This window comes from Bacillus cereus group sp. BfR-BA-01523, from assembly GCF_022662615.1.
Taxonomy (GTDB): Bacteria; Bacillota; Bacilli; order Bacillales; family Bacillaceae_G; genus Bacillus_A; species Bacillus_A mycoides.
In genome coordinates this window covers 172,058-402,743 of sequence record NZ_JAKUDX010000004.1, presented here as the reverse complement: position 1 = coordinate 402,743, position 230,686 = coordinate 172,058, and the positions used below count along the sequence as shown (strand labels likewise).

Below are 230,686 nucleotides of genomic sequence, written 5' to 3'. Positions count from 1 at the left end.
CCCCGGCTCCTGATAACATAACGCTAGTTACGCCAAATAATACGAGTAATAATAAAGTATTTACGACATTTCCAAATACATCCCCAAATAAATATTTATTAAATTCTTGCGCTGAAAATGCCCCGATTTGTGATGAAAGTAACATCATTTTTGTACCGAGCCAAATAAAAAAAAATCCACTTATACATATGCCAATGGTTCCGTACAATCCGTTAACTGTAAAAAATTCGACAATTTCTCGCCCAGTAGCAAATCCAGCTCCAACGACCGTTCCGATATAAGTAGCAGCGACTTTCTTTGCTACTTGCCATTGTTGATTGTCCATGTTATCCCTCTTTCTTCTATGATGAGCTTGACTTACTATTATGCATATGTGTGAGCTTGGACAATTAGACATATGAAGTAGTTGAAAGGATACATGAATTATATGATATTAGGGAAATATTAAGGTTGTTAAAACTTTGTTACATATAAGCTGTTCATTCAAAAGAATAGGGAATGTATGGTAAAATGAAGTTAGGTCATTAAAAGATAGTAACATGATAAGAGGAGTGGATTGTATGAGTACGAAAACGAATGTTGTTGAAGTATTAAACAAGCAGGTAGCAAACTGGAATGTATTATATGTCAAACTGCATAATTATCATTGGTATGTGACAGGACCGCACTTCTTTACATTACATGAGAAATTTGAAGAGTTTTATAATGAAGCAGGAACATACATTGATGAGTTAGCAGAGCGTATTTTAGCGTTAGAAGGAAAACCGTTAGCGACAATGAAAGAGTATTTAGCAACTTCAACGGTAATCGAAGGGACAAGCAAAGAGTCTGCAGAAGAAATGGTGCAAATTTTAGTAAACGATTTTTCTGCACTTATTCAAGAATTAAAAGAAGGTATGGAAGTAGCTGATGAAGCTGATGATGAAACATCGGCTGATATGCTATTAGCAATTCATACGACATTAGAACAACATGTATGGATGTTAAGTGCATTCTTAAAATAAACATAAATGGATTAAAGAAAAACTCTATTGAAAAATTCTTTCAATAGAGTTTTTTATAATTTTTCAGTTTTCTTTTATGCTATAATATAGTAAAAAGGAGGCGATACAATGTTTCGCTTTTTCAGAACTGGAAAAGAAGATAGGGAAATTACGAAAGATGAATTAGAACAAGCGATGGCGAAGTTTCTAGAAACGAATGCTAATATCGTTTATACAGTTTTAGTAAATGATGATTACACAGTAAATTATGATTTGTTAAAGCCATATTTACCTGCATTTCCAACAAATTTTTTTCTGATAACGAAGGAAACGCTTGAAGTATTTGAACATACAGAAGAAAATTTAAACCTAGTTAAAGAAATTGATATCGTACAAAAGGCCGTAGATCAATATGTAACAGAAAAAGAAATGTTCCCAATTGTTGAAGATAGCGAAGATCGCCTCATATGCGGAGTGAAGCTAGGACCATATTTAAATCGTATATTAAAAAGAAACTTATATATTTCAGAAAAGCATTATTTAGTTTCAAGTAAACCAGATAAGAAAAAAAAGAATAGTGGGCAGACGTTATGAGAACAACAATAATATTATTGTTGTCTTTTTTTTATTAAAATATTGATTTTTCAGTTTATTTAACTTTATACTACAACTAGTGGATAGGAAGGAGTGGTGTATTATGCGTATACATACATTAACTATTAAATATCATTCTGAGAATCAGGTATTGTTAAGTTGAATTGTAGAATTTAACCATTTATACCGTGACCCTAGAATGATAGGAAGATTGGAGAAGCAATTATTATAAAAGGTTACGGGGGAATTCCTATATGGAAAATAATATGACTTATATTAAGTTATTAAATGAAACGTTACATTGTTATGCAAATAAAGGAAGTTTTGAAGCGTATTCTTATATAATGAATAATGCTAAAGATGTAATAGGTAATGAAGCACAAATATATAATTTTAAATATGCATTAGCAAGTGCAGCAGGACTTGAAGAAGAAGCGTTGCATTTAATGAAGAAAGCAATTATAGAAAATGGATTTTGGTACGGAAGTGAGTATTTAATTTCCGATGATGATTTAAAACCACTACATAAATTTGAAGAGTTTCATAGAATGGTTCAATTATGTAAAGAAAGAGAAGAATTAGCAAAGAAATCGGAACAAGCAGACGTGAAATATAAATACAGCAAACAAACTGAAAATCTACTAATAACACTGCATGGGGATCAAGAAAATATACAAATAATAGAACCATATTGGAACTCTGTAATGGAACAAGGTTTTATGCTAGCATTGCCTCAATCTTCCCAAATTCAATTTTCAGATGGATATGTTTGGGATAATATCGAAAGAGGAAGAGAAGAGTTAAAAGGACATTACAATAAGATTAAAGTGAATAAACCATTTGAGAATATTATTATTGGTGGCTTTTCTGCTGGGGCAAGAGTAGCGTTACATTCCATGTTACAAGGTGAAATAGAAGTGAACGGTTTTATTTTTGTGGCACCGTGGCTCCCGGAAATGGAAGAATGGGAAGAAATGATTGGAATATTGCATGATAAAAGCATAAAAGGATATATAATATGTGGGGATCAAGATGAAGATTGTTTTGAAGGTACACAGCAATTTGTAAAGTTATTAAAGGATAAAAATATAGAACATAAGTATAAAGTTGTGCCTAACTTAAATCATGATTACCCTCATAATTTTGATGAGTTATTAAAAGAAGCTATTGAATATATAGGAAGCAAAAACAATTGATTGGTAGTAAGAAAAGGAGATGCATCATATGTGATGCATCTCTTTTTCGTTATTATAAATTAAAAGCATCTGCCAATAGGCGATAAGAGTTTAATTTATGTTCAAATTGATGAGTAATCGTGACAATCATAAATTCGTCAGTATTATACGCTTTGCTTAAGTTTAATATTTTTTCTTTCACAGAAGACGGATCACCGACAATCATACGTTGACGATTTTCTTTTATGCGGAATAGATCATAAGCACTATACGAATAATTTTGAGCAGTTTCAATAGAAGGAGTACCAGTAGTCCGTTTTCCTTGTTCTAATAGTAAAATCGATAAATCAAGGCTTGATGCAATCTTCTCCGCTTCTTCATTTGTTTCTCCGCAAATAACAAAAATAGATACGATTGATTTTGGTTTATCACCTAAATAGGAAGGTTGGAATTGTTCTTGGTAAGCCTTCATTACTTCAGGGCCACCGTATCCGTTAATGAACTGTGCAAATGCAAAAGAAGCGCCTTGCTTTGCGGCAATCATTGCACTTTCTCCGCTAGAACCGAGCATCCACATTTCAGGAGATGTTGGGATAACTGGAGTAGCCTTTAAGTTTGCATAATGATGGTTTTCTGGTACTTGATCATGTAAGTACATAGCAACATCTGCAATTTGTTCTGGATATTGATCAAGTGAGACCATTTTACCTTCTTGAAGTGCGCGAGTTGCTATCGGCATACCACCAGGCGCTCTCCCGACACCAAGGTCGATGCGGCCCTTATAAAGTGCTTCTAAAACGCGGAAATTCTCGGCAACTTTATATGGACTATAATGTGGCAGCATAACACCACCAGAACCAACTCTAATACGGTCAGTTTTCGCGGCAATATGTGAAATGAGTATTTCTGGACTTGAACCAGCTAAGCTAACTGAATTATGGTGCTCGGATACCCAAAAACGTGTGAATCCGAGTTTCTCAACTTCTTGTGCAAGCGTAACTGTATGTGAAATAGCTTGGGCTGCTGTGCTACCATCTGAAATAGGTGATTGGTCTAATACACTTAATTTGATCATAGAATATACCTCTCAATCTTAATGTACATCCTATTATATATTTACTTACGAAAAATGCGTAATGAAATGCTCAAAAGGAAAAGTGAATAATTTTTTATCCGCTTTTAATGAGAAAATCCTCGTTCATAATGATTCATTTCGACTAAGTTTAATATATATTCGTAGTTATCAATTTCTAAATGTATTTGCTTGCGTTCTTCTTCAGTTAGTTTAACGCTAGTGAGTTTTTTACATAGCTGCTGTTTCTTTAATTCTAAATGTTTTTTTGTAGCCTGATAATCGTAAGTACGTTTCATGTGTATCCACCCTTTCCATACAGTTACTATCTGTATGTTTATAATATGAAGCATGTGGAAGGGGGAGAGCTGCACCTTATGTATTTTTAGTGAATTTTCAAATTGTGGTGGTGTTATGTTTAAGTGAATTTATGAATAAAATGCACTAAACCACTAATTTGTATTTCATGAAGTAAGGGGTGGGATTGTGCAGAAAGATATAATGTTTAACAATGAGATGGATGAAACGTTAAAAGTTATAAATAAGGGATTGAAGAAGACGACACGTCCGAAACAAATCATTGTAGTAGGGGCTGGTATGGCTGGATTAGTTTCGGCATCTTTATTAAAAGCAGCAGGGCATGAAGTGAAGGTTTTTGAAGCGAACAACCGTGTAGGTGGCCGCATAGAGACAGTTAGGATGGAAGATACCGGATTATATTTAGATGTTGGAGCGATGAGAATTCCGTATTCGCATACATTAACGATGGCATATATAAGAAAGTTTGGGCTACAGGTGAGCCCTTTTATTAATAGGAATGAGACAGATATTATCTACGTAAATGGTCGGAAAACGACATTAAAACAATACGAAAAAGATCCAAGTATTTTAAGATATCCAGTGGAAATGAATGAAGTTGGGAAAACGTCTGAGGAACTATTAATGTTAGCGGTACAGCCCATTATAAATTTTATAAAAAAGAACCCAGAGAAAAATTGGGATATTGTAGTAAAGGATTTTGGGAAATATTCTACAGGTCAATTTTTAAAATATCATCCTTATCAATATAATACGTATTTTTCGCCAGTAACGATTGAGATGATAGGTGTTCTATTAGATTTAGAAGGTTTTTTAGAAAGGTCATTCGTTGAGACGTTACGTTTTTTATATATTATGCAAGAGGAGAGCGGATTTTGCGAAATAATAGGTGGGAATGATAGATTACCAAAGTCTTTTTTACCACAATTAGAAGAAAATATTATATATAATCAAAAATTAATGAAGCTTCATCAACAAGCCAATAGTGTAACAGCCTATTACCGGAACGAGGAAACTTTTGAATATAGTAGTATTACAGGGGATTTAGTTATTGTTACAATTCCTTTTTCAACAATGCGATTTGTAGAAGTAGATCCATTTGATTCGATATCTCATGCGAAGTGGAAAACAATTCGCGAATTGCATTATATGCCAGCTACAAAAATAGGAATTCAATTTAAAAGTCGTTTTTGGGAGGAACAAGGGCAATTAGGTGGGAGAATTATAACAGATCTTCCTATACGTTATGCGTATTATCCAAGCCATGGAATCGGAGAGAAAGGGCCTGCTATGATGTTAGGAAGCTATACATGGTCTTATGATGCGTTGTTATGGGATGGGTTATCAAAGGGGGATCGTATCTATTACACACTACAAAATTTAGCAACAATATTAGGCGGTCAAGTATATGATGAGTTCATGTCTGGAATATCAAAGAGTTGGACATTAGATCCATATGCGCTTGGAGGGTTTGCACTATTTCAAGCTGGCCAAGAATCAGAATTACAGCCAGTCATTGTAAAACCTGAGGGGAGAATATATTTTGCTGGTGATCATACAACGCTGTATCACGGATGGATTCAAGGTGCGATTGAATCTGGAGTTCGTGTAGCGATGGAAGTGAATGATCAAAAAGTTTAAAATTCAGAAATTTCTTTACTATATAACTTGAGATGGATATTATTATATATAAAAGAATTATAGGGAGTGTTTACAGTGAATCCGTTATTATTCGATTTTCCTTCTGAATTTTATACTGACAGGCTTTTTATTCGAATGCCAAAACCAGGTGATGGTAAAGTTGTATATGACGCAATTCAAGCTTCAATACAAGAATTAAAACCTTGGATGGTCTTTGCACAAAAAGAGCAAACAGAGGAAGAAATAGAAGAGAGTATTAGAAAATCGCATATTCAATTTTTGCAGCGTGAGGATTTGAGATTACTAGTTTTTTCGAACGAAACAGGTGAATTTATTGCATCTGCCGGATTACATCGTATTAATTGGGATATACCTCAATTTGAAATCGGGTATTGGATTGATTCAAGGTTTAGTGGAAAGGGCTATATGGTAGAGGCTGCAAAAGGAATAACGGATTATGCTTTCACTGAACTGAAAGCAAACCGGGTAGAAATTCGTTGTGATTCTCTAAATAAGAAGAGTAGAGCGATACCAGAGAAATTAGGCTTTAAATTAGAGGGTACTTTAGAAAGCGCGAGTGTTGCGGTGGATGGAAATGGATTAAGGGATATGTGTGTATTTGCAATGACGAGAAATACATATGAAAAAGAAGAGCTGTAAGAAAATAGCTCTTCTTTTTTATATTATGGTACAGGATGACCGTTAGAGCTTTCGAAAATTGTAAACCATTGTTGGCGGTCTAAATTAACTTTTGTTGCCATTGCAGCCGTTTTTACTCGATCTAATTTGCCAGAGCCAACAATTGGCATCATTTTAGCTGGATGAGCAAGTAACCATGCATACATAACAGTATCGATGCTATCAACGCCTAGCTCAGTAGCAATTTTTTGTAAAGTTTCACGTACACGTACGGCGCGTTCTGATTGGCCAGTAAAGATTTCTCCACCAGCAAGAGGTGACCAAATCATTGGATTGATTCGTTTTTCTTGGCATAAATCAATCGTACCTTTTTCAAAATGCTCCATTTGCATCGCAGATACTTCAATTTGATTTGTAATGAGCGGGAAATCTAAATACGAACTTAACATATTAAATTGTGAAGGTAAAAAGTTAGATACACCGAAGTGGCGAACTTTGCCTTCTTGCTTTAAGCGTGAGAACGCTTCTGCCACTTCAGTTGGATTCATAAATGGATCTGGGCGATGGATGAGCAATACATCAATATAATCTGTATGTAAGTTTTGTAATGAATCTTCCGCGCTTTTTATTATATGTTCAGCACTCGTATTATAGTGAGCAACATATCGTTCTGGAAATTTCGGTGATGGGGGAGCGATTCCACATTTAGTGATGATTTGCATATTTTCGCGTAAGGAAGGCTTTAATTGTAACGCTTCTCCAAACAATCCTTCACACGTATACCCACCATAAATATCAGCGTGATCGAAAGTAGTAATCCCCAAATCCATACAGTCTTCAATAAAAGAAAGTAACTCTTGCTTTGGCATATTCCATTCTGCTAAACGCCAAAAACCTTGAATAATACGAGAAAATTCTAGCGTTTCGGCCATTTGAACTCGTTCCACTATAAGTACCCCCTATATGAATGAATAATATTTTTGAAAAGGCTTTCTTACTACGTATTATTATATAGTTACAGGGTCGTACATACAATAAATATGTTTTGCTACAAAAACGTTTTTCTCTATATGCTATAATGTAGAAACATATAGCTATAAGGAGATGTAAGGAATGATTCCAGTAACAATACTAACTGGTTTTCTTGGATCAGGGAAAACGACATTATTAAATCGAATTTTATCAGAGGATCACGGCAAGAAATTAGCAGTGATTGTAAATGAAATAGGACAAATTGGTATCGATAATCAATTAATTATGAACGTTGAAGAAGAAATTATGGAAATGACAAACGGTTGTTTATGCTGTACTGTGCGTGAAGATTTACTTGTTGCTTTAAAACAATTACTGGATGTGAAAGCAGAAGGGAAAATGGACTTTGATGGATTAGTAATTGAAACAACAGGTCTTGCAAATCCAGGTCCGGTTATTCAAACTTTCTTTTTAGATCCAGTTATTCAATCTGCATACCAAATTAACGGTGTTGTAACAGTTGTAGATAGCTATCATATACATAAACATTTTGAAAAGGGACTAGAAGCAAAAGAACAAATTGCCTTTGCTGATGTTGTGTTAGTTAATAAATTAGATTTAATTGAAGAAAATGAGAAAGAAAATCTCTTGCATGAACTTCAAGGAATTAACCCGACTGCAAAGTTAATCGAGGCGACTAACTGTGAGGTAGATATTCCATCGTTATTACAAATTCAAACGTTTAAAACGAAAGATACGCTGCAAATTTACCCTCATACAGAACATAACCATCTAGAAGGTGTAAAATCGTTTGTACTACGTGAAGAACGTCCGTTAGATTTACAAAAATTGAATGAGTGGATGTCAGCTGTCGTTCAGGAACTAGGGGAGCATTTATATCGCTACAAAGGAATTTTATCTATTGATGGAGTAGATAAACGTATTGTTTTCCAAGGTGTGCATACGTTATTTGCTGCTTCGTACGATAGAGAGTGGCAAGAGGGCGAAGAGCGAGTAAGCGAAGTAGTTTTCATCGGAAGAGATATTAATAAAGAATGGTTCCAAGAACATTTTGAAGAATGTGTGAAATAAGTCTGCGTAAATCGCAGGCTTATTTTTTATGAGCATTTTAATGAGGTAATACTAGATTACAAAAATGAAGTATATAAGGGAAAGAAACTAAAAATAGAAAACATAACATTGATAAATGCATAATAAAAAGCCTGTTTTCACAGGCTTGTATTTTCATCTATAAGTAATTCCATTACAACACCTACAACTGGACCTTCGTCATCAATATCCCCATTTAAACGGAAGCCAAATGACTCATATAGTCCCATTGCGTGTTTGTTGTCAGGATGTAAACTTAAATAAATTATTTTACATTCGAATTTTTGTTGCAAGAATTGAATTAGTAAGCGAAGGAAACGTTTTGCGTATCCTTTTCCTTGAAATTGTTGGTCAATCATAAAACGATCTAACCATACACTTTCATGTTTTTGGGAATACCAACCGTACATTGCGTATCCAACGAGTGTTTCTTTGTCATATAAGCCTACTGACGTTCCGTTTTCTTCATATAATGATTCCGCTAAAGAAAACGCATTGCTTTCAATAAACTGCTGCTGGTCTTTTGCTACGTCTAAAGCAGCAACTGAACGCCAATTATTTGCTGTTACTTCACAAATGTGAAGATTCATAGTTCCAACTCACCTTCTAAATTAGTATAGCTTACAAGCTAATATGGATAATTCTACTTGTTATTTCGATCAAGTCAAGGATAAATACATAAAAAGGCAGCTGAATGACATATTCAGCTGCCTAGAAAATATAGTTGATTAGTTTGTTGCTTCTTTTAAAGTATTTACGTTTTCTTCCATTAATGTGAAGTAATCTTTATTGTTCTTTGCATCATCCTCAGAAATAGTAGCAAGGTGATTTAAGCGTAAAATTTTTGTACCTGTTTCTTTTTGAATAACTGATGCTACTTTTGGAGTAGAGAATGTTTCAAATAAAATATATTGTAGACCGTGCTCTTTTACTGTTTTTGTAATGTCAGTAAGCTGCTTTTGAGATGGTTCATCAGATGCTGAAATTCCAGCGATTGGAATTTGTTTCAAACCGTATCGTTGTTCCCAGTAGCCGTAAGCTGCGTGTGAAACTAATATTTCTTTCGTTTTTGCATTTGCAACAACTGCTTTAAATTGATCATCTAAATCAGTAAATTTTGTTTGTAGTGCTGCAAAGTTTTTTTCGAACTCTTTTTTATGTTCAGGCTGTAATTCTACAAGTGCATTTTTAATTTTTTCTGCTTGTTTCATCGCAAGAGTAGGGTCTATCCAAACGTGTGGGTCTTTATCGTGATGATGTTCATCTTCTTTATGACCGTCTCCATGATCGTGCTGCTCTTCTTCAGATGAAGCACGAAGTTCGATATCTTTAGATGCATTTACAATTTTTACGTTTTCTTTTTTTAATGATTTTTCCATTTTTTCGGCAAATGGTTCTAATTCTGCGCCGTTATAAACAAATAAATCGGCTTTCGCCACTTGTACAGTCTGCTTTTGACTTGGTTCAAATGTATGAGAATCCGCACCAGGTGGGTAAATTGTTTCTACATTTACATAATCACCACCGATTTTTTTTGCAAAGTCAGCGAGTGGGAAAATGGTTGTATAAACAGAAAGTTTCCCATCTTTTTTCGCTGTACTATCTTTGTTGTTAGAACATCCAGCAAAGATGAGTGTGAAAATAAGTATAAATGAAAATAGAGCTAATTTTTTAGGCATATAATTCTCCTCTTTTCTTTTTTACAATTATATTTTCTCCAAATATAAGAAGAAAATATCGTTTTAATACAAAACGGAATAATTACGTTTTAGTTTGCGAACCTAGTATAATACATCTTTATGAAAGTTGCAATAAATAATAATCATTACGATTTGATTTTGTAATAAATCTGTCAAAAAGAAAGGTATTAATTTTTATGATTAGTGCATATGTGACAATGTTACTTTCATATATTGGGAGGGAGCAGAAAAAAGGGGATGAGCGCTTGGGTTACTTCATGGAAGCTATCTTATTAATACTTGCGGTTGTTTTGCCATTATCTTTTGTTTTAATTTTTTTAAGAAGACTAATAAGTAATTTAGGGGATGCTACAACAATTACAAAATTGCCAGCGGAAGAAAAAGAAGAGAAAAAAGAGTAAGTAAAGCACTATGCATACGCATAGTGCTTTACTTATGGTAAAATGGGAGAACGGAAACTCCTGTTAGCGACGATTAGCTATAGGAGAGAATAGTAAATAAAGAGGTATACACATATATGAATAAGCGAACAGCGTTAGTACTTGGCGCAAGTGGGTTAGTTGGACAAGAAATAACGCGACTATTACTTGACTCAGATTACTACGATTCGGTTACTATTTTTGTAAGGGAACCATTACAATTACAGCACGAGAAATTGCAACAGAAACAGGTGGATTTTTCAGTATTAGAGGAATACAAAGAATTTTTTGCAGTAGATGATGTTTTTAGTTGCTTAGGAACAACGATAAAAAAAGCGAAGTCGAAGTCGAATTTTAAAAAAGTAGATTATGAATATACATTACGAGCTGCCTGCTTAGCTGAAAAACAAGGCGTGCAAAATTTTCTTGTTATTTCATCAATGGGAGCAAAACCTAAATCATTTTTCTTTTACTCGCAAGTGAAGGGGAAAATGGAAGAGGAGCTGAAAAAGCTAGTTATTGGTGGCATACATATTTTCAGGCCGTCATTATTAGTTGGAAATCGACAAGAATATCGTTTTGGGGAAAGAATGGCTGAGAAATTATCTCGTATTCTTCCGTTTATATTTAAAGGGGCTTTTAAAAAGTATAAACCAATTTCAGCTAAAGATGTGGCGAAAGGAATGTATATAACAGCGCTACGTGAAGAATCTGGTATTCATATTTATAGTTCAAACGATATTATAGAAATAAAATAAATAAAACCGAGAAGAATAATTTTTACTGAAAGACAAAGGAAATAGAGTTTTAGGCTTGGATTAACAGTAAATACATGTTGTTTAACACTTATACTAAAATGAAAGAGGAGTGGGGAATCCACTCCTTTTATCATGACAATTTTATTCCACTTTTATCCCTCATACGTCTCAAATAACCTTTTCAAATACGCCTGATTTCCTTTCGCGATATACTGCTCAGTTTCTATTAAACGCGTTGCTAATTCGGACTTCGTTAGACGCATATACTGTCGGTAAACATTCTTTAAATTCTTGTCAGACTTTAATTGTTCAAACTCATGAAAAGCATGTTTTTCATTTTGTCGATAGGGAAGGTGCTTTTCGATCTCTTTTTGTTTTTTCTTATAACTCTTACTCTTTTCTTTATAATACGCATAGATTTTTTCATGATTTCTTATAGTATTAAAATGAATCCCTTGGCCTTGTTCATCGAGTTCTTTTGTCTTTTTAGATACATTGTGCAAGGTAACTTCTTTGCCCTCCGCAAGAAGGACGTCTATTGCTTTTTTACCTAGTTCGAAGGAGGTAATCCTTCGTTTTTCGTAATCACACTCTAAACCATTTTTATGGTTTTTTTATTTTCATTACTTCCAAATTAAAACCTTTTTCCTCGTAAAATCCCTTCGTTTTTTCTGCCCATTCTAGATAGTTTAGTAATTCATGCTTTTGTTCTGGTTCGGGTATTTTAGTGCTACGGGTAAAGAAGGCTTGGATTCCACAGTAGTTATTGTTAGTTTAATTGCAGGGGTTTTAGGAATTGCAGCTTTTGTCATTCGTCAAAACTTCTTAGAAAAACCAATTTTAAACTTTAAGATCTTCCTAAACCCTAAATATACATTATCTATTTTCGTGCTAATTACAACTATCTTTGCAATGTATTCGGTGATGATTTCTGTACCGTTATTTTTGCAGAACATTCAAGGCATGACAGCATTAAAATCAGGATTAATTATGCTTCCAGGTGCGATGATTATGGGATTATTAGCACCAATTAACGGTAAGTTATTTGATCGTTTTGGAATTCGTCCACTTATCCTAATCGGTTTTCCTTTAATGATTGTGGCATCTGTAATTTTAGGGAATCTAGGACTAGAAACCGCTTCGTGGGTTATTTGTTTAACGTATGCTATTCGTTTAATTGGCGTGGGGATGGTTCAAATGTCTCTTCAAACAAATGCACTCAATGCATTAAAGCCAGAAGAAGTATCACATGGTACTGCGATGAACAGTACATTAGGGCAAACAGTTGTAGCAATAACTTCAAGTCTTATTGTCACGTTGATATCGAATCGTACACAGTTTCATGGTACAGAAATGTTAAAAGAACATAAATCTGAGATGATCGGAATGTCAGCTGATGCGATTCAAAAGCTGAAAAAAACAATTTCAATAGATGCCTTTATTGCTGGGAACAATGACACTTTCTTATAATCAATTGTGGTTGCGGTAATTGGTTTAGGATTGGGATTATGTTTAAAAAGCAAAAAAAGATGGGGGTTTCTAAATAAAATTTGAACTTTAAGATTAGGTTAGATTAGAAATGGATAATTGGTCCTTTGATCTAAAATGTTTTTTTTGGAGAAAATTAATGATATTTTATTATTAGTAAAGTTCTTTCTCTAATATGGTTGTAAAACGTAGATAAAGTATGTTTAATCAATATTTAGAGTTTTTTATTACCTATAATTACATAAGTCTTATCGTTTTTGCACCAGAACCGATACCCCTACATTTATCTGCCTCTTTGGTAAGGCATCGAATAATCCTTACTTATACCATCGCGATTTCTGGTAACTTATATGTAGAGGTATCGCTCAATATAACAAAAATGTAATGTTAATGAAATGTAATTCCATCGATACTATAAATGAAATTATATAAAATGAATAACATAAATGAATGGGAGTTAAAGAATTTTTATAATGAAAAAGGAGAGGTATTAATGCGAAATATATTAAGTGTAGAAAAGATTGAAAAATATTATGGTAATAAAGATCATGTAACAAAGGCTATAGATAATATTAGTTTTAAGGTAGATGAGGGAGAATTTGTTGGGATAATGGGGCCTTCAGGAAGTGGCAAAACTACATTACTTAACTGTATATCAACGATTGATAATGTTACTACGGGGAAAATAATGATAAATAATAGTGACATTACTCGGTTAAAATCAAAGTCACTAGATAAGTTTAGACAAAATGAATTAGGGTTTATATTTCAGGACTTTAATTTATTAGATACCCTTACTGCTTATGAAAATATTGCCCTAGCGTTAACAATAAAAGGTGAGAAAAGTTCAAAAATTGATGGGAAAATACAAGCAGTTGCAAAATATTTAGACATTGAACAAGTATTAAGCAAATACCCTTATCAAATGTCAGGCGGACAAAAACAAAGGGTTGGTTCGGCAAGAGCTATCGTAACAGATCCATCTTTAGTACTTGCAGATGAACCAACAGGATCGTTAGATTCTAAATCAGCTAGATTATTACTTGAAAGATTTGAAAGTCTAAATAAGGATTTAAAAGCTACCATACTTATGGTTACTCATGATGCATTTACAGCAAGCTATGCTCGTAGAATTCTTTTTATTAAAGATGGAAAAATATTTATCGAGTTGGTAAGAGGGAATGATTCCAGAAAAGAATTCTTTACTAAAATTATCGAAGTTATAACCCTTCTTGGAGGTGACGATAATAATGTATTCTAAGATTGCTATTGGGAATGTAAAGAAAAGTCTTAAAGATTATGCAATATATTTCTTAACACTAACACTGGCTGTTTGTATATTTTATAGCTTTAACTCAATAGAATCACAAAAGGCACTTATGGAAATTAACGCTTCAGATAGAAAGTATGTGCCTACAGTAATGAACGCTATCTCAAATGTGTCAGTATTTGTATCCGTAATATTAGGTGGTTTAATATTGTATGCAAATAATTTCTTAATCAAAAAACGTAAAAAAGAATTAGGAATATACATGACTTTAGGTATGGGAAGAAGAAACATATCCAGAATATTAGTAACAGAGACATTTCTAGTTGGTATTATATCTTTAGTGAGTGGACTTATAATAGGTATTGGAGTATCGCAGGGATTATCTACATTTGCATTGAAGTTATTTGAATTGCCCATCAATAAATATAAATTTGCAATTTCAACAGGTGCTATAGGTAAAAGCGTAGTATACTTTGGAGTCATGTTTTTGCTTGTTATGTTATTTAATGTATATGTTGTTTCTAAATACAAAATAATTGATTTGTTAACAGCAGGTAGAAAAAACGAAGATATAAAATTTAGAAATCCACTTATCTATGTAATCACATTTATTATGTGTGTAGCATCACTTGGATATGCATATGTGACTGTACTAAAAATCGGATTGAATTATATGAATCCTATGCTCATGGTATCAATCATTCTTGGCATATTAGGTACATTTCTGTTTTTCTTTAGTTTATCTGGATTTATATTATATGTTGTAAAGAAGAATAAAAAAGTCTATTTTAAAGGGTTAAATATATTTATCATCAAACAAATAAATAGTAAGGTTAATACAAATTTTATATCCATGTCTGTAATCTGTTTAATGTTATGCCTTACAATGGTGGCTTTATCTACAGGACTCAGCTTTAAAAGAAGTATAGACGTAGCAATGAAAGAAGTAACACCATTTGATGCCAGTATTACGTTGGAGAATAAGGATGAAAGTTACACTATAGAAGACGTATTAAATAAAGTTAACTTTAAACTAAGTAATAACGAAAAATATGTATCTTATAATGTATATCAAACAGGGATGGAAGTGGGGGACTTTGTACCAGAAGTACCTAAAGGTGCTAAGAATGTCGGTGTGGATTTCATTAAAGTATCTGATTATAATAAAACTTTAAATCTCAAAGGTGATAAGAAAATTACTTTAAATCACAATGAAGTTTTACTTTTATCAAATAATAACCGGTTGGTTAATTCGATAAATGAAAGATTAAAAAATAGCAATAAGGTGAACATTAAAGAAAAAGAATATCTGGTAAAAAACGCTAAAGTTATACAAGAGAATCTTTACACTTCTGATGTGCAAACTAATTACTTCACAATCATTATAAATGATGAGTTTTTATCAGGATACAAAATTATTGCATCCGTACTTAATGTAAATTATTTAGATGGAAATAGAGAAGAATATAATAAAAAATATGATAACGTTGTACGGGGCTTTTATGACGAAAATGGCCCGAAATTAAATGTTGTATATATATCAGGCAAATCAAAGGATGAAATTCGTGCAGAAAGTAAGGGATTGAAAACTATCGTACTGTTTATTGGGATATATATAGGTATTGTATTTTTAATAACGAGTATGGCTGTATTAGCTCTTCAACAATTATCAGAAGCCAGTGATAGCATAGATCGATATAAATCTTTGAAGAGAATTGGTTCAAACGGAACAATGATCGACAAAACGATTTTTATTCAAACTTTCGTATACTTTAGTCTTCCAGTTATTCTTGCCCTAATTCATTCTGTATTTGGAATTTATGTAATCAATAATTTTATTAACGCAATTCAACAAACAGACATTACTTTACCAGCATTGATGACTGGCTTAGTATTTCTTGTAGTTTATGTAGGATATTTCTACACGACATATGTCGGGTATAAAAATATTGTAAAAAGTAATACTTGATTTTATAATGCTCATTAAGGCTATTACACCTTGTTTCTCAAGATGTAATAGCCTTATATTCTATATAGGAAGGGAAAAGTCATGAAAAAAATCATTCTGATTGAAGATGATGAAATCATCAGAGAAGAATTACAAAATTTTTTTATAAAGTATGGATATGAAGTAAAGGCTCCCACAGAGTTTAATCATAGTATCGAATATATAGAAAGTGAGAATGCAGACCTTATATTACTAGACATAAATCTTCCTGTGTTCGATGGCTATTATATATGCAGAGAAATACGTAAAACTTCAGATGTTCCAATCATCATGGTTACAAGTAGAGATAGTGAGGTAGATGAACTCATAAGTATGAATTTAGGAGCGGATGATTTTATAACAAAGCCTTATAATACAGAAATACTATTAGCAAGAGTAACAAACATTTTAAGAAGAACATCTGGAGATTTCAAGACGAATAATATCTTAATTTATAGGGATTTTAATTTAAATCTTTCAAATGCAACAGTTACTCATCAAGACAAGTCTGTAGAGTTAACTAAAAATGAAGTTAAGATACTCTCATGCTTAATAAATAATCGCGGTAATATTGTAAAAAGAGATTCACTCATGGAAGCCTTATGGAAAGCTGATTATTTTGTGGATGATGGCACCTTAACTGTTAATATAAATAGATTAAGAAAAAAGCTTGAAGAGATAGGTATAGAAAATCCAATTGCAACAAGAAGAAACTTAGGGTATATAATGCCATGAATATAGGTGAATTTATTAAAGATAAAATAGTAGTAATACTATCTAATGTACTGGTATTTATTATACTGGCGGGTATATTGCTGAATGTGAATGTTCAGTTCATTATAATATTCTTTGTCTTTTGTATTTGGTTTTTTCCATTGATTTCATATATGGCTATGGAATTTATAAGATGTAAAAATTATTATAATGAGATTAATGGCATATTAGAAAACTTGGAGAAAAAATACTTACTTCCAGAGGTAGTAAAGGAATCAAATTTTATACACGGGGAAAAGCTTAACGCGATATTGAAAGAAGTAAGTAGAGATATGCATGAAAATGTAAAATATTATAGAGATATGCAATCGGATTATAGGGAATATATAGAAACCTGGGTACATGAAATTAAGACGCCGATAGCTTCTACAAAGCTAATAATTGAAAATAATCAAAATGAAGATACTAATAAAATAGACTCCCAATTGGATCGAATCGAAGGGTTTGTAGAACAGGTGCTGTATTATTCTCGAAGCAATAATGTCGGTAAGGACTATATTATAAAACCAATTAACCTTGATGATGTAGTAAGAACTGTAATTAAAAGAAATTATAGAGATTTTATTCATAAGAGAATAAAGTTAGATATAAAGGATATTAATGAAATCGTATATAGTGATAGAAAATGGATTGAATTTATTATTAATCAAATAGTAGGAAATTCCATAAAGTACTCAAATAACAAGGAACAAATGATACGTATATACACAATAAAGAAAGCTAATTCAGTAATACTAACCATAGAGGACAATGGAGTAGGGATAATACCTAAAGATATAAATAGAGTTTTTGAGAAAGGATTTACTGGAGAGAATGGCAGGAGATTTAGCAAAAGTACAGGAATGGGCTTGTATCTATGCGAAAAACTGTGTTCAAAACTAGGATTGAAAATTGGCATTGAATCTGAAATGAATAAAGGAACTAGAGTTACATTAATATTTCCTTTATCAGGTATGGTAACTTTTGAGACTTATTTATAAAAGAGATGCTGCCATCTTTCCACGGATTTCGTATGAAACTTATAAACAAATGTAAAACGGTATGAAAAGAGTAGAAATTCTCATCATACCGTTTGTATTATTTAGCCATTTAACATATTGGTATATTTAATTGTGAATTGGATGGATGTTAATCTGGATTAGTCATTACTATTTTTGATGTCCACTAATACTTAACGTAAGATTTGGTTCGGTTGCTACACAGATCTCGTAAGCGAGAAATTGTAAACTATATAAAACAGTAAAATAAATATCCGATCCCTTAGCGTACAAGGAATCGGATATTTTGTGTCTAAATTGTGTCCAAATGTATATTATAATTAAAGCAAGTATGAATAATTTCAAGTGTTGTTTTATTATGTATTAATTTCAATTTTTTAAGGTCTAATTTAATCAAACTTTATTTCTAAGCTACAACGGTTGCGTTACTTGAAGGGAAATAACCTAAGTTGTTTCTATTTCTCTATTTTATTATTCCACTATAAAGCGCTTTTCTTTAATAAGGTGGCATCTTTTTACATGGATAACACTTTTAAGAGATTGAATTTATTTAGGTGAAAAAATTGTGAAGTATTGTACTTAAAGTAAAGAGGGCAGTTTTAAAAGAAAGGATATAACATATTTGTTGACTTAATGAATGTAGTAATAAAAGTGGTAATAAAGAGTTTGAATGTAGTGATAAATGGGTGATAAAAAACATAAAAAATAGGTGTATCAAGCAAAGTGTTGATACACCTTAAAACTACATTGTTAAACAACATGTGTTGTCGTGTAGTATATCTTATATATCTTTAATTATTTTAGATTCAGTATTACATATTCTTCTCGGTTTTATTTATTAGTTTTAATGTTTCCAGGTGCTCGTCGGTACTGATATGGTTCTTGTAATTCAAAGCCAAGTTCATTGGCAGCTATTCTTGGGAAGTATGGATTACGAAGTAACTCGCGTCCGATAAAAATTAAATCTGCTTCGTTATTATTTAAAATTTGCTCTGCTTGTGATCCGGTTGTAATTAATCCTACCGCACCAGTCGCGATGTCAACATGCTCCTTAATATGTTTAGCATATTGTACTTGGTAACCAGGATACACATCAATATGTGCGGGTACAACAGCACCAGAACTACAATCGATTAAATCTACCCCTTGTTCTTTCATCCATCCTGTATACTGCACATAATCTTGAACCGTTAACCCGTCAGGATGATAATCATTTGCTGAAATACGAACAAATAACGGTCCGTTCCAAACTTCATTTACAGCATCGATGATTTCGCGTAAGAAACGATAGCGATTTTCAGGTGAGCCCCCGTATTCATCAATCCGCTTATTGGAAAGCGGAGAAAGAAATTCATTAATAAGATAACCGTGAGCACCATGTAATTCAATAACGTCAAATCCCGCTTGTTTTGAACGTAACGCAGCTTTTTGAAAAGCTAATACGGTGTCTTTAATTTGTTGCTTACTCGTTTCCACGGGTATTTTCATTCCATCGTTAAACGGAATTGCTGAAGGAGCTAAAGCGTCCGTTTCTAATTCAGCCTTTCTTCCGGCATGAGCGAGTTGAATGGCAGCTTTTGCGCCGTTATCATGTATAAATGCTGTCGTCTTATGTAAGCCTTCAATTAGATTATCATCCCAAATGCCTAAGTCTTTGTTAGAAATACGTCCTTCAGGTAACACAGCTGTTGCTTCAATCATAACTAAGCCTACTTGGCCAGCAGCCCTGGTTCCATAATGAATGAGATGAAAATTGGTTACTCGGCCATCCTCATTCTCTGATGAATACATACACATAGGCGACATAACGATACGGTTTTTTAGCGTAACGTCCTTAATTGTATAAGGTGAAAAAAGTTGAAGCTCCATCAAATATCCCCCTTGATTGAATTTTCTTACATTGTATCATCCTCTTTTTTGTTTCCCTAATAAAACGCTTATACGAAAAATTTCGTCTATTCGTGTTACAATGGCTAATATGAATTGAATTGGAGGATGACATATGTATCAGGCTTATTATGAAAGTGAATTAGGTTTGCTGGAAATTACAGCGAATACGAAAGGGATTACGTCTGTTATATTTGTTGAAGAAAGAAAAGAAGAACATAAAAATGAACTTGTTGAACAATGTATAAATGAATTAGATGAATACTTTGAAGGAAAAAGAAAAGAGTTTACAGTTCCATTGTCTGCTGAAGGAACACCATTCCAAAAGAATGTATGGGAAGCACTTTACACCGTACCATATGGCGTAAGTGCTTCATATTTAGATATTGCAGATAAGGTTGGGAATACGAAAGCTGTACGAGCGATAGGAGGGGCAAATAGCCGGAATCCAATTTCAATTATCGTTCCATGTCATCGTGTAATAGGAAAGAGTGGAAAACTTGTTGGGTATGCAGGTGGTTTATGGAGGAAAGAGTGGTTATTGAAGCATGAAGGCATATTAAAATGAAGTATGGATGGAAAGAGGGATTGTTTTGAAATGTATAAATTGTGGGCGACCTTGTATTAATGATCAGTTGAATTGTGCAAATTGTCAACGGAACTTGCATAATAAACAAGGTGAAGAAAGCTCGCTAATAGACAAAGAATTAGAAGTATATGTAGGGAGACAATATCCATATTACAAAAGAAAATGGGAGCTTGAGAATAAGCGAATTGCTAGGTGGAGCTGGAATGGTTTGGCTGCTATTTTCAATGTAGGTTGGCTTGGATATCGTAAGTATTATTTACCTGCTGCTTTATTTATACTGTTATTAGTAGCATGTGATGCATTTTCTTATTATATGGGGTTCAACGTAGCGTTGCCAATCATTAATATGGTGCCTCTTACGTTTTTATTACTCATTTTCATTCTATTTGGGATGGGGATTTTTGCAAATGGATTATATTATCAATTTGCAGAAAGGCGTATATATCGAATAAAAGCACGGGGAATTAAAGATGAATCGGTTGAAAATTATCTGATCCGTGATAGTGGTGGAACGAGTAAAATGGGAGCAACAATCGTTACTATTTTAGCAGTTGCTAGTATTTTTTTCAGTCATTTCTTTTTTCCGACTGATCGAGATATTATACAAAAAGTTCGTACAAGCTCGCTTTATGAATATCCAGTCTTTTCAATTGGTGAATCGTTCGAAAATTATTTTCAAAATTCAGGATGGATATACTATCGGGGAACGGAAGGATTAGAATTAGTAGAATTTCAGGGGGAGAGTCCTGAGATGCCAAGGGAAAAAGTGACAATTCAATTTATTGTTGATTATAAATTGGGAGAAGTGGAACCATATTCACTTACGATTAACGGTGAATCTAAAAATGAAGAAGAGTTTTTGAAGATAATGGAGGAAATATTTAAAGTTCAAAATCCATTTGATATAGAGGATGGCTTACAAGTAAATGCTATTCAACAAAGCGGAGGGAAAGCAATTTCTGACCGCTTTTTTTCTTTTTATGAAAATAAATATTTAAAATAATCAGAATTTTTTGTATAATAAAATATATTATACAAGTTTTAACTTATACATATAGATTGGGGGAAGGAAGAATGAAGAGAAAGGTAACAACGATTGCTGCAGTTGCATTATCGGCTAGTGTATTGGTTGCAGGTTGCGGAAATGGGGAGAAGGCATCTACAACGAAGAAAGAAGCAGGTAAGGGAGTAGCGGATAAGCAAGTATTAAACTTACTAGAAACAGCTGAAATTCCTTCAATGGATACATCTAAATCAACAGATTCTGTATCTTTCCGTGTATTTGTAAATGCAATGGAAGGATTATATCGTCTAGATAAAGATAATAAACCAACTCCAGGTATGGCCAAAGACGTGAAGATTAGTGAAGATAAAAAGACATATACATTTGAATTACGTGATGCAAAATGGTCAAATGGTGATCCAGTTCGAGCACAAGATTTTGTATATGCATGGCAACGTACATTAGATAAAGCAATAGCAGCAGAATATGCATTTATTTTATTTGATGTGAAAAATGCACAGAAAGTAAATAAAGGAGAAGTACCGTCGGATCAATTAGGTGTTAAAGCGAAGGATGATAAAACGTTGGTAGTAGAATTAGAGCAACCAGCACCTTATTTCCTTGAGCTTACTTCGTTCCCTACATTCTTCCCATTAAATGAAAAGTATGTAAAAGGACAAGGGGATAAATACGGATTAGAAGCAGATAAATTATTGTACAATGGACCATTTACAATGAGTGAATGGAAACATGAACAAAGTTACCAGTTAAAGAAAAACCCAAATTATTGGGATAAAGATGCTGTAAAATTACAAGAAATTAATGTGGGTATAGTAAAAGAGACAAGTACTGGGGTAAATTTATATGATAGTGATCAAGCAGATCGTGTCATTTTAAGTTCTGAGTTTGTAGACAAATATAAAAAGAATAAACCAGATGAATTTAAAACGAAGCTAGACCCACGTATGTATTTCCTACGTTTTAATCAAAAAAATGCAACGTTTAAAAATCAAAAAGTTCGTGAGGCGATTGATTTAGCGTACGATAAAAAAGGAATTGCGGATGTAATTTTGAATGATGGATCATTGCCGGCGTATTTCTTAGTACCTGAAAAGTTTACGACAGGACCAGATGGAAAAGACTTCCGTACTGTAAATAAAAATTTCCGTGACAGTAAAGATAATGCTGCGAAAGCAAAAAAACTGTGGGAAGAAGCGAAGAAAGAACTTGGTCAAGATACAATTACAGTAGAATTACTAAATGATGATAACGGTAGTCGTAAAAAAGTGGGCGACTTTATTAAAGAAGAATTAGAGAAAAACTTACCTGGTATTAAAGTGAATCTGAAGCAACAACCATATAAGCAGAAGTTAGATTTAGAAAAGAAATTTGAATATGAATTCTCATTATCTGCATGGAGTCCAGATTATCCAGACCCAATGACATATATTGATATGTTCGTTACTGGAAGCTCATTTAATGAAATGGATTATTCAAATCCGAAGTACGATGATTTAGTAGCAAAATCAAAAGGAGAACTACTAAAAGATGACGCAGCACGCTGGAAAGCACTTGCAGAAGCTGAAAAAATCTTAATTGGTCAAGATGCTGCAATCTCTCCTACGTATCAGCAAAGTACGGCTTATTTAGAGAAGACATATGTAAAAGGTATCGCTAACCATACGTTTGGTGGAGACTTCAGTTATAAATGGGCATATATTACAAAGAAATAGTATAATAAAAGATGAGTGAATTTTCGCTCATCTTTTATTTGTATAGGAGGAATTAGAGTTGTTAAAGGGAATCAATCATCTTTGTTTTTCAGTGTCCAATTTAGAAAACTCTATTACATTTTACGAGAAAGTATTGGAAGGAGAATTATTAGTCAAGGGGAGAAAACTTGCATATTTTAATATATGTGGAGTATGGATAGCGCTTAATGAAGAAACACATATTCCGAGAAAGGAGATTCATCAATCTTATACGCACCTCGCATTTTCTGTTGAACAAAAAGATTTTGAACGCCTGTTACATCGGTTAGAAGAAAATAATGTTCATATTTTACAAGGAAGAGAGCGTGATGTGAGAGATTGTGAGTCTATATATTTTGTTGATCCTGATGGTCATAAATTTGAGTTTCATTCAGGGACGTTACAAGGCCGTCTAAATTATTATAGAGATGAGAAACCTCATATGACATTTTACTAAGGGGGGAAGAAGTTGCATGCGCTTGTAATTGGTGGAACAGGAATGCTAAAGAAAGTTTCTATGTGGCTTTGTGATCAAGGGTTTCATGTTTCTATTATTGGACGAGATAGTACGAAATTGGAAAATGTTAAGCAAGTGAGTTCTGTACCGGGAAATATTACGTGCCTTCCTTTAGATTATCAAAATGACGATGATGTAAAGCAATCTATTACAAATACAATTGAACAAAATGGTCCAATAACATTAGTTGTTGCCTGGATACACTCTAGTGCAAAGCATGCATTACGACTCATTTGTAATGAAGTTGAATTGTCATCGGAAAAGTATAGTTTATTTCATATATTAGGTAGTAGTGCATCGCGTACGAAGTCACAAAAAATAGGTGGGACATTATGTAGTTATTATAGAATTATATTAGGGTTTATTTTAGAAGATACATATGCAAGATGGCTTACTCATGAAGAGATTGCTGACGGAATTATAAAAGGAATTGAAAGTAAATGCACAGAATGGATTGTAGGGAGAGTAGAGCCGTGGGAATCGCGGCCAAAATGGTAAGGGGGCTGAAATGAAGACAACGGTATATGTAACAAGGCACGGTGAGACAGAATGGAATGTAGCAGGGCGGATGCAAGGACGGAAAAATTCAGCATTAACAGAGAATGGTATGATACAAGCGAAACAATTAGGGGAGCGTATGAAGGATTTACCACTCCATGCCATATATAGTAGTCCAAGCGAAAGAACGCTTCATACTGCTGAATTGATTAAAGGGGAACGCGATCTGCCAATTATAGAAGATGAACGTTTCTATGAAATAAACATGGGGATATGGGAAGGGCAAACAATTGCTGACTTGGAAATGCAATATCCAGAAGAAGTACATTTATTTTGGAATGAACCACATCTTTTTCAGTCAACATCAGGGGAAAACTTTGCGGCCGTTCATAAAAGAGTAATTGAAGGGATACACTTTCTTTTAGAAAAGCATAAAGGAGAAAATATTTTAATAGTTACTCATGCTGCAGCAGCGAAATTACTCGTAGGGCATTTTGCAGGTTTTGAAATTGAACATGTATGGGAAGAGCCATTTATGCATAGCGCGAGCCTTAGTGTGATTGAATTTGATGAAAACCGTGGTAAAGTAAAACAATTTGCAGATATAAGTCATTTTCAGTAAACGTAAAAAAGGTCGCAAAGCGACCTTTTTTGGTGGACATAAAAAACTAGCAATTACGTTTTTTATACCAGAAGTGATCGAATTTCTTGTTTTTGCAAGATGGGAACTTATGTCCGTCTCTGCAATCATTCCATTTGTGCCCGTCATCGTGACAGTCTTTACCATGATCACAATCATCATCGCAAGAGCTACCGTGTCCGTGAGGGAAGAATTCGCATTTTTTACAGAAACTTCGTTTTGTCCAGAAAAATTTCTTTTCAAAGCGTATGCATTTTGTAACGAACGTACAATGCTTTCTGCGAGTACGTTTTGTAACTAAAACGCATTCTTTTCTACGCGTCACTTTTGTAACGAAAGTCCATTTTTGAACACGTACACGAGTGCATTTCGTAACAAACGTCCATTTTTTAACATGAGTACATTTTGTAACGAAAGTACAATGTTTTACGCGAGTACATCTTGTTCTTGGACATTTACGCCCAGTTGTACATTTACGCCCAGTTGTACATTTACGCCCAGTTGTACATTTACACCCTGTTGTACATTTATGATGAGAGAATTTATCATCATCGCACTCAAAAGTACTTGGATCTTGGTGTAAGAAATCCTCCATACCAGCACTTTTGATTTCTTCAACAGCTTTTCTAATATCACGTTTCATAGAAATCCTCCTTATCGAGTGTTAAATTGAAAAGGTATTCTTTTTCCTTAACATGATATGAGATTCGACTTCTTTCTGAACAGGACAAGAGTGTAATTTTATATAAATAGATGATAGCGGATGTATGGACAAGACAAGGCGCATACATTGAATGAAGAGAACTGAGAAGGGATGAGAAAACATGCTGCCTTCATATGATTTTTTTGTTCATCCAATGTACTTAGTGGAATTGAAAAAGGACATTTGGTCAGATAGTCCAGTGCCAGCAAAATTAACTTATGGAAAAAAGAAGTATGACATTGATATCGTATACCGAGGGGCTCATATTCGCGAATTTGAGAAAAAGTCTTATCATGTTATGTTTTATAAACCGAAAAAATTTCAAGGCGCGAAAGAGTTTCATTTGAATTCTGAGTTTATGGATCCGTCTCTCATACGAAATAAATTATCTTTAGATTTTTTTCATGATATTGGTGTACTTTCGCCAAAATCACAACATGTATTTATAAAAATTAATGGTCAAATTCAAGGTGTGTATTTACAGTTAGAATCAGTTGATGAAAACTTTTTGAAAAATAGAGGGTTACCGAGTGGTTCTATTTATTATGCGATAGATGATGATGCGAATTTTTCGTTAATGAGTGAGCGAGATAAAGATGTTAAGACAGAGCTCTTTGCGGGTTATGAATTTAAATATTCGAATAAAAATAGTGAAGAACAACTGAGTGAATTTGTATTTCAAGCGAATACTTTGTCGAGGGAAGATTATGAAAAAGAAATCGGGAAGTTTCTACATGTAGATAAATATTTACGATGGTTAGCTGGAGTTATTTTTACGCAAAACTTTGATGGTTTCGTTCATAACTATGCACTATATCATAACGATGAGACAAATTTATTTGAAGTGATACCGTGGGATTATGATGCGACTTGGGGGCGAGATGTACAAGGGAGACCACTTAATCATGAATATATTCGTATTCAAGGTTATAATACGTTAAGTGCAAGATTGTTAGATATACCTGTATTTAGAAAACAATACCGAAGTATTTTGGAAGAAATATTAGAAGAACAATTTACCGTTTCGTTTATGATGTCGAAAGTAGAAGGTTTGTGTGAATCGATTCGTCCATATTTACTACAAGATCCATATATGAAAGAAAAATTAGAAACATTTGATCAAGAAGCTGATATGATTGATGAATATATAAATAAAAGAAGGAAGTATATACAAGACCACTTACATGAATTGGATTAATTTTGAAAGAGATTGGAACATTATCAATCTCTTTTTTTGTATAATAAAGATGTATCAATTGAATTGACGTAATATTTACTTAATAAAGAATGGAGATGTGGAAACATGACGGTCAAGTGGATTGATTGGGTAAAACAAATACAATCTATAGCTCAAGCGGGTTTAACGTATTCTAAGGATGTGTATGATATAGAGCGTTTCCAACAATTACGGGATATTTCCATCTCGATGATGTCACATTACACAAAGACAGATTGGGAAGTAGTAGAGAATTTATTTGCAAGTGAGACAGGCTATCAAACACCTAAAGTTGATATACGGGCAGTTATTTTTCAAAATGAAAAACTATTATTTGTGAAAGAAAAAAGTGATAGGAAATGGGCATTGCCAGGTGGATGGGCTGATGTTGGTTATACGCCAACAGAAGTAGCAGCAAAAGAAGTTTTAGAGGAGACGGGCTATGAAGTAGATGATTTTAAGCTACTCGCTATATTTGATAAAGAAAAACATCAACCATCGCCTTCAGCAACACATGTATATAAAATTTTTATTGGCTGTAAGATTATTGGTGGCGAAAAGAAAACTAGTATTGAAACAGAAGATGTGGAGTTTTTTGGTGAGAATGAATTGCCTAATTTATCGATTGCTAGAAATACAGAAGAGCAAATTAAAGAAATGTTTGCCTACATGAAAGAACCTCAAAAAGAAACATTAATAGATTAATAATGCTTATGCCGATGCTATTGTTGAAATGAAGATATTGGCAGAATGCGACCTTTATGTAATAATGGGATGGTATGTGAAGAAAAAAGGAGATAGAAAATAAAATGTTAGCAAGCATAATAGATCAGTTATTGCAATTCTTTGCAAGTCTAGGTTACTTTGGAGTAGCACTAGCTTTAATGATTGAAATTATCCCGAGTGAAATTGTACTTTCGTATGCTGGCTTTTTAGTCGCAGATGGTAAAATTAGCTTTGTCGGTGCAGTTATTGCTGGAACAATCGGTGGTACTTTAGCGCAAATCTTTTTATATTGGCTTGGATATTACGGAGGGCGTCCGGTTGTAGAGAAATATGGGAAATATCTACTTATTAATAAACACCATTTAGACATAGCAGAAGGTTGGTTTAAGCGTTACGGAGCAGGAGTAATCTTTTCTGCACGCTTTATCCCAGTAGTACGTCATGCAATCTCTATTCCAGCAGGATTAGCTAAAATGCCGTTAAAACTATTTACACTATATACAGTAGTTGCGATTATTCCATGGTCAATACTATTTATATACTTAGGTGAAAAGCTTGGTGGAAATTGGCGACACATTAAAGAGTATGCATCTGATTACACACATTACATAATTATAGGGGCTGTTCTCTTTGTTGCTCTATACTTCGGTTTAAAGTATTTAAAAAAGAAAAAAGCAGCGCGTTAAAGTCAATGATTTTTCATTGGCTTTTTTTATTGTTTCAGTTCTAAAAAAAAGGAGTTGTCCATAATGTGTAATAATAAAGCGTAGCGGGGGAATGTGATGAAAGGATCACCGTTTTTACGTGGAACGATATTTTTAACGATGGCAACGATGATATCTAAAATGTTAGGGTTTATATATGTTATACCATTTACAGCAATGGTGGGTACGAGTGGGTACGTATTATATACGTATGCATACCGTCCTTATACAATTATGCTTAGTATTGCAACGATGGGATTACCACTTGCCGTTTCAAAAATGGTTTCAAAATATGATCAACTCAATGATTATCACACTGTTAAGAGAGTGCTAAAGAGTGGTATCGTTTTTATGGTCATTATGGGCGTTATTTCTTGTTTAGCATTATATATGTTAGCACCACATTTAGCTAAACTTGTGATTGATGGAAATGATCAGTCGGGGAATAGTGTGGTAGCTGTCACGCACAATATTCAAATTGTAAGTTTTGCGTTAATACTCGTTCCTGTAATGAGCTTGTTACGTGGTTTCTTTCAAGGTTTTCAATCTATGGGACCTTCTGCGCTCAGTGTAGTTGTAGAGCAATTTTTTCGGGTCTTAACTATTTTGATAGGAAGCTTTGTAGTTTTATATGTTATAAAAGCTTCTGTTTCGTTGGCAGTTGGTATTTCAACGTTTGGAGCATTTATGGGAGCACTAGGTGGATTAAGTGTTTTAAGTGCGTATTATATAAGAAGGAGAAAACATTTAAAGAAAAAAGAGATTGCCAGTATACCACAAACGACGAAAACTTTTTTTTCGTTGTATAGAGAACTGTTTACATATTCTATTCCTTTCGTTGTAGTTGGATTAGCGATTCCGTTATATCAGACGATTGATACATTTACAATTAATAAACTACTTATACAAATAGGGTATATGCAAGGAGAAGCGGAGAAGATTAATGCGATAATTGGTCTTGTCCAGATGGTTGTACTTATCCCGGTTTCCGTTGCGACTGCTTTTAGTATGTCTCTCGTACCTGAGATGACAAAAGCCTATACAGCAGGGAATGTGAAGTTACTGTACAAACATTTTACGAGGACGAATGTATTAGTAGTAGGTATTACGGTACCAGCGGCGATTGGAATGATGTTGTTAGCAAAACCAGTATATACTCTTTTATTTGGTGCCGGAAATGATCCGGAGATGGGGAGAGTTATTTTGCAGTATTATGCTCCTGCCTGTATACTATTTTCGCTTTTTACAGTAACAGCTGCGATGTTACAAGGAATTAATCAACAACAGAAAACAGTGCTAGGATTAGTAATTGGTATTATTGTGAAGATAGTTTTAAATATCGTATTGCTTCCGTATTTCGATTATGTAAGTTTTATTATTTCAACATACGCTGGTTATACGATTTCAGTTGGCTTTAACTTGTGGATGCTTTCTAAATATGTTATAAAGGCAACATAAGCTTTTTAAGGCAGAGAGCACTCTGTCTTTTTCTTTGTTTAGAATATTTTTCTTATAAAAACGTTTTCAAAATAATTTTTCTATTGAAATTTAAACGTATGTTTCATATGCTGAGAATGGCGGTTCAAAAACTGTTATGTAAGAGAGGTAGATTCCTACATGTAAAAAGAATCGGGGTGATAGTATGTTAAATATTTATTTAACAGACCGAAACGGAAAACTACAAGAGGTTGAGGAAATGCAAAAGGGTTGCTGGATTAATGTACTTCATCCAACGGAAGAAGAAATTCAATATCTAGTACAAACGTTAAATGTAGACTTAGATTTCATTAAAGACCCTTTAGATGATGAAGAACGCTCTCGTATTGAAAAGGAAGACAATAATACTTTAATTATCGTGGATATTCCAACAGTTAGACATGATGAAGAAGGAAATTCGATTTATGACACGATTCCAATAGGTATGATTGTAATGCCAGATTGCTTTGTGACAATTTGTTTAGAAGAAAATCCAATTTTTGAACGCTTTATTAATCAACGTATTAAAGAATTTTATACGTTTAAAAAGACGCGCTTTGCACTTCAGCTCTTATATACGATTTCTACTTATTATTTAAGATACTTAAAGCAAATTAACAGAAAAACAATCGATTTAGAGCACCAATTAAATAAGTCGATGAAAAATAAAGAAATTTTTACATTGCTAGGCCTTGAAAAAAGTTTAGTTTACTTTACAACATCATTAAAGGCGAATAAAATTGTAATTCAAAAATTAATGCGTAACAGTACATTTTTAAAAATGTATGAAGACGATCAAGATTTACTAGAAGATGTATTAATTGAAAATAAGCAGGCTATTGAAATGGCGGAAATATATAGTCACATTTTAAGTGGAATGATGAATACTTTTAGCTCTGTTATATCAAATAATTTAAATAGTGTTATGAAACTGTTAACGTCTATTACAATCATTTTATCGTTACCAACGATGGTTTCTAGTTTCTTTGGAATGAACGTAAAGGTTCCGTTTGAAGGGGAAGCACATGGTTTTGTAATTGTACTCATAATATGTGTAACACTATCTTTCACATTAGCGTTTGTTTTTTGGAAGAAACGTTACTTTTAACGAGAAGAAAGCTGCTCTAGCATAGTTGTGTAACTGCGCTAGAGCAGCTTTTTTGCTATGAAATCCTAAATTTTGAATAGAATATAACTTATAAAATGTAATGTATATGAAAGGGGTGAATTCCGTATAAGTCTTGTCCAATTCATAAAATGAGGTTAAAATTACATATTGTTAATGAAAAGTTGGAGGAAATACATCATGGAATTGTTTCAATTACCGAAAGCATTCCTGCAAATGAATACAATTTTTATCTCCATATTGATCGAAGCACTTCCTTTTGTGCTCATTGGTGTATTTATTTCAGGATTCATTCAAATGTTTGTAACAGAAGATATGGTAGCAAAATGGATGCCGAAAAATCGATTTCTGTCTGTTTTAATGGCTACTTTTTTAGGGATGATGTTTCCGGGCTGTGAATGTGGAATCGTTCCGATTGTAAGGCGATTAATCGGAAAAGGGGTTCCGCCCTATGCCGGGATTGCATTTATGTTAACTGGACCAATCATTAATCCAGTCGTATTATTTGCAACATACGTTGCCTTTGGAAGTAGTATGCACATGGTATGGTATCGTTCTATTGTAGCGATTATCGTAGCAATTATCGTTGGAATTATATTATCATTTATGTTTAAAGAACATCAATTACGAGATGATCACTTCCCAGAAGTGAATCATAAGCGTCCATTACGTAAAAAAATGTGGGATGTATGTACGCATGCTGTTGAGGAATTTTTCTCGATGGGAAAATATTTAGTATTAGGTGCGTTAATTGCAGCGGCAGTTCAAACGTTCGTACAAACTTCAACACTTCTTGCTATAGGACAAGGGCCGTTCTCTTCACCAGCTGTTATGATGGGGCTTGCTTACATATTATCACTTTGTTCAGAAGCGGATGCGTTTATTGCTTCGTCATTCCAAAGTACATTTTCAACAGCGTCACTTGTCGCGTTCCTCGTATATGGACCGATGGTGGATATTAAAAATATGTTTATGATGCTTGCAACGTTTAAAACGAAATTTGTAATTGTTGTGACGGTTACAGTTACACTTGTTGTTTATGCAAGCTCACTACTCATTTATGCGATGGGGTGGTAGGTTATGTTTCGAGCATATATATTATTAGGCTTTACAATTTTAATTGGACAGCTTCATATTTCCGGTAATATTACGAAGTATATAAATATGAAGTACGCCTATTTATCAAAAACTGCAGCTATTATTTTAGGTTTCTTAACGATTGTACAAATTATTATCGTTTTCCAAAAAGAACATCAAAAAGAAAAAGAGAAGCATGATTGTAGTTGTGATCATAGTCATTGTGGGCATGATCATTCGAAAGATGAGAATACATGGTGGAAAAAAGTGTTTTCTTACACGTTATTCTGTTTTCCAATCATTACAGGATTGTTTTTCCCAATTGCAACATTAGATTCCGATATTGTTAAGGCGAAGGGATTCCATTTTCCAGTAGCGCAAGCAGAAAGTAAAGATCCATTTATGACAAGGCAATTTCTAAGACCTGACACGAGCATTTATTACGGGAAAGAAGGATACCGTGGTGTAATGGAAAAAGGGAAGAAAGAGTTTGTAACGAAAGACAATATCACTTTAAAAGATGAAGATTTCTTAAAGGGTATGGAGACAATTTATAATTATCCTGGTGAATTTACTGGTAAAACCCTGTCTTATAAAGGATTTGTTTTCCGAGATGATTCTTCTAAAAAGGAACAATATTTCTTATTCCGTTTCGGCATTATACATTGTGTTGCCGATTCGGGTGTATATGGTATGTTAGTTAAAAAACCAGAAGGTGTAGAGTGGAAAAATGATGATTGGATTCAGATAGAGGGAGAAATTTCAACTGAATTTTATCAGCCGTTTCATGCGAATATTCCAGTGTTAGAAGTAACGAAATGGAATAAAGTTGAACAGCCGAAAGAACAATATGTATTTAGAGGAGCCGATTGATAAAATCGGTTCTTTTTTATGGACTAAAAGTTCTAAAAATTGTTAATATTAAACGTGTAGTTCATGAGGTGTAGTGTATATTGGGATATTAGGGATAAATAATTAAAGGGGTGATAACAATGACTGAAGTAAAGGGTAAAACAGCTAATGAATCAAGGGTGTTTAAAACGAGTCGAGTATTTCCAACGGATTTAAATGATCATAACACGCTATTTGGTGGAAAGATATTGGCGGAGATGGATATGGTTGCTTCAATTTCAGCAACGAGACACTCGAGAATGGAATGTGTCACAGCGTCTATGGATTGGGTAGATTTCTTACATCCAGTACGTTCTTCAGATTGTGTTAGTTATGAATCTTTCGTAATTTGGACGGGAAGAACTTCTATGGAGATATTTGTGAAAGTAGTAGCAGAAGATTTAATTTCAGGTAAAAAACGTGTAGCAGCAACTTCATTCGTTACTTTTGTTGCGCTTAGTAAGGAGAATAATCCAGTTCCTGTACCGCGTGTTATCCCTGAGACAGAAGAGGAGAAAGAATTGCATCGAATTGCTGTGTCACGTGCAGAACAGCGCCATATTCGTAAGGCAGAGAGTAAGAAGGTAGCTACACTGCTAACTTTTTGATGTGAAATACTTTCCTAGTGGTACTATTTTGTAATAGGTTAGGAGATTTTTGAAATGAAAAGCGGACACCTAAAAATAGGTGTCCGCTTTTATAGTTTTTTCATCCCCATATCGTACTACAATAACTGCTTAGCAGAAGCAAGCAGCACCGACGATAATTAAGAGGATAAATAATACGACTAGTAGCGCAAATCCATTACCATGTGCGAAGCCCATTGTTATTTCCTCCTTTTATTTTAAGATACAACATACAATATGCAGATGAGCTCCTGTTTGATATGGACGTATATCATGCAATGACATATTTTTTGTATGATAATGTTTTAAAAAAGGAAAGATATAGGAATAACAGTAGTTAGAGAAAGGAACGTATCCATGAAGCACTTTTTAATTGTAATAATTTGTTTTATAGGTGTATTCATATGGATGAACGTTGATGTGGAAATGGGGAAGAAAATGGCTAGTGGATATGAATTAGAAAAAATCCGATCAGGGGATTTTCAAGTATATACGAACGGTGATGAGTTATATAGAAGCTTATTTGAGGATATAAATCGTGCAGAAAAGAATGTATATATTCATTTTTATATTGTAGGTAAAGATGAGGTAAGTAAAGAATTCTTACAGTTATTAGAGAAAAAAGCATCTAGCGGAGTAGATGTGAAATTGTCAGTAGACCGCATTGGCGGATATAAGCTTAAGAAAAAGATAATTAATCAATTAAAAGAAAAAGGCGTGAAGTTTACATTTAGTAAAAAACCTAAATTAAAAAACTTATTTTATTCTTTGCATCAACGTAATCATAGACGCATTGTTACTATAGATGGGAAAGTTTCGTACATTGGTGGCTTCAATATCGGAAAGGAATATCTTGGACAGGATCCTAAATTTGGTCCGTGGCGTGATTATCATGTACGCATCGAAGGGAATGGAGCTACTGATATGGAACGGAAGTTTGCGGAAGATTGGCAAGAAGATACGGGAGAAAAGTTTCCTATACACCAAGAGTTACCTGTACAAGGAAATGTAAAATATCAATACGTATTTTCGAATGGAAAAGGTTTATGGAAGGAGTATGGAGCGTTTTTAAAGAAGGCAAAACATTCTTTAATTATCGCTACACCATATTTTGTACCGAGTAAAGAAATGGTGAAGGGGCTGAAAGATGCATTAAATCGTGGTGTCCATGTAAAAATCCTCGTCCCATTTAAAAGTGATGCAGTATTGCTAAAACAGGCTGCCTATCCTTATTTGAAAGACATGTTAGATGCTGGAGCGGAGATTTATCAATATCGAAATGGATTTTTTCATGGGAAGGTAACAATCATCGATGAGGAAATGGTTGATATTGGTACAGCAAATTTTGATAATAGAAGTTTTTACTTAAATAGCGAATCTAACTGTTTCATATATGATAAGACAGTCGTTGCTGACGTCTGGAGTCGATTAAAAGAAGACTTTCATAAATCAAAACGATTTTCTGAAGAAGATTTTGAGAAAATTAGTAGATGGGATTGGTTTCTAGCAAGAATATCAAATGTTATCGCATCATATTTATAGTATAGAGATGAAATAGGAAGGGAGGCGCTTTAATGGATTGTATGAAAGAATTGATGACATATAGTTACACACTTATATATAAAGTTGGAGAATACACGAGCAAGGTTCGAGATGAAGAATTAAAAGATATTTTGCAGCATCATTTGCCGTATATGTTACAAGCATATAATGAACAAGTGAATTTTCAAGAAGGAGAAAATATACAACATATAACTTGTAAACAAATGTGGCCGGAATTTACTGAAATGGATAGGGAAACAGATAATGAGTATACAGGGGATACTGGGATTGCTATTTGTTATATTACACATTTGAAACGATTAGCATTAAAGTTTGCTCAAGTGGCAGTAGAAGTTGCGAATCCGGAGTTTCGTTCTTTTCTGGAAAATTGTTTTGTGAAAATGAATCGTTATGCTTATAGTGTTTGGCAATATGTTGTGAAGAAGGAATATAAGATTAAACATGTATATGAAAGTGAAAAATTCGCGTGAAAAGCTAAGGTGGAATGAAAGGCGCCTTAGTTTTTTTATGTCTAATTAGAATGGGAGGATTAAAGATTGGCTATGTTATCCGAAAATTTACAAAAGTTTACTGTATCTTTACTATTTTTAAATCTTCCCTTTAAAAAAAAAGAGTAATATGGGATTGTACATATTCTATCAAAGGGAGGAAACGCAAATGAACAAATGGGTTAAGTCATTAACTGCTATGGCACTTGCAAGTTCTTTATTAATGGTAGGTTGTAGTAAAGATGGGGATAAAAAGAAAGAGGATGACACAACTTCGCAGCAAGATGAAAAGAAAGATAAAGAAACAAGCGGAACAGACAAGTCTTCTGATTCGAAAGAAAAGAAATAAATAATAGAGCTTCCTCACATAAACGAGGAAGCTTTTTTGTTGTATATTTGTATGTATTAGGGAAAAATAGAGAGAAAGAACTGAAGAGGGGATAATATATGAAAGTATGCATATTAGGAGCGACAGGTAGAGTAGGATCACAAATTATGAAATTGGCATTACAAGATTCATATGAAGTAACGGTATTAGTTCGTGATTTGAGTAAAGTGGAAATAGAGCATGAAAGGTTGCAAGTTATTAAGGGAAATGTATTAAGCGGAGATGATATAAAGGAAGCGATTAAAGGATGTGATATTGTAATTAGTGCTCTTGGAACTGATCGGAATGGGACGTTAGAGAAGAGTGTACCGATTATTATAAAGCAAATGGAAGAAGAGGGCATAAAGAAAATTGTTACAATAGGAACTGCTGGTATTTTACAAGCACGAACAAACCCAAGTATATATCGTTTCCAATCAAAAGAATCGAAAAGAAAAATGACAACAGCTGCGGAAGATCATTTAGCTGCTTATGAAGCGCTGAATAATAGTAAACTATGTTGGACTGTTGTTTGTCCGACGCATTTAATAGATGGTGATGTAACAGGTGTATATCGAACTGAAAAAGATATGTTGCCAACAGATGGATCGAAAATCACAGTTGGTGATACAGCTCAGTTTACATGGAGTTTACGTAATAAAAGCTTATACGAGAAAAGCCGAGTAGGTATTTCATATTAAAAAACCATCCCAAAATAGGGATGGCTAAAAAATGATATAGCATACAAAGATGATAATCATAATGATTTGGAGAATGGCCTTGGCTACTGTACTACTTAAAAAACCGACAACAGTTGCAATTCCGACTAAAAGGGCGTCTTTTGGCGCCTTTTTATGCATTAGTTCCGTAATAAATACAGATAAGAACGGTATGATAATAAGCCCGAATGGTGGGAAGAAGAACGATCCGACAATGATAGAAACCATACCAACACGTTCGCCCGATTTTGTACTTCCATATTTTTTTAGGAAGTATCCATTTGCAATAAAGTCAGCAACGAAAATGAAGAGTGTAAAAATGACTTGAATAATCCAAAAAGATGTCGTTAACTCTCCGCCGTTTATTCCAAAATGATAAATGAAATAGCCAGCCCATACGGCAAGGATGCCAGGGATAATGGGGTATATAAAGGCAAGAAATGAAACAATGAAACAAGCAATGATACAAATTGTTAGTAAAACAGTCACTTTATAGCTCCTTTGTAGTATCTAATTTATGTACAGCAATCTTTTTAATTTGATGCCCATCAAGTTCTAATGCTTTAAATTGAAAACCATCATATTCAACTGAATAGCCAGCCTCAATATTTAAATCAATTGATTGAGAGAGAAGCCAACCACCAATTGTATCTAAATCACTTTCATCGATATGTAGGCCAAACATATCATTTACTTCAGAAATGAGTACTTTCCCATCTAAAACAGTAAGCCTAGGAGTACGCTTTTCAATCATTGGTGATTCGTCTGCGTCAAATTCATCTTGAATTTCTCCGATAATTTCTTCAAGAATATCCTCCATCGTTAAAAGGCCAGCAGTTCCGCCGTATTCATCCATAACAATCGCCATTTGTACGCGGTTCTTTTGGAGGTGTATTAACGTTTTACGAATGGGAACTGTTTCAAATACAGTTAAAACAGGATGTATGTAGGCATCAAGTGGTTTGTAAATGCCTTTTGTTTGATTATGAAAAATCTCTTTCGTATTTATCATTCCGATAATATCATCTTTATCCTTTTCAATAATAGGATAACGTGTATACTTTTCAGTTGCAACGATTTTCATATTTTCTTCTAACGTATTTTCAGTAGATAAACAAACCATTTCAGTTCTAGGTACCATAATTTCTTTAGCAACACGATCATCAAATTCAAAAATATTATTTACATATTTATATTCGGTTTGATTAATTTCGCCGCTTTTATAGCTTTCACCTAAAATGAGTCGTAGTTCTTCTTCGGAATGGGCAAGTTCATTTTCTTTCGCAGGCTCTAAACCGAGTAATTTTGTGAAAAATATAGCTGCACTATTGAGAAGCCAAATGAACGGATACATAATTTTATCAAATAAAATAAGTGGTTTTGCAAATTTTAATGTGATTGCTTCAGCTTTTTGGATTGCGAAAGACTTAGGAACTAACTCGCCTAATACAACATGGAAAAAAGTAATCACACTAAAAGCAATAATAAAGGATAACGTGTTAGCCATTGTTCCAGTAATATTGATTTTTTCAAATAGTGGTCGCAGTAAATGTTCCACAGTTGGTTCACCAAGCCAACCAAGTCCTAAAGAGGTGATAGTAATGCCAAGCTGACAAGCGGATAAATAAACGTCTAAGTTAGATAAAACGCTTCTTGCAGCTAATGCTTGTTTATTACCTTCATTAGCAAGCTGGTCAATTCGACTTTTTCGTACTTTTACGACAGCGAATTCTGAAGCAACGAAAAAACCAGAAATAAGGATAAGTATAAAGATGAGAAAAATATTTAATATGTCCAAGTGTGTTCTTTATTCCTAATTTGGAATAAAGATGTCACCTCCTGTAATTATGTTATACTTTTATAATAAATCCAAATGAAAAGATTAGTCAAAGAAAATGGGTAAATAATGGTAGGTTTCTATAGTAGTTTTTTAATTTGCTGTTATTTTGTCCTCTATATAATAGGAATAACCGTCTACTTTTAATTTAAGTAGACGGTTATTCTATGTTATGGTTTCGAAATACTTCTAGTTAAAGTATACGTGTTTTGTTTAGAGTGGTTTGTTGTCCATAAAGCTTGGAGAAACGATAAGATGCTATATGGAATATAAAGTAGTAATAAACCAATTGTGACAACTATAGGTGCATTTCTACCAAATTGGACGATAAATTGTAATAGTCCGTTTGTATGAAAAATACATTCCATAAAAACGAATGAAAGAATAATGGAACTCAAAATAGATTTATGATTGGAAGTAAGCGCAATAAATAACGTATCAACAAGGAAAGATGAATTTTTTATTTCGTATTCATTAGTAGTATTTAAGAACGGTAGCCATTTTTTAATTGCTTGCATAACGATTATCATAGAAGTGCTACATACGATGATAAAAGAAGAGAAGAAAGGAAACTTTATGAATTTAGATATGTAGAGAAGTGATAATAGGACTGAACATTGTAATATCACAGTGCCAAAAGAATACGGTATCCAGCGAAATAAAGAACTACACTTTTTTAATGAGTTTGGTGCTTTTAAAAATAGATGGCCAATTCCTAGACTTATAAAGAAACCGATTACAAGAGTGAATGTGAAACGAACGATTGATAAAAAATATATTTCCCATATGTAGGGGAACAGTGGTGACGAATGGTTAGAGATATGTAGTATATTTTGTGTATGTACAAGCTGATTTGCTGAGAAAAGGATAGGCTCATGCATCCAATCAATTGTGGGAATTGAAATGGAAGAAGGCTGTGCTAAATTATGAAAAATGCTTACAAATCCAGTTAAGTAGGAGTAATTATGTGTAATGAATAATGCTGGAAGGGGACTTATGACAAAAATAATCAAAACACCGGCTATAAATTTACATATATGTGAGCGCAATAAGGACATACAATCACCTGCTCTTAGAATATTCAGAAAATTCTTATTCTTATTTTAGCTTTTTTCAGGGGAAGTTACAATATATTTTTCTTTACCTATTGGTATATGGATAGTTTTAAATTATTTTTAGAAATTTATTTTATGTGTGGAATATAAAGCAGGAGAGGGTATATAACAGCATCCATACAAAAAACGTGAACAGTTTAGCATTTTCACGTTTTTTGTATGGGATGAATGAAAAGAAATGTAGGTAAATGTCGAAAGGATTAAATTGATTTTTCAAATTGGAAAGTGATACCATAAAGTTAAACAGTGTTTAAATCATTGTTTAATCGATAAATTCTAGAGGGGGAGATAAGTTGGGGGGAAATGAAAACATATCAACGAAAGAAAAGATTTTAAATACAACCTTGGAGTTAATTAAAAACGAAGGTTTTGAAAGGGTAACGATAAGGAAAATTGCATCATTGTCAGATGTAAATATTGCGCTTGTAAATTACCATTTTGGTTCAAAAGAAAAGTTGATTAGTGAGGCGATTAAAGTTTTGTTAATTAGCTTCCAAGGCACTTTTTCTATTTTAGATGATATTACAGTACCAGCGAAAGAAAGATTAAAAATATTTTTATTTGATTATGTACTAGTAATTCGGCAATATCCTGAGTTAGTCAGGAAGATTATTGCAATGGGAACTACGGTATTTACATCTCAATACGAATATGGAGATTTTTTGAAGAGGCTAGGTTTTAGTAAAGTGAAGAATATTTTGAGCGAAATAACAAATGAAGCGGATCAGGAAATTTTAATGATGATGACAGTGCAAATATTTGGATCCATTTTTCTTCCAGCATTAATGATGCCAATTCTTGAATCAGGAGCAGATATCAGAGTACTGCCTATAGAAAAACAGATTGATTTCCTATTTGAACGCTATTTTTATAAAAATTGAGATAGTGGGTGATAGAGATGGTTAGTTTCTTTAGAAAGCATTGGTATGATATAGGGTTAGTTGTGGCTATTGTTGTCGTTGTTTGTTTAGTCGCGAATTTGGGAGAAATAAGTGAAATAAAAGTACTGTTAGCGTTAAGTTTTGTAGCCATTTTAGTGCATCAATTTGAAGAGTATCGTTGGCCAGGTTATTTCGCTGGTCTGTTTAATGTAGTTATATTTAAAAGTGATATACCAGATCGCTATCCATTAAATACGCAATCTGCTATGGTAATAAATATTTTGATTGCGTATGTTTTTTATTTACTTCCGGTTTTCTTTCAAAATATAATATGGCTTGGGATGGCACCTATTTTAATGGGTTTTTTTCAATTCATATGGCATGGTATTTTTGCGAATATAAAAGCTAAAACAATATACAATCCGGGATTAGGTGCGGTTGTATTACTACATGTTCCGATTGGTTATGCATATATGAGATATGTTCTTTTACACAATCTGGCTACAAATTTGGATTGGATATTAGGGCTGATCTATTTTCTAGTAGCTACCTATTTTTTAATTATAAAAGGAAATATGTTAATGAAAAGTAAGGAGACAAATCATTATTTTTCTAAAAAGCAATTAGGTCCGTACAATGATGCAGTAAAGTGATCCAGAATTCAGAAGGGATTTTTGATGCTGAAGAGAGTACAAGTGAATGATTCATGAATAAATTATGACGAAAAAATGAATAATTTTCAGAAAAATAAAATAATATATTTATTTTTTTCTGAAAATATAATATAGTTATGGCACAGAAAGTATTTTAGCATAAGGAGGCTTTTTTATGAGGATTAAAGGGAATTATGTGCCAAAGAGGGAAGTTTTGTTTTGCTCAAGTTCAATTACGATAAGGGAAACGCTGGAACATTTAAATAAAACGGGGTATCGTTGTGTACCAGTTTTAGATGAAAAAAAAGAGAAGTTTTTAGGGAATGTATATAAAGTAGATATTTTAGAATATAAAGGTTCACTTGAAGATAATGTATTACAATTATTGAACGATAAAAATGGGTACGTGAGAGAAGACTCTTCCTTCTTTAAAGTATTTTTTACAATTAAAAAACTACCGTATTTATCAGTAGTTGATGAAAAAGGGGTCTTCCTTGGTATTTTAACTCATAAAAAAGTTTTTGAACTATTAGAAGATGCATGGGGAGTCCATTCTAGTAAATATTCTGTCATGATTGGAACACAAGATTATAATGGGGCCATTCAAAAATTATCGACAGTGCTAAAGAAATACACTGGTATTCAAAGCTTAATGACTTTTGATAATGATGCTTTATTAGTACGTAGAATAATGTTTACATTGGGAGAAGAGTTTGAAGATAGTGAATTAGAAACATTGCTAAAGGATTTAGAAGATCATGGATTTAGAGTTGTGTATGTTGAAGAGATGAAAAATCCACGTGAAGTTGAAACGATAGACTAACAAGTAAAGCCATCTTATTTTTGATGGCTTTTACTTTCTTTCACATAAAGATATCTAAATATAATAAAATATATGAATCGTAAATTTTAAAAAATATTTGTGTAATAGAATAAATAAAGGAAGTATATGTAGATAATTTTGATTTTCAAAAAAATCAAATTGAAAATATGTTTTTATTTTTCAACTAAATATGTTACTATATGTGTGATAAAAACAAAGAGGTCTGACAACTAAACTCCACGTTATACCACTCTGATGAGTTAAATTTTCAAAAAAATCAAAAATTAATAATTAGAGTAAGAATAAGGGGAATGGAGAAATTATGGAGAAAGACACTGCTTTGTAAGGGGCATATTTTATCATCTTGAGCAGAGAGGAGGATGCATAGCATATTGTGAAAAGAGATATAAACAATGAAAAAGTGCTATGCAAATGAAAAGCATGAAGGGACGTTTAAGGCCAGGTGATACGGTAGCGATTGGTTTAATGTTATTTGCACTATTTTTAGGAGCAGGAAATTTAATTTTCCCGCCAGTTTTAGGTCAACAAGCAGGAGAAAATGTTTGGATTGCTACAATTGGATTCCTTGTAACGGGAGTCGGATTACCCCTATTAGCTGTAACAGCTGTCGCGTTTGTAGAGGGGGACTTGAAAGCGCTATCTTCTAGAGTTCACCCTATATTTGCGTTTATTTTCCCATTGATTAGTTATTTAGCGATTGGACCATTTTTCGCGATTCCGCGTACTGGAGCTGTTTCATTTGAAATGGGTATGAAGCCATTTCTATCAGAGACAATGGTTTCTGAGTGGTACATGCTATTTCTTTTCACTATAGTTTTCTTCGGAATAACGTGGTATTTATCATTAAATCCATCTAAATTAGTGGATTGGTTCGGGAAATTTCTTACACCATTGTTAGTATTGATTGTTGCTGTTATTGTCGGAAAAGCAATTATTGATCCAATTGGAGAACCAGCTGCACCTTTAGCTGCTTATAAAGAGAATGCTTTCTTTGGTGGATTTATTCAAGGATATTTAACGATGGATGCGATTAGTGCACTTGTGTTTGGGATTGTTGTTGTACAAGTTATTCGCTCAAAAGGGATAAAAGAGAGCGGACAAATCGCAAAAATAACAGTTGTATCAGGGATTATTGCTGTATTAGGCTTAACGTTAATATATTTATCACTTGCATATCTCGGATCTACAAGTACATCACTTGGTGTGTCGGAGAACGGTGGTCTTATTTTAACGAATGTTGTAAATGAGTTATATGGAACAAGTGGCAAAATTTTATTAGGACTTGTAATTATACTCGCTTGTTTAACAACTTCTGTTGGATTAACATCTGCGTGTGCTGGCTTCTTTACAAACTTATTCCCAAAACTTTCGCATAAAACGATTGTAACTATGGTATGTGTATTTAGTTTAATTGTATCTAACCTAGGGTTAACACAATTAATCACAGTAACATTACCAGTGTTAATGATCATTTATCCAGTTGCAATTGTATTAATCGTTCTTTCATATTTCCATAAATGGATAGGGAAGCGTAATACAATATATATTGGAGCTATTTTAGGTGCGTTGTTAATTAGTTTCTTTAACGGTTTAGAAAGTGCGAACATTAAAATTGATGCGATTTCTAATGTGCTACAAATGTTACCATTATATAAAGAAGGAATAGGATGGCTAATCCCATCATGTATTGGCGGGATTCTCGGTTTCTTCTTCTATAAATCAAATGAATTAAGTGAATTACAAAAGAAAGGTGCTTAGGCGCCTTTCTTTTTTTAAAGGGGATTTTTGTATTTTGTCTAAGTAATAATTGGGAGGAATGATAAAATGGCTAATTTTGAAGATTTTTTAACTTTTGATGTAAGAATTGGAACAGTAACACAGGCAGAGGAATTTAAAGAAGCGAGAGTGCCAGCGATTAAACTAGAAATTGATTTTGGGGAGCTTGGGGTCAAGCAGTCAAGTGCTCAAATTACGAAGAGATATAATCCAGAAGACTTAATCGGTCAGCAAATTGTTGCTGTTGTAAATTTTCCGCCAAAGCGTGTGGCAGGATTTAAATCGGAAGTGCTTGTATTGGGTGGTGTTCCTGAAGCTGGTGATGTTGTGTTGCTTCAGCCTAATATGGAATTGCCAAATGGAACGAAAATTAGTTAGTGTGAAGGTAGGGGTAAACATGGATATCGGACGAGAATATTTACAATGTGCCATTTCGAATTTCAAGGCAACACAAAAACAAGGAGAACGTGTACTTTCTCAATTATCTTATGAACAGATAATGTGGTCTGCTCAGGAAGAGACAAATAGTATCGCGATTATTATTAAACATTTACATGGTAATATGCGTTCAAGATGGACGGAATTTTTAACGTCTGATGGCGAAAAAATAGATCGTAACCGAGATGGTGGATTTGAAGGTGGCTACAATTCAAAACAAGAAGCGCTTGCTGCGTGGCAAGAAGGGTGGGAGTATGTCTTTAAAACGATGGATACTTTAACAGCAGAGCAGATTTTGCAGAAAGTATACATTCGCGGAGAAGAACACACTGTTATGCAAGCGATCGAAAGGCAAATTTCTCATTATGCTTTACATATTGGACAAATCATTTACATTGGTAAAATGTTAAAAGAAAATGAATGGGAGTGTTTAAGCATTCCTAGAGGTCAATCTACTAGTTATTTACAGAAAAAACGTTCAACGTAATAATAGGAAAGAAACCGATATAAAATAGGAAGCAAAAAAATAAGCCAATTGATAGAGGGCTCCGTGAACATTAGAATGCTGCCAGCAATAAGCCCATATGTAATAAGAAAGAAACCAAAGAGTGTATTTATAGGAATAAAACGTGAGACAAATAATTGCTGATTTTTGAAACAAGTGTTGTGAAACAAATAAAAGCGGAAATACCGTGTAGAGGTAATAAGATCTTTCCTTCTCGTTATTCTTTTTTTACATTTATGACAGATGAATGGTGGCTGCATTTCATTACGCTCCATTTTTTATATTTGTAATAATGTAAGACAAAAGTAAGTATAAAGTGTATGTTCCTATATACGCTCCTGCAATAAGGAAAAATGGATTCAGTAAAATTCCATGAATGCTTGTCATGAAAACTAAATTTTGTATTAAAACATCATATATATTAATAGAAATAATTGTCCCGAGTACATACAGTGCTAAGTATGCGGAAATATGTAGCACAATACGAATTTTAGGATGTAAAGCAAACAAATAAAAAATAAATGATAAGACGATTGGTAATGTTCCTATTAGTAGCTTCAATTCATTTCACCTCATTAACAATATAGCCGGAATTTAAGCGGTCTATTCTCTAGAGCTTGTACATAACTTGAAATAGAGAGGGTGATAGTATGAATCGAGGCTTTTTTTACGTGAAGTTCACAAGTGTACGTAAGTTAGTTTTATTTATTATTACTACAGTACTGGCGACTTTTTTTCTTATTAGTATGATGGTAACCTCTATGAAAGAGACAAAGTCAACGTATTTATATAATTGGTTAAATGAGTTATCGATGAATGGCTACATGTACGTTATTGGGAAAGAGAATCATTATTTTACACAGGAGTACCGGAATTTGAATCAAGACTTTTCTATTTCTTCATTCCTCTTTTCGATGGCTACGAATATTCGTTTTGATGATGTACGTAGTTTTGTCGGGAAAGAGCTTCCTGGCTTTGGTAAGTACGATACAGAAATCGTTATCGCAGGTGAGGGAACAAATTATTCTAACTTACCGATAGAGTCGAGTGTTCCTCTTGAAGAAGTAGTGAAAGAACGGACTGGAGAAGGTGGACAAGCGCCAAAGCCTGATACGAATAAAGAGAAAAAACAACCAGCTCAAACGACTGGAAAAAGACAAGTTGCATTTATATATCATTCACATAGCTGGGAATCTTATTTGCCGTTACTTAACTTAACAAATGACCCTAATCCAAATAAAGCAACGAGTTCTGTAACGAATATTTCAATAGTTGGAGATCGCTTTCGTGAACAACTGGCAAGTGAAGGGATAGGTGCTACTAACGATAAGACTAATGTCGGTCAAAAGTTAATAAGTAAAGGATTGAATGATACTAGTTCTTATAAAATGTCACGGGAAATTGTACAAGAAGCGATGGCTGGTAATAAAGAATTACAATACTTCTTCGATTTACACCGTGATAGTGCACGGAAAAATGTAACAACAAAAACAATTGGAGATAAATCATATGCTAAGCTTGCTTTTGTAATTGGGAAAGGTAACAAAAACTATGAAAAAAACTTACAATTAGCAACTGCGTTACATGAGACGATTAGTAAGAAATATCCGGGAATGAGCCGTGGTGTAATTCAAAAAGGATTCCAAACAGGAAATGGAGTCTACAATCAAGACCTATCAGGACAAGCGATATTAATTGAAGTTGGCGGGGTAGATAATACAGAGGAAGAATTAAATCGATCAATTGATGCACTTGCTAAGGCATTTGGTGAATATTTTTGGCAAGCAGAAAAAGTGAATGGATAAAGTGAAATTTGAATTAGTGGTAGGCATTGCCGATGGTTATCAGCCTACATCAATTGGGGGAAAACGTAAGTGTACAGCTTACGTTTTTTGTTTGTCATGAAATGAGGATGAAAAGATGTCACATTATAGACATAATTTGTAATTGCTATAGTAATATCGAAATTTGTCTATTTATAATAGGAGAATTAGAAAGGGATTTTCGCAAAAATAGAGAAAATCTTTTTACAAGGAAAATTTTTAACTAACAGAATGGTAGGGGATCAAGCTGATACGAGAGATTAGAGTAGAAGATGCAACATCGTTTTTGCAATTAAATAAGCAATTGGACGAAGAGACGAAATTTATGTTATACGAACTAGGAGAAAGAAAAACTACAGTAGAGCAACAAGAAAAGATGGTCCACCGTTTTATTGAAAATGAATATGCGACAATATTTGTAGCAGTTGAAGAAGAGAGAATAGTAGGGTTTATTTTAGTTAATGGAAATAATATTCAAAGAAAGAGACATGTGGCAGGCATTGTAATTGGTATTTTGCAAGAGTATAGTGGCCGAGGTATTGGAACGAGTTTGTTTAAAGAAGTAGAGAAGTGGGCAAGATTACATGATGTATGGCGTTTAGAATTAACGGTAATGGCCCACAATACAAGAGCTCAGGCACTATATAGCAAAATTGGATTTGAACAAGAAGGTGTCAAAAAATCTGCTCTTATCATCGATGGAAAAGGTATCGATGAGTATGAAATGGCCAAATTATTAAAATAAGAGGTCGTTATATGAAAAAAAGATGGGCACTACTTGGTATCGTAGCAATGATACTGATCATTGGAGTAGCAGGAATAAATTATAAGATGTACAAGGAGCAAGAGGCGAAGGAAGTAAATGTAAATAATATATTTCCGAAAGCTAAAGAAACGATTGCTAATATGGATGGGGATATCGCAGTCATTAGTAATCCAAATTCGATGCTTGTACTTGTGAATAAAAATAGGCGTTTACCAGATGGGTATAGGCCGCCAGATTTAGTTGTTCCGAAAGTACGTTACTCTAGTGAAGGTGATCAAGAGAAGAAAAAGATGAGGAAAGAGGCAGCGGCGGCACTTGAGGAAATGTTTCAGCAAGCCAATAATGAGCGGATTTTCCTTTTTGCAGTCTCTGGATTTAGATCTTTTGATCGACAAAAAGCATTAAATACAATGTATAAAAGACAAGATGGAGAAGCAAAGACAGCGATGTCTAGTGCAGTCCCTGGTACGAGTGAACATCAAACAGGACTAGCTATGGATATTACATCTCAATCTGCTAAATTTCAGCTAGAAACTGTTTTTGGGGAGACGAAAGAAGGAAAGTGGCTTTCTGAAAATGCCCATAAGTTTGGTTTTGTTATTAGATATACGAAAGAGAAAGAAGGGATTACCGGTTATCGTTATGAACCGTGGCATGTACGGTATGTTGGGAATCCGCAAGCTACATATTTATATGAAAACCAACTGACGATTGAAGAAGTAACGCAGTAATGAATTGAGGGGAGAGGGCTAAGATGACGAGGTTATATAAGAAAAAGGTACATGCATATATTACGAGAGAAAAAGAAGGGGCTATGCAACTACTCGTTTTTAAACATCGTGATATACGAGAGACTGGTATCCAAGTTCCAGGTGGGAAGGTAGATGAAGGTGAAACGTTAGAGGCAGCAATTTTACGTGAAGTACAAGAAGAGTCAGGACTACGCCATTTTTGTATCGAGCGCTTCCTTTCTGATTACATTATTTATATGAAAGAAAAAAAGGAATATCAAAAACGTCATTTTTTCCACATTTCATTATTAACAGATGTGAAAGATACGTGGGAACATATAGTAAGTGCTGGTGAGGAAGACAAAGGTTTAGTATTTTGTTATGAATGGATTGATATTAACAAATGCCCTGAATTAGCAGGTAAACAAGGCGAGTTTTTACATTTGTTAGAAGAGGTATATGTAAAATAATAAAAAGAGTCTGAGGCGATATTGTATTCGTTTCAGACTCTTTTTATTTCTCTGGAAATTAAAGGTTTTTAAACTGGTGAGTTGAATTTCTTTAAAGGGATTGTAGCTGTCTATGCGAGGAGCGGAGAAAATGAAAAAGTAATAGATACACGTCATATATATAAGGGCTTATAAAAGGAGAATGAAAATGGAAATTCAGTTTAATACATTATTGCAAAAAGAATTAACAATTCATGATATTCAAAAGGAAATGGAAGCTGGGAAGTTAACTTCAAAAGAACTAGTCATGTATTATCTTCATAGAATCGCAAAGTATGACCAAGATGGACCGAAAATCAATTCTATTTTAGAAATCAATCCAGATGCTATCTTTATTGCAGAAGCGTTAGATTATGAAAGAAAGACAAAAGGTGTAAGAGGTCCATTACATGGTATACCTGTTTTACTTAAGGATAATATTGAAACGAATGACTCGATGCATACAAGTGCTGGTGCGATTGCCCTAGAACAAAATATAAGTAGTGAAGATGCATTTCTTGTTAAAAAGATCCGAGAAGCAGGTGCGATTATACTAGGGAAAGCAAATATGACAGAGTTAGCAAACGGAATGTCTTTTGAAATGTGGGCTGGATATAGCGCTAGAGGCGGTCAAACGATTAATCCTTACGGTACAGGAAAGGATGATATGTTTGTTGGTGGATCGAGTACAGGATCTGCCGTTGCAGTTGCTGCTAACTTTACTGTATTATCCGTTGGAACAGAGACAGATGCTTCTATTTTGAGCCCAGCTGTTCAAAACTCTGTAGTAGGTATTAAACCGACAGTTGGTTTAATTAGCCGTAGAGGAATTATTCCGTTCACATATTCTCAAGATACAGCCGGTCCGTTTGCTAGAACGGTAACAGATGCTGCTATTTTACTAGGGAGTCTAACTGGGGTGGATGAAAAAGATGTAGCTACTCATAAAAGTGAAGGCATGGCATATCAAGATTATACATCTTATCTTGATGCTAATGGTTTAAAGGGAGCGAAGATTGGTGTTTATAGCAATGCTCCAAAAGATTATTACGAAAATGGTGAGTACGATGAAAAATTGTTTGAGGAAACGATCCAAGTATTACGTAGTGAGGGAGCGACAGTAGTAGAAGATATTGATATTCCGTCTTTTCATAGGGAATGGAGTTGGGGAGTTCCACTTTATGAGCTGAAGCACAGCTTGGATAACTATCTTTCTAAATTACCTTCTACTATTCCAGTACATTCTATTTCGGAGTTAATGGAGTTTAATAAAAACATAGCAGAAAGAGCTTTGAAATATGGACAAACTAAGTTAGAAAGAAGAAAAGATTTTCCTAATACGTTAAGAAATCCAGAATATTTAAACGCAAGATTAGAAGATATATATTTTTCGCAAAAACAAGGTATTGATTTTGCGTTGGAAAAATATAATCTGGATGCGATACTGTTCCCTTCTTATATAGGATCTACTATATGTGCGAAAGCAGGTTATCCGTCTATAGCAATGCCTGCGGGATATATGGATAATGGGAGGCCTTTTGGAATTACTCTTGCAAGTGCTGCTTTTAGTGAAGGGGCATTAATTAAACTAGCATATGCTTTTGAACAAGCGACAAAACATAGGAAGATTCCCAACTTGTCATGAATAGAATAAACAAAGAGGACAGGAATTCCTGTCCTTTTTGTTTTAATGATTAAAGTGAAATATCTTTCTGCTCCGTCTTCTGATATTTTAATAAGTTAAAGGATAAACAAGCAGAACATAAAATAAGAAAAGCGGCGATAATATAAATAGTACGAACGCCGAACATATCAGTAATAATTCCAACGCTAAGCATAGAAAGACCAGAAGCTGTCGAGAGAAGTGCACCATGAGCTGTATACATCTTCGATAATAAAGAAGGAGTGACGCTTGATTGTAAAACCGTCGTTTGAGAAATATCTCTAATTTGATAACATGGCCCCATTAGAACACAAAGAAATAGAGCAATAAATCCGCTACTTGTCATACCATATAAAAATGTAAGAATACTAAACATAAGAGAGCCTATCGCCATGGAGCGTATTAAATTTTTTTGAATATATGTACTCATTTTCCACGCTAATATCCCGCCAATTAATGTGCCGACGTAATAACTTGTGTTAATATATCCCCACCAATCTTCGCCTTTATGAAGAACAGTCGTTACATATGCCATCGTAATAGCACCGATCCATATCGTCCCTGCGAAAGTTTCAATTAAGTCCATAATTGTAACGATGCGCAGAGACGGGTGTTGAAATAACATTTTCCATCCTTCTAATAATGCAGTAGTTTTCGAAGAAGTGGGTTCTGCTACTCGTTCAGCTTGTATAGATTGTAATGAAAGGTGTAATGTAATACATCCGAAAATCATCAATATGTTATTAATCATGAGTGTCGAAGTAACGCCAATGAGAAGAACAATTATGCTTGTAAATGAGTATGCAGCGGCTTGTATAATTTGTGTTGAAAAGGAAAAGACACTATTTACTTTTACTAATTTTTCTTGTGGTGTTAAGCGCGGGATAACGGCGTATAGTAGAGGAGCGCTCCAGCCACTACATAATGAAATGAAAATAACAAAAGTTAAAAGAGCAGAAATGTTTGTTGATAGTATAGGAAATAATATCATTAACAATATTAAAAGAGCTGTTTTAATCCATTGTAGAGTATATAGCAATGAATAAGATGGAAACCGATTCATTATAAGTGGTGCAGAGGTGTTCGCGATAAGATTTGTGATAACTTGTAATAATGGAAAAAGAGCAGTAATTGTAGCTGATCTAGTTGTGATATAGATGTGAGTTGTAATAATCATTATGTATACAATGTCAGCGAGAGTAATGCATATTTTGGAGCCCAAATAGTAAGTTAGTGAACGTTTAGGCAATAAGAATACCACCTTTCAAATCAATACTGCTTTTAATTTTAATTATTATAATCTGTAATTTATATTTTTGAAAGAATTAAATTTTTTGTCATTTTTTGAAAGGGATTTTTGTGTATAATGAAGAATATATTAATATAGCATTTTATTAATGCTTGTTGTAACAGCGAATACATATAATAGCTTGTAGCAAACGCCCCCTCTATGAGAAAGGGCGGATAAACCATTCTTTTCTTCATATACATATAGAAAATGAGAAAGAAAGTGAGGGTTGCATATGGCTGGATGGGTGATTTGGTTTATAATAGCGGGTATTTTATTTATTGCAGAAATGTTGTCGATTACGTTTTACATGCTTTGGCTTGGAATTGGAGCTGTTGTCGGAGGTCTTATTGCTTTGTTTGCTCCTGATGCACTATTTTTACAAGTTGTTGTTGGGGCGATTGTAAGTTTAACATTGACTTTCTTTACGAAAAGAATTTCTAAAAACTTTCGAGAAGCAAAAGGTTTTACTGATACAGTAGATAAACTTGTTGGTAAAAAGGGAATTGTTATGCAAACGATTACAAGCGAAGTGAACGGTATTGTGAAAGTGGATGGAGATACTTGGACAGCTATTTCGGATACTCCTATTGATGCTGGAGAAAAAGTCGTTGTTATACAGAGGCATAGTACTATTTTACAAGTGAAAAAGGAGAGTGAATAAATATGGCAGTAGCATTAACGTTAACGATTATTTTTGCATTGATTGTCGTTGTATTTATTGCATTGACAATTAAAATTATTTCTCAGCAAAAAGTTGGGGTCGTTGAAAGGTTTGGTAAATTTCAACGGATTATGCACCCAGGATTAAATATTCTAATCCCAATTGTAGACCGCGTTCGTGTATATCACGATTTACGTATTCAACAAACGAATGTACCACCACAAAAGGTAATAACGAAAGATAATGTACAAGTAGAAATTGATACAATTATTTTCTATCAAATTGTTGAACCAGAGCTTGCGACATATGGTATTTCAAACTATGAATATGGTGTTCGTAATATTACATCTGCAACAATGCGTCAAATTATTGGTAAAATGGAGCTTGATGAAACATTATCAGGTCGTGAAAAAATTTCAACAGAAATTCGTTTAGCACTTGATGAAGCGACAGAAAAATGGGGCGTTCGTATTGAGCGTGTCGAAATAGTCGATATTAATCCACCAAAAGATGTGCAAGTATCAATGGAAAAACAAATGAAAGCAGAACGTAATAAACGTGCGATCATTTTAGAAGCTGAAGCAGCGAAACAAGATAAAGTCCTTCGTGCTGAAGGGGAAAAACAAAGTAAAATTTTAATGGCTGAAGGGGATAAAGAAGCGCGTATTCGTGAAGCGGAAGGTATACGAGAAGCGAAAGAATTAGAAGCGCAAGGGGAAGCGAGAGCGATTGAGGAAATTGCAAAAGCAGAACAAAACCGAATTGAATTACTTCGCGCAGCAGATTTAGATGAGCGCGTACTTGCTTATAAATCATTTGAATCATTGATTGAGGTTGCAAAAGGACCAGCGAATAAAGTGTTTATTCCATCTAATGCAATTGAAACACTTGGTACTCTTGGGGCAATTGGGGAAATCTTCAAAGAAAAACAAGCGAAGAAATTACCTTCGTCAGATACAGAAAAAGAACAATAAGAGTGAGAAAGAGAAATGGGATACCATTTCTCTTTTTTTTTTGCGTATATTACGAAAGGCTTGTACATATCCATGTATAAAGAAGGTGATACATTGAAAAAGTATGCAACCCGTATACATGGGAAGAAACTAATCTCGTTACTCTTTCTATATGCACTAGTCATAATTATTATTGCGTCGATTTTGACGTCGCTTTTACATACAATGAAATCGAATTACGCGAATCAATGGTTTGGAAAAGTATCGATGCAAGGTTTTGTTCAAATGATAGAAAGTGAGAATCGCTATTACGGATTTGATTATTTTAAGCAGAATAAAAGGGAGTCATTTGGAAATTTAATGTTCTCGATTGCGACGGACTTGAAAATTAAAGATTTAAGAACGTTTGTCGGTAAAGAAGTGCCTGGTATGTCAAAGTATTACTCTAACATTATCGTAGCTGGGGAAGGGACAAACTTTACGAATATCCCAAATGAATCTAGTGTACCGATTGAAGAAGTAACGAAAGAGCGAGAAGTAGCAAAAGATAAAGTTACAGAAGCTGAAAAGAATAATCCGGTTCAGAAAAAGAACGGAGCGAAAAAAGGTGAAAGTGCAGTATATATTTATCATACACATAGCTGGGAATCTTTCTTTCCGTTATTACCAGGGGCTACCGATCCATCAAGTCCAGATGTAAATGTGTCCTTACTAGGGAAACGTATGAAAGAACAACTTGAAGGACAAGGAATTCCGGTAGTTCATGATAAAACGAATATGGGGGATTTATTAGCGAGTAAAAAATGGAAATGGCCGCAATCATATAAAGCGTCTCATGAATATGTAAAAGAAACATTAGCACAAAATAATAAAATTGCGTTTCCGATTGATATACACCGTGATGATCAGCGGAAGAAGGTAACAACAAAAGTAATTAACGGGAAATCGTATGCAAGATTATATTTTATAATTGGGATGGAAAACGAAGGGCGTGCTGAAAATGAAAAAATTGCAAGAGCAATCAATAGTTATTTAGATGAAAACTATTACGGACTAAGCAGAGGAATCTTTCCAAAGTATAAAAAAGATGGAAATGGCGTTTATAATCAAGATTTATCTAAAAATGCGATGTTAATTGAAGTTGGTGGTGTGGATAATACGCTAGACGAACTATATAATACTATTGATGTGTTGACGGAAGCGTTTAGTAAATATTATTGGAACAATGCGGAGAAAGTGAATGGGTGAGGAACGGGAAACTGTTCCTTTTTTTTATATAAAGGTAAGAATGTGATATAATGGAATCTTGTGAATATTAAATGAGGAAGTAGGGGAAATATGCAAATAATATTAATACGCCACGGTGAATCAGAAGCTGATATTTTAAATGTACATGAAGGGCGAGCTGACTTTGAATTAACAGAAAAGGGAAGACAGCAAGTGCAAAGACTTGTACAGAAAGTGAAAGCAGATTTCCCGCCAGATTTCATTTGGGCAAGCACATTAAAACGTGCTCGAGAAACGGCTGAAACATTAGCGGAAGCGATTCAGTGCCCAATTCAATTAGAAGAGGAATTAATGGAGTTCAATAATGGAGTGCAAGCAGGTTTATCATTTGAAGAAGCGAAAAAATATCCAGAGCCAAAGTTTCTTCATGACCGGTTTGAAAACGGGGAATCATTTATTGAATTTAGAATGAGAATAGAAGGAATCTTTTCTAAAATCGTGATAGAAAATACATATGACCGAATTGCAATTGTTGCACATGGTGGTGTAATCAATAGTCTATTACGTGCATTTTTCAAAATGCCAATCTCAATGGACTATTACTTTAAAATAGGAGATACGGGAATAAGCTTAATTGAAATTGATGGTGAACAAAAAACGGTACATTTCATTAATGATACGAATCATTTGGACGGGATGTAAAGACCTATGTACAAAGTAGTGTTTTTTGATGTTGATGGTACTCTTTTAAGTGAGATTGACAGAAGTATGCACGAAAGTACAAAAGAAGCGATACAAAGATTAATAGATAAAGGAATACAAGTAGTTGTTACAACAGGGAGACCGTATAGTTTATGCTCACAATTTAAAGAGCTGGGCATAAATACGTTTATTTCTGCAAATGGTGCACATATAAAATGTGCTGATGAAGTTATACATAAATCGGTACTTTCAAGTGGAATTGTTCATGATATTTCAAATTTCGCTGAATTACATGGTCACAGTGTTTCTTATTTTACAGAAGAATTTGTAATGAATGGTATTGCCTCAAAAGACGAACGTGTAATACGAGCATTAAATGAAACGTTAAATTTAGAGCGGTATCCTGACGAAGTTAGAAACTTATCAGAAGAGATTTATTGTGTATGTCTGTATGCTGATGAAACAGAAGCTCAAAAATTCTTTGAAAGATATCCAGCACTTACGTTTGAACGTTTTCATGGTTACGTTATGAATGTGTTGGAAGATAATAAAGTATCGAAGCTAACTGCAATTCAAAAGGTATTGGAACATCTGAAAATTTGTAAATCAGAAGCAATTGCTTTTGGTGACGGTGGAAATGATATTGAGATGTTACAGTATGTAGGACTAGGAATTGCGATGGGGAATGGCGGAGAAGAGTTAAAAACAAGAGCAGATTTCGTTACAAAGAAGGCGAGTGAAGGTGGTATTTTATTTGCCTTAAAAAAGTTTAATGTCGTCTAACATACCTTTATTGAAATAAAGGTATGTTAGGATCTTTAATATGCTCACATAATAAAATATGAATTTGCCCGCGATGATGATAAAAATGTGCAACGATTTCAAGCAACCATTCGAATCGAGAGTAAGAAATACCCCAATAAGCAGTCATAATTTCCGCTAATTCTTCATTGGAATAGGATAAAAAAGTTTTAGAAAGTAAATCGTACCCTTGTATCATCGTTTGCTGTATTTGAGTAATTGTTTCTGGTGTTTGTTCTATATAAAAGGTATGTAAGTCTTTTTCTGTAATACCATTTAATATGAGTAAATCAGCATGGAAAATAAGGGAAAGATGTGTGCACATTTCAAATACTGACCGCTTTGATTCAATCGGCTTTATTTTCAAATCACTTTCAGTATATTGGTTCAGTATTTGAATGGAAGTATCGATAGCAATTTTAACTTGATTCAATGCAGATGGAACAAACATTGTAATTATTCTCACCTCCGTATATAATAGTTTCTTAAGGGTATTATATCATACTCAAAATTCCGAAAATTCTAGCAGTTTGACTAGCATAGTGAAAAGTATTATATTGTAAAAGGTCATATGAAACGTGAATTAGAATGGAATGTAATTATTGAGTTAGGAGTTAGACCAATGAGCTTGAAATATGGAAGAGATACAATTGTTGAAGTTGACTTAAATGCGGTAAAACATAATGTAAAAGAATTTAAAAAACGTGTGAATGATGAAAATATTGCAATGATGGCTGCTGTAAAAGCGAATGGGTATGGTCATGGGGCAGTTGAAGTTGCGAAATCGGCTATTGAAGCAGGAATAAACCAACTTGCAGTTGCATTTGTAGATGAAGCAATTGAATTAAGAGAAGCTGGAATCACTGTACCTATTTTAATTTTAGGATATACACCAGTAGCAGCTGTAGAAGATGTAATTCAATATGACGTTATGATGACTGTTTATAGAGTAGAAGATTTACAAGGTATAGATGAAGTTGCAAACCATCTTCAAAAGAAAGTGCGAATTCATGTAAAAATTGATACAGGAATGAGCCGTATTGGCTTACAGGAAGAAGAAGTTAAACCGTTTTTTGAAGAGTTAAAACGTATGCGATATGTAGAAGTAGTAGGGATGTTTACACATTACTCTACCGCTGATGAAATAGATAAAACTTATACAAATATGCAAACAAGTTTGTTTGAGAAAGCTGTAAATACAGCGGAAGAATTAGGAATTTATTTTCCATATATTCATAGTTCAAACAGTGCAGGATCAATGGAACTTAGTAACACATTTCAAAATATGGTTCGTGTCGGTATTGGAATTTACGGTATGTATCCTTCAAGAGAAGTGGATCATACAGTTGCTTCCTTACAGCCAGCGTTGTCTTTAAAATCAAAAGTAGCTCATGTTAAACATGCGAAGAAAAATCGTGGTGTTAGCTATGGGAATACTTATGTAACAACGGGCGAAGAATGGATTGCAACTGTACCGATTGGTTATGCTGATGGTTATAATCGTCAGCTATCTAATAAAGGGTATGCACTAATAAACGGAGTACGAGTACCTGTAATTGGCCGTGTTTGTATGGATCAGCTTATGCTAGATGTTACAAATGCAATGCCAGTACAAGTAGGAGACGAAGTTGTATTCTACGGCAAACAAGGTGAAGAAGAGATTGCGGTGGAAGAAATAGCAGATATGTTAGGTACAATTAATTATGAAGTTACATGCATGTTGGATAGAAGAATTCCACGTGTTTATAAAAAAAATGATGAAACGACTGCGGTTGTAAATATATTAAGAAAAAAATAAGAAAAAACTGAATCAATATGATTCAGTTTTTTTATTTTTGACAAATGAAAAATGTTCTATTTGTACCATGTAGTTGAATGTTTTTAAATCCTACAGATTCCAACGAAGAAATTATTTCTTCATTGGAGTAACAAGCTTCCTCAAAAGAAAAGTCACTTCTTTTCCAATTATCATTTATGTCATGTTTAAATAGAATGAAATTCATCTCTGCTCTGTGACTTTCATTATCATAAGTGGAATCGATGGTACAAACATATTCGCGTTCTGAAATATGAAAGGAAGCACTCCAATTTTCAAAAAAGCCTTTTTCCATATTCATATCAAATGCGAATGAGCCGCCATCATATAACGCAGAGTAAACGTTGTGAAAAGTATTTTTTAGTTCATCTAATTTCATAATGTGGTTTAAGCTATCGCCGGCTGAGATGACATAGTGGAATTGCTCATCTACTTTGAAATAGCGCGCATCATCAACAATGAAGGTTGCTTCTGATGCATTTTTACGTGCATGTGCAATCATTTGAGCTGAACCATCTATACCAGTTACAATGAAATTGTTATCGATTAATATTTTAGAAAGATGACCGGTTCCGCAGCAAAGATCTAATATGCGGGAGTGGGAACTGGCGTATTGTAAAATAAATTTATGATAGGCTGGATAGGAGTGTTCGGCAAAATGCCCCCAATACTTATTATAAATAGATGCGAAGATATCATAGTCCGAATAAATGATTTTATTAGACATAATAAGTCTCCTCATTTTCCAGCAATCCATAATAATCATACTTCGTCATAATTTCAAAACCACATTGTGTATATAGTTTTAAAGCATTGTTATTTTTCGTTTCGACGTCTAGTTGAATTGTTGAAACTCCTTCTGTAATAAGTGTATGTACCATATAACTAAGAATATCTTTACCATATCCTTTACCTTGATAAGAAGGATGAACTGCAAATCCTGATAGTGTAGTAGATTGCTCTTGCTCAGTAACTGTAATCGTTCCAATTGCTTTTTCATTAATAAGAGCAATGTAAACTTGATGAGAAGGTGAATTCATCATTTTCTGTAACCATGTAGCGGTATTCTCTACAGAATCTCCAAAGGCTTTACTGGAAATTTCAATAAGATTAAGAAGTGATTCTGAAGATGCAAGAGTGAGCTGTATAGTATTCTTTGTTGTTTTTTGCACTTCTTTTGCTTTGAACTCCATACTATATTCACTATATAAATAAGGTAACTTCATTTGTTTTGCAAATTCTTTCCCAGAAGCAGAATCCCCATTCAAAATAAGAAGAGCTTCATCTGCCTCTCTTATTCGTATTTCTTTCATTGCGGTTTGTAAAAGAGTGGTGCCTATATGTTGTTTCCTATAGTTTGGATGAACAAACCCTATTAACTCCAGTTTTGTCGGTCTTTCAAAGTCATACATACTTAATGCACCAATTAATTGAGTACCATCATAAAATATAAAATCATTTATCCTTTCTTTATTACGGGCAGTTAAGAAGTTGACATGTAAATCTGACGAATAATCAATTTGATCGTGTTGTCCGCAAATATGAGCTAAATCTTTCATTTGCTGAATTTCGTTTGCTGTTAAAGATTTCTTTTTTTCAATATTCATTTCATAATCCCTCTCATTCGTATTTAAAAATAGGATGGATGACTTAGCCACTTTTCTAACTCCACATTGCCCTGAACAGATAATAACCGGTACAAATATCGATAGGGGTGTCTACATTCTTCAAGACGAGGAATGGGCATAATGGTTTCGTAACCTTGTTTAAAAGCATGAGCCTCTTTTTCTGTAAGTACATATTCTAATCCAATAAAATCAAACTCTCGTGGAGAAATTGCATAAGCCTCTGTATCTACTAAACCAGTAATAGATTCTCCATCTGATAAAAACTGAGTAGGATCCATATCAATTAAAACAAGTGTAGATTCCTTCGGTGACGGCAAGGAAGAGAGCTGTGACTCAAAAGTATGAAATGCGTTTTGGATGCTCGCGTTATCGGAATAGAACTTATTTACAAGATCTTTACTGACTTTTAATATGTGAGACTTAAATTCTTCTAGTGGAATGTGGAAAGTATTTGATGGGTTTCCTATAAACTCTGCTTGAAACGAATGAATTTCTGCTAGTCCTTTTCCAAGGCTGAATAAAATAGAATCAGGTTGTCCGATAAATGATTGCAGCGTATTTCCGGTTAGTTTTTCGACGATTACATACTCTCGCTCATTTAAACATGTTTTTGCAAAATAGTCGGGATGGGTAAGGTAGTATGCTTTTTCAATAATGCGTGTATTGTTTCTAAATGATGTACATGCCTTGGATCCATTCCAAAAAGATTTTTACATCCCCACCAAAAATCATTGTTGGGCTCTTCAGTCATTTTTGAAGAGCGAACAATAACTTCTTCAGCTTCTGTTTTAACAAGAAACACGTCGCTTGCATGGTCTTCATAGCCTGGATGCAAAGCTTGAGCGGATAAAATAGGTGAAGTAAACAATTGTTGTAGCATGAAAGGGCTCCTTATTCTGTAAATTCTATAAATTCATTATATAACAGAATATGTACCAAGTGGATAATGATGGGGACAACATAGAACTTAAATAAATTTATGGTGAGAAATTAGTGTGAAAATTATATTTTTCTAGTTTTGTATGAATTATCAAAATAATGTTTCTGATGATAAATCTGTAAAAATGCCTGAATGTAAATCTCGTATTCTTCAATAAATGAAAGGTTAAGCCTACTTTTATAAGAGTTATAATGTAGGTTATGAAAAATATTTCTCAATAATAAAATGAAGAGAAAAATATGAAGAAGTAGAATAGATTACTTAATAGTTTTAAATTAATTAATATGATTAACTATTAATTATATTAGATAGGAGAGAATATTATGGCAAATGTACTCGTAATAAATTTCCCTGGAGAAGGTCATATAAATCCGACTTTAGCTATTGTAAGTGAGTTAATTCGGCGAGGGGAAACAGTTGTTTCGTATTGTATTGAAGATTATAGAAAGAAGATTGAAGCAACAGGTGCAGAATTCCGAGTGTTTGAGAATTTCCTCTCTCAAATTAATATTATGGAACGAGTAAATGAAGGTGGGAATCCTTTGACGATGCTATCTCATATGATTGAAGCATCAGAGCGTATTGTTACTCAAATTGTAGAAGAAACAAAAGGGGAAAAGTACGATTACTTGATATACGATAATCATTTTCCAGTAGGACGTATTATAGCGAATGTTTTAAAATTACCTAGCGTTTCTTCTTGTACAACGTTTGCTTTTAATCAGTACATTACTTTTAATGATGAACAAGAATCGAGACAAGTAGATGAAACTAATCCATTATATCAATCTTGTTTAGCGGGAATGGAAAAATGGAATAGGCAGTATGGAATGAAATGTATTAATATGTATGATATTATGAATCATCCTGGTGATATTACTATTGTATATACTTCAAAGGAATATCAGCCGCGTTCAGATGTATTCGATGAATCGTATAAGTTTGTCGGTCCATCAATTGCTACTCGAAAAGAAGTAGATAGCTTTCCTATGGAAGGTTTAAAAGATAAACAATTGATTTTCATTTCTATGGGAACAGTTTTTAATGAACAACCTGAGTTATATGAAAAATGTTTTGAAGCGTTTAAAGATGTAGAAGCGACAGTCGTATTAGTTGTTGGTAAGAAGATAAATATAAGTCAATTTGAAAACATTCCGAATAACTTTAAGTTGTATAATTATGTGCCGCAATTAGAAGTATTACAGTACGCTGATGTATTCGTGACACACGGTGGTATGAATAGTTCGAGTGAAGCACTATATTACGGTGTCCCGTTAGTTGTAATTCCGGTAACAGGAGATCAGCCTTTAGTTGCGAAACGAGTGAGTGAAGTAGGAGCTGGAATAAGGCTTAATCGTAAAGAATTAACTTCTGAATTGTTACGTGAGACTGTAAAGAAAGTAATGTATGATGTAACGTTTAAGGAAAATAGTCGTAAAGTTGGAGAGTCACTTCGAAATGCTGGTGGGTATAATAGAGCAGTTGATGAAATATTTAAAATGAAAGTGAATTCATACTTAAAACTTAAATAAATGTTTGGAGCACACTTACTGAAATACGTAAGTGTGTTTTTATAAATAAATTACATAAAAAATCACTATAAAGGTGAAACTTTTGTGTATATAAACTGATATCTTTGAATTAGTAGTAAAATTACGTTAAAATAATACTAAGAAAATATATAAGTTTTGGGGGTAATGAATGAAAAAATTATTCGAATACGTATTATTAACAATTGGATCCATTATTGTAGCGGGCTCACTAGAACTTATTTTAGCGCCTAATGGCCTAGTAGACGGTGGGGTAACTGCGATTGCTATTATGGCAAATAAAGTTGCTGGATTACCGCTTTATGGAGTATTTTTAGGACTTAATATCCCAATTTTACTATTTACTGCAAAAGTAATGGGTAAGAAGTTCTTTATCCGTACGTCTTATGCAAATGTTGTTACAACACTTGGATTGATTTATTTAAAGCCATTTCCAGCAATTACAACTTCGGAATTATTAATTGTACTTTACGGAGGAGTTCTATTTGGAGTTGGTGTTGGGATCGTTGTAAAAATGGGCGGGGCAATTGATGGATCAGAAATGTTAGCTGTTTGGATGAACAAACACTTTAAAGTACCAATTAGCACATTTTTACTTGCTGTTAATGCAGTTATTTTCATTTTTGTTGCCATTTTATTTTCAATTGAACAAGCGATGTTCTCATTAGCTATTTTCTATATTGTTACGAAAATGATTGATTTCATATTAGATGGTATTAATCAAGGAAAGAGCGTTATGATTATTTCTGGGAAAAATAAAGAAATAGGCGATTTGCTTATGAAAGAATTGCAATTATCCGTTACGTATCTACATGGAGAAGGTGGTTTTTTAGGAGAGCACAAGAAAATCATTTATTGTATTACAAACCGTTTCATTTATCCAAAAATGAAAGATCTCGTTCTCTCTGTAGATCCAACCGCTATAATTGAAGCTTCTTATTCAACAGAAACAACTGGTGTTAAGCGTCCAGGAAGGACTGCTCGATCAGGAGACGTATTAGAAAAATAGTGTGTAAAATAACTCCACATAAGTATAACTTATGTGGAGTTATTTTACTTAGGGAACCAGGCTTCCTTTAGTAATTTGACTACAATCTCGATACTATCTTCGGGAATGCTGCCGAAACCGAGTAGTACATATGACGCCTCGCTTAAATTATGTACAGAATCATATGTAGAGAGTGGGTATAATTTGATTTGTTGGTTTGCAGCAGCATGAATAAGTTCTTGTTCGTTCATCCCATTATGAACATGAAGTACGATATGAAGCCCTGATTGTTCACCGAGTATATGAACGTTATTGCCCATTTCATTTGTAATAGATTTAACTAAAGAAATATGTTTTCTTTTATATAACGTACGACTTCGATTAATATGGCGTTCCCAATCCCCATTTTGAATAAAGGTTGCAAAGGCAAGTTGCTGCAGGGTAGAAACAGTTTGTTTAAACATGCCCCCAAGCGCTTTATAGATTTTTAAAAGATGAGGTGGTAAAACGATATACCCCATTCGCAAAGAAGGTAAAAAGGATTTCGAGAAAGTTCCCATATAAATAACGCGTTCATTTGAATCTAGTCCCTGTAAAGAGGGGATAGGTTTTCCTATATAACGAAATTCCCCGTCATAATCATCTTCAATAATATATCCTTCGCAATCATTGGCCCATCTTAATAATTCGAGCCTTCTAGATAATGGCATAATCATTCCAAGAGGAAATTGGTGAGATGGAGTGACGTATGCTACATTAGCACTTGATTCACGTAAAGCTGAAATATGAAGCCCTTTATCATCTAGAGGTATAGGGTGAACAGGAAGAGCAGAGCTTTGAATCATAGCAGTTATACGGTGAAATCCAGGGTTTTCGATTCCATATTCTTTTTTTGAACCAAGCAGTTGGAGTAGTAACCAAAGAAGAGGCTGCGTACCGGCTCCAATAATAATTTGATCAGGTGTAGAATGTACCCCGCGAGCATGATATAAATATTTTGAAATATGTTCTCGTAGAATGAACTCACCTTGAGGATCTTCTTTAGCAAATAATTCATTTTCATACTGGAATAAAGTTTCTTGTAATGCTCTTTTCCAGTTTGTAATTGGAAAAGCTTTTTGATCAATAAGGCCTTGGCTACAATCATAGTCATATTGTTCATTTTTAGTATTGTTAGCGCTGTTTGACGCAACGTGTTGTTTATTTTGAATGACATCAATATCAACTTCCACAACAAAAATCCCGCGCTTCGGTTTACTTTCTACATAACCTTCAGCTAGTAATTGTTGATAAGCAGATTCAACAGTAATACGGCTAACATTAAGTTGTATCGCTAAATTTCTGTGAGAAGGAAGGCGTGTACCGGCAGGCAGTGATCCCTGAGAGATTTCTCGTTTCATATATTCGTAAATTTGTAAATAAATTGGTGTTTTACTTTCTAATTGTAATGGGATAGTAAGATCCATTTTAAGAATTCTCCTTTAAAAACTGGCCATATAAAAAATAATCGAACTGTCACTTAAGTTAAGGGCAGTTACTTTTTATAATGATGATACAACATTTAGAAAATTTAATAAATAGAAAGAGGAGAATCAAAATGAATATTAGAGAAATAGTAACAGAAGCTGATTTACATGATGTATTCCCTGTATTACAGCAATTACGAACAAAAATTTCAAGAGAAGAAGCAAGTTCTTTATTTCAAAAAATGAAAAAAGAAAATTATAAACTACTCTCGTTACAGAATGAAGATGACGAAGTTGTTAGTCTAGCTGGTGTAGCGATTTGTACGAATTTTTATAATGAGAAACATGTTTTCGTATATGATCTTGTAACTGCAGAAGCTCACAGATCAAAAGGATATGGTAAGGTTCTGCTGTCATATGTAGAAAAATGGGGGGAAGAAAAAGGGTGCAGTTCTATCGTTCTTACATCAGCGTTTCCAAGAGCTGATGCACATCGTTTTTATGAAAGAGAAGGCTATGATAAGGTAAGCTATTCTTTTTATAAAGAATTATAATAGTAAGGGGGTTCTATGTGTGAGAACATATGGAACCCCTTTTAATTTAGAATTGAAGAATGAGGAGGGTTAATTACTTATTTTGTCGAATAGTCTCTTTATAATTGAGACGATAATATGGAATTAAAAGAAGGGTAGGGGAGTTCATACTTGGAAAAAATTCAGAAACTATTAATCCCAAAAGGTGTAAGAGTTATCGTAATATCTGATATTCATGGCGAATTAAATCTTTTAAAGGAATTATTACATAAAGTTAATTTTAAAGATGATGATTATTTAATTATAAATGGTGACCTTTGTGAGAAGGGGAACGATAGCATTGGCGTCGTAAACTATGTGATGGATTTAGTAGTTAGCAAGCCAAATGTTTATGTAGTTGAAGGGAATTGTGAAGTTGTAGTTGAAGCGCTTGTAAATGAAAATCCTGCGCTAATAAATTATTTATGTACGCGAAAAAATACAATTTTTAATGAATGGCTAGGGCAATTGAACGTTACAGTTAATGAAGAAAGTGATATTTGTGAAGTGAAAAACATATTGATGAGCTATTTTTCAAAAGAAATAAAGTGGCTAACAGAATTGCCGACAGCGATTGAAACAGAAGATTATATCTTTGTACATGCTGGTCTTGAAGATAGAGAGAATTGGAGACAAACAGACAGGAAAAATGCAATTGCAATGCCGGAGTTTTTTAATAAGTCACATAGAGCGGATAAGTACGTAATTGTTGGACATTGGCCTGTTGTGAACTATTCCGAGGAGGCGCCGTCTAACAATCCAGTTATTGATAAGGAGAAAAAAATTATTGCGATTGATGGTGGTAATGCGATTAAAGAAGCAGGGCAATTAAATGCATTTATTATTCAGAGGACAACTTCAGGTGATACGTTTTCTTATACATATGTAGATCATTTTCCGCAGTATGAAGTATTGGCCGATTTTAATGCGAATTCAGTAATGCAGGGCGGGGTTACATATCCGCATTATTATATAGAGCCTGTGGAGAGAATGAAAGGTTTTACCGTATGTAAACAACTAGGAACAAATGAATTACTTCATGTGAAAAACGAGTATATAAAGCAACTTGAATCAGGTGAGTATACAGTGAAAACGGATATTTCTTGTGCACAATTAAGCGTTAGAAATGGGGATGTTGTTTCTCTCATTGATGGTAGTTGTGCCGGATATGATTTAATTAAAAAAGATGGTGTAGAAGGCTGGATAGAGAAAGGAATTCTACTTGAGGTAGAAAAGAAGGGGAATACAATATTTAGCTAAAATGGGAGGGATATAACCTCCTATTTTTTATTAACTATGTTACGAGTTCGTACTTCATCTAATTTTTTCCGAAGTTCCGTTTCTAAATTAAACTCGAAAAAATAGGCTAATTTACATAAATAATTCGTATTTTATAACAAAATTATACAATATAATAAATGATATTTGTTTTGATTTTTCTGAAAAAATATTATAATTGTATATGAAATAAAGAGGAATGTAGGAGGGAATTATGCAAAACGTTATATTAAAGGGGAACAAAGTTACAATTCGTACAATTGAAGAATCAGATATAAAAACATTATGGAGCTTCATATATAAAGAAGAAAATCCAGAGTGGAAAAAATGGGATGCACCGTATTTTCCGTTCTCAATGCAAGAATATTCGTCCTATAAAGAGAAGATGCAAACTCGTTTACAAGAAGAACCGCTATCAAATTTAATAATAGAAAATAACGGTCAAATTATAGGGACAGTCGGATTTTATTGGGAACATAAACCGACGCGTTGGTTAGAAATGGGAATCGTAATTTATGACCCAGCATACTGGAATGGTGGATATGGTACAGAAGCATTAACATTATATAGGGACTTACTATTTGAAAATATGGAGATTGGTAGAGTAGGGCTTACAACTTGGTCTGGCAATGAAAGAATGATGAAAGTAGCAGAGAAAATAGGAATGAGCTTAGAAGGAAGAATGCGAAAATGCCGATATTATAACGGGACGTACTATGATTCTATTCGAATGGGAATGATTCGTGAAGAATGGGAAGCGCTACGTGTAACAAAGGGGTGAGGAAGCATGTACGCTATCATTGCTACATTTGATTGTGTGTTTACTAATAAAATTAAAGAATTGCAAAATGAATTAACGAATATAATTGAAACAAATGAACTAGCCGGAGTAGAACCACATATAACATTGGCTGATTATAAGGAGTTAGATGTTAATTTATATACGAAGAGATTAGAGGAGTTTGTAGCTTTTCAAGAGAACATCTCCACTGTAACTTTTCCTTCTGTTGGAACTTTTCCTACTAACGGAACTATCTTTCTAGCACCGACCATTACCGATGAATTATTAAGACTTCATCATTCTTATCATGATTATTTCAAAACTTTTCATGATAATTCGAATTCATATTACGTGCCAGGAAAATGGGTTCCGCATTGCACGATTTCTAATGGGTTAAATTCAAATCAATTTTTAAGTGTAATGGAATATATATGTGGAAAATTTGATGTTACAATAGCTTCGATTGAGAAGTTAAAATTAATTAAGGTAAATTATGAAAATGGTTTTGCCATTTCTTCTAGTATATTAGCAGAATATAATTTAATGAGAATGGAGACATCGAGATGACATATGTAATTAGAGAAATGAAGCAAGAAGATATTCATGCTGTACAAAACGTAGCAAAAATAGCTTGGCATGATACTTACGAAGGAATTATTCCGAGAGAGATTCAAGATAGTTTTTTAGAGGAAGCATATTCTGATGAAAAAATGAAATATCGTCTTAAAAATACACATTTATTCGTTGCAGAAGAAGAGGGAGAAGTAATTGGATTTGCGAATTTTTCACCTGTTAGACTGCAAAATGAAGCAGAATTAGGTGCGATTTATTTGTTACCAGATCAGCAAGGAAAAGGGATAGGAAGTGCTTTATTACAAAAAGGAATTTCAGCATTAAACGGAATTCGAAAAATGTACATTCATGTAGAAGCAGCAAACGAAAAAGGAAAGCGCTTTTATGAAGCGAAGGGTTTTGCCGAATTAGAGCAATTTGAAGAAGATTTTGAAGGACATTTGATGCAGACAATAAGGATGGTTTTATACATATAGGGAGGAGCAGGAATGAAAATATTTGACTTTAGCGAAAAAATGGGAAAGCACATATCAGTATTTCAATCTAATTTCATAATGTCGAAAATATTAAACCATCAAGGGAATATACATATCGGCGCTATGCATTTACAAGAGAATGGAATCATCGGATATCATGAAGCAGTTGTATCTCAACTGCTTCTTATTGTGGACGGAGAAGGATATGCGTGTGGAGCAAATAAAGAAAAAGTGAAGGTGGAAGCTGGACAAGCTGTATTTTGGACGAAGGGCGAATTCCATGAAACAAGTACGGAAAAAGGATTGATGGCAATTGTAATTGAGTCAGACGGTCTTGAAAATGGTATTTCAATGATGATTAGAGGGTAGGAGGGAGAAAGGAATGATTACAAAAGCGAATGAGAAAGAAACGGAAAAAATATTACATTATGCAGCTCAATCACTTTTCGAAGGAACGAGAGGGAATTGTCAGTTAAGTAAAGAAAAAGCGATTGAAATTACAAAGCCAATAATAGAAAAAGGGGCATATTATTTAGTCATTAAAGAAGAAAATAAAGTAATGGGATGGATATTAATAGGGGGAAATACAGACTATTTTTCTCGTGAAAAACTTGGATTTATATATGAGCTGTATGTGTTTTCAGAATATCGCGGGAGAGGATTATCGCGAGAATTGATGGAGGCTGGCATTAAGGAATTGAAGGAGAAGTATTCCGAAATTCGTTTGAACGTATTTGCTGGAAATTTTGCAAAAGAGATGTACGAAGAATTTGGGTTCATTGAAAGACAAGTAATTATGACTTTGAAGTGAGAAAATATTTCAAGCTGGAATAGCAAAATATAAAATAAAAGAAGCCGATGAATAAATCGGCTTTTTAACGATACATCGTCCACATTCCAATATCTTTAAACCCTAAACTTTTATAAATTCGTCCAGCAGCTGGATTGTTATAAAATAAGCAAAGCGTTCGGCCTTCTTTCGTAAAGTCTTGGATCATTTTCTGTAATATGAGCGAAGCATATCCATTCCCGCGATGATTCGGATGTGTGCAGACTCCAACAACCATAGCCGATAGTGAATTTTCAGCGGAAGTAGAAGCAGATGCGATAATAGCACCGTCTTTTTCAATATAATATGTACGTCCTGTATTTGTTTCGATAGCTTGCCTTAAAATTTTTTCTGATTCATTAGCAGTCGGGAATTCAGCGATGTTACTTCGTAATTTCATAATTCGTTCCATATCATCGAGTGAGGCAAGTTTAATTGTTTCATGAATTGGTGTGCTAGGTAAGTTGTTGTCATCTAGACATTCGCAAAAATACATTTCATTTTTAGTACCTAGTTGTATATTTGAAGCAGTTTCAAATCGTTCTACAATAGTTGACTTGCCAGAGAGTTTAAGCGGCTTATATGCGGAAAGAAGTGCCTCATAGTCAGCGACTATAAACTCTCCTTTACTATACGGTATAAATGTTTCATGGAAGCGTAGCAAAATTGATTTTAATGTTCCGTTCTCTTTGAATGCGCCCCATAATTCTTGAAAATCTGTGTCATAACCGAAAGCTTCAATATCTCCAATGATAAACAAGTTAAGGGCTGCTTCTTCTTTTAGGTAAGCGAATACTTGTTCATGATCTTTCTTTGTTAATTTTCTCATCATAAAAAATCGACCTCTTTTTTATTTTTCTAAATATTATAACTTAAGTTTTTTGAAATCAATATAAAATTTTATGTTTAGTTCACAAACTTTCGGAAAAACTAGGAAAGATATGACAAAGGAGGTTATGAACGGTGGATCATCCAATTCAAGGATTAATGAAAGCAGCAATGGAAAATTTGAAGGAAATGGTCGATGTAAATACGATTGTTGGAGAGCCTGTTCAAACGGCTGACGGTGGTGTAGTGTTAACGGTTTCTAAAGTAGCGTTCGGTTTTGGAGCAGGAGGTTCTGATTTCCAGACGAATGATGGACAAAGAGCGAACGGTAACCCTGCATTTGGTGGCGGTAGTGCGGGTGGTGTTTCTATTACACCAGTAGCATTTCTTGTAGTGAATAAAGATGGAGTAAATATTCTGCATCTACAAAATGCGACACATTTAGCAGAAAAAATAATTGAATTAGCTCCACAAACAATTGATAAAATTCAATCGATGTTCCAAACAGATGAAAAGAAAGAGGGAAATCATCACCCTCAAAACCCAGATGAAATCCTTTAAAAACGCCTGCTCATAAGCAGGCGTTTTTTCTTGTAATCAGTATGTAATAAAACACATGAAATTGTAAATAGTTTTTGAAGTTTTTTCTATGTTTCTAAAATTTTTCATGTTAAAATATGCTATAGAATTGAAACATATAAAACGAAGGTGGCTAGGTGCTTTGTCTGGAGGATCTGACCAAGTAAACAATATGATATATATTAATGGTAATCGTCGGGGTCATTGTTTTATTACATCTGGAATTACGTTTAAAGAGTTTGCAAGTAACATCCCTTCACCGCTTCATCAAGTATTGCTTTTAAAGCATAATTTTGAGTGGACAGATTTTCATTATCATACTTTATTTGAATATGTTGAGGAAGAAAACATACATAAACTCATTCAAGCAGAGATTGATGAATTTGATGAATTTTGTTGGGTAGATTTCGATGATGCAAGCGATTTAGATGAGTTAGAGCCAAAAGAAATTGCAGAATTATTATATTTGGCTCACAAAAAAGAACCACTTGGAAGAACGTTCTTCCCATTGTTGAAGAATAGATTCGTTTATTTTTCACATGATGACGGTTGGTACAACAAAGTGTATTACCGTAGAATCGGTGATTTTGTAGGAATGCTAAGTAAAGTCATTCCATATAAACTCGGTTCGTTTGGAAAGAAACGTTTTACTTTCTTCCAAAAATCAAAAATTTTCCCAGCAATTTCAAAGGAAGTTATCCTTGGGCTTATGCCGTTAATGGAAGATGGATTATACATTGATTTAGCGGGGAAAATTGAGTCGAGAAGAGGTCTTGAAATTCCGGTATATGTAGTAGGATCATTCGAAAGTACGGATGAGGTACTAGATAATATCGATGAATTGAAAGCGGAAGCAACAGAAACGGGTTGGCTCATTTTTGATAAGAAAGAACAAGAGTGGCAATGGGTTGTAGACTAAGAAAACTTGGCGCATGAAGTCAAGTTTTCTTGTCTTTTGAAAGGAGAACAAATGAAGAAATATTATACAATTGTGGGTATTATAAGTATTATTCTCGTGGCAATATTACTTATAACTTGTCCGAAAGAATCAGATTTTAAATTGTATTTAGAGGATAAGTATGCATTGAAATGTGACGAGAGTAGCTTTGAATGCACGCAAAATGTAGATGGAAAAAAAGAGAAATTACAGTTTGAAAGTATTGATGCACGAAATGGTGTTTTCTTTATGACTGTAAAGCAAACGTATAAAACAGAAGCTGGTGTTACGAAAGAATATAGCGGAGTAGGTATATTCGGTACATTTCTTTTTGTTTCAGAGAAGACTTTCTAGTAATAGAAGGTCTTTTTTTTATGCTTATGTTCATATAGATGAAGTAAGACAAGCATAGGAGGGGTATTGATGAAGAAGGGATGTATCGTTTGTGGTGGTGAGGAGTTTTTTTCTTCAACATTATATGCACGTACGAAACAAGATTGGGCATATGCGCCAAACATGTACCGATTTGAAAAGGTGTTTATTGAGCATAGAGATGAAGAAAATTATCCAGTTTTTCAAGAAATTACAGCGAAGCATTGTTGTGGATGCGGTCATATCATGTTGTATCATGAATGAACACACCAAGTATAACTTGGTGTGTTTTTTTTAAAACGCTGACAAAGCAAGCGGATAGAGTAAAGTAAATAAAACAGAAAAACTACCAAAACCAATTGCGGTATATCCAAGTGTTCTCGCTCCAAAATTGACAGCTAATAAGCCAACTAAAATAGCAAGGGAGCCGAGTGTAACAGGATAAAAAGCAATGGAGAATAACGAAAGAAATAATGCGACATAGCCGATCATTGCACCGGTATTTGTACCTTCTATTTCATTTGCAATTTCTTTGCGCTCATGTCTAATCGGAATACCAGCCGGAGATATTTCAGCTGCATACTCTTCGTTTTTTTCACCACTTTTAAAATGATGATTTCTCTTTCTTCGCATGTACATCCCTCTCTTTCAATTGGGTGTATCTATAGTATCTTTCATAAGGAGCAGAACATGAGTATGAGTTAAACCCAAGTAAAGCAAAAATTGGAGAAAATAGATTCCGTTGTTATCCTGTTTATCCCGCTATTTGCCGTGCAGTAAGACCCCCACCTCAAAATTCGGCTGGAGCAAAGAAGTTAGATGGGAGTCGGGCTGCCAGTAAAAGCCCGATTGGTTCAAATAATAATCAGTGGGGGGACGAACAAACACCCCCACTGATTAAAGTTTCACTTTATCTCCTTATGAAGATAAACAGGGATTTTGGAACATGATGTAGAATGAAATGAATGATAATACGTGAAGGTAGGGGAATGTATGGCGAAGTTTAATTGGCATGAATCGGCAGAGAAAAAATGGGATAACAATGCAGAGTTTTGGAATCAAAATAGTCAAGAAATGTGGGATAGCGGGAGCAGGAGTACAATCATTCCATTTTTTGAGCAGTACGTGGAAAAGGAAGTACAAGTGTTAGATGTTGGCTGTGGTGATGGGTATGGTACATATAAATTAAGTCTTACTGGCTACAAAGCGGTTGGGGTGGACTTATCGGAAGTTATGATTCAAAAGGGTAAGGAGCGCGGAGAAGACCCAAACTTATCTTTTATAAAAGGTGATCTTTCTTCATTACCATTTGAAAATGAGAAATTTGAAGCAATTATGGCAATTAATTCTTTAGAATGGACCGAGGAGCCGTTGCGAGCATTAAATGAAATAAAGCGTGTTTTAAAGAAAGATGGATACGCATGTATTGCAATTTTAGGACCGACAGCAAAACCGAGAGAGAACAGTTATCCGCGCCTATATGGCAAAGACGTTGTTTGCAATACGATGATGCCTTGGGAATTTGAACAGTTAGCAAAAGAACAAGGATTTGAAGTTGTAGATGGTACCGGCGTATATAAGCGCGGAGTAAATGAGAAGATGTTAGGTCAGCTACCTACAGAGTTACAACAAGCGTTAACATTTTTATGGGTATTTATGTTAAAAAACGTATAACAAAATTGATGGGTTTTAGGAGGTAAATAAGTGCAGAAAATACAAAAAACTGATACAATATCATCAGAATCAATTAAAGGGGGACTAGGGTATATGACAACTACTACAACAGTTAAATCTGATATTGAAATCGCACAAGAAGCAAGTATGAAGAAGATTCAAGAAATTGCAGCTAATTTAAATATTTTAGAAGAAGAACTAGAGCCATACGGACATTATAAAGGCAAGTTATCTCTTGATATTTTTAAGCGTTTACAAGATGAGAAAGACGGTAAAGTTGTTTTAGTAACAGCGATTAACCCAACTCCAGCAGGAGAAGGTAAATCAACAGTAACAGTTGGTTTAGGTCAAGCTTTTAATAAAATTGGTAAGAAAACAGTAATTGCACTTCGCGAACCATCTCTTGGACCAACAATGGGATTAAAAGGCGGAGCAGCAGGTGGTGGTTATTCTCAAGTAGTACCAATGGAAGATATTAACCTTCACTTTACTGGAGATATTCATGCGATTACAACTGCCAATAACGCATTAGCGGCGTTCATTGATAATCATATCCAACAAGGAAACACACTTGGAATTGATACGCGTAAAATCGTTTGGAAACGCTGTGTTGACTTAAATGATCGTGCCCTTCGTAATGTAGTAATTGGCCTTGGTGGACCGGTTCAAGGTGTACCACGTGAAGATGGCTTTGATATTACAGTAGCATCTGAAATTATGGCCGTATTCTGCCTTGCAACAGATATTCAAGATTTAAAATCACGTCTATCTCGCATTGTTGTCGCTTATAATTTTTCAAATCAACCTGTAACAGTTAAAGATTTAGGAGTAGAAGGAGCGTTAACACTTCTATTAAAAGATGCATTAAAACCGAACTTAGTACAAACATTAGAAAATACACCAGCTATCATTCATGGCGGACCATTTGCGAATATCGCTCACGGTTGTAACAGTGTTATCGCTACGACAATGGCAGCAAAATTAGGTGATTATGTTATTACAGAAGCTGGATTCGGTGCAGATTTAGGTGCCGAGAAGTTTTTAGATATTAAAGCACGTGCAGCTGGTATTAAACCAGAAGCGGTAGTTATTGTTGCGACTATTCGTGCGCTTAAAATGCACGGTGGTGTTGCGAGAAATCAATTAAAAGAAGAAAATGTAGATGCGTTAGCAAAAGGTATGGAGAACTTACAGAAGCATGTTGAAACAATTCAAAGCTTCGGTGTTCCTTTCGTAATTGCCATTAACAAATTCATTACTGATACAGATGCAGAAGTTGCATACTTACAAGAATGGTGCAATGAGCGTGGCTATGCAGTATCCTTAACAGAAGTTTGGGAGAAAGGTGGCCAAGGCGGAGTTGACCTTGCTGAGAAAGTGTTAAAAGAAATTGAAAAAGGTGAAAACAACTACGCACCACTTTATGAATTAGAATTACCATTAGAAGAAAAAATTCGTACAATTGCTCAAAAAGTGTACGGCGCAAAAGATATTGAATTTGCTCCGAAAGCACGTAAGCAATTAGCTCAATATGAGGGAGAAGGTTGGAGTAACCTACCGATTTGTATGGCGAAAACACAATACTCTCTTTCAGATGATGCAACAAAATTAGGTCGCCCATCTGACTTTATCGTTACAATTCGTGAATTAAAACCATCTATCGGTGCAGGGTTTATCGTTGCGTTAACAGGAACAATGTTAACAATGCCAGGCCTTCCAAAACAGCCAGCTGCGCTGCAAATGGATGTAAATGAAGATGGAAAAGCAGTAGGTTTATTCTAAAAGGTTGTAATTCATCTCGTTTATCTGTAAACTATATATACATCAAGTGGCGCCTTTCCATCGAAAGGCGCCTGTTTTTTGGAGGAAATTATGTTTGATCCAACTGCTTTTGAAAATTTAAAGGTAATTGTGGAAGGAGCTGTCTATGATTTCGATTTACACGGTGATATTCTCGTAACGGATCGAAAAGATGTGATGGACCTTGCTTCATTAAGTCGTATGTATAGTATTTCATTTCAACTAACAGAAACATTTAAAACGATGGTAGAGGCGACATTTTCACTATCTGTTGATGCAAAGAATTTATCAGGTGAAATATTAGAAGTACCTCAGTTTATACCAGGTTGTGAAATGAAGCTGGAATTCTCGTTCGAAATGGAGCAACCAGAGATAGGATGCGAAGAAATTGAAACTTTATTGCATTCTATATGGGGAAAAGAGCGAATGATTACGCAAAAAATTTCATACGAATATAATAAGCAAGCGATTTCATATCATAATAAGGTAGAGGTTCTATTTCAAAAATCGATTACAGAAGACCATGTTGATGATTTAATAGCTGTTATTTCACACATGATAGAAACGGTGCGAACAATACAACATTTTCTTCAAAAATAGAGATAAAGGAGAAAAACAAATGATAAAAGATATGCAACCATTTTTACAACAAGCTTGGGAAAAGGCTGGTTTTAAAGAATTTACTGAAATTCAAAAACAAGCGATTCCAACTATTTTAGAAGGACAAGACGTTATTGCTGAATCTCCAACTGGAACAGGAAAAACATTAGCGTACTTATTACCACTTTTACATAAAATTAATCCTGAAGTTAAACAACCTCAAGTTGTAATTTTAGCGCCAACTCGTGAACTTGTTATGCAAATTCATGAAGAGGTTCAAAAGTTTACAGCAGGAACGGATATTTCAGGTGCGTCTTTAATTGGCGGTGCGGATATTAAGCGCCAAGTTGAAAAATTAAAGAAACATCCGAGAGTTATTGTCGGTTCACCAGGACGTATTTTAGAGTTGATTCGCATGAAAAAATTAAAGATGCATGAAGTGAAAACGATTGTATTTGATGAGTTTGATCAAATTGTAAAACAAAAGATGATGGGTGCTGTACTTGATGTAATTAAATCAACGATGCGCGATCGTCAATTAGTATTCTGCTCGGCGACAATAACAAAAGCTGCAGAAGATGCGGCACGTGATTTGACAGTTGAACCACAATTAGTACGTGTAACACGTTCAGAGGCACAGAGCCTAGTTGAACATACGTATATCGTTTGTGAGCGTCGTGAAAAAAATGATTATATTAGAAGAGTTATGCATATGGGAAATGTAAAAGCAGTTGCCTTCTTAAATGATCCATTCCGTTTAGATGAAATTACTCAAAAACTGAAGTTCCGTAAAATGAAAGCAGCAGCACTTCATGCAGAGGCAAGCAAACAAGAGCGTGAAGTAACGATGCGCGCGTTCCGTAGCGGGAAATTAGAAATATTACTTGCTACTGATATTGCAGCACGTGGATTAGATATCGATGATTTAACACACGTAATCCACTTAGAGTTACCAGACACAGTAGACCAATATATTCACCGCTCAGGACGTACTGGACGTATGGGCAAAGAAGGAACAGTTGTTTCTCTTGTAACAGAACAAGAAGAGCGTAAATTACTTCAATTTGCGAAAAAATTAGGTATCGTGTTTACGAAACAAGAAATGTTCAAAGGAACATTTGTAGAATCGAAACCACCGGCACCAAAGAAAAAGAAACCAGCTTTTACTGGTAAGAAAAAACCTAGATAAATAATGAGAAAGACGTAACTATGCGTAGTTACGTCTTTTATGTTTATTGGTAAAGTAGTGAACGAGTCAGTTGATAAATTTCGTGAAGAAATACATATAAAATAAAAATGTTACAGTTGGCGAGATGGTAACTATGCCTTCTGTTGAGACTCCCACGACTAAAGTCGCAAGCCCGAATCCTTACGGATTTACGGGTGGGATTCTTGAATGACTAATCGTTCGCAATCCATTTCTGCTTTGAACAGCCTTCAAGATAAGGGCATCTCATTGCCCCTCCTAAACCAGACCATAAAGGTGCTTAGGCTGATTGACTGTTATCATCAATCACAGTTGCGTAGCGAATATTCATCGCTCCAACGATATCACGATGTGTCTTAAACCCACACGAACACTTATATTTTCTATCTCGAGCCTTATTCTTTTTAGCACATTTCGGACAACTTTGACTTGTATAAGCTGGATTCACATATTCAATCTGAATACCAGCTATCATTGCTTTATAGGCAATAAATTGTGACAAACGATAAAATGACCAAGTGTGTAGGTTTTTTTCGTTTTTACGGCTTGTTCTTGCCGTCTGTCTTATATTCGTTAGTTGTTCTAATCGAATGACAGAAATATGATTTGCAATCGCAAAATTAATAATCGCACGACTTATTTTGTGATCTTTATCTTGCATCCATCTTTGCTCTTTATCATCCATTCTTCGAATGGCTTTCACTTTTTTGTCTTTTCCTAACTCCTTACGGACACTACGAAACTTACGCTTTTTATATTTATTGTGCCTACCATTCCCAAGGAAACGAACTTTATCATCATCTGTGATTGCTACTGCAGGGACCTTGAGACCTAAGTCTATGCCTAAAATTTTCGTTCCTGTCCTTTTATTGATAGGAAGTGTGACAGATATTTGGGCTATCCACTTATTCGATTTCTTTGTAATGCGAAGTGTACCTAATTTATGTTTTAACAGATTCAGATTACGATTGTTTTTATCACTTAATAAAGCTCGGATTTTTACACGAGTCGACTTTCCATTTACCTTAAATGGGATTGAAATATAAGTAGGATCAAATGAATAATTTTGATTGTTCCATACACAAACAGGTCTCTTTATAATTGGAATGATTTTATAATGACTTTTCTTTACTTTTGTAGCAAACAAACTTTTCGCGTCTTTAATCGCTTGATTTTTCACTGCGCTGGGGATATTTGCTTCAATATCTTTTGTGCTTTTTTTCGTACTTTTTTTTGCTTCAACCATTTCTGATACAAGCATATTCATGACTTTGATATACTCACGACTACTTTCTTCCAATAAACGACTTTGTTCTTTTGTTGGAATCAATTTCACTTTCGCTGTTAGGGTCTGTGACATACGTTTCACCCCTTGTTTTTGATTTTCAACATATTTTCATTTGCTACATTTTTAGCTGTAGAAACAAAATAAGAACGTGTCCATAAACTTTGCAACGTTCTTCTATAATCATTTACCATAGTTACAATGTATCATTTATTTTCGAAAAATCACAACAAAAAGATCCAATGAAACTACCTATACTTTGTATACATAAAGTACCATGAACCTTACGATTTTTAGTGGTACTCCGTATCCAACCTTACTTTTAGCCCATGCCTAAAGGCGATGGGCTTTCTCGTTCGGAAAGGGCTGTAAAGTATTTAACTTTGCTGATAGTGAAGGAATTACTTTGCAGTAATGGAAAAAAATAAATAATTATATAGTTATGTGAAAATCCCCCTCGTAAATAATGAGGGGGATTAAATATTTGAAGTCAATTTTTTATTAGCGAGTTGTTCTATAAAAAATGTTCCTTTTTCAATTGCAGTCTCAATATAACCAACGATTTGATCAAATGAAAACACTTGTAAGTTTTCGTGCAAGTGTTGCTCAGGATATAGCATATCTTCAAAAATATATTGCCGAAAAGCTAAAACATTCTCTCTAGAAACCTCCTCTATATTCACAATGTTAGCCTCTTGATTAAGTAGGGCGAAGAGCTGCTGTTCTTTATCGTAATGATGCAACAATTGTGCGTTCAATAATTTAAAATCGTTATAGTACATAGGTGCGATAGTTTCGTCGTTTTCTATTCTGTTTTTAAGCCAAGGTAGAAAAAAGCCGCTTAGCCAATTATCATCGGCAATGAGGTGGGTATAATAACCTAAAATATAAGGGGAATCCATATGATCTTCGTATTTATGAATAAATGAATCATAATCTATTCTTCTCGTATAGTTCTTCGTTGTACCAGCGTAAAAATGGGAAGTTCCTTTTTCTTTTTTTGAATGAACAGCATCAGGAGCTACACCACCAAGTAAGAAAGAAGTTTTATCTTGAATAGATAGTTTCTCAGCAATACCGCTCGCGATAATGATATGCATAATTCGTGATCCCATGAATAACACCTCTATTTCATGTATTCATTTTAGGGAGCTGTCTGAACGTGTAGTATTACTTTCCCTGTACTTTGTCTACTTTCGACCCATTCATGTGCTTTCCCTGCATCTTGAAGAGGAAAAGATTTCGTAGCTTTAATTTGTAAACTTCCATCGCGTAAATAACGGAAAACTTCATTCGCAGTTTCTTGAAGCAATTCAGGACGTTTTTTCCGTGTAGTGCCAAAGCTGAAACCGAGTATAGAACGGCAACTTGCGTGTAAATCTTTCGTTTGAAAACTACCAACTTCTCCGCTAGCATTGCCGAAATGGACGAGGCGACCGTAATAAGCAAGGCAGTTTAAACTTCTTTCAGAAACAGTTCCAGAAATAGAATCTAAAACAATATTAACGCCTTCTCCGTGTGTAAGCTGATTTACCCTCTCTACAAAATCTTCATCTTGATGACAAATAACATAATCAGCGCCAGCATCTAAAGCAATTTTTCTTTTTGCTTCACTTCCGACAGTCCCGATTACTTTTTTAGCCCCTAATAATTTTGCGAGTTGAATCGCGGTAGTACCAATTCCTCCAGCAGCTGCATGAATTAGAACAGATTCACCTTGTTGAATCCTTGCAACATTTGCGAGTAAATTATAGCTTGTAAAAGATACGATAGGGCAAGCGGCTGCAGTTTGGAAATTAACTTCATCAGGTAATACAAAAGTAAGATTTTCGTTCGCGACAACATATTCAGCGTAAGAGCCATTTTGAGGAAAAGTAATGACACGCTGGCCAGGATGAATGTTTTTTACATGAGAGCCTACGTGTTCTACAATACCAGCTGCATCTATCCCTGGAATAAAAGGTAAGGATTTGTTTCCTTTTTTGCCATAACGTGATTTAATATCGGCGAAATTAACACTAGTAGCAACAACGCGAATTAAAACTTGATTATCTGAAATTGTAGGAATATCCATGTCCGTATATTTCAACACTTCAGGACCACCGAATGAAGTTACAACGATAGCTTTCATATACATCCTCCTAAATTTGACTATATATATTATTTTAAATCTTCATTAGGAATTGGAAAATTATATAATTGTTATGCAGGGTTATAAGTGAAGCTTATGAAGTTATTGCATCATTATATTAATTTATTTGAAAAATCTTTGAAAGAAATCGAACGAAATATCGTTTGCTTGCCAATATATAGTGTAAGACAAAGGAGGGATGGTACATGAAAGATGAAACAGTGTATACAGATTTAATCCAATTAACTTTATCAGGCAATAAAGAAGCGTATAGCGAATTGTATGATAAAACGATTCAAGAAGTATATAAGACAGCACATTTTTTAATAGAGGATAAAGCAGATATAGATGATGTCGTTCAGGAAATATACATACAGCTATATGAATCGCTTCGTAAATATGATAGTGAGAAGCCATTTCGTCCATGGTTAATTGGACTTGCGATTAAACAAATCCATTCTTATAGAAGAAAGAGGTGGATGCGACTGCGAATTGTAAAAAAAGCAGAAGAGCAAAGAAAACCAGTAGAAATTGATTTTTCTAGCGATGTTGTAAGTAAAATATCAAACCAAAAATTAATTGAACTCATTCATAAATTACCATATAAATTGAAACAAGTTATTATCTTAAGATACTTACATGATTACTCACAAGAAGAAGTAGCACAAATATTACATATTCCAATCGGTACCGTGAAATCTAGAATTCATGCGGCCTTAAAGAAACTACGTCAAAAAGAGCAAGTAGAAGAAATCTTTTTAGGAGAGGTAGGGAATGTGAAATGAGCTTAGATTGTAGAGTTAGAGAATCTATACAAGAAGAAGCGAAGGGGATTATTGCCCCGCCGGAGTTAAAAGAAAAAGTAATTGTTCAAATAAAAATGAAGAGCGGGGGAAGTAAAAGGAAGAAGCGCCTTATCGCAGGAGTGCTTGCAGCCGCATTTTTAATCCCGACGACTGGTTTTGCTTATCAATCTATTATGGCGGATGGTATATACGGATCTTTTGAGAACTTAAAAAAACATGCCGGAGCTATAACATTAGAAGGATACATGCGTTTTAATGCAAAGTTATCACAAGCGAAAGACGAAATGGGTGCGAAGGAATATGAAGAGTTTACAAAAGAACTAAAGAAATTAACGAATGCAAAGCTTGAGTACGGGGATTCGAACGGTAATATTGATTATGATCAATTATCACCAGCTAAAAAAGAGGAAATGAAAAAGGTAGAAATGGAACTTCAGCCGTATTTTGATAAATTAAATGGCCATAAATCTAGTAAAGAAGTATTAACTTCAGAAGAGTATGAACAATATATGGAAGCGTTAATGTCATATCAAACTGTATTAGTAAAAGCGAAATCGAGTGGTGGGATAACAGTAGAAGAAGTACCTGAAGCTTATAAAGAAAGATTTATTAAAGCAGAACAGTTTATGGAGTATGTAGATGAAAAGGTGAGATAAGTAAAAAAGCTCATAGCTTAAGCTGTGAGCTTTTCTTATTGAAACGTAAATATATTAACCACCTATTCCTTTTGCTAGCAATAAGAAATATACAAATATTAGTATGACTCCATTTAATGTCGTACCAACTATTTTAAATAGCCAATTCTTTGATGCGATCGCAAAAATAATACCGAGTAATGAAAGAATACTTAGAAGCACAATAATTAATGTTAAATTTGAATTAGGTCCTCTTAAAATAAAGAAAGAACATATACTTGTGATAAACGTTAGAAACGAGAAAGTCCCTAATTTCATAATAAGTCTCCCTTGTTTGAAATGTATTTTGATTTAGTGCGCGACTTTCTTTAGTTTAGCATAAATTTCCTATTACCAATTAAATATATGAACAATAAAAAACGAGTATAAAATCTATGCGATTTCATACTCGTTTTGTTATTACTTAAATTTCCTTACCACATGTATAGCAACTCTTACTAGGAGTATTGCACTTATAAATAACCCAGCATAACCAACGGCACTTAAAAATTGAACATTAGGTTCTTTTGCATACAAGTCAGGGGCAGAATTACCTTGACTTGCTTAATAAAGTGAAAGTGGGAAATCACTTAGTTATATTCCTTACTATTCTCCTTGTCTTTTTGTATCAAACAATCTAAAAGTGAGTAACCAGCTATTAAACTAATAATGGTAATGAAAGTTGTATTCACAAGAATAATATTAGTTAAATAAGGTAGGTATTTACCAACTGGTGAAAAGAGTAGAGCTGGAGAAAAGGCAATGAATAGTGTTGGCAACGTAATAGCGATAAACTTATCCGGCTGAAAGTTCCAGTTTTGTTTACTCGTTTCGCGATTAATTGATTGTAGGAATCGTAATAAAATGCCGACCAAAAGAGGGAAGAGTGTAAAGTAGAATAATCTTGGATAGACGTTAAAGTTCACTTGCGCGTCTGTATCTAAATAAAATTGAATTTTAACACCTACAACTAATAATAAGATGATAAATAATGTAAAGCAGAGGTATAGTATCACTTTTTGCATTCCATTCCACCATCCTTTATTAAAAAATATATTCAAGGAGCGAAGATATATACGATAATGGCGTTGTATATATCTTCGTTTTCTATTAGTTAATTGTGGATTTTGTTTGCTTCGTTAAGTAATCAATAATTCCCATCGCGCTAATTTCTAAATCAAGATGTAAAATGTTATAAACAGAATGATTGGATGGAACATTTAGCTTTGTAAGATGAGTGGAGACTTTCTCCAGTAGTAAAGATTGTAATGCCTTAGTAGCCTCATCAAAATCAGTATGTTTTTGAAAAATTTCATTTCCAGTATTAACGAAAATAGGTAACCAATGTTCAAGTTGGTTATATACTTCTGTAACATTGGATGATGCGCCGTAATGACCGAAATAAATAGTATCTACATTCATACTTTGAATATGATTTTTAGAAGCAATCATCGCATCTGGCTGGAATTGTGAAGGAGACGTTGATGGTAGATATAGTTCTACATCAAGGTCTGCGAGTTCTCTATAATAAATTCCTATTGTATCACCAGTAAAAATGCCGTTTGTTAATGAATCGTGAATGCTAATATGGTGCTTCGCATGTCCCGGTGTATCATAAAATGTGAGTGTACGGTCTTCTGCAATTTTTAATGTATCACCATTTTGTACAATATGAACACGTTCTTCTTCAATTGGAAGAATTGGATCAAAAAGTTTATCAAAATCTTCTTTGTACACAGCTTTTGCGCCAAGAATTAGTTTTGTTGGATCAATCATATGACGAGCCCCGCGCGGATGCACAAATAGAGTAGCATTTGGGCACTTTTCCATCATTAACCCTGCTGCGCCTGCGTGATCTAAATGAACATGTGTAACGATAATGTTTTTTACATCATTTAAATTAATATGTAATTGCTGTAAGCCGTCTAAAATATAGGGAAGAGAAGGGGCCGCACAAGTTTCAATTAAAGTAATATCGTCACCTAATAAAACGTATGTACCTGTGCGTTCATCATGTTGTAAGTCATAATCATCAATAAGATATAGATGAGAAGATAGTTGTTCTACTTTTTTCATACTTACCACTCCTTATATACGGTATGTATCTATTATACGCTAAAAACAGAAAAAGACAGAAAACGAAAGCTCGTCTTCTGCCCTTTTGTAATGTAGTTATTTCGTTTGTTCTTTATTGATAGACATAACGAACAGTCCAACAATGCCACCAACGATCGGAAGCATAATTTCTCCTGCTAAATTAAAGTAGGAGCTTAAAAATAAACCATTTACATCGATTACCCAGCCAATAACATACAATAACATCATATATAGTACGAAATAAAACTCGCGATTTGAAATCGTTTCATGTTGTGCAGTTTTCATAATGAACACCATCCTTTTCTATTATAATGGAAATATAAACTGTCACATTTTGTTCACAAATTAATTGTAAAACTTTCCATCATAAAAGTCTAGTATATCGTGTCGAATTTTCGAACGAAAATAAAGCGCTATCATTACGGTATGTGAATACGTAATAAGAGCTGTATATTCACGAATGTAGTATAGTATAAACATAGAATGATAGTGAAGAGAGGGGTATGAACAATGACAGTTTATGATTTTTCAGCTAAAACAATAACAGGAGAAGAAAAATCGTTAAAAGATTACGAAGGAAAAGCACTTCTTATTGTAAATGTAGCTAGTAAATGTGGATTTACACCACAATATAAAGGGTTACAGGAAGTATATGATAAATATAAAGACCAAGGACTAGAAATACTCGGTTTCCCTTGTAACCAATTCGGAGGACAAGAACCAGGTACAGAAGCGGATATTACTAGTTTTTGTGAGTTGAACTTCGGTGTAAACTTCCCGATGTTTGCAAAGGTTGATGTGAAAGGTGATAAAGTTCATCCTCTGTATACATACATGACAGAGCAAGCACCAGGTTTACTCGGTATGAAAGCAGTAAAATGGAACTTTACTAAGTTTCTAATCGGAAAAGACGGGAAAGTAGTAGGACGTTTTGCGCCGCAGACGAAGCCGGTGGATTTAGAGGGTGAGATTGAGAAGGCGCTTGGGGAATAATTAGGAGTTAGCTATCTTTTATTATGTTTACTAAAAAACACCTCAAAGAACAATGTAGTTCTTTGAGGTGTTTTCTTTAAACTCACATTATCAAGATTAAATCACTCTATCGTAGTCGTTTGATTTAGGCAGAGAAGCTGCTTTTTTCATAAGCACTTCCCATAAGTGTACGGATGTCTTCCATTCGGCTGCGGCCTGTTCCTTTTGATACATAGCGTTCTCATAACTGAAAGTAAGTTGTTGCATATCGGCCGAATTGTAAAGTGTATCGATGTGGAGAGCGTATTCTCGGAATGTTTGACTTTCACCCCGTGGTATGCCAATTCTCGCAAATTGTTTTAAAAGTGCACCGTAAGCTTTTTGATAAACAGCATCATCTTTTCGGTATTTATAGAAAAGAATAATAAAAAATGTAATCCATTTCATTCTAGTGGTGAAGAGAATGTATCCGATGATACTAATCGGTATCGTAGAGAGGAATACGTACCACCAAGAAAAATCATTTTTGGAATTTGTGATCTTTTTAGTAGAGGCTTCTTCTGTATTTTCTATTAAACTTTTGAGCTTTGCTTCATTGTTCCGTTGGTGTATTGGCTCGTTATTAGAATTATTTACTTCGTTATTTTGTGAAGTAGAAGCAGGAGTAGTATTTGTAAAATTATAGGGATTGGTAAATCCTTTTGTTGGTTCGAATGGAATCCATCCGTATCCTGGGAAATATACTTCGACCCAAGAGTGTGCGTTATCGTTCGCGATTTTATAAACATCCTCACCTTCTGCAGAGGCAAGTGTATTATCAAGAGTTCCTTCTGTATAACCTTTTACCCAGCGAGCAGGAATCCCGGCAGAACGAAGTAACACGATCATAGACGTCGAGAAATTATTACAGTAGCCGCTTTTTGTATCGAAAAGGAATTGATCTACATAATCTTGGTTTTTGGAAGGGAACAACACATTCATTGTTTCATATACAAAAGAATGGTCGGTAAAGTAGTTTTCAATAGCTAATACTTTATCATATCGGTTGTCTTTATCATTTGTTAGATTTACAGCTAAGTCTTTTACTCGCTGTGGTAATGATTCGGGAAGTTGCGTGTACTTTGTCATGAAATAAGGATTTGATTCTTGACCTTCATTTGTTTTTACAGCTTTCAAGTTTTCTATGGAAAACTCTGGGACCCCATATGTTACTTTATATGAATTTAAAATAGTAGAAGAATCTCCGTCCATCGTATAGATTTTTTCTGAAAAGGGGTCAACGCTGTATGATACATTAGAAGAAGCCTCAACTGATACTAATCCTGCTGGATAGGTAAGGTGTGGATAACTTTTTTGCATGGTGATTGTTGCCTCAGTGGCCTCCGTTTTTGTATTTTGTTCGTACCAGCTCACGACGTCGTTTTTATTTTTAAAAGAAATCTTTTTTTGATTTTCAGAAACTTCCCAGCCTTTTCCTGTATAAAAATCTTTCGTTTCGACTCTCCAATATTGTTTGTTTTGCGTTTGTGCTGTGAAAACAATTGTAGGATCTGCCTTAAAAGGACCGCCTAATCGCGAGTCATCTAAACCATATCCAATTTTAGAAACTTCTTGTTTTTTACTTGCTTCGGATGTGTTGAATTTTAAAAAATCCATTGGGTTTGGCCATTGAGGGCCAAATTTTGGAGCAAAGTATGCGATAGTTGCTGACAATACAATAAATATTGTAAGAGGTCTAAGTAATTTTGAGATTTCTCTAGCAAAATTTTGTAAGTGTTCCATCTCTCTTATTCGTTCTATGCGAAGAAGACTAAGCATAAAAAAGCCGATGACAATAGTACGAATAATAGCGTAGTTTGCATTGTATAAATGTAAGTTATGAAAAATGGTGATATAAATAATAGTCAATATAAGAAATAACAACCCACGTTTTTTATGAATCATCCAAAAAGAGATGAAAGCACTCAAAAACCAAAAGGATAAAAAAAATAAAAGTGTTGGAAAAACGGGAGAAATATCTAGCAAATTCCCCTGGAAAAACAGAGAGGAATTTCGAGAAGTATCAGCAAAAAATTTCGTTAGCCAAGATGGATTTATAAAAGCATTTTTATAATACAGGAAATGAATGATGAATAAGATCGTGACGATCTTTATTGGAATCTGCCACCTTGTTTGAAAAAAAGAGAGAGTGAAGCAAATTCCTATAAATATTACAAAAATATCTAATCTACCTACGTTTGTAATACCTATAAGGGGTCTTAGCCATTCTAGTAAAAGTAGAAATGCACATGCATGCATGAAGAATCTGCTCATATCCCATTTGTATTTTGTTCGTAATGTTATCATTTGCTCACCTCAAAAAACACGTTTGTATACCGGTTCCCATAAACCACATTTACAAATATTTTTCGTTTTTGTAGAGTTTCTAGAATACTTAGTTCTCGATGTGAGAGTTGATTTGCTTTTTCTTTCACGACAAACACCATTAATTTTCTGTTTTTTATAGCAGCAAAGTCAGCCGCCTTTTGAATATCGGGAGAAAGATCGCTTGTTACGAGTATAATCGTTACGGGCTCATAAATTTTTCTTAATTCCATTTCTACACTCCGGGAGAGCGGGAATACACTGTCTGCTTGTACTTTCGCTAAATGACAAAAGATTTGTTGTAACTGACTATCTCCATTGTCTAAAGGGAAAAAAGTTCGTTCTTTTCCGACAGACACGAATGACGCTGGTGAATTTTGCTTCAAGACAGCCCTTACAATAGAGGCGGAAAATGTTACGACTGATTCGAATAGAGGGGACTCAGTTCTGTCCATGAATATCATGATATTATGGCTGCGCTGTTGTTCAAACTCTTTCGTCATAATATTGTTTGTTCGGGCAGTTGCTTTCCAATCAATCCATGAAAAGCGGTCACCAGGTTTATAGTCTCTGACACCGACAGAGATTGTAGAGTCTTTTGCTAAATTTATATTTGCTGAAAGCGCTCCTTGTTCGAAATGATTTTCCAATTGTCGATACGTTATATCTACGTACTGGGGATAGATTAAAAATGTATCTGGAACTGAAAAAGTTACTTCCTTCTCCATCATACCGAATAGATCACCAGTTTTGACACGTACGCTTGAAAAAGTGTGCTCTCCTCTAGGGATTGTGTCAATAACATATTGAAACGAAATATTCCGTTTGAATCCTGGAAAGAGTATTACCTTATTCACCTTCGTTTGTCTACAATTTGTAAATTGTGATGGCAGTTCATCTTCTATAATTAAATAAAGTAAGGGAAAAGGAAATCTTCTTTTTATTGTAATGGTGCTTAAAAATTGTTCTCCTGCTGCATATTCATTTTGGTTTGTTATTCGTTTTACTTCAGCGTCTCGTAAAGCGTAGAAGGGAAGTAGTAGTGAATAAAGACCAATAGGAATCGTACTGTAAAACAAAAACCAACTTACAAATCCTCCTTGAAGCATAGCGTACACAAATGTTAAGACTAGGCATAAAGGTATTAGCAATAACTTCGTAACGTGATATAGCGCCCGTAGTAGTCGTTTCATCAAAGGTTTTTCGTCCTTTGAGTCGGCACGGTAGTTCGTGCAACGATTTTGGCGATAACTTGTTCTCCTGTTATTCCTTCAAATCTTGCTTCCATTTTTAGAATGAGTCTGTGAGCTAAAACGTAAGGAGCTAAAAATTTAACATCGTCTGGAATAACATAATTTCTGCCATGGATGAATGCATAAGCTTGTGAAGCTTTCATTAAAGCGATTGAGCCGCGTGGACTTGCACCTAGCTGTATAGAACTATAAGAACGCGTCTGAGTAACAAGTTTTACAATGTAATGCTTGATTGCTTTGTCCATGCTTACTTCCCGTACGCTTTGTTGTAAATAAAGTAATTCTTTTATTGTAGTAATAGCTTGTAAATGAGAGAGTGGATTTGTTTTTTCCATCCGGTTTAAAATTTCAAATTCTTCTTCTGGTGTAGGATATCCCATTCTTAGCTTCAACAAGAAACGATCGAGCTGAGCCTCTGGTAAAGGATATGTTCCCTCATATTCGACCGGATTTTGTGTAGCCATTACAAAGAAAGGTTTTGGTAACGGTCTTGTAATGCCATCTATTGTGATAGTGCCTTCTTCCATACTTTCAAGTAAGGCAGATTGTGTCTTTGGAGATGTACGATTAATTTCATCAGCAAGTACAAAATTCCCCATAATCGGTCCAGGCTTGAACTCAAATTGGAGTTCTTTTGGATTATAAATAGAAACACCTGTTACATCTGACGGCAGTAAATCAGGTGTGAATTGAATACGCTTGTAATCAGCATCAATTGATTTAGAAAGAGCACGTACTAGCATTGTTTTCCCAACGCCAGGAACATCTTCTAATAGTACATGACCTTCAGCTAAGAGAGCTGTCAAAGCTAAGAGCGTTTCTTGTCGTTTTCCGACCATTAATTTTTCAATATTGTTGATTATTCTTTCTACTATGGGATGTAATGAATCAAGCTGGGGCATCGTAATCCTCCTAATTTTATTATCTTTTCTAATTCATTTTTATGTTAAAGAAAAGGAGTTCCTTCATTTTAATGCAGTATAATAGTAATCTAAGAGGTAAGTAGGAATGGTTTATATAAGTTCATATTGAGAACTTATATAAATAGGAAAAACTTAAATGTTAAAAAATCATGGTGATATACTTTATAATTTATATGTCCCAAAAGGAAATCCTACAAATAATTTTATGAATATTCAGATTATATATGCAGATAACATCTAGTATAATTGTTTCCGTAATTAAGGGCAATACAGTAAATAATGATTTGTAGTTTTATCCCTCTATTTGCGGGCTGATTAAAGTTTCACTTTATATAAAATATGTCTTGATAATAGTATCGTTGCAGAAAAGTAAATTCCTTATAGCATTATTGAAGTAGTATCAAAACTCTTTTTAATATATTTATATAAAAACGTAGGAATTTCTCCTGCGTTTTTTCTTATGCAAAAAAAGGTGAATCCTCCAAATACTATTATCCTAATAAGCCCACTGCTGACCGAAATCTTCACAACAAAACAAAGTAATCTTTACTTATAAATGTTTCCCCTTAAACCGATTTCCAAATGAATTTATGACAATCTCTTGAACTGTGCGAAATGTCACATCTGTATTTTACAATCTCTCTTATAGTAAGGGTATGTAAGAGAGACGTATTAAAGGAGTGAACAGTATGAAGAAGAAACCTTCAGCACTAATGAGACGTTTAAAATATTTTTCACCAATAGATCGTTATAACGATAATCATACACAAGAAACATATGAAGATCGCGAATGGGAGAATGTGTACAGAAAGCGTTGGCAGCATGATAAAGTAATTCGTTCTACACACGGCGTGAACTGTACTGGTTCATGTAGTTGGAATATATATGTGAAGGATGGAATTGTAACTTGGGAAGGGCAGGAGCTTAACTATCCGACTACAGGTCCTGATATGCCTGATTTTGAACCACGAGGATGCCCACGTGGAGCAAGTTTTTCTTGGTACATTTACAGTCCGCTTCGTGTGAAATATCCGTATGTACGTGGTGTTCTATGGAGTATGTGGCAAGAGGAACTACAAAATAACGAGTCACCACTAGACGCTTGGAAAAGCATTGTGGAAAACCCTGAAAAAGCACGTACGTATAAGCAGGCGCGTGGTAAAGGGGGATTCATTCGTGCGAATTGGGATGAAGTATTACAACTCGTTTCTGCTTCATTACTATACACAGTAATTAAATACGGTCCAGACCGCAATGTTGGTTTTTCACCAATTCCAGCAATGTCGATGTTAAGTCATGCAGCTGGTAGCCGCTTTATGCAACTTATGGGTGGACCAATGCTTAGTTTCTATGATTGGTACGCAGATTTACCACCAGCTTCTCCGCAAATTTGGGGTGATCAAACTGATGTACCAGAAAGTAGTGACTGGTATAACTCTGGTTACATTATGACATGGGGTTCAAACGTACCGATGACGAGAACGCCAGATGCACACTTTTTAGCCGAAGTTCGATATAAAGGAACGAAAGTCGTTTCTGTAAGTCCTGACTTTGCCGAGTCTACAAAGTTTGCAGATGATTGGATTAGTGTGAAACAAGGTACAGATGGTGCACTTGCGATGGCAATGGGGCATGTGATCTTACAAGAATTTTACGTAGATAATCAAGTGGAATACTTCACAAAGTATGCGAAGCAATATACTGATTTTCCTTTCTTTGTCACATTGAAAGAAAAAGGAGATCAATTCGTTGCTGATCGTTTCTTAAATGCTACTGATATTGGACGTGAAACAAAGTTAGGAGAATGGAAGCCTGTTCTTTGGAACGATAACACGAAAGATTTTGCAACACCTCACGGCACAATGGGATCACGTTGGGATAACGAGAAGAAATGGAACTTGCGTTTAGAAGATGAACAGACAGGTGAAACGATTGATCCGCGTCTTTCTTTACTTGGAATGGAAGATAGTGTTGAAACAGTGCAAATTCCGTATTTCTCTGATGATGGAAATACAATATTAGAACGTACAATTCCAGTGAAAAAAGTTATGACAGAAGAAGGCGAAGTGTGCGTTACAACTGTATATGACTTAACGTTAGCAAATTACGGTGTGAACCGAGGTCTTGGCGGGCAAGAACCGAAAGATTTCAATGATGATGTACCGTTTACACCTGCATGGCAAGAGAAAATGACCGGAGTAAAGCGAGAGCTTATTATTCAAATTGCTCGTGAGTTCGCGCAAAATGCAGTTGATACGAATGGCCGCTCGATGATTATTATGGGAGCTGGTATTAACCATTGGTTTAACTCTGATACGATTTATCGCGCAGTTTTAAATCTTGTTCTTCTCGTTGGGGCACAAGGTGTAAACGGCGGCGGTTGGGCACATTATGTTGGTCAAGAAAAATTACGACCAGCAGAAGGATGGCAAACAATCGCGATGGCGAAAGATTGGCAGGGGCCACCGAAATTACAAAACGGTACATCTTTCTTCTATTTCGTAACAGATCAATGGCGTTATGAAGATACACCTGTTGGACATTTAGCATCACCAGTTGAGGGCAACTCTCGTTATCAACATCACGGTGATTACAACGTATTAGCAGCACGACTTGGCTGGTTACCTTCTTATCCAACATTCGAGAAGAATGGGATTGAATTATATAAAGAAGCTGTTGCTGCTGGTGCAACAACACAAGAAGAAATCGGAAAATACGTTGCACAAAAACTAAAAGAAAAAGAACTGAAATTTGCGATTGAAGACCCAGATAATAAAAACAACTTCCCGCGTAATTTATTCGTATGGCGTGCAAACTTAATTTCAAGTTCCGGTAAAGGACACGAATATTTCTTAAAACATTTATTAGGTACAACAAACGGATTAATGAATGACGATAGTGACTCATTAAGACCAGAAGAAATTAAGTGGCATGAAGATGCACCTGAAGGGAAGTTAGATTTACTCATTAATTTAGATTTCCGTATGGCTGGAACGGCGCTTTATTCTGATATCGTCTTACCTGCTTCAACTTGGTATGAAAAGCATGATTTAAGCAGTACGGATATGCATCCATTTGTACATCCATTTAATCCAGCAATCGGTTCACCGTGGGAAGCACGCTCTGACTGGGATATTTTCACCTCTCTTTCTAAAGCTGTGTCAGATTTAGCGAAGAAAATCGATCTTGAACCAATGAAAGAAGTCGTTGCAACACCACTTCTTCACGATACACCGCAAGAATTAGCACAACCACTTGGTAAGATTAAAGACTGGAGCAAAGGTGAGTGTGAACCGATCCCAGGTAAAACAATGCCGCAAATTCATGTTGTCGAAAGGGATTATAAAACGATTTATGACAAGATGACAGCGCTTGGACCAAATACCGGAAAACAACCGATTGGTACGAAAGGGATTTCTTGGTCGGCAGAAAAAGAATATGAGCAATTAAAGAGTCGATTAGGAGTTGTTCGAACGGATTCTATTGCGAAGGGGTGCCCAGACATAAAAGAAGCAATTAATGCTGCTGAGGCGGTATTAACACTTTCTTCTACAACAAACGGTCATATGGCGGTAAAAGCATGGGAAGCGCTTGAAAAACAAACCGATTTAAAACTACGTGACTTAGCAGAAGAACGTGAAGAAGAATGCTTCACATTTGAACAAATTACAGCGCAGCCTAAAACAGTAATTACTTCTCCGGCCTTTACGGGTTCTGAAAAAGGTGGACGCCGTTACTCACCATTTACAACAAATGTTGAACGTCTCATCCCTTGGAGAACGATAACTGGTCGACAATCTTTCTACTTAGATCACGACATGATGAAAGAATTTGGCGAAACGATGGCAACATTTAAACCAATACTGCAACATAAACCATTCCGTAAATCACGCCCTGAAGTAGAAGGGAAAGAAATTACACTAAACTATTTAACACCGCATAATAAGTGGTCGATTCATAGTATGTACTTCGATTCATTGCCAATGTTAACGCTGTTTAGAGGTGGTCCAACTGTTTGGATGAATAAAGATGATGCGACTGAAGCTGGTGTTGCTGATAATGATTGGATTGAATGCTTTAACCGTAACGGCGTAGTCGTAGCACGTGCTGTTGTAACACACCGTATACCGAGGGGGATGGCATTTATGCACCATGCGCAAGATCGTCACATTAACGTGCCTGGTACGAAATTAACAAGCACCCGCGGGGGAACACATAATAGTCCAACTCGTATTCACGTTAAACCAACACATATGATTGGTGGATATGGCCAATTAAGCTATGGATTTAACTATTATGGTCCGACTGGGAACCAGCGTGACTTAAACGTTGTAATCCGTAAACTGAAGGAGGTAGATTGGCTTGAAGATTAAAGCGCAAGTCGGAATGGTAATGAACTTAGATAAATGCATCGGCTGCCACACTTGTAGCGTAACATGCAAAAACACCTGGACGAATCGTCCAGGTGCTGAATATATGTACTTCAATAACGTAGAAACGAAACCTGGAATTGGTTATCCGAAACAATGGGAAAATCAGGAGAAATACAAAGGCGGCTGGGAATTGAAAAATGGTGAAATTCAGCTGAAATCCGGTTCGAAAATGAAGCGTCTTATGAATATTTTCCACAATCCAGATCAGCCAACAATTGATGATTACTTTGAACCTTGGAATTATGATTATGAAACATTAACAAATAGCCCGCAGCGTAAGCATCAACCAGTTGCTCGTCCGAAATCAGCAATTACGGGTGAATTTATCGACAAAATTGAATGGGGTCCAAACTGGGAAGATGATTTAGCAGGCGGACATATAACAGGGTTACAAGATCCGAACGTCAAGAAAATGGAAGAAGGAATTAAAACGGATTTTGAAAATGTCTTTATGATGTATTTACCACGTATTTGCGAACATTGTATGAATCCATCTTGCGTTTCTTCTTGTCCATCGGGTGCGATGTATAAACGTGAGGAAGATGGGATTGTTCTTGTGGATCAAAATGCATGTCGTGCATGGAGATTTTGTGTATCGTCTTGTCCGTATAAAAAAGTATATTTTAACTGGCAAACAAATAAAGCTGAAAAATGTACAATGTGTTTCCCACGTATTGAAGCTGGTATGCCAACAATTTGTTCTGAAACATGTGTAGGACGTATTCGATATATTGGGGTAATGCTATATGACGCTGACAAAGTAAAAGAAGCGGCTTCTGTTGAAAATGAAAAAGATTTATATGAATCTCAGCTTACTGTTTTCCTAGATCCAAATGATCCAGAAGTAGCAGCTGAAGCGAAAAAACAAGGCATTCCTGAAGAATGGATTAAAGCGGCACAACAGTCGCCAATCTATAAAATGATTATCGATTGGAAAATCGCTCTACCTCTTCATCCAGAGTATCGTACAATGCCAATGGTTTGGTATATCCCACCGCTTAGCCCAATTATGAACATGGTGGAGGGGAAAGGTAGTAACTGGCAAGCAGAAGAGATTTTCCCTGCTATTGATAATATGCGTATTCCAATTCAATATTTAGCGAATTTACTCACTGCAGGAGATGAATCACATATTCGTCTTACATTGAAAAAATTGGCTGTCATGCGAACGCATATGAGAGCGTTGCAAATTAATAAAGAACCAAATGAAGCTGTATTAAAAGAACTCGGTTTAACGAAAGAAGATGTAGAAGATATGTATCGTCTTCTTGCTATTGCGAAATATAAAGATCGCTTTGTTATCCCGACGTCTCACCGCGAACAAGTTGCAGATTTATATAGCGAGCAAGGAAGTTGTGGTTTATCTTTCGCAGGTGGGCCAGGCTCTTGTACGACAATTTCTTAAAAAAAGGGGCAGAAAACTATGAAACAAAGTTTACAAACAGCTTTTTCTTGTTCTTCTTTTCTTCTCTCCTATCCTGAACTAGGTTGGAGGGAAGCTTTACTAGAATTACAGGAAGAGATTCAAGAAATTGAACAGGAAGAAATCAGAGCATCACTTACAACATTTATAAAAGAAGCGCTAAATAAAACAGACAATCAACTTATTGATTCTTACGTCTATACATTCGACTTTGGAAAGAAGACAAATATGTATCTTACCTACATGAAAACAGGTGAACAAAGAGAGCGTGGAATTGAATTATTAGAGTTAAAACAGCATTATCAAAAATCTGGTTTTAACGTAACAGATAAAGAACTACCTGATTATTTACCGCTTCTACTTGAGTTTCTTGCAAACGCGAATGAAAAAGATAGCGAACCAATTATGAGTAAATACACGGAAAATATACAAGCGTTGCACGGGCAATTAAAAGAAGCAAACTGTATGTATGAACCAATTCTCGCCGCTGTTCTACTCGCTATCAATACATGGGGTGTACAGGCAAATTAGAAAGGAGAGTTGTCAAAATGATGGATCAATTTCTATGGGTATTGTTTCCCTATATCATTTTTGCAATCTTTATCGGTGGACATATTTTCAGATACAACTATGATCAATTTGGATGGACGTCAAAATCTAGTGAACTATTAGAAAAGAAAATGCTCCGAATCGGAAGTCTATTATTCCACTTTGGGATCATGTTCGTCATTGGTGGTCATGTTATGGGGATTTTAATTCCAGAGTCTGTATACCGTTCAATAGGTATTTCTGAGCATATGTATCATATAATGGCAATTAGTTTCGGGCTTCCGGCAGGTGTTGCTTCTATCATCGGTTTAATTATATTAACGTACCGCCGTGTAACAGTAAAACGCATCATTGCAACGAGTACAAGGGGAGATTATATTGCGCTTATTTTATTACTAATCGTAATGCTAGCGGGACTTTCTTCAACCTTTTTAAATATCGACTCAAAAGGGTTTGATTATCGTACAACGATCGGTCCGTGGTTCCGAAGTCTCTTTATTTTCCAACCGAAAGTTGAATATATGATGGAAGTACCAGTATGGTTTAAAATTCATATAATTGCAGGTATGGGTCTATTCGCAGTATGGCCATTTACTAGACTTGTCCATGTATTTAGTGCCCCAATTAAATACTTAAGCCGTAGTTATGTGATTTACAGAAGACGTATTCCTAATGAATTGAAAAAATAATGCCACAGTAAACGAATAGAAGTTAGCAACTAACATGAAACGAGGTCTAATGGAAGGCCTCGTCTTTTTTAGGAAATAACTGTATGCAAGAGAAAAAGAGTAGCATCTAAATAAGATGCTACTCTATGCTACAAACAGAGGCAGAGCAATCTTCACAAGCAATTTCACATTTTAAAAATTGTAAATCATGGATTGTAATCTTTCCTTTATGAATAGAAATCGTACCTTTTTTTTTCAAATCATTTAACATTCGATTTACGCTTTCACGCGAAGTTGCACAGAAGTTTGCAAGTTCTTGATTCGTTAATGGTAAATCGATGAGAATCCCATTTTCTTTTAACACACCATAACTATTTGTCATTCGAATGAGAGTAGAATATAGGGCACCTTTTTTGCCGTGTAATACTAGATCTCGGAACTTCGTTTGCATTCTTCTTAAATGTTCACTAATCCATTTCATAAATTCAAATACAAGTGCGGGCTTTTGGAGTAATTCTCTTTCTAACGCTTCACGCTTTATAACGCCTACTTCAACATCTTCAAGGCATTTTGAATTTAATAAATACTTCGCATCGTCCGTGAACAATGTTAATTCTCCAATAATGTCATATGCCGAACAAATACGGAGTGTCAACTCTTGCCCATCAGCACTTAGTTTACTAATTTGTACTTTTCCGGAGTGGATGATATAGAGTTCGGTTGCCTCCATACCTTCTTGAAAAATAAAACTTCCTTTTTTAATTTGCATTTTATATTCAACAGATGCAAGTAATTCCTTTAAATCTTGAGATAATTTCATACTGTTTGTCACAGCAATCACCTTTCTTCTTATAAGCAATACATTTCCTATTTTGAGTGTAAGTATGCTGAAAATGCAAGAGCTATTTCAAAATTGTTGTAAAATTTCAATGACCGTAAGGAGTAGGGACTGAAGATGTGAACAAAATGCGAACAGATTTGTGAAGAATTTTTGAATGGGGAAAGTAATGTGAGAAAAGTCACATTGAATATGTAGCTTCTTTTTTATAATGAAGGCAAATAAAAAATTTGAAAGCTTACTAATGATTGCAGTAGAAAAGAAGGGATATATATGCACGAGAAGATGAAAGATTCTTTAGAGCGGCCACTTCAAGATTTACGTATTTCAGTTATTGACCGTTGTAATTTTAGGTGCACGTACTGTATGCCAGCTGAAGTGTTCGGACCTGATTATGCTTTTTTACAGGAAGAGTTTTTATTAACGTTCGATGAAATAGAAAGGTTAGCGAGATTATTTATAAGTATGGGTGTTAATAAAATTAGACTTACTGGCGGTGAACCTTTATTGCGTAAAGATTTACCGAAGTTAATTGCAAGGCTTGCAAAGCTAGAAGGCTTAAAGGATATTGGACTCACAACAAACGGTATTCATTTAGCAAAACAGGCAAGGGCATTAAAAGAAGCGGGATTAAAACGTGTAAACATTAGTTTAGATGCGATAGAAGATCATGTCTTCCGAAAAATTAATGGACGAAATGTAAGTACAAAACCTGTATTGAAAGGAATTGAAGCAGCAAAGGCAGCTGGATTAGAAGTAAAAGTAAATATGGTCGTAAAAAAAGGGATGAATGATAGTCAAATTCTTCTTATGGCTCGTTATTTTAAAGAACAAGAAATTCAGCTTCGTTTTATCGAATTTATGGATGTGGGCAGTACGAACGGATGGAACTTTGAACAAGTTATTACGAAGGAACAATTAATAGAGAAAATTAATCGTGTATATCCGATTGAGCCTGTTAAACCTCGTTACTTTGGAGAAGTTGCGAAATTGTATCGATATGTAGGGAGCGATGCAGAAGTTGGATTTATTACTTCTGTTTCTGAATCTTTTTGTTCCTCTTGTACGAGAGCTCGTATATCGGCAGACGGTAAGTTTTTTACGTGCTTATTTGGAACGAAAGGAACTGATTTGCGAACGCTTCTTCGAGAAAATATTTCTGATGCTTCATTATTAAAAATTCTCCAACATACATGGGAGTGCAGAACAGATCGGTATTCGGATGAAAGAACGGCTGAAAGTACAAATAAACGTCCAAAAGTTGAAATGTCTTATATTGGTGGATAGCGAAAGGAGGATTCCCTATGCAAGAGCGATATTCAAGGCAAGTATTGTTTTCTGGAATTGGTGAAATGGGACAAAGAAAAATAAGAAAAAAACATGTGCTCCTAATCGGTGCGGGTGCACTAGGAGCTGCAAATGCGGAAGCGCTCGTTAGGATGGGGATTGGGAAGTTGACAATTGCTGACCGTGACTACGTCGAATGGAGTAATTTACAGCGGCAACAGTTATATATAGAAGAAGATGCACAGCAGTGTAAACCAAAAGCAATTGCAGCGGCAGAACATTTAAGAAAGATTAATTCTGAAGTAGAAATTGTACCAATTGTAACGGATGTCACAATGCAAGAAATAGAAGAGTTAACAAAAGAAGTGGATCTTATATTAGATGCGACTGACAATTTCGATACGCGCCTACTTATAAATGACATTTCGCAAAAAGAAAATATACCTTGGATATACGGTGGATGCATTGGAAGTTACGGTGTAACGTATACAATTCTTCCGGGGGAAACACCATGCTTTCGCTGTCTAATGGATCATCCTATGGGCGGTGCAACATGTGATACAGCAGGAATCATTCAGCCGGCTGTACAAATGGTCGTTGCTCACCAAGTGACAGAAGCGATGAAAATATTGGTGAATGATTTTCAGGCGCTAAGGGGAACGATGTTATCATTTGATATTTGGAACAATCAATATCTCTCATTAAAAGTAAATAGGCAGAAGAAAAGTACATGTCCATCTTGTGGGAATGTACGCACTTACCCAAATTTAACATTTGGATCACAGATGAAAACTGAAGTGCTATGCGGGCGGAATACAGTTCAAATCCGTCCAGGGATAAAGCGAGTTCTTAATTTAGAAGAAGTTCGAAATCGCTTACAAAAAAGCGTGAGTGTCAAAAAAAATCCATATTTACTATCGTTTCTAGTAGATGAATATCGTTTTGTTTTATTTACAGACGGTAGGGCATTTATTCATGGGACAAATGATATGAAAATGGCAAAACGATTATACGCAAAATATATAGGATGAACAGAAAGAGAGTTTATCCTTATCAAAACGAGGTGATAAAAGAATGCTAGAAAAACGTAAACCAATTCCAGTAGCAGAAGCAGTTGCACGCATAATGGAGTATGCTCATCAAGGTGAAATAGAAAAGGTTTCTCTTATAGACAGCTACGGTAGAACGCTTGGAGAAGATGTTATTGCAGATCATGATGTCCCGCATTTTGATCGCTCTCCATACGACGGGTTTGCAATTCGAGCGGAAGATACAAAAGAAGCAAGTAGCAGTAACCCTATTCAGTTTGAAGTGATTGGTGAAATTGGAGCAGGTTTTGTTTTTACAGAAGAAGTGAAAACATTTCAAGCTGTCCGTATTATGACAGGAGCCGCAATTCCAGAGGGGTGTAATGCTGTTGTTATGTTAGAGCTAACGGAAGGATTTGAAGAAAATGAAAAGACTTATATGAAATTAAAACGTCCTTTCGCCTCTAGTGATAACATTTCTTTTAAAGGGGAAGATGTAAAAGAAAATGCCATACTCGTGAAAAAAGGGACTTCTATTAACCCTGGAGTAGCAGCACTTCTTGCTACGTTTGGTTATAGTTCAGTACATGTTATAAAACAGCCAGTTATTGGAATTGTAACGACAGGAAGTGAACTTTTAGAAGTACATGAACAGCTTAAACCGGGGAAGATTCGAAATAGTAATTCCTATATGATTGCTGCTCAAATTGAGCGAGCAGGTGGAATTGTACGCTATTATGGACAATTTGCTGACGATTTAGAGACGTGTTATGAGACCGTAAAAAGAGCAATAAAAGAAGTCGATATTTTAATTACAACTGGTGGCGTTTCGGTAGGAGACTATGACTATTTACCTGCTATTTATGAGAGATTACGAGCTAATGTACTTTTCAACAAAATAGCGATGCGACCAGGAAGTGTGACAACTGTAGCTGAGCTAGAAGGAAAACTATTATTTGGTCTATCTGGTAATCCTTCAGCTTGTTATGTCGGATGTGAATTATATGTTCGGCCAGTCATTGGAACATATTTGCATAGAAAAGATCCGCACATATATCGAGCAGAAGCAATTTTACAGAAAGACTTTCCAAAAGCAAACCCATTTACTCGTTTTGTAAGAGGGAGAGTAGAAATTGTAGATGGCAAATTGCAAGCTACACCAGTTGGTTTAGATAAATCTAGTGCAATTTCTTCACTTGCAGAGGCGAATGCATTTATCGTCCTGCCGGGAGGAACGAAAGGATTTGAAGCAGGAATAATTGTTTCGGTATTATTATTGGAATCGAACATAGGAAGTGAGTGGCCGTGGAAAGAACCACTTCGATCATATAAGTAATAGAAAAATAGATTGCTAACTTATACAAAGGTAAGAGGTGCAAAATGACACATACGTATTATGAAGTAATTGATACACCTATTTCAATTGAAGAAGTTACAAACAAAGTAATTCGGTGTGAGTGTGGTGCGGTTACTACTTTCATTGGTACCGTCAGAGAATTTACGAAAGGACGTCGTACGCTATATTTAGAGTATGTAGCATATAAAACAATGGCGGAAAAACAGCTTGAGAAAATTGGTAATGAAGTAGAAGAGAAGTGGCCTGGGACATATGTAGCAATTACACATCGCATTGGTACATTGGAAATTTCTGATTTTGCTGTTGTTGTCGCCGTTTCAACACCACACCGGAAAGCAGCCTATGAGGCGAACGAATATATTATGGAGCGTATAAAACAAATTGTTCCGATTTGGAAGAAAGAGTTTTGGGAAGATGGTGAGTCATGGATAGGTGATCAGTTAGAGAAAATAGCACATGCAAATGGTGAGCCTGAAAGGGAGATGAGAACATGATTGAAGTACTATTATTTGCACATTTGCAAGAAGAAGCAAGTAAGCCGGCCTTGTACATAGATTGTGAAAATATTACGGTTGCTGAACTAAAGGAAGTTCTCATTAAGAAATACAGCGTAGCGATTTCAAACGAGATAATGGTCGCCGTAAATGAAGAGTATGCAAATGAGGATGACATTATTCAAACTGGCGATGTAGTAGCAATGATTCCGCCAGTAAGTGGTGGTTGATTCTTTTCAGCCTAATCATGTTAGGACGTGATTAGGCTGGAGAGAATGAATATAACTATGCATACATAGGAGGGAACAGGATGAAAAGTCCTAATTTTCAATTAAGTTTACAAACTTCTAATCTAGTTATCGGTTTTATGGTATGGGTTATCTTATCATCATTAATGCCATATATTAAAGCGGATATTCCATTAACTGCGGGACAAATTTCTATGGTCACAGCAGTACCCGTTATTTTAGGTTCTATTCTTCGCATTCCAATTGGTTATTGGACAAATCGTTACGGAGCAAGAAAATTGTTCTTTATTAGTTTTATACTTTTATTATTCCCTGTATTTTACATTAGTGTTGCCAATTCTATGATGGATTTAATTATTGGTGGATTATTTGTAGGGATTGGTGGTGCTGTATTCTCTGTAGGAGTAACTTCTCTACCGAAATACTTCCCGAAAGAGAGTCACGGTTTTGTAAATGGTATTTACGGTGTGGGTAACGCTGGAACAGCAATTACTTCATTTTTAGCACCTGTAATTGCGACATCAGTTGGCTGGAGAACAACAGTACAGTGTTATTTAGTTTTACTTGCAGCATTTGCACTTATGAACTTTTTATTAGGCGATCGTAAGGAAAAAAAGGTGAATACACCATTAATGGAACAAATAAAAGGTGTATATAAAAATGAAAAACTTTGGTTTCTATGTATCTTTTACTTTTTAACTTTCGGATCATTTGTCGCATTTACAGTATATTTACCAAACTTTTTAGTATCTCACTTCGGATTAGAGAAAGTAGATGCAGGCATGCGGACAGCTGGATTCATCGTATTAGCAACAATGATGCGCCCGATTGGTGGTTGGCTCGGTGATAAATTTAATCCATTTAAAATATTAATCTTCGTATTTATCGGCTTAACACTATCTGGTATTGTTTTATCATTCATGCCTAGTATGAACGTGTATACATTTGGTTGCTTACTAGTCGCATTCTGTGCAGGTATTGGAAATGGTACAATCTTTAAGCTTGTTCCAATGTACTTCTCTGAGCAAGCAGGGATTGTAAATGGGATTGTGTCAGCTTTAGGTGGATTAGGAGGGTTCTTCCCACCATTAATTTTAACGTTACTATTCCAACTAACAGGTCATTATGCAATTGGATTTATGGCGTTATCAGAAGTCGCTCTTGCTTGTTTAATCATTACAGTATGGATGTATAGCCAAGAGAAGCTGTTAGTGATGTTAAAGAATCATTAATAAAGAAAAAGAACCCTCCTAAAGTAATCTAGGAGGGTTCTTTTAGTAATAGGCTTCGATATGTTTTTTATTGCTAACTTAACAAACACTTGTATTCTAAAATAATGTGGTTTAAAAATGAAAAACAGAAGTTTTGTGGAATTTTATGTTAAAATATAGATATCAGATGTTATTCAATTAAAGGGTTAGTTAAAGAAAGTTTAAATCTCTTCCGAAGATAGAACTAATTTTTAGCATACAAATACTTAATTGGATCGGGGTGTTTAGATGAAAAAATTATATAAGTCCACTCAAGATAAACAAGTATCAGGTGTATTAGGTGGCTTAAGCGATAAGTATGGAATTGATGTAAGTATCCTTCGCATAGTCACTGCATTATCAGCCTTTTTTACTAGTGGATTTACGGTGTTACTTTATATAATAGCTGCAATTGTTTTGCCTACAGATAAAGATATTAAGCGATAAATGTATGAACTTAAATCTAATTCCACAATCGAAAACTCTGTTTTTTGTCTATTGAAAGTTTCCAAAGTAAAAGCAACAGTACGATTGTTATAAGACTGAAATGAACAAACGAAAAATCCTCATAAAACATTCGGAATATATCGAGAACGAAAATAATAACTTTTGAATTAAACGATGACTATTGATCGCTAACGAATCGATAAATAGTCGCTCCTTTCTAAAGGATATCTATTAATCTGTATAAAAATATATTGGTGCATTTAAATATTCTGAAATTCCAAAAACATATGACGGTATTTATAACAAGAAAAAACTTCATATTTTTTAGGGCCAGATTTTTTCGTAAGGCTAATGGATATTGTGAAAAAGTACACTTAAAATAAAGAATAAAGTTTGGGTCGATAAGATAAAATTATGAATTTGTATAAATAATCCATAATTTTTTTTATGAGTCATATTTGATATGTTAAAGAAAAGAGAGGGGAGGGAAATGAAATGAGAATTTTTGATGCACATTTTCATATTATTGATTTTAATTTTCCAATTATTGAGAACCAAGGGTATTTTCCACCCAACTTTGTTGTAGAAGATTATCAGAATGAAACTCCTAATTTGAATGTAATTGGTGGAGCGATCGTATCTGGTTCTTTCCAAGGGTTTGATCAAGAATATTTATTAAAGGCACTAAAACAGTTGGGTTCAACATTTTGTGGCGTAACACAATTACCTTTTACAGTGACGGATGAAGAAATACTAAATTTAAATGAAAATGGGGTAAAAGCATTACGCTTTAATATTAAAAGAGGTGGTTCAGAAGATTTATCGAAGCTGGATTACTTTGCTAGAAGAGTTCATGATTTAGTAGGATGGCATAGTGAGCTTTATATGGATGCAAAAGAGTTGCCCGAAATTGCATCCACTATAGAAAAATTACCAGCTATATCAATTGACCATTTAGGGTTATCAGAAGAAGGTTTACCACATTTATTAAAACTAGTTGATAAAGGGGTACATGTGAAAGCTACTGGTTTTGGTCGTGTCGAATTAGATGTTGAGAATGCCTTAAAGTCGATTTATGAAGTTAACCCAGATGCACTTATGTTTGGAACAGATTTACCATCTACAAGAGCAAAAAGACCTTTTGAGTATGGAGATATCAAATTGATTCAACAGCTATTTGATGAACAAGCTACCGATAAAATCCTGTATACGAATGCTTTCAAATGGTATTTTGGGTAGCGTCAGGGGCTACATTTGAATTAACTGTATCCATATTTAGTAAAGAGTTTAATCCAACTATAATGTATTTAGAATGGGGTATTAAATGTTTGTTTTTATTATATTAGACGTGATATTACCAATATTAATATTGATTCTAATTGGTGCAATCTTACAAAGAAAGTTCCAATTTAACTTAAAGCAGCTATCTACACTTATTACTTATTGCTTGATGCCAGCGGCTGTATTTGTGAATATATATGATATTAGTATAGAAACAGGTTTGTTGCTCCAGATAATATACTATTTAATACTTTACAGTCTGAGTGTGATGATAGTAAGTCATTTCATTTCAAAAACATTAAAGTTAGAAAAAGGAGAAAGTGCAGCTCTAAAAAATAGCATTTCGTTAATGAATTCCGGTAATTATGGATTACCAGTAAGTCAATTGATTTTCAGTCACAATCCAGTGGGGGTTTCCATTCAGATTTTCATTGTGATTTTCCAGAATCTTTTAACTTATTCATATGGGATATATAACTTACTATCAGCAACAAAAACAATCGGAAGTATTATTCAATCATTTCTAAGACTGCCTGTATTTCATGCACTCATATTAGGGGTTCTCTTTCAATCTTTTACAATTCAAATACCTAATTCTATCTTTCTACCTCTTAATCAGCTTGCGAATAGTTTTGTTGCAATAGCACTCATATTGCTAGGAGCGCAATTATCCAACATTAAGCTTAATTTTTTCCATCGAGTCATAACATGGGCTTTAATTGGAAGATTATTGATGGGACCATTATTAGCACTTGCCATGATATACCTACTAAACATTGATGGTATTGTTGCACAATCATTATTTATTGCAAGTTCTTTTCCTACTTCAAGAAATACAGCAACTATTGCTATGGAGTATCAAATAGAGCCTGAACTACATGCACAAATCGTTTTATTTTCAACACTTTTCAGCATTATTACAGTAACTGTCGTTATTTATTTGTCATATATTTTGTTTTGAATATACGTGCAAAAACGGATAGACTTGAGGCGGTAAATGATGGACGGAAATCCCATCGATATGAGAAGAAAACAGTCTTTGATATATTGGGTGTCGTTTACAATTGTACCATGTCTGATAATCAAGCGGCTTAATTCAAAAAAGGAACCAAAACAAAAAGAACAAACGCTTCTAAAAAACGTTTGTCCAAAGGTAATTACTATTTTAGCTAAGAAATAGATTATTATTTGTGAGTACGAGAAAGCTTTTTTATAAGTTTAGGAAATATAGATGTTAGTTCCTGCTTCAAACGCTTTGTAAACGATGGATCCTTACCGGAAGTTGAAATCGTTACAATATATTCATCATTTCGGATGACACCAGGTGTGTGAAAGGATGATGCTGTGCCATCACTTACAACGTTAACCCATTGGAAATCATGTGCGGCTTGTTTGACCATCATATTGACATCATGTTGATTTGTAGCTGCATAAATAAGGTGAGCATCTTTAATATCATCATTACTAAAAGTTTTTTGCTTCCAAGTAATATAAGGAAGTTCCTTCATTTCCTCGCAAATCTCTGGGCTGATAACGGTGACAAAAGCGCCTGTATCTTTTAATCCAGACGCTTTCCGATATGCGATTTTACCACCACCAACTATAACAACTACTTTTTTATCTAAATTAAACATAAGAGGGCACATGTTATACATACACACATTCCTCCATTCGTTCTAATAATGTTAACTTCATATATGTATCAAACTGAAGACAGTTGCAAGTCGTGATGTGATCATATTCTTTTGTATGCAACTTAATTTTTTGAAGCAACAAACCGGTAAAGAGAAGGTACGGCATGACATATACATGGGACGCAGTCGATGTTATCGTCTTGAGCTCAGCAGTAAAAGAGGGCGCTCCTTTCGTTAAAAAGGAGCACGATACTGGCATACCGAGTTTTCGTTCGACCGCTGCTCCGATTTGTTGTAACTCATGTATCGGCTGTGGATCACTACTGCCTCGTCCTACGAGTAAAACGCTACTATCTTGCTTTGGCATAGTTTCACGTATTCTTTTCACTACAAGTTCAACCATATGTGGATGCGTACTAAAAGGTGGTACAACTGAAAATGTTATTTGAGGATATTTCTTTTGTAGTTGCTCTATTTCAAAAGGAATATCACGTTTATAGTGAGCTGCTGCAAATAATAAAACAGGTACAATCATTATTTCAGTTGCACCCTCTAGTATTGCTTCTGTAACTGCATCCGAAATGGTAGGTGTCGTTAGTTCTAGAAAAGCTATTTTTTGACTCCTTTCGTTACGTTCTTTCATAACAGATTGAATAAAGTGAATGAATTGTTCATTACCTTCTCGCAGGCGACTACCGTGTCCAACATATACAATTCCTTTCATCGTACCACCAAATCTTTCTTCATAATAATGTCTTGTAATTGCTCATCTACATTATGAAAACCCACTTTATTCGCATAGTGTAACGTTGGAATGTCGGTATACGAGAAGGGAAGAGTAAGAATATCGATAAAGCCAAGTCGTTTTATTTCTGATGAAAATGTATCAATTGAAGCACGTCCTTCAAATACAATGCTATCCCATGAGAATTCAGAAAGCATACGAGAATGGACTTCATCGAAACGATGATCAATTGTATACTCATGAGTCATCATATAAGACCCAGCACCAATTTTTTCTTGAATAAAACCAATTCGATTAATATTTCTGCCTAAATAAACAGTTGTATCGGAAGAGAACTCTGCTTGTTTACTTAGTAGCCCATATTGCATAAGTTTTTCTTGAGTGGCAACGTTCATATACTGCAGTTTCGCCTGTAAGGAACGAATATCTTTCTGGCGTTTACTACATGATCGCATCAAGATTTCTACACTTTCATCTGAACAAAATACAAGGCGATCAACGTTAAAAATTTCATTGATTTGTTCAGATGTTAATGTGTATTCTTCCCTTTTGAAAGTTGGAATTTGATATGTTTCTGCACCGCATTCTTGTAACTTTTGCTTTATGAAACTGGTTTTATTTGTTGCGGATGCAAATAAAACTTTTTTACCATGCAATGGTTTACGTTCTTTCCAAGCGATTTGATTACGTAAGGAAACGACATCACCAACAATTGTCATTGATGGATTAGAAATATTTGCGTTTTTGACGATAGGAACAATGGTTGAAAGTGTTCCTGTGACAACGCGTTGCTTTCCAGTTGTACCCCACTCAATGACTGCTACGGGTGTATTTTCTTGTTTTCCTGCTTGTAGTAAATTTTCACAAATTGTAGGTAAGTTCTTTATACCCATGTAGTAGGCAATTGTGTCGCTATTGTGGGATGAATTATATTTTCCATGATCGGTTAAAGGACCTTTTGCATGCCCAGTTAGTAAAGTAACGCTATTACTGTAGTTGCGGTGGGTGAGGGGGATACCTGCATAGCTACTAGCGGCGATGCTAGATGTAATACCTGGTACAATTTCATATGGAATGTCCGCTGCCGCTAAAGTTTCTGCTTCTTCACCAACACGGCCAAAAATAGATGGATCTCCGCCCTTTAAGCGGACAACGATTTTTCCTTCTTTCGCAAATTGAAGGAGGTGGGCGTTAATCATTTCTTGACGCATAGTATGATTCTTTGGCATTTTACCGCAATAAATAAGTTCACAAGTTGGCTTTGTATAGCTAAGAAAGTTAGGGTTCAATAAGCGGTCATATAAGACAATATCTGCACGCTTTAAGCAATCTATCGCTTTTTTTGTAATAAGCCCCTCATCCCCTGGTCCTGCACCAACTAAATATACATATCCGTTCATAATCGCACCTCATCATTTTTTATTTAAAAGGAAGCCAGAGGAGGCTTCCTTTCGTAAATTACATGTTTATATAAATGTCACCATCAATAACTTCTACTTCGTACGTTTGGATACAGCCGTCATCAGGTTTTTGAACTTCACCTGTTAGTAATGAGATTTTCCAATCATGCAGTGGACAAAAGACGAATTCCCCAGATACAATTCCTTCCGCTAACGGTCCATTTTTATGAGGGCACCGATTTTCTACAGCTCGAATATCACCATTTGAAAGGCGGAATAGGGCGATAGACATGTCTTTCATTTGTACCTCTTTACCAATTTGAATAGGAAGGTCTTCCGCACGCATAACTTTTATTTTTTCTTTCGTTTGTATCATATAGATTACAGCTCCTTATTTCACAGTTTCTACTTCATACATCGCTTTTAAAGACTTCGTTTCTAGTGCTTCTCCCCAAGCTTCCGTATATGTGCTACGAGCTGTTTGGAAGCGTTCATTTAGCGTAGTCACCATACTTGCATCTTGTAGTATTTCTTTTATGTGATCGAAGCCTAAACGTTCTGTCCAGTAGGCAGTACGCTCTCCATAAATACCAGTTTCACGATAATATTGCATGTAAGCTGTAGCGATGCGAAGGACATCATCTTCAGTTGGGACAATCATTACAAAATCAGCTTCGCGTACTTCTGTACCACCATTTCCGCCAATATAAAGTTGGAATCCATTTTCAACACACACAACGCCGAAATCTTTCGTAAGTACTTCCGCACAGTTACGTGGACAACCTGTTACACCCATTTTCATTTTATGAGGTGTATCTACCATTTCTAATGACTGTTCAAGGAGCATACCAAGTCCTAAAGAATCTTTCGTACCGAAACGACAGAAGCGAGAACCAACACATGATTTTACATTACGAAGCGATTTTGAGTACGCATATCCAGAAGTCATATTTAAGTCAGCCCATACGTTAGGTAAATCTTGTTTCTTAACACCATATAAGCCGATTCGGCTCGCACCTGTAATTTTCACAAGAGGAACGTCATATTTTTTTGCGACTTCAGCAATTTTCATTAAATCATCTGCGGTTGTAACGCCTCCGTACATACGTGGAATAACAGAGAATGTACCATCGTGCTGGATGTTACCATTCATTCTTTCATTAACGTAACGGGATGATTTATCATCTACATATTCTTCCGGAATCGCCATACGTAAATAGTAATTTAAAGCAGGACGACATTTCGAACAGCCGTCTTCATGTGCAAAACCGAGTACATTTCGTACTTCTTTTGGCGATTTTAAACCTTTCTCGTGAATGGCGGCTACGACTTCGTCACGTGATAAAGTTGTACATCCGCACATACCAGCAGACTGCGCAGAAGCATCAAAAGCATCTCCGAGTGTATGAGCTAGAACTTGTTCCACAAGCGGACGACATTTACCACAAGACCCTGCGGCTTTCGTGCATCCTTTAACTTCTTCAAAAGTAGTTAAGTCTTGTTCTAAAATGGCATGAACGATTGTACCTTTCGTAACGCCATTACATCCACAAATTGTGTCATCCGCACTCATTGTAGCAACGTCAAGTTCACTTTCTTCACCAGCTTTGTGAAGAAGGGAAGCGGCTGTATATTCTTGTATATCTTCTTCTTTCTTTAACATGCTAAAGAGGCGTGTACCATCAGTTGCATCACCATATAAAACGATACCGACGACTTTATTGTCACGAATTAATACTTTTTTATAGGAACGTTTACATTCATCAAAGATTGAAATTGCTTTCGTTTGATCATCTTCATAAATTTGACCAGCAGAGAATAAATCACAACCTGCAACTTTTAACTGTGTACCGACGATGCTGCCCGTATATCCATTAGTTTGTAAATTCGTTATATGTTTTGCTAATATTGCGCCTTGTTCATAAAGAGGGGCAACAAGTCCATATGCGATACCGTCATGTTCTGCACATTCTCCAACTGCATAAATGGATTCATCATTCGTTAGCATATAGTCATTGACTACAATGCCGCGATTTACAAGTAAACTAGCATCTTTTGCTATTTGAGTATTTGGACGTATTCCGACAGCCATTACGATTAAATTACAATCTACAACTTCACCATCTCCAAATTGAATGCCCTCAACATGGTCTGTACCAAGAATCTTTACAGTTTTCTTTTCCATTAGAAACTTCATGCCTTGCGCTTCTAAATCTTCACGCAATAGGGAAGCTGCTTTCGTATCTAGTTGTTGCTCCATTAAGCTAGGCATTAAATGAACAACATGTACATCCATCCCTAAGTCAATAAGACCTCTTGCGGCTTCTAAACCGAGTAATCCACCACCAATGACAACGGCCTTTTTCTTTTCTTTAGCGGTATCCATCATAAATTGTGTATCTTCAATTGTTCGAAATCCTGTTACACCAGGAAGGGTGGAACCTTCAACTGGTAAAATAAAAGCACTAGAACCTGTTGCGATAATGAGTTTGTCGTATGTAAGAGTACGATTTTTTTCTGTGACAATGACCTTTTCCTCGCGGTTAATACTTTGAACTCTCTCGTTTGTATATAAAGTTATTTCGTTTTCTTCGTACCAACTATATTCGTTCATAATGATATCTTGCATATTTGTTTTGCCTTGTAGAACATGAGAGAGCATAATGCGATTGTAGTTTGGATGTGGTTCATCTCCAAAAATAGTAATCTCATATGAATCACTATCATGTTTTAATATTTCTTCCATACAGCGTATGCCAGCCATACCATTTCCGATCATAACTAAACGTTTTTTCATATTCATTTCCCCTTTTATGTGAAATGCTGAACAAAATATTATATTCTCATTATAGAAAATCAAAAAAGGGGAAGATGTGATATTTATCACATTTTTATAATGATTCACAAATTGTTAAAATTCGGATTTATGTGAAGGGAGAAGCGAAAGGGAATATGGCTATATGGATAGAGGGGAAGGGGAAGTATAAATATTTTTTATACAATGAAAAAGCAGGACATGAGCATTTATACTCATGTCCTGCACTTTATTTATGCTTTTGAAATTGCACGAGGAAATAAAATATTATTTTCTAAATGAATATGCTCAAATAAATCAGATTCAATGGCTTCAAGGCGCTGGTAAACAAGGCGATAAGTGCCGCAAGCTCCTTCTGGTGGAGTAAAGTCATTTGTCACCTTACGAAGTTCTTTAATAATATTGCCAGCGTGGTTATGTTCATTCTCCAACTCGTCTACTACTTTACGTAACTTTGCATAGTTTTGATCAGTTGGATTTTGTTCGAATTCTAAAATTAACGGGAAATCTTCCGTTTCTTCTTTAATTAAATGTTGTTCTAATTCCATTTTAAGTTCATGAAATAGTTTATGAATTTGAGCTAAATGAGGCTGATTTGCTCCATGAACGCGTAATACTTTCGTCACATATGGACTTAGCTGTGGCAACTCTTCATTTAAATAGCGATGATGCTTATTAATCACATAATCAATCAATTCACGATATGAAGCATTTTTCCAATCAATTTCAGATTCATTTAATAGTTTCGTATTATTATAAAGTGTATTTAACTCTGTAATTACCTCTGTTGCCGATAAATTTCTTTCATTAATTGCGTCAATAAGTGGTCTACTACCACCACAACAAAAGTCTATTCTATATGATTTAAAAAAGTCACTAGCTTTCGGGAATTGTGTAACAATCTCACCGATAATTGAAGTTTCAGTAAATGTATGTTTCATATGAATGCCTCCATAAAGTTTAAATGTAATATCTAAATTAAGAATAGCGTTAAATTAAAATCAATGTGGTGATTTAAATCACTTATTATGTGTCATTTTTGAGAATAATAAAATGAGTTTTATAAAAGAGAGAGGGAGGGTAATTTGTCGCAATAGTTTCTGATAATAAAAAAAGAAGCTTACTAGAAGCTTCTTTTTACTACTATTTTTCACATGCAACTCCATCGCCATCACGATCAAGTTTAGAGCTATAACCTGGTTGATCTCTATATAATGGAGCTTTTCCAGCATTTTTAACTTCAGTACAATTTTTGTAAGTTACATTACTATTGTTACTTGCAGCTGGTTGTGTTTGAGCTTGCTGTACTTTTTGCTGATCCTCTTGTTGTTTGCGAGCTTGTTCATCAGCCTGGCGTTTTTGCTCTTCTTGTTGTTTACGAGCTTGTTCATCAGCCTGGCGTTTTTGCTCTTCTTGTTGTTTACGAGCCTGTTCATCAGCCTGGCGTTTTTGTTCTTCTTGTTGTTTGCGAGCTTGTTCATCAGCTAGACGTTTTTGTTCTTCTTGTTGTTTACGAGCCTGTTCATCAGCTAGACGTTTTTGCTCTTCTTGTTGTTTACGAGCTTGTTCATCAGCTAGACGCTTTTCATCTTCTTGCTTAAGAGCTTGTTCTTCCGCTTCTTTCTTTTCTAATTCTTTCTTTTCTAATTCTTTCTTTTCTAATTCTTTTTTCTTCTCGCTCTCTTTTTGTTCTGCATTGTTAGAAGCAACTTTTTTACTAGTGGCTGCCGTCTTTTCAGAAGAAGGAGCTGAAATACCTGATAATGCAACAAAAATGACAAATAAAATAGCAGTGATAATAAATTGTTTTTTTGCTACACCTGTCTTTTTAATTACGGATAAGATTGCTAGAACAAGGAAAAAAATAAATAAAATTAAACTTAAAGTAGTAAAAAAATCGATGACTGGGTGTTCAGATTTTGTAGTGCCCATTCCTATTAAGAGAATTGAAATCATAAAAAGAATAACAGTAGGACGACCATATTGTTTTGTTTTTCCAGTTTTCTTAAAGAATGAAATAATACATAGTATTAAAAGAATAAAAGCAATAAAAAATAAAGCTGCACCAATATTACTCAAAATCGCCATTTTTATACCTCCATTTGTAAGATTTTCACTATTGATTATATAGGAACTTATTGGGTATTACACGATTTATATAAATTTAGAAAATTAGTATTTTTAATAGACTTATAAACATTTATTTTATATATAAGGAAAAATAGATGTATCTCCTATTACATTTTTAAAAAGAATTCATAAAGTATAATATATCGATTAAAAGGAGGGGATTTAAATGGAATTTCAATTATTGGTAACTTGTATATTACAAGAAGGTAATGCTTTCTTTTTAGTAACGAAAGTAGACGATGTTATTACGTTAAAAGTACCGATTACTGCGGGAGTAGCAGGTTTATTCTTAGCTTTAGGTGTACCAAGATGTTCTTAATTTAAATTTCTAGAGTAGAAGGGAAGGGATATACCTCTCTCTTTTACTCTTACATAATATGATTATGTAAACTAAAATATTGTTTTGTAATAGCACGTTTAAAATGGACATGCATATACTATAATGTTTCATTGGATGTTAGTGATGAAAGGTAGTTTTCACACGTGCATGCAATGATGTTCATTAAGTTATGAAATTAAAGAGGTGCTATTATATATGAAAAGAAGAACATTTGATATTCCAGTTACATTGCGAAGAGAGTGGTTTTTAATAGAATTAGCCCATTTAACGAAAAAATATGGAATTGAAATTGCAACTAGCAAAATGGAAGCTGCACCGTTTTTAAAAGATCAAGTTACGGAATCAAAAATAGGATCAGGGCTCCAATACGATAAATATGATGATGAGTATATCATTGATTTATAAGAAAGAAGCTGCGTATAAAAGGTTATGAAATAGACCTTTTATACGCAGCTTTTTTAGCTAGAAATATGTTGAGAAATTTTTAATGAGCTGAATAGGAAAAGGAATGAATAAATGTTGAGAGAATAACGTTTCATAAGAAAGGGCAGTTACTATTTATCCACCTATAAAATAAGTAAGAAATAACTAAAGTAAAAATAGTGCTTCCTTTCAAAAAAGGGGGAATGTTAATGAGGATTTTGCAAAGGTGTATGTTATTACTTCTCGCATTTTTTATTATGACTCCGATGACTTTTAGTACGACGGTAAAGGCGGAAGAAGTAAAAGAGATTAAAACGGGACTTCCAGATAAAGAAGTATTTACACCTGGAGAATGGTTTTTAGGTCAAAAACCTGCTAATTACGATGAGAATAAGCCTCCAATTCTTTTTGTACAAGGAAGGAATGGGAATGCTGATAGTTGGTATGGAAAGACAGTGTATCACGATATAAATGATATGTATGACTATGCTTTAAAAGCAGGTTATCAAACAGTATTTATCCAATTATATGATGCCGTTGGGAAAGGGTCAGCTAGTCAGTGGGACAACGGAAAATTGTTAGCACAAAAATTAGAAGAAATATATAATCACTTCGGTAAAAAAGTTAATATTGTAGCACATAGTAAAGGCGGTATCGATACACAGGCTGCATTGGTAGGGTATGGTGCAAATCGATTTGTAGGAAATGTTATTACGCTTGCGACGCCACATCATGGCTCAAATTTAGCGGACTTATCATATAGTTGGTGGGCAGGATGGCTGGCTTCTATTTTAGGTCAAAAAGATGATGGTACGTACTCATTACAAATGGGCGAAATGGCAAAATTTCGTTCAACGATTGATAATAATCCAGCAGCTAAATTAAACCGTTACTATACGGCTACTGGGACTAGCTGGGGACCAGTATTTTCTGCGCTATCTATGGGCGGGTTATATTTGTCATCATACGGTTCAAATGATGGACTAGTAAATGAGTGGAGTGCTAAGCTGCCATATGGAACTCATTTATTTACAGATTCCAGATTTGATCATGATAATATACGAAAAGGATCTGCTGTTTTCTCTCGAATTGAACCATATTTACGTACAGCAAATGTAGCCGTACCAGCTTTAGTAGCATCCAGAACTAGTTCAAATGAAAATATAGAACAATTAAATACAACTTCAAATCAAAACATATTAGGAGGAGAATTGCCACAAAATCAGTGGATAGAGCAAACTGTTACGGTTGATAAAAAAGCTGAAGGAATAGTTTCTATCTTAACAGCGTCTTCTGATGTAGAAGTACAAATGATGTCTCCAAAAGGAAAAATGTATACAAATAAGGATAGCGTTATTACTACTGGTGAAGGTGAATCTTTCTTTGGTGGTGCGACAATTAGAACATTTAAATTTGATAAAATGGATGTAGGAGAATGGAAAGTTAAAATGATGGCGAAGCAGTCGAAAGATGCATTTTTAATTGTAAGCGATTACAAGGATGGTGCACCATTTGTTCTCCAAATGCCTACAAAAGTTAAAGTGAATAAATCTGAGTATAAACTGAAAAAATCACCTGTGGCACCTGAAATGAAAGGGGATCTTTCTATAACAGTAAGAGTAGTTAATAAAGAAGGGAAACTAGTCTCTGAATACAATGAATTACAAAATGGTAATAACAATACGTTTACTGGTGCTTTGAAGGACATAAAGCAACCAGGAGTATATAACGTTACGATGGATATAAAAGGGACGAATAAAGAAGGACAACCGTATAATCGTACAATTGTTAAGTCGGTTTATGTGGAGAAGTAAGAAAGAATGAGAAGTTTTTAATATAAAAAGTACCGAACTTTTGTAGTAGAAGAGTTCGGTACTTTTTTCATGTTTATTAGATTAACAGAAACGTACAATGGAATTTATGTTTGATTATAGGAATCAAAAGAACATTATTCAATAAAAAAAGATGCTGAAATAGCATCTGAATGTGAAGAGGATTATTAACTTAGTTTTATAACTGTTAATTCAACTGAATTAATACCATTATCACAAGTTGCAATACTTTGACGATTAAAACCACTATTATTTTTCAGTTGAAGAGTGGAATTAGCTGTCACTGTAACAATCGTTTCGCCTGCTAGTTGAAGACATTCGTTATTTGATGAAGTATTCATTTGGAAAGCGAAATCACCTTGACTATTAGCAAGTGGATTATTATTTAAAAATATAGTCATGACTGGAATATGTGGAAATACAGGATTTGAAGTAGTGTTAATAGTTGAAATGAAAGAAACTCTATAATCACCAGCTTGACTAAATTGTATAGTAGTAGGATTTAGTAAGGAAACTCCTCCTGCTATAGGGCCAACGTGATTAAATGGAAAAGGATCTCCAAAAGGAACAGTTATAAACTCAGTTTGCCAAAAAGTACCGTATGCTGGACAGCTTTTTTTATGTGAATGGTCGCATGAACATTTTTTATAGGAACTAGAAGAGGAGTTGCATGAGCATTTTTTATATGAACTAGAAGAAGAGTGGCATGAAGATCTTTTATATGAACTTGAAGAATGATAGTATGAACCCAATATATTACCTCCTATTATTAATAAATGTATAACACATAGTAGTTTATGCAATCGAAAAGCAATTGGCGTGTATACTTGTCCATATATAAGGTAATAGATTTGGGATAAAAAGCTGGCATAATATAAAGTGCTCTAATGAGGAGATATAGTTTTCAAAAAAATGGAGTTAGAATATTCTATATAATGAATTTTGGAGAAGAAAAAGGATGAATATTTAGCAGATAACTCTATCCAAGGTTTTAAAATGTTGAAGTATTTAAACTTTAAGATAGTATATCGCCAAAGTAAAGAAGAGAAGTATTTAAAGGACAGCATTTTAGTGAAACAGAGAAATGGATAAAGCGATGATTAAGTTTTTAACTTAGTCGTCGCTTTTTATTTATGTAGTTGTGCAGGAAGAAGGCAAAAAATATCGAATGAATGTAATTATACAGAATTGTTTGTATTTATTTCGAATAGTAGTTAAAGATACGTTAGTTATATTTCAAACAGTAAGAAAAGAGAGATTAAATAATAGAGGGAGCAACTTACATGGAAAATATATTAAAGGTATCCTCAAAATCAAGTCCGAATTCAGTGGCAGGTGCAATAGCGGGCGTACTAAGAGCAAGTGGCAAAGTAGAAATCCAAGTGATTGGAGCTGGTTCTTTAAATCAAGCGATTAAAGCAATTGCGATTGCAAGAGGTTTTGTAGCTCCAAGTGGCATTGACTTGGTTCTTGTTCCAGCGTTTCAAGAGGTTACTATCGATAATCAAGAAAGAACAGCAATCAAATTAATTGTAGGTCCTAGAAGGAGAAGGTCTTAATAGCGAGCATTAATATAAGGGGATTTGAAAAGGTCAATAGACTCCAAAAAGTTAGACACGTTATTTCATTTGACAGTTCCTTGGGCGTGGATACAGTATTGTACCGGATTTATGACTTTTAATTCCTCTTTATATTTAGCGGATTTTTCTAGAAACTTAAAAATGCCAAATCCTTTGTAACATAAGGGATTTGGCATTTTTGAGGTTTTTATGTTTTTTAAAATAAACAATTCTAAAACTGCTCATTCTTCTCCCAAGATTCTACAATATAATGAGCAATCGTTGGGTTGAATCCTTTACCAACTAAGAACATAATCGCAGCAACTTCTGTTAAAGCATGTTTGTGTGATGTATGTTTCGCTTCATTCAAGCCGTAATCTACCCAAGGTTTTACGAAATCAAGTACAGGTTTCTTTAAAGGTAAAAACTGTGTACCGACAACTTGTTGGATTTGTTGTTGCGTTGGTTCTGTAATAGGTCCAGGTGGTAAAATTTGTGGTTGTGTAATATCTAAAGTCGGCCCAGGTGGTAAAATTTGTGGTTGCGTCGGATCAATTGTTGGTGGTTTAGGTGGTGAGACACGTGCGTCATAGTTTGGTTGATACATTTGCTGTTGGTATGGATTTTGTTGATATTGTGGTTGCGTCTCGTATGGAGTACCTTGAAATTGAGGTTCTTGGCTAGGTTGTGCTACGTATGGATTTTGAGGATATTCATAATTTGGACGTGTGTCATAAGGGTTTTGAGGATATTCAGTTTCTTGATTTTGCGGTGTTGCGTATGGATTTTGTTCGTATTGTGGCTCTTGATGTTGTGTCTCTTGCTCCTCATATTGTTCAGCATATCTTTGTTCCTGATGTTGAGGATAAAGAGGTTGTTGTGGGTAAGGTGGTTGGTTATTATAGAACATTTTTATTCCTCCTTCATAATGATGCCTACCACCTAGTGTATGGGCGGACAAGAAAATATGTGATGAAAAAATGCGGGCGTGTTACAATAAGTAACTGGGTGAAGATAAAATGATAAAACAAGAAAAAATACAAAAAACAATAACTTTCGTAAAGCATATTTTAGAAAAAGATGCGAGTGGGCATGATTGGTATCATATTGAACGCGTACATAAATTGGCGATTTCTTTATCCGAGCAAGAAGGGGGAAATCGTTTTATAATTGAAATGGCAGCATTACTTCACGATGTAGCAGATGAGAAGTTAAATGAGAGTGAAGAAGCAGGAATGAAAAAAGTTTCTGATTGGTTAGAAGAGTTACGTGTTGAAGAAGATGAAAGTAAGCATGTTCTTCATATCATCGCCAATATGTCTTATAAGGGCGGTCATGGTGGCACAGTTGAGTCACTTGAAGGTAGAATTGTTCAAGATGCGGATCGTTTAGATGCTCTTGGTGCAATTGGAATAGCTCGAACGTTTGCATACGGAGGAGCGAAAGGGAGATTAATGTATGATCCAACTATCCCTCCTCGAGAAGTGATGACGAAAGATGAATATAGAAAAAATAATGATCCATCTTTAAATCATTTTTATGAAAAGCTTTTAAAACTAAAAGATTTAATGAACACGAACGCAGCAAAACAAGAGGCTGAAGTTCGTCATCGTTATATGGAACAGTTTATTGAACAATTTATGAAAGAGTGGAATGCACAAATATGAAAATGTTAACTGTGGAGAACTTATCGAAATCATACGGAGAAAAACCGTTATTTGATGGATTATCATGTAGTATTACAGAAGGACAACGTGTCGGAATTATCGGTGTAAACGGTACTGGTAAATCAACGTTATTAAAAATTATTGCAGGATTAGAAACTCCTGATACAGGTGATATGACGCATTCACGCGGATATACAATTAGTTATTTATCACAGCAACCAGAGTTTGATGAAAAACTAACAGTATTAGAGCAAGTGTTCCATGGTGATACACCTTTAATTCGTCTTCTTCGTGATTATGAACAATCGTTATTAAATATCGAAAAAGATCCAAGTAATGAAAAAGTACAGGAACAATTATTTGCAGTGCAGCAACGTATGGATGCGATGAGTGCATGGGAAGCAAATGCGAATGCAAAATCGTTATTAACGAAATTAGGAATTACTGATTTTACAGCAACTGTTGGAAACCTATCTGGTGGACAAAAAAAGCGTATTGCAATGGCGCAATGTTTTATTGAAACACCTGATTTATTAATTTTGGATGAGCCTACGAACCATCTTGACCATGAGACAGTTGAATGGTTAGAAGAATATTTAGCAAGATATACAGGTGCGGTATTACTTGTAACCCATGATCGTTATTTCTTAGATCGTGTGACAAACCGTATTTTTGAATTAGATAACGGTAAACTGTATAGCTACGAAGGAAACTACAGTACATTTTTAGAAGCGAAAGCACTTCGTGAAGAGCAAGAATCGGCACAAGAATCAAAACGCCAAAATTTATATCGTCGTGAACTTGCTTGGATTCGCCGTGGTGCAAAAGCCCGTTCTACGAAACAAAAGGCGCGTATTCAGCGTTTTGATGAGCTGAAGGGACAAGAAGGACCAGCAGCGAAGCAATCAGTTGATATTGCACTAAGTGGAAGTCGTTTAGGAAAGAAAGTACTTGAATTAAAAGATGTAACGAAAAAATTTGGTGATAAAACAGTATTACATAACTTTAATCATATTGTGAAGCCTGGTGATCGTATCGGAATCATCGGAGCAAATGGAAGCGGAAAATCATCACTATTAAATATGCTTGCAGGAAAATTCTCTCCTGATAGTGGTGAAATTGAAGTAGGACAAACTGTAAAAGTTGCCTATTATACGCAAGAAAATGAAGAGATGAATTTAAACCAGCGTATGATTGAATACATTAAAGAAATTGCGGAAGTTATTCATACGACAGACGGAAAAGTAATTGGCGCATCTCAAATGCTAGAACGTTTCTTATTCCTACCGCATTCACATGGAACAACGCTTGGTAAACTATCTGGTGGCGAAAGAAGACGGTTATATTTATTGCGTATTTTAATGGGAGAACCAAACGTACTATTACTTGATGAGCCTACGAATGATTTAGACACACAAACATTAACAGTGCTAGAAGATTATTTAGAAGATTTCCCAGGTGTCGTTTTAACTGTATCGCATGACCGTTACTTCTTAGATAAAGTAGTAGATGAATTGTTCATCTTTACTGGCGAAGGCGAAGTGCGTGAATTCCTAGGTAGTTATACAGAGTATTTAGAAATGGAAAAAACGAGAGAACTCATTGAGAAAGCAGAAGTTCAAAAGGAGAAAAAAGTAGTAGAAGAGGCTCCGAAACAACAACGTAAACGTAAACTTTCTTACAATGAGCAGCGTGAATGGGAAACAATTGAAGATACAATTGCACAACTAGAAGAGAAACTTGAATCAATTGGAGAAGAACTTACGAATGTTGGATCTGACTTCACAAAGGCCCAAGAATTATCTGAAGCAGGGCAGAAGATAGAAGAAGAGCTAGAAAAAACGATGGAACGATGGAGTGAACTATCCGACATCGTTGAAGGATTAAAATAAAAACAAGCTGCATATATTGAAAAGTAAAGAGAAAAACTTTACACTATTGGTAGAACCTATTTTAGGAGGGAAAAAATGAGAACATCTAATCCAATGTTGAAAAAAGAGGCATTCCGTAAAGAGGGAGCAAATACTTCTGCGATGACTATTGGCGGAACAGTAGGCAAAACGTTTATCATGCTTATCTTGCTGCTTGCAACGTCTGTCTATTCATACATACAGATGACGCAAGGTACGATGAAGATGCCAGTATTAATTGGCGCTTTAGTTATTGCGGCAATCGTCGCATTTGCGTCTATATTCTTCCCGCGCATTTCACCTATCGGTGCGCCAATCTATGCAGCGGTAGAAGGGGTTGTATTAGGGAGTATTTCAGCGATTTATACAATGAAATTTGGCGATACTATCGTTTTAAACGCTGTCTTACTAACAGTTTCAATTCTATTTGCAATGCTAGTGTTGTATGCAACACGCGTAGTAAAAGTAACTGATAAATTCCGCACAGGTGTAATCGCAGCGACAATGGGAATTATGGTTATGTATTTAATCGTATTCTTACTAAACATGTTCGGTGTTACAGTTCCATATATTCACCAAGGTGGAACAATCGGTATTATCATTAGTGCAGTTATTATTGTAGTTGCTGCATTAAATTTATTACTAGATTTCGATTTAATCGAAAATGGTGCACGTAGCCAAGCTCCAAAATATATGGAGTGGTACAGTGCAATGGGTCTAATGATGACGCTAGTATGGTTATACTTAGAAATTCTTCGTTTCGTTTCTTACTTTACGAAAAATGACTAATAAAAAAATCCTGCATGAAATGTGCAGGTTTTTTTGTTTTTAAAGATAAATTGAAAATATGGATGTTGGCGACTTAAATTGAAGGGGGATGGAATATGATGAAAGAGAAAAAAGGGATTATGAAAAAACTATTTTCTAAAAGTTTTTTCATAGAACTAGATAACGCTTTAACATATCCGTCAGCAGAAGTCATTCGTTCAGCTATTGAAGGACATGCGACAGAATGTAATGAACAATTGAAATTTGAGAGTAAAGTTAAACCGATTACTTTCTACTTAGAAAATGTAATGTACCGCGCTGAAATAAAGATGGCTCGCGGAGGATATTACATATCTTGCAGTGAAGTATAATATTTTTGGAAACTTTACATGTTTAAACTATGTAGGATTTCTTTTTTTGATTTGTAAGATATAAAGTAATAATTTTTGCTAACAAACATATCATTTTGCGCTTTTTACCCTTCCAACATTTTTCTTTACAATGAAGAAAAATATGTGAGGTGGTATAACTTATGATGAATCGAGTTGTATTAATCGGTAGATTGACAAAGGAGCCAGAATTATACTACACAAAACAAGGTGTCGCTTATGCACGAATATGTGTTGCGGTGAATAGAGGTTTTCGAAATAGTTTAGGTGAGCAACAAGTAGATTTTATTAATTGTGTTGTATGGAGAAGGTCGGCTGAAAATGTAACAGAATATTGTACGAAAGGCTCACTTGTTGGGATTACAGGGCGTATTCATACGAGTAATTACGATGATGAACAAGGAAAGAGAGTATATAGAACTGAAGTTCTGATTGAGAGCATTACATTTTTGGAGAGAAGGAGGGAGGGGGCATCGCAATAAGATGTAAAGAGTATTAAAAGTTAAGAGGGCTTTGTAGTATAGCCCTCTATTATTTTTGATTGATACCTTCCCAAACAACATCTAACTGTTGATTGAGTATATTTTTCGCATTTGTTTCATTAGAATTTAATAGGGATTGGGACATGAGTGTATAAAAATAAGTACTCATAATAGTAGAAGTGATAATATTTATATCCCATTGACTGTTTAATTTTCCTGTTTCTTTCGCTGCTGTAATAATTGAAGACAAACTTTCTTGTAGCTGTTGTATACTTTTTAATTCATTTTCTACTAAGTAGTTAGATTTAATAATTTCAAAAACAGCATGCTTCATTAATTCTCCATGTCCAGTAAAGCGATCTAGTAAGTCTCCTAAAACAAGTTTGATTCGTTCTTTTGGATGTTCCACATTTTCATACGTTTTTAAACTTTCATTCCATAGTTCAATTTGAGAATCACCTAAAAATAATAATATGTTTTCTTTTTTCGGAAAGTAGTTGAAGAAAGTTCCTTTTGCAATCCCGCATGCAGTAGTAATATCTTGAACCGTTACATTTTCGTATCCACGTTCTTGAAAGAGCTGTACTGCTTTTAGGAATATAAGTTCTTTTAATTCTTTTTTTCTCGTTTCTCTAAGCATATAATCGACTCCTAATACAAACAATTATATCTGTTTATTAGAGTATCTCAAATGAAATCTTATTTCATGCCTCCTAATTTTACTGTTTAATACAATTGAAAGAAGGATAGAGAGAATTCCGTTCATACTTTTCGTTGGAGTTTGTCATAAATGAAAACTGTATAGTTCATGTGCTTGCCTATTAGAAATCCATTTCGGAATATGTTTCATTGCTTGGTTTCTTAGTATAGTTAAAGGTTTACTTTCTATTTGTGCCATTTTTCCAACTTTCCACGCAGTGTTTGAGATTTTTTCAATTCTTTCTCGTCTTTTTTGTTCGTATTCTATAAATGCTTGGCGATAGTGGGCATTATTTTTGATGCATTCAGCAAGAATAATAGAATCTTCAATTGCCTGACAAGCTCCTTGGCCTAAATTAGGTGTAAGTGCATGGGCAGCATCCCCAATAAAGACGATGCGTTTGTCAAAAAACTGTTTCATTGGAATAATGTCTACAATATCACGATGAATCATATCAATGTCAGAGGCGTTATTTAAAATAGATGGGATGGGGTTATGGTAAGTTTTGAAATGATTATACAAATCTGCTGTTGTGTAATCCTTGTATTTGGGATCTCTAGCTTTAGCGTTTATGAGCGCATACCAGTATACTTCGTTGTTTGGGAGAGGGACGATACCAAATCTACCGTTTGTTCCCCAAGTTTCAATAAAATCGTTTGTTAAAGATAGACTATGAGCTGGAGTTACGCCGCGCCAACACGTATAACCGGCATAACGATAACCGTCACTTTGTGTTACTTGTTTTCGAACGACAGAATGAATACCATCTGCAGCAATGAGTATATTGCCGAGTGCTTCACTACCATCTTGAAATAATATTTTTAAGGCGTTTTCTTCATTTTGTTCTATTTTTACGCACTCTTTTCCCCATTCGACAGTACCTTCTTGTAGTTCGGAAAGTAGCAATTGATGTAAATCTTTTCTATGAATGGAGTACATTTTTGGATAACAAGCTGGAATGGTCAATTTACTAAATATAGTTCCTTTTTCGGATACAAGGTTAAAACCGTCACTTTCGTTGCCAAATTTTTTTATTTGCTCAGAAATTCCGTATGGTTCAAGTGCTTGCATCGCATTTGGGGCAATGATAATACCTGCACCAGCAACAGTAGTTTCAATATTTTTGTCATATACTTTTACATCTAATCCTATTTTTTGTAAGGAAATTGCTACACAAAGACCAGCAATACCACCACCTATAACCATGACATTATTCATTTGTTATCCCTCCACAATTAAGTGACTTAACTCATAAAATGACCACGGTCATTTTATGAGTTAAGATTAATACCTTTTTTTGTTATTGTCAATTAGACTTTTAACTATAGTTCCGGAACGATTAGGTGAAAATAGAAATAATTGAAATTCTAAAAATGTAGAAGAGGAATTAGTAAAATTAAGCATCCGAGTAGGAGTATAGAGGGATAACATGTTACAATACAGCTAAGAACACGCAATAAAGGAGAGTTTTTTACGTGAAGATTAAAGCAATTGAACCGACGCCAAGTCCAAATACAATGAAAGTTATTTTGAATGAAGTATTACCATCAGGAGCGCGTAATAATTATACAAATGAAAATAAAGAACAAGCACCAGTGCAAGTGCAAGAAATTTTGAAGATTGAAGGCATTAAAGGTGTGTATCATGTTGCAGACTTTTTAGCAGTGGAGCGAAATGCGAAGTATGACTGGAAAGTTTTATTACAACAAGTTCGTGCTGTTTTCGGTGAAGAAATAGTGGAAGAAAGCGAAGAACAACAACTTTCTCATTTTGGAGAAGTGAAAGTGTTTGTTCAAATGTTCTTTACAATTCCGATGCAAGTGAAGTTAACAGATGGAACCTCAGAAGAGCGTGTTGGTTTACCTGATCGTTTTAAAGAATCAATTATGAAAGTGCAAATGTCTGCACCTAACGTTGTGAAAGAGCGTAAGTGGGTAGAGCAAAGTACACGTTACGGTAATTTTGAAGAAATCGGGAAAGAAGTAGTAGAAGAAATTATTGCTGCTTATTCAGAAGAACGTGTAAATGAAACGGTTAAAGAATTATTAAACCAGGCAGGTGCTGTTGAAGTAACGATTCAAAAGCGTGAGCCATATAAAGTAACAGAAGAGATGATGAAAGATTCTGACTGGAAAAACCGTTTTGCAGCTTTAGAACAAATGGATCCAACGGAAGAAGATATGATGGTATTGAAAATGGCATTAGATGATGAGAAAGTATCTATCCGCCGTTTAGCAACAGCTTATTTAGGTATGGTAAAAGGTGAAGGAGTATTGCCGTTATTATATAAAGCGTTATTAGATCGTTCAGTAAGTGTTCGTCGTACAGCAGGAGATTGCTTATCAGACGTAGGTGATCCAGCAGCGATGTTCGTTATGATTAAATCTCTGAAAGATTCAAGTAAATTAGTACGCTGGCGTGCAGCAATGTTCTTATTTGAACTTGGTGATGAAAGTGCAATTCCGGCACTAAAAGCAGCAGAAGATGATCCGGAGTTTGAAGTGGCGATGCAAGCACGTTTAGCTTTAGAACGTATTGAAGGCGGCGAAGAAGCAAAAGGATCAGTATGGAAGCAAATGACGGAGTCTCGTAAAGGGGAATAGTTTATGATTGTTTTCTATGATAGTTGGTGCCCGATGTGTACGGCGGTTGCAGAACGTACGAAAAGATTAGATAAAAAGGGTAAGATGAAATTTGTTTCATTTCGAGATGAAGATGTAGTTGAGAAGTATGAACTTTCTCAAGAATTACAAAGTAAGATGGAACAAAGATTGTATATTTTAAAAAATAATAAGTGGTATGACGGAATTCATAGCATTAACGTATTAGCAAAGGCCGTTCCATCTTATTGGTTTGCAGTACCTTTTATAAAACTATCTATCGTGCTTGGATTTGGAAGTAAAGTATACGATTATATTGCCAACAATAGAAAACTTGTCCCAGTTGGACACTGTCGTGAAGGGGTTTGTGAAATCCCTACAAAAAAATGAAATCATCGTTATCTTTCTTTTGCACCTATTAATAGAGCGTGATATGATAAATTTGGAATGAAAGTTGAAGGAGAGATACAAGATGTCAAATGCATATGAAGAATACATGCGTCAAATGGTAATTCCAATGCGCCAAGAGTTAGTGCGTTCTGGATTTGAAGAGTTAACTACAGAAGAAGCTGTAACAGAATTTATGGAGAATGCATCAGGTACAACTTTAGTAGTTGTAAACTCTGTTTGTGGTTGTGCAGCTGGTTTAGCACGCCCATCAGCAGGTCAAGCGGTTGTACGTGCTGAAAAACAACCTGATCATCTTGTAACTGTATTTGCAGGTCAAGATAAAGATGCTACTGTAAAAATGCGTGAATACTTCGGAGAAATTCCTCCATCTTCACCATCTATGGCATTACTAAAAGGAAAAGAAGTTGTTCACTTCATTCACCGTCATGAAATTGAAGGCGCAACAATGGACGAAATTATTACAAACTTAGAACAAGCTTTCGAAAAGAATTGCTAAAGTAGGGGGAGAGTGAATCTCCCTCTTTTCTTTATATAGAGGTGAAAAAATGATAGTAACAACAGCAGGAAGAACAAATAAAGAAATGAAAGATTATGCAAACAAGGTAGCAGCAGAATTAAATCTTTCTTTCGTTAAACGTAATGACATACCAGTACATAAACTGCATGAGCAGTATGAACAAGATGTACTTGTCGTAGGGAAAAATCGATTAGCCATTTATCCAAAAGGTACGGAAGAGTCGTTTTTCTTTCATCCAAACTCAGCGATGTTTCGTGTGAAAAGGTTAATGCGCGGAGAACATGATCCATTTATACAAGCTGCTAAATTAGAGAGCGGAATGACAGTATTAGATTGTACGCTCGGTATGGCATCAGATAGTATTGTAGCTAGTTATGTTGTTGGTGAAAGTGGAAAAGTAACAGGGCTTGAAGGAAACGAATATATGTCTTACATCATGGGAAAAGGCTTGCAAACATGGTCTTCATCCGTTTCTGAAATCGATGAAGCAATGCAAAGAATCGATGTAAAGCAAACAGAGCATTTTGCATTTTTAAAACAATGTGAAGATAATAGTTATGACGTTGTTTACCTTGATCCAATGTTTGAAGAAACTGTCATAGAATCAGATGGAATTAAAGGATTAAAACACTTCGCTTTGTATCATGATATTACTGACGAAACAATTGCGGAAGCGAAGCGTGTGGCGAGAAAGCGTGTCGTTCTGAAAGATCATTTTCGTAGTTCTAGATTTGAAAAACATAATTTTCACGTATACAAAAGAAAAAGTGCTAAGTTTCACTTTGGTGTAATTGACCCTTGCTAATTGTTTGAAAAGATGTATAATAAGCAATAATTAATTAAATATACTGTCTGTGATGAAGAGAGTAGTCTTTTTCAGAAGGAAAGCGAGCTAGGGATGGTGTGAGCCTAGTGCAGAAGAAAAAGATGAAGCGCACTTCGGAGACGCTTCTTGAACGAATAGTAGAGTAAGCCGAGGCCCCCTGTCCTCGTTATAAACGGGAAAGTGGTTCGAAATGAACAACAAGGGTGGTACCACGGGTTAAAACTCGTCTCTTTTTTAGAGACGAGTTTTTTGTGTTTTAAAAAATAAGGAGGTTATAGTATGAATTATAAAACGCAGTTTGCGAAAAGTTTATCGAATATTTTTACAAATGAATTAACACAAAATCAAATTTTAGATTTAATCGAAACACCAAAACAAGATGAATTCGGAGATGCAGCGTTCCCATGCTTTTCACTAGCGAAGCAATATAAAAAATCACCAGCTATTATAGCGAAGGAATTGGCGGAGAAATTAAATGATCCGTTCTTTACGAAAGTAGAGGCTGTGGGTCCTTATGTAAATGTATTTTTTAATCGTGAAACAGTAAGTGATAAAGTATTAAAAACGATTTTAGCGGAGAAAGAAGAGTACGGTCAAAATCACTTTGGATGTGAAAAAACGGTAGTTATCGATTATTCCTCTCCTAATATCGCGAAACCTTTTTCAATGGGGCATTTACGTTCTACAATGATTGGTAATTCGCTGAAACATATCGCCGAAAAATGTGGGTATGAAGTTGTCGGAATCAATTATATTGGCGATTGGGGCACGCAGTTTGGAAAGTTAATTACTGCATATAAAAAATGGGGAAATGAAGAAGTTGTTAAAGAGGATCCAATTCGTGAGTTATTTAAGTTATATGTTCAGTTTCATGAAGAAGCAAAAGAGAACAAAGAACTAGAAGAAGAAGGACGCTCATGTTTTAAAAAACTAGAAGAAGGAAATGAAGAAGCAGTCGAACTTTGGAATTGGTTCCGTCATGAGTCTTTAAAAGAATTTTCTCGTATTTATGAACTTCTCGGTGTGGAATTTACAAACTTTCAAGGAGAAGCTTTCTATAACGATAAAATGGAAGACTTTATTGGGATTTTAGAAGAGTACGACTTACTGGAAGAATCAGAAGGGGCATTAGTCGTTAATTTAGAAGAAGAAGGTATGCCGCCATGTTTAATTAGAAAATCAGATGGTGCTACCATTTACGCAACACGTGATTTAACAGCGGCATTGTATCGTCAAAACACATACGAATTTGATAAAGCGTTATATGTTGTAGGCCCAGAACAAAGCTTACATTTCAATCAATTTTTCACTGTATTAAAAAAGCTTGGTTATGACTGGGTCGATGGTATGGAACATGTACCGTTCGGGTTCATATTAAAAGATGGTAAGAAAATGTCGACACGTAAGGGCAGAATTATTTTATTGGAAGAAGTGTTAGAAGAAGCTGTTGCGCTTGCGGAACAAAATATTGAAGAGAAAAATCCGAATTTAAAACAAAAAGAAGAAGTGGCAAAACAAGTCGGTATTGGAGCAGTTATCTTCCACGATTTAAAAAATGAGCGTATGCATAATATCGAATTCTCATTAGAAAATATGTTGAAATTTGAAGGAGAAACAGGACCATATGTGCAGTACACACATGCGCGTGCCTGCTCTATTTTAAGAAAAGAAAGTGTAGAATTTGAAACGTGTACTTTTGAATTAAAAGACGATTACAGCTGGAGTGTCGTAAAATTACTCAATAAATTCCCGCAAGCAATTGAAGCGGCCTTCAACAAAAATGAGCCATCTATTATTTCAAAATACGTATTAGATGTAGCGCAAGCGTTCAATAAATATTATGGAAATGTTCGTATATTAGAAGAGAGCGAAGAGAAAGAGAGTAGACTCGCATTAGCTTATACTGTGACGGTTGTATTAAAAGAGGGATTACGTTTACTTGGGGTAGGGGCACCTGAGGAGATGTAAAATAAAAATTTTGTGCTTATGCGCCGAGAGAAATAATCACATTACTTTACTAATAAACTACAAATCAAATTAAAGCGTAATATAGAGTAACAAAAAGACAAAACAGGCGATTATTAGCCTGTCTTGTCTTTTTGTATTTTCTTAAATAAACTCTTATCTATAAAGAGTTATACGCTGCGAAGTGTAAGAACTCTATAATTATGTTGCGAAATCAATTAAAATATTTGTAGAGAGGATGGTCCGTATTGATTCGAGCTTTCATTTTACATATTCCTTGTCATAGACTACCGGAAAGAAGTTTTCTTAAACTACAAAAATACATACCTTTATGTGCGCGTTGTACAGGCATGTTTATCGGTATTTTAATGTTTCCAATTTATTTTTATATGACACCTTGGTTTCTGCCTGCAATAATACTATCATTTTCCGCTCAAATTCCGTTACTTATTGATGGATTCACCCAAAAATGGAAATGGAGAAGCAGCACAAATTTACTAAGAGTAACGACTGGTTTATTAAGCGGTAATGGTATGGGACTATTTATTGCATCTAGTATTATATGGATTACATCTAAAAGCATATATTAACGGAAGGAGAACTTTACATGTTTTGGATCTACTTAGTTTTAATTCTTATTTCAGGAGGAAGCGGGATTAGTTTTCTCATTTATGAAAGAAATATAGAAGCAATAATTGCTTTTGTTATTTGTACAGTATTTATTGTGTTACTCTATTTTCACCTAAAAAGAAATGACGAACATAGAAACTGTGATTGCAGTACATTAGCTTGTACCGATTATACTGATTGTAATTGTTAAATTATGCGAGTGGAAAAGTTAGTGTATCATTTAAGGTATACTAGCTTTTTTTATTAGAAGTGTAGGAATGTGACTATTAAATGGAGAACTTTAGTTTTGTATATAAAAGGAGGTGTTGGACCTGAAAGAGTATGATTGGAACAGCAAACTAACATATTTAAAAAATACGAGAGATTTATATTACAATGACGATTATTTAAGTTTTTTAGTAAATACAGTTTGGAAGATTTCTGAACCGGTACATATTGTTGATTATGGTTGTGGATATGGTTATTTAGGCTTAGTTTTGTTGCCATTGCTTCCAAAGGGATCAAAGTATACAGGCATTGATAGCGGGGAAGCATTAATAGCTGAAGCGAGAGAGTTGTTTCGTTCGCTTCCATATGAATCAGAATTTATTGAAGGAGATGCTACAGAAATTGAATTGGAAAATAAATATGATATAGCAATCTGTCAGGCTTTCTTATTACATATGAGTTCCCCAAAAACGATGCTAGAGAAGATGATACATTCAATTAAACAAGGGGGTAAAATAATCTGTTTTGAACCACATTGGATGTCAAATATGTCTTCATACGTATTAGATGGAGAGAATCAATCGGAAATTATCCAGATAGGTATTTTGCAGAAATTATTTGAAAGGGACACACAGAGAAACGATAAAGATGGAAATATCGGTATCAAAATACCTATGTATTTAAGTGAATTGGGTGTGGGAAATATCGAATGTAGAGTAAGTGATAAGGTGAACTTTTTAGACTCTAATATGCATCATAATGATAAATATAGTTTGTATCATTCATTAAAAGAAGAGGGAATTGCGGGCAGTCCAGGTGATAAACAACAATTTATAGAACTTTTAATGGCCAAAGGATTAACATATGAAGAAGCGTTAGCTCAATATGAAGCGGAACTACGGTTTTTTAAAGCATTTCATATGCATTCATCTTTAGTATATGCTCCGAATATGAAAATTACATTTGGTGAAATAAAGAAGTAAATATCATATTAGAAAAGTAAGGGAGAAGGAGAATTGCTACATTTCTAATATGGATAGGTTATCATTATTATCAAGATTTTCCGGTGAATCGATATATCTTATCAAATCGTTAATATAATTTCATCCACTGAATGAAGGCTCAAAAAAGAAGATAAAACCCATCTTCGAATAATACATGTTATTTCATCAAATTAAACAAAATAACGAGAAAAAGTATCGTTTTTAAGATATTTAGTTATAAACTTGAATAATATTAAATAATATCGTTCATTATATGAGGTTTTAGTTGAATGCATACTATATGATGTGTAAAATCTAAGCAAGTAGGTTAGAATACTGCTTGCAAATGGCAGTATAAATAATAATTTGAGGTGAATGCATGCTAGATTTTAAGCAATTAGAGATTTGTTTGAAAGAAAAGAGATTCGTAGATGGATTACATGAGATAAATAATGAAATTGCGCATATAAAAGAAACGAATAAGTTATCATACGTGAAGAACTGGCTTTCTAACGTCTCGTCACCTAAGGAGTTTGATACATTAATTCGTCTTGCTGATGAAGGTTTGATGCATCAATATAGCTCCTTTTTAATTCGTTATACTTATAAAAAATTCCCAAATATGAGAACGCTCTCTTTATATTGTGATGAATTAATTGATGAGCGTAAAATCCTTGATGCTGAACAATTGTTAAAAGCTTCTTTGGAAAAGGTAAATGAAGAGGAAACTGATGCGGATGTTTTAACGAAAGCATACTTTACGTTAGTTAGATGTTTGCTAGATATGAAGCGAAATGAAGAGGCCTATGCCTATATGCAAAAGGCGGAAAAATATAGTACGCGTGCAGTTTTTGATAAATGGGGTTACTTATATATACAGACTGGTGAGTGGGAGAAGGCAGAGGAACAACTTTTATTCGGTCAGCAGCATAAAGATTGTGAAGAGTTAGCTACGTACTTATTGGCGCAATTATATGCATATAAAGGTGAACAGCAGCGAGCGTTACAACTCATTAATGATGCGATTGCAAAGTTCCCTCAAGTACCATATTTCTATTTTGAAAAAGTAAAATATTTATTAGATTTAGAGCGCTATGAAGAAATGTTAGCGGTAATAGATAAAATCAATCATATGCTTCCGCATCATGCATATACAACTTATTTTATACATTTACGTGCAGAAGCATTTTATAAAATGAATAATATTCACGATTTGCAAGCACTATTGAAAAGTGAAAAGAGTTTGAAAAATTCTCTATATCATCATATAGAAAAAAATCCTGATGGAAAAAAGGTTCGTTTACCGATAGTTCCGGTTGTACAAAAGGATAACTATTGCGTTCCGACAAGTTTGGAAATGATGTTAGGGGTATGGGGAGAAAAACGTACGCAAGATGAAATTGCACAACATATTTTTGACGTAACAGGTTCTAAGTTTTCAGATACAGTTACATATATAGAAGAGCAAGGTTACGAATATCGTTATTTTCAAGGGAATGAGGAAAATTATAAGAGATTACTCAATCAAGGTATTCCCGTTTTATTAAGTATAGATATTGAGCACGCTTCCCATGTACAAGTGCTTTCTGGTTATGACGATGTACTGCAAGCTTTTTATATTCAAGATCCGAATTTCTTGGAACCGATTCTTGTGGAATATGATAAGTTGCAAGAAAAATATCGTTATACAGATTGTTTAGCTATTACGTTTATACCAAAAGATAGAATGGAACAACTTTCATTTTTAAATGAGGAAGAACACACTTATTATAAAACAATCTTTTCTCTTACAGATCATTTAGGTGAGCAAGATAAAGAGGGAATTGAAAAGTTAGTACTATTTTTAAAAGAAACAAGTGAAAATCCAAACACTTGGTTATATACGATTAAACATTTAGATGCTGAAGTAGATAAAGATTTTATTCAGTTTTGTATAGAAAAATTAATGAAAAAGTTTCCGAGCTCTGACTTTGTGAAATTGCATAGTGCACAGTGTTTTATTCGTCTGCAGGATATGGAAAAAGCAGGACAGATGCTTCAAAGTGTGGAGAAGAAAAGCAATCAAGCGTTGTATCATTTTATAAATGGACGTTATTCTTTTGAGCAAGATAATTATGCAGAATCGATTGCTAGTTTTCGTTCATCATTACAATTGGATGCAGATCAACCAGTTGCGTGGAGTTTCTTAGCATTATCATACATGTATATGGATCAATCCGAAAAGGGGCTAGAGTATTCTCTAACAGCTATAGAACGTAGTCCAGAAAGGTTTACACTTGTAAATCACGGTTTAATTTTAATAGATTTAGAACGATATGAAGAAGCATATGGATTCTTTAATGATTTATTAAAAGAATATAAATATGAAGCGCACATATGGTATGAACGTGCAAGATGTGCTCAGTATTTAGGGAAAGTGTATTTGGCGGTAAAAGGACTTAAAGTGGCGATTCAATTAGATAAAACAGCAGCCTATTTATATACGAAGCTTTCGGAAATCTATGAATCGGATTTGGATGATGAGAAAAATACGAAGGAAATTCTATTACAAGGAATTCAAAATTGTGAAGATCAGGCGTCTTTATATGTTCGTTTAGGAGATTTTCATTTTCAAAATGATGAACTTGAAGAAGCGGAAACTATATATAAGCGTTCTTTAGAAGAAAATAATGAAGATGTATATTCTCATTTCGGTTTAATTCAAGTTTATATGGCAAAGGAACAATATAAGGATGCAAAAAACTATATTGTCAGTATTAATAAGCAATTTGAAGACAATCAAGATTTCCTTATGAATGCTGGTATGGTGTTATGGGATGCTGAAATGGCATTAGGTGAGGATGAAAAAGAGTTAAAACTTGCACTTTCTAAATTAGAGAACGGTATACGAAGCGTATACGCTAATATAGCGAGCGTGTTGGATGAGTATGTAAATCGAATAAAAGACACAGCTTTTGTGCAACGAGGCATAGCATTTTTAAGAACGTTAGAAAAAGAAAAAGAGGATGTAATTGAATACGGTTGTTACGCAGGTGTTTTATATGAATCTATTGGACAGTATGATCAGGCGATAAAACGGTATAATGATGCACTTAAGAAAAAACAAGATTCATTGCCGTATTTCCGTATCGGTGAAACATTCATGGCGTTAGGGCAATTTCAAGAAGCGAAGCATGCGTATGAAACATGTTTAGAAATGGATAAGAACTTCTTAGGTGTACATTTGCAGCTTGCTGAAATATACGAAAAAGAAGAGAATCGTTCCAAAGAACAAAAGCATATGGTCCAGGCGATGAAAGAAGAACCAATGCATATAAATATGGAATATTTAGCGCAGCTTTCAGTAGAAATGAATCTTCAGGAAGAATTGCTAGTTGAACTAGAAAAATTGGAGGAAGAAGTTCCTGAAACATGGCGTTTAGATGCGATTGCATACGTGTTTGGCGCGATGAATGACATAGATAAAGAAAAAGAATATATCGAATGCGCAATGAAAATAGATGAAGCGCATGTGGAAGTACTATATCATTATGCGAAATTGCTAGTTAAAAAGCAGAATGCAGAAGCAATCGAAGTTGCGCTGAAAGTAATGCATAAAGATTTGGAAAGTGAACGTATTTTTGGTGTGTACGTAAAAGCAATGGAACAACATAAAAAATTATCCCAAATACGAGACGTACTTCATACGCTAAAGGTGAAAAAAGCAGAAAGAAGTACAGCGTTTATGTATGCAGCTACTGCGGTTGCCGAAAGATTAGTAGAAAGGCAACAAAATGAGCAACCGAAAAAATCTATATTTACAAGAGCATTTTATCGTATGAAAAATCGTGCGAAGGAAATTTCAATGATTACAGTTATTATTGATTTATTTGAAATCTCCTTAAAGTTAAATCCGAAAAATAGTATGGCAGCGCAGCGTTTCGCAATATTTTATGAGAATGCGGCGATGAATAAAGAAGCTATAGAGGTTTTACAAACATCGTTAGAAAATAAGTGGGATTATGATGTAGCGAAGCAACTTGTAAATCTTTTCATTGAGTGTGAAGAAGAAGATATGTTACGAGACGCTTTTGAATTAACGAAACAAATGGTTCGAGAGCTACCGGATGATTATGATACACTTCTTCTACAAGCGAGTGTATTATGTAAGCTAGGCGAAGAAAGAAAAGCCGAAAAAATTTACTTGCAATTAATTGAGAAAACACCATTTGTAAGTAGAGGATTCCTTGCTTTAGCAGAAATATATCAAAGTCAAGAGAGAATTGAGGACGCGATTCAGTTATTAGAAGACGCTTCTGTATATCATCCGAATGAAACGGCAATTCTTCTTGCTTTAGCATCTTCGTATCATAGAGCTGGGCAAACGACAAAGGCAGAAAAAATAACAAGTGAAATATTAGCAATTGATGCTACTGACTTGTTAGCAAGATACGATCATGCTTGTTATTTAACATCATTAAACAGAAATGAAGAGGCAAGAGATGAACTTGAAATTGTGCTTCGTGAAGATGAAACAGGATTTTTCGCTGAACTTGCAGAGGAAGATGAAGATTTAGCAGGATTGCGAGAATTTGAAAAGTAATTGTATAAGAATAGAGAAAAAGGGTATAAATAAAAATATATTTCGAATTAGTTGACAATTAATTGTTTAATGGCATAAAATAACTTTTAATAAAGTATACAAATCTGAAGACGAGAAAGAGTAAAATAGTGAGCTGTTCTCCAGAGAGCCGGTGTATTGCTGAAAGCCGGTGTGCAGACGTTATTTGAAAATCATCTCCGAGGAGCCGTGGCTGAATAAAGTAAGCTCGGACGGATGTCTACCGTTACAAAGAACGCGTATGTTAGTACGTTGCTAAGTGCTATTAGTGAAAAGCTAATAGAATTAGGGTGGTAACGCGGGTAAACCCGTCCCTACTTCATAGGGGCGGGTTTTTTGTGTGCTTTTAAAACATTCAAAGGAGTGATTGTAGATGAAGAAAGTAGATGTAAAAGAGTCGGCTGTAGGGAGAGAAACACGTATTCGTAAGCAGTGGAACGAACAGGGCATTTTTGAACAATCAATTCAGAATAGAGAAGGCGCACAATCGTTTGTGTTTTATGAAGGACCACCAACGGCGAACGGTTTACCACACGTCGGCCATGCACTTGGTCGGGCAATTAAAGATTTAGTAGCGAGATATAAAACGATGGCTGGATATAAAGTGTTAAGAAAAGCTGGCTGGGATACACATGGATTACCTGTAGAATTAGGCGTCGAAAAACAACTTGGTATTTCAGGTAAGCATGAGATTGAAGAGTACGGCATTGAGCCATTTATTCAAAAGTGTAAAGAGAGTGTATTCACGTATGAGAAGCAGTGGCGTGAATTTACGGAGAGCATTGGATATTGGGTAGATATGGATGATCCATACGTTACTCTAGAGAATCCATATATCGAAAGTGTATGGAATATTTTAGGGACGATTCATGAAAAAGGTTTGTTATATAAAGGACATAGAGTTTCTCCATACTGTCCAAGCTGTCAAACATCGCTTAGTTCACATGAAGTTGCACAAGGATATAAAACAGTGAAAGATTTAAGCGCAACGGTTAAGTTTAAAGTAAAAGATAGTGAAAATGAATATTTCCTTGGATGGACGACAACGCCGTGGACACTTCCAGCGAATGTTGCACTTGCCGTACATCCAAATATGGAATACGTTAAAGCGAAACAAGAAGGATATGTATACATTGTTGCGAAAGAACGTGTACAAGAAGTATTAAAAGAAAACTATGAAGTATTATCTGTTCATAAAGGCGAAGAATTAGTAAACACATCTTATATAGCACCGTTTCCGATGAAGGAAGTTACAAATGGATACCACGTAATTGCAGCAGATTTTGTAACAGCAGATAGTGGTACAGGACTCGTTCATATCGCTCCAGCATATGGGGAGGACGATTATAAAGTCGTTCAAAGTGAAGGGTTATCATTTTTACATGTTGTAGATGAGAAAGGTAAGTATACAGAAGCAGTACCGTTCTTAAAAGGAAAGTTTGTAAAAGAATGTGACGTTGATATCGTTCGTTATTTAGCGAAAGAAGGGTTACTATATCATAAAGAAAAATATGAGCATAGCTATCCGCACTGTTGGCGCTGTGATTCACCATTACTTTATTATGCAGGAGAAAGCTGGTTAATCCGAACAACGGAGATTAAAGAAACATTTTTACGAAATAATGATTCTGTTAAGTGGTATCCAGACCATATGAAGCATGGACGGTTTGGTAAGTTTTTAGAAAACATGGTGGACTGGAATATTAGCCGGAATAGATATTGGGGAACACCTTTAAACGTATGGGAATGTGAAAGCTGCGATCATCAATTCGCACCGAAAAGCATTGCCGAATTAAGAAAGCATAGTACGAAAGAAACACCTGAAGATTTAGAATTGCATAAGCCGTATGTAGATGAAGTGCAAGTTTGCTGCGAAAAATGCGGAAGTACAATGAATCGCACACCAGAAGTAATCGATGTTTGGTTTGATAGTGGTTCCATGCCGTTTGCACAATATCATTATCCATTTGAAAATAAAGAGTTATTTGAAGAACAGTTTCCAGCAGATGTTATTGCAGAAGGCATTGATCAAACACGCGGATGGTTTTATAGTTTATTAGCCGTATCAGCGCTATATACAGGGAAAGTACCATATAAACGAGTGTTATCACTAGGGCATGTTCTAGACGAGGAAGGACAGAAAATGTCTAAAAGTAAAGGAAATGCACTAGATCCAGTTGATTTAGTAAATCAGTTTGGTGCAGATGCTTTAAGATGGGCTCTACTTGTTGACAGTGCTCCGTGGAATGCAAAGCGTTTTTCTGAAAGAACAGTACTGGAAGCAAAATCTAAATTTGTAGATACGTTAGTCAATGTATATAGCTTCTACGTTTTATATGCAAATTTAGATGAGTATAATCCGAAAGAAAAGTATGAAGTTAAACGTACGAAATTAGATGAATGGGTATTATCAAGATTGCATAGCACAACGAAAAAAGTGAGAACAGCACTTGATGATTATCAATTTACGAATGCAGCTCGTGAAATCGCGGCGCTTGTAGATGAAGTCAGTAACTGGTACGTAAGACGATCACGTAATCGTTTCTGGGAATCTGGTATGAATCCTGAAAAAGCAGCTGCGTATGAAACGCTTCATGAAGTGCTTGTAACAATTAGTAAATTAATCGCACCATTTACACCGTTTGTAGCTGAGGATATTCATCTGAATTTAGAAGGAAGAAGCGTTCATTTAGCAGATTATCCGGTTGTAAACGAATCACTTATCCAGCCTGAGTTAGAAGCAGAAATGGATGCTGTTTTACAAGTTGTTGAACTTGGAAGAAGTAACCGTAATCAACATTCATTAAAAGTAAAACAGCCGTTGGCGGAACTTGTATTACTAGCGCATAATGAAAATGATATGGATTGGGAATCTTATCGTGATATCATCATGGATGAGTTAAATGTAAAAGCGTTCCATGTTGAACTCGATGAAACGAAATACACGTCCTATCAATTAAAGCTGAATTTTAAAACGGCTGGGCCGAAGTTTGGTAAAAGTGTGAATGCAGTAAATGGCTGGCTAAAACAATTATCAAAAGAAGAAGTACAACACTTTGTATCTGCAGAAAGAGCAGTTTACGAAGTAGCACCAGGAGAAGAAGTAGTTGTAACAGCTGAAGATGTATTAGTAGAGAAAGTTGCGAAATCAGGATTTTCAAATACGACTAACGGTCAATATACGGTAATGTTAGATACGAATGTAACGGAAGAATTGTTACAAGAAGGAGTAGCACGTGAATTTATTCGTGCAGTTCAAGAATATCGTAAGCAGTTGAATTTACCAGTTAACTTACGGGTTGATGTTACTCTTGATGTAGAAGATGAATTGCAGCATACATTAACGAACCATAAAGAGTTATTAGAAGAAAATTTACTCGTAAAACAATTTATGTTTCATGCATTAACGAAAGAAGATGATGAGCTTTCATTAGGTGAGACAAAAGTTCGCATCAAACTGAGTCCAGCAAATTAAATGAAAAGGAAGTTGGAATCATTCCAACTTCCTTTTTGTATGAAGAGAAATTATCCGGCTAATTTTCTCATAATCCATTCGATAGGACCTCTAGAAAATTTCTTTCTCCATAACACGCTAAATATAACACTGAAAATGAATTATCACCATGACATGAAATTAAAGAGTAATATATTTCTACAGTATTTTTCTAGTTTTACACATAAATATTGAGAAAATTTCACTTACCCAAAATGTAAAGGTAATAGAATTGTTTGTATAGAATTACTCGTAGATTCACTTTATTTCGTTACTTGTGGACAGTAATAGCCTTATAGGAATGGGGTAAAGGGTTCAATTTATTAGGGGGAGTGGTTTTATGTTAAACAAAAAAATGGTGGCAATGGCAATGACTGTACCATTAGTAATGGGGACAATTTCCACAGTTTCAGCATTGGAAAAACAACAGCAAGTAAAGCTAGAAGCTTATTCACCACAGAAAAAAGCAATTGAATATTTAAAAGGACATGCTACGGAATATGGATTGAAGGCGGACCTTTCAGACTTACAATATATTTCTACAACAGAAACATCAGTAGCTTCATATGTTAGGTTCCAACAAGTAGTTAATGGTGCTCCTGTATTTTCAAAACAAATTACAGTTACTCTTAACGGAGAGGGAAAAGGCTTACTTGCAGTTTCTGATTATCAGCCTGTTACAGGTATGAAGGAAGTTACGAAAAAAATTAGTGGAAAAGATGCAGAACAAAAATCGATGGCGTATGTTGGAGGAGAAAGTGAGCAAAACTTATGGGCTCCTACAGAGAAAGAATTCGGATATATTGTGGAAGAGGGAATTGCTCGTCCAGTATATAAAGTGGTAGTCCATTCTAATAATCCATTTGGTGCATGGGAAACATTTATTGACGCGGAAAATGGAAAGTTAATTAAAAAGGTTGATATAAACCGAAAAGCAGAAGGAACAGGGAAAGTATTTTTACCTAATCCTGTCGTATCTAGTGGTAGTAAAACAGGATTAAAAGACAATAATGACGCAGATTCAACAGCATTAACGAATCAATTGAAAACTGTTACGTTAAAAGGTTTAGATGGTACAGGATTTTTAATTGGTGAGTATGTAACAATTTCTTCAAAAGCGAAGACGAAATCTACAAACTTACAATTTAATTTTACACGCGCAAATGATAGTTTTGAAGATGTTATGTCATATTATCATATTGATACATTACAGCGTTACATTCAAGGATTAGGCATTAACAATATTAATAATCGTTCTATTAAAGTGAATGTAAATGGTACAACTGATGATAACTCATTTTATTCACCATCAACGAAAGCTTTAACTTTCGGTACTGGAGGAGTAGATGATGCAGAAGATGCGGGCATTATCGCGCATGAATATGGACATTCTATTCAAGATAATCAAGTACCAGGCTTCGGAAGTTCACCAGAAGGTGGAGCGATGGGAGAAGGATTTGGAGACTTCTTAGGTGCTACTTATGAAGATGCAGTATCCACAACAGGTTACGGAAAAGCATGTATTGGAGAGTGGGATGCGACTGCGTATTCTAGTTCAGATCCGACGTGCTTACGCCGATTAGATACGAATAAAGTATATCCGAAAGATATAACGAATGAAGTGCATAATGACGGGGAAATATGGGCTCAAGGTCAATATGAAATGGCGCAAGCTTTTGGACGTGATGTAGCAACAAAAATTATTTTACAATCACATTGGTCATTAACGCCAAATGCGAAATTCCGTGATGGAGCGAAAGCGATTAAACAAGCAGATGCTCTTTTATACGGCGGACAACACGCAGCTGAAATTGATCGAATTTGGACAGCGAGAGGAATTAGTACGAATTAATATAAAACGTCGTGGCATTTATAAGCCACGACGTTTTTAATTTGTTCAAGGACTGGTACTAGTAAATTAAATTATATCAGTGATAATATAAATTTATTGGCGATTCATTTCATACACTAGCGATTCGACAAAATTACTATTTTTCTTCTTTAAAAACAAAATGCTCTTTAAACTTTCTAGCTTCAACTTTTTGACCGTTTCGCATAGAGCGGAAAGGATGTTCTTGCCACGTAATGATAACGTCAACCTCATCTGCTTTTGTAGAAACTGGGAAGTTAGCATGTTCAAATCCAGTTTTTCCACTTGCTAGACGACCTTCTTTTAGGGAAAAGAGTTCGTATTTTGTTTTCATATTTGGTTCATTGCGGAAGACTTCAACTTGTACGTTATATACTTCGTTTTCTCCAACATTCTTTACCGAAAATTGATATGTTTGAAATTTATCTTTTTTAGCTTGAAGCATATTTTCACTTGTTTTTTTCGGTTCATCAATATTCACTTGCCATTGATCAGAGTTTTGAGAGATTGGTAAAGATTTTGGTGAATAGGCGTATGTTTCATTAACTACAACTAAGCATAATAATAGGAGAAAGAAACTAATTGTTTTTTTCATATAAACACCTCGCTACAAAATTTTTATTAATATGCGTAAATGAAACGGATTTTATGTAATAAAATGGAAAAAGGTGATACTTTGATTCAAATGAATTTGAAAAAACTTGAAGAGGTAGTAGATGGAGAAGGATTACAAGAATCGTTTCATCATATAGAAATACATGGTGTCTGCATAGATTCCAAAAACATTAAAGAAGGAAATTTATTCGTTCCAATCATTAGGGAGAAGGATGGACATGGTTATGTGAAAGAAGCAATGGATAATGGAGCTGTCGCTTCATTATGGAAAAAGTCTTACGGTACTCCGCCAAAAGGGATACCAATTATATTTGTAGATGACACTTTGTTTGCTTTGCAACAATTGGCACAATTTTATCGACAAGGGCTAGATGTAAAAGTAATCGGAATTACTGGTAGTAATGGCAAGACAAACGTAAAAGATATAATAAGCACGATTTTAAGTACAACTCATCGTGTGCATAAAACAAAGGGCAATTTTAATAGTCAAATCGGTTTGCCGTTAACAATTTTAGAAATGAAACGAGATACAGAGTTTTTAATACTTGAAATGGGAATGAGTGAGAAAGGACAAATTCGAAATTTATCACAAATAGCACAGCCAGATGTAGCGATAATTACAATGATTGGACAGTCTCACTTAGAAACACTTGGATCAAGAGAAGAGATTTCGAAGGCTAAATTAGAAATTATAGACGGATTAAAAGAGGAAGGATTGCTCTTATATAATGGTGATGAGACATTACTTTCTCAAAAAAATAATGTACTAGTTCTAGAATGTAAGTCATTTGGTGAAAAGGATACAAATGATTTGTTTCCAACAAACGTGCAATTAGATGGATATGGTGTTCATTTTAAATTAAATGATTCAAAAATACAGTATGATGTCCCCTTACATGGAAAACATAATATTTTAAATACGATTGTTGGAATCGCTGTAGGTCAATTTTACAATGTCCCTACAGAAAAAATACAGGATGCATTGAGGCAAATAAATATTACTCATATGCGCTTTCAATTTTTAACTGCTAAAACAGGTTTTACGATTATTAATGATGCATGGAATGCCAGTCCATCTTCAATGAAGGCTGCAATTGAAACGTTAGAGAAGTTAAATGCTTATGAGAAAAAAATCATTGTCATTGGGGATATGTTGGAGTTAGGGAAGGAAGCTGAAACTTATCATAGAGAAATTGGTAAAATGTTAAATCAAGAGAATATTTCATATGTGTTTACTTATGGAGAGATGGCAGAAATAGTGGCGGAAGAAGCAAGAAAGAAATATGATACAGGAAAAGTACAGTCATATAATAATAAAGCTAAGATAGCAGAGGAAGTATTGAAAATTATAACGAAAAAGGATGTCGTATTATTGAAAGGCTCTCGTGGAATGGCTTTAGAGGAGATTGTGCAAAATTGGATATGAAAAATCAGAATATATTTTAAAAAAGCTTGCGTTTTATAAAATAAAGAGATAGAATACTCTGTAAATATAAAAAGTGATGATTAGGAAAAGTACATGATGTAAGGGTCTACAGAGAGCAATCGGTTGCTGGGAAGATTGCGATACCGCATGATGGAAAGACACCTGTGAGTGTTGCTTTGAACGTGATTATTAGTAAAAGCAAACGGTACCTACCGTTATCAGGACTAAGATGGTCATTATGACAATTTGGGTGGTACCGCGGAAAAATCCGTCCCTATTTATAGGGGCGGATTTTTGTATTCTTTGAAAGGAGGTGAGTGAACGTGGATGATGACGACGACAACAACAATAACAATAACGTAAATAAAAATAAAATTAATGGAGGGAAATATAATGGATCAAATAATGAAGCGTTCACTCACACGAGAATGTACGGAGCATAGCGGAAAGGTTGTATTACTACAAGGATGGGTAAAAAAGATTCGTCATCTAGGCAATGTTAGTTTTTTATTATTAAGGGATCGTACCGGAGTTGTTCAATGTGTATTAGAAAACGAGTTAGCTGGATATAAAGTTGATGTTGAAAGTGTCGTCCAAGTAATTGGTGAAATAGTAACGACAACGAAAACAGAATTAGGGGTTGAAGTACTTGCTCATGAAGTGAAAGTATTAAATGGTGCAGAACAACTTCCATTTGAAATAAATAAGAAGAAGTTACAGGTTGGCTTAGATCAACTATTGAATGAGCGGGTATTATCATTAAGACATGAGCGAATCGCTGCGATTTTTAAAGTGAAATCTACACTTGTTCAAAGCTTTAGTGAATTTCTAATAGAGAACGATTTCACACGTGTATTTACTCCGAAAATTGTCTCGCAAGGGGCAGAAGGAGGAGCAAATGTTTTTAAGCTTTCATATTTCCAAAAAGAAGCGTATTTAGCTCAATCACCACAATTTTATAAACAAATGATGGTAGCGGGAGGACTTGAACGTGTTTTTGAAATTGCTCCTGTGTACCGGGCGGAACATCATAACTCTTCACGACATTTAAATGAATATATATCGTTAGATGTAGAGCTTGGATTTATAAATGATTTTTATGAAGTGATGCAATTAGAAACGGATGTTTTACGATATATGTTTCAACAAGTAGGAGAAACATGCGAGAAAGAACTACAACTATTACAAATAGAAGTACCTGTCATTACTGAAATTCCTAAAATCACATTGTTAGAAGCACAAGATATTTTGAAAAATAAATACCGGAAAGAATCGCCGATTGGGGATTTAGATACAGAAGGTGAAAAGTTATTAGGGAAATATGTGAAGGAAACATATAATAGTGAATTTGTCTTTATTACACATTATCCGAAAGAAGCGCGACCGATGTATACAATGCCGAATAAGGAGAACGAAGCCATAACGGATTCATTTGATCTATTATATAAAGGATTAGAAATAACGTCAGGTGCACAGCGTATTCATAATCATGAAATGTTACTCGCATCTTTTAAAGAAAAAGGATTACATCCAGAGAAATTTCAATCTTATTTAAATACATTCCGATATGGTTGTCCACCGCATGGCGGTTTTGGAATTGGATTAGAAAGGGTTGTATATAAACTTTTAGAATTAACAAACGTACGAGAGGCGAGCGCTTTTCCGAGAGATTGTACACGTCTTATGCCATAACATTAAAACCCTTCTATATTATAGAAGGGTTTTATGCATTTCAACATAAGTTAAAGGAGATAATAATGGATTTTTGTGTGAAAAAATGTAAATTATATCAAGAAAATTTTATAATGAATTGAGAAAAAGAAAATTCATAAGTTATAATAAAATATGAATATAAAAATAGTTCATATAATAATGTATGGAAGGGTATGAAACATGCTATATCAAACACAAGCAACACAACAAACACCAGCTTATATAATCTATCTTCTGGATGTAAGCGCATCAATGAATCAAATGATGGATGCAGGCGGAGAAGAAAAAAGAAGAATTGATATTGTAACGGATGCTCTTTCTTTAGCGATTCGCCAAATGGTATTTCGTTCAACAAAAGGTAGTCGCCTGCTTCCAAGGTATAAGTTATCTATTTTAGCCTATAGCGATCATGTTTTTGATCTATTGGGTGGGGTGAAAACAATAGACGAAGTAGCAAGACTGCGCCCACTAGAAAAAATCCAAACGCATCGCTTAACTGATACAGCAAAAGCTTTCTCTGTAGTGGAGAAGTTATTGCAAATGGAATTACCAAATTTACAAGATGGGCCAGCTCCTGTGGTCTGTCATATGACAGACGGCGCTTCAACTGGTGAAGATCCAGAATTAATTGTGCGAAGAATTATGGATATGTCTGTACCTGATGGAAATGTGTTAATTGAAAATATTTTTATTTCAGATGAAATTATGCAAGACCAAATTACTAATATAAAGAAGTGGCAAGGTATTATGCCAAATACAGAAATTACGGATGAGTACGGAGCAAAGTTGCAAAGACTTTCATCGCCTATCCCTCAAAGCTATCGTGAGATGATGACTGAATATGGTTTCCATATTGCAGATGGTGCGGTGATGATGTTTCCTGGTACAAATGCGGATTTAGTATCACTTGGATTTCAAATGTCTGCTGCAACGCCGGTTCGATAGGAGGGAGAAGTATGGTGAAATATATCCTATCGCAAGAGAAAGAAACGGTATTGCAAGAAAAGAAAAGCAAACACAAACATTTTACTTATCGATATAGCTATGTCAGAGCAAAAGAAACGCAGGATTTAAATGAGAGTGGACAGGACTTCTTAGTATTTCAAGATAATGGAACTAGTTTCATATTTGTTTTATGTGATGGTGTAGGGATGTCTTTCCACGGTGAAATTGCTGCAGAGTTTCTTGGTATGAAGTTATTAAACTTGTTTGAAACGTGTCAAGAAAGTGGACAGGATATTCCTACATTATTAGATGAACAGTTAAATAATTGGATAGAAGAAGCTTCAGAGGAAGTGAGTGCATTTCGATTGCCAGAAGAAACACCGTGGTTACTTCGCGATGTATTAGAAGAAAAGCGAAAACAAGGTAGTGAAGCGATGTTTATCGGTGGGAAAATAGAGCTCATTCCAAATCAAGACAAAGTACAAATAACGATAGTTGTACATGGTGATTCATTTGTACAATTGTTTCAAGATAAGAAGAATTGTTCGAATGTAGTGAAGTTTGAGAGAAATATAGAGAAAAGATGGTCTACACAGCGTGGCATTATTGGAGGTGCATTGGAGGTATTTTCAAAGACATTATCCAGAGAAGAAGTAAACCGGATAGTTATTCATTCAGACGGACTTGTATCGCTTAAGCAGTATAACTTTGAGGAAGTCTTAAAAGAAATAGAGAGGGCGCAGTGCTCACCGACAAGCGATGATATTTCATTTATAGATATTTCTTGGTAACAACACGATGGAAAAAGGTGAATAAAACGTGGAAGAGATTATTGTGACGTACATAAAACAATCAAATGAAGAAATAGATATTGCGATTCCTAATGATATAAAAGTAGTGCAAATTATTGAAGCGATTTTACATCATGAAAAAATAGACGAAGCATTGGGCGGTATCTATGAAATTAGAGTGGCAAAAGATAAAGAAGAATGGCATTCTATACGAAATGATGAAACGTTGCGCGATAATGATGTTTGGGATGGACAATATGTAATGCTATATAAAAAAGGGGCAATTATCCCTTCTTTTGAAATGCAACCGGCAGAAGAAGTTTATAATGAACCTGTTAAACCAGATATATCTTCAAGTAGAGAAGATTATGTATGGAAAATCATTGAGTAATAGTTTTTGAATGGGGAAGGAGAAATGTTTTGTGCAAAAATCACCGTATTTTCAACGCTCTCCGCGTGTGAAAGTAGATATACCAACAGGGGATGTTATTATTCATGATCCGCCGAATATACCGGAGGAGCCGAAGTTTTCAATTGAAACAATGTTACTTCCAGCAATGATGACGATTTTAACATTGGTATTATATTTTGTAATGATGAAATTTATGAAGATGAATTCAAGTTATATGCCATTAATGATGGTTTCAAGTATTCCAATGTTAGGATCATATGTAATTACAACGATGGGGCATTTCCGTAAAAAGAAAGAACATCGTCAAATGGTTGAACAATTACAAACAAGATACTTAGAGCAAATTCAAAAGCATCGAGTGGAATTAGATACGTTAAAGGTTGAACAAGCAAAATATTTAATTACACAAAATCCAAGCCCATTAAAAAGTGTACAAAGAATTGAAAACCGAGAAAGTAATTTATGGGAGCGAACACCTGAAAGTCCGGACTTTTTAGATATTCGTATTGGAACAGGTGAGAGACCATTTCTTGTAGAATTGAAGGTACCTGAACAGAAAGGTTATGAAGAAAATCCATTAGTTACAGAAGCACAAAATGTGAAAAGGGATTTCAATACGATACCTAATGGACACATTTCAATTTCTTTGAAAAAAAACGATGTAATTGGTGTAGTCGGAAATAAAGAAGATAGACTAAACTTTATTCGAATTGTAACGACGCAAATTATGACACATCATGCACCAAATGAAGTGAAAATAGCAGCTTTTTATCATGAGAAGGAGAAAAAACAGTGGGATTGGATGAGGTGGCTTCCTCACGTATGGGATGAACAGAGAAGTATGCGTTTTTTATCTGAAAATCAACAAGATGCGCAGAATCTAGCTGAAGTACTCTTTACCCCACTTAACATGCGCAGAATCTACAATTCTTCTGCGCAAGCGGATGCAAAAGTTCCTTTAATTCCAATGTATGTCTTTTTCTTATCGGCGAGAGAATTTTTAGAGGATGATCCTTTAACTCCAATGTTACTTAGAGAAGGTGAAAGTGTAGGAGCTTCTACATTTATTTTTGCGGAACAAAGGGAACGGTTACCGATGGAATGTGATCTTGTTATTAGCTTAAATGGGGAAAAAGGTGAGTTAGTAGAAACATTTTCAAATTCAGCTGAAAACAGCGGGACAACCCGTGCTAGTTTTAAAGTAGATCGACTTTCATTCGAACGATGTGAATTAGGAGCGCGAAGCATTGCACCGATTCGAATGAAAAGTTCTACAGCAGCCAACATTCCGAAAGTATTAACATTTTTAGACTTGTTTCAAGCTAAAAACATGGAAGAGTTACAAGTGCTCGAGAAATGGAAAGAAAATCGATATCCGACTTCATTACCAGTCCCGATTGGTGTAAGAGAAGGAAGTAAACCTGTTTTTCTAAATATTCACGATAAGATAGAGAAAAAAGGGCATGGTCCGCACGGTTTAATGGCTGGTACAACAGGGTCAGGGAAAAGTGAAGTGATTCAGTCTATTATAGCGGCGTTAGCAGCAACCTATCATCCTCATGAGATGGCATTTATGCTTATCGATTATAAGGGTGGTGGAATGTCAAACACATTTGCAGGATTACCGCATATTATTGCATCTATTACAAACTTAGAAGATCCAAACTTAATTGAGCGTGCCAGAATTTCATTAAAGGCAGAATTAGAGCGTAGACAAAAGTTATTCATTCAGGCTGGAAATGTCCAACATTTAGATGAATATTATGAAACAAGCTGGCGTGAAAAAGAACCTTTACCACATTTATTTATTGTTATTGATGAGTTTGCTCAAATGAAAAAGGAACAACCGGAATTTATGGACGAGCTAATTAGTGTCGCTGCAATAGGAAGGACATTAGGAGTTCACTTATTATTAGCAACTCAAAAACCTTCGGGGGTTGTAAATGACAAGATTTGGAGTAACTCGCGTTTTCGAATTTGTTTACGTGTACAAGATGACGCGGATAGTCGTGAAATGTTAAAGATTCCAGACGCATCTAAAATCAATGTACCAGGACGGGGATACCTACAAGTCGGCAGTAATGAAGTGTTAGAATTGTTTCAATCTGCATGGAGCGGAGCACCTTATAATCCAGATGAAGAGAAAGTTCTTGATGTTGTTGACTTTACAGAAGTTAAGCTTTCAGGTGAAAGAATAAAAGTGAAAAAGCGTCCAAAACCAATGACAAATAGTCCAAAGCAATTACAAGCTTTTATTCAATATGTACAGAGCGTATCAGAAAAAGAAAATATTAAAGCATTACCAGGACCTTGGTTAGCACCTTTACCAGAGAAACTATTATTAAATCAATTCTATGAAATAGAGAATTGGAATGCGGATGTATGGAAGCAAAGAGAAGATGAATTGCAGTTAACGGTAGGATTAATCGACGATGTGGCAAATCAAGCGCAGTATCCTTTGAAATTAGATGTACAAGAGGGGCATTTAAATATTTACGGTATGCCAGGTACAGGGAAAACGACTTTCTTACAAACAATTATTATGTCTCTGGCACTGTCTCATACGCCAGAGGAAGTAAACTTTTATGTGGTTGATTTTGGTCGCATGTTTTTAGACTTTAAAGATTTACCACATATGGGTGGAATTGTACAAGAAGACGAAATTGAAAAAATGAAACGATTGTTTAGCTCTTTGAAAAAGGAAGTCACATATCGGAAAGAATGTTTTTCTGATGTGGGAGCAAAATCTTTCGCGATGTATAACCGAATGGTAGAAAGAAAGATTCCAGTTATTGTCGTAATGATAGATGGTTATATTAGGTTCCGAAGTGAGTATGAGAAGGAAAATGAAATTTTAGAGCTATTATTACGTGAGTCAAGTACGTACGGTATTCATTTTCATTTTTCACTCAACCAAACAAATGATATGTTTGACCGTGTTCGTAACAATATTCCGATGGCGATTTCGTTTGAATTGCAAGATAGAACAGAATACTATAGTTTACTTGGAAGACCAAAATTCCCATTAATTGATGTACCATCTGGACGTGGTTTAGTGAAAGGGCAGCCCCCAGAACTATTCCAAGCAGCATTGCCTTTTATCGGAGAAAATGAATTGGAATATTCTCAGCAATTAAAAACAATTATTCAAAAAATGAATGGGGCATGGACTGGAGAGAAAGCGAAATCAATTCCAATGGTTCCAAAACAGTTGTTTGCTGAAGATATGCTAGAACAATCAGAATCATCGCGAATTTGTGTAGGTATCGAAACAGAAGATATTCGCTTGCAAAACTTTTCATTGGAAGAAATGACAAATATTTTCATTGGCGGAAGAATTGAAGGTGGTAAGACATCTTTATTACAAACACTGATTTTTTCTCTTACCTATCAACATGCACCTGAAGAAATTGAATTACTCATGATTGATTTAAGCGAAAAAACAACTGGTATTTTAGCTCTTGGAGAATTACCTCATGTTAAAAAGCGAATTACAGATGGAGTACAATTAAAAGAAATGTTAGATGAGTTGCTAGAAGTAATAAATAACAGAGAAGTAGTCATGCCGTCTTTAAATCCAAATGAAAAAATGAAGTTTCCATATTCGAGGATTATTATTGTTATTGATGATATTGATCAAATGCTGGCGTTATTATCTACTGATTTTGATGCGAAAAATAAAATAGAGCAAATTGTTCAAAATGGAAGAAATAAAGGGATCCATTTTGTTGCAGCTGCTACAACTTCAAGTGTAACTAATTATTCACATGAAAAATGGTTTGCGGAAATCAGAAAACGAAGCTTTAGTTATTTATTAGGCACCACACAAAATAATGATGTGTATTTCTTTAATATAAAGCTTAAGCATACAGAAATGGATCAAGAATTCCAAAGCGGGGAAGGATATTTTATACGCAGACAACCTATGAAAGTAAAATGTGCTTTTACACCGCTACATTTACTACATGATTTAACAAAAAAGGTTGCTAGGAAATGGTTAGAATCTAAAAAAAGAGTATAAAATTAGGTAATTTACAAAAAAATACTATTTTTTTGTGAATTACCCCTTTAAAAATAGTGTGAATATAGTTTATAATCTAATTGTTATAATATTAGTAGATTGAAAGGGGAAATACAGGATGACACAAATTAAAATTACACCTGAACAACTTGATCAAATTGCTGGACGCTTTACAAACGCAGCAGCTGAAGCTCAACAACAAATCAATAACCTTGGAAATGACATTGAAAGTTTAAATGGGCAATGGTCTGGGGCAACACAAGATAAGTTCAGAGCGAACTTTAGTGATGCTAGACAAGAAATGCTAAAATACATTCCGATTCTAGAACACATTTCTGCCGATTTGAAAAACATTGCTACTAACTTCCGTAACGCAGATAACTCATATTAATAGCAGAACAATTGCAAAAGGCCAGGAGCTATTGTTCCTGGCCTTTTCTTTAAAAATTGTCATATGAGAGTAAGGGGATAAAATGGGATTCAGACCAGAAGTGGGAGAAAAAATTGTTTTTAATAAAGATGCTTATCATTTTGCAAAGCATCCAGCAGTTATTGGGATTGATATGCCATATGGGCAAGAAGGTAGACAAGGAACGGTATATCAGCTACAACATGAAAATAGTATAGATCGAATCGCATTAAAAGTTTTTAAGGAACGCTATCGTGATGAAAAACATCAATTAGTATTTTTAAAACCACTTTCTTCTATAGCGGGTCTTAAAGTATGTTCACGTTACATTGTTACAAAAGAAGAACATACATCTGTAATTGAAAAGTCAGAAGATCTTGCGAATAGTATTGTGATGCCTTGGATTGAAGGGCCAACTTGGGCTGATATTTTACAAGAGCAACGAATGTTATCAAAACAGCAATGTTTTTTTATTGCAGAAGCATTTCTAACAACACTTAAAACAATGGAAGAAAATGAGATTGCTCATAATGACTTGTCATCTAGTAACATACTAATACCTTTTTTAAGTGAAAATCCTATTGAAGGTCAACACCGTATTGAGCTTGTTGATGTTGAGCAAATGTATGGGCCAAAAAGTAAAAGACCTTCGTTATTGCCAGCAGGTTCAGCGGGTTATGCGCCAATGTATTTAAAAAGCGGGGTATGGCAAAAAGAAGCCGATCGATTTGCTGGTGCTATTTTATTAGGAGAAATATTAAGCTGGTGTAGTGAAGAAGTTCGAAATACAAAATGGACGGATGCAAGTTACTTTAAAACGGAAGAAATGCAGACCGAATGTGAAAGATATACGTTACTTCAGCAAGTATTACATAATCAATGGAATGGGGAAATTGCTAGGCTATTTAAGCAGGCATGGAATAGTAACTCTTTCGCAGAATGTCCAAGCTTTGCACAGTGGTACGATGCATTTAATAGCGCAAGAGAAATAATAAAAATTGATGCGGAAAGGCAGTCAGCACAAGAACATTCTCTTTTTGTATCGAAATGTTTGGAAATTGCAAGATTGTTTGAAGAGAGAGGACTTAAACAAGCGGCATTATATGAATATAAAAAAATTTTCAATTCACTTAATCCATCAACAGCTCTAAAACAAGAACTCGCATATATCATTCAAACTATGGAGAGTCAAGAGCCTGAAATAAATCAAAAAAAGGTACTACAAATTTATTTGGAACTAGCTACTGAATTGGAACGAGAAAACAATGCAGAATTTGCTTGTTTCGTCTATTCACGAATCGTACAATTTCCAAACATTGATCATGCGTTAAAAAAGGAAATTGAAAGCATTATTGAAGAGATAAAAGAAGAACAAGGAACACAGCCGCAGCAAGAAATAGCAGCCACAATTACAGTTCCTAATAGCATTTTACAGAGTCGGAAACAACCAAAAAAACAAGTTGAATATGATATAGATGATGAAATTTTAAATGCAAAAGCATCGAATCAACCACTTACAGTAGCGCATGAACAAAGTGAACCGTCTGCTTTTTCTAAATGGTGGAAAAAGAATAAGAAACGGATTTTGATTATTGGCTCAATAGTAGTAGTTGTTATAGGTGGTTCAACGTTATTTTATTTCTATACAACAAACGCTAAATATCAAAAATATATGGAAGAAGCACGACAAGCTTATCATGATAAAAAATATACAAAAGCAGAAGAGGCTGTTGGTCATGCAATTACAGTGAAAGGAAGAGACGAAGCGCATCTTCAATTAGCAACAATTTACGTTGCTGAAGGAAAGAATAAAATTGCAATCGATTATATTACCAAATTAATAAAGGATAGAGAAATTGATAAAGAAAATAATGAAGCTGCCTATTTATTAGCTTCAGCAAATTTCCGCATCGGAAAATATCAAGAAGCAGTGTTGAATTTTGAACAAGCATTAGCGAATAATGCAAAAGGAATTGAACCGTATAAAAAAGATGCTATGCGAGATTTAGCTGTAAGTCATATGAAGATGAAAGAATTTGAAAAAGCAGAAGATGTTATTGTCAAAATGAGTACGAAGACAAATGAGGATAAGGCAATTGTTTCGTATTTAAAAGGGCAACTATCAACAGCAACTGTGCAGTTAGACAAAGCGGAGTCTTTCTTTAAAGAAGCTATTATACAAGATTCAAAGAATGCCATATATACAATTGAACTTTCAAATTTATATGTGCTTTGGAATAAAACAAACCTAATTGATAGTGCGAAAAAAGAAATGAATTATCAACAGGCATCTCAAGTATTACAGGCTGCGATTCAAAAAGATATGAAAAATATAGAATTATTAAATCAACTTGGAATTGTGTATTATGAAGCTGGTCAATTTTACGAAACGCGAGATGGTGCAAAGAGTAATGCTGCGTATCAACAAGCATTGGACGCTTACAATAGAGTTGTCAACAGTGGGACTCGCGACATAAATACGCTTGTAAATATAGGGATTTTATACGATAAAGTGGGACAAGGAAATGAAGCAGAGAAATTTTTTACAGAAGCATACTCACAAAATGATGAAGATCCACATGTGAACTTTGCATTTGGAATGTTCAAAATTAAACAGAAAAAATATGAAGAAGCGAGCCACTTCTTAAGAAAAACAGTACAAGCAAATGAAAATGAAGCTGAAGTAAGAGCAGCACAAGAAAAACTAGCAGAAATGAAAACAAACGGCTGGATTCAATAAAGATAGGAAAAGGGGAAAAAGGCATGGAGGAAAACAATAATAACCTAGGGAAAAAAGTTGCTATATCAGTAATGTCGGTAGCTTTATTTGGAACGTCAGGATATCTTGTGTATGACAAAGGCTTTAGCACAGCGGGAAGAGAAACTGTAAAACTAGCAAGTAATACAGAAGAGAAAAAAGATGATCGTATTACAGGAAGCAACTTACAGTCTATGTTCCCAAATTTAGTTGGTGATCCTGCAAAAAAAGATGAAAAACCTGGCGAAAAACCAACTGTTAATTTAGCAGACCTAATCGGAAATAATAAATCACCAATTACACCAATGACGTATAAGCCAGATGATGTGTTGGTGGAAAAGAAAGATCCACAGATTAAATTGTCAGACGCACCAATGCCACAAAAGCCGGAACTGCCAACAAATATGGGTGGGCCGGTAGTGGATAATCCAAAGCTACCAGCAGATTCAAATACACCAGCAGATTCAAATACACCAGTGGATCCAAAGTTACCTGTAGATCCAAGTATGCCAGTGAATCCAAAGTCACCTGTAGATCCGAACACACCAGTGGATCCCAAGCCACCTGTAGATCCGAACACACCAGTGGATCCCAAGCCACCTGTAGATCCGAACACACCAGTGGATCCAAAACCACCAGTGGACCCAAAACCACCGGTAGACCCAAAACCACCAGTGGACCCAAAACCACCGGTAGACCCAAAACCACCAGTAGACCCAAAACCACCAGTGGATCCAATACGTCCAACAATTACAGTATCGCCAAAAACAGGGGATATTCTTGTAGAATGGTATACAGCAAATGGAGAGAAATCTAGTGCAGTATTTTTTGGGGAGTTTTATAAGGCACAAAATCATTTGAAACTAATTGATGGTATGAAAAATATAGAGAATCGTAATGATTTACAGCTTATTTCTCAAGTTAGTTCTTCACCAACAGAAGCAAATAAAGCAGCATTATTGTTAGCAGCACAAGATTCCGCTCAATTTGAAAAAGTAGCTAGTTCAAAATATGAGCAACTATTTTATATTCGAAATCAATTAACTTTATATCAAGAGCCTGCTTTTAATGACCAAGAATTTGAATACTTTAAAGAAAATAAGAAATCTGTTATAGAAAAGTTATCTAAAGACATTTTTAAAGCCGCGCTTAATGAAGAAAAACGAGATGTAAATGCAGCTTTAAGTAAATATTATTTATTAACTTCCGTATTACAAGGCGTAGATGAAGACTTGCAAAAGCAGGCTTACGATCGAGTGCAAGCTATTTTTAATCAAATGCTTGAAAATGAATTGGAACAAATGGTACAAGGAAAAGTTGAAGTTCCAACTGTGCCAGTTTTAAATCAAGGAAAAGAAAAAGATAAAAATGTAGCAGGAAAACCAACGACTGAAAATGAAGTTAAAAATTCAAAAGGTGAAGAAAAACAAGAGAATAAAGAAAATTCGAAGCCAGAAGAATCAAAAACAAATAAAGAAGATGTAAAACAAGAAGAAATCCAAACGAATAAAGAAAATGCAAAACAAGAAGAAGTACAAAATAATAAAGAAGATAAAAAGAATGAGGAACAAAAAGATAATAAAGATGGTAAAAAGCAAGATGAAGTAAAAACACCTGGACAATGGGCGATTGAACAGGTAACAGCGTATATGAACGAAGCGAAGTGGAAAGAAGCAATTGTACTAGCAGATCAATACATTGATCAGACAAAAGGTGAAGAACAAAACACATTGAAGGATCAATTGAAAAATGCAGTTGAGAACTTATTAACACAATCAAAAGCAGAAGAGACATCTGCAGAAATGGCATTACAAAATTATCACTTTATCTTAAATGTTAAAAATGTAGTTGCTGAGCAGAGAGAAGAGGCAAAATCGTTATCTTTACCTGTAATGTTAGAAGTAAAGGCAGATCAGGCATTAGCAGAGAAAGATTATTATAACGCTGTATTATATATGGCGAACTCTATTCGTAATAAAAATAAACATGCTCATGCATTTGAAAAATTACAAACAAATACAAACTTCCTTTGGAATCAAACTATGGAGCAATGGAATAATTTAAAGGGTAATTCTGGATGGCAAAGTGAAGTTAAAAAATCTGTTCAACCATCCCTTGAATTAATTGTATATTTAAAAGATATTTCACCAGCTATAGTGGATGATACAAGATTCAATGAGAAAATAAAGGAAGCAACGAAGAAATTAGAAGGTATTCAGTTGTTGAATTTAGCAAGTTATGAAAATAGTAAGAGTGATGAAGCTAGTCAATTGAATGCATTATATTATTATGGACAAGCTTATGAACGTGGTATAGCTGACGCAGGAGATATGAGTAACATTTTTAATAAGTTATTAAATAAAGCACGTGGATTTGAAGTGTCTGATCCTGCAAGAGCTATGAATTTATACCGATTAATGTATACAACGCCTGGTGCGCAAGGACTTGGCTTCCAAGACGTAATTAGAAATTCTATTGATTACTTGAATGATTTCAATGTAGCAAGTCAATCGTTCGCGAAATATGGTAATAGCTTAAACGTGAAAGATATTGCAACAGCATTAGCTTATGCAAATACAGCTATTGAAAATGGATATGCAAATGAACAAAGTAAAGCGAAAATAAGACAAATTGCAGAGGAAATGGTTAAAGTGGGGCAAAATAAATTAAAGGGAAATGATTTAAATACTGCATATCAGTATTTTGAATTTGTAAGCCGTGCAGATTATAAACATGTTCCGCAGGATGTTCGTAGCCAAGCAAATGATGGACTACAAGCGATAAAAAATGCTACTAAAAAATAAAGTAATAAATTTCGCCATCTTACCCTAGGTAAGATGGCGAAATTTATTCCAAATAAGGAGTGAAAGTTAATGAGTTTACTAGAAATTAGTCCATTAGATGAGGCGTTAGTGGAAGCGTTACAAAACGAAGAAAAAAGAGGCTATTTTTATGAGATATTACAGAAATCAAATTTATTCGTTGTTGCTTCTGTCAAAGGGGATACAAGTGTAGATGAAGAAGGAAATTTGATTTCTACTAATAATACACAATTACAAATTCATTATTTTGAAATGGAAGAAGGATTAATGTTACCACTGTATTCTGATTTAAAGCATCTAGAAATGGTTATTCCAGAAGAATGTCCGTATGTCTCTATGAATGCAGTTGAATTATTGAAAACGATAGATTTAGAGGCAAATGTCATATTGAACCCAGGAACAAAATTTCAAAAATTATTTGTAAAGGAAGAAATTGAAGCGATTTGTGATAACAGTATTTTTGATGTTTTCTCTAAAGAGAATAAGTAAAAATTGATGCAGTTCTATTTCTTTTTGGTATAAAATAGAGGAAGGTGGGAGAAGGTTTGGAGATTAAAGTCAAACCTGAACAACTCGAACAAATTGCCAAAAATATATCAGAGATGCAAACACACAGCCAGAATATACAACAAAATCTCAATCAATCCATGTTTAGTATTCAAATGCAATGGCAAGGAGCGACGAGTCAGCATTTTTATGGGGAATATATGAGATCAATGAGACTCATGGAATCTTACATACGTAACTTACAAGTTACAGAAAAAGAATTACGGCGTATTGCTCAAAAGTTTCGTCAAGCAGATGAAGAATATCAAAAGAAACAAAATGAAAAATTGAAAGAAACCCATAAAAAAGAAAAGAAACATGAAAAATCATGGTGGGAAAAGGGAATAGAAGGAGCAGCTGAATTCATCGGAGTGAATGATGCAATTCGTGCAGTTAACGGTAAAGACCCTATTACAGGAAAAGAATTATCAACAAAAGAAAGACTTATCGCTGCAGGATGGACACTCCTAAACTTTGTTCCTGTTGGAACAGTTGCGAGTCTTGCTGGAAAAGGAATAAAGTATGTCGCCTCTAGCTTCGGGAAGACAATTGTAAAAGCAGGAAAAGGACTAGGCGAAGGCATAACGATGGTGGCTGGAAAAGCTGGAAAAGCAGCGGTCGATGGAATAAAAACAGCCACCCACAAAGTAAAAGAGGGTGTAAACTTTGTAGCCTCCACAGCAAAAGGCTTTGCCGACAAAATCGGAAGCTTATGGAACAAAGGTGCCACAACCGTAAAAACAACTTTCTTGCAGGGGAATGAAAAGATTCAGTACGCAGTAAAAACATTACTGGAGTACAAATGGATCCCAGGTTTAGGAAAAGCCTACGTCATGCCTGGAGTAGGAATGGTCCGAGAGATGGGACAGCATTCTCTGAAAGATGCTTATCAGTATATGAAAAGTGTTGGAGAGAAGGGTGTTAAGGGTACGGGTGAAGGTAGTAAGATAGAGAATATATCTAAATTAACTACAGAAGATATCCCGACTGCAAAAAGTGGCAAATTTAATGATTTCTTTAATTCTCTTTCTAGTGCAGAATTGGATGGATTATGGAAAGATAAAAAGATTAGAAAGAAAATTGAACGTCAGCTTAGAGAACCTGGTGGTTTACATGAATGGCATTTAGTATCGAGGGCTCCACAATTCAAGTTTTGGGATATAAGTGCTGAAAAAATTAAAGATTTAAGAACAGCAATATCTGATGTTAAATTTGTAAATCCTAAAGGCGTTCATGGAGGATTAGGTTCTACAAGAGCACATAATGAATTATTGGCAATTATTGATACATCAAATGACTATAACACATTTATTAGAAGACTTAATAATTGGGCTTACTATAGATTAGAGGGTGGAATTTCATCATTGCCAGAAGGATTAAGATTAAAATAGGGGTGTGTTATTTATGGAAAAGCAAGGAATGGTTTCAATATGGTTAGGTAATATTAAAACACAAAACCAGTTAGAGAAATACGTCAATTTAACATACGATGAAGACGGAGAGTCTGTACCTTCTAAATTTTTTGTAGATTTCAATATTGATATGGATGAAACAGATGAGGATTTTATTGAAAAAGCGGTATTAGAAGAAAAGAGTGATAATATCTCTGCTTTATTAGAGGGGTGTTCATATGAGGAAATTATACTACCTAAAATTAGAGGATATGTTAACGTAAATAAGTTATATAACGCTGTTATTTTAATTTACAATTTTGAGTACGAGAACCTAGTTAACTCTTTTGAGGATTTTGATTATATTACTTCTACTAGTTACTTACAATAGTAATTTTTTGATTGAAATTTGAATAAACTGCTGAATAGTGAAGAGCGTTAATCTTATATTAATTTGAAACCTTGATGGGCTATATGCCTCTCAAGGTTTTTATAATTTTATGTTAAAATTAAAAGCTTATAGTAAAAAGAAAAGTGCATGGGATTGGTTACAATGACTTTATAAGTATTGCAACTACACTTACTACTCGATATATACTTTACATAAGAAAATGAAAAAGCTCGTGGTGTTAAAGTTTAAATATACATTAGCACATATACGAATGGAAAATAAAGTACATGTGAAGTGGATAGAAAAAATAATAGGGTGTTTGAGAATACGTACTCCATGATGGTTGTACCATCATGGAGTACTATGTGCAATGATAGAATAGAAAAGGAAGTATGAGCTTAGGCGAGATGACATTTTACATGGCGATGAATATAGACATATGGAATGTATATTAAACTAATGAACTCGTACAAACTCGTAAGTTTTAACGTAACACTTGTTGCGACATGTAAAAGGTGTCATACTTGTACTACAAAACTTACAAATTTATGCTACTTAAAAACATATGAATTTAAAGCACTTGATTGTCAATTAAAGGCAATAAGTGCTTTTTTGCGTTTTAGCGTAGAAATTTAAAAGAGCATTATAATTTTATAAGTGCATTAAGTGTTAAATTTTTATTGTTGTTTTATAGATTGTAATGGCTATGTACAGTGTACGACGATAGTAGAGGAAAAAATAAAGGGTTGTGTTATTTTTTGAAGTCATCGTAAAGTACGTTTTAACGGATGGACGTTATGCATACGTTATCCGCAAAAAACGGGTAAACGTTACAGGGACTTTAATTGCTGTAACGGGAAGGGGCTCAATATGGGAGAGAAAGTAGTTGGTTATGTACGAGTTTCAACGGAAGGACAAGTGCGTGAAGGGTATAGCCTAACGTATCAAGTAGAAGAAATTGAACGGTACTGCATCGAAAATAAACTACAACTGCTTCACATATACGAAGATAAAGGAATCAGCGGAGCGAAAGTAGATGAAGATGGATTAACAGTTGAACGTGAGGGATTAGAAGAGCTATTGTCGGATATGGCGTATCAACAAGTGAGTCAAGTTGTTGTACTAAATACATCTCGTTTATGGCGCTCAGACATGGCAAAAGTGTTAATGCAACGAGAGCTAAAGAAATATGAGGTAGATGTGAAAGCAATTGAACAACCAAATTATAGTATATACACGCATGACCCAAATGACTTTTTAGTAAATGGTATGTTAGAGCTATTAGATCAATATCAACGTCTTGAGATTGCATTAAAGCTAAGTAGAGGCAGAAAGAAAAAAGCAGAACAAGGTGGATATGCGGGGGGCGGTGTGATGTTTGGTTATAGAGTAAAGAAAGGACAACAAGTGTTAGAAGTAGATACGGAGAAAGCAGTGGTTGTACGTAGACTATTTGAGTTAAGACACTTTTTTAAACATTGGTCGCTGACTCAATTGGCAGAACGACTAAATAGGGAAGGGTATTGTACTGAGAAAGGAAAGTTGTTTACGAAAGTGCAAGTGAAACGTATGTTAGACCGAGAGAACTTTTATCGAGGGGTATATACATACGGGCAAATACAAACAATTGGGAAACATCCAGCAATTATTTTATAAATTCACTTAAAAAATTAGCTCATTTTACTATATGTACTTATGAAATTATGAAAATGGATAGGCTTGCGTACCTATGCGCATCGGAAGATGAACGCTCGAACTAAGGTTGCCGACATTTTTATATATGACTAAATTATTGAATAGAGGGATGAGTTATGCATAATAGACAGAACTATTTGTATGTAGGAGTAGATTTACATAAGGAGCATCATACGGCTGTTATAATTAATTGTTGGCAAGAGAAATTAGGAGAAATACAATTTGAGAATAAACCATCGGCATTTTCGGAGTTTTTATTAGAAGTAGAGACATATGTGAGTAATGGTTTATCAGTTGTATTTGGTTTAGAAGATGTTGGTGGTTACGGAAGAGCGTTAGCGAAATATTTAGTAGATCACGAACAGGTAGTAAAAGAAGTAAATCCAGCTTTATCATTTTTAGAACGAAAGAGCCAAGTGATGATACAAAAAAATGATAGTTGGGATGCGGAATGTGTGGCACGTATATTGGTAAACAAATTTGAGCAACTACCAAATGTAAATCCAAACGATTTATTTTGGTCGATACAACAATTGGTTTCAAGAAGGAATGCATTAGTAAAAGCACAAAGTGCATTAAAGAACCAACTACATATTCAATTAAACCATCATTATCCAAGCTATAAAAAGTTTTTCTCAGAGTTAGATGGAAAAACAGCATTAGCATTTTGGGAGCAATATCCGTCACCCTCTTGTTTAGAGGGGATGAATATAAAGCGATTAACAGCTTTTTTATTAGATGTTAGTAACAATACATGTTCAGTAAGGAAAGCAAGTGAAATATTAAGGTTTATGGAAGAAGATGGAAAAACAATGAAAGAGTATCAAGAAATGCGAAACTTTTTAGTAAGAAGTATTGTACGGGAGATTGAGTTTAAAAAGAAGGAAATGAAATACATCGAAAGAGAATTAAAACAGCTAGTAAATCTACTAGATTATCAATTAGAGACGATGCCGGGAATAGAACTTGTGACGGCATCAGCATTAATAGCTGAGATAGGAGATGCAAGGCGATTTCCAAATGCCAATAAATTAGCACGATTTGCGGGGATTGCGCCTGTTTACTTTGGTTCTGGTGGGAAAGGTAAGACACATAAAAGCAAACAAGGAAACAGGGCGTAACACGCTTTATTTTATAATTTAGCTGTACAGCAAGTGCAAGTAGCGAAAGGAAGTAAGTTACCTAGAAACCCAGTGTTTCATGCATACTATCAAAAGAAGCTTAAAGAGGGCAAAACCAAAGGACAAGCATTGGTATGTATTATGAGAAGACTTGTAAACATTGTATATGGCATGATGAAATATAAAACAGCTTATGATTTGCCGGTAGTGGAAGAAAAAGAAGTAGTTTAATAAGGTTTACGTGGTTTGTTTTTTTATTGTGAGGGTTTAAGATTACAACATAGGGTACGGGTAATCCTCCTAAGATAACGGAAATACAAGAGGGGGACCTTGGGAAGCACATTATTAAAGGGAAAAATGGAAGAAAAGAACTGGCACCAAACGTGCGTTATATTACCGAGGATGGTTATAAATATACAACAGATGAGCTTGGTAGAATAGTAGATGTTGAGGCAGGAGAATTAATACTTCAAAAAGGAAAACGAAACAAAGGAATGCAAGTGGCAGCAGGCCGTGAAGATAGAAGTGACATAACATATTTTTCTCCTTATATTTTATTTGTAAATATTTTCTATATAGGTTTATGAAAATCCTTTTCGACAAAAAATTAACATAGCCCTTGACAGTTATAAATATAACCGATATACTTCATATTAATTTCAAAAGAAAATATATTCTAAATATTAAAATGTGTTGAATAGGAGTAGTAAGGTCATGTATTTGTACAGAGAGCTATGGGTTGGTGCGACATAGTCAAATGACATCCTGAACTCGCCTAGGAGCAGTAAGGTGGAACGGAATTACATTCTTAGTAAACCTTAACGGTTAACCTTCGATATTAGGTTTGTAATCAAACGATTACTACTAAGGTGGATTCATAATGGAATCAATAAGGGTGGTACCGCGTTAAGTGAATGGCTTAGCGTCTCTTTATATAGAGACGCTAAGCCATTTTTTATTTTATAGAAAAAGAAATGGAGGTTTTATTCAGATTGATCAATAATATTTATTTATTAATATAAAATGATTTTAACAGGAGGAAAATAGGATGAAACAGACGGAGCAATGGACTTCGAAATTAGGTTTTATAATGGCAGCAGCAGGATCAGCAATTGGACTTGGCGCAATATGGAAATTTCCTTATATTGCTGGAAAGAGCGGGGGAGGAGCATTCTTTTTAATCTTTATATTATTTACTGTATTAATTGGATTACCGCTACTTATAGCTGAATTTATGATTGGACGCAGTACACAGAAACAAGCAGTTGGAGCATTTAAAAGTATCGCACCAAATACAGGATGGCACTGGATTGGGCGTCTTGGGGTTGGGACTTGTTTTATATTACTTTCATTTTATAGTGTTGTAGGTGGCTGGGTACTAATTTATTTATTCAGAGGAGTAACTGGACAACTTATTACTCCGGGACAAAATTACGGTTCGTTATTTACTGAAACAATTGGAAATCCGGTTTGGGCTATTACTGGACATTTCGCTTTTATGTTCATTACGATATGGGTTGTATCAAAAGGTGTACAAAACGGAATTGAAAAAGCAAGTAAATATATGCTACCAGCATTGTTCGTTTTATTTGTCGCCCTTATTATTCGTTCATTAACACTGGATAATGCAATGCAAGGTGTGAAGTTTTTCTTACAACCAGATTTCTCAAAGATTACTTCAGAAAGTATTTTGTTCGCAATGGGCCAATCATTCTTTGCGATTAGCATAGGGATTTCGATTATGGTTACGTATAGCTCGTATTTAAATAAAAAAGAAAGTTTACCAAAATCAGCAGTTACGATTGTCGGATTGAATTTATTCGTTTCTTTATTTGCAGGTCTTGCTATATTTCCAGCAGTATTTTCATTAGGAATGGAGCCGACAGAGGGGCCGGGCTTATTATTTATTGTATTGCCATCTGTATTTAGCCAAATTCCATTCGGAGGATTGTTCTTAACTGTATTTCTTGCGCTATTTACATTTGCCACATTAACCTCGGCATTTTCTCTACTAGAGACGGTTGTTTCAGCATTAGCAAATGGTGAACAAGAAAGAAGAGCTAAACTTTCATGGATCATCGGTTTCTGCATTTTCCTAGTAGGTATACCATCGGCCTTATCATTTGGAGTATGGAGTGATATTACGATTTTTGGGAAGAATATTTTTGATGCAGTAGACTTCTTATCTAGTAATATATTAATGCCGCTTGGAGCGCTATTCATTAGTATTTTCGTATCATTCAAGATGGAAAAGAAAGTGCTAGAAGCTGAATTTTTTGTAGGTGGAAATTACGGAAAGAAAGTATTTACTTGCTGGGCATTTTTACTTCGGTTTGTAGCACCACTTGCAATAATTATTGTCTTTTTAAATGTAATAGGGATTATTTAATATTAAATGTTATAATATTCGGTAAAAAAGAAGGTGATGATCATAAAAACGAATTTGATTGAAGTTGGGAAATATATGAACATTAGAGGGAAAAAGCTATACGTTGAAACACATGGAAGTCCTAAAAATAAACCAGTATTATTTTTACACGGTGGTCCAGGTGAAAGCTGTTATGATTTTTCATTTCATCAAGCGGAACGATTAAAAGATTCCTTATATGTAATTATGATAGATCAAAGAGGAGTTTGTCGATCAGAAGGAATTACTGAGGAAGAATCTTTTGGATTAAATGATTTAGTTGAAGACTGTGAGGAAATAAGAAAACTACTACAAATTGAGAAATGGTCTGTAATCGGGCACTCTTTCGGTGGATATGTAGCATTGTTATATGCAAGGGCGTATCCAAATTCAATAGAGAAAATAATATTTGAAGGTCCGACTTTCGATTTTGCATTAACAAGTAGGGCTCTATTACAAAGGACAGGAACGTTATTAAAAAAGTATGGAAAAGAAGCGGCAGCAGAAGACTGCTTTGCTTATTCATCTAATAATGCTAGTTCAGAAGAGTTGTTAGAAGCTTATATAAGATTAAGTGCTGAATTAGAAGAAAAAAGAATGGAGATTTACAATTATAAAAAAGATGAGACAGACGATAGTTTATATAGTGATGAAGAGTGGGAAGTATTTTCAAATCGCTCCAAAATCCATTTTGATAGATTAAAATCAGAGGGAGCATGTCATACGTCATCATTATCTAAAATAAAAGATATACAAAATCCAATGTTATTAATTGTAGGAAAACATGATGTAGTAACGTGTGAAAAACAAATTGAAACATTTAATAAAGATGCTCAAAATGGGAAGCATATCATATTCGAAGAGAGTGGCCATACACCACATTATGAGGAAGCTGATCGATTTGCTGAAACAGTCATTCATTTTTTGAACTAAAAAAGAAAGAGCGCTTCGTATAATGCGAAGCGCTCTATTTTAAATTTCTGGATAAGTGATTGTAATATTAGGCCATTTGCTTTGCCATTTCTTTTGATTAACTCTTTTGTTGTACATATGTATTCGTTCTTTCGTTTCAAGAAAATGAGGTGTAGGTTTCACTTGTAATGAAAGTACATCTTCTATTCCGCATGGGGATGTTAATATGACTTTGTTTTGTTCGTCCAAAGAAACACCAAGAGCGGTTGCTGTTTCAGGAAATTTAGAAATAGCATCAACAGAAGAAGAGTATGGCGGCATTCCATTCACTACATGCATGCGAGTTTGATTTTTTACTGACCAAGGGATAGAGGCATCCATATTCGTCAGCTTCTGTTCTAATGATTGTTCGTACACCACATCTTTATGTAATGCATCATAATAAATGACATCAACGTCTGGTGTAGCTGTTCTTACTTCGTAGTTATGTAAGGTATCCCAAATTTTAGAACGGACAAACCCAGCGCAAATCCACCAATCAGGTAGCTCTAGTGATTTTGCCATTTGTAATACATTCATCATCCATTCGTCGTTTTCTATTAAGTGAATTAAATCTTGCTCTGTTTTTATATTCATCGATAAATACACCTTCCTAGTAGATTAATGCATCAGCTCAATAATCCATAAAATCCAGTGAGCACCTGGTACAAATAAAAGTTGTGCTAATAAGGTGCCGAGAAGTCTAGAAATCATTAGCCAACCATACATTTTACTCATAGATTCAGCGCCATTTTCTGATTGTAAAGCACGTTCTGTCAAAAGTGCTATACGTGGATCGAGTAACACTGTTAATAAAATTGTAGCAAAACCATTCACAAGGCCAGAAGCTGTACTTGCATTTGTTGCGTAATCTGGATTTAGAAAAGAAGCATAAAGGGCAGAAAGAACACCTGCTGTATAAATTGCAGTAGCAAACATGTTAATAAGCATAATACGCTTTGGGATACCACCGATACGCAATCTATGAATCATTTCAAATCTTGGAAAGCGCACATATTTTTTTGTGTACTTTAATTTTTGAATGTTATTTGTTTTCATCATTCGAATGAAAGAACCATCTGTTTCAAAGTTTTGAATGACATATCCAAATAGTTTTGTCAAAGTTGGATAAAGAATAATCGCAAGTAATGTACCGATGGAAGCAGATAATAGTACAAGTCGTATAGTATGCTCTAAATTAATAGAAGCATCTCGTTTTGCGTCATCGACAATCCCGCCAATTAAAAAGGCTTGTAGTAAATTTGACGTTCTTGAAATAAGTAATACCATTCCTACGACAGATAAGGCAACGACAATCTTTTTTAAACGAACACCAGCTAATCGAATACTATAAGAACTAGTTTCGACTGCGTGGATGACAATTGTGAAAGCCATTATAAAAATTAACGTAATTGACATGTGATTCACCAGTTTCTATTAAATTAAGTATAACTTTTTCACTTTATCATATCTTTTGTGATTTTGTAACTGAAAGTATAAGGGTTAGAAAAAGTAATTTTCTGAAAAGTTAGATGGTGATAGTATAGTAAAGGGGTAAGTAGGAGAATGGCCTTAATGGGGTACATATAAAATCAGTGGGGGAATTAAATATGTATACAACATTTCTATTTGATTTAGATGGAACATTAACTGATCCGAAAGAAGGGATAATCAATGCTGTTCTATACGTGTTAGAAAAAATGGGGATTGAAGAAGTAAATATAAGTGAGTTAGATTCATTTATCGGCCCACCAATACAACAATCTTTTGCAGATAGATATAATATGAATGAAATAGAAGTAGAACGAGCGGTGTTTTACTTTCGGGAATATTTAAAGAAAAGTGGTTTATTAGAGAATAAAGTATACGATGGAATTGGAGCCCTATTGCAAGAATTAAAGGATGCTGGCAATCGTTTGTTTGTAGCAACATCAAAACCTACTGTATTTGCGAAACAAGTAATAGAGCACTTTCAGTTAACAACTTTTTTTGAAGAGATTGTTGGGAGTAATTTAGATGGGACAAGAATACAAAAGGAAGAAATAATTGCTCATATTTTACAAACAAATGAAGAACTTAAAAAAGAAGAAATGGTGATGATTGGTGATAGAAAGCATGACGTAATCGGTGCGAACAGTAACGGAATTGCTTCAATAGGTGTATTGTATGGATATGGTAGTGAGATTGAATTGAGTGATGCTGGGGCGATTCATATAGTGAAAGATGTCGAAGAATTACAAAGCGTTTGTATAGAGAATAGTATGATAAAACTATAGAAATAGAACCTAGAAATCCCTTTATAACATATGACGATGAAATCGTTTTTGTTTAAAGGGATTTTACATATGTAATCGAATACTATAATTAGACAATTTTAGCATGAAAAATTTGTAATAAAGTGAAACTTTAATCAGTGGAGGTTTTGTCCATCCTCTACAAATTATCAGCCCTCACCAATCGGGATTTTACGGGCAGTTGATTTCAAGCCTAGCTTCCGCGCATTTGCTGAATTTTAAGGCGGGAGTCTTACTGCCCGCAAATAGCGGGATAAAAAGAGGAGGAATGTCATGAAATAAAATGATTTGAAATCCCGGTAAAAGTTCGCTTTTAAAAGATTGAATTTTCAGTTTAAAAGGAGGGTTATAATTGGAGCTAGTTATTATTTTATTAGCACTTAGTTTACTCATGTTTGTAGCATATAAAGGATTTTCTGTAATATTATTCGCACCGATTTTTGCATTATTTGCGGTATTTTTGACAGAGCCTAGTTTTGTATTACCTTTCTTTTCAAATATTTTCATGGAGAAAATGGTAGGATTTATTAAATTATATTTCCCTGTGTTTTTACTTGGAGCAATATTTGGGAAAGTAGTAGAAATGTCAGGAATCGCTGATTCCATAGCAAAGACGATTGTAGAGTTAGTTGGAGAAAAACGTACAATTTTAGCGATTGTTTTAATGGGAGCTATTTTAACGTATAGCGGTGTTAGCGTATATGTAGTGGTGTTCGCTATATTTCCGTTTGCGGCTAAGTTGTTTCGACAAGCGGATATTCCGAAGCGTCTAATCCCTGGAACGATTGTTCTTGGAGCAGTAACGTTTACAATGGATGCGCTTCCTGGATCACCACAAATTCAAAACGTAATACCTACAACCTTTTTTAAAACGGACATTTATGCTGCACCGATACTTGGTATTTTAGGAGCAATTTTTGTTCTTACATTAGGTTTACTATATTTAGAGAGTAGACGTAAGAAGGCAAAAGAAGCAGGTGAAGGATATTTTGGTTTTAACGATGGAAATTCTGAAATGGCAGCATCTTTGCAATTAGAACAAAAAGATATGCCGATATTAAGCAGTATTGAAATTACAAGAGTACAGCAAGTAATTGCGTTTGTACCACTTATTTTAGTAGGTGTAATGAATAAAGTTTTCACAATCATGATACCAAAGTGGTATCCAGATGGTTTTGATTTCTCAGCTATTGGTATGAAAGCATTTGGAAAAGTTGAATTAAGTGCGGTAGTTGGGATTTGGTCTGTAGAATTGGCACTTATTATAGGGATTTTATCAACGCTTTTATTATATTGGAAACGAGTAGTAACTGGATTTCAAGCTGGATTGAATACAAGTATTGGTGGAGCGCTACTTGCAACAATGAATACAGGCGCGGAGTTTGGATTTGGTGGTGTTATTGCAGCACTTCCAGGCTTTGCAATTATGAGAGATAGCATCTCTGCAACTTTCACGAATCCATTAGTAAATGGGGCAGTAACGACGAATATTTTAGCTGGAATTACAGGTTCAGCATCAGGCGGAATGGGAATTGTGTTAAGTGCGATGGGGGATAAATTTATTGCAGCGGCCAATCAATATGATATTCCATTAGAAGTTATGCACCGCATTGTATCAATGGCATCAGGCGGAATGGATACATTACCACATAATGGTGCAATTATTACTATTCTAACGGTAACAGGATTAACACATAAACAGTCGTATAAAGATATATTCGCTATTACAATTTTGAAAACGATTGCTGTATTTGCAGTCATCGCATTCTATACTTTAACAGGGATCTATTAATACTAGTTAATATACGAAAAGAAAATATTTATTAGATTGATATTTTACATAATAAAATATTTATTGTAACTACTCAGTCACTCTATGAAAAATTGGCAGAAAAGTTTTTTAAGTTGGTCGAGAGGGGACTTGGCTATTTATAGGAGCGGTCAGGGTCTTTCCTGCCACGCGCAAAGTTTTAAAACAAAGAAAGGTAGTAAGGTGTAGGTCCATTTTTATCTTCATGGCAACAATCTATATACTGAAAAATGAAAACAACTTTCTATAGTTAATAAGGGGGCTTATTTTAATTGGAATAATAGACTTTATCAAACTTCTGAATGAAATGCATGGCTGAGTAGTTGCAAATATTTATTATAGATAGAAGGGGTGGAGTACTTGCAAGAAGTTGCTGAGTTTCGTATGCCGAAGTCTGTATTATATGGAAGAAATTCGTTTGAAAAACTAGGGGATCAATCAAGAAAGTTAGGGAAAAGGGCTTTTATTGTCAGTGATACAATTATGGAGAGTTTCGGTTATGTTGAAAGATGTGTGGATCACTTAAATGCGAAAGGGATTACTGTTATTACGTACAATGAAGTAAACACTGAGCCTACAAATTTACACGTATTGGAAGCGTTATCTATTTGTAAAGAAGGAAAATGCGATTTTATCATAGGTATTGGAGGAGGAAGCTGTATTGATGCTGCGAAAGCAGTAGCAGTGTTATATACAAATGGTGGAGAAATCGAGGATTACGTCCAAAAGGATATAGAAATAGAATACAATCCACTACCGCTAATCGCAATCCCGACGACTTCTGGTACTGGATCGGAAGTAACAAGTGTAGCAGTAATTACAAATAAAAAAACAGATGTGAAAATGATGATAAAACATCCAAGCTTTATCCCTCATATTGCTATAATAGACCCGATTTTTACAAGTTCGGTACCACCTCATATTACAGCAGCAACGGGAGTAGATGCATTATGCCATGCAATTGAAGCTTATATTTCTAAAGTTTCACAACCTCTTACAGATGTTCTTGCTCTTTCAGCTATTGAAAGCATTATGAAATATTTACGTATCGCATATGAAGATGGAGATAATATGGAAGCAAGGGAAGCAATGATGATTGCTTCATTACAAGCTGGGATTGCTTTTTCAAATGCATCTGTTACATTAGTGCATGGTATGTCCCGTCCAGTGGGAGCATTATTCCATGTACCACATGGAATATCGAATGCAATACTATTACCTACAGTTTTAGAGTTTACAAAAATGAGTGCAATAAAAAGGTTAGCAGAAGTAGGACGTAGTTTAAACAAAGATTTGTATTCTCATTCTGATGAAGAAGTAGCGAACTACACGATTGCAGAAATTAAGAAACTTTGTTTTGATCTTCGTATTCCTAATTTAAGAGAATACGGAATTGACGAAGTTGAATTTGAAAATGCTATTTCTAAAATGGCGAAAGATGCAATTGCAAGTGGTAGCCCAGGAAATAATCCACGAGTTCCTTCTTATGATGAAATCAAACAGTTGTATCGAGAGTGCTTTAATTATCAATATGAAGATTCTATAAAAACATCAGGGCTTTAATTTCAGAATATTATAATAAAATTTCCTTGGAAATAGTTAAAACAAGACTTTATATTTATAAATTTAAAGTCTTGTTTTATTGTGTATAATATACATAATAAAATATTGTTATTGGTTTTATAAAAATAGTTTAGGTAGGTGTTTTTACTATGAAAACGATAGGTCTTATAGGTGGTATGAGTTGGGAATCAACTTCTGAATACTATCGAATTTTAAATGAAGAAATAAAAAGTAGATTAGGTGGATTACATTCAGCAAAATGTCTGATTAATAGTGTGAATTTTGAAGAGATTGAACGATTCCAGTCTAGCGGAGATTGGGAGGGAGCAGGAGAAGTATTAGGGAATACGGCGTATTCATTGCAGAAAGGAGGAGCAGACTTTATAATCATTTGCACAAATACAATGCATAAAGTAGTTGAGAAAATAAAGGAGAATATTAACATTCCAGTATTACATATTGCGGATGCAACTGCAAAAGAAATAAATAGAAAAGGTATTCAATCGGTTGGTCTGCTTGGAACAAAATATACGATGGAGCAAGATTTCTATAAATCACGTATAGAAGAGAATGATATAAAAGTAATAGTACCATTAGGAAAAGATAGAGAAAAAATAAATGAAGTAATATACAAAGAATTATGTTTAGGAAAGATAACATCTCAATCTAGAGAGTATTATAAAAGAGTTATAGAAGAGTTAGTGCAAAAAGGGGCGCAAGGAATAATATTAGGGTGTACAGAAATAGGGTTATTAATAAAGCAGGAAGACATATCAGTTCCGATATTTGATACAACGCATATACATGCGATTGAAGCAGTCAATTTCGCTTTAGAAAATAGAATGTAATTATATTATGTAAACTTAACTCGTTTGTCTGGAAAACATTCAGAAAATATTTTATAATGTAAGTGGTTACATTCAAGGGGGAATGCGGATGTTTTCAGTTCAGCCAATCGCATTTGTACATAATGAAAGAAAGGAAATGAAAGATGATGAGTGGGGAGAAGTAAGATCTTATATTACTTTAACTGATATGTATACAGAGGAAAGTATACAAGGGATTGAAGATTTTTCTCATATTGAAGTTGTCTTTTATTTTCATAAAGTAACTGATGAACAAATTCAATATTTTGCTAGACATCCTAGAAATAATAATGATTATCCTAAAGTAGGCATTTTTGCACAGCGCGGGAAAAATCGTCCGAATCGCATAGGGGCTACAATTGTAAAGGTGGTCAAAAGAGAAGGTAAATCAATTATTGTTGAGGGGTTAGATGCTATTGATGGCACCCCTATATTGGATATAAAGCCGATAATGAAAGAGTTTATGCCGAAAGAAGAAATTCTACAGCCTAAATGGGTAACGGATATTATGAAACAATATTGGAAGGGGAATAAAACAAAATGAGAATATATGAGGCAACAATTGCAGATTTAGATGGACTAGCATCTGTTTTTAATAACTATCGCGTATTTTATCGACAAGATTCCGATATTGAAGGAGCAAAAGTATTTTTACGAAATCGAATCGAGAGAAAAGAATCCATTATTTTCGTGGCAGTTGAAGATGGAGAATATATCGGATTCACGCAACTATATCCATCATTTTCTTCTATTTCGATGAAAGAGTTATGGATTTTAAATGATCTGTTTGTACAAAAGGCGAAGCGCGGAGCCGGAACAGGTAAAAAATTGTTAGAAGCTGCTAAAGAATTTGCCTTAGAAAATGGCGCAAAAGGTGTGAAATTACAAACAGAGATTGATAATTTATCAGCTCAGCGATTATACGCTGAAAATGGATACTTGAGAGATAATCGTTATTTCCATTATGAATTAACTTTTTGAAATATATATAGTTAAATGAGACGTTTTCAATGTGAAGACGTCTCATTTAATTTTTTTATTGATGATTTAAAATCCAATTTGTAGCATCTTCAAAGTTTTCTGCGATGTAGTTTGGTTCAATATGTGCCCATTTATCTCGGAATGTATGTAAAGCATCATATCCAGCTCCAGTTTGAACTAATATAGTCGTTGCATTTACTTTTGCCCCAGCAACAATATCCGTCCAGCGATCACCGATTACAGCGCATTTTGTTAAATCAAGCCCATGTTTTTCCGCTGCTTGCAGGAGCATACCTGTGCTCGGTTTGCGGCATTCACATCCGCCACCATGTTTATGAGGACATAGATAAATATCATCAAAACCAAACCTTTTTAATTCTTGCACAAAATCATTCACAGTTGCTTTTCCATCCGCGATACCTGGTTGATTCGTAAAAGAGAATAGTTTAATATTTTGAGCTTTTAACTTTTGTAAAGATTCCTTTGTAAAAGGAAATAACGTGAAAGAACCTGGATAATGTATTGTAGTATCACCGCCAATTGTTCCGTCACGATCAATGAATATTGCTTCAATGTTTGTCATAGTTATAGTCCTTTCAATTTAAATTAAAATCCACAAACATTAAGTATTCTCTTGAAATATGCTTTTTCCTGCTACTGAAATAAATATGTCGGAAAATGGTATAATAATATATTAAGAGGAATATTTTACTATTTTATTTGGTTGTAATGTAAATGGAAAGAAGGTAAGTATTATGTTAGAGGTGAATATCCGCTCAGCCGGATATGAAATTGGTGAAAAGACAGTTCATGATATTGCATTTGCAATTGAAAAAGGAGAGTTAGTGGCTCTTATTGGTGCAAATGGCGCAGGAAAGAGTACGACAATTAAATCGATACTCGGTTTGCTTGTCAATATGGATGGTGAAATCTCGTTTGGTGAAAAGAAAAATCCATATGCATATGTACCGGAGCATCCCACTTATTATGATTATTTAACTTTATGGGAGCATATTGAATTGTTAATGGCTGCCCGTGGAAATGAAGAGGGAAATTGGGAGGACAAAGCAAGGGAATTATTACATACGTTTCGAATGGAAAAACATATACACGAATACATATCAAAATTTTCAAAAGGTATGAAACAAAAATCGATGCTAATATTAGCATTTTTAACAGAGCCAGATTTTTATATTATTGATGAGCCTTTTATCGGTTTAGATCCAGTAGCCACGAAAGACTTTTTGAATTATTTATATAAAGAAAAAGAGCGAGGAGCAGGTATATTACTTTGTACGCACGTGCTGGATACAGCTGAAAGAATTTGTGAAAGATTTTTACTCATTTCGCAAGGTACATTAGTAGCAGATGGGCATTTAGAGGCGATCCAATCGTTAGCAGAAATGCCAGGAAGTACACTGTTAGATTGTTTCGATGTAATTGTAAGGCGGGAACAAAATGATTAAACAACAGTTTAATAAAAGGTTACGTCATGAATTGCAAAGAAAATGGAAAGCGATTCGTTCTGTAACAGATTGGACAGTAGCATTATATATTATTATTCCAGCACTTATATTTGCGGGGATCTATTATCGTTCACTATGGATGAAAGAATTATCGATGGAAGAGACCATTTATTTTGGGTTAGGTTTACTTGCGTTTTATTTTGTCACATTTTCAAGAGGAGTTCGCTCATTTTTTGAACAAGCAGATAGTTTATTTTTAATTTCGTACCCAAATCATATGCGAAAATTAATGAAGCTTGGCATTATATATACGTTAATTCGGATTGCAATAACGAACGCAATTGTAGTATTCATTATGCTGCCTATATTGATGAAAAGTATGGGAGCGACAATTATACAAATCGTACTGTTCTGGATGTTCTTTACTGTTTTTCGATTTATGCTATCGTTGTTGACGAGATTCATAAATGTACATGTGGGGAAACGATGGGTTTTATTGATTATAAAAGATGTTATATTTTCTTTAAGTTTAGTCTATTTTGGAATCAGTGTATTTTTTATTTTTAAAAATCCATTGTATTTCATATTATTTACCGGCCTAGTAGCTGTACTTACTGTAGTCTTAGTAAAAGAAAAGATGAATTATAAAAAGTTCTTTTTTAAAGAAGTTGAGAAAGAAAAAGAAGAAAGTATGCGCTGGACTGTAGGGATTATGCAAGTTGGTGGTCATGCAGCTAAGCCAAGTAGTTCGAATAAAAAACCGTGGATGTTCCCTCGGTCTAAAAAGATATTAGGAAAAAATTCTGATTCGCGTATTGTAGAAGCTTTTTTAAAAGAATTTTTGCGTACAAGTAGTGCTTTAATGTTTTATGTTCAAATTGTATGTATAAGTACTGTAGGTATTATCGTGACTCCGCAGTGGATAACAGCTATTATTCTTGTATTTGCTATAGTTGCTATTTCTCGCTATGCGCGTGATTATTGGAATGAATTTACGAAGAAAATGTTTCTACATTTATATTGTGATGAAGGAGAATTACTATTATTAAGGTGGAAGGCGGATCGTTATTTGCTCCTTCCAGTCGTATTCATATACGGGACGGTCATCCTTTCTCAGTTTTATTTATTACCAGCAGTAATTATTGGAGTTATTTTTATAGTATTCATTGGTTGGATTGTATTTTTACCATAGAAAAAGAGCCGGAAATGGCTCTTTTTCTAGTCTGTAACACACTGATAAATAAAATATACTAAAAGAAGTATGCTTGCGGCGGAGTACACGACATCTAAAGTCATCTGATTGCCCCCTCATTGTTGTTGTATTTATAGTGTATGAAATCTTACAATTTCATATTCAAGTGAAAAATATGTGAACGTTAACAAAATTGTAAAGTGCAAAAATTACAATCATTTTGTATAATAGAAGAAACAACCGTTATATAAAATATAATGAGTGAAAGGGGAGGGAACATAAATGCCAAATTGGTTTAGAAAAACCTTAGTCGCATTAATTACCGTATTTACGTTTGGTTTAGTGACGCCTCCTTCCATATTACTTGATAATGCCAAAGCTGCGGACAAGCCTACGAGCACAGCTGGGCAACAAAATTTGGAGAGTACGTCCTATACATATGAAGAAACAAATGATAGGTTAACCACCGATACTTTTGTTAACTATGCGATGCAAGAAGCAGAGAAGCAATCTATGCAAAAATTCGGCTCTAAAATTGGGCCTGTAATTGAAGATGAATTTAAAGATGTTGTATTACCTAAAATTGAAGAGGCAATTGCGGAACTTGCAAATGATGTGCCAGAAGAATCGTTACAATCATTAGCGATTTCTCAAAAACCAGCTGGTGGAAATAATGAAAAGATTTTTCATGTTTATGACACGAAATCAGGAAATGACTTACTGCGATTTCATGTGAGGAGAGATCATCCACCGCAAGATGGATATTATTTTAATTTCCACTATCATCGTTTTGATGATGGATATTCAGGACACCATGAGTTAGGAAATATTTATTGGAATACGAATGTACCGCCGAAATGGTTGTCTTAAAAAGAACGAGAGAAAATCTTGTTCTTTTTTTATGTGTATGAAAGGGTAAGACATTTATGTTGTTGAATAACATAGGTTTAGGAAAAAAGAAAAGGGAGTATGGGGATGCAAAAATATATCGTTTTTGACTTTGATGGTACATTAGTAGATTCACAAAATATATTTGTACCAATTTATAATCAACTTGCTGAAAAGCATGGATATAAGACAGTTAGTGAGGAAGAAATTGAGCCTTTACGAAAATTGACTATTTCTGAAAGATGTAAAAAACTCGATGTACCACTTTATAAACTTCCTATATTGGCGTTAGAGTTTTATAAATTATATCAACCTGCCATAAAAGATCTCGTTTTATTCCATGGGATGAAGGATGTATTAGATGAATTACATAAAAAAGGCTACGGGATTGCGGTTATATCTTCGAACTCAGAAGAGCATATTAGGGCATTTTTACATAGTAATGGCATAGAAAATATTCAAGAAGTGTATTGTTCTAAAAATTTATTCGGTAAAGATAAAATGATTAAAAGATTTTTAAAGTCGAAAAAGCTAACAGAACAAGATATGTTGTATGTCGGTGATGAACAACGTGATATTGTAGCTTGTAAAAAAGCTGGTGTGAATGTCATTTGGGTTTCTTGGGGGTATGATGTAATTGAGACAGTAAAAGGAGACGCGCCAGATTATATGGTTAATACGCCAGGGGAAATTGTGCAAGTAGTACAGGCGGCACATTCTTAATATAAATAAACTTCGAGCAGTTATTTATCATATTGAATTTTGGGTAGCAGAGTTTCTTACTGGCAATAAGGTGAAGGTTATACGTGGTCCAATTGAAATGAATCATTATTCGGATGTTACTATACAATAGACTTTTATGACCCGAAGGGCTTTATTGTAGAGGTTGCGTATACAGCGAATACAGAAATGTAAGGAGAATAGACATGAAGATAATTACAACGTGGAAAAACAATATACAAATAGTAAAAGATGCTGCAAATATTGAAGAAATCTCTAAAGGTTTCTCTCCTGATAAAAAATATATTATTACGACTACTGATGATGAAAAATATTTATTACGGACAGGTGATATAAAAGAGTATGATAGGAAAAAAATAGAGTTTCAAATTTTAAATGAAATGGTAAAACGTAACGTGCAGGCTCAAAGACCAATTGAACTCGGTATATTGGAGGAAGAAGATTTATGTTATAGTATTTTTTCATATTTAGAAGGAGAAGATGCTAAGAAGCTATTGCCTACATATACGCCAAGAGAACAATATGATATTGGTATAGCAGCAGGAAAAGACTTAGCAAAAATGCATACACATGAAGCTCCTAAGGATACACTTCCATGGTATGAAAGAGCAATGAAAAAACATCGAAAATATGTAGAGGCATATAAAACATGCGGAATACAAATTAAAAATGATGATAAAATCATAAAGTTTATAGATGAAAATGAAAAATATTTAAAGAACCGCCCAAATCGATTTCAACACGATGATTTTCATTTAGAAAATATAATTGTACGTGATGCGAAATATGTAGGTGTTGTTGATTTTAATGGTTATGACTGGGGCGATCCACTTCATGATTTCGTAAAAATTGCATTATTTGCAAGAGACATTAGTATCCCGTATTCAATCGGACAAATAGAAGGATACTTTAATGGGAGAATACCAGAGGAGTTTTGGAAATTATATGCGGTTTACGTTGGCATGACGGTTTTTTCTTCAGTTGTCTGGAGTTTACGAGCAGCACCGCATATGTTAGATGATATGTTAGAACGTCTTACTATAGTTTTAGAGGATCATAAAAACTTTGAATTATCAAAGCCAATCTGGTTTGATAGTGAAATGATGAATAAAAAATAAGGATAGCAGGTGGGAAATCTCACACCTGCTATTTGTAAATAACTCATGAGACGGTCTCTTTACATACTATGTATGTAGTTTTTTTATAAAGGAATGAAAACCTTGACGTCTACTTTATAATATAAAAAGGGGGTGGACTATTGAAAATCAGGCAAGGTAAATATGAAGAAATAAAAGTACGCGATAGAATTCCAGGAATGGTTGAATATATAGAGGACACGATGTTACCTACTGGTTTTCACTATTATATTCCTCCTCACTGGCATAGAAGTATTGAAATTAGCCTAGTCGTATATGGAGAGGTTTTCTTGTATGTGAATGGGCAAAAAAAGAAAGTATCCGCTGGCGAATTTATTTTTGTGAATAGTGGCGATGTTCATGAATTCGAAAAAGTTAAAAATACAAGTTGTGCAGTAATGATGTTAATTATTTCTTATGAATTTCTTAAAGAGGTAAATGGAGATTTTGATAAATATAGATTTAATATAAAAGAATCAGTTGTTCAGAAAACTAACCTCCAGCAAATATTTTATGAATTAAAGGAGTTAGTCACAAATTCTGATGATTTAAGTTACATAAAAATTAATAGTTTAATTTATGAAATTGTTTATATTCTATTGCGATATTGCAAAGAAGGAGAGAGTATAGACAATAATTATCAACTTGGAAATAAACAGAAAGAAATGATTACGTATATTTATAAACATTATGATGAAGAACTTAAACTGAAAGATGTAGCTAAACATTTTTTTGTAAGTGAAGAACATTTTTCCCGTATGTTCAAAAAATCGTTCGGATCAAATTTCACCACTTTTTTAACGAGATACAGGCTCTATAAAGCGTATGAAGATATTATTAGTAGTACAAATTCTATACAAGATATAGCAGTAAAACACGGATTTCCAAATGTAAAATCATTTATTTCACAGTTTAAAGAAAAATACGGATATACACCATTACAGTATAGGAAAAATATCATATCAAAAAATGACAATAATCGAATCAAATATGAACAACAATAAAAAAACGTTTCATGTTACATTTTGTACATGGAACGTTTTTTTATTTAGTAAACGGGAAGTTATATAATCCTGAATAATGAAAGCGTTTGAATTTAGAGGGGAGAAATATTAGATGACTAGAAAATATGACTTAGACTTATTAGAAAAAATGCAAGAAAAACAAGAAACCATCAATGTACAGGGGGCGAAAGTTTTAGTAAAAAACATACCAGATTGTGATGAAAAAGGAGCGATGGATCCACGTCTTTACAAGGACACGAAGGTTCAAATGAATGTAATGAGGTTTATGCCTAAAAATATGATGAAAATGGACGCTTCTGAAAAATCAGTAAGGAATATGCGAAAACAATTTAATGGAATTAAGAGTGTTCCAATTGTCACTAAAGACGTTAATATTACGCATAAAGCAGTGAAAGCGGAAGATGGATATGATATTCCGATAAGAATTTATAACAGTGTTTCTAAACAAGAGAATGCGCCAGTTTTATACTTTATTCATGGTGGTGGATTTATGGCAGGATCACCAGATGTAGTAGAAGAACTTGTGAAATTGATAGTAGAAAAAACAGATATACTAGCCGTTTCTGTGGATTATCGATTAGCTCCGGAAAATCCTTTTCCAACTGGGCATACAGATTGCTACACTACTTTAAAGTGGATTTATGAAAATGCTGATACATTAGGCGGGGATAAGAATAATATCTTTGTGGCAGGTGATAGTGCAGGAGGGAACTTAACACAGTATTGTACAACTAAAGATATGGAAGATGGTAGGAAGTACGTGAAGGGACAGTTGCTTCTGTATCCTACACTTAATATGTGTGACTATGAAGATGAATTTTATTCTTGGAGTATAGATAAATATGAAATTGCTCCTAAGTATAAAAAAGGATTAGAAAAAATGCTTAATATAATGCATTCAATGGTTGGAGGTATGTCAGAAGTACTTGGTACGAAAGAAATTCATTCTAAGTATTTAAGTCCATATGTTGATGTATCCCCGGACTATCCAAGTACATTTATTACGGTAGGAGAGCATGATTTTTTAATGATAGAATGTTTAGCGTATGCAGCCAAATTGACTAAAAAAGGAGTGGATACTGAAACAGTCCTTTATCGTGGTTTAGGGCACGCTTATGGAGATAATGTAGGTGTCTATCCTCAAAGTGAAGATTTAGCAATTGAGATGGGGAATTTTATATTAAAGCATAGTGGAAAGTAGGAGAAATGATGGGAAACAGAAAAGTGATATTAATTTCCAGCTTCGCTATTTTACTATGTATCTTTGCATTTACAGACTTACAAATATCCAATAGTTTATATGAACCAACTAATAAGATACTAGTACCAATGAGTCGTATTGTGGTAGGAGCCCATTTTGCTTCAGATGTTACAGTTGGAGTCGCTATTTCAGTTACTGTTTTTATGTGTTTGAAAAAATTTATATGGAAAGATAAGAAAAATAAACGCACAAATAATAATGATGTTCTTCCACATTCATTGAATCGGTAATAAGAAAGTCTTTTCCTTTGAGGGAATATAATAATTAATGCATGGCTTGTTCATTAAGCTGTTTTGTTGAACTACTCACCACTTAACATTCTCACGGACTGTTTGAAGTGGGAGTTTCCTAAGTACAGAAACCTAACGGTTTCTAATTCATTAGGCTATCCCCGTAGTTCCTACGGTTAAGAGACGAATTGCTTCATTTCTAAGATTGAGTGCTGCATTTCGATCTCTATCGTGATGTGCGCCACAAGAAGGGCAATCCCACTCACGAATGGTTAGATTTTTAACGTCTTTGTTTTTGTATTCACAATTGGAGCATAATTGACTAGAAGCAAATGTTTTAGATACTATAACAACTTGTTTGCCATACCATTTTGCTTTATATTCCAACATAGTCCGAAATTGTGACCAAGATACTTCACTAATCGCTTTTGCAAGCTTTCTATTTTTGAGCATGTTACTGACTTGTAAGTCTTCCATACCGATAACATCGTGGTTTTTGATGATTTCAGTAGAAAGTTTATGTAAGTAATCAGCTCTTGCATTTGCAATATGTTCATGGATTCGTGCAACGTTCACACGTTGTTTATTCCAGTTCGAAGAACCTTTTGTTCTTCTAGAAAGGATACGTTGTGCTTTCGCTAACGTCTCTTCTAATGTACGGAAGAATTTAGGGTTCTTGTATGTTGTGCCATCAGAAAGAATGGCAAAATCTTTTAATCCAACATCAATTCCACAAGTGGAATCAGTTTTAGGCATTTCTTGTACGCTTGTTTGAACAAAGATAGATACAAAGTATTTACCACTTGGGTTACGACGAATCGTTGCATGCAAGATACGCCCTTCTACTTCACGACTTTTAGCAAAGCGAACAAGGCCAAGTTTCGGTAATTTTATTGTGTTGCCTACAATTCCAATATTTCCGTTTGTTTGCTTAGTTGTGTAGGATTGAACTGTATTCTTTTTAGACTTGAATCGAGGCATATCATTCTGTTTCTTGAAAAAACGTGAAAAAGCATCTGCGAGGTTTTTTAATGTGGATTGAAGAGCGATACTATCTACTTCTTTTAACCAAATCGTATCCTGTTGCTTCTTTATACGTATCATTCCAAAGAGCAAGGAAATAGTTAAATACAAAGCGACTGCAACCGATTGTTTTAGCAATTAATATTTCTTGTTTCTTATTCGGGTAGATACGAAATTTATATGCTTTATTTACTAACATAGGTTGCACCTCACTTTTTCATCGTATATCTACAGTATACAAAAAAACGTAGGCTTACGCCTACTGACATTCATCTCCCACCTAAAATTGGTGTTTCACACCTTCACATTTTTGAGGAAGGAGTCTTCTGTCAGAAAACGATAAATAATTTAGCATTTGGGTTATCCTCATTTCATTTATTAAATTCAATAATAGGATTGGTTGCAAGGTGAATTTCTAATTCCGAAATAATAGAGGGAAGAGTAATCTTCCCTCTATTTAATTTGTTATTTAATTTTCGTAAATGTAAGAGGCTGAGTACTTAAAGTTGCAGGTACGTGTAATTGAAGAGTCGGGAATTCACCATTTACATTCATATCATAAGCGAATAAAAGCCCCATTTTCATTTGGAACAAACTAATTGATGCTGAGAAGATGTCGTAATGATGATGTTTAAGCTGAAATTCCATATCCATAAATTGTACATGTAGGAAATCATCTTGTTTGTATACTTTCAGTGTTCCATAAGCGGGATGCTCAAAAGTTCCAGTGTAGTCATCTAATGCATGAGAAGAGGTAGTCCCTTTTATTGGTTCGGGAAGTGATGTAGTTGCCTCTTTCATCATTTCTTTCATTTTTTCACTATCTTCTACAGCACGTTCATGCCAGTCGATATATTCTAGTCCGAGAAGTTCATCGTAAATATGCTTTGTAATATAAGTAGGAAGTAAAGTTTGTCCAGAATTTGTTAGTACGATAATACCGATATTTTCGTTTGGCATAAATGACGCAAGTGCAGAAAACCCATCAATATTACCGCCGTGATGAATCATTTTATAACCGCGGTAAGCACTAATAAACCAACCGAGTCCATAGCTATTTAATGGTGATTCACTCGTTGATAACATTGGCTGATCCGGGATTGGAGTGTGTGGTGTATACATGTCTTGGAGTAGTTCAGTAGAAATCAAATCATGATTTTCTATTTTTCCTTCGTTTAAATGAAGCAAAACCCATTTTACCATATCTTCAATGGTAGAATTAATACATCCAGCCGCTCCAACTGTATCGATATTTCGGAATGGAATTTCTTTTATTTCACCGTCATTTTCAATATAAGGTAAAGCATAATCATCTGTATTTTGTGAATCTGTAACAGAGAAGTTTGTATGCCTCATATTTAAAGGTTCTAAAATATGTTCTGCAACGTATTGCTCCCACGTTTGATTCGTAATGTTTTCTACAATATAACTAATTGTCGCATACATTAAGTTGTTATAAAGAAATGCTGTGCGGAACGGCGCATCAAGTGATAAATGTTTTATTTTTTCAACAAGATCTTTTCGAGTTAAGGAAGAACTGTACCAAAGAGCATCGTGACGACTTACCCCAGTACGATGAGAAGCTAAATCTCGTCCTGTAACTTGCGAGTTAGCGAGCATATCGGATAGAGAGAAGTTAGGTACGTAAGTTTGGACAGGAGTATCCCAATTAAACTTTTTTTGCTGTGCTAATAAGCTTAATGAAAGCGTACCGAATGCTTTCGTCGCAGAACCGATTGCGAATCGTGTCTGCGGAGTAACAGCCTCTTTTTTCTCTATGTTACGATAGCCGAAACCTTCTGAAATAATTACCTCACCATCTTTTATAACAGCTACAGCCGCTCCAGGCACGTGTAAATCCTTCATCATCTTCTCAACCTTATGTTGTAACGTACTTAAAACAGGAGTTTTGATTTTAGACATGCTTCCAACCTCCAAATATAATTTTTATGTTCCGCACTATACTTTCTGTAATAGAAAAGTGAAAACCTTTTTTAATATTGAAAGTTAATAATTTTGTAAGAAATATTGAAAGAATTTTTATTAATTTGGATTATTAAATTCGATGTTTTTCATGTTATGATAAATCTCATATACGATTGAAAGAAGGTTTTTCTACATATGAAACATGCTGAATATGAATACTTAAATTTATGCCGTCATGTAATGGAGCACGGTACGAAGAAAGAAGATCGTACAGGGACAGGTACTGTATCTGTATTTGGATATCAAATGCGTTTCGATTTAAGTAAAGGATTTCCTCTATTAACGACAAAGAGAGTGCCATTTCGCCTAGTAGCAAGTGAGCTGCTTTGGTTTATGAAAGGTGATACAAATATTCGCTATTTATTGCAACATAATAATAATATTTGGAATGAATGGGCGTTTAAGAGCTGGGTAGAAAGCGATGAGTATACTGGCCCTGATATGACAGATTTCGGTCTTCGCTCACAACAAGATGAGGAATTTAAGAAGCAATACGATGAGCAAATGGAATTGTTTAAAAAGAACGTTTTAGAAGACGATGAATTCTCAACGAAATTTGGATATTTAGGAGACGTATACGGAAAGCAATGGCGTGCTTGGAAAACGACAGCTGGTGAGACACTTGATCAATTAAAAGATGTAATTGAAATGATTAAGAAAACACCAGATTCACGCCGGCTAATTGTTTCTGCTTGGAATCCTGAAGATGTACCAAGTATGGCTTTACCGCCTTGTCATACGCTATTCCAGTTTTATGTAGCAGATGGAAAGCTTTCTTGTCAGTTATATCAGAGAAGCGGTGACATATTCCTTGGCATTCCATTTAACATTGCAAGCTATTCACTTTTAACACATTTAATTGCACATGAATGTGGTCTTGAAGTAGGAGAGTTTGTTCATACAATTGGTGATGCACATATTTATACGAATCATTTTGAACAAGTCGAAAAGCAGTTGGCACGTGAACCACGCCCGTTCCCTAAACTTACATTAAATCCAGATGTGAAATCTGTGTTTGATTTTGAGATGGAAGATTTAACGATTGAAGGATATGATCCACACCCAGCGATTAAAGCACCGGTTGCAGTGTAATTGTAGAGGAGATGACAAGATGATTGTTTCATTTATGGTCGCAATGGACGAGAATAGAGTAATTGGTAAAGATAATAACTTACCTTGGCGTTTACCGAGTGAATTACAGTATGTAAAGAAAACGACGATGGGTCACCCACTTATTATGGGGAGAAAGAACTATGAAGCAATTGGTAGACCATTGCCTGGAAGACGTAATATTATTGTAACTCGTAATGAAGGGTATCATGTAGAAGGCTGCGAAGTAGCTCATACTGTAGAAGAAGTGTTTGAACTATGTAAAAATGAAGAAGAGATTTTTATTTTTGGCGGAGCGCAAATTTATGATCTCTTTTTACCTTATGTAGACAAGTTATATATAACAAAAATCCACCACGCATTTGAAGGGGACACATTCTTCCCAGAAATGGATATGACAAATTGGAAAGAGATTTTTGTAGAAAAAGGTTTAACGGATGAAAAAAATCCGTATACGTATTATTACCATGTATACGAGAAACAACAATAATAATAAAAATTGATGTGAGTATTCGCATCAATTTTTTTATTTGTATTTATAAATGTAAGTTTATAGATGATATTCAATAGTGCTATAATGAAAGGTAGCATGTGAAAAATGCTAAAATTTTCAAAAGTATTCATATAGAAAGAGGAGGAGAATTGGTTGAGAAAAATATGGGGGATTCTTTTTCTTTGCTTTGCATTAATGCTAGTCGGATGCGGTAAAGAAGAAAAACCACAAGAAGCGTTTGATACATATGCAAAAGCATGGAATAAGAAAAAATTTGCTGATATGTATGATCAATTATCAGAAAATGCAAAAAAGAATATTTCTAAAAAAGATTTCACAGAGAAATATGAAAAAATTTATGCAGGTATAGAAGTGAAAAACTTAAAAGTAGAGACTGGCGAAGTAAAAGAGGATAAGAAAGAGAACGGCCCTGTTCCTTTTAAAGTAAGTATGGATACAGTTGGTGGTAATATCTCTTTTGGCCATGAAGCAAAAATGGTGAAAGAAAAAGATGGAGATAAAGAATCTTGGAAAATAGATTGGACTCCTGATTTTATTTTCCCTGGCATGACAAAAGATAGTAAAGTGCGTATGCAAACGACGCAACCAAAACGTGGTGAAGTTTACGATCGTAATGGAAAAGGTCTTGCGACGAATGGGAAAGCTTCTGAGATCGGAATCGTTCCAGAAAAATTAGACGCTACTGCTCCGCAAACGAAAGAAACAGTAGCGAAGTTGTTAAATATGTCTGTAGAAGAAATCGATCAAAAACTAGCTGCTAAATGGGTAAAACCAGGGTATCTCGTACCAATTGGAATTTTACCTGATGGGGCAACGCAAAATACGTACATCGATTTACCAGGTGTTTCAACAAAACCAGTAAATGTTCGTACATATCCGTTAGGAGAAGCGGCAGCGCATTTAACTGGTTATATCGGAAAAGTAAATGCTGAAGATTTAAAGACGCTTCAAAAGAAAGGCTATCAAGCAGATGATCCAGTTGGTAAAGCTGGATTAGAGCAAGTATTGGAAGAACAGCTACGCGGGAAAAAAGGTGGCCGTGTCTTCATGGAAGATGCACAAGGAAAAGAAATTAAAAATTTAGCGAAAACAGATGCTGTTGATGGAGAAAATGTAACTTTAACTATCGATAGTGTTGTTCAAGAAAAAACGTATAATGAAATGAAGGGAGAAGCTGGTTCAAGTGCGGCAATTAATCCGAAAAGTGGAGAAACAATTGCTCTTGTAAGTAGTCCAGCTTATAATCCTAATTTAATTGCACGAGGAACATCAAAAGCACAACGCGAGGCTTGGAATAATGACCCGAAAAAACCGATGACGAATCGATTTACCCAATTATCGGTACCAGGTTCTGTATTTAAGCCAATTACAGGTGCAATTGGTCTTGAAACAAAAACAATCGATCCAAAAGAAGAATTGAAAATTGAAGGACTGAAATGGACGAAAGATTCTTCTTGGGGCAATTATTACGTAACACGTGTAAAAGATGCAAATCCGATTGATTTTGATAAGGCAATGAAATACTCGGATAATATTTATTTCGCACAAGAAGCTTTGAAAATTGGAAAAGATAAATTTATGGCTGAGGCGAAAAAATTCGGATTTGATGAGAAATTACCAATTGAATACGGATTCCCAGCTTCTAAAATCGCAAATGATGGCATAAAAAATGATATTCAAATGGCAGATACAGGATATGGACAAGGACAAGTCTTAATGACTCCTCTTCATTTAGCTTTAACGTATGCACCGATTGTAAATGATGGAAAGATTCCATCGCCATATCTTATTAAAACAGATAAACAACCAAAAGCTTGGAAAGAGAACGTGATTTCTAAAGAAAATCAAGATATATTGAAAACGGCTTTAACGAAAGTAATTAACGATCCAGATGGTACGGGGAAAATTGCGAAAATTGATGGTATGACCCTTGCTGGTAAAACAGGAACAGCAGAATTAAAAGTATCAAAAGAGGCAGAAGGAAAAGAACTAGGTTGGTTCGCTGCGTTTGATTTAAATTCACCTGATATGGTTATTACAATGATGATTGAAGATGTAAAAGGTAGAGGTGGAAGTAATATTCCAGCTGAAAAAGTGAAACATGTTTTTCAAAAGTAGTAATTGAAGAAGACTATCTCCATGAAATATGGAGATAGTTTTTTATTTGATTAAAACCTTAATATTTATATACAAAAACTAACTGAAATAATATAACTTATTAACTTACGAAAAAAAAGTAGCTATTTTTATTGACATCCATTAAAACTTTTTGTATTATACTTACATAAGGTAAGTTATTTACTATAAAATAATAAATCTCGAATTGAAGATAAATTAGAAAAAAGGAGATAATACAATGACAAAAGTACTATTTATTACAGCAAATCCAAATTCAGCAGAAGGTTCTTTCGGTATGGCAGTAGGGGAAGCTTTCATCGAAGCATATAAAAACGAAAATCCACAAGACGAAGTTGTAACAATTGATTTATTCAATACAACTGTACCAGCAATCGATGCAGACGTATTCGCTGCTTGGGGTAAATTTGCAGCAGGCGAAGGATTCGAAGCTTTAAGTGAAAATCAGCAACAAAAAGTTGCAGCAATGAACAATAACTTAGAAACATTTATGCATGCAGATCGTTATGTATTCGTGACTCCAATGTGGAACTTCAGCTACCCAGCAGTAGTGAAAGCATACTTAGATAACTTATCAATCGCAGGTAAAACATTTAAATATACTGAAAATGGTCCAGTTGGCTTACTAGAAGGAAAAAAAGCACTTCATATTCAAGCTACAGGCGGCGTTTACTCTGAAGGAGCATACGCATCTATGGACTTCGGTCGCAATCATTTAAATGCAGTATTAGGATTCATGGGTGTATCAGACACTGAATATATTGCAGTTGAAGGAATGAATGCAACTCCTGAAAAAGCACAAGACATTAAAGAAGCAGCAATTGCAAGTGCACGCGAATTAGCAAAACGTTTCTAATATAGAAAACTTCAAAATGTCCAAACACTTGTTGTTTGGACATTTTTTCTTCTTTTTCCTTCGTTTGTCTAGTATAATGAAGGTCGGAATGATAATAGGTGGGGGTTCTGTATGATTCAAACGTTTTTTAAAATCTTTTATTTAATTTTAATCGTAATTGCGATTACACCAAGGTTGTGGCGTATAAAAAGAAAAGCAAATGCGATGTCACCGCAAGAAAAAGATAGTGTTGTGTATAAAACAACAAACTGGTTTGGTAAGAAAATGGTGCGTGTAACTGGATCGACTGTAGAAGTAAAGGGACTTGAAAATGTTCCGAAAGACAAGCCAGTGCTAGTTGTAAGTAATCATCAAAGTAATATGGATATTCCTGTGTTACTAGGTTACTTAAATAAGCCAATTGGATTCGTTTCAAAAGCGGAAATTAAAAAGTTTCCGGTTGTGCCAACATGGATGGAACTAATGAATTGTGTGTTTATGGACCGCAGTGATCGTCGTCAATCTCTTAAGGCAATTAAAGATGGAATTGAACTGTTAAAGAGCGGGCATTCTATCGTGATTTTTCCAGAGGGAACGAGAAGTAAGGGTGGCGAAATCGGTGAGTTTAAAGCAGGGAGTTTTCACCTTGCTGTAAAATCTGGCGTATCTATATTACCAGTAACTTTAGATGGTACATATAAGATGTTTGAGGCTAATGGAAATCGTATGAAACCAGCTCATGCAACATTAACAATTTCTAAGCCAATTACACCTGAAGAATATGCAAGTATGGATGCTAAAGAGTTAACCCAGCATACAAAAAATATTATTGCATCTCAATTACATAAGTAATAAAAAAAGTTTCAGCTTAAACAAGCTGAAACTTTTTTTATGCTGCGGGTAAGACATAAAACAGTACGCAGAAAAACATCATTGTACTACCGCCTAGTACGAAGAGATGCCAAATGGCATGATTGAACGGAAGCTTTTCCCAAAGGAAGAATATAGCTCCGACAGAATACAAAATGCCGCCTATTAATAGTAGTGAGAAGCCGTGACCGGTTAAATTTTCATAAAGGGGTTTAATGGCAACGATGATGAGCCAACCCATAATGATATAACATAATGTTGATGTTTTAATAAAGCGACGAACAAAGAAGATTTTGAAAATAATGCCACCAATCGCAAGGGTCCAAATAATTGCGAGTAAAGTCCAACCGAGCGGGCCACGCAGTGTAATGAGTAGAAATGGTGTATACGTGCCGGCAATTAATAAATATATGGCGGAGTGATCTAAAATGGTAAATAACTTTTCTACTTTTGGATGATGGATGCTATGTAGCAGTGTAGAAAATAAGTATAGTAAGAACATGCTTACGCCATAAACGGTAAAGCCAACAACAGCAGATGCTGTGCCATGTTTGGAAGCATGAATAATTAATATGATTAAGGCAGGGATGCTTAAAATGGCACCGATACCATGGGTAATTGCATTCGCAATTTCTTCTTTTACAAATTGGGTCATTCTTTTAATTTTTTGCGTCATAATGTTAATCCCTTTCACTGTATTGAGATAAGTTATATTTTCCTTAACCATATCATATACAAAAGGAATAGAAAATGATATTTAATTGATTGTATTTTTGAATTTTTTTGACAAAAGACAACGGATACATTGACGTTTACGAAATTTTTTGACAAAATGAACTTATGGAATAGTAGGACAAGGAATCTACTTATGAAGGGGATGGGGAAATGTTTTCAAATATCGGCTTTCCGGGGTTAATTTTAATTTTAGTAGCAGTGTTAATTTTATTTGGCCCAAAAAAGTTACCGGAAATTGGGAAAGCTTTAGGGGAAACGTTAAAAGAATTTAAAAAATCAACAAAAGAATTGACTGATGAGGCATTTCAAGAGAAAGAAAAAAATAAATAAAAGAATAGGCTGAAGTTTTTCTCGGAATGGATAAATAAAGTGTGGTGAACGAGATGGAAGATCGGGAAATGAGCGTAGTAGAACATATTGTTGAGCTTCGCAAACGAGTAATATATACAGTATTATCCTTTGTATTATTTTTAATTATTGGATTTACTTTTACGAAGGATATTTATTTTTGGCTTGTAAAAGATTTACCAATGAAATTAACTGTTCTCGGTCCAAGTGATGTGTTGTGGATTTTTTTCTCGATTGCTACAGTATTTGCTATCGTTTGTACAATTCCTTTTGCTGCGATACAAATTTGGTTATTTGTAAAACCAGGTTTACATCCCAATGAACAAAAAATGACATTAATGTATATACCGGTATTGTCTATATTATTTATAGCAGGCCTATCTTTCGGTTATTTTATCGTCATGCCATTTTTATTTCATTTCCTAACTACAATTGGTAATGAGATGTTTAATACGATGTTTACAACGGAAAAATATTTTCATTTCGTATTAAATTTAACAGTTCCGTTTGCTGTTATATTTGAATTACCTGTAGTTGTTATGTTTTTAACGAGTATAGGTCTTCTAACGGCGGAATTTCTTCAGAAAATAAGAAGATATGCTTATGTCGTGTTAATTATAATTGCATCATGTATATCGCCGCCAGATTTTTTATCACATAGTTTAGTAGCGGTACCGCTTATTTGTATTTATGAAATCAGTATCGCTTTATCAAAGATAGTTAGTAAACGAAAACAGAAAAGAGAAGAAGAAATACAGTCGAAAAGTGCCTCGTTATAAAGGCACTTTTTAATTTATTTGTTATACTCTAGCTATAATTGTATACAATATATAGAAGGAAAAAATTATAGAATCTCCAAAATTTAGACAAACTTTTCATTTTTATAAGTTTATACTGAAGTTATCAAGCTATATATGGGTAATAAGACTCCCGTCTCAAAGGATATATAGGACAGGGTTCGAATTAGGTGGATATAAATGAAGTATTAACTTCTAAATGGGGCAGCTTAAGGATATTTTAGTATTCATAGGAAACCTACACTAAAAAACGTGTTAAAGAATAAAGTGGAGGAAGTTCAAAAATCCAACGAAAAAGAGGATTGATATTGTGATTACGAAAAGTTTTTATTTCACTCATGCAACAGGGAATTGTATTAAAATATTTGAAATCCCTGTCCTACAAACACAGCATCCATTAGCGTTTCTAATTCAGTCTCGTCTTCAATTATTTATTGCGAAAATTCAAAAACATAAAAACCCAAGATTCTCGTACTCTTTCCGTGAATATTTACAAAGTTGTTTGAAGTGGAATGATTATTCAAATGTATATAAGACAAATACTCTTGAAAAGAATGCATAAAACACAGCAGGGACAGAGTTAGATAGGCTCTGTCTTTTTCATTTTAGGTATAAAAATATAATTAATTTGGTGAAATTCATTCGAAATTGTTGAAAGCCTCGGGAATGCTAGTATAATAACAGGGAGAGCGTATTGGAAAGGGAAGAATATAATATGCAAAAAATTAAAATTGTAACAGATTCAACGGCAGATTTATCAAAAGATATAATTGAGAAGTATGATATTCATGTTTTACCATTATCTATTTCTGTAAATGGACAAACATACTTAGATCGTGTAGATTTGCAACCGGATGAATTTATTGAAGAAATGATTAAATCAGAAGAATTACCAAAAACATCACAACCGGCTATGGGTACATTTGTAGAAATGTATGACAAGCTAGGCGAAGACGGAAGCCAAGTGCTTTCTATTCATATGACAGGTGGAATGAGCGGTACTGTCGCAACAGCGAATAGTGCTGCATCAATGACAGATACAAAAGTAACAGTTGTTGATTCTCAATTTATTACACATGCTTTAGCATATCAAGTAATTGAAGCTGCAAAAATGGCAAAAGAAGAATGCTCACTAGAAAATATTTTAAAACGTATTGATGAAGTAAGAAAGAATACTCGTTTATATGTTGTCGTAGATACATTAGAGAACTTAGTGAAGGGTGGACGTATCGGTAAAGGGAAAGCTTTTATCGGTTCATTACTTAATATTAAACCTATTGCAAGTTTAGAAGGCGGCGTATATAATCCGGTAACGAAAGTACGTAGCCAAGGGCAGATTGTAAAAACGTTGGCTAAACTATTCGAGGAAGATACTGCTGGAAAAGTGGTGAAAGCTGTTGCGATTCCACATGCTAAAGCAATTCCTTTAGCAGAAAGTGTAAAAGCTGCTGTTGAAAAAGTGAATGGATTCACTCAATCAGAGATTTTCTATACAACACCAGTTATCAGTACTCATACAGGACCAGGAGCAATTGGTTTTATGTATTTAGCAGAGTAATAAAAAAGCTACTTGAAAATTCATTTCAAGTAGCTTTTTTATTATTTCAGGACAGAAAATAAGAAATGAGAAGGGCAATACAGGCGCTACCGCTAATTATATAGCGAGTCTGTAAATAATCTTTCATGGAAAACACCCTTTTCAATTTTTTAAAGTATATGATAAATTACTCGCAAAAATTAGTACTATTATACATGAGAAGTTTCTGTGATTTTTACTGGTTCTTTAACTGGGACAATAGGGCTATAAGTGAAAGTTTGACCTAAAAAGAGAACATGTAGCTGTTCCCACGGTAGCATTCGTAAATTCCAGTTATTTCGTAGTCGTGTTACTGCTTCCCTTGGTGTTTCATCTGCTAAAGCAAAAGTACCATAGTGCATGGGAATGAAATGTGTAGCTTTTATATCTAGATACGCTTGCACAGCTTCTTCTGGTGAAACGTGAGACACTTTCATAAACCATTCTGGTTCATAGGCACCAATTGGCATAAGTGCAATATCGATTGAAAAACGTTTGCCGATCTCTTTAAATCCTTGGAAATAACCACTATCACCACAAAAATAAATGGTTTCTGAAGAAGTCATATTATCAATGATCCATCCTCCCCAGTGAGAGGTGTTCATATCAAATAATGTTCTTCTCGTCCAGTGCTGGGCAGGTACGAAGTGAAAAGAGACTTCATCAATTGTTGTACTTTCCCACCAGTTGTATTCTTCTACATTGGTGAATTTTTTACGAGTAAATAATTTTTTTAGCCCAATAGGAACAAGGTATAAGGTATCATCATTTAGTTGACGAAGAGATGAAAAGTCTAAATGATCGTAATGACCGTGTGAAATAAGAACGATATCGATTTTAGGTAGTTCTTTTATAGTGAGCCCTGGCTCAGTAAGTCGTGGAACTAACTTTAATTTATTAGCCCATACTGGATCTGTTAAAATATTTAAGCCGTTCGTTTGAATGAGAAAAGTTGAATGACCAATCCATGTGACAGTCGTTTTTTCAAAGTTATTTAGTAGAAATTTACTTTGTTTAACAGGTGATTGTTCTACTAGAAAAGAAAAGTCTTTTTTGTTTTGCTTTCTCTCTTTACGCCAACGTAAGAAGGAGCGAATTGATTTTTTTGTACTTGCATTATCCATATTTTCATAGCGCTTTGCCATGAACATCACCTCATTTAAAATCGTTGTAGTTGTATTGTACCGAAATGTTGTTAAGGAATACAGTGTTTAACATGGATTAATGTTTAAGTAATTGTAAAAAAATAGGGGGATTTATTTACAAATTTAACAATGAACTTCGTTTCGCAAATAATGGTTAGAGAAATAATAGTAGTAAAATATATTTTGTCTAGTAATTCGCTTAAAATAAAGAAGTAACATACGTAAATTCGTACGATTTCGTGAACAAATGATGTAAACAATTTTCTCATAGTGTTTACTTTTGTTATGATATACATAACTTACATAAATTAAGGATAGAGAAAAGAGGTTTAATAATGAAGCGTTATCAAAAGTTAATTGGTCTTATGGTTGTATTTTGTCTCTTTGTACTTTCAGGTTGTAGCAGTTCAGGGGCAAAACTCCGTAAACCGTTAAACTGGGATTTGGAAACTTTCCAATTTACAAATCAAGAAGGAAAGCCGTTTGGTACAAAAGATTTAAAAGGGAAAGTTTGGGTAGCTGATTTCATGTTTACAAACTGTCAAACAGTTTGTCCGCCAATGACTGCTAATATGGCGAAATTACAGAAAATGGCTAAGGAAGAGAAATTAGACGTTCAGTTTGTTTCGTTTAGTGTAGACCCTGAACTTGATAAACCAGAAAATTTGAAAGCATTCATTCAAAAGTTTACAGAGGATACAAGTAACTGGAACTTGTTAACTGGTTATTCACTGGAGGATATTACAAAGTTTTCAAAAGATAACTTCCAGTCGCTTGTAGATAAACCAGAGAATGGGCAAGTAATACACGGTACATCATTTTTCTTAGTCGATCAAAATGGAAAAGTAATGAAAAAATATAGCGGCATTAGCAATACGCCATACGAAGATATTATACGTGATATGAAGCGATTAGCTTCTTAAAAAGAAGGGTGCTAAGCACCCTTCTTTTATTAGTATTCAGTCTATGGATAATATGTCATGCTGTTGTGGTAATTTCGGTGCGCGAATTTCTAATACACCGTTTTGATAAGAAGCTTTCGTTGCTTTTTTATTAATTAAATATGGTAACTTAATAATTCTTGACGCTTCTGAAATGGAACGTTCTCGGCGATAATAGTTATGAGATGTTTGTTCTTCTTCCATCTCTTCAAGTATATCTTCTTTTACAGAGACTTTTAAGTATTCGCTTTGTATTTCAATTTGAATTTGTTCTTTTTGTATACCTGGTAGTTCGGCTGTAACGACGAGTTCGTCACCAACTTCGTATAAATCTACTGGGAATGTTAATAAACGGTTTCCTTTTTGGAAAAAATGATTTAAATCAGCAATTACGCCACGAAGAGGCGTTTGTTCGAAAAAATCATCAATTTGTTTTAAATAATTACGAACTGGTGGGCGAGAAGAATCTTTTTTTTCTTCACTCATGGTATTACCTCCTAGAAATCAATTTGCAATATCATATGACAAAAGCGGAGAAAGGTGAGTGCCTAGTTTTCATGTTTTCATAAAAAAATGTTAAAAATGTGAAATGGAGTGAGTTTTTTATAGTTTTTGGTCGCCATATTCAGTTGATTATGCTAGTATAAATAGGGTTGATATAGTAGTATTGAGACAGAATGAAAACTGAAAGAGGGTAAGAAGTATGTGTGGTTTTGTAGGATGTTTATGTGAAAACCCTAGAGAGTTTTCAGAAACAGAAAAACATCAATTTGAAAATATGAACACGATGATTTTCCACCGCGGTCCAGATGACGAAGGATATTTTCGTGATGAACATGTACAATTTGGCTTCCGCCGTTTAAGTATCATTGACTTAGAGGCAGGACATCAGCCGTTAACTTATGAAAATGATCGATATGTAATTATTTTTAATGGTGAAATTTACAATTATGTAGAACTACGTGAAATGTTACTTGAAAAAGGTGCAACTTTTGCTACACAATCTGATACAGAAGTTATCATTGCATTGTATGCACATATGAAAGAAAAATGTGTAGACTACCTTCGTGGTATGTTCGCATTTATGATTTGGGATCGTGAAGAAAAGACACTTTTCGGTGCACGTGACCACTTCGGTATTAAGCCTTTATACATCGCACAACAAGGTGATACTACATTCTTCGCATCTGAGAAGAAAAGTATTATGCATGTAATGGAAGACAAAGGGGTAAACCCAAAGTCACTACAACACTACTTTACGTACCAATATGGTCCAGAGCCAGAAACATTAACAATTGATGTTAACAAAATTGAGCCTGGTCATTACTTCGTAAAAGAAATCGGTAAAGAGATGGAAATCCATCGCTACTGGAATCCTTATTTCAACGCTTCAAGCGCAACGAAAGAGGAGCATATCCAAGCAATTCGTGATGTATTATACGATTCTGTAAAAGTACATATGCGTAGTGATGTACCAGTAGGTTCTTTCTTATCTGGTGGTATCGATTCATCTATTATTGCTTCTATCGCAAGAGAAATGAATCCAAATCTATTAACATTCTCTATTGGTTTCGAACAACGCGGTTTCAGTGAAGTTGATGTTGCGAAAGAAACTGCTGAGAAATTAGGAGTTAAAAACCATAACGTATTCATTACAGCGCAAGAATTTATGGATGAGTTCCCAAAAATCATTTGGCATATGGATGATCCTTTAGCGGATCCAGCAGCTGTACCATTGTATTTCGTTGCGAAAGAAGCGCGTAAACATGTAACGGTTGTTCTTTCTGGTGAAGGTGCAGACGAGCTATTTGGTGGATATAACATTTATCGTGAGCCAAACTCGTTAAAAATGTTCTCTTACATTCCTAGCCCAGGAAAGAGTGTTCTAAAGGCATTAAGTGGTGCTCTTAAAGAAGGGTTTAAAGGAAAAAGCTTCTTAGAGCGTGGATGTACGCCAATCGAAGAGCGTTACTATGGAAATGCGAAAATCTTCCGTGAAGAAGAGAAAGCTGAATTAATGAAGTATTACGATGAAAGTGTTAACTATATGGATATCACGAAACCATTGTATAACGAAATTAAAGATTATGATGATGTAAGTAAAATGCAGTACATTGATATGTTCACATGGTTACGCGGCGATATTTTATTAAAAGCTGATAAAATGACGATGGCAAATTCATTAGAACTTCGTGTACCGTTCTTAGATAAAGAAGTATTTGACGTTGCATCTAAAATTCCGACAGAATTTAAAATTGCAAACGGAACAACGAAAGCTATATTACGTGAAGCTGCTCGTGGAATTGTTCCGGATCACGTGTTAGATCGTAAAAAGCTTGGATTCCCAGTACCAATTCGTCACTGGTTAAAAGATGAAATGCACGATTGGGCTGTAAATATTATTAAAGAAAGCAAAACTGAGCATTTAATCGAAAAACAGTATGTATTAAACTTACTGGAAGCACATTGTGCAGATAAAGGCGATTATAGCCGTAAAATTTGGACTGTACTTGCGTTTATGGTATGGCATCAAATTTATGTTGAGCATAAATACGATACGAATAAGTTCCACGAAGAAACAAAGCGTGCGTATAGCTTAGTTTAATAAAAAACCTTAAGGTCGCATTCGATCTTAAGGTTTTTTTCATAAATTGCATTTATTATTGATACAATAATAGTAAAAGGATGGACAACATATGATTACGTTTGAGAAAGTAAATACAGAAAATGAAAGCGCTGTAAAAGAAATGTTTCACTCACACAGCTTAGATGAGAAAAAGGTTCAGTATTGTGTAAAGGCTGATGATACATATATTGGTGTAATAGATTATAGCGTTCAAGAAGAGAGTGCTATTTTGTCACAGTTAATTATTCATTTTGATTATCAAGGTTATGGATACGGGACAAATACGTATTTTACATTTGAAGAAATGATGAAACAGAGAAATGTGAAAGAAATAAAAGTATTGCAAGAAATGTTTACGGAACAAGCTAAGTCTTTCATAGAGGGATCTGGTTTTATTGAGGAAAATGGGATATATGTAAAGAAAATATAGTGAATATTGATTAGGTGATGATATGAATATAAGGTAGGTGGACGTATGACGATAACTTCTGGTCTTGTATTAGTTGGAGGTTGTTTTATAGTAGCAGAACTATGCCAGACTTTTATTCGGAAAAGAATGTATAAGAAGAGAAGACCATATGAATTACAATATATACCCGTGTTTGTAATTTTGTTTTGTATGCTATTTGTATTGCAAAACATAACGTATTTCCCACCTCTTTTGAACATCTTTTTGAAGTTTGGGTTGCTATATAGCGGCGGTGGGATATTTCTTTTACTTCTTTTATTTTGTATACGTTACATCCATTATCAATCGTATATATTCATTTTAAATTGGCTAAAGCAAAGCGATAGAAACCGCCTTACATAAGGGGGTTTTTTTATTTGTACTTGTAACGGAACTTGTACAATTAACATAAAATAGGACGAGTAGGAATGAAAGCTTATTACAATAAAGAAAGGAATGAAAAAGATATATGAAACTTGTTATAGACGCAGGGCATGGTGGATATGATTCTGGTGCTGTTGGTAATGGGTTAGTGGAAAAAGAGTTAACACTTCAAATTGCTAGACGTGTGCGAGATATTTTATCTGCAAATTATCCAATCAATATTAAAATGACACGTGATAGTGATGTGTTTATCTCTTTATCAGAACGTGCTAATATTGCTAATTCATTTGGTGCAGATTATTTTATCTCATTTCACATTAATAGTGGCGGTGGAACTGGATTTGAAAGTTATATTTACAACGCGCTATCTAATAGTAGTTCCGCATATGAAAAGCAACAAAAGATGCATGCAGCAGTCAATCCTGTATTAACAAAATACGGTCTTCGTGACCGAGGAGCCAAAAAAGCAAATTATGCGGTACTAAGAGAGACTGCAATGGATGCAATTTTAACTGAGACTGCTTTTATTGATACAACGTTTGATGCTAATTTATTGAAAAACCCACAATTTATTGAAGATTTAAGTCAAGCATATGCAAACGGAATAGCAGCTATTTTTGGAGTAGCTCCAAATCCGAATCCTCCAAATCCACAACCTCCAAATCCTCAGCCAACACCACAAACGAAGGGGGTTGCTTATATCCTTGGGAAAAATGTGAATTTAAGAAGTGGTCCATCAACGTCTTCTTCGGTTATTCGTCAACTAAACGCCCCAGAATCGTATGTCGTATATCAGGAAAGTAACGGATGGTTAGACTTAGGAAATGGACAATGGGTGTATAATGACCCTTCGTACATTAATTTTGTAAAGACGAGCAATAGCGATGGAAGTGCAATTGGTGTCGCATATATACAAGGAACGAATGTGAATTTAAGAAGTGGTCCATCAACATCTTCTTCAGTTATTCGTAAATTAAATAATCTAGAATCTTATTTAGTATATATTAATCAAAACGGTTGGTTGAACCTTGGTGGAAATCAATGGGTGTATAATGATCCATCATATATTAAATATAATCAATATTAGGAAATGAGTTTATAATGTAATATGAATGCGTATTTATGTATAACGTAGATACGCATTTTAAGAACGTTTATTATTTTCATACTTATACACTTTATTTTAAAAATAAACATTTGAATAGCGGATAGAATCTAAAATGTATATTACATACATTGACAATGTATGTAATATACATTAATCTTTAATTGTTAATGATAATCGATTTCATCTAGGGAGGACATATGGTACATAGCAAAAAAATATTTATGTTCTGCATTATGATACTTATGGTAATAATCGCAGGGTGTAGCAAAGAAGAGAAAAAAGAAAATGATACATCGGCTAAAGCAAAAGATTCGTATACTGTAAAGCATGCAATGGGTGAAACAACAGTAAATGGTACACCTAAAAAAGTAGTTGTTTTAACAAATGAGGGTGCGGAGGCGCTTTTAGCTGTCGGAGTAACACCAGTTGGAACTACAAAACCACGTGCTGGTGATGAATGGTATCCTCATTTAGCGAAAGATTTAAAAGATACGAAAGTTGTAGGTACTGAGCGTGATATTAATTTAGAGGCAGTTATGAAGCTTAAGCCAGATTTAATTATCGGGAATAAAATGCGTCATGAAAAAATATATGAGCAATTGAACGAAATAGCGCCAACTGTGTACGCTGAAACATTGCGCGGGGATTGGAAAGAAAACTTTACACTCTATACAAAAGCTGTAAATAAAGAAAAAGAAGGGCAAAAGGCTCTTGAAGATTATAAAAAGCGTATTGAAGGAATGAAAGAGAGGTTAGGAGATAAATTGAATTCTAAAGTTTCTATTATTCGCTTCGTACCAGGTGACGTTCGTATTTATCAGAAAAACTCATTCTCAGGTGCTGTTTTAAATGATATTGGATTTAAGCGACCACCACTACAAGATAAAGATGAGTTTGCGATAAAAGGAATTACAAAAGAGCAAATTCCGAATATGGATGGGGACTACATATTCTACTTCACATCTGATAAAGATGCAGATAAGAATAACGAAGGAACCACGTTAGCAAAAGAATGGACAGAAGACCCACTCTTTAAGCAGCTGCAGGCTTCTAAAGACAATAAAGTATTCCAAGCGGATGAAGTAATTTGGAATACAGCAGGCGGTATTAAAGCTGCAAACTTAATGCTAGATGATATTGAAAAATATTTTTTGAAATAAATGAATGGTTGAGTGCATCACTTTAAATAGGTGATGTACTTTTTTTGTTTAGTTAAATACAGAAAATTCCTTCTTTTGAGTGTGGATAAGTTGTACAATAAAACCAATCATGGAATAAAGGAGTGGAAAGGAATGAAAGCTACTCATAAAGATTGGATTTTGTTTAACGGAAGAATTGTGAATACGAAGGAAGAACAGCCGATGGTTGCGTTGGAAGAGCGAGGACTCCAATTTGGTGATGGCATATATGAAGTATTTAGGCTATACGATGGGAAGCCTCATTTATTAGACTTACATTTGGAACGCTTTTTTAAATCTATGAGGGAAATAAATATTGTTCCGCCGTTTACAAAGGAAGATTTAGTTGAAGAACTTCATCAAATGATTGAAAGAAATCAATTTCAAGAGGATGGGAATGTGTATCTTCAAATATCACGTGGAGCTCAAGCTCGAAATCATGTGTATGAAAAAGATTTACAGCCAACATATTTTGCGAATATTGTTTTGTTTCCAAGACCTACCGCTACTATGGAACAAGGAATAAAGGTTACTGTAGAAGAGGATATACGCTGGAAGTTCTGTCATATAAAATCTTTAAACCTTCTACCTAATATCATGATTAAAAATAAAATAAACGAGCAAGGGTATCAAGAAGCGATATTAGTACGAGATGGAGTTGTAACAGAAGGGTGTCATTCGAATTTCTTTATGGTGAAAAATAATAAATTAATTACACATCCGGCCGATAATTTCATTCTACACGGCATTACTCGTCACTACGTTATTACATTAGCGAAAGCTTTACATATTGAAGTAGAAGAGCGTGAATTCTCATTGCAAGAAGTATACGAGGCTGACGAATGTTTCTTTACAGCGACACCACTTGAAATATTCCCTGTTGTTCAAATTGGTGATGAGAAGTTTGGAAGTGGCGAAAGAGGACCAATTACGAAAAAACTACAAGCTGCATATGAAGAAAGTATTAGTTTGTTTAAAGTGACAAATTGATAATGAGGGAAAAAGCTGGTATTCCCCCAGCTTTTTTTCATGATATAATTCAACCATAGGACAAGTTTTGAAAACGCTGTAAAAAGGGGATTTAATATATGAATTATGAAGATTTTAAAGAAGTAATTCACGGTAGACGAAGTGTTAGAAAGTTTACAGAACAAGAAGTATCCACTAGTGATATAAAAGAAATTATTGATTGTGCTCGTTATGCACCGAGTGATACGAACTCACAAACGTGGGAGTTCTTGGTCATTATGAACCGAGAGAAAATTAAAGAAATTGAACAAATGACATGGGATGCATTACATAAACTTGCGGCAAAAGCAGCAGAAAATGGAGAAGAGAAAGCAGGGAAATTACTTACACGTTCTTTCGGTCCATATGCGACAGCTTTCTCTGAGGCGCCAGTATTAATCGTATGTTTGGCAACACCATATGAATCAAAGTTTCGTGAAAAGATATTTGATCCAATTGCCTTCGTTCCTGATTCAGTATGGGAAGAGGAAGGAATTAAGAGTAGCTGTTTAGCAGCACAAAACTTAATGTTGGCTGCACATGCGAGAGGACTGGGTACTTGTCCAATGACAGGACCTGTATTATTAGCTCAAGATGAACTGCGACAATATTTACAAATTGAGCCTCAAAAACAAATTAATATGGTAATTTCACTCGGGTTTCCGAAAGATAAGCCGAAGAAACTTCCAAGAAAAGAAGTAGATGAGATTACAACATTTATTTTCTAAATGTTATGTAGAAAAGACATTGAAATGATTAAAATTAGGTAATGAGTTATAGGATAGTTAGTCTATTATGTAGGCTGATTATCCTTTTGTATTTCCGTTTATAGCGTTGTAATGATGAGAATCAAAAAAAATATATACGTTATACATCAAATCATAAAATGTTAGTTCGTAATTCGATATTCTCGGGATTTATTTTCTTCATTGTATTTACTTTATTAACATATTTACTTTATTAACATATTTACTTTCTGGAGAAGCAATTACCATGAAGGGTTTTACTATAAATGGTATAGGCGGAGTGTTTTTTTATTTAAATTATCTTTATTGATGTAGCGATTAATCTGATTATATTTTTTTAATAATCAGTATCAGCTATATAATCATTAGGTTAAACTTCTATAATGCTTTCAGAATGAAAACGTGATGTTTTTTATGGTAACCAAGTTTATTTTTATCGTTTTGGGGTAACTCGTTCTTGTTAGGTTGAGGGGTATGTGGCGGTACCCCATCGCCATCAAGTTAAAAAACTAATTATCCCCCAAAACGAAAAAAACGAGCTGAATTCACATAAATAACTGTAGAGAGATAAAAATTTCGTTATGGGGGTACTTTAAAATCTTAGTTTGACGAGCATGTGGTGCTACCCCATTGCCAAAATGAAAAAAACTTTTAAAATGGCTTCCTCTGTATTTATGACTCTATTACTTCTGCTAAGCTTTACAACAGGAGCTTTTGCTGATAGAACCTTATTATTAATGATTTACCTAAGGTGCCATACTGTTATGGCGTAGGAGCATATGAGGGCGTTGTGGCACATAGTACTGCGACTCCTGAAGCTCCGGTCATTAATATTCAAAAATATGAAACTCGTACATGGCGAAGCACATTCGTTCACTTTGCAGTGGATTGGAATGGGACGATTCAGATTGAGGATGCAAAGTATATTGCTTACGGGCGGTGGCACTACTGCTAATAAACGATTTGTTCATGTTGAATTATGTGAAACTGCAGATTACACAAAATTCAAACACAGCTATGATAAATATGTTAAATTACTGTCTAAAATTTTACGTGATCGTGGTTTATCTGTAGAAAAAGGATTGTGGACGCATAGCGATGTAACGCATCATCTTGGCGGTACAGATCATGAAGACCCGATTGATTACTTAAAATCTCATGGTGTGTCAGAAGCTCAGTTTAGATCAGATGTAAAACGAGCATACAATAATTCTAGTGTGGATGTTTCTGTAACAGATGGTATTGCTTATATTGAAGGCTACAACGTGAACTTACGTAAAGGCCCTAGTACAAGCTATTCTAAGATTCGTCAGCTAAATAAACCAGAATCGTATGTTGTATGGGGTGAAAAGGATGGTTGGTTAAATCTTGGTTGAGGGCAATGGATTAAGAACGATCCATCTTATGTGAAATTTAGCAAGAAAAGCACAGTAGATTCTTCTATTGTAGGTAAGCGCGTTGTTTCTAAAGTTAATGACCTACGATGCTATCATGCTTCATCTTGGTATGATAAATATGTTGCTGGTTCTGTAGATGCAGGATTAGGATTTATAATTGATGCGAAGATAAGTGTAAATGATTCGTATCAATATAAAGTGCATAATAGTCATGGGCAAGTTTTCTATATTACGGCTATTGATACGTATGTGAATGTGCGTTAATTTAACGAAAAGGACCACCTATTATAGGCGGCCTTTTTCGTGCTGTATGTAACATCATTTAATTGTTATATTTTTCGGTTTTCAATTTTGTGTGTTCATTTAACCAAATATCTATTAGATTTCTTAATGTAATAGTTTCTATTTCAAGAGGGATTTCGATTTCATCCTCATCATACTTATTAAATATAACAGTTTTATCTCTTCGAACATCTGCCCCAAAAATATTCGCACTTATTTTTTCATAATCACTTTTTTCATTTAAAACTTTATCTACAGTTTCTGCTATCCAATCACCGAATTCAGATACCTCTACATTTAAAAAAGCTTCTAAAATATCGAATTCCTTTGGCAGTCTAATAACTAAACTTCCTGTACTAAGTAACTCAAATTTGTAATCCATATTATTTTCTCCCTTAAAAATTAAATTATCGACCTTGTCTTGGAAATGCAGAAATAATTTTACCATTACCAGCTAAAAACAAACGAATGGGTAGGCCGTCTATCCCTACTCCATCATAGATATTAGTATTACCACCCATGTGAATTTTATTGCTGTATGCCTCGTTTATATTGTCTACGATTTGTTGTGGATGCCAATCTTTAGGGAAAAAGGTAGAATAGCCACCATTCGCCGCCTTAGGAATCCCATTCACTTCCACTTGGGCTTTGTATGCCCCATAATCATTAATTCTACGATCTGTGCCGGGAATTATTCTTCCGTGAGTATTCTCTAAAAACTCTGAGTGATACCCCATTGCTTCGCCTCTCCGGGTTATTTCCCCTTCAAGGATATGTTTAAGTGAGTTTGACCGGAAATTCTCAGTTTCTTGTAAACTAGATATGATTTCGCTAGTAGAGAGTGATGAAGTATGATTTTCATTAACAGGATTATTTCCGCTAGAACCAGACTCGTCTTTAGCAAACTGATGAGTCGATAGTTTTTCTTCAGCTTTTCTAAAATCAGGTGTATCAAATGCAGAGCGTATATTATTTCCGCCAGCTAAAGCAAACTCATTGTGATTACGATTGAATAAGGACGCAGCGTCTTGCAAGCTTTGATTAGCGGTTCGTGAAATCTCAGATAATTTTGTGCCAGGTTTCAACATTGCGATTTTATCCACGCCTTTTGTTCCTACGAATAGTTGTCCAACAGCCAATATAGTATGACCAGTCGCGCTTCCATACCATTCTGCACTACTATACGAGTTACCATTGGTAACATCACGATTCCAAGAATCAGAAATTGTTTGTTTTATCGCATTGAACGTATCGACTGGGTGAGAAACGACTTCAATCGTGTTATTAAATGTGTCAATCGGATGGATAACTGCATCTGCAAGTCCTAATAATTCATCACCTATAGCGTCGCCTATTCCCTTTTTAAAGTGATCAGGGACACCTAATCCAGCTTTTTCAAAAGTAGATTCAATTTCATCATCTATAGCGTCTTTTATTTTATTCACATCTTTATACGCTGCATTGATACCATGTTTAAATTTATCATATAAAGACTCATCTGAATTTTTTACTTTACTAAGATCTTCATAAGTTTCTTTGAGACCATGCCAAACTTTGTCACGTAAAGATTCATCTTTTTTCTCACTATTTAACGGACCACACATTGCTCCTTCTTCAAGATTTTCGTCATATGAAGCATCTGCAGTACGGAATTTTTCGGCAATTCGTTTCAAATCCTCTTCCACTTTTATAATCGAATTGATAGATGTAAAAGCTTTTGATCTTGCATCATTGAACATTTGAATGAATTGTTGATTAGAGGCACCAATCCATTGAAAACAGAATTATATTTTCTTATCTTCACTAAGGATCCCCCACATTTTTTTCTCCAATTATATCACATTTAATATTTACAATATTTATCTTAACGTACAGAATCCGCGTTATGTTGGTGCTATCCCAATAAAAAAGGTGTGGACATATTGTACATGTATAATATGTCCACACCTTTGGTTTTATTGTCTTTGAGGTACATTACCTAAATATAATTTAAACAATGTCTTTTTATTTTGAATGGATATTTTTTTAGTGAATTGGGCTAAAATGATGAATAGATTGGAATTACTAATTATTTCTTTAAAAAAATTAATGTTCTTAAAATGAAAGTATGGTACAGTAATCGTGAGCTAGCTAATATTTGTTCATGAAAGTGTTAAAAACTAGTTTTAAAATCAAGAAGTTATTTTTGTATAATAAATTATAATGAAATAACAGGGGGAATGAATTTTGAAGAAATTCATAATCGCTGGATTGTCTGTATTGTTATTAGTAGGCTGTGGTACTCCAAAGGAAAAAGAGGATGCACAGTCAAACCAGGAAGAACAAGTTGTAAATGCAAGTGATGAGAATATGGTCGTATTTCCTGAAGGAGCAGTGCCAATCGGAGAAGGGAAAGTAAAAGTAACTACTCCAGATGGTACTTCTGAAAATGGCAATATACCAACTGTATTCATAAAAAAGGATACTTTAATTCAGCAAGTCGAATTAGAACTTTCCAATTTTCAAAACGATAAAGAAACATTTGTATTTGTAGATCAAATATTTGCAGATAAACATCAAGTAACTAGTACAACACAGACAACAGTACAATTAAAAGAAAAGACGCTTGAGACAGGTAGTCATACGATTACCGCAGCTCAGTTTGAAAACAATGATCCAAAAGGAAAAGTCATTAGCTTGAATCAAGCGACATTTGAAACGAAACCTGCGTCTTAATATGGAAAAAAGTACATTACTCAAAAGTAGTGTACTTTTTAGTTTGGATTGAATTATGTCATTGAGAATAATTTGTTTCACTTTCTAGTACGAATGAATAGAAAGAACTTATTCTTTACTATCATGTAAGAGGAAGGAATTGAAAGTTTGAAACGAGTTATTCGTATTTTCTTATTTATTATAATGTTTTCGGTCATTTGGTTTACTTTACAAGAGGCGGTTGAAGTTACGCTCAATTATCACATTCATGACTTGTTAATTGGAGCTGTATGTTTTGTCATTGTGTATCGGTTTTATCCCGCCTTAACGGACAATAAGAACCCCACTTGAAAATTCGGCACATGCGAGGAAGTTAGGTGGGAGATCAACTTGCCCGTAAAAGCCCGATTGGTGAAGGATAATACCGCCCTATGATTAAAGTTACGCTTTATGATAAACTCGGATTAAGGTAAGTATTGAGTTGGAAATGTAGGGATTTCATTTGAAATGTCGAATAGTACATACGATGTCGTAATAACAAATTTTCTATTGTTTACTGTGAAACAGAAGAAGGAGAGATTGTAGTTATGAAAAGAGCTCTTATAAATATTGATTATACATATGATTTTGTAGCTGAAAAAGGTGCTTTAACATGCGGGAAACCAGGTCAAGAAATTGAGAAGGAACTTGTAAGTGTAACGAAACAATTTATTGAAAAAGGTGATTACGTAGTATTTGCGATCGATAAACATGAAGACAATGATGTATATCATCCAGAAGCGAAATTGTTTCCACCTCATAATATAGCAGGTACAAATGGAAGAGACTTATTTGGTGAATTACAAGATGTATGCGAGAAATATAAAAATGCAGAGAATGTATACTATATGGACAAAACACGTTACAGTGCTTTTGCAGGAACGGATCTAGAAATGAAGCTAAGAGAAAGAGGAATAGGGGAAGTGCATCTTGTAGGTGTATGTACAGATATTTGCGTCCTTCATACAGCAGTAGATGCTTATAACAAAGGGTTTCAAATTGTGGTTTATGAAAAAGCAGTAGCATCTTTTAATGTGCAAGGGCATGAATATGCACTTGGACATTTTAAATCTTGTTTAAATGCAGAAGTGAAGTGAAAAAAAGAGGCCTTCAAAAGGTCTCTTTTTCACATTTAAATAGAGAGGACTTGCTGTTGAATTAACTTTTTAATGAACGGGCTAATCTTTTCTGGTAGCCCATTTAAATCAAAAAATTGTACATGTAATGATTCAGCTTCGTCTGCTTTTAACGAGGTGAGTATTGCGGACTTAAAAGAAAGTCATTTATAAAAAATTCTATTGTAATATCCCTTTAGAGGATTAAAAAGGGTTATAGTAAATAGAAAAGAACATCTGAAGTTGAAAGATTGATTAAAGAGTTATATTGTTGAAGATGAACAATGAATACAAATACATATAGTTAAGAAAGTACGATTTAAGATCAGGATAAAAGATGTTTCGAAAACAAGTTTTGAGATAATCAATAAGTATTTACAATAGATTAGCTCTGCATGAAATTTTCATTAGTAAGGAAGTGGATGGATGAGTTTATTAACGTATACTGAAGAGTTTTTTAATTATGTAAGGGAATTTTTACTTTTACGGTTTTTACTATTTGCTTTAGTTCTTATCATTATTTCTTTTGTTATAAATCGCATTATTGATTGGTTTTTTAGAAAATCAAGCTTTTTTGATGAAGAGGTAGAGCAGACAATTCAAAGTGTAATTCGATCTATTTTTAGGTATATCATTATCATCAGTCTTATCATATATTTAATTAGTCAATTTGTAGATATAAAAAGTATTATTGCAGGTGCAGGGATAGCGGGAGTTGTCATCGGTTTTGCTGCACAACAGATGCTAAAAGATGTAATATTAGGCTTTGCAAGATTAGCGGACAAAGAGTTCCGTGTTGGCGATTTTGTTACTTTTAACGGAACAAATTCAGGAACCATTGAGGAAATTAGTGTTCGTTTTATGCAAATTCGTGAATGGTCAGGAAAACTCCTTACCATACCACACGGAGAGATTAGAACGATACAAAATTTTAATAAAGGATGGATGCGAGTTATTGAACGCATCACAGTAAGTTATCAGGAAGATCCTACAAGAGTTAAGGAATTGTTAGAGGAAGTGTGTGTTATTTGTAATGAAAAATTGGATCAAGGTCTTTATAGAGTAGATGATGAAGCTGTTGAACCATTTAAATATGTTGGAGTTACAGACTTAAATCCTAACCTTAAATATGTTGGATATGAATTTTGTATTACAGGTTTGATTAAACCGGAAGATTATTTTGAAACTTCTAGACAAGTAAGATTTGAATTAATGTCTATTTTCCATAAAAATCAAGTGCAAATGCCAGCAGCGAATATGTTCGTTAACACTGAAAGTTTACAGAATATCCATGTGGGACAATCTTTATCAGACAGTTAATGAAAACTAGCTAATTTCTGTTTTGGTTTAAAATTTAGATTTGCAAATCAGTAGATTTGAATGAACTGTATGGGATATCTCCTGAAAAAGAGCTGAAGGAATTCGGTTCTTTTTTGTTTGTAGTATTTTGAAATTTCTTAATGTTATAATGGTAGTTGGTGATGAGAATGAACATAGATGAAAAAGAGATGCATCGTTTAGAGGCATTAAAAGAAATTGCTGAGTTACTAAATGAAGCAACAAACTTACAGGAAATGTTAGGAAAAGTGTTACATACATTATTACAAGTTATGAATTTACAAACAGGGTGGATATTCTTTATTGATGAAAGTGGAAAGCATCGTATGCTTGTAGACCAAAACTTACCCCCAGCTCTTACGTGGCAGGAAAAGAAGCCGATGTGTGAAGGCGATTGTTGGTGTGTAGAACGTTTTGTGAATGGAAGATTGGAAAAAGCGACAAATATTATTGAATGTAAACGAATAGAGGATGCGATTGAATGTAATTGGGGCGAGACAGAAGATGTTACACATCATGCGACAATCCCGCTAAGATCTGGATCAGAGAAATTTGGTCTATTAAATGTAGCCTCGCCTCATAAAACACATTTTTCCGAGGAGGAGTTAGCGTTATTAGAAGCGATTGCATTTCAAATTGGAACGACAATACAACGTATTCAATTAGTTGAGAAAGAACGAAAATATGTAGTTGTAGCTGAAAGGAATCGATTGGCTCGTGATTTACATGATTCTGTTAAACAATTGTTATTTTCAATTATGCTAACAGCGAAAGGGACTCTAAATATGACGAAGGATAGAGACTTGCAAGAGATGTTAAGTTATATTGGAGAATTATCACAGGAAGCATTACAAGAGATGACACTTTTGATTTGGCAATTAAGGCCTGAAGGATTAGAGAAAGGTTTAGCAGAAGCGATTCAAAATTACGGAAAACTGTTAGGGATTCAAGTGGAAGTTCGAATTGATGGAATGGTTTTAATTGAAGATGAAATAGAAGAAGTTTTATGGCGTATAAGCCAAGAGGCATTACATAATTGTAAAAAACATGCCTCATGTGAAAAAGTATGTGTTCATTTAAGGATAGAAAATAATAAGTTGCATTTTTACATAGAAGATAACGGAATAGGATTTATACAGGATCAAGTAAGAGAGTCAGCACTTGGTTTGAAAAGCATGAAAGAACGAATTGAATTAATGAGGGGAATTTTTCGAATAAAAGCAGAACCGGAAAAGGGGACAAAGATAGAAATTCAATTACCGGTTTGAGAGGGAGAACGTCAGTGAAAATTAAATTATTACTTGTAGAAGATCATCATATCGTTCGAAGGGGACTCGTATTCTTTTTGAAGACGAGAGAAGAATTTGAAATTATTGGGGAAGCAGCAAATGGTGAAGAAGCATTAACATTCGTCCAAACAGAAAGGCCAGATGTAGTATTAATGGATTTATCAATGCCGAAAATGGATGGTATTGAAGCGACAAAACGTATAAAACAATACGATGAGACAATAAAAATTCTTATGCTCAGTAGTTTTTCAGAACAAGATTACGTTTTACCAGCATTAGAAGCTGGGGCAGATGGTTATCAATTAAAAGAAGTGCAGCCAGATCAACTTGTTGCGTCAATCGTTGCGGTATATCAAGGAAACGCAAATTTTCACCCGAAAGTAACACCAGCACTGTTAGGACGATCAGCAGTCAAGAAAGAAAAAGAGAATCCTTTTTCTATGTTAACTAAAAGGGAGCAAGAAGTACTTCGTGAAATTGCGAAAGGAAGAAGCAATAAGGAGATTGCAGCAGAACTTCATATTACAGAACAAACTGTGAAAACACACGTTTCTAACGTATTGGCTAAATTGGAAGTAGATGATCGTACACAAGCTGCCTTATACGCAGTAAAGCATGGGGAAAACTAGAAATAAGTATGAATAATTGTGTCATATGCTACGGAAGAATACATATGAGAAATTAAAATGTATAGAGATGCCGAATAAAGGTTTTTCTTCTTTCAATAATTAGGTACAATAAAGTGAAACTTTAATCAGTGGGGGGCCATCCCCGCTGATTATTAGTTGAACCAATCGGGTTTTTACGGGCAGTTGATCTCCCACCTAACTCCCTTGCATTCATCGAATTTTGAGGTGGGAGTCTTACTGCCCGTTAATACGGGATAAAGCTACTATGGAAGGGGAAGATACGCTATGCCTGGTACAAAAAGTGGGATTGGAAAGATTCAGGCTTCGTTAAATGGTTTATCACCGAAATTACGAAGTATTGCCGAACATATTTTGAAACATCCACAAGATGTTGTACATAAATCGATTACGGAATTAGCGGAAGTTACGAATAGTTCCGAAGCAACGATATTCCGCTTATGCAAACACTTAGGTTTTCAAGGGTTCCAAGACTTGAAAATTACATTAGCTCGTGAGATTGTACATACCCCGATGCAAAATATTCATGAGGAAGTATCGGTAGAAGATAATATTGTCACTGTTGCTAAAAAAGTTTTTCATTCACATATTACAGGACTGCAAGATACATTACATTTGTTAAACGATAACGCGTTGGAACAGGCAGTAAGTGCGCTGAATGAAGCGAAACGAATTGAGTTTTATGGAAATGGTGGTTCAGGTATTATTGCGATGGATGCTTATCATAAGTTTATGAGAACGGGTATTTCTTGTATTGCTCATACGGATTCACATTTTCAAATTATGGGAGCTGGCTTGCTGACAAAAGAAGCGGTGGTCATTGCAATTTCTCATTCGGGCAGTAATAAAGGTTTACTTGAAGCGTTAGAAGTAGCGAAAGCAAGAGGGGCCAAAATTATTGCGATTACGAGCTATCAAAAATCGGCATTAAGCCAACTTGCTCATATAACATTATATACTTCGACGCGTGAGACGGAATTTCGTACAGAAGCAAGTTCGTCACGATTAGCGCAGCTTAGTTTATTAGATACTTTGTATGTGGGATTGTCATTGCAGCGACAAGAGGAAACACTACAAAATTTACAAAGTATACGTGAAACTATTTCGATGAAGCGAATATAAAAAGCTCTTCAAATGAAGAGCTTTTTATATTGGCGAGTAGTCTGTTGATATACCCTCTAGATCTACTTGTTCTAAGTGTCTATAGAAATATGCCAATTACCTATAATAATAATCTCTCATCTTTTAGACCCTTCATTTTTTAAACCTCGATATTTTGCATATGAAATTTAACAAGTAGCTTGATACATCAAAATACGTATTGGGTAATAATTCAAATATTGTTCAATATTTTACAATAAGCTTATGAAATTCCATGTTATGATGAACCTGTAATGATGATTGAACACTTAAATTTGGTACAATAATTAGCCAAAATAGTGAGGACAGTAGTTGTGAGATAAACTCATTAAAACTCTAAAACACTAAAGGGGAGATCACATATGAAAGCAGTAGTAGTTAATAAAAACAGTAAAGCAAATATTGAAGTTATTGAAAAAGAATTACGTCCGTTACACTCGGGTGAAGCGCTAGTAGATGTAGAGTATTGTGGAGTTTGCCACACTGATTTACACGTTGCGAATCATGATTTTGGAAACACCGATGGCCGCATCCTTGGTCATGAGGGTGTAGGTATTGTTACTAAAATTGCTGATGATGTTACTTCACTAAAGATAGGTGACCGTGTAAGTATTGCATGGATGTTCCAATCTTGTGGACGTTGTGAATATTGCGTAACGGGGAGAGAAACATTCTGCCGTGAAGTGAAAAATGCTGGTTATTCAGTAGATGGTGGTATGGCTGAACAATGTATTGTTACAGCTGATTATGCGGTGAAGGTACCAGAAGGATTAGATCCTGCTCAAGCATCATCAATCACATGTGCGGGCGTAACTACATATAAAGCTATAAAAGTATCAGACATTAAACCTGGTCAACCTATCGTAATCTATGGTTGTGGTGGATTAGGTAACCTAGCTATTCAATATGCTAAAAACGTATTTGGTGCAAAGGTAATTGCAGTAGATATCAATGACGACAAATTAGCCTTAGCAAAAGAAGTTGGTGCTGATATGACTATCAATCCGATTTCTCAAGGTCCTGCTGATAAAATTGTTCAAGAGGAGTTTGATGGTGCTTATGCTGCTGTAGTAACAGCAGTTTCTAAAGTAGCATTCAACTCAGCAGTTGATGCAGTACGTGCTTGCGGTAAAGTAGTTGCGGTAGGTTTACCAGTAGAAACTATGGATTTAAACATTCCACGACTTGTATTAGACGGAATTGAAGTAGTTGGTTCTCTAGTTGGTACTCGTAAGGATCTGGAGGAGGCATTTATGTTCGGCGCAGAAGGAAAAGTAGTGCCGGTTGTTCAAACGTGTTCTCTAGATAAAGTACAAAATGTATTCGAAGAAATGGAACAAGGTAGAATTCAAGGGCGTATGGTAATCGATTTTAAACAGCATAATTGTGAGTGTAAATAATTCATTTTAAATATAAAAAGCATGAGTCTAGCAAAGGACATTTAAAAAAGTTAGACGGCATAAAAAAGATGATCCCTCGTATTCAATAGAGATCATCTTTTTTATATTCTACTAATATCAATGCCAATTAATACTTGATTGATGAGACATGATTAAAGGTTCACTTTATCTGCAAACGAAAAAGAATCTTTACTTTTAACAAATTTTTTATGATTTGGAACGGTTTGAATTGCTACAACTTGCGAATCTCTTGCTTTCAGTGCATCTTGAATCCCGATTGTCATAAGCTTAATAAATAGAATCGTAATAAAGAATGAAACGAGAGTATACAAAATAATCCACCATGAAATATTCATTTCATAACGATTTAATCCAATAAGGCCTGCCCAATCATTCGATAGAGAAACAGGTTTGAGTACTCCGTCATAGAGTTCACGCATTTGTATCCCACCAATTACAATATCAAGCAACGCTAAATGGATAACGAGTATGAGTGTTTGGACGATATGTTCCATAAATAACACAAATAAGCGATCAAGTAATAAGACTCGTAAGTGTTTTTTGATAATATGAAAACGGCTAGCACCCAGTAATTGTGAACTTAAAATGTAATCTCGTTTCATAAATTCATCAACCTCTGAGGAGATATATAAAGAAAGTGTAGGTAGAGCGACGAAAATAAGTACGAGAACTTGATAAAACGCAAATGAAATATTTGGATCTAATCTATCAGCATTTGATATGATTACAATATTAACGGGCGTGATGAGTATAAATGCGATAAATAAAGTAGGAATATAGTAAAAAACTTCTGAGCATGCCTGGAAAAATCTCTTGAATCTTGGAGCGTATAAACTTAAGAGGATTCCTATACATGTTCCGAATAAAATTCGAAAGAAGCTAATTGCCACAGCTAATAAAATGGTGAATTTTGCTCCTTCTACAATTTGTAAGAAAACAGACTCTCCAAAACGATCAGATCCAAAAGGCGGCATTAACAATGGCGAAAAGGGGGCCTTTCCAAGTAATTCGTTATTGTCATTGTAAAGTAACTGAGGAGGTTTTGGGATGTTATCTTTAAAGAACCAACTATAAATAAAACTAGCTGAAACAAGTATGAATAGATAAGTAAAGCCGATTAAAAATCGTTTTGATTTCCAAATAGATTTCATAATGCTGCTCCTTTCAATTGCTTTTGCCATCTATTCATCATGAATGAGATTATTTGGAAAATGGCATAAAACGGTAAAATAATCATAACAAGTATGATAAATGCAGCTGGGGGTGAAATAAACGCCTTCTTAAATAAAAATTGAATAATGCCTTCCATATTAAAAACAAATTCTAAAATGAATAAGTTAGAAAGTAAGAAAACAAAAATCGTTTTTAAATGGTGAAAGAAGTGGATAGATATATTTTTGAATAAATGAATGCAAAGTATATAACTTGATGAAAGTCCTTTTCCATATGCAACCTCTACGTAATGTTTTTCATGTTCTTCTTTTATGTATAACACCATCATCCGAAACATTTGTAATGTAGGTAAGACTGCTAAAGATAAAATAGGGAGTAAATAAGCTCGATTTTCATTAAAAGAAATAATGGTGACAGGAGATTCCCCGAATTTCTGAAGTACCCATATGAAAAATATTTGCAAACAAATCATCATCATCATATCAGGGATAGCTTCTAATATGAATACAATTCGGTTTATCCATTTTTTTATATAATCTTTTGCTAAAAAATAAAAAAATGCCATACTAGATGATAGAAAGAGTGCAAGCAAAAAGGCTATAAATAATACAGTAAATGAATATAGGTAAGGTTCTAAAACAGTTGGAAATAATGGTGTTTTTTTGAAACTACCAAATTTCGGGTCTGATCCGATAACCACTAATGATTCAGGGGAGAAAACCTCTTTTAACATAGTAACGATCTGATTAAAAAAGTAAATTGGTTGAAAGGTAAATCCTTGTTGAGTGATAAATAAATAAGGTAAATTTAATAATAGTAAGAGTGATAAAAGAATTGATGAAAGCTTAATTGTGAATTGAGATATTGTATTTAACATTAAATCCCTCCGACATCTTTTTACAACATTATACAATAAAGTTCATATTCTGTTTTGATTTTTCTGAAAAATATAAATACTATTAGATTTTATAGTATGGAACATATATTTACAAGGTAAAAAAGTGATAGTAGGGAGCCACGCCCTATGTCCATCAAGCTAAGAAAACGAGAACTTATATATTATTATCTTTAGGTGGAGGGGAAAGAATGTTTGATAAATTAAAAAGGTTATTTAAAAAAGATAAAGAGAATGATTTAGAAGATGAGAGGTACATTTTGATTTGAAAAAAATTTTCTTCTGATAACTTGATTTATGAAAAAATATTTTATATACTAATTCATGTAAACGGTTTACTAGATCGTATTTTGCTAGAAACGAAGGGAAGGTTCGCATGGAAACAAGGGGGAGAGTAATCGGGGTTGACATCGGTACCACAAGTACGAAAACGGTTGTATTCACTGAAAAAGGAAAAGTCGTTGCTTCACATGCAATTGATTATCCAATTATTCAACCGAACGTCGGATGGGCTGAGCAAGATCCTGATGTAATATGTGCTGCTGTATATAAAACTGTAAGCGTTGCCATTGAAAAGGGTAATGTGTCACCGGAAGATATTTCTTCAATCGGTATTAGTACAGCGATGCATGCCTTAATTGCTGTAGATGAAAACGGTGCGCCGTTAACGCGCTCTATTATTTGGGCAGATAATAGAAGCACAAAGCAATCAGAAAAACTATTACAACAAATGAATGGTCATGACATTTATAGAAGAACTGGTACACCAATTCATCCGATGTCACCACTTTCTAAATTACTGTGGATGAAAGAAGAAGAAACGGATTTATTCAGAACTGCTTATAAATTTATTTCCATTAAAGAGTATGTCATTTATCAATTATTTTCACGCTATGTAGTTGATCATTCAATCGCATCAGCTACTGGGTTATTTAATTTAGAAACATTAAACTGGGATGAAGATGTTTTAACTATGTTAAATATGTCACCAGAACAATTATCAACACCTGTACCAACTACATATATTTTATCGGGAATGAAACCGGAATTAGCACAAAAGATGGGCATTCATGAAGATACTCCAGTTGTTATTGGTGCGAGTGATGGTGTTCTTGCAAATGTAGGTGTCGGTGCAATATCACCTGGATCAGCTGCAATTACGATTGGGACAAGTGGTGCGGTTCGAACAATTTCATCAAGTGTTAATACAGATGAAAAAGGAAGAACCTTTTGTTACGCATTAACAGATGAGCACTGGGTAATCGGTGGACCGACGAATAATGGCGGGATTTTATTAAGATGGCTACGTGATGAATTCGGTAGTCCAGAGCAAGAAGTTGCAAGGAAGCTTGGGATTGATCCTTATGATTTATTAATTAAGTATGCAGAAAGTGTACCAGCTGGAGCAGAAGGATTGCTATTTTTACCGTTTTTATCTGGGGAACGTGCACCTTACTGGAATGCAAATGCTCGTGGTACATTCTTCGGTATAAACCTTCAGCATAAACGAGAACATTTTATACGAGCAGTTATGGAAGGTGTTTGTATGAGTGTGTATTCAGTAGCACTTGCCATTCGAGATTGTACAGGGCCACTTACTGAAATACGTGTTTCAGGAGGCTTTGCGAAATCTGCATTTTGGAGACAAATGTTATCTGACATGATGGGGAAAGAATTACTTGTTCCAGAAAGTCATGAAGCATCTGCGCTTGGGGCAGCGGCACTTGCTTTGTATGCAATTGGGAAAATTGATTCGCTTGAAGAGGTGAAGGATTGGATTGATATTGTCCATCACCATGTACCGAATAAAGAAAATACGGCTTTATATTTAGAGATGTTTTATATGTATGAACGACTTTACAATCGTTTGAAAGAAGAATTTGATTGTATAGCTGCTTTCCAACGTAAACAATAGGGGGATTGGGAGAAATGGTAGTTGGAATCGTACTAGCGGCTGTTGTTATATTACTTTTACTAATTACGGTAGTAAAATGGCATCCATTTGTCGCGTTAATTTTAACAGCCATCGGTGTAGGGCTAGCAATGGGGATGCCCTTAATTGGAACTTCACCACAACATCCAGGGATTATCGATTCTATTAAATTAGGTCTTGGTAATACGTTAGGGTTTTTGGCGATTGTTTTAGCTTTAGGAACAATGCTTGGAAAAATGATGGCTGAGTCTGGCGGTGCTGAACGAATTGCTAACACATTAATTGGACGTTTTGGGAAAAAGCGTGTTCACTGGGCAATGATGTTCGTTGCATTTATAGTAGGGATTCCGGTATTTTTCCAAGTTGGATTTGTACTATTAATTCCGTTAGTATTTACAATTGCGTTAGAAACAGGGGTATCACTTATTACAATCGGTATTCCGCTAGTAGCAGGTCTTTCGGTTGTACACGGACTTGTTCCACCGCATCCAGCAGCTATGGCAGCGGTAGGTATATTTAAAGCAGATGTAGGGAAGACAATTTTGTATGCATTAATTGTCGGACTTCCAACTGCAATAATTGCAGGTCCGCTTTACGGGAAATGGATTGGTGCTCGTATACATAAAGAAGTACCGTTAGATATAGCGGAGCAATTTATTGAAAGAGATAAGAAGAAGGAACTTCCTAGCTTCGGAAATACATTGTTTACTATTTTACTTCCAGTATTTCTTATGCTAGGTGCATCGATAGCGGAAGTAGCATTAAATAAAACAAGCCAACTTGCACAAGTATTGCATTTTATTGGAGATCCAATAGTCGCATTATTAATTGCCACGATATATTCTTTCTTTAGTCTTGGCTATGCAAAAGGGTTTTCTAAAGACAAAGTCTTACAAGTTACAAATGATTGTTTAGGCCCAATTGCAAACATACTGTTAGTTATCGGTGCAGGTGGTGCCTTTAATAAAGTGTTATTAGATTCTGGAATTGGAACTACAATTGCGGAGATGGCGAAAGAATCACATATTTCACCGATATTATTAGGTTGGGGAATTGCTGCACTTATTCGAATCGCGACTGGCTCTGCTACTGTTTCCATGATGACAGCAGCAGGAATAGTGGCACCGATTGCGGCAAGTACACCGGGAGTTAATGTAGAGTTACTGGCACTTTCAACAGGTGCAGGGTCATTAATTTTATCGCATGTAAATGATTCTGGATTTTGGATGATTAAAGAGTATTTTGGAATGACTGTGAAAGAAACATTATTAACATGGACCGCAATGGAGACAATATTATCTGTTGTAGCACTTGGATTAATTTCGTTATTAAATATATTTGTATAGAATGGGAGATTGATTAATATGAAACTAGGTTTAATTGGATTAGGAAAAATGGGATTCCCATTAGCTGAACACTTACATGAAGACAAGCATGAAGTAGTTGTATACGATGTAAATAATGAGCTTGTTGAAAAGGCAGGGGAATTAGGGATTACTGCTCGTCATACATTAAAAGAAATGATCTCTGAATTAGAAGCACCTCGTACAATTTGGGTAATGGTACCTGCAGGAGAAGTTGTTGAGTCAGTACTAAAAGATGTATATCCATTATTAGAGGAAGGCGATATCGTTATTGAAGGTGGAAATTCATTCTATAAGGATACGTTACGCCGTGCTGAAGAAGCGAAAAGCTTTGGCTTACATTATGTAGATATCGGTACATCAGGCGGTGTAGAAGGAGCTAGATACGGCGCTTGCTTAATGGTTGGTGGAGAAAAAGAAATTTATGATCAACTAGAACCTTTATTTAAAGATTTAGCAGTAGAAAATGGTTATTCATATGCAGGCCGCGTCGGTAGTGGGCATTTCTTAAAAATGGTTCACAACGGTATTGAATACGGAATGATGCAAGCAATCGCTGAAGGATTTGAAGTACTAGATAAAAGTGATTTTGATTTCAATTATGAAGATGTTGCAAAAGTATGGGCAAACGGATCGGTTATCCGTGGTTGGTTAATGGACTTAACTGAAAAAGCATTTGCAGAAGATCCGAAACTTGATGGCATTAAAGGTGTTATGAACTCTTCAGGAGAAGGGAAATGGACTGTTGAAACTGCGCTTGAATTACAAGCAGCGGCACCAGTTATCGCTATGTCATTATTTATGCGCTACCGTTCACAAGAAGATGATACATTCCACGGAAAAGTGGTTTCTGCACTTCGTAATCAATTCGGTGGACATGAGGTTGTGAAAAAATAGGAAATATTAGTTTTGTGAAACTCATACGAAAGTATGAGTTTTTTTATTTCTCATACTATTTAATGAAAGTTTTTCCCTCTTTTTACTGTGTTTTGTATAGAAATTTCTGATAATATATAAATATAACTTGAAAACAAAGGGGAGAAATAATTATGAAACTAGTCGTTATTAACGGTACACCAAGAAAATTCGGTAGAACTCGCGTTGTGGCAAAATATATTGCAGAGCAATTTGAAGGGGAGTTATACGATTTAGCAGTAGCGGAATTGCCTTTATATAATGGAGAAGAATCACAACGTGAATTAGAGGCAGTAAAAAAATTAAAAGCTTTAGTGAAAGCAGCAGACGGTGTAGTACTATGTACACCAGAATATCATAATGCGATGAGCGGAGCGCTGAAAAATTCGTTAGATTACTTAAGTAGCAGTGAATTCATCCATAAGCCTGTCGCATTACTAGCAGTTGCTGGAGGAGGTAAAGGGGGAATAAACGCATTAAATAGTATGCGCACTGTCGCTAGAGGCGTTTACGCAAACGCAATTCCAAAACAAGTCGTGCTTGATGGATTACATGTGCAAGATAGTGAACTTGGAGAAGATGCAAAACCATTAATTCATGATTTAGTTAAAGAATTAAAAGCATATATGAGCGTATATAAAGAGGTGAAAAAACAATTAGGAGTTGAGTGATATGTCCTCTCTTTATCATGATTCTCGCTTGTATTACATTCTAGGAGCCAATAGTTTATCCGCTATTGGTTCCGGGATTGTTATGATAACGATTCCGTGGTTGTTAATTAAGGAAAGTGGAGGAGAGACAACATTTGGTTATGTTTCTATCGTTGCAACTCTCATTATGTTTTTACTAACACCATTCATTGGGCAAAGCATAGATCGTTTTTCAAGAAAATCTTTATTGTTATGTAACGAAGGTATCGGGATAGCCATTATAGGAATGATGGCCATTTGGGGATTTGCTGGGCAATCATACAATTCTATTCATTACATTATTATTTATATAGCAGGTTCTTTCTATTATTTATTATTCTATCCCACAATATTTGCATTTAACCAAGAAATATTTCAATCAGAGCATTATAAAAGTTTAAGTGGCACAATGGAAATACAAGGACAATTAACGCAAGTTATTTCAGGCGCAGCTGCTAGCTTTTTAATTGAGATTATTTCTTTGAAATGGATCTTGTTAGTGGATATGTTAACTTTTGCAGGAGCATTTTTTCTTTTCTTATGTATACCGTATGTAAAGAAAAAAGAAGTAAAACGGAAAGCAACATTTAAGAAGCAATTGTTCGAAGGAATTCACTTTATGAAAAAGCGCCCTAAGTTATTTTGGTTTTTACTAGCGACTTATATGCCGTTTATCGGTGTCATGATGGCAAATTATTTAATCCCAGTATATATTTCAGATATACTCAAAGCTAGTGCCTCTGTATACGCAATTGAAGGTATGATGTACGGTGTCGGAGCGGTTCTTGCAGGAATAAGTATTCCAATCATGATGAAATATGTCAAAATAGAAATTTCAATCGTTATGACGATGGTTATTTATGTAATTTCAATTACCGCAATGATTATTGAGCCTTCCATTATGTTATTATATGGACTAGCGATTTTCCATGCGATTGGAAATGCTGGAACACGAGTGGCGAGAAATGTATTGATGATGGAAGAAATCCCAAACGAAGTAATGGGACGTGTGGACAGCTTATTTCGATTAATTGGCACAGGAATTCGAATTGTATTATTAATGTTGTTTACGGCAGGCGTATCTAAAGCAGGGGTAATGATCCCGTTTTACGTACTGAGCTGTATATTGATCCTATCATTAGGGATTGCTTTTTATTATGTAATTTCAAAACGTAAAACGGAAGCGAATGTGTCTAATAAATCAATTGTTTAAAAAATACTTCTGCCTCCTTTTCTTTTTCTATATAATAAAAAGAAAGGGAGTGTTAACTTATTTATGAACAAATGGATATTGCTTATAATCTTATTACTACCTCCGCTATACATCATTTATATGACGTTTCGAATGAATAAAGTTGCTCGTGAAACATTGAGTAATCACTCTCCATACGTTCTTATATTAGGTGCAAAGTTATTTGGAGATAGACCGTCTTTATCTCTTCAAAATCGTTTGGATATAGCGTTGGAATATTTACATGCTCACCCTGAGGTGAAAGTAATTGTTTCAGGTGGTCAAGGGGAAGATGAAGATATACCGGAAGCTCACAGTATGAGAAACTATTTAATGGTACATGGTATAGATGAGAATCGTATTTTAATTGAAGACCGCTCTACAAATACGTATGAAAATTTAAAGTTTAGTATGGATTTATATGATGTAAAGCATGCGGTAGTTGTAAGTAATACGTATCATTTATATCGAACGAAAATAATTGCAAAGCGTTTAGGGATAAAGATGGAAGCTTTGGCTGCTGAAACACCGAGACGCTCTAAGAAAAAAGCGTATGTGCGTGAATATGCTGCAATTATGAAAACAATATTGTTCGACCGTTAGAGCTCAAATGAGAGCTCTTTTTTTGTATAATAAAGCGTATCATTTGAAATGAATGCTATATTCCATCAAAATAAAGGAAACAACATGAAAGGAGTTGTGTCTGTGATTCAATTTAATCATGTGTCAAAAGCGTATGAAGATGGCACAAAAGCAGTGGATTCACTACATTTAGAAATTAAAAAAGGAGAATTTTTTGTTCTCATTGGTCCGAGTGGTTGCGGGAAAACAACGACAATGAAGATGATTAACCGTTTAATTGAAACGACGGAAGGATCAATTTTAATCGATGGAAAAGATATTCAACAATATAACATAAACGAACTACGTTGGAATATAGGGTACGTGTTGCAGCAGATTGCGCTGTTTCCACATATGACAATTGCTGAAAATATTGCAGTTGTCCCTGAAATGAGAAAATGGACCAAAAAGGAAATAAAAGCACGTGTCGATGACTTGCTACAGATGGTTGGGCTCGATCCAGATGTATATCGTGATCGTATGCCAGATGAATTGTCGGGAGGGCAGAAACAACGTGTTGGTGTCGTACGGGCATTAGCCGCAAACCCGAAAATTGTACTTATGGACGAACCATTTAGTGCGTTAGATCCGTTAAGTAGGGAGCAGCTCCAGAAGGATATCGTACAACTGCAAAAAAAGATTCAAAAAACAATCGTGTTCGTAACGCACGATATGCAAGAGGCTTTATCACTTGGTGATCGTATTTGTGTAATGAAAGAAGGAAAAGTTGTTCAATTAGATACACCAGAAGGAATTATACATAACCCGAAAAATGAGTTTGTAGAGGAGTTCATTGGAAATCGTGGACGACCTTGGTATGAGGGGAAGAGTATAGAAGAGGTATTGCCGCTAGACGAGGGTATACGAGTTGAAGGGAATGCTTTATCTTTACATTCGTCATTACAAGAAGCACTAGTCCGCTTACAAACTGAAGAGTCAGTGCCGGTTGAAGAGCATGGTCAATATGTTGGAGCGTTAACAAGTCGTCATATTGTCAATTACATTGTTGAACAAATGAAGGAAAGAGGCTAAACAGTGACTGATTTTATTCAAACGTTCCAAGAACGAAAAGTAGAATTGCTAAGTGCATTAAGTGAGCATTTACAAATATCGCTTATTTCACTATTTTTTGCAGTAATTATTGCAGTGCCACTCGGCATTATATTAACGAGAAAAGAACGAATGGCTGAATTTATTATAGGGACTTCTGCTGTTATGCAGACAGTGCCCTCACTTGCTTTACTTGGACTATTAATTCCATTAGTAGGAATTGGAAAACTGCCAGCTATAATCGCATTAGTTGTGTATGCACTATTACCTATTTTACGAAATACATATACAGGAATACGGGAATTAGATGAATCACTTATAGAAGCGGCGAGAGCTATGGGGATGAATAGCTGGAAAAGATTATGGAAGGTAGAGCTTCCGCTCGCATTGCCAATTATTATGGCTGGTATTCGTACAGCGATGGTATTAATTGTTGGAACGGCTACATTAGCTGCTTTAATAGGCGCTGGTGGGCTCGGTAAGCTCATATTATTAGGCATAGATCGAAATGACCATGCGCTTATCATTTTAGGGGCCGTACCAGCTGCGTTACTCGCTTTATTCTTTGATATAGTACTTCGCATACTTGAGAGCCCGAAACGCTCTTCTAAGCGCGTTATATTGACGATATGTATAGTTGTAGTAATGATAGCTGCTCCATTTCTTTGGAATACCGAAAAGAAAGACATAGTTATTGCTGGTAAACTTGGATCTGAACCAGAAATATTAATTCAAATGTACAAGCAACTTATTGAACAGGATACAGATTTACAAGTGGAATTAAAGCCAGGCCTTGGAAAAACAGCATTTGTATTCGAAGCGTTAAAATCAGGTGAAGTAGATATATACCCAGAATTTTCAGGTACAGCTTTATCTACTTTCGTGAAAGAAGAACCGAAAAGTACAAATCGTGATGAAGTATATGAACAAGCTCGTATTGGAATGGAAAAGAAATATAATATGGTTATGTTAAGGCCAATGGAGTATAACAATACATACGCACTAGCCATGCCGAAAAAAATAGCAGATCAAAATAACATAAATACAATTTCTGATTTAGGAAAAGTTGCACAGGAAGCTAAAGTAGGATTTACATTAGAATTTGCTGATCGTGAAGATGGTTATAAAGGAATGCAAAAATTATATAACTATAAGTTTTCAAATGTTAAAACGATGGAACCGAAACTGCGCTATAGTGCAATACAATCGGGAGATGTTAACGTAATCGATGCATATTCAACAGATAGTGAATTGGAGCAATATGGGCTTAAAGTGCTAAAAGATGATAAAGGACTATTCCCGCCTTATCAAGGAGCACCATTATTAAGAAAAGAGACGTTACAGAAATATCCTGAACTCGAAAAAGTATTAAATAAATTATCTGGAAAGATTACAGATGAAGAAATGAGAAAAATGAATTATGAAGTAAATGTGAATGGGAAAAGTAGCGAAGAAGTCGCAAAACAATTTTTACAAAAAGAGAAGTTACTTCGTTAATTTTACAATAAATATACAATTTTATATGTATGAAATGACCGCTCATTACAAAATGAACGGTTTTTTTGTGCATACTTATACATTTTTTCAAAAAAGTATTCCATTTTTCTTCATTTTCTTTTAGAATAAGTAATGTTTTCCTGAAAAAATATAAGAGAAACGTCTATTAGAGAAAAAGGTGACTTTAATAGTTGAACGAACATAACACCTAGAATGACAGATGGGGTGGTACAAATAGAAAAGAAGTTAGGGTTTTTTCCGTTAATCGCATTAGTAGTTGGAACGATGGTTGGTGGCGGTGTTTTTAGTTTACCGCATGATTTAGCAGTAGGAGCAAATAGTGGTGCAACGATAATTGGTTGGTGTATTACAGCAATGGGAATGATTCCACTTGCGCTCGTATATCAAACGTTAGCAAGACAAAAACCGGAGCTTGAGGGCGGAATCTATAGTTATGCACGAGCTGGATTCGGTGAATATATTGGTTTTAACAGTGCTTGGGGATACTGGCTAGCAGGGATTTTAGGAAATGTTGCAACAATTATGTTACTGTTTAGTACATTAGGTTACTTCTTTCCAATTTTTAAAGGCGGAAATAATGTTGCGTCAATCGTGGGTGCATCACTTTTATTATGGACATTGCATCTTCTAATTTTATTTGGAATTCGTGAAGCTTCCATTATGAATGTTATCGCAACGATTGGGAAATTAGTTCCGATCTTATTATTTATTGTCGTGATGGTAACAGCGTTTCGCTGGGATACATTTACACATGACTTTTGGGGCGAAGGAACTATCTCAGTTTCCTCTGTACTAGGTCAAGTGAAAAATACAATGCTTGTAACCCTTTGGGTGTTCATTGGGGTTGAAGGAGCAGTTGTATTATCAGGAAGAGCTAAAAATAGTAGAGACGTTGGAAAAGCGACAGTACTTGGACTTATTTTAGTAATGTCTATTTATATTTTAATTTCTGTTCTGTCAATGGGAGCCATGACAAGAAAAGAACTTTCAGTATTAGAGACTCCTTCAATGGGACATGTATTAGAACATGTTGTTGGGCCATGGGGTGCAATGGCAATTAATATTGGATTAGTTGCGTCACTTGTAGGTACATTAATTGGCTGGTTTTTACTTGTTTCTGAAATTTCTCACGTAGCAGGAAAAGACGGCGTGTTTCCGAAAGTCTTTACGAAAACAAATAAGAAACAAACGCCGCATATGGCATTGTGGATTTCAAATATCGTTGCCCAAACTATATTTATAATCGTTCTGTTTTCACAATCGACATATCAAATTATGTATTTTATTGCGTCAACATCTATATTACTGCCGTACTTATTATCAGCGCTATTTCAATTGAAATTAGTCATCACGAAAGAGCTGAAAGTTGCGAGAGTAAAAAATGGATTGTTAGCATTAATTGCTTCCCTATACTCTGTATGGCTAATTTATGCAGCTGGTTTAAAGAATTTATTGCTTGTTTCAATCGTATATGGTATTGGGATTCTCGTGTATATGTTTGCAAGAAAAGAAAAAGGGAATCGTTGTTTTTCAGGCAAAGAGCGATATGTGATGTGGGCAATTGTTATTGCAGCTATTACATCACTTTATATGTTACTGACAGGAACTATAAAAATGTAAAAGTCCTTTTAATTTAAAGGGCTTTTTTCCTTGTCTAGAGAATATTTAATACATAAGATATTCAGGAGGGATGAAAATGGAAGAAAAAGAACAGTTGTCTAGAATTATGGATTTAGCTAGTGATTTAAGGAAAGTATTAGTACAAGAATCTTTTTTTAATCATCATCCTGAACTTCGAGGCGTGATTGAAAATTTAGCGAGTTCTGTAGAGAATTTGGCGAGTTTGCAGCAAAATAAAGATGAAAATGCCGAAGATCGATTACGGTACGTACTTGCTAAAATGAAAATCGCTCATAATGCCATTTTACAAGAAAAAAAAGCATTTCCTTCTCATTAATATACGTTTTAATTTTGAACCTGACGGATGACGTCAGGTTTTTTATCCTTTTCGGCAAGAAGACTCCATCTGATTTGTGTTACGGGTGAAACCCAACAATTCAGGTGGAGATGAATTGCCGTCAGAAGGTAGGCTGAACTCTTTTGTTTCGTTCATAACAATTTTTTAAAGAGCGAATATTTGTTTCTTTTGCGTCTTGCGATATAATTAGTCGTAGATAAGGAGACAATATATATGACAACGAAATTAGATAATAATAATCATTCAGTGTTCTTACTCTACTATCATTTAGTTTTGGTTATTAAATACCGTAGAAAAGTGATGAACGATGAAATTTCAGATTATCTGAAAGAGCACTTCATTCGGTTGCTTGAGCCAAAAGGAATTACTGTAGAAGAATGGAATCACGATGAAGACCATGTTCACGTTTTGTTCCGTTCAGTTCCAAACATTGATTTGTCAAAAGCGATTAACAGTTACAAAAGTGTTAGTTCTCGTTTCGTGAAACGAGATTTTCCTAAGATAAAACATGATCTATGGAAAGAAATGTTTTGGTCTCGAAGTTATTGTCTTTTAACAACGGGCGGTGCACCTATAGGTTCTATCCGTAAGTACATTGAATCACAAGGAATGAAATGATTTTAATGAACCCCCTGAGAAAGGTGGTGAAAACAATGGGTAGAAAGAAAGCAGTGAAAGTATTACGTAAACAAAAGAAAAGAGAAAACATGCAACGCTTCACGCAGAAACAGAATATCGGACGAGCTTGCCTTACTGCGAAAGAATTTCGTTTACTGCAACGCATGTCACATAGTTCAAAAGCGTTGCGAAATGTTGGATTGTACACGATTAAACAAAGTTATCTGAATAATAACAAGATGGCTACTGTAAAAGAAGTGGACACTGCCATGCAAGCCGATATGAACTACTCGGGCGTCCAATCAAACTCTGTTCAAGCGATTCGTAGAGCCTTATTTACAGAAGTAAAAAGCTTTTTTAAAGCATGGGAACAGTGGAAGAAAAAACCGGAAACATTCACAGGCCGTCCTAGGTTTCCGAATTATTCTGGTTCAACGGACAAACGAATCATTGAAATCTATCAGGTTCCAAAAGTGGATGATAACGGGTATTGGATGATTCCGATGAATGTGGCATTCAGAAAAAAATTCGGTTCCATTAAAATACGTATGCCTAAAAACGTAAAAAATAAAAAAATCTCCTACATTGAGATTGTACCGAAGCAAAAAGGTCGGTTCTTTGAGGTGCATTACACATATGAAATGCACGTTTCTCAAATGAAGAAACCATCCACGACTACTAGTAACGCTTTGAGTTGCGATTTAGGTGTAGATAGATTATTAAGTTGCGTAACAAATACAGGTGACACATTTTTAATTGATGGAAAAAAATTAAAATCCATTAACCAATACTTCAACAAAAAGATACGTAATTTGCAGCAGAAAAATACAGGAAATGGAATTTCAAGACGCGTTGTAACGAATAGAATGGCCGCACTTTGGCATAAACGAGAAAGACAAATAAATGGTTACATTTCACAAACTGTGGGTTTGTTGTTCAAAAAAGTGAAAGCATTCGATATAGATACTATTGTCGTAGGGTATAACACGGGTTGGAAACAAAAATCTGATATGGGAAAAAAGAATAATCAAAAGTTTGTTCAAATTCCATTTCATAAACTGATTGCAGCAATTGAGAATAAATGTATAAAAGAAGGCATCCGATTTTTAAAACAAGAAGAAAGCTATACTTCAAAAGCTAGTTTTCTTGATAAAGATAGGGTCCCAGTTTGGGATAAGGATGATAGGACGCATTATCGCTTTAGTGGCAAACGAATCACTCGTGGTCTGTACCAAAGTAAAGCAGGAACATGTATCCACGCTGATATTAATGGTGCGTTGAATACATTGGGAAAATCAAGAGTTGTAGAATTGGATGACAACCTCAAAGTGAAAACGCCGATTCTATTAGAAGTGCAAAAACGTAAGGCTGTTGCTTCGCGCATAGCTTAGTGGGTGCGTCAACCATCCATGTGTACTCGACTTGTCGGGGCTTGTAGCACACGCCGGATTCATCTGAGTGGTGGCTTCTTCTATAAGGAAGAACTGCTCTTTTTCGAAAGGGTGGTGCAAGTGGGGAAACGATTGTTCGTTTCTAGTACCAACCAAAAACATACTTGGGGTGTTACTGTAAGGTGGCATGAATTCTAGAGCGTCAAACTGTCTAGCGATAGACGAAAAGACCTAGCGTTCTAACTCAAGCCCCCACTGAAACGCTTCATCTCAGTGGGGGTAGTTGACTTCTAGTTTTAGATTGTAGTTCATACAATAAGAATAGTATGAAAAAAAGAAGGTGACTACGTTGAAATTACATAAAGCTCTTCATCCAAGTTTTATAAAGCGAATGTATTATATGAGGTTTATTGGGAAGTTTGCAAAAGCTGAGGGAGAGAAGAATGGAGAAAATTTCTTTGTACAATGTCTTTCTTCAATACCTTTAACTTTACAAGAGTTATTTCCGACTGGAAAATATTTGTTTGAAGGATTATGCAGTAATAAAAAGAATGAAAAAATCTTTACTGATTTAAAGAAGCATAAATTAGAAAAGCAACTGGTCATGTTTCGTCTTTATTATGATCGTGGAAATTTATTTCTGGAATTAATATGCACAGAAGAGCCTCGGGAAATAGCATCTTCATATAAAGTGATTCCTTCACCAAAGGTCTCAAATTATAAAAAGAGAGCGTCTTTGGAACGGAAGTTAAGCAACGGTTATTTATCATTTCTTATGCCTAAATTACCAAAAGACTTTGAGCCTCCAGAATTATTGTGGCATGAAGGAAGGCTATATGGAAATTTATCGTTAAAATCATCAATAAGTTCAATTTCATATTTTGAGCAAAGAAAAGAATGCAAATATATTGAAATAAATGATTGGATGAAACATGTAGAAATAGCAGTAGATGATCATTTATATTTTGTAAGTGAAAATGTGTATGACCAACTAAATAAACGAATTGCTGAAGAAGGTAAGTTAGTTGAAGTAGAAGATATTAAAATGCAAAAGGATGACTGGGAATGGGATGAGCGTGAATCCTCTTTTTTGCAGTATGTACAAAGTATGGTTCGTAATAAAGGGTTATATTTGGATGATACAGATATATATAATTTTCACATTAGTATTAAAACCAATATGTTAACAATTGTTGGTGGTATACCAGGTGTTGGGAAATCACGCTTTGTGCAAGCTTATGCAGAATCACTTGGGTTACGTTATGGGGAAGAATTAATTTGGATTCCGATTTCACCATCGTATCAAGAACCACATGATATTCTCGGTTATCTTCATCCGAATGGTAATT

The 230,686-nt window shown here is 34.6% G+C and carries 222 protein-coding genes, 9 pseudogenes and 4 other annotated features (2 of these 235 cut by a window edge); of the genes and pseudogenes, 171 read left to right on the top strand and 60 right to left on the bottom strand.

Annotation, left to right across the window (positions count from 1 at the left end; all coding sequences use genetic code 11):
* A protein-coding gene (locus MR066_RS14005; protein ID WP_002031445.1) for a YkvI family membrane protein crosses the window boundary here: on the bottom strand, window positions 1–325 show its beginning. It extends 716 nt beyond the left edge of the window; only the first 325 of its 1,041 coding nucleotides appear in the window; its start codon is at window positions 323–325; its stop codon lies off the left edge, out of view.
* A 235-nt stretch (window positions 326–560) separates the two neighbouring features.
* Here MR066_RS14005 and MR066_RS14000 point away from each other — a divergent pair, with 235 nt between their 5' ends.
* The 3 genes from MR066_RS14000 (at window position 561) to MR066_RS13990 (ending at window position 2,773) form a co-directional block, all read left to right on the top strand.
* Window positions 561–1,004 (top strand): Dps family protein, encoded by a 444-nt coding sequence (locus tag MR066_RS14000; RefSeq protein ID WP_002012416.1) that lies wholly within the window; start codon window positions 561–563, stop codon window positions 1,002–1,004.
* 108 nt (window positions 1,005–1,112) lie between these two features.
* Window positions 1,113–1,577, top strand: coding sequence for a DUF3939 domain-containing protein (locus MR066_RS13995; protein WP_088039246.1), 465 nt, complete (start codon window positions 1,113–1,115; stop codon window positions 1,575–1,577).
* Between the two features lie 254 nt (window positions 1,578–1,831).
* Entirely contained in the window at window positions 1,832–2,773 is a 942-nt protein-coding gene (locus tag MR066_RS13990) for an alpha/beta hydrolase (RefSeq protein ID WP_242247498.1), read from the top strand.
* 52 nt (window positions 2,774–2,825) lie between these two features.
* On the opposite strand, the gene MR066_RS13985 is transcribed toward MR066_RS13990, so the two are convergent.
* Together MR066_RS13985 and MR066_RS13980 are read right to left on the bottom strand one after the other, a co-directional pair.
* A complete protein-coding gene (locus MR066_RS13985) occupies window positions 2,826–3,827 on the bottom strand; it encodes an LLM class flavin-dependent oxidoreductase (protein WP_002012419.1) in 1,002 nt (333 codons plus the stop codon).
* Between the two features lie 104 nt (window positions 3,828–3,931).
* Window positions 3,932–4,123, bottom strand: coding sequence for a DUF3896 family protein (locus MR066_RS13980; RefSeq protein ID WP_002012420.1), 192 nt, complete (start codon window positions 4,121–4,123; stop codon window positions 3,932–3,934).
* Window positions 4,124–4,310: 187 nt separating this feature from the next.
* Between MR066_RS13980 and MR066_RS13975 the strand changes: the two genes are divergently transcribed.
* The gene (locus MR066_RS13975; RefSeq protein ID WP_201038386.1) at window positions 4,311–5,783 is read left to right on the top strand and encodes a flavin monoamine oxidase family protein; all 1,473 of its coding nucleotides are present in this window, start codon (window positions 4,311–4,313) and stop codon (window positions 5,781–5,783) included.
* A 75-nt stretch (window positions 5,784–5,858) separates the two neighbouring features.
* Window positions 5,859–6,443: a GNAT family N-acetyltransferase gene (locus tag MR066_RS13970; protein WP_002126982.1), complete on the top strand. Its 585-nt coding sequence runs from the start codon at window positions 5,859–5,861 to the stop codon at window positions 6,441–6,443.
* A 23-nt stretch (window positions 6,444–6,466) separates the two neighbouring features.
* Here the strand turns inward: MR066_RS13970 and MR066_RS13965 are convergent, their stop codons facing one another.
* Window positions 6,467–7,369 carry an aldo/keto reductase gene (locus MR066_RS13965; RefSeq protein ID WP_242247497.1) on the bottom strand — a complete coding sequence of 301 codons (903 nt, stop codon included), beginning with the start codon at window positions 7,367–7,369 and terminating at the stop codon, window positions 6,467–6,469.
* A gap of 166 nt (window positions 7,370–7,535) precedes the next feature.
* On the opposite strand from MR066_RS13965, the gene MR066_RS13960 reads away from it, so the two are divergent.
* Window positions 7,536–8,486, top strand: coding sequence for a CobW family GTP-binding protein (locus MR066_RS13960; protein WP_242247496.1), 951 nt, complete (start codon window positions 7,536–7,538; stop codon window positions 8,484–8,486).
* 137 nt (window positions 8,487–8,623) lie between these two features.
* Here MR066_RS13960 and MR066_RS13955 read toward each other — a convergent pair whose 3' ends face one another.
* The gene (locus MR066_RS13955) at window positions 8,624–9,094 is read right to left on the bottom strand and encodes a GNAT family N-acetyltransferase (RefSeq protein WP_002012425.1); all 471 of its coding nucleotides are present in this window, start codon (window positions 9,092–9,094) and stop codon (window positions 8,624–8,626) included.
* A gap of 138 nt (window positions 9,095–9,232) precedes the next feature.
* On the bottom strand, window positions 9,233–10,183 hold the full coding sequence (locus MR066_RS13950) for a metal ABC transporter substrate-binding protein (protein WP_242247495.1): 951 nt from the start codon (window positions 10,181–10,183) through the stop codon (window positions 9,233–9,235).
* Window positions 10,184–10,380: 197 nt separating this feature from the next.
* On the opposite strand from MR066_RS13950, the gene MR066_RS13945 reads away from it, so the two are divergent.
* Window positions 10,381–10,605, top strand: coding sequence for a hypothetical protein (locus MR066_RS13945; protein ID WP_201051932.1), 225 nt, complete (start codon window positions 10,381–10,383; stop codon window positions 10,603–10,605).
* 116 nt (window positions 10,606–10,721) lie between these two features.
* Entirely contained in the window at window positions 10,722–11,381 is a 660-nt protein-coding gene (locus tag MR066_RS13940; RefSeq protein WP_002031464.1) for an oxidoreductase, read from the top strand.
* Between the two features lie 152 nt (window positions 11,382–11,533).
* On the opposite strand, the gene MR066_RS13935 is transcribed toward MR066_RS13940, so the two are convergent.
* The gene (locus MR066_RS13935) at window positions 11,534–11,884 is read right to left on the bottom strand and encodes a hypothetical protein (RefSeq protein ID WP_002086077.1); all 351 of its coding nucleotides are present in this window, start codon (window positions 11,882–11,884) and stop codon (window positions 11,534–11,536) included.
* A 244-nt stretch (window positions 11,885–12,128) separates the two neighbouring features.
* On the opposite strand from MR066_RS13935, the gene MR066_RS13930 reads away from it, so the two are divergent.
* The 5 genes from MR066_RS13930 (at window position 12,129) to MR066_RS13910 (ending at window position 17,880) form a co-directional block, all read left to right on the top strand.
* Window positions 12,129–12,851, top strand: coding sequence for an MFS transporter (locus MR066_RS13930; RefSeq protein WP_242247494.1), 723 nt, complete (start codon window positions 12,129–12,131; stop codon window positions 12,849–12,851).
* Window positions 12,852–13,362: 511 nt separating this feature from the next.
* On the top strand, window positions 13,363–14,130 hold the full coding sequence (locus MR066_RS13925; protein ID WP_242247493.1) for an ABC transporter ATP-binding protein: 768 nt from the start codon (window positions 13,363–13,365) through the stop codon (window positions 14,128–14,130).
* On the top strand, window positions 14,120–16,108 hold the full coding sequence (locus tag MR066_RS13920; RefSeq protein ID WP_242247492.1) for an FtsX-like permease family protein: 1,989 nt from the start codon (window positions 14,120–14,122) through the stop codon (window positions 16,106–16,108). The genes MR066_RS13925 and MR066_RS13920 overlap by 11 nt, the downstream gene beginning before the upstream one ends.
* Before the next feature lie 81 nt (window positions 16,109–16,189).
* Complete coding sequence (locus MR066_RS13915; protein ID WP_242247491.1) at window positions 16,190–16,861, top strand: response regulator transcription factor; 672 nt, start codon at window positions 16,190–16,192, stop codon at window positions 16,859–16,861.
* Window positions 16,858–17,880 (top strand): sensor histidine kinase, encoded by a 1,023-nt coding sequence (locus MR066_RS13910; protein WP_242247490.1) that lies wholly within the window; start codon window positions 16,858–16,860, stop codon window positions 17,878–17,880. The genes MR066_RS13915 and MR066_RS13910 overlap by 4 nt, the downstream gene beginning before the upstream one ends.
* Before the next feature lie 849 nt (window positions 17,881–18,729).
* Here MR066_RS13910 and namA read toward each other — a convergent pair.
* Window positions 18,730–19,767: an NADPH dehydrogenase NamA gene (namA, locus tag MR066_RS13905; RefSeq protein WP_242247489.1), complete on the bottom strand. Its 1,038-nt coding sequence runs from the start codon at window positions 19,765–19,767 to the stop codon at window positions 18,730–18,732.
* Window positions 19,768–19,900: 133 nt separating this feature from the next.
* Between namA and MR066_RS13900 the strand changes: the two genes are divergently transcribed.
* From MR066_RS13900 to MR066_RS13875, 6 genes are all read left to right on the top strand, one after another.
* Window positions 19,901–20,353: a methylated-DNA--[protein]-cysteine S-methyltransferase gene (locus MR066_RS13900; protein WP_002031467.1), complete on the top strand. Its 453-nt coding sequence runs from the start codon at window positions 19,901–19,903 to the stop codon at window positions 20,351–20,353.
* Between the two features lie 25 nt (window positions 20,354–20,378).
* Window positions 20,379–21,377, top strand: a complete 999-nt coding sequence (locus MR066_RS13895; protein WP_242247488.1) for a DUF2628 domain-containing protein — start codon at window positions 20,379–20,381, stop codon at window positions 21,375–21,377.
* Between the two features lie 71 nt (window positions 21,378–21,448).
* Window positions 21,449–23,110, top strand: a complete 1,662-nt coding sequence (locus MR066_RS13890; protein ID WP_012260774.1) for a peptide ABC transporter substrate-binding protein — start codon at window positions 21,449–21,451, stop codon at window positions 23,108–23,110.
* A gap of 58 nt (window positions 23,111–23,168) precedes the next feature.
* Window positions 23,169–23,585, top strand: coding sequence for a FosBx1 family fosfomycin resistance bacillithiol transferase (fosB, locus tag MR066_RS13885; RefSeq protein ID WP_242247487.1), 417 nt, complete (start codon window positions 23,169–23,171; stop codon window positions 23,583–23,585).
* A gap of 12 nt (window positions 23,586–23,597) precedes the next feature.
* On the top strand, window positions 23,598–24,143 hold the full coding sequence (locus MR066_RS13880) for a short-chain dehydrogenase (RefSeq protein ID WP_242247486.1): 546 nt from the start codon (window positions 23,598–23,600) through the stop codon (window positions 24,141–24,143).
* A 10-nt stretch (window positions 24,144–24,153) separates the two neighbouring features.
* On the top strand, window positions 24,154–24,765 hold the full coding sequence (locus MR066_RS13875; RefSeq protein WP_002012438.1) for a phosphoserine phosphatase 1: 612 nt from the start codon (window positions 24,154–24,156) through the stop codon (window positions 24,763–24,765).
* 46 nt (window positions 24,766–24,811) lie between these two features.
* Here the strand turns inward: MR066_RS13875 and exsB are convergent, their stop codons facing one another.
* Window positions 24,812–25,426: an exosporium protein ExsB gene (exsB, locus tag MR066_RS13870; protein ID WP_002086058.1), complete on the bottom strand. Its 615-nt coding sequence runs from the start codon at window positions 25,424–25,426 to the stop codon at window positions 24,812–24,814.
* Between the two features lie 181 nt (window positions 25,427–25,607).
* Here exsB and cotH point away from each other — a divergent pair, with 181 nt between their 5' ends.
* The 8 genes from cotH to MR066_RS13830 all read left to right on the top strand — a co-directional run bounded on the left by cotH (window position 25,608) and on the right by MR066_RS13830 (window position 33,310).
* A complete protein-coding gene (gene cotH, locus MR066_RS13865) occupies window positions 25,608–26,684 on the top strand; it encodes a spore coat protein CotH (protein ID WP_242247485.1) in 1,077 nt (358 codons plus the stop codon).
* A gap of 105 nt (window positions 26,685–26,789) precedes the next feature.
* On the top strand, window positions 26,790–27,407 hold the full coding sequence (locus MR066_RS13860; RefSeq protein ID WP_061675463.1) for an NUDIX hydrolase N-terminal domain-containing protein: 618 nt from the start codon (window positions 26,790–26,792) through the stop codon (window positions 27,405–27,407).
* A 104-nt stretch (window positions 27,408–27,511) separates the two neighbouring features.
* Window positions 27,512–28,114 carry an undecaprenyl phosphate transporter UptA gene (uptA, locus tag MR066_RS13855; RefSeq protein WP_000881203.1) on the top strand — a complete coding sequence of 201 codons (603 nt, stop codon included), beginning with the start codon at window positions 27,512–27,514 and terminating at the stop codon, window positions 28,112–28,114.
* A gap of 96 nt (window positions 28,115–28,210) precedes the next feature.
* Entirely contained in the window at window positions 28,211–29,590 is a 1,380-nt protein-coding gene (locus tag MR066_RS13850) for a putative polysaccharide biosynthesis protein (RefSeq protein WP_002086052.1), read from the top strand.
* Between the two features lie 184 nt (window positions 29,591–29,774).
* Window positions 29,775–30,716: a magnesium transporter CorA family protein gene (locus MR066_RS13845; protein WP_000932392.1), complete on the top strand. Its 942-nt coding sequence runs from the start codon at window positions 29,775–29,777 to the stop codon at window positions 30,714–30,716.
* A 198-nt stretch (window positions 30,717–30,914) separates the two neighbouring features.
* Complete coding sequence (locus MR066_RS13840; RefSeq protein WP_000418724.1) at window positions 30,915–31,811, top strand: permease; 897 nt, start codon at window positions 30,915–30,917, stop codon at window positions 31,809–31,811.
* Between the two features lie 3 nt (window positions 31,812–31,814).
* Window positions 31,815–32,684: a TIGR03943 family putative permease subunit gene (locus MR066_RS13835; RefSeq protein ID WP_002012447.1), complete on the top strand. Its 870-nt coding sequence runs from the start codon at window positions 31,815–31,817 to the stop codon at window positions 32,682–32,684.
* 119 nt (window positions 32,685–32,803) lie between these two features.
* Entirely contained in the window at window positions 32,804–33,310 is a 507-nt protein-coding gene (locus MR066_RS13830; RefSeq protein WP_113938288.1) for an acyl-CoA thioesterase, read from the top strand.
* Window positions 33,311–33,439: 129 nt separating this feature from the next.
* Here the strand turns inward: MR066_RS13830 and MR066_RS13825 are convergent, their stop codons facing one another.
* Window positions 33,440–33,526 carry a YjcZ family sporulation protein gene (locus MR066_RS13825; RefSeq protein WP_000505094.1) on the bottom strand — a complete coding sequence of 29 codons (87 nt, stop codon included), beginning with the start codon at window positions 33,524–33,526 and terminating at the stop codon, window positions 33,440–33,442.
* A gap of 159 nt (window positions 33,527–33,685) precedes the next feature.
* On the opposite strand from MR066_RS13825, the gene cls reads away from it, so the two are divergent.
* The 4 genes from cls (at window position 33,686) to MR066_RS13805 (ending at window position 36,447) form a co-directional block, all read left to right on the top strand.
* Window positions 33,686–34,870 carry a cardiolipin synthase gene (gene cls / locus MR066_RS13820; protein WP_113938289.1) on the top strand — a complete coding sequence of 395 codons (1,185 nt, stop codon included), beginning with the start codon at window positions 33,686–33,688 and terminating at the stop codon, window positions 34,868–34,870.
* Between the two features lie 32 nt (window positions 34,871–34,902).
* The gene (locus MR066_RS13815) at window positions 34,903–35,361 is read left to right on the top strand and encodes a spore coat protein (RefSeq protein ID WP_113938290.1); all 459 of its coding nucleotides are present in this window, start codon (window positions 34,903–34,905) and stop codon (window positions 35,359–35,361) included.
* 187 nt (window positions 35,362–35,548) lie between these two features.
* Window positions 35,549–35,728, top strand: coding sequence for a hypothetical protein (locus MR066_RS13810; protein ID WP_002065008.1), 180 nt, complete (start codon window positions 35,549–35,551; stop codon window positions 35,726–35,728).
* Between the two features lie 98 nt (window positions 35,729–35,826).
* Window positions 35,827–36,447 (top strand): NAD(P)-dependent oxidoreductase, encoded by a 621-nt coding sequence (locus MR066_RS13805; RefSeq protein ID WP_242247484.1) that lies wholly within the window; start codon window positions 35,827–35,829, stop codon window positions 36,445–36,447.
* A 24-nt stretch (window positions 36,448–36,471) separates the two neighbouring features.
* Here MR066_RS13805 and MR066_RS13800 read toward each other — a convergent pair whose 3' ends face one another.
* The 3 genes from MR066_RS13800 to MR066_RS13790 form a co-directional block, all read right to left on the bottom strand.
* Window positions 36,472–36,954 (bottom strand): DUF456 domain-containing protein, encoded by a 483-nt coding sequence (locus MR066_RS13800; RefSeq protein ID WP_000217328.1) that lies wholly within the window; start codon window positions 36,952–36,954, stop codon window positions 36,472–36,474.
* A gap of 1 nt (window position 36,955) precedes the next feature.
* Entirely contained in the window at window positions 36,956–38,263 is a 1,308-nt protein-coding gene (locus MR066_RS13795; RefSeq protein WP_002086044.1) for a hemolysin family protein, read from the bottom strand.
* 209 nt (window positions 38,264–38,472) lie between these two features.
* Entirely contained in the window at window positions 38,473–39,360 is an 888-nt protein-coding gene (locus tag MR066_RS13790; protein WP_002189374.1) for a hypothetical protein, read from the bottom strand.
* A gap of 350 nt (window positions 39,361–39,710) precedes the next feature.
* On the opposite strand from MR066_RS13790, the gene MR066_RS13785 reads away from it, so the two are divergent.
* From MR066_RS13785 to MR066_RS13760, 6 genes are all read left to right on the top strand, one after another.
* On the top strand, window positions 39,711–40,298 hold the full coding sequence (locus MR066_RS13785) for a TetR/AcrR family transcriptional regulator (RefSeq protein ID WP_002012456.1): 588 nt from the start codon (window positions 39,711–39,713) through the stop codon (window positions 40,296–40,298).
* A gap of 8 nt (window positions 40,299–40,306) precedes the next feature.
* On the top strand, window positions 40,307–40,951 hold the full coding sequence (locus tag MR066_RS13780) for an HXXEE domain-containing protein (protein WP_002148541.1): 645 nt from the start codon (window positions 40,307–40,309) through the stop codon (window positions 40,949–40,951).
* 175 nt (window positions 40,952–41,126) lie between these two features.
* Window positions 41,127–41,774 carry a cyclic di-AMP binding protein CbpA gene (cbpA, locus tag MR066_RS13775; RefSeq protein WP_002086040.1) on the top strand — a complete coding sequence of 216 codons (648 nt, stop codon included), beginning with the start codon at window positions 41,127–41,129 and terminating at the stop codon, window positions 41,772–41,774.
* 441 nt (window positions 41,775–42,215) lie between these two features.
* Window positions 42,216–43,553: a branched-chain amino acid transport system II carrier protein BrnQ4 gene (brnQ4, locus tag MR066_RS13770; RefSeq protein WP_396022273.1), complete on the top strand. Its 1,338-nt coding sequence runs from the start codon at window positions 42,216–42,218 to the stop codon at window positions 43,551–43,553.
* Window positions 43,554–43,619: 66 nt separating this feature from the next.
* Entirely contained in the window at window positions 43,620–43,949 is a 330-nt protein-coding gene (gene csaA, locus MR066_RS13765; protein WP_001263027.1) for a chaperone CsaA, read from the top strand.
* Window positions 43,930–44,496: a DUF1572 domain-containing protein gene (locus tag MR066_RS13760; protein WP_242247483.1), complete on the top strand. Its 567-nt coding sequence runs from the start codon at window positions 43,930–43,932 to the stop codon at window positions 44,494–44,496. Before csaA ends, MR066_RS13760 begins: the two co-directional genes overlap by 20 nt.
* Here the strand turns inward: MR066_RS13760 and MR066_RS13755 are convergent.
* Complete coding sequence (locus MR066_RS13755) at window positions 44,469–44,774, bottom strand: permease (protein ID WP_242247482.1); 306 nt, start codon at window positions 44,772–44,774, stop codon at window positions 44,469–44,471. The two genes, MR066_RS13760 and MR066_RS13755, sit on opposite strands and share 28 nt — an antisense overlap.
* A gap of 4 nt (window positions 44,775–44,778) precedes the next feature.
* Window positions 44,779–45,075 (bottom strand): hypothetical protein, encoded by a 297-nt coding sequence (locus MR066_RS13750; RefSeq protein ID WP_002012463.1) that lies wholly within the window; start codon window positions 45,073–45,075, stop codon window positions 44,779–44,781.
* A gap of 89 nt (window positions 45,076–45,164) precedes the next feature.
* Between MR066_RS13750 and spoIIP (MR066_RS13745) the strand changes: the two genes are divergently transcribed.
* The 5 genes from spoIIP (MR066_RS13745) (at window position 45,165) to MR066_RS13725 (ending at window position 49,967) form a co-directional block, all read left to right on the top strand.
* The gene (gene spoIIP / locus MR066_RS13745; RefSeq protein WP_002141409.1) at window positions 45,165–46,319 is read left to right on the top strand and encodes a stage II sporulation protein SpoIIP; all 1,155 of its coding nucleotides are present in this window, start codon (window positions 45,165–45,167) and stop codon (window positions 46,317–46,319) included.
* A 265-nt stretch (window positions 46,320–46,584) separates the two neighbouring features.
* Entirely contained in the window at window positions 46,585–47,082 is a 498-nt protein-coding gene (locus MR066_RS13740; protein ID WP_002141410.1) for a GNAT family N-acetyltransferase, read from the top strand.
* An 11-nt stretch (window positions 47,083–47,093) separates the two neighbouring features.
* Window positions 47,094–47,834, top strand: coding sequence for a M15 family metallopeptidase (locus MR066_RS13735; RefSeq protein ID WP_242247481.1), 741 nt, complete (start codon window positions 47,094–47,096; stop codon window positions 47,832–47,834).
* A gap of 23 nt (window positions 47,835–47,857) precedes the next feature.
* Window positions 47,858–48,304 (top strand): NUDIX hydrolase, encoded by a 447-nt coding sequence (locus MR066_RS13730; RefSeq protein WP_242247480.1) that lies wholly within the window; start codon window positions 47,858–47,860, stop codon window positions 48,302–48,304.
* A 187-nt stretch (window positions 48,305–48,491) separates the two neighbouring features.
* Entirely contained in the window at window positions 48,492–49,967 is a 1,476-nt protein-coding gene (locus MR066_RS13725) for an amidase family protein (RefSeq protein WP_242247479.1), read from the top strand.
* Between the two features lie 49 nt (window positions 49,968–50,016).
* Here the strand turns inward: MR066_RS13725 and MR066_RS13720 are convergent, their stop codons facing one another.
* A complete protein-coding gene (locus MR066_RS13720; protein WP_060749806.1) occupies window positions 50,017–51,234 on the bottom strand; it encodes an MFS transporter in 1,218 nt (405 codons plus the stop codon).
* 274 nt (window positions 51,235–51,508) lie between these two features.
* On the opposite strand from MR066_RS13720, the gene MR066_RS13715 reads away from it, so the two are divergent.
* From MR066_RS13715 to MR066_RS13695, 5 genes are all read left to right on the top strand, one after another.
* Window positions 51,509–51,937: an NfeD family protein gene (locus MR066_RS13715; RefSeq protein ID WP_002012470.1), complete on the top strand. Its 429-nt coding sequence runs from the start codon at window positions 51,509–51,511 to the stop codon at window positions 51,935–51,937.
* A gap of 2 nt (window positions 51,938–51,939) precedes the next feature.
* On the top strand, window positions 51,940–52,911 hold the full coding sequence (locus MR066_RS13710; RefSeq protein ID WP_044444209.1) for an SPFH domain-containing protein: 972 nt from the start codon (window positions 51,940–51,942) through the stop codon (window positions 52,909–52,911).
* A gap of 15 nt (window positions 52,912–52,926) precedes the next feature.
* Window positions 52,927–54,138 carry a stage II sporulation protein P gene (spoIIP, locus tag MR066_RS13705; RefSeq protein WP_313954307.1) on the top strand — a complete coding sequence of 404 codons (1,212 nt, stop codon included), beginning with the start codon at window positions 52,927–52,929 and terminating at the stop codon, window positions 54,136–54,138.
* Window positions 54,139–54,228: 90 nt separating this feature from the next.
* A complete protein-coding gene (locus MR066_RS13700; protein ID WP_242247478.1) occupies window positions 54,229–54,819 on the top strand; it encodes a histidine phosphatase family protein in 591 nt (196 codons plus the stop codon).
* A 6-nt stretch (window positions 54,820–54,825) separates the two neighbouring features.
* Window positions 54,826–55,602: a Cof-type HAD-IIB family hydrolase gene (locus MR066_RS13695; RefSeq protein ID WP_242247477.1), complete on the top strand. Its 777-nt coding sequence runs from the start codon at window positions 54,826–54,828 to the stop codon at window positions 55,600–55,602.
* Window positions 55,603–55,609: 7 nt separating this feature from the next.
* Here MR066_RS13695 and MR066_RS13690 read toward each other — a convergent pair whose 3' ends face one another.
* Window positions 55,610–56,071: a DinB family protein gene (locus tag MR066_RS13690; protein WP_242247476.1), complete on the bottom strand. Its 462-nt coding sequence runs from the start codon at window positions 56,069–56,071 to the stop codon at window positions 55,610–55,612.
* Window positions 56,072–56,242: 171 nt separating this feature from the next.
* On the opposite strand from MR066_RS13690, the gene alr reads away from it, so the two are divergent.
* Window positions 56,243–57,418, top strand: a complete 1,176-nt coding sequence (alr, locus tag MR066_RS13685; RefSeq protein ID WP_242247475.1) for an alanine racemase — start codon at window positions 56,243–56,245, stop codon at window positions 57,416–57,418.
* A 31-nt stretch (window positions 57,419–57,449) separates the two neighbouring features.
* Here alr and MR066_RS13680 read toward each other — a convergent pair whose 3' ends face one another.
* The 3 genes and pseudogenes from MR066_RS13680 to MR066_RS13670 all read right to left on the bottom strand — a co-directional run bounded on the left by MR066_RS13680 (window position 57,450) and on the right by MR066_RS13670 (window position 59,944).
* Window positions 57,450–58,163: a class I SAM-dependent methyltransferase gene (locus tag MR066_RS13680; protein WP_242247474.1), complete on the bottom strand. Its 714-nt coding sequence runs from the start codon at window positions 58,161–58,163 to the stop codon at window positions 57,450–57,452.
* Window positions 58,156–59,043 (bottom strand): GNAT family N-acetyltransferase, encoded by an 888-nt coding sequence (locus tag MR066_RS13675; protein ID WP_242247473.1) that lies wholly within the window; start codon window positions 59,041–59,043, stop codon window positions 58,156–58,158. Before MR066_RS13675 ends, MR066_RS13680 begins: the two co-directional genes overlap by 8 nt.
* Window positions 59,044–59,066: 23 nt before the next feature.
* Window positions 59,067–59,944 (bottom strand): annotated as a pseudogene (locus MR066_RS13670) (phosphotransferase).
* A gap of 383 nt (window positions 59,945–60,327) precedes the next feature.
* On the opposite strand from MR066_RS13670, the gene MR066_RS13665 reads away from it, so the two are divergent.
* Both MR066_RS13665 and MR066_RS13660 read left to right on the top strand, forming a co-directional pair.
* The gene (locus MR066_RS13665; RefSeq protein WP_242247472.1) at window positions 60,328–61,536 is read left to right on the top strand and encodes a macrolide family glycosyltransferase; all 1,209 of its coding nucleotides are present in this window, start codon (window positions 60,328–60,330) and stop codon (window positions 61,534–61,536) included.
* Between the two features lie 169 nt (window positions 61,537–61,705).
* Window positions 61,706–62,563, top strand: coding sequence for a YitT family protein (locus tag MR066_RS13660; RefSeq protein WP_242247471.1), 858 nt, complete (start codon window positions 61,706–61,708; stop codon window positions 62,561–62,563).
* A 44-nt stretch (window positions 62,564–62,607) separates the two neighbouring features.
* Here MR066_RS13660 and pdxR read toward each other — a convergent pair whose 3' ends face one another.
* Window positions 62,608–64,008, bottom strand: coding sequence for a MocR-like pyridoxine biosynthesis transcription factor PdxR (gene pdxR, locus MR066_RS13655; protein WP_242247470.1), 1,401 nt, complete (start codon window positions 64,006–64,008; stop codon window positions 62,608–62,610).
* 131 nt (window positions 64,009–64,139) lie between these two features.
* Here pdxR and MR066_RS13650 point away from each other — a divergent pair, with 131 nt between their 5' ends.
* The 7 genes from MR066_RS13650 to MR066_RS13620 all read left to right on the top strand — a co-directional run bounded on the left by MR066_RS13650 (window position 64,140) and on the right by MR066_RS13620 (window position 68,499).
* Window positions 64,140–64,562: a GNAT family N-acetyltransferase gene (locus tag MR066_RS13650; protein ID WP_088032670.1), complete on the top strand. Its 423-nt coding sequence runs from the start codon at window positions 64,140–64,142 to the stop codon at window positions 64,560–64,562.
* Between the two features lie 150 nt (window positions 64,563–64,712).
* A complete protein-coding gene (locus MR066_RS13645; RefSeq protein ID WP_242247469.1) occupies window positions 64,713–65,840 on the top strand; it encodes a metallophosphoesterase in 1,128 nt (375 codons plus the stop codon).
* A gap of 232 nt (window positions 65,841–66,072) precedes the next feature.
* Window positions 66,073–66,639, top strand: a complete 567-nt coding sequence (locus MR066_RS13640) for a GNAT family N-acetyltransferase (RefSeq protein ID WP_242247468.1) — start codon at window positions 66,073–66,075, stop codon at window positions 66,637–66,639.
* Between the two features lie 6 nt (window positions 66,640–66,645).
* Window positions 66,646–67,206: a 2'-5' RNA ligase family protein gene (locus MR066_RS13635; protein ID WP_242247467.1), complete on the top strand. Its 561-nt coding sequence runs from the start codon at window positions 66,646–66,648 to the stop codon at window positions 67,204–67,206.
* On the top strand, window positions 67,203–67,688 hold the full coding sequence (locus tag MR066_RS13630) for a GNAT family N-acetyltransferase (RefSeq protein WP_201051972.1): 486 nt from the start codon (window positions 67,203–67,205) through the stop codon (window positions 67,686–67,688). Before MR066_RS13635 ends, MR066_RS13630 begins: the two co-directional genes overlap by 4 nt.
* A 12-nt stretch (window positions 67,689–67,700) precedes the next feature.
* Window positions 67,701–68,057, top strand: a complete 357-nt coding sequence (locus MR066_RS13625) for a cupin (protein WP_242247466.1) — start codon at window positions 67,701–67,703, stop codon at window positions 68,055–68,057.
* 13 nt (window positions 68,058–68,070) lie between these two features.
* Window positions 68,071–68,499, top strand: coding sequence for a GNAT family N-acetyltransferase (locus MR066_RS13620; RefSeq protein WP_242247465.1), 429 nt, complete (start codon window positions 68,071–68,073; stop codon window positions 68,497–68,499).
* Window positions 68,500–68,563: 64 nt separating this feature from the next.
* On the opposite strand, the gene MR066_RS13615 is transcribed toward MR066_RS13620, so the two are convergent.
* On the bottom strand, window positions 68,564–69,349 hold the full coding sequence (locus MR066_RS13615) for a GNAT family N-acetyltransferase (protein WP_242247464.1): 786 nt from the start codon (window positions 69,347–69,349) through the stop codon (window positions 68,564–68,566).
* A gap of 131 nt (window positions 69,350–69,480) precedes the next feature.
* Here MR066_RS13615 and ytfJ point away from each other — a divergent pair, with 131 nt between their 5' ends.
* The 4 genes from ytfJ (at window position 69,481) to MR066_RS13595 (ending at window position 71,497) form a co-directional block, all read left to right on the top strand.
* Window positions 69,481–69,906 (top strand): GerW family sporulation protein, encoded by a 426-nt coding sequence (gene ytfJ / locus MR066_RS13610; protein WP_002127061.1) that lies wholly within the window; start codon window positions 69,481–69,483, stop codon window positions 69,904–69,906.
* A 160-nt stretch (window positions 69,907–70,066) separates the two neighbouring features.
* Complete coding sequence (locus MR066_RS13605; protein ID WP_002085994.1) at window positions 70,067–70,843, top strand: hypothetical protein; 777 nt, start codon at window positions 70,067–70,069, stop codon at window positions 70,841–70,843.
* A 51-nt stretch (window positions 70,844–70,894) separates the two neighbouring features.
* The gene (locus tag MR066_RS13600; protein ID WP_242247463.1) at window positions 70,895–71,215 is read left to right on the top strand and encodes a hypothetical protein; all 321 of its coding nucleotides are present in this window, start codon (window positions 70,895–70,897) and stop codon (window positions 71,213–71,215) included.
* Between the two features lie 69 nt (window positions 71,216–71,284).
* Complete coding sequence (locus MR066_RS13595; RefSeq protein WP_002012518.1) at window positions 71,285–71,497, top strand: hypothetical protein; 213 nt, start codon at window positions 71,285–71,287, stop codon at window positions 71,495–71,497.
* 30 nt (window positions 71,498–71,527) lie between these two features.
* On the opposite strand, the gene MR066_RS13590 is transcribed toward MR066_RS13595, so the two are convergent.
* Window positions 71,528–71,866, bottom strand: coding sequence for a hypothetical protein (locus MR066_RS13590; RefSeq protein ID WP_001253195.1), 339 nt, complete (start codon window positions 71,864–71,866; stop codon window positions 71,528–71,530).
* Between the two features lie 360 nt (window positions 71,867–72,226).
* Between MR066_RS13590 and MR066_RS13585 the strand changes: the two genes are divergently transcribed.
* The 4 genes from MR066_RS13585 (at window position 72,227) to MR066_RS13570 (ending at window position 76,496) form a co-directional block, all read left to right on the top strand.
* A complete protein-coding gene (locus tag MR066_RS13585; RefSeq protein WP_002085991.1) occupies window positions 72,227–72,907 on the top strand; it encodes a class I SAM-dependent methyltransferase in 681 nt (226 codons plus the stop codon).
* A gap of 93 nt (window positions 72,908–73,000) precedes the next feature.
* Window positions 73,001–74,689 (top strand): formate--tetrahydrofolate ligase, encoded by a 1,689-nt coding sequence (locus MR066_RS13580; RefSeq protein ID WP_033708354.1) that lies wholly within the window; start codon window positions 73,001–73,003, stop codon window positions 74,687–74,689.
* A gap of 90 nt (window positions 74,690–74,779) precedes the next feature.
* Entirely contained in the window at window positions 74,780–75,307 is a 528-nt protein-coding gene (locus MR066_RS13575) for a hypothetical protein (protein ID WP_002065080.1), read from the top strand.
* A 19-nt stretch (window positions 75,308–75,326) separates the two neighbouring features.
* On the top strand, window positions 75,327–76,496 hold the full coding sequence (locus tag MR066_RS13570) for a DEAD/DEAH box helicase (protein WP_002012513.1): 1,170 nt from the start codon (window positions 75,327–75,329) through the stop codon (window positions 76,494–76,496).
* A 298-nt stretch (window positions 76,497–76,794) separates the two neighbouring features.
* Here the strand turns inward: MR066_RS13570 and MR066_RS13565 are convergent, their stop codons facing one another.
* From MR066_RS13565 to MR066_RS13555, 3 genes are all read right to left on the bottom strand, one after another.
* Entirely contained in the window at window positions 76,795–77,874 is a 1,080-nt protein-coding gene (locus MR066_RS13565; RefSeq protein WP_242247462.1) for an RNA-guided endonuclease InsQ/TnpB family protein, read from the bottom strand.
* Window positions 77,875–78,275: 401 nt separating this feature from the next.
* On the bottom strand, window positions 78,276–78,914 hold the full coding sequence (locus MR066_RS13560) for a zinc dependent phospholipase C family protein (protein WP_098635340.1): 639 nt from the start codon (window positions 78,912–78,914) through the stop codon (window positions 78,276–78,278).
* Between the two features lie 29 nt (window positions 78,915–78,943).
* Window positions 78,944–79,930, bottom strand: coding sequence for a quinone oxidoreductase family protein (locus tag MR066_RS13555; RefSeq protein ID WP_002141439.1), 987 nt, complete (start codon window positions 79,928–79,930; stop codon window positions 78,944–78,946).
* 206 nt (window positions 79,931–80,136) lie between these two features.
* Between MR066_RS13555 and MR066_RS13550 the strand changes: the two genes are divergently transcribed.
* The gene (locus MR066_RS13550) at window positions 80,137–80,715 is read left to right on the top strand and encodes a sigma-70 family RNA polymerase sigma factor (protein WP_002031567.1); all 579 of its coding nucleotides are present in this window, start codon (window positions 80,137–80,139) and stop codon (window positions 80,713–80,715) included.
* The gene (locus tag MR066_RS13545; protein ID WP_002127077.1) at window positions 80,712–81,392 is read left to right on the top strand and encodes a DUF3600 domain-containing protein; all 681 of its coding nucleotides are present in this window, start codon (window positions 80,712–80,714) and stop codon (window positions 81,390–81,392) included. Before MR066_RS13550 ends, MR066_RS13545 begins: the two co-directional genes overlap by 4 nt.
* A 54-nt stretch (window positions 81,393–81,446) precedes the next feature.
* Here the strand turns inward: MR066_RS13545 and MR066_RS13540 are convergent, their stop codons facing one another.
* The 4 genes from MR066_RS13540 to MR066_RS13525 all read right to left on the bottom strand — a co-directional run bounded on the left by MR066_RS13540 (window position 81,447) and on the right by MR066_RS13525 (window position 83,792).
* Window positions 81,447–81,689 carry a hypothetical protein gene (locus MR066_RS13540; RefSeq protein WP_002135917.1) on the bottom strand — a complete coding sequence of 81 codons (243 nt, stop codon included), beginning with the start codon at window positions 81,687–81,689 and terminating at the stop codon, window positions 81,447–81,449.
* Between the two features lie 311 nt (window positions 81,690–82,000).
* On the bottom strand, window positions 82,001–82,435 hold the full coding sequence (locus tag MR066_RS13535; RefSeq protein WP_002135918.1) for a hypothetical protein: 435 nt from the start codon (window positions 82,433–82,435) through the stop codon (window positions 82,001–82,003).
* A gap of 85 nt (window positions 82,436–82,520) precedes the next feature.
* Window positions 82,521–83,486: an MBL fold metallo-hydrolase gene (locus MR066_RS13530; protein ID WP_002141446.1), complete on the bottom strand. Its 966-nt coding sequence runs from the start codon at window positions 83,484–83,486 to the stop codon at window positions 82,521–82,523.
* A 96-nt stretch (window positions 83,487–83,582) separates the two neighbouring features.
* Complete coding sequence (locus tag MR066_RS13525) at window positions 83,583–83,792, bottom strand: DUF3925 family protein (protein WP_002127081.1); 210 nt, start codon at window positions 83,790–83,792, stop codon at window positions 83,583–83,585.
* Between the two features lie 225 nt (window positions 83,793–84,017).
* On the opposite strand from MR066_RS13525, the gene bsaA reads away from it, so the two are divergent.
* Complete coding sequence (gene bsaA, locus MR066_RS13520) at window positions 84,018–84,500, top strand: glutathione peroxidase (RefSeq protein ID WP_242247461.1); 483 nt, start codon at window positions 84,018–84,020, stop codon at window positions 84,498–84,500.
* A 96-nt stretch (window positions 84,501–84,596) separates the two neighbouring features.
* Here bsaA and MR066_RS13515 read toward each other — a convergent pair whose 3' ends face one another.
* From MR066_RS13515 to MR066_RS13505, 3 genes are read right to left on the bottom strand one after another with little or no spacing between them, the layout of a single operon-like run.
* Window positions 84,597–86,825, bottom strand: a complete 2,229-nt coding sequence (locus MR066_RS13515) for a transglutaminase TgpA family protein (protein WP_242247460.1) — start codon at window positions 86,823–86,825, stop codon at window positions 84,597–84,599.
* The gene (locus tag MR066_RS13510) at window positions 86,822–88,036 is read right to left on the bottom strand and encodes a DUF58 domain-containing protein (protein ID WP_002189415.1); all 1,215 of its coding nucleotides are present in this window, start codon (window positions 88,034–88,036) and stop codon (window positions 86,822–86,824) included. Before MR066_RS13510 ends, MR066_RS13515 begins: the two co-directional genes overlap by 4 nt.
* Entirely contained in the window at window positions 88,036–88,998 is a 963-nt protein-coding gene (locus MR066_RS13505; RefSeq protein WP_242247459.1) for an AAA family ATPase, read from the bottom strand. The genes MR066_RS13510 and MR066_RS13505 overlap by 1 nt, the downstream gene beginning before the upstream one ends.
* Window positions 88,999–89,708: 710 nt before the next feature.
* Between MR066_RS13505 and MR066_RS13500 the strand changes: the two genes are divergently transcribed.
* From MR066_RS13500 to narI, 4 genes are read left to right on the top strand one after another with little or no spacing between them, the layout of a single operon-like run.
* Complete coding sequence (locus tag MR066_RS13500) at window positions 89,709–93,392, top strand: nitrate reductase subunit alpha (protein WP_242247458.1); 3,684 nt, start codon at window positions 89,709–89,711, stop codon at window positions 93,390–93,392.
* Window positions 93,382–94,857 carry a nitrate reductase subunit beta gene (gene narH, locus MR066_RS13495; protein ID WP_002141456.1) on the top strand — a complete coding sequence of 492 codons (1,476 nt, stop codon included), beginning with the start codon at window positions 93,382–93,384 and terminating at the stop codon, window positions 94,855–94,857. The genes MR066_RS13500 and narH overlap by 11 nt, the downstream gene beginning before the upstream one ends.
* 18 nt (window positions 94,858–94,875) lie before the next feature.
* The gene (gene narJ / locus MR066_RS13490) at window positions 94,876–95,406 is read left to right on the top strand and encodes a nitrate reductase molybdenum cofactor assembly chaperone (RefSeq protein ID WP_002031591.1); all 531 of its coding nucleotides are present in this window, start codon (window positions 94,876–94,878) and stop codon (window positions 95,404–95,406) included.
* 17 nt (window positions 95,407–95,423) lie between these two features.
* Complete coding sequence (gene narI, locus MR066_RS13485; protein WP_002031592.1) at window positions 95,424–96,113, top strand: respiratory nitrate reductase subunit gamma; 690 nt, start codon at window positions 95,424–95,426, stop codon at window positions 96,111–96,113.
* A 118-nt stretch (window positions 96,114–96,231) separates the two neighbouring features.
* Here the strand turns inward: narI and MR066_RS13480 are convergent, their stop codons facing one another.
* Window positions 96,232–96,924, bottom strand: a complete 693-nt coding sequence (locus MR066_RS13480) for a Crp/Fnr family transcriptional regulator (protein WP_061689850.1) — start codon at window positions 96,922–96,924, stop codon at window positions 96,232–96,234.
* Window positions 96,925–97,203: 279 nt separating this feature from the next.
* Between MR066_RS13480 and moaA the strand changes: the two genes are divergently transcribed.
* The 9 genes from moaA (at window position 97,204) to MR066_RS13435 (ending at window position 105,283) form a co-directional block, all read left to right on the top strand.
* Window positions 97,204–98,217: a GTP 3',8-cyclase MoaA gene (moaA, locus tag MR066_RS13475; RefSeq protein ID WP_002168528.1), complete on the top strand. Its 1,014-nt coding sequence runs from the start codon at window positions 97,204–97,206 to the stop codon at window positions 98,215–98,217.
* Between the two features lie 17 nt (window positions 98,218–98,234).
* Window positions 98,235–99,248, top strand: a complete 1,014-nt coding sequence (locus MR066_RS13470) for a molybdopterin-synthase adenylyltransferase MoeB (RefSeq protein WP_242247457.1) — start codon at window positions 98,235–98,237, stop codon at window positions 99,246–99,248.
* Window positions 99,249–99,291: 43 nt separating this feature from the next.
* Window positions 99,292–100,581, top strand: a complete 1,290-nt coding sequence (locus tag MR066_RS13465; RefSeq protein WP_002141461.1) for a molybdopterin molybdotransferase MoeA — start codon at window positions 99,292–99,294, stop codon at window positions 100,579–100,581.
* A 44-nt stretch (window positions 100,582–100,625) separates the two neighbouring features.
* A complete protein-coding gene (locus tag MR066_RS13460; RefSeq protein ID WP_242247456.1) occupies window positions 100,626–101,096 on the top strand; it encodes a molybdenum cofactor biosynthesis protein MoaE in 471 nt (156 codons plus the stop codon).
* A complete protein-coding gene (moaD, locus tag MR066_RS13455; protein ID WP_002127098.1) occupies window positions 101,093–101,326 on the top strand; it encodes a molybdopterin converting factor subunit 1 in 234 nt (77 codons plus the stop codon). Before MR066_RS13460 ends, moaD begins: the two co-directional genes overlap by 4 nt.
* Window positions 101,327–101,406: 80 nt before the next feature.
* Window positions 101,407–102,576, top strand: a complete 1,170-nt coding sequence (narK, locus tag MR066_RS13450; protein ID WP_242247455.1) for a nitrate transporter NarK — start codon at window positions 101,407–101,409, stop codon at window positions 102,574–102,576.
* A gap of 267 nt (window positions 102,577–102,843) precedes the next feature.
* On the top strand, window positions 102,844–103,041 hold the full coding sequence (locus MR066_RS13445) for a PspC domain-containing protein (protein WP_000737853.1): 198 nt from the start codon (window positions 102,844–102,846) through the stop codon (window positions 103,039–103,041).
* A gap of 495 nt (window positions 103,042–103,536) precedes the next feature.
* Window positions 103,537–104,280 carry an amidohydrolase family protein gene (locus MR066_RS13440; protein ID WP_002085952.1) on the top strand — a complete coding sequence of 248 codons (744 nt, stop codon included), beginning with the start codon at window positions 103,537–103,539 and terminating at the stop codon, window positions 104,278–104,280.
* 85 nt (window positions 104,281–104,365) lie between these two features.
* The gene (locus MR066_RS13435; protein ID WP_002031605.1) at window positions 104,366–105,283 is read left to right on the top strand and encodes an AEC family transporter; all 918 of its coding nucleotides are present in this window, start codon (window positions 104,366–104,368) and stop codon (window positions 105,281–105,283) included.
* 223 nt (window positions 105,284–105,506) lie between these two features.
* Here MR066_RS13435 and MR066_RS13430 read toward each other — a convergent pair whose 3' ends face one another.
* The 7 genes from MR066_RS13430 to MR066_RS13400 form a co-directional block, all read right to left on the bottom strand.
* Window positions 105,507–105,977: a precorrin-2 dehydrogenase gene (locus MR066_RS13430; protein ID WP_002085951.1), complete on the bottom strand. Its 471-nt coding sequence runs from the start codon at window positions 105,975–105,977 to the stop codon at window positions 105,507–105,509.
* Window positions 105,970–106,680: a sirohydrochlorin chelatase gene (locus MR066_RS13425; protein ID WP_242247454.1), complete on the bottom strand. Its 711-nt coding sequence runs from the start codon at window positions 106,678–106,680 to the stop codon at window positions 105,970–105,972. The genes MR066_RS13430 and MR066_RS13425 overlap by 8 nt, the downstream gene beginning before the upstream one ends.
* Window positions 106,677–108,101: a uroporphyrin-III C-methyltransferase gene (locus MR066_RS13420; protein ID WP_242247453.1), complete on the bottom strand. Its 1,425-nt coding sequence runs from the start codon at window positions 108,099–108,101 to the stop codon at window positions 106,677–106,679. The genes MR066_RS13425 and MR066_RS13420 overlap by 4 nt, the downstream gene beginning before the upstream one ends.
* Window positions 108,102–108,159: 58 nt before the next feature.
* On the bottom strand, window positions 108,160–108,477 hold the full coding sequence (nirD, locus tag MR066_RS13415) for a nitrite reductase small subunit NirD (protein ID WP_002141471.1): 318 nt from the start codon (window positions 108,475–108,477) through the stop codon (window positions 108,160–108,162).
* A 15-nt stretch (window positions 108,478–108,492) separates the two neighbouring features.
* Window positions 108,493–110,898 carry an NADPH-nitrite reductase large subunit gene (nirB, locus tag MR066_RS13410; protein WP_242247452.1) on the bottom strand — a complete coding sequence of 802 codons (2,406 nt, stop codon included), beginning with the start codon at window positions 110,896–110,898 and terminating at the stop codon, window positions 108,493–108,495.
* Window positions 110,899–111,149: 251 nt separating this feature from the next.
* Window positions 111,150–111,857, bottom strand: a complete 708-nt coding sequence (gene ric, locus MR066_RS13405) for an iron-sulfur cluster repair di-iron protein (RefSeq protein WP_088032731.1) — start codon at window positions 111,855–111,857, stop codon at window positions 111,150–111,152.
* 202 nt (window positions 111,858–112,059) lie between these two features.
* A complete protein-coding gene (locus tag MR066_RS13400) occupies window positions 112,060–113,004 on the bottom strand; it encodes an excalibur calcium-binding domain-containing protein (protein WP_242247451.1) in 945 nt (314 codons plus the stop codon).
* Window positions 113,005–113,212: 208 nt separating this feature from the next.
* Here MR066_RS13400 and exsG point away from each other — a divergent pair, with 208 nt between their 5' ends.
* The 3 genes from exsG (at window position 113,213) to MR066_RS13385 (ending at window position 115,623) form a co-directional block, all read left to right on the top strand.
* Entirely contained in the window at window positions 113,213–113,365 is a 153-nt protein-coding gene (gene exsG / locus MR066_RS13395; RefSeq protein WP_000395678.1) for an exosporium protein ExsG, read from the top strand.
* Between the two features lie 216 nt (window positions 113,366–113,581).
* On the top strand, window positions 113,582–113,791 hold the full coding sequence (locus tag MR066_RS13390; protein WP_116329261.1) for a hypothetical protein: 210 nt from the start codon (window positions 113,582–113,584) through the stop codon (window positions 113,789–113,791).
* 227 nt (window positions 113,792–114,018) lie between these two features.
* Entirely contained in the window at window positions 114,019–115,623 is a 1,605-nt protein-coding gene (locus tag MR066_RS13385) for an esterase/lipase family protein (RefSeq protein WP_242247450.1), read from the top strand.
* Window positions 115,624–115,808: 185 nt separating this feature from the next.
* Here MR066_RS13385 and MR066_RS13380 read toward each other — a convergent pair whose 3' ends face one another.
* On the bottom strand, window positions 115,809–116,393 hold the full coding sequence (locus MR066_RS13380) for a preprotein translocase (RefSeq protein ID WP_242247449.1): 585 nt from the start codon (window positions 116,391–116,393) through the stop codon (window positions 115,809–115,811).
* A gap of 531 nt (window positions 116,394–116,924) precedes the next feature.
* Here MR066_RS13380 and MR066_RS13375 point away from each other — a divergent pair.
* On the top strand, window positions 116,925–117,200 hold the full coding sequence (locus tag MR066_RS13375; protein WP_002035358.1) for a stage V sporulation protein S: 276 nt from the start codon (window positions 116,925–116,927) through the stop codon (window positions 117,198–117,200).
* 232 nt (window positions 117,201–117,432) lie between these two features.
* Here MR066_RS13375 and MR066_RS13370 read toward each other — a convergent pair whose 3' ends face one another.
* Entirely contained in the window at window positions 117,433–118,110 is a 678-nt protein-coding gene (locus MR066_RS13370; RefSeq protein WP_002065129.1) for a hypothetical protein, read from the bottom strand.
* A 109-nt stretch (window positions 118,111–118,219) separates the two neighbouring features.
* Here MR066_RS13370 and MR066_RS13365 point away from each other — a divergent pair, with 109 nt between their 5' ends.
* The 5 genes from MR066_RS13365 to MR066_RS13345 all read left to right on the top strand — a co-directional run bounded on the left by MR066_RS13365 (window position 118,220) and on the right by MR066_RS13345 (window position 122,416).
* Window positions 118,220–118,867: an HD domain-containing protein gene (locus MR066_RS13365; protein WP_002012557.1), complete on the top strand. Its 648-nt coding sequence runs from the start codon at window positions 118,220–118,222 to the stop codon at window positions 118,865–118,867.
* Window positions 118,864–120,759, top strand: a complete 1,896-nt coding sequence (locus tag MR066_RS13360) for an ABC-F family ATP-binding cassette domain-containing protein (protein ID WP_002127139.1) — start codon at window positions 118,864–118,866, stop codon at window positions 120,757–120,759. The genes MR066_RS13365 and MR066_RS13360 overlap by 4 nt, the downstream gene beginning before the upstream one ends.
* 75 nt (window positions 120,760–120,834) lie before the next feature.
* Window positions 120,835–121,566, top strand: coding sequence for a Bax inhibitor-1/YccA family protein (locus MR066_RS13355; RefSeq protein ID WP_002141570.1), 732 nt, complete (start codon window positions 120,835–120,837; stop codon window positions 121,564–121,566).
* A 95-nt stretch (window positions 121,567–121,661) separates the two neighbouring features.
* Window positions 121,662–121,916 (top strand): DUF4318 domain-containing protein, encoded by a 255-nt coding sequence (locus tag MR066_RS13350; protein WP_061688393.1) that lies wholly within the window; start codon window positions 121,662–121,664, stop codon window positions 121,914–121,916.
* Window positions 121,917–122,077: 161 nt separating this feature from the next.
* On the top strand, window positions 122,078–122,416 hold the full coding sequence (locus MR066_RS13345; RefSeq protein WP_002141572.1) for a single-stranded DNA-binding protein: 339 nt from the start codon (window positions 122,078–122,080) through the stop codon (window positions 122,414–122,416).
* 49 nt (window positions 122,417–122,465) lie between these two features.
* Here MR066_RS13345 and MR066_RS13340 read toward each other — a convergent pair whose 3' ends face one another.
* Window positions 122,466–123,056 (bottom strand): TetR/AcrR family transcriptional regulator, encoded by a 591-nt coding sequence (locus MR066_RS13340; protein ID WP_002136037.1) that lies wholly within the window; start codon window positions 123,054–123,056, stop codon window positions 122,466–122,468.
* A gap of 144 nt (window positions 123,057–123,200) precedes the next feature.
* The gene (locus MR066_RS13335; RefSeq protein ID WP_002141574.1) at window positions 123,201–124,334 is read right to left on the bottom strand and encodes an FAD-dependent oxidoreductase; all 1,134 of its coding nucleotides are present in this window, start codon (window positions 124,332–124,334) and stop codon (window positions 123,201–123,203) included.
* Between the two features lie 257 nt (window positions 124,335–124,591).
* Here MR066_RS13335 and MR066_RS13330 point away from each other — a divergent pair, with 257 nt between their 5' ends.
* The 10 genes from MR066_RS13330 (at window position 124,592) to ileS (ending at window position 139,330) form a co-directional block, all read left to right on the top strand.
* The gene (locus tag MR066_RS13330) at window positions 124,592–125,719 is read left to right on the top strand and encodes a conserved virulence factor C family protein (RefSeq protein WP_002031644.1); all 1,128 of its coding nucleotides are present in this window, start codon (window positions 124,592–124,594) and stop codon (window positions 125,717–125,719) included.
* Between the two features lie 3 nt (window positions 125,720–125,722).
* A complete protein-coding gene (locus MR066_RS13325; RefSeq protein ID WP_002085930.1) occupies window positions 125,723–126,106 on the top strand; it encodes a thiol-disulfide oxidoreductase DCC family protein in 384 nt (127 codons plus the stop codon).
* Between the two features lie 82 nt (window positions 126,107–126,188).
* Window positions 126,189–126,623 (top strand): BrxA/BrxB family bacilliredoxin, encoded by a 435-nt coding sequence (locus MR066_RS13320; RefSeq protein WP_002012568.1) that lies wholly within the window; start codon window positions 126,189–126,191, stop codon window positions 126,621–126,623.
* 49 nt (window positions 126,624–126,672) lie between these two features.
* A complete protein-coding gene (locus tag MR066_RS13315; protein WP_002141576.1) occupies window positions 126,673–127,449 on the top strand; it encodes a class I SAM-dependent methyltransferase in 777 nt (258 codons plus the stop codon).
* 40 nt (window positions 127,450–127,489) lie between these two features.
* Window positions 127,490–127,704 (top strand) — a binding site (T-box leader).
* 45 nt (window positions 127,705–127,749) lie between these two features.
* Window positions 127,750–129,438 carry an arginine--tRNA ligase gene (gene argS / locus MR066_RS13310; RefSeq protein ID WP_242247448.1) on the top strand — a complete coding sequence of 563 codons (1,689 nt, stop codon included), beginning with the start codon at window positions 127,750–127,752 and terminating at the stop codon, window positions 129,436–129,438.
* A 245-nt stretch (window positions 129,439–129,683) separates the two neighbouring features.
* Entirely contained in the window at window positions 129,684–130,025 is a 342-nt protein-coding gene (locus tag MR066_RS13305) for a DUF2085 domain-containing protein (RefSeq protein WP_242247447.1), read from the top strand.
* 17 nt (window positions 130,026–130,042) lie between these two features.
* The gene (locus MR066_RS13300) at window positions 130,043–130,255 is read left to right on the top strand and encodes a hypothetical protein (protein ID WP_002141579.1); all 213 of its coding nucleotides are present in this window, start codon (window positions 130,043–130,045) and stop codon (window positions 130,253–130,255) included.
* Between the two features lie 121 nt (window positions 130,256–130,376).
* Entirely contained in the window at window positions 130,377–131,255 is an 879-nt protein-coding gene (locus MR066_RS13295; protein ID WP_242247563.1) for a class I SAM-dependent methyltransferase, read from the top strand.
* 379 nt (window positions 131,256–131,634) lie between these two features.
* Complete coding sequence (locus MR066_RS13290; RefSeq protein WP_242247446.1) at window positions 131,635–135,837, top strand: bacteriocin-processing peptidase family protein; 4,203 nt, start codon at window positions 131,635–131,637, stop codon at window positions 135,835–135,837.
* Window positions 135,838–135,935: 98 nt separating this feature from the next.
* Window positions 135,936–136,174: a binding site (T-box leader), on the top strand.
* Between the two features lie 54 nt (window positions 136,175–136,228).
* On the top strand, window positions 136,229–139,330 hold the full coding sequence (ileS, locus tag MR066_RS13285) for an isoleucine--tRNA ligase (RefSeq protein ID WP_242247445.1): 3,102 nt from the start codon (window positions 136,229–136,231) through the stop codon (window positions 139,328–139,330).
* Between the two features lie 50 nt (window positions 139,331–139,380).
* On the opposite strand, the pseudogene MR066_RS13280 reads toward ileS, so the two are convergent.
* A pseudogene (locus tag MR066_RS13280) lies at window positions 139,381–139,470 on the bottom strand (DUF418 domain-containing protein); the annotation flags it as partial.
* A gap of 218 nt (window positions 139,471–139,688) precedes the next feature.
* On the opposite strand from MR066_RS13280, the gene MR066_RS13275 reads away from it, so the two are divergent.
* Window positions 139,689–141,200, top strand: coding sequence for a M36 family metallopeptidase (locus tag MR066_RS13275; protein WP_242247444.1), 1,512 nt, complete (start codon window positions 139,689–139,691; stop codon window positions 141,198–141,200).
* A gap of 136 nt (window positions 141,201–141,336) precedes the next feature.
* Here MR066_RS13275 and MR066_RS13270 read toward each other — a convergent pair whose 3' ends face one another.
* The gene (locus MR066_RS13270; protein ID WP_242247443.1) at window positions 141,337–141,813 is read right to left on the bottom strand and encodes a hypothetical protein; all 477 of its coding nucleotides are present in this window, start codon (window positions 141,811–141,813) and stop codon (window positions 141,337–141,339) included.
* Between the two features lie 63 nt (window positions 141,814–141,876).
* Between MR066_RS13270 and MR066_RS13265 the strand changes: the two genes are divergently transcribed.
* The 17 genes and pseudogenes from MR066_RS13265 (at window position 141,877) to MR066_RS13185 (ending at window position 165,614) form a co-directional block, all read left to right on the top strand.
* Complete coding sequence (locus MR066_RS13265; RefSeq protein WP_242247442.1) at window positions 141,877–143,259, top strand: UDP-N-acetylmuramoyl-tripeptide--D-alanyl-D-alanine ligase; 1,383 nt, start codon at window positions 141,877–141,879, stop codon at window positions 143,257–143,259.
* Between the two features lie 67 nt (window positions 143,260–143,326).
* Window positions 143,327–143,538 (top strand) — a binding site (T-box leader).
* A 114-nt stretch (window positions 143,539–143,652) separates the two neighbouring features.
* On the top strand, window positions 143,653–144,951 hold the full coding sequence (gene aspS, locus MR066_RS13260) for an aspartate--tRNA(Asn) ligase (RefSeq protein ID WP_061688402.1): 1,299 nt from the start codon (window positions 143,653–143,655) through the stop codon (window positions 144,949–144,951).
* 201 nt (window positions 144,952–145,152) lie between these two features.
* Entirely contained in the window at window positions 145,153–145,917 is a 765-nt protein-coding gene (locus tag MR066_RS13255; RefSeq protein ID WP_012260832.1) for a vWA domain-containing protein, read from the top strand.
* Window positions 145,918–145,928: 11 nt separating this feature from the next.
* A complete protein-coding gene (locus tag MR066_RS13250; protein WP_242247441.1) occupies window positions 145,929–146,708 on the top strand; it encodes a hypothetical protein in 780 nt (259 codons plus the stop codon).
* Window positions 146,709–146,736: 28 nt separating this feature from the next.
* On the top strand, window positions 146,737–147,099 hold the full coding sequence (locus MR066_RS13245; protein ID WP_242247440.1) for an EsaB/YukD family protein: 363 nt from the start codon (window positions 146,737–146,739) through the stop codon (window positions 147,097–147,099).
* A gap of 31 nt (window positions 147,100–147,130) precedes the next feature.
* Window positions 147,131–151,141 (top strand): type VII secretion protein EssC, encoded by a 4,011-nt coding sequence (gene essC / locus MR066_RS13240; protein ID WP_242247439.1) that lies wholly within the window; start codon window positions 147,131–147,133, stop codon window positions 151,139–151,141.
* A gap of 118 nt (window positions 151,142–151,259) precedes the next feature.
* A complete protein-coding gene (locus MR066_RS13235) occupies window positions 151,260–151,532 on the top strand; it encodes a WXG100 family type VII secretion target (RefSeq protein WP_002158043.1) in 273 nt (90 codons plus the stop codon).
* Between the two features lie 82 nt (window positions 151,533–151,614).
* Window positions 151,615–154,290, top strand: coding sequence for a tetratricopeptide repeat protein (locus tag MR066_RS13230; protein ID WP_242247438.1), 2,676 nt, complete (start codon window positions 151,615–151,617; stop codon window positions 154,288–154,290).
* Between the two features lie 23 nt (window positions 154,291–154,313).
* Window positions 154,314–157,112, top strand: a complete 2,799-nt coding sequence (locus MR066_RS27195; RefSeq protein ID WP_277928983.1) for a hypothetical protein — start codon at window positions 154,314–154,316, stop codon at window positions 157,110–157,112.
* Between the two features lie 69 nt (window positions 157,113–157,181).
* A complete protein-coding gene (locus tag MR066_RS13220) occupies window positions 157,182–157,619 on the top strand; it encodes an SseB family protein (protein WP_012260838.1) in 438 nt (145 codons plus the stop codon).
* Window positions 157,620–157,675: 56 nt separating this feature from the next.
* On the top strand, window positions 157,676–159,067 hold the full coding sequence (locus MR066_RS13215; RefSeq protein ID WP_242247437.1) for a WXG100 family type VII secretion target: 1,392 nt from the start codon (window positions 157,676–157,678) through the stop codon (window positions 159,065–159,067).
* Window positions 159,068–159,080: 13 nt separating this feature from the next.
* Window positions 159,081–159,458: an immunity 22 family protein gene (locus MR066_RS13210; protein ID WP_000414798.1), complete on the top strand. Its 378-nt coding sequence runs from the start codon at window positions 159,081–159,083 to the stop codon at window positions 159,456–159,458.
* An 870-nt stretch (window positions 159,459–160,328) separates the two neighbouring features.
* Window positions 160,329–161,114, top strand: coding sequence for a recombinase family protein (locus MR066_RS13205; protein WP_242247436.1), 786 nt, complete (start codon window positions 160,329–160,331; stop codon window positions 161,112–161,114).
* Window positions 161,115–161,269: 155 nt separating this feature from the next.
* Window positions 161,270–162,505: pseudogene (locus tag MR066_RS13200) on the top strand (IS110 family RNA-guided transposase).
* 74 nt (window positions 162,506–162,579) lie between these two features.
* Window positions 162,580–162,798: pseudogene (locus MR066_RS13195) on the top strand (DNA/RNA non-specific endonuclease); the annotation flags it as partial.
* A gap of 160 nt (window positions 162,799–162,958) precedes the next feature.
* Window positions 162,959–163,207, top strand: a binding site (T-box leader).
* A 115-nt stretch (window positions 163,208–163,322) separates the two neighbouring features.
* Window positions 163,323–164,663 carry a sodium-dependent transporter gene (locus MR066_RS13190; RefSeq protein ID WP_003188951.1) on the top strand — a complete coding sequence of 447 codons (1,341 nt, stop codon included), beginning with the start codon at window positions 163,323–163,325 and terminating at the stop codon, window positions 164,661–164,663.
* Window positions 164,664–164,699: 36 nt separating this feature from the next.
* Window positions 164,700–165,614, top strand: coding sequence for an alpha/beta fold hydrolase (locus tag MR066_RS13185; RefSeq protein WP_242247435.1), 915 nt, complete (start codon window positions 164,700–164,702; stop codon window positions 165,612–165,614).
* Between the two features lie 39 nt (window positions 165,615–165,653).
* Here the strand turns inward: MR066_RS13185 and MR066_RS13180 are convergent, their stop codons facing one another.
* Both MR066_RS13180 and MR066_RS13175 read right to left on the bottom strand, forming a co-directional pair.
* Complete coding sequence (locus tag MR066_RS13180; RefSeq protein WP_242247434.1) at window positions 165,654–166,229, bottom strand: nucleotidyltransferase family protein; 576 nt, start codon at window positions 166,227–166,229, stop codon at window positions 165,654–165,656.
* A 24-nt stretch (window positions 166,230–166,253) separates the two neighbouring features.
* The gene (locus MR066_RS13175; protein ID WP_002141610.1) at window positions 166,254–167,051 is read right to left on the bottom strand and encodes a lipid II flippase family protein; all 798 of its coding nucleotides are present in this window, start codon (window positions 167,049–167,051) and stop codon (window positions 166,254–166,256) included.
* A gap of 191 nt (window positions 167,052–167,242) precedes the next feature.
* Here MR066_RS13175 and MR066_RS13170 point away from each other — a divergent pair, with 191 nt between their 5' ends.
* The 6 genes from MR066_RS13170 to MR066_RS13145 all read left to right on the top strand — a co-directional run bounded on the left by MR066_RS13170 (window position 167,243) and on the right by MR066_RS13145 (window position 173,146).
* Window positions 167,243–167,908, top strand: a complete 666-nt coding sequence (locus MR066_RS13170; RefSeq protein ID WP_088039304.1) for an HAD family hydrolase — start codon at window positions 167,243–167,245, stop codon at window positions 167,906–167,908.
* A 370-nt stretch (window positions 167,909–168,278) separates the two neighbouring features.
* The gene (locus tag MR066_RS13165) at window positions 168,279–169,718 is read left to right on the top strand and encodes a GntP family permease (RefSeq protein WP_242247433.1); all 1,440 of its coding nucleotides are present in this window, start codon (window positions 168,279–168,281) and stop codon (window positions 169,716–169,718) included.
* Between the two features lie 378 nt (window positions 169,719–170,096).
* Window positions 170,097–171,299 (top strand): iron-containing alcohol dehydrogenase, encoded by a 1,203-nt coding sequence (locus tag MR066_RS13160; RefSeq protein WP_201038368.1) that lies wholly within the window; start codon window positions 170,097–170,099, stop codon window positions 171,297–171,299.
* Between the two features lie 149 nt (window positions 171,300–171,448).
* Window positions 171,449–172,147, top strand: a complete 699-nt coding sequence (locus MR066_RS13155; RefSeq protein ID WP_242247432.1) for an aspartate/glutamate racemase family protein — start codon at window positions 171,449–171,451, stop codon at window positions 172,145–172,147.
* Window positions 172,148–172,235: 88 nt separating this feature from the next.
* On the top strand, window positions 172,236–172,709 hold the full coding sequence (locus tag MR066_RS13150; protein ID WP_242247431.1) for an SAM-dependent methyltransferase: 474 nt from the start codon (window positions 172,236–172,238) through the stop codon (window positions 172,707–172,709).
* Entirely contained in the window at window positions 172,706–173,146 is a 441-nt protein-coding gene (locus tag MR066_RS13145) for a GNAT family N-acetyltransferase (protein ID WP_002085894.1), read from the top strand. Before MR066_RS13150 ends, MR066_RS13145 begins: the two co-directional genes overlap by 4 nt.
* 55 nt (window positions 173,147–173,201) lie before the next feature.
* Here MR066_RS13145 and MR066_RS13140 read toward each other — a convergent pair whose 3' ends face one another.
* Window positions 173,202–173,729 (bottom strand): HAD-IIIA family hydrolase, encoded by a 528-nt coding sequence (locus tag MR066_RS13140; protein ID WP_012260856.1) that lies wholly within the window; start codon window positions 173,727–173,729, stop codon window positions 173,202–173,204.
* 172 nt (window positions 173,730–173,901) lie between these two features.
* Here MR066_RS13140 and MR066_RS13135 point away from each other — a divergent pair, with 172 nt between their 5' ends.
* From MR066_RS13135 to MR066_RS13100, 9 genes and pseudogenes are all read left to right on the top strand, one after another.
* Complete coding sequence (locus MR066_RS13135; protein WP_063219623.1) at window positions 173,902–174,612, top strand: ABC transporter ATP-binding protein; 711 nt, start codon at window positions 173,902–173,904, stop codon at window positions 174,610–174,612.
* Window positions 174,605–175,804, top strand: a complete 1,200-nt coding sequence (locus tag MR066_RS13130) for an ABC transporter permease (RefSeq protein WP_242247430.1) — start codon at window positions 174,605–174,607, stop codon at window positions 175,802–175,804. Before MR066_RS13135 ends, MR066_RS13130 begins: the two co-directional genes overlap by 8 nt.
* Window positions 175,805–176,086: 282 nt before the next feature.
* Window positions 176,087–176,674 carry a YpjP family protein gene (locus MR066_RS13125; RefSeq protein WP_002012605.1) on the top strand — a complete coding sequence of 196 codons (588 nt, stop codon included), beginning with the start codon at window positions 176,087–176,089 and terminating at the stop codon, window positions 176,672–176,674.
* A gap of 105 nt (window positions 176,675–176,779) precedes the next feature.
* Window positions 176,780–177,415 carry an HAD family hydrolase gene (locus MR066_RS13120; RefSeq protein WP_242247429.1) on the top strand — a complete coding sequence of 212 codons (636 nt, stop codon included), beginning with the start codon at window positions 176,780–176,782 and terminating at the stop codon, window positions 177,413–177,415.
* Between the two features lie 43 nt (window positions 177,416–177,458).
* Window positions 177,459–177,607, top strand: a pseudogene (locus MR066_RS27480) (VOC family protein); the annotation flags it as partial.
* A gap of 11 nt (window positions 177,608–177,618) precedes the next feature.
* A complete protein-coding gene (locus MR066_RS13115) occupies window positions 177,619–178,551 on the top strand; it encodes an aminoglycoside phosphotransferase family protein (protein ID WP_242247428.1) in 933 nt (310 codons plus the stop codon).
* 140 nt (window positions 178,552–178,691) lie between these two features.
* On the top strand, window positions 178,692–179,573 hold the full coding sequence (locus MR066_RS13110; RefSeq protein ID WP_242247427.1) for an AraC family transcriptional regulator: 882 nt from the start codon (window positions 178,692–178,694) through the stop codon (window positions 179,571–179,573).
* Window positions 179,574–179,685: 112 nt separating this feature from the next.
* Window positions 179,686–180,795, top strand: a complete 1,110-nt coding sequence (locus MR066_RS13105; RefSeq protein ID WP_242247426.1) for an alpha/beta hydrolase — start codon at window positions 179,686–179,688, stop codon at window positions 180,793–180,795.
* 8 nt (window positions 180,796–180,803) lie between these two features.
* A complete protein-coding gene (locus MR066_RS13100; RefSeq protein WP_002085886.1) occupies window positions 180,804–181,085 on the top strand; it encodes a phosphatase PAP2 family protein in 282 nt (93 codons plus the stop codon).
* Window positions 181,086–181,235: 150 nt separating this feature from the next.
* Here the strand turns inward: MR066_RS13100 and tnpB are convergent.
* Window positions 181,236–182,307, bottom strand: a pseudogene (gene tnpB / locus MR066_RS13095) (IS200/IS605 family element RNA-guided endonuclease TnpB).
* Window positions 182,308–182,573: 266 nt separating this feature from the next.
* Complete coding sequence (locus MR066_RS13090) at window positions 182,574–184,031, bottom strand: serine hydrolase (protein WP_242247425.1); 1,458 nt, start codon at window positions 184,029–184,031, stop codon at window positions 182,574–182,576.
* Window positions 184,032–184,229: 198 nt separating this feature from the next.
* On the opposite strand from MR066_RS13090, the gene MR066_RS13085 reads away from it, so the two are divergent.
* From MR066_RS13085 to MR066_RS13065, 5 genes are all read left to right on the top strand, one after another.
* Entirely contained in the window at window positions 184,230–185,186 is a 957-nt protein-coding gene (locus MR066_RS13085) for a thymidylate synthase (RefSeq protein ID WP_061673895.1), read from the top strand.
* Between the two features lie 19 nt (window positions 185,187–185,205).
* Window positions 185,206–185,694, top strand: coding sequence for a dihydrofolate reductase (locus tag MR066_RS13080; protein ID WP_000637202.1), 489 nt, complete (start codon window positions 185,206–185,208; stop codon window positions 185,692–185,694).
* A gap of 156 nt (window positions 185,695–185,850) precedes the next feature.
* Entirely contained in the window at window positions 185,851–187,836 is a 1,986-nt protein-coding gene (gene pbpC / locus MR066_RS13075; RefSeq protein ID WP_219302162.1) for a penicillin-binding protein 3, read from the top strand.
* 238 nt (window positions 187,837–188,074) lie between these two features.
* Complete coding sequence (locus MR066_RS13070) at window positions 188,075–188,710, top strand: FMN-dependent NADH-azoreductase (protein WP_242247424.1); 636 nt, start codon at window positions 188,075–188,077, stop codon at window positions 188,708–188,710.
* 111 nt (window positions 188,711–188,821) lie between these two features.
* Window positions 188,822–189,541, top strand: coding sequence for a lysophospholipid acyltransferase family protein (locus MR066_RS13065; protein ID WP_242247423.1), 720 nt, complete (start codon window positions 188,822–188,824; stop codon window positions 189,539–189,541).
* A gap of 37 nt (window positions 189,542–189,578) precedes the next feature.
* Here MR066_RS13065 and trhA read toward each other — a convergent pair whose 3' ends face one another.
* Entirely contained in the window at window positions 189,579–190,235 is a 657-nt protein-coding gene (trhA, locus tag MR066_RS13060; RefSeq protein WP_002085872.1) for a PAQR family membrane homeostasis protein TrhA, read from the bottom strand.
* Window positions 190,236–190,444: 209 nt separating this feature from the next.
* Here trhA and MR066_RS13055 point away from each other — a divergent pair, with 209 nt between their 5' ends.
* The 4 genes from MR066_RS13055 (at window position 190,445) to MR066_RS13040 (ending at window position 192,997) form a co-directional block, all read left to right on the top strand.
* The gene (locus MR066_RS13055) at window positions 190,445–190,624 is read left to right on the top strand and encodes a twin-arginine translocase TatA/TatE family subunit (protein ID WP_002012719.1); all 180 of its coding nucleotides are present in this window, start codon (window positions 190,445–190,447) and stop codon (window positions 190,622–190,624) included.
* A 53-nt stretch (window positions 190,625–190,677) separates the two neighbouring features.
* The gene (gene tatC / locus MR066_RS13050) at window positions 190,678–191,421 is read left to right on the top strand and encodes a twin-arginine translocase subunit TatC (RefSeq protein ID WP_012260868.1); all 744 of its coding nucleotides are present in this window, start codon (window positions 190,678–190,680) and stop codon (window positions 191,419–191,421) included.
* A 328-nt stretch (window positions 191,422–191,749) separates the two neighbouring features.
* Window positions 191,750–192,001, top strand: coding sequence for a DUF2535 family protein (locus tag MR066_RS13045; protein ID WP_002012715.1), 252 nt, complete (start codon window positions 191,750–191,752; stop codon window positions 191,999–192,001).
* Between the two features lie 153 nt (window positions 192,002–192,154).
* Window positions 192,155–192,997, top strand: coding sequence for a DegV family protein (locus tag MR066_RS13040; RefSeq protein WP_242247422.1), 843 nt, complete (start codon window positions 192,155–192,157; stop codon window positions 192,995–192,997).
* A gap of 188 nt (window positions 192,998–193,185) precedes the next feature.
* Here MR066_RS13040 and MR066_RS13035 read toward each other — a convergent pair whose 3' ends face one another.
* Window positions 193,186–194,160, bottom strand: coding sequence for an MBL fold metallo-hydrolase (locus MR066_RS13035; RefSeq protein ID WP_063219616.1), 975 nt, complete (start codon window positions 194,158–194,160; stop codon window positions 193,186–193,188).
* A 335-nt stretch (window positions 194,161–194,495) separates the two neighbouring features.
* On the opposite strand from MR066_RS13035, the gene MR066_RS13030 reads away from it, so the two are divergent.
* Complete coding sequence (locus MR066_RS13030; protein ID WP_242247421.1) at window positions 194,496–195,083, top strand: SCO family protein; 588 nt, start codon at window positions 194,496–194,498, stop codon at window positions 195,081–195,083.
* A gap of 36 nt (window positions 195,084–195,119) precedes the next feature.
* Here the strand turns inward: MR066_RS13030 and MR066_RS13025 are convergent, their stop codons facing one another.
* Window positions 195,120–195,587, bottom strand: coding sequence for an Hsp20/alpha crystallin family protein (locus MR066_RS13025; protein WP_016092684.1), 468 nt, complete (start codon window positions 195,585–195,587; stop codon window positions 195,120–195,122).
* Between the two features lie 217 nt (window positions 195,588–195,804).
* Here MR066_RS13025 and asnB point away from each other — a divergent pair, with 217 nt between their 5' ends.
* The 8 genes and pseudogenes from asnB to MR066_RS12985 all read left to right on the top strand — a co-directional run bounded on the left by asnB (window position 195,805) and on the right by MR066_RS12985 (window position 204,260).
* Window positions 195,805–197,706 carry an asparagine synthase (glutamine-hydrolyzing) gene (gene asnB, locus MR066_RS13020; protein ID WP_002012706.1) on the top strand — a complete coding sequence of 634 codons (1,902 nt, stop codon included), beginning with the start codon at window positions 195,805–195,807 and terminating at the stop codon, window positions 197,704–197,706.
* A gap of 91 nt (window positions 197,707–197,797) precedes the next feature.
* Window positions 197,798–198,157 (top strand): GNAT family N-acetyltransferase, encoded by a 360-nt coding sequence (locus MR066_RS13015; RefSeq protein WP_113768884.1) that lies wholly within the window; start codon window positions 197,798–197,800, stop codon window positions 198,155–198,157.
* A 45-nt stretch (window positions 198,158–198,202) separates the two neighbouring features.
* The gene (locus MR066_RS13010) at window positions 198,203–198,538 is read left to right on the top strand and encodes a hypothetical protein (protein ID WP_242247420.1); all 336 of its coding nucleotides are present in this window, start codon (window positions 198,203–198,205) and stop codon (window positions 198,536–198,538) included.
* 106 nt (window positions 198,539–198,644) lie between these two features.
* On the top strand, window positions 198,645–199,646 hold the full coding sequence (locus MR066_RS13005; RefSeq protein ID WP_242247419.1) for an N-acetylmuramoyl-L-alanine amidase: 1,002 nt from the start codon (window positions 198,645–198,647) through the stop codon (window positions 199,644–199,646).
* A 218-nt stretch (window positions 199,647–199,864) separates the two neighbouring features.
* Window positions 199,865–200,827: an ABC transporter substrate-binding protein gene (locus MR066_RS13000; protein WP_242247418.1), complete on the top strand. Its 963-nt coding sequence runs from the start codon at window positions 199,865–199,867 to the stop codon at window positions 200,825–200,827.
* 132 nt (window positions 200,828–200,959) lie between these two features.
* Entirely contained in the window at window positions 200,960–201,835 is an 876-nt protein-coding gene (gene dat / locus MR066_RS12995; RefSeq protein WP_242247417.1) for a D-amino-acid transaminase, read from the top strand.
* Window positions 201,836–201,933: 98 nt separating this feature from the next.
* Window positions 201,934–202,581: a nitroreductase family protein gene (locus MR066_RS12990; RefSeq protein ID WP_242247416.1), complete on the top strand. Its 648-nt coding sequence runs from the start codon at window positions 201,934–201,936 to the stop codon at window positions 202,579–202,581.
* Between the two features lie 656 nt (window positions 202,582–203,237).
* Window positions 203,238–204,260 (top strand): annotated as a pseudogene (locus MR066_RS12985) (peptidoglycan recognition protein family protein).
* Window positions 204,261–204,318: 58 nt separating this feature from the next.
* Here MR066_RS12985 and MR066_RS12980 read toward each other — a convergent pair.
* Both MR066_RS12980 and MR066_RS12975 read right to left on the bottom strand, forming a co-directional pair.
* Window positions 204,319–204,660: a hypothetical protein gene (locus MR066_RS12980; protein WP_061688421.1), complete on the bottom strand. Its 342-nt coding sequence runs from the start codon at window positions 204,658–204,660 to the stop codon at window positions 204,319–204,321.
* A gap of 25 nt (window positions 204,661–204,685) precedes the next feature.
* Window positions 204,686–206,059, bottom strand: a pseudogene (locus MR066_RS12975) (EndoU domain-containing protein); the annotation flags it as partial.
* Window positions 206,060–206,504: 445 nt separating this feature from the next.
* On the opposite strand from MR066_RS12975, the gene MR066_RS12970 reads away from it, so the two are divergent.
* Both MR066_RS12970 and MR066_RS12960 read left to right on the top strand, forming a co-directional pair.
* A complete protein-coding gene (locus MR066_RS12970; protein WP_002065200.1) occupies window positions 206,505–206,993 on the top strand; it encodes a putative periplasmic lipoprotein in 489 nt (162 codons plus the stop codon).
* Between the two features lie 566 nt (window positions 206,994–207,559).
* Complete coding sequence (locus tag MR066_RS12960; RefSeq protein WP_242247415.1) at window positions 207,560–208,108, top strand: cysteine hydrolase family protein; 549 nt, start codon at window positions 207,560–207,562, stop codon at window positions 208,106–208,108.
* A gap of 35 nt (window positions 208,109–208,143) precedes the next feature.
* On the opposite strand, the pseudogene MR066_RS12955 reads toward MR066_RS12960, so the two are convergent.
* Window positions 208,144–208,263: pseudogene (locus tag MR066_RS12955) on the bottom strand (NUDIX hydrolase); the annotation flags it as partial.
* A gap of 289 nt (window positions 208,264–208,552) precedes the next feature.
* On the opposite strand from MR066_RS12955, the gene MR066_RS12950 reads away from it, so the two are divergent.
* The 5 genes from MR066_RS12950 to adhP all read left to right on the top strand — a co-directional run bounded on the left by MR066_RS12950 (window position 208,553) and on the right by adhP (window position 213,940).
* A complete protein-coding gene (locus MR066_RS12950) occupies window positions 208,553–209,446 on the top strand; it encodes a mechanosensitive ion channel family protein (RefSeq protein WP_044441895.1) in 894 nt (297 codons plus the stop codon).
* Window positions 209,447–209,613: 167 nt separating this feature from the next.
* Window positions 209,614–210,732: a GAF domain-containing sensor histidine kinase gene (locus tag MR066_RS12945; RefSeq protein WP_002031724.1), complete on the top strand. Its 1,119-nt coding sequence runs from the start codon at window positions 209,614–209,616 to the stop codon at window positions 210,730–210,732.
* A gap of 14 nt (window positions 210,733–210,746) precedes the next feature.
* A complete protein-coding gene (locus tag MR066_RS12940; protein WP_002031722.1) occupies window positions 210,747–211,382 on the top strand; it encodes a response regulator in 636 nt (211 codons plus the stop codon).
* Window positions 211,383–211,667: 285 nt separating this feature from the next.
* The gene (locus MR066_RS12935; protein WP_002012688.1) at window positions 211,668–212,522 is read left to right on the top strand and encodes a MurR/RpiR family transcriptional regulator; all 855 of its coding nucleotides are present in this window, start codon (window positions 211,668–211,670) and stop codon (window positions 212,520–212,522) included.
* Window positions 212,523–212,902: 380 nt separating this feature from the next.
* Complete coding sequence (adhP, locus tag MR066_RS12930) at window positions 212,903–213,940, top strand: alcohol dehydrogenase AdhP (protein WP_002031819.1); 1,038 nt, start codon at window positions 212,903–212,905, stop codon at window positions 213,938–213,940.
* Window positions 213,941–214,092: 152 nt separating this feature from the next.
* Here the strand turns inward: adhP and MR066_RS12925 are convergent, their stop codons facing one another.
* Entirely contained in the window at window positions 214,093–215,112 is a 1,020-nt protein-coding gene (locus MR066_RS12925; protein ID WP_242247414.1) for an ABC transporter permease, read from the bottom strand.
* Window positions 215,109–216,011 (bottom strand): ABC transporter permease subunit, encoded by a 903-nt coding sequence (locus MR066_RS12920; RefSeq protein ID WP_242247413.1) that lies wholly within the window; start codon window positions 216,009–216,011, stop codon window positions 215,109–215,111. Before MR066_RS12920 ends, MR066_RS12925 begins: the two co-directional genes overlap by 4 nt.
* Before the next feature lie 394 nt (window positions 216,012–216,405).
* On the opposite strand from MR066_RS12920, the gene gntK reads away from it, so the two are divergent.
* The 13 genes from gntK to MR066_RS12855 form a co-directional block, all read left to right on the top strand.
* The gene (gene gntK / locus MR066_RS12915) at window positions 216,406–217,944 is read left to right on the top strand and encodes a gluconokinase (protein WP_242247412.1); all 1,539 of its coding nucleotides are present in this window, start codon (window positions 216,406–216,408) and stop codon (window positions 217,942–217,944) included.
* 14 nt (window positions 217,945–217,958) lie between these two features.
* Entirely contained in the window at window positions 217,959–219,308 is a 1,350-nt protein-coding gene (locus MR066_RS12910; protein ID WP_002136120.1) for a GntP family permease, read from the top strand.
* A gap of 18 nt (window positions 219,309–219,326) precedes the next feature.
* The gene (gene gnd, locus MR066_RS12905) at window positions 219,327–220,223 is read left to right on the top strand and encodes a phosphogluconate dehydrogenase (NAD(+)-dependent, decarboxylating) (RefSeq protein ID WP_002031808.1); all 897 of its coding nucleotides are present in this window, start codon (window positions 219,327–219,329) and stop codon (window positions 220,221–220,223) included.
* A gap of 152 nt (window positions 220,224–220,375) precedes the next feature.
* Window positions 220,376–220,912, top strand: a complete 537-nt coding sequence (locus MR066_RS12900) for an NADPH-dependent FMN reductase (RefSeq protein WP_002031805.1) — start codon at window positions 220,376–220,378, stop codon at window positions 220,910–220,912.
* 1 nt (window position 220,913) lies between these two features.
* Window positions 220,914–222,143, top strand: coding sequence for an MFS transporter (locus MR066_RS12895; RefSeq protein WP_016102081.1), 1,230 nt, complete (start codon window positions 220,914–220,916; stop codon window positions 222,141–222,143).
* Window positions 222,144–222,206: 63 nt separating this feature from the next.
* Window positions 222,207–222,764, top strand: a complete 558-nt coding sequence (locus MR066_RS12890; protein ID WP_002127228.1) for a YdcF family protein — start codon at window positions 222,207–222,209, stop codon at window positions 222,762–222,764.
* 102 nt (window positions 222,765–222,866) lie between these two features.
* The gene (locus tag MR066_RS12885) at window positions 222,867–223,814 is read left to right on the top strand and encodes an ABC transporter ATP-binding protein (RefSeq protein WP_033709046.1); all 948 of its coding nucleotides are present in this window, start codon (window positions 222,867–222,869) and stop codon (window positions 223,812–223,814) included.
* A gap of 3 nt (window positions 223,815–223,817) precedes the next feature.
* Window positions 223,818–225,329, top strand: a complete 1,512-nt coding sequence (locus MR066_RS12880; protein ID WP_002031797.1) for an ABC transporter permease/substrate-binding protein — start codon at window positions 223,818–223,820, stop codon at window positions 225,327–225,329.
* Between the two features lie 213 nt (window positions 225,330–225,542).
* Window positions 225,543–226,970 (top strand): basic amino acid/polyamine antiporter, encoded by a 1,428-nt coding sequence (locus MR066_RS12875; RefSeq protein WP_242247411.1) that lies wholly within the window; start codon window positions 225,543–225,545, stop codon window positions 226,968–226,970.
* A 76-nt stretch (window positions 226,971–227,046) separates the two neighbouring features.
* Window positions 227,047–227,307: a hypothetical protein gene (locus MR066_RS12870; protein WP_002085825.1), complete on the top strand. Its 261-nt coding sequence runs from the start codon at window positions 227,047–227,049 to the stop codon at window positions 227,305–227,307.
* A gap of 234 nt (window positions 227,308–227,541) precedes the next feature.
* Window positions 227,542–227,946 (top strand): IS200/IS605 family transposase, encoded by a 405-nt coding sequence (tnpA, locus tag MR066_RS12865; protein WP_242247410.1) that lies wholly within the window; start codon window positions 227,542–227,544, stop codon window positions 227,944–227,946.
* 35 nt (window positions 227,947–227,981) lie between these two features.
* A complete protein-coding gene (locus MR066_RS12860; protein WP_242247409.1) occupies window positions 227,982–229,337 on the top strand; it encodes an RNA-guided endonuclease TnpB family protein in 1,356 nt (451 codons plus the stop codon).
* A 349-nt stretch (window positions 229,338–229,686) separates the two neighbouring features.
* On the top strand, window positions 229,687–230,686 hold the 5' portion of the coding sequence (locus tag MR066_RS12855) for an AAA family ATPase (RefSeq protein WP_002012669.1). 818 nt of this gene lie beyond the right edge of the window; the window shows 1,000 of its 1,818 coding nt (coding positions 1–1,000); its start codon is at window positions 229,687–229,689; the stop codon falls past the right edge of the window.

Coding starts and splice junctions, on each gene's coding strand:
- MR066_RS13010 (WP_242247420.1), top strand. CDS start 198,203: ATGACGATAACTTCTGGTCTTGTATTAGTTGGAGGTTGTTTTATAGTA.
- MR066_RS13920 (WP_242247492.1), top strand. CDS start 14,120: ATGTATTCTAAGATTGCTATTGGGAATGTAAAGAAAAGTCTTAAAGAT.
- MR066_RS13360 (WP_002127139.1), top strand. CDS start 118,864: ATGAAAATGTTAACTGTGGAGAACTTATCGAAATCATACGGAGAAAAA.
- MR066_RS13540 (WP_002135917.1), bottom strand. CDS start 81,689: ATGAAATTAGGGACTTTCTCGTTTCTAACGTTTATCACAAGTATATGT.
- MR066_RS13000 (WP_242247418.1), top strand. CDS start 199,865: ATGGTACATAGCAAAAAAATATTTATGTTCTGCATTATGATACTTATG.
- MR066_RS13940 (WP_002031464.1), top strand. CDS start 10,722: ATGAATAAGCGAACAGCGTTAGTACTTGGCGCAAGTGGGTTAGTTGGA.
- MR066_RS13565 (WP_242247462.1), bottom strand. CDS start 77,874: ATGTCACAGACCCTAACAGCGAAAGTGAAATTGATTCCAACAAAAGAA.
- exsG (WP_000395678.1), top strand. CDS start 113,213: ATGGAATTTCAATTATTGGTAACTTGTATATTACAAGAAGGTAATGCT.
- MR066_RS13990 (WP_242247498.1), top strand. CDS start 1,832: ATGGAAAATAATATGACTTATATTAAGTTATTAAATGAAACGTTACAT.
- tatC (WP_012260868.1), top strand. CDS start 190,678: ATGGAAGATCGGGAAATGAGCGTAGTAGAACATATTGTTGAGCTTCGC.
- csaA (WP_001263027.1), top strand. CDS start 43,620: ATGGCTAATTTTGAAGATTTTTTAACTTTTGATGTAAGAATTGGAACA.
- MR066_RS13560 (WP_098635340.1), bottom strand. CDS start 78,914: ATGGGATCACGAATTATGCATATCATTATCGCGAGCGGTATTGCTGAG.
- MR066_RS13910 (WP_242247490.1), top strand. CDS start 16,858: ATGAATATAGGTGAATTTATTAAAGATAAAATAGTAGTAATACTATCT.
- MR066_RS13365 (WP_002012557.1), top strand. CDS start 118,220: ATGATAAAACAAGAAAAAATACAAAAAACAATAACTTTCGTAAAGCAT.
- MR066_RS13810 (WP_002065008.1), top strand. CDS start 35,549: ATGAACAAATGGGTTAAGTCATTAACTGCTATGGCACTTGCAAGTTCT.
- MR066_RS13105 (WP_242247426.1), top strand. CDS start 179,686: ATGACTAGAAAATATGACTTAGACTTATTAGAAAAAATGCAAGAAAAA.
- MR066_RS13735 (WP_242247481.1), top strand. CDS start 47,094: ATGAAAAAAAGATGGGCACTACTTGGTATCGTAGCAATGATACTGATC.
- MR066_RS13420 (WP_242247453.1), bottom strand. CDS start 108,101: ATGAACGGATATGTATATTTAGTTGGTGCAGGACCAGGGGATGAGGGG.
- MR066_RS13790 (WP_002189374.1), bottom strand. CDS start 39,360: ATGTCCTTATTGCGCTCACATATATGTAAATTTATAGCCGGTGTTTTG.
- MR066_RS13845 (WP_000932392.1), top strand. CDS start 29,775: ATGTTAAATATTTATTTAACAGACCGAAACGGAAAACTACAAGAGGTT.
- MR066_RS13135 (WP_063219623.1), top strand. CDS start 173,902: ATGTTAGAGGTGAATATCCGCTCAGCCGGATATGAAATTGGTGAAAAG.
- MR066_RS12875 (WP_242247411.1), top strand. CDS start 225,543: ATGACAGATGGGGTGGTACAAATAGAAAAGAAGTTAGGGTTTTTTCCG.
- MR066_RS13235 (WP_002158043.1), top strand. CDS start 151,260: ATGACACAAATTAAAATTACACCTGAACAACTTGATCAAATTGCTGGA.
- MR066_RS13025 (WP_016092684.1), bottom strand. CDS start 195,587: ATGAGTGAAGAAAAAAAAGATTCTTCTCGCCCACCAGTTCGTAATTAT.
- MR066_RS13180 (WP_242247434.1), bottom strand. CDS start 166,229: ATGAATATAAAAACAGAGCAAGATTTAATTCACTTAATAGAAAACGAC.
- MR066_RS13695 (WP_242247477.1), top strand. CDS start 54,826: ATGTACAAAGTAGTGTTTTTTGATGTTGATGGTACTCTTTTAAGTGAG.
- MR066_RS13255 (WP_012260832.1), top strand. CDS start 145,153: ATGCTATATCAAACACAAGCAACACAACAAACACCAGCTTATATAATC.
- MR066_RS13100 (WP_002085886.1), top strand. CDS start 180,804: ATGGGAAACAGAAAAGTGATATTAATTTCCAGCTTCGCTATTTTACTA.
- MR066_RS13385 (WP_242247450.1), top strand. CDS start 114,019: ATGAGGATTTTGCAAAGGTGTATGTTATTACTTCTCGCATTTTTTATT.
- cls (WP_113938289.1), top strand. CDS start 33,686: ATGAAGCACTTTTTAATTGTAATAATTTGTTTTATAGGTGTATTCATA.
- MR066_RS27195 (WP_277928983.1), top strand. CDS start 154,314: ATGGAGGAAAACAATAATAACCTAGGGAAAAAAGTTGCTATATCAGTA.
- MR066_RS13830 (WP_113938288.1), top strand. CDS start 32,804: ATGACTGAAGTAAAGGGTAAAACAGCTAATGAATCAAGGGTGTTTAAA.
- MR066_RS13400 (WP_242247451.1), bottom strand. CDS start 113,004: ATGGCGATTTTGAGTAATATTGGTGCAGCTTTATTTTTTATTGCTTTT.
- MR066_RS13040 (WP_242247422.1), top strand. CDS start 192,155: ATGCAAAAAATTAAAATTGTAACAGATTCAACGGCAGATTTATCAAAA.
- MR066_RS13890 (WP_012260774.1), top strand. CDS start 21,449: ATGAAGAGAAAGGTAACAACGATTGCTGCAGTTGCATTATCGGCTAGT.
- MR066_RS13155 (WP_242247432.1), top strand. CDS start 171,449: ATGAAAACGATAGGTCTTATAGGTGGTATGAGTTGGGAATCAACTTCT.
- MR066_RS13175 (WP_002141610.1), bottom strand. CDS start 167,051: ATGTCAATTACGTTAATTTTTATAATGGCTTTCACAATTGTCATCCAC.
- MR066_RS13595 (WP_002012518.1), top strand. CDS start 71,285: ATGAAGAAGGGATGTATCGTTTGTGGTGGTGAGGAGTTTTTTTCTTCA.
- MR066_RS13375 (WP_002035358.1), top strand. CDS start 116,925: ATGGAAAATATATTAAAGGTATCCTCAAAATCAAGTCCGAATTCAGTG.
- MR066_RS13035 (WP_063219616.1), bottom strand. CDS start 194,160: ATGGCAAAGCGCTATGAAAATATGGATAATGCAAGTACAAAAAAATCA.
- tnpA (WP_242247410.1), top strand. CDS start 227,542: ATGACAACGAAATTAGATAATAATAATCATTCAGTGTTCTTACTCTAC.
- MR066_RS13715 (WP_002012470.1), top strand. CDS start 51,509: ATGGCTGGATGGGTGATTTGGTTTATAATAGCGGGTATTTTATTTATT.
- MR066_RS13140 (WP_012260856.1), bottom strand. CDS start 173,729: ATGACAAACATTGAAGCAATATTCATTGATCGTGACGGAACAATTGGC.
- MR066_RS13665 (WP_242247472.1), top strand. CDS start 60,328: ATGGCAAATGTACTCGTAATAAATTTCCCTGGAGAAGGTCATATAAAT.
- MR066_RS13840 (WP_000418724.1), top strand. CDS start 30,915: ATGGAATTGTTTCAATTACCGAAAGCATTCCTGCAAATGAATACAATT.
- MR066_RS13170 (WP_088039304.1), top strand. CDS start 167,243: ATGTATACAACATTTCTATTTGATTTAGATGGAACATTAACTGATCCG.
- MR066_RS13960 (WP_242247496.1), top strand. CDS start 7,536: ATGATTCCAGTAACAATACTAACTGGTTTTCTTGGATCAGGGAAAACG.
- moaA (WP_002168528.1), top strand. CDS start 97,204: ATGCACGAGAAGATGAAAGATTCTTTAGAGCGGCCACTTCAAGATTTA.
- MR066_RS13710 (WP_044444209.1), top strand. CDS start 51,940: ATGGCAGTAGCATTAACGTTAACGATTATTTTTGCATTGATTGTCGTT.
- MR066_RS13300 (WP_002141579.1), top strand. CDS start 130,043: ATGTTTTGGATCTACTTAGTTTTAATTCTTATTTCAGGAGGAAGCGGG.
- MR066_RS13220 (WP_012260838.1), top strand. CDS start 157,182: ATGAGTTTACTAGAAATTAGTCCATTAGATGAGGCGTTAGTGGAAGCG.
- MR066_RS13205 (WP_242247436.1), top strand. CDS start 160,329: ATGGGAGAGAAAGTAGTTGGTTATGTACGAGTTTCAACGGAAGGACAA.
- MR066_RS13825 (WP_000505094.1), bottom strand. CDS start 33,526: ATGGGCTTCGCACATGGTAATGGATTTGCGCTACTAGTCGTATTATTT.
- MR066_RS13630 (WP_201051972.1), top strand. CDS start 67,203: ATGACATATGTAATTAGAGAAATGAAGCAAGAAGATATTCATGCTGTA.
- MR066_RS13575 (WP_002065080.1), top strand. CDS start 74,780: ATGTTTGATCCAACTGCTTTTGAAAATTTAAAGGTAATTGTGGAAGGA.
- aspS (WP_061688402.1), top strand. CDS start 143,653: ATGGATCAAATAATGAAGCGTTCACTCACACGAGAATGTACGGAGCAT.
- MR066_RS13640 (WP_242247468.1), top strand. CDS start 66,073: ATGCAAAACGTTATATTAAAGGGGAACAAAGTTACAATTCGTACAATT.
- MR066_RS13875 (WP_002012438.1), top strand. CDS start 24,154: ATGAAGACAACGGTATATGTAACAAGGCACGGTGAGACAGAATGGAAT.
- MR066_RS13690 (WP_242247476.1), bottom strand. CDS start 56,071: ATGTTTGTTCCATCTGCATTGAATCAAGTTAAAATTGCTATCGATACT.
- MR066_RS13530 (WP_002141446.1), bottom strand. CDS start 83,486: ATGAAAAAAGTAGAACAACTATCTTCTCATCTATATCTTATTGATGAT.
- MR066_RS13070 (WP_242247424.1), top strand. CDS start 188,075: ATGACAAAAGTACTATTTATTACAGCAAATCCAAATTCAGCAGAAGGT.
- cbpA (WP_002086040.1), top strand. CDS start 41,127: ATGAGGATTAAAGGGAATTATGTGCCAAAGAGGGAAGTTTTGTTTTGC.
- MR066_RS13130 (WP_242247430.1), top strand. CDS start 174,605: ATGATTAAACAACAGTTTAATAAAAGGTTACGTCATGAATTGCAAAGA.
- asnB (WP_002012706.1), top strand. CDS start 195,805: ATGTGTGGTTTTGTAGGATGTTTATGTGAAAACCCTAGAGAGTTTTCA.
- MR066_RS13055 (WP_002012719.1), top strand. CDS start 190,445: ATGTTTTCAAATATCGGCTTTCCGGGGTTAATTTTAATTTTAGTAGCA.
- MR066_RS13315 (WP_002141576.1), top strand. CDS start 126,673: ATGATAGTAACAACAGCAGGAAGAACAAATAAAGAAATGAAAGATTAT.
- MR066_RS13925 (WP_242247493.1), top strand. CDS start 13,363: ATGCGAAATATATTAAGTGTAGAAAAGATTGAAAAATATTATGGTAAT.
- MR066_RS13505 (WP_242247459.1), bottom strand. CDS start 88,998: ATGCCCCAGCTTGATTCATTACATCCCATAGTAGAAAGAATAATCAAC.
- MR066_RS13120 (WP_242247429.1), top strand. CDS start 176,780: ATGCAAAAATATATCGTTTTTGACTTTGATGGTACATTAGTAGATTCA.
- MR066_RS13590 (WP_001253195.1), bottom strand. CDS start 71,866: ATGCGAAGAAAGAGAAATCATCATTTTAAAAGTGGTGAAAAAAACGAA.
- gnd (WP_002031808.1), top strand. CDS start 219,327: ATGAAACTAGGTTTAATTGGATTAGGAAAAATGGGATTCCCATTAGCT.
- MR066_RS13185 (WP_242247435.1), top strand. CDS start 164,700: ATGATCATAAAAACGAATTTGATTGAAGTTGGGAAATATATGAACATT.
- pdxR (WP_242247470.1), bottom strand. CDS start 64,008: ATGGATCTTACTATCCCATTACAATTAGAAAGTAAAACACCAATTTAT.
- ileS (WP_242247445.1), top strand. CDS start 136,229: ATGAAGAAAGTAGATGTAAAAGAGTCGGCTGTAGGGAGAGAAACACGT.
- MR066_RS13125 (WP_002012605.1), top strand. CDS start 176,087: ATGCCAAATTGGTTTAGAAAAACCTTAGTCGCATTAATTACCGTATTT.
- MR066_RS12990 (WP_242247416.1), top strand. CDS start 201,934: ATGAATTATGAAGATTTTAAAGAAGTAATTCACGGTAGACGAAGTGTT.
- MR066_RS12980 (WP_061688421.1), bottom strand. CDS start 204,660: ATGGATTACAAATTTGAGTTACTTAGTACAGGAAGTTTAGTTATTAGA.
- MR066_RS13600 (WP_242247463.1), top strand. CDS start 70,895: ATGAAGAAATATTATACAATTGTGGGTATTATAAGTATTATTCTCGTG.
- MR066_RS13115 (WP_242247428.1), top strand. CDS start 177,619: ATGAAGATAATTACAACGTGGAAAAACAATATACAAATAGTAAAAGAT.
- MR066_RS13805 (WP_242247484.1), top strand. CDS start 35,827: ATGAAAGTATGCATATTAGGAGCGACAGGTAGAGTAGGATCACAAATT.
- MR066_RS13430 (WP_002085951.1), bottom strand. CDS start 105,977: ATGTATAACATGTGCCCTCTTATGTTTAATTTAGATAAAAAAGTAGTT.
- cotH (WP_242247485.1), top strand. CDS start 25,608: ATGCTGCCTTCATATGATTTTTTTGTTCATCCAATGTACTTAGTGGAA.
- nirD (WP_002141471.1), bottom strand. CDS start 108,477: ATGATACAAACGAAAGAAAAAATAAAAGTTATGCGTGCGGAAGACCTT.
- MR066_RS13320 (WP_002012568.1), top strand. CDS start 126,189: ATGTCAAATGCATATGAAGAATACATGCGTCAAATGGTAATTCCAATG.
- MR066_RS13345 (WP_002141572.1), top strand. CDS start 122,078: ATGATGAATCGAGTTGTATTAATCGGTAGATTGACAAAGGAGCCAGAA.
- MR066_RS13860 (WP_061675463.1), top strand. CDS start 26,790: ATGACGGTCAAGTGGATTGATTGGGTAAAACAAATACAATCTATAGCT.
- MR066_RS13145 (WP_002085894.1), top strand. CDS start 172,706: ATGAGAATATATGAGGCAACAATTGCAGATTTAGATGGACTAGCATCT.
- MR066_RS13085 (WP_061673895.1), top strand. CDS start 184,230: ATGAAACATGCTGAATATGAATACTTAAATTTATGCCGTCATGTAATG.
- narJ (WP_002031591.1), top strand. CDS start 94,876: ATGAAACAAAGTTTACAAACAGCTTTTTCTTGTTCTTCTTTTCTTCTC.
- MR066_RS13625 (WP_242247466.1), top strand. CDS start 67,701: ATGAAAATATTTGACTTTAGCGAAAAAATGGGAAAGCACATATCAGTA.
- MR066_RS12925 (WP_242247414.1), bottom strand. CDS start 215,112: ATGAAATCTATTTGGAAATCAAAACGATTTTTAATCGGCTTTACTTAT.
- MR066_RS13635 (WP_242247467.1), top strand. CDS start 66,646: ATGTACGCTATCATTGCTACATTTGATTGTGTGTTTACTAATAAAATT.
- MR066_RS13900 (WP_002031467.1), top strand. CDS start 19,901: ATGTATCAGGCTTATTATGAAAGTGAATTAGGTTTGCTGGAAATTACA.
- MR066_RS13945 (WP_201051932.1), top strand. CDS start 10,381: ATGATTAGTGCATATGTGACAATGTTACTTTCATATATTGGGAGGGAG.
- MR066_RS13275 (WP_242247444.1), top strand. CDS start 139,689: ATGTTAAACAAAAAAATGGTGGCAATGGCAATGACTGTACCATTAGTA.
- MR066_RS13760 (WP_242247483.1), top strand. CDS start 43,930: ATGGAACGAAAATTAGTTAGTGTGAAGGTAGGGGTAAACATGGATATC.
- spoIIP (WP_002141409.1), top strand. CDS start 45,165: ATGAATCGAGGCTTTTTTTACGTGAAGTTCACAAGTGTACGTAAGTTA.
- MR066_RS12910 (WP_002136120.1), top strand. CDS start 217,959: ATGGTAGTTGGAATCGTACTAGCGGCTGTTGTTATATTACTTTTACTA.
- MR066_RS13815 (WP_113938290.1), top strand. CDS start 34,903: ATGGATTGTATGAAAGAATTGATGACATATAGTTACACACTTATATAT.
- MR066_RS12945 (WP_002031724.1), top strand. CDS start 209,614: ATGAACATAGATGAAAAAGAGATGCATCGTTTAGAGGCATTAAAAGAA.
- MR066_RS13445 (WP_000737853.1), top strand. CDS start 102,844: ATGAAAAAATTATATAAGTCCACTCAAGATAAACAAGTATCAGGTGTA.
- nirB (WP_242247452.1), bottom strand. CDS start 110,898: ATGAAAAAACGTTTAGTTATGATCGGAAATGGTATGGCTGGCATACGC.
- MR066_RS13985 (WP_002012419.1), bottom strand. CDS start 3,827: ATGATCAAATTAAGTGTATTAGACCAATCACCTATTTCAGATGGTAGC.
- MR066_RS13425 (WP_242247454.1), bottom strand. CDS start 106,680: ATGAAAGGAATTGTATATGTTGGACACGGTAGTCGCCTGCGAGAAGGT.
- exsB (WP_002086058.1), bottom strand. CDS start 25,426: ATGAAACGTGATATTAGAAAAGCTGTTGAAGAAATCAAAAGTGCTGGT.
- MR066_RS13850 (WP_002086052.1), top strand. CDS start 28,211: ATGAAAGGATCACCGTTTTTACGTGGAACGATATTTTTAACGATGGCA.
- MR066_RS13090 (WP_242247425.1), bottom strand. CDS start 184,031: ATGTCTAAAATCAAAACTCCTGTTTTAAGTACGTTACAACATAAGGTT.
- bsaA (WP_242247461.1), top strand. CDS start 84,018: ATGACAGTTTATGATTTTTCAGCTAAAACAATAACAGGAGAAGAAAAA.
- uptA (WP_000881203.1), top strand. CDS start 27,512: ATGTTAGCAAGCATAATAGATCAGTTATTGCAATTCTTTGCAAGTCTA.
- MR066_RS12935 (WP_002012688.1), top strand. CDS start 211,668: ATGCCTGGTACAAAAAGTGGGATTGGAAAGATTCAGGCTTCGTTAAAT.
- MR066_RS13580 (WP_033708354.1), top strand. CDS start 73,001: ATGACAACTACTACAACAGTTAAATCTGATATTGAAATCGCACAAGAA.
- MR066_RS13955 (WP_002012425.1), bottom strand. CDS start 9,094: ATGAATCTTCACATTTGTGAAGTAACAGCAAATAATTGGCGTTCAGTT.
- MR066_RS13615 (WP_242247464.1), bottom strand. CDS start 69,349: ATGATGAGAAAATTAACAAAGAAAGATCATGAACAAGTATTCGCTTAC.
- MR066_RS13650 (WP_088032670.1), top strand. CDS start 64,140: ATGAATATTAGAGAAATAGTAACAGAAGCTGATTTACATGATGTATTC.
- MR066_RS13545 (WP_002127077.1), top strand. CDS start 80,712: ATGAGCTTAGATTGTAGAGTTAGAGAATCTATACAAGAAGAAGCGAAG.
- MR066_RS12920 (WP_242247413.1), bottom strand. CDS start 216,011: ATGTTAAATACAATATCTCAATTCACAATTAAGCTTTCATCAATTCTT.
- MR066_RS13675 (WP_242247473.1), bottom strand. CDS start 59,043: ATGAATATTGAAAAAAAGAAATCTTTAACAGCAAACGAAATTCAGCAA.
- MR066_RS13585 (WP_002085991.1), top strand. CDS start 72,227: ATGGCGAAGTTTAATTGGCATGAATCGGCAGAGAAAAAATGGGATAAC.
- MR066_RS13390 (WP_116329261.1), top strand. CDS start 113,582: ATGAAAAGAAGAACATTTGATATTCCAGTTACATTGCGAAGAGAGTGG.
- MR066_RS12960 (WP_242247415.1), top strand. CDS start 207,560: ATGAAAAGAGCTCTTATAAATATTGATTATACATATGATTTTGTAGCT.
- namA (WP_242247489.1), bottom strand. CDS start 19,767: ATGGAGCTTCAACTTTTTTCACCTTATACAATTAAGGACGTTACGCTA.
- MR066_RS13460 (WP_242247456.1), top strand. CDS start 100,626: ATGACACATACGTATTATGAAGTAATTGATACACCTATTTCAATTGAA.
- MR066_RS13950 (WP_242247495.1), bottom strand. CDS start 10,183: ATGCCTAAAAAATTAGCTCTATTTTCATTTATACTTATTTTCACACTC.
- argS (WP_242247448.1), top strand. CDS start 127,750: ATGAATTATAAAACGCAGTTTGCGAAAAGTTTATCGAATATTTTTACA.
- MR066_RS13210 (WP_000414798.1), top strand. CDS start 159,081: ATGGAAAAGCAAGGAATGGTTTCAATATGGTTAGGTAATATTAAAACA.
- moaD (WP_002127098.1), top strand. CDS start 101,093: ATGATTGAAGTACTATTATTTGCACATTTGCAAGAAGAAGCAAGTAAG.
- MR066_RS13435 (WP_002031605.1), top strand. CDS start 104,366: ATGTTTGTTTTTATTATATTAGACGTGATATTACCAATATTAATATTG.
- MR066_RS12895 (WP_016102081.1), top strand. CDS start 220,914: ATGTCCTCTCTTTATCATGATTCTCGCTTGTATTACATTCTAGGAGCC.
- MR066_RS13700 (WP_242247478.1), top strand. CDS start 54,229: ATGCAAATAATATTAATACGCCACGGTGAATCAGAAGCTGATATTTTA.
- ric (WP_088032731.1), bottom strand. CDS start 111,857: ATGAAACATACATTTACTGAAACTTCAATTATCGGTGAGATTGTTACA.
- MR066_RS13995 (WP_088039246.1), top strand. CDS start 1,113: ATGTTTCGCTTTTTCAGAACTGGAAAAGAAGATAGGGAAATTACGAAA.
- MR066_RS13350 (WP_061688393.1), top strand. CDS start 121,662: ATGATGAAAGAGAAAAAAGGGATTATGAAAAAACTATTTTCTAAAAGT.
- MR066_RS13325 (WP_002085930.1), top strand. CDS start 125,723: ATGATTGTTTTCTATGATAGTTGGTGCCCGATGTGTACGGCGGTTGCA.
- narI (WP_002031592.1), top strand. CDS start 95,424: ATGATGGATCAATTTCTATGGGTATTGTTTCCCTATATCATTTTTGCA.
- MR066_RS13290 (WP_242247446.1), top strand. CDS start 131,635: ATGCTAGATTTTAAGCAATTAGAGATTTGTTTGAAAGAAAAGAGATTC.
- alr (WP_242247475.1), top strand. CDS start 56,243: ATGAGCTTGAAATATGGAAGAGATACAATTGTTGAAGTTGACTTAAAT.
- MR066_RS13270 (WP_242247443.1), bottom strand. CDS start 141,813: ATGAAAAAAACAATTAGTTTCTTTCTCCTATTATTATGCTTAGTTGTA.
- MR066_RS13370 (WP_002065129.1), bottom strand. CDS start 118,110: ATGTTCTATAATAACCAACCACCTTACCCACAACAACCTCTTTATCCT.
- MR066_RS13465 (WP_002141461.1), top strand. CDS start 99,292: ATGCTAGAAAAACGTAAACCAATTCCAGTAGCAGAAGCAGTTGCACGC.
- MR066_RS13525 (WP_002127081.1), bottom strand. CDS start 83,792: ATGAAAACTGCACAACATGAAACGATTTCAAATCGCGAGTTTTATTTC.
- MR066_RS13080 (WP_000637202.1), top strand. CDS start 185,206: ATGATTGTTTCATTTATGGTCGCAATGGACGAGAATAGAGTAATTGGT.
- MR066_RS13340 (WP_002136037.1), bottom strand. CDS start 123,056: ATGCTTAGAGAAACGAGAAAAAAAGAATTAAAAGAACTTATATTCCTA.
- MR066_RS13725 (WP_242247479.1), top strand. CDS start 48,492: ATGGAAATTCAGTTTAATACATTATTGCAAAAAGAATTAACAATTCAT.
- MR066_RS12870 (WP_002085825.1), top strand. CDS start 227,047: ATGGAAGAAAAAGAACAGTTGTCTAGAATTATGGATTTAGCTAGTGAT.
- MR066_RS13250 (WP_242247441.1), top strand. CDS start 145,929: ATGGTGAAATATATCCTATCGCAAGAGAAAGAAACGGTATTGCAAGAA.
- MR066_RS13660 (WP_242247471.1), top strand. CDS start 61,706: ATGAAAAAATTATTCGAATACGTATTATTAACAATTGGATCCATTATT.
- brnQ4 (WP_396022273.1), top strand. CDS start 42,216: ATGAAGGGACGTTTAAGGCCAGGTGATACGGTAGCGATTGGTTTAATG.
- MR066_RS13190 (WP_003188951.1), top strand. CDS start 163,323: ATGAAACAGACGGAGCAATGGACTTCGAAATTAGGTTTTATAATGGCA.
- MR066_RS13755 (WP_242247482.1), bottom strand. CDS start 44,774: ATGCAGCCACCATTCATCTGTCATAAATGTAAAAAAAGAATAACGAGA.
- MR066_RS13730 (WP_242247480.1), top strand. CDS start 47,858: ATGACGAGGTTATATAAGAAAAAGGTACATGCATATATTACGAGAGAA.
- MR066_RS13440 (WP_002085952.1), top strand. CDS start 103,537: ATGAGAATTTTTGATGCACATTTTCATATTATTGATTTTAATTTTCCA.
- MR066_RS13500 (WP_242247458.1), top strand. CDS start 89,709: ATGAAGAAGAAACCTTCAGCACTAATGAGACGTTTAAAATATTTTTCA.
- MR066_RS14000 (WP_002012416.1), top strand. CDS start 561: ATGAGTACGAAAACGAATGTTGTTGAAGTATTAAACAAGCAGGTAGCA.
- MR066_RS13570 (WP_002012513.1), top strand. CDS start 75,327: ATGATAAAAGATATGCAACCATTTTTACAACAAGCTTGGGAAAAGGCT.
- MR066_RS13680 (WP_242247474.1), bottom strand. CDS start 58,163: ATGTCTAATAAAATCATTTATTCGGACTATGATATCTTCGCATCTATT.
- MR066_RS13470 (WP_242247457.1), top strand. CDS start 98,235: ATGCAAGAGCGATATTCAAGGCAAGTATTGTTTTCTGGAATTGGTGAA.
- MR066_RS13355 (WP_002141570.1), top strand. CDS start 120,835: ATGAGAACATCTAATCCAATGTTGAAAAAAGAGGCATTCCGTAAAGAG.
- MR066_RS13005 (WP_242247419.1), top strand. CDS start 198,645: ATGAAACTTGTTATAGACGCAGGGCATGGTGGATATGATTCTGGTGCT.
- MR066_RS13335 (WP_002141574.1), bottom strand. CDS start 124,334: ATGAATAATGTCATGGTTATAGGTGGTGGTATTGCTGGTCTTTGTGTA.
- MR066_RS12890 (WP_002127228.1), top strand. CDS start 222,207: ATGAACAAATGGATATTGCTTATAATCTTATTACTACCTCCGCTATAC.
- MR066_RS13550 (WP_002031567.1), top strand. CDS start 80,137: ATGAAAGATGAAACAGTGTATACAGATTTAATCCAATTAACTTTATCA.
- MR066_RS13535 (WP_002135918.1), bottom strand. CDS start 82,435: ATGCAAAAAGTGATACTATACCTCTGCTTTACATTATTTATCATCTTA.
- MR066_RS13030 (WP_242247421.1), top strand. CDS start 194,496: ATGAAGCGTTATCAAAAGTTAATTGGTCTTATGGTTGTATTTTGTCTC.
- trhA (WP_002085872.1), bottom strand. CDS start 190,235: ATGACGCAAAAAATTAAAAGAATGACCCAATTTGTAAAAGAAGAAATT.
- MR066_RS13510 (WP_002189415.1), bottom strand. CDS start 88,036: ATGAAACGACTACTACGGGCGCTATATCACGTTACGAAGTTATTGCTA.
- gntK (WP_242247412.1), top strand. CDS start 216,406: ATGGAAACAAGGGGGAGAGTAATCGGGGTTGACATCGGTACCACAAGT.
- MR066_RS13555 (WP_002141439.1), bottom strand. CDS start 79,930: ATGAAAGCTATCGTTGTAACTTCATTCGGTGGTCCTGAAGTGTTGAAA.
- adhP (WP_002031819.1), top strand. CDS start 212,903: ATGAAAGCAGTAGTAGTTAATAAAAACAGTAAAGCAAATATTGAAGTT.
- MR066_RS13265 (WP_242247442.1), top strand. CDS start 141,877: ATGGAAAAAGGTGATACTTTGATTCAAATGAATTTGAAAAAACTTGAA.
- MR066_RS13915 (WP_242247491.1), top strand. CDS start 16,190: ATGAAAAAAATCATTCTGATTGAAGATGATGAAATCATCAGAGAAGAA.
- MR066_RS13835 (WP_002012447.1), top strand. CDS start 31,815: ATGTTTCGAGCATATATATTATTAGGCTTTACAATTTTAATTGGACAG.
- MR066_RS13620 (WP_242247465.1), top strand. CDS start 68,071: ATGATTACAAAAGCGAATGAGAAAGAAACGGAAAAAATATTACATTAT.
- MR066_RS13015 (WP_113768884.1), top strand. CDS start 197,798: ATGATTACGTTTGAGAAAGTAAATACAGAAAATGAAAGCGCTGTAAAA.
- spoIIP (WP_313954307.1), top strand. CDS start 52,927: ATGGGATACCATTTCTCTTTTTTTTTTGCGTATATTACGAAAGGCTTG.
- MR066_RS12950 (WP_044441895.1), top strand. CDS start 208,553: ATGAGTTTATTAACGTATACTGAAGAGTTTTTTAATTATGTAAGGGAA.
- dat (WP_242247417.1), top strand. CDS start 200,960: ATGAAAGCTACTCATAAAGATTGGATTTTGTTTAACGGAAGAATTGTG.
- MR066_RS13515 (WP_242247460.1), bottom strand. CDS start 86,825: ATGATAACATTACGAACAAAATACAAATGGGATATGAGCAGATTCTTC.
- MR066_RS12860 (WP_242247409.1), top strand. CDS start 227,982: ATGGGTAGAAAGAAAGCAGTGAAAGTATTACGTAAACAAAAGAAAAGA.
- MR066_RS13150 (WP_242247431.1), top strand. CDS start 172,236: ATGTTTTCAGTTCAGCCAATCGCATTTGTACATAATGAAAGAAAGGAA.
- narK (WP_242247455.1), top strand. CDS start 101,407: ATGAAAAGTCCTAATTTTCAATTAAGTTTACAAACTTCTAATCTAGTT.
- MR066_RS13980 (WP_002012420.1), bottom strand. CDS start 4,123: ATGAAACGTACTTACGATTATCAGGCTACAAAAAAACATTTAGAATTA.
- MR066_RS13065 (WP_242247423.1), top strand. CDS start 188,822: ATGATTCAAACGTTTTTTAAAATCTTTTATTTAATTTTAATCGTAATT.
- MR066_RS13230 (WP_242247438.1), top strand. CDS start 151,615: ATGGGATTCAGACCAGAAGTGGGAGAAAAAATTGTTTTTAATAAAGAT.
- MR066_RS12900 (WP_002031805.1), top strand. CDS start 220,376: ATGAAACTAGTCGTTATTAACGGTACACCAAGAAAATTCGGTAGAACT.